Below are 219,386 nucleotides of genomic sequence, written 5' to 3'. Positions count from 1 at the left end.
GAGCGCATGCCCGCGGCACCCTCACGATTATTTTCCAGGACGGGGGTGCCGCAGATATGCGTCTTGTGCATGTCTGCGACGGTGAGGTCTGGAGGGCTCTTCGTCCGCCTCAGCTTCATCTGCAATCGTAGACCCTCGGGACCCGATAGGCTCGGGACCGATGCGCAGGCATGCAAAGAGCGCATGCCCGCTGCACCCTCACGATTATTTTCCAGGATGGGGGTGCCGCAGATATGCGTCTTGTGCATGTCTGCGACGGTGAGGACTGGGGGGCCCTTCGTCCGCCTCGGCTTCATCTGCAAGGGTAGACCCCCAGAACGTGATAGGCTCGGGATCAAGGCGCAGGCACCCTCACGATTATTTTCCAGGATGGGGGTGCTGCAGATATGCGTCTTGTGCATGTCTGCGACGGTGAGGACCGGGGGCCCTTCGTCCGCCTCGGCTTCATCTGCAAAGGTAGACCCCCAGAACGTGATAGGCTCGGGATCAAGGCGCAGGCATGCAAGGAGCACATGCCTGCGGCACCCGGATGATCCTTATTTGGCCACGTCCAGGGGCAGGCCGTCCTCTCCGAAGAAGGAGATCTTGAGGTTTACAGGCAGCCCGCTGGTGTTTAACAAGATGATCTCCGTCTGGTACCCGCCGCCGTCGGCAATCTGAGGGAAGACAATCGGGGTCGGCGATGGCTGGTTGAAGTCCGCCACTGGGAAAGTGGTCAGCAGGAAATCACCTCGCGTGTTCGACAGTCCCCGCAACGTCAGGGCTGCAAAGGGTGTAGGCGCCGTCAAATCCAATACCCCTACGAAATTTTCAGGCAATCCCGGGATGAGTTCATTGACAAATCGGGCGGTGTGCCCGTTGCCGGCCAGATCCACGCTCCCCGTTCCTACTACTTGTGTTCCGTCGCCTTGAAGAACCTTCAGCGTCACGCGCACCGCGGACCCATCCACGGCGGCCAGTGCCAGCCCCGTCAAATGATCCTTGGATTGATCCACGTAGACCAACGCATGGGTGGTCGGTTGGGCCGAAGGAATCCCCGACTCCGTGACCAGAATTCCGGAACCGAAGAGCGTCCCCGCAAGTGAGTAGCTGAACAAGCCCACTCCCACCGGGGCCGATGTCCCGCTATCCGGCAATACCTGCGCCGAGCCGGTGTGGACCGAGGTGGGTACTCCGTCTGTTCGGAACAGGAAACATCCGCCCGGCAGAATGCTGTAATTAAAGATCGCTGCGCCGACTCCCGCGTCGCCTGCCCGGTGAACCGTCAAGGGGGCCCCCTCATCCGTGTAGAATCGGATCTGGCCGGTTTGCGAAATGCCGGCGGGGTTCATCAAAACGAATTCGGTCTGATAACCGCCCCCGTCGGCCACCTGGGGATAGTAGATTGTCGTGCCGGGGAGCGTCCTGGTTTCATCCGCCACCGGCAGGCTGGTCATCAAGGTCTCCCCTCGTTGGTTCGTAGTCAGCCTCAACGCCACCACCGATACCGGCTGGTCGCTCTGGATTTGGAGCGTCCCGGCGCCCGTGGAGGCAAAGCCGACTGGTATCGTAAAGTCAGGCGCCAACTGGGAGAGCTGGTCGATAAAGACTGCCCGGTGATTGCCCACAGGCAGTGTTCCATGCCCCACCTCAACCACGGCTCCACGTTCGTCTCGCAGGATGAAGGTCAGGTGTGCGGCATTACTCCCCTTGTTCACGATTCCAATCCCGGTATTGACGCTTATCGTTCCAATTTCTAATGCCGCACTTTTTGTCGGGACACCGCTCCGGTAGTCGATGAAGATTCGAGCCGCGGTCGTTGCCGGAGAAGCAGGCACGCCCGCTTCACTGACCACCGTATTGTTTTGTTTCAAACTGAACACGGCTGTGCCCCATACCTGATTCAGCTGCGCCACCCGTTCGGCACTGCTCTTTCCAGCGCTCGGAGTCACCTCTGCCGCGCCGGCTTCGACGGTGTCGTTTGTTCCGGGGGTTGAGAATCCACTTGAGCCTCCGGAGTCCAATGAGGCTGCGGCCTGACTGTTCTCCGGGGTCGCGGCCGATTGGGTCACCGAGAAAGTCCGGCCGGCAATCGACAGCGTCCCGGTGCGCGGCGTGGTTCCAGCATTCGGCGAGACCTGGTAGTCCACGGTGCCGCCCGCCTGTCCTCCACGGGTGGCGGTGATGGTCAGGAAATCGGAGTTGCTGACCGCCGTCAAAGGACAAGTGGTGGCTGACGACGACGCGATACTCCCGGCCCCTCCGCGCGAACGGAAAGCTGCGACCGCCGGGGTGATATCCGCCGCCGGGTTCGAGACCACCAATACGGCACTGTTTGTGTTGTTTCCCAAGGCGGGATCTATTCCCGGGAAACTCACGGAGACATCAGTGCTGATTTGTGTCCCATCTGCGGCGCCGCAGTTCACTGTCACCAGCAGGGTTAATGAAACTGTTTCATCTACTGTAATGGGTACTCCCTTGAGGCAATTCACCGTACCCGTGGGGGTAGCGTTGCACGTCCATTCGGGCGATCCCACCTTCGAAAAGTATGTCAAGCTCGATGGTAAGACGTCGGTCACTACCACGCCGGTAGCCGAATTCTTACCGGTATTCGTGACCGTGATGGTGAACGTCGCATTGGTATTCACTTGCACTGTCTTAGATGGCCCCTGGAGAGTCACCCCAAGATCCGCCTCCTCCATGACGGTCAGTACCCCATTGACAAAGGTGAAGGTGTAATTCGCCGCCGAAAGGGTCCCCACAGTCACTGTGATCGGATAGGTTCCATATGGACTGCTCGCGGTTGCGGTCGTGCTCAGGCTGGCACTTCCACTGACCACGCTGGAGGATTCTCCATTCGCAAAGCCGCTCAGCACTGCCGTTAATGTCGGGAGTGGGCCACCCGGGGGCATGGACTTGTTGTCGGCTGTCACGGTCAGCGTGGCCCTCTGGACAGTTTGTGTTATTTCAATTGATGTCCCGGGATTGAAATTGCTGTCGCCATTGTAGGTTGCAGTAATCCCGTGAGAACCTGCCGGGAGTGACGAGGTGGTGTACCTCGCAACCCCACCTATAAGTGATGCGGTACCGAGCGAAGTTGAGCCTTCCATGAAGGTGACTGTCCCCGTAGGAATTGGGGCCCCGGATACCGTGGAGCTGACATCGGCAGTCAATGTCACCGCCTGTCCATACACACTGGAATCCGTCGATGAAGTTAAACCGGTCGCAGAGTTGACTGTGCCTTGCACAATCAGTTGGGTCGGAAAACCGGAGGCGGCAAGTTGTTGTGCAGATATAAATTGATGATTCCCGGCCGCGTCAACCAGCTCTAAATCTGACAGGGTCCAGGTTCCGGTGGGACTGAATTGCGGGAAGTTGACCGTGATGACCCCGGACCAGGTGGTTTGAGGAGGGTTAATTTGCTTCGGCACGGCAAATCCACCGGTCCCTGAGGGGTTCTGGAGATACAGCCAAATGATGCTGATACCGCTCTGATTGTCACTGCCTGACACGTTCGCATCCACCGTCGCCGGAGCCAGCGCCGTGTTGATGGTGGTGGGGGTAAGAGTAAGCGCGGTGAGTGTTGGGGCTGCCACATCCTGCTGGCCTGTTATATTGATCACAGTTGGAAATCCTAAGGAGGAGAGTTGACCGGCAAGGAAAGCAACCGTATTCCCGACCTTATCCACGAGCGTGATCCGATCTATGATCCAATTCCCGTTTTCACTGAACTGGGGAAAGGTTAGTACAACGGAACCGGCCCAAACAAGTTTTGGATCCCCTTCAACAAAATCCGAAATGATCTGTTGGCCTGAAGGGCTCTTGAATGCCGCTCCGACACTCGTGATGCCGCTCTTGTCGTCTTTCGTGGAGAAATTTACGCTAACCGTCGTCGGGCTTGAACCTGTGTTGATTAAGGCAGGATCAAAGCTCAAAGCTTCTAGCGTAGGCGGTGTTAAGTCCGGGTTTCCCGTCACTTCAAGGAACTCTGGAAAACCTGCTCCGTTGAGTGCTGGACCATTTATCCTTCCCCAATTTCCGGCTTGGTCTGCGGTCTGAACAAGATCTACCACCCACGTCCCGGTCTCCCCAAACTGTGGAAAAGTGACAATGGCAGTTCCCTCCCATGTAGCCTGGGGTGCTGGTAGATCGACTATTCGAGTGGCGAACTGACCATGAGGGCTTCTGAACACCACTTGGAACGTTTTCACTCCACTTTCAAAGTCTGTCGTGTCCGCTGTTATATCCGTTGCTGTGAAGTTGACTGTGACCGTCGCAGATCCACTGCCGGTGTTAATGGTCTTTTCCATGAAATCGAAGGCACTCAAGGTGGGTGCCTTTGTGTCCTGAATGGCGAATACCAGGCTCGGACAGTAGCACAGCAACACGCACAAAAGAATCAGACCAAGGAATGACAGCGACCGGTTCATAAATTCCTCCAAAGGTGATCAGAAGATCAGTGAAGTCGTGGATCAAGGACGGACAATCGGACATTCGTGCGACCTATGCTGATAGTAAGAAGGGGGTGAGGCACGAATCTGCAAAAAGATTTCTTTAATAGCTAACCTGCGAACTTACGGTGTCGCTGGAAAACAGGGAATACTGTATCTTTGATTTCTGCCTCCCACAACAAGTGCTTAGTGAATCAGTGCCGCTTGATGTTTAGTCTCTGGAGGACCCATTGTCTTCGCAAACCGGGCATGTAAAAGCTGAGAAGATTTCTTCAGACCCGGATGGGCCTGTGTCCCCTCTTGGGTCTCCTTTGTGTAAGCCAAGATCCTTGTGAGCGGTTTCACAATACAAATCACTTAAAAACTCCCTGTGAAAAACATTGGAATTGAGACGAGGGAACTCGGGGATAAAGCCTCTTGGCATCCCTGAAACCGCCGGGAGCCTCCTTACGACACCTTGATAGGATAGCCCCGACGAATTCTCAATGCGATATGAATCTTCGACAATGCGGGGCGCTTCCGTAAGCTGGTGATTTCGCCCCGTGCGGCCGAGAAGACAATGAGGTCATACATCCATTGATCCAATGTCGTTTTCCCGCGGGCGGGTCAGACCATGTCATCGTCTCCGGCACCGTCCCTCAATTCGAAGAAGAAATGGGGAAGGGCCAGTACTTACCGACATCTTTCGCAAGGCTAAATCCCAATTGTAGATTGCAAAGATACGGCCCCAATCATTAGATCATTCCCGATCATTAACCCAAAATTCCAAGCGGGTGCCGCAGGCATGCGTCTTTTGCATGCCTGCGTCTGCCAGAGTCCTGAAGACCATCTGTGGGTGTGGTTCTAAGTCGGATCTGCGGGTTGTCTCGCCGGGGGGTTAGCGGCATCATGGACCGCTCGCAGGCATGCAAGAGACGCATGCCTGCGGCACCCGCGCCGCCCGGGCCCTTCCGCCGATTGTACTCCTGGCCGACCCGTCCGGCCATCCGCCGGGGCGGATTGCATCGACGCCGGAATGACCTCCCCTTCTTCCCGGTCATCGACTAACAAATGGACGTGGTTGGAGGTACCAATTCGACCTTCCTCACGTCGCTATGAATTGCTGGCTCGGTGGTGACACCGAAAACAAAATATTGAGTGCGGTGAAGTGACTTTACGAAATCAGACATGGCCAATTTGCCTAAGAGTTGAGGGTCCTCGACGGACAATTGCAGATTTGGGAGCTCTGACCCCAACCGTTATGGTCGAACTTCCATGGGAAACAGTTGGCTACGAGTGTTGCTGAACCCTCTCGCATACATCGCTGAGTGAGGATGTCCGCGCTACTCGAGAGGAGCTACTCAGCACGATTGCGACGGAATCTTTTCCATAATATGCGGGATGGAATGAACAGGATAGCGCCCCAGAGGATGAAGCTGGGTCCATAGGAAACCACGCCTAAAACCACACTGAACAGGCCTCCGATCATGAACCGGTACCCGTCCACGGCAGCGTTGTGAAGTTGAGTGAGTGAGGACGCAGGCATGGTCTGAAGCTGAGCCTTGTAGTCTTCGTTCACGTTCACAATCAATGTCGCGAAGTCCACGCGCTTTGTCAGTCTCTCCTTCTCAGCCGCCATGCGTTCAATTTCGCCTCGAACGCGGGCGATCGCTTCTTCCGCTTCGAGGACATCCGACAGTTTCCCGGTACGCTGGCGAAGCAGATCGGTCAGACGCCTTTCGGTGTTTCGGGCGTTGGAAAGCCGCGCCTCCAGGTCCACGTATTCTTGCGTCACTTCCTCTCCACCTTGCGACTCCGATTCGACCCGGCCCAGATTTCCTAGCTCCGCCATCGTCGCCTCCATTTGATCTGCGGGCATTCGCAAGGTGGCGGCGAGTGTGCGGGCCGCGCCGGCGGGGCTGCTGACGCTCAGCTCCCCGATATGGCCCCGGTGCCGCTTCAGAATTTCCTCAAGGCCGGTGCGCACCTTGTCGAAATCCCGGGTCGTCAACGTAATCCTGGCGGTGCGCACAATCAGGGGACCGGGGATCGTCAACGAATCAACCGGCTTTTGCGCGAGCTGTTGAGGTGCTCCATTGATGGACGTCGCATCACCCTTGCTTCCGAAACTTGAATACCGATCAGCCATCGGGAGGTTTCCCGCGACGCCGGTTCCAGCCCTCCCTTGCTCTCCTGACGATTGAAGTGTTCCATCCGTTTGAATACTGTCCTGAAGTGCGCCCTTGACAGGCGTCTCCGGCAGAGCCTTCCGGTACAGGACCATTCTCGGCATCGAAAAGAGGATCACCATCAGCCCGGCGCCGGCAAGGCCCCACACCCATCGAGGCCACCGGAAGGGATCCAGCTTCTCGAGCCAGGCCACTCGGACAGGGGTGTTGCGAGTTCCCTTCTTTCGATCGAATACTTCCAGCGCTGCCACGAGATCCGGCATGTTGCTCGGGCCTGCCTTTCCCACCTGCCAATCCATGAGTCTTCGGGAAACCGCTTGGAGATCGGCCGCGACCCCCTGACACTCCCGGCACTGCTCCAGATGGACCGCGGCGGCAGCCATTCGATCGGGGGGGAGTTCCCCGTCCAGATAGGCCATCAATTCTTCTTGTTCGATGGGATGGTTGATTTTGCTCATTTCACGCCTCGTCATCAGCAGGCCGTTTGTTCACGCTGATCTCCTCACGCCGAGCCGCCACAGGGACCTGAGGTCTCTCTGCCTGCTCCAAGCACTCTTTCAACGCCATCCGCGCTCGAAACAGGCGAGACCGGACCGTGTTGACCGGGATGCGCAGTAAGGTGGAAATTTCCAAATAGCTAAGCTGCTCATATTCCCGCAGCATCAAAATTTCGCGTTCGTAAGCATCAAGCTTTTCCAGCGCCTGCCGGACCCAAAGAGCATTCTCAGGCGGATCGTTCGTTGCAGGTTCTGGAGGGTCCTGCGCCGGCATTGGACTGCGGGCCTGTTTGCGCCGCTCGGCGGCCAGCAGGTTGAATGCGATACTATAGAGGTAGGTCCGGACGAGAGCGCGCGCCTCGTAGCGCGACGTCGCACGAATGACTGCAAGAAAAGTATCCTGCGCCAGCTCCTCTGCGCGCCCATTGCTTTCCAGGCGTCGCCGGAAAAAGCCATAGAGCGGTTGACGATAGCGTGCAAAGAGTTCCTCGAACGCCTCGCGCGACCCGGATTGGAATTCCAGCATCAAAGTCTCATCGCTAATCATCGCCCGCCGCGCCTCTCCTCCCGCCGCTCCAGACCCCCTTAATATTCCCTTCTAACCTGTAATGTCACCAGGGGCCAAAAAGTTCCCAATGATTGTACTCTACCTGAAAACGGTCACGGATCGACAGTCAAAGAGGGGATCGGACGTGGCGAGGGTATTGGCAAGCAACGCGATGAAACCCGCCACTCACACCTCATCCTCGTTGCCTCTCCATTCGATCTCTTGTACACTCCGGCTGATCCAGTCATCAACCCCGGCGAATGAAGATGGATTTCTGAAAAAACCATCTGTACCCCGGAGACTACAGCACCCCGATTCATCGGGGTGTTCACTGCATCCGCAAGACTGTTTTGCAACCGTTTCAACGGTTTCGGGGGGAGGAAGATGGACCGCGATGGAAGGCGTAAGGATTGTGAAACGACGAAACCGATGAATCGGTTCAAGTCTGACGGGAGAGAGAACAGTGCCACCCCGATAAATCGGGGTGCTGTGGGGACGCAAAGGAAACGGGTAACTGGTGTAATCAATCTTTGAGGGAGTAGAAGCGCCTGACGTCAAACACGGAAGAATCGGTCCATGTCTGGGATCTTGGGCATTCGAATCGTGTCGCTATCTGATGACCTTTTCAATGATTCAGGACCTGCGCCCGGGAGAAATTTTTAAATTCCCTTCTGCCGAGTGAATCGCCTGGTTTCAAACGTAACAAATTAAAAATAAGAAGATCCGATCCATTCGTCCTTTTGCACATTTATGCCATTGGCACACATACCCACTCATTCCAGTATCCGGTCAGCACTGGCCCGATGGCTTCCTCTCCGTCGCTTCTCGGCGAGCGCCTTTGGACAGGACCTCCGATACGCGCTCCGTGCTTTTGCAAAGAATCCCGGCTTTGCCGCCGCAGCCATTCTCTCGCTTGCCATCGGGATTGGCGCCAACACTTCCCTATTCAGCGTGGCGAATGCGTTGCTGTTACGCCCGCTGCCCTACAAAGATGCGGACCGGCTGGTGATTCTCTGGAACCGCTCGCCGGGTCTCGGCATCACCGAAGATTGGTTCTCTACGGCCCAGTATTTCGACATCAAGGGCGGCGATGCCAGCTTCGAACAAGTTGCCATCGCCATCGGCGGGAATACCACGCTGACCTCGGAGGGCGAACCGGAACGCGTCGGAACCATCCGCATCTCTTCAAATCTTCTGCCGATGTTGGGCGTTACGGCGGCATCCGGCCGTATTTTCGTGCCTGAGGAAGACTCTCCGGGGCGCGCGGCGACGGCCGTGCTCAGTCACGGGATGTGGGCGCGCCGATTCGGCTCCGACCCGCACGTGATTGGAAAGTCGATCACCCTGAATGGCCAGGACTACCAGGTGATCGGCATCCTGCCACAGTCCTTTTCACTCCCGAGGGAGGTGCTTCCCACTCTGGGCGGCGCCGAACAAGCCGACATCCTGGTCCCTTTGCCGCTCAGTGCGGCTGCTCCTCGAGTACGTGATCACGAGGACTACAACATCATTGGCAAGCTCAAGCGGGGTGTACGACTCCTGCAAGCGCAGGCCGAGATGGACACCCTGACGGCGCGCCTGCGCCGCGATTATCCGGAGGTCTATCCGCCTAATGGGGGTTTGACCTTCGGCATCGTGCCGCTTTTGGAGCAGGTGGTAGGTGATGTTCGCCGCCCGCTGTACATTTTGTTGGGCTCGGTGGGGCTGGTGTTGCTGATCGCCTGTGCCAACGTGGCCAATCTTCTGCTGGCTCGCGCCGTCGCCCGACAAAGGGAAATTGCGGTGCGCGCGGCGCTCGGCGCCAGCCGTGGGCGCATCATCCGGCAGTTGCTTACCGAAAGCGTCCTGCTCGCATTCTGTGGCGGGGCGTTGGGAATTCTCCTGGCTGAATGGAGCCTGAAGTGGATTCATGTCCTGGGGCCGAGAAGCGTTCCACGGCTGACTGACATCGGAATCGATGGAAGAGTCCTCCTGTTTACCCTGTTCATTTCTTTCTTGACGGGTATTCTTTTTGGACTCGCGCCGGCCTTGCGGGTTTCTCACGTCGATCTGAATGCCACATTAAAGGATGCGAGCCGGGGTTCCGCCGGGGGGGATGCCCTGTGGGGGCGCGGCCGCAACCTGCGCCGCTGGCTGGTGGTTTCGGAGCTTTCGCTCTCGGTGGTGTTGCTCATTGGAGCCGGGCTCCTGTTGCGCAGCTTCGCGCGCCTGCAAAATGTGAACCCGGGTTTTAACCCGCGGGGGGTGCTGACCTTTGGACTCACCCTGATCGGCCACAAGTACAACGACCCTCAAGGGGTGGTGAGATCGTATCGCCAGCTCTGGGAACGCCTGCAGCAATTGCCCGGGGTCACTGCTGTGGGAGGGACGACGGCGCTCCCGTTGACACAAACCTTCGCCTGGACCCCCATTTTGATTGAAGGACGCACGCCTCCTCCCGGCGAAGAATTTATCAATGCTGACGCGCGCATTGTCAGCGGGAACTATTTTCAGGCCATGGAAATCCCGCTTCTCCAGGGCCGGTTCTTTAGTGAAGAAGACACCCCGTCCCGTCCTCCCGTCACCCTCATTGATGAAAGAATGGCCCGGGAGTTCTGGCCCGGTCAGGACCCGGTGGGCAAGCGCATTCGGTACGTCCAATCCAACATCCCGTGGCACCTGATCGTCGGCGTGGTCGGGCGAGTGAAACACGACTCACTCGACTCCGACCCTCGGATCGTTTTCTACCTTCCGCACACCCAGTCGCCTGCGCGCACATTGAGCGTCGTTGTGCGCAGCCGTTCTGATCCTGCGTCGCTCACCGCGGCGGTCAAAAAAGCGGTTCGCGAGCTGGACCCCGATCTTCCGATGTATTCCGCCCGCACGATGGAGCAAGTCGTGAACCTGTCGCTGGCCCGTCGACGGTTCTCGATGCTGTTGCTTGGAGTCTTCGCCGGCTTCGCCCTGGCGCTGTCAGCCATCGGCATTTACGGCGTCATGGCCTATCTCGTCAACCAGGGCACTCGGGACATCGGAATCCGCATCGCGCTCGGCTCCACGCCGGGAGGCATTTTGAGCCTCGTCGTCCGCCAGGGAATGACCCTGGCGCTTTCCGGGGTTGTCCTCGGCGTGGCCGCAGCCCTGGTGTTCAGCCGGTTGATGAGAAGCCTTTTGTTCGGCATCACGGCCACCGATGCGATGACGTTTGTCGTGATTCCCAGCCTGCTGATCCTGGTCGCCCTGCTCGCCACTTACATCCCCGCCCGTCGTGCTGCCCGTGTGGACCCCATGATCTCCCTGCGGTGTGAGTAGTTGAGTTCATCATCGCGAGATCCCGAACACCATGGTCCAATAATAGGCGTAGTCCCCGCTGTCCGCTTCGACCGCCAGGAAATCGTATCCCACCCCCGCGTCTTGAAAACTGCAATCCAGAATATTGGCGCGATGGCCCGGGCTTTTCATCCAGCCACTCACCACGCTATCCGGAGAGGCATATCCGGCAGCAACGTTTTCTGCGACCTTTAACCAACCATAGCCGGCCCGAGTCATGCGATCTCCGGGATGTGAACCGTCGGAACCGGTATGACTGACTGAATGATAACGTGCCATGTCCCGGCTGTGTTCCAGGGCGGCTGCATTCAGCGACGATTTCATCCGTAATGGCCGGCAGCCCTTCCCGGCCCGTTCCTTATTAACCAACTCGAGGACGCGCAGCGCCTTGGGACTGGGTGGCTGCACGGGTTTCCGCTTAAAAAGCTGCGATCCCCCATAAAGATCATGTTGTGCAGAGAAGACTCCCCCGCAGGAGAAGGTTAAGATCAGAACAACAAGAACTGCCACGCGAATATCTCCAGCCTGCCGTTTCCACCTCGCCATGCATTCCTCTCGATTTCTGCGGTGGAGCCACAAAAGGGTCGAATAGCCGGTCGCTCCCCTATCATCCCTTGATATCAGAATCCCGATCCCAGCACAAACCCACTCGGTGGGATTCCCCTTAATTCTTCGAATCGCCACGAGTGCGCAGCACGATGATCCCTCTCCGCTGTCACAATGAGTCATTTTAGCTTCAGTCGTCAAGTCCTTGGGTCCAGGTCAGGTCAAATGCGGACAGCATTGGGTCCAGGGGTCTGTCACCATCGATTCGCTTCCAGGGACGCCCACTTCTTATTCCTTCTTCTTTCTCCTTGTCCGTTCCGAAGGGACAATGCAATATTGACATTCTTGAGGCTCGCCGTGTCTCGGACACAATCCTTGATCCACAAATTTGATGCATTGATTCTTGGCGCCGGGGCCGCGGGACTGATGTGCGCGGTGGAGGCCGGCAAACGGGGACGCCGTGTCGCCGTGCTGGAACGCGCTGATCGCGCCGGCCGGAAGATTCTTATCTCGGGCGGCGGGCGCTGTAATTTCACCAACCTCTATGGTCAACCGGAACACTTTATCTCCGCAAACCCGCATTTCGCGAAATCGGCACTCGCCCGGTATACGCCAGCCGACTTCATTGCCCTGGTCGAAAAACATCACATCCCCTATCATGAAAAAACACTGGGACAGCTCTTCTGCGACCGCTCGGCCCACGACATCACGGACCTGCTTGAGACCGAATGCCGCCTCGCTGGAGTAAGGATCTTCCTGAATTGCAGAGTGCGTGAAGTTCAGCACACGACCGAATTCGTCGTGAAGACCGAAGGGGCCGAGTTCCACGCGCCGGTCCTGGTGGTTGCGACGGGGGGACTGTCAATCCCAAAAATTGGAGCCACCGCCCTGGGCTATGATGTGGCGCGTCAATTCGGACTGAAGATCCAGCAGACGAGACCCGCGCTTGTCCCGCTCTTGCTGGGGCCCCGGGACCGCACACGATATTGCGACCTGACCGGAGTTTCGGCGGACGTCATCGTTGCCACTGATCATCACCGGTTTCGCGAACAAATGCTGATCACGCACCGCGGATTGAGCGGACCCGCCATCCTCCAAATCTCCTTGTACTGGAAAAGGGGCAAGCCCATCCGTATTGATCTGGCTCCTGATCGTGATGTCACGGCGGCGATTCGTGCAGGAAAGGTGAGAGACAGGACGGCCGCGCTCTCCGCTATCCAAGGACTTTTGCCGAAGCGTCTTGCGACACGGTGGCTCGATCTGCATGCCCCTTCCGCCTGGACCAATCAGGCCCTAGTAGAACTGGAACAAAAGGTCCATGCATGGGATCTCATCCCCGCGCAGGCGGAAGGGTATGATAAAGCCGAGGTCACGGCAGGGGGTGTGGATACCGGCGAGTTGTCGGACAAAACGATGGAAAGCCGGAAGGTCCGCGGACTGTTTTTCATCGGCGAAGTGGTTGATGTCACGGGCCACCTGGGCGGCTTCAACTTTCAATGGGCCTGGGCGTCGGGCGCGGCAGCGGGACGGGCGTTATAATGTGAAAAGAGAATTGCCTCGGGCATTGCGATTCGCTCCACTCTTCGGTAGACTCTTTCAACAAGACGGCGTCTGAGCCTCCTGCTCGAAGCAGCGAAGGATCCCGAATGTCCCAGAACCAGCTCGCCACTTCAACGTTTGACTTGTTGGCACGCGTGCGCGCGGGCGACGAGTCGGCCTTTACGTTGCTGTTTCACAAATACAGTTCGCGCCTCGCCGTCCTGATCCGGTATAAACTGAGTGTGGAGATGCGCGCGCGGGTCGAGGTGGACGATATCCTTCAAGAAACGTTCCTGGAGGCGAGCCGAAGCCTTTCCGATTTCACTTATCGGAACCCGGGAAGTTTCATGAATTGGCTGGCACGCATCGCCGACCACGTCATCATCGACAACGCGCGATACCAGCAGCGGCAGAAGCGTCAGCCGGAAGCGCGGGTCGCTCGCGACTCGGACAGCCGCTCTCCGAATGCCGAGCCCAGGGACTCCGTCACGCCGAGCCAGATTTTCGCCCGAAAAGAACTTTTCCATCATGTCATCGCGCTGCTCGACGGGCTCCCCGAAGACTACCGCACGGTCATTCTCCTGGCCAAGGTTGAGGGGAAATCGACCCAGGAGATCGCGGAACGGATGAACCGGTCGCGAGAAGCGGTGGCCGTTCTTCTCCACCGGGCCACGCAGCGCCTCAAAGAATTGAAGGATTCAGCGGGAGAGCCATGAACACAAGGTCGGACGGCCCAACGAAGGACGACACCCTCGACCCGGCGCTGGAACACGAGCGAAGAGTTGCCGCCGCCCTGGCGGAATACGTGGATCTCGCCGCCCGATCGGAGGCCGCAGATATCGACCAATTCTGCCGGCGCTATCCCGAGATCGCATCCGACCTGCGTGCTGCTCTCGATACGCTCGCCCTGTTTGATTCGATCGACCCGGACACTGAACCGCCCGGAGTTGAGCAGGTTCCGGAGCGCCTTTCAGGGCATCGCATCCTGAAGGAGCTGGGGGCCGGAGGGATGGCCCGTGTGTTCCTGGCCGCCGACGAGACCCTCGGGCGCACTGTCGCCATCAAGGTGCTCAAGGATCACTTTGCGGGAAACGAGGAGATTCGGAAGCGGTTCATGCAGGAAGCGCGGGCGCTGGCACGGCTCAGCCACCCGAACGTCGTCCATATCTACTACCTCGGCCCGGCAGGCGAACCTCCCCACTTTGTCATGGAATATGTCGAGGGGGCCACGCTCACCGAGGCTGCCAGCGCGCTCTCCCTCAAACAGAAGGCAGAGTTGATGCGCAAGGTCGCTGTGGCCGCGCACTTCCTCCACCAGCATCAAATTGTCCACCGCGATTTGAAACCCGGAAACATCCTGGTGGGAGCGGATCTGGAACCGAAGCTGCTTGACTTCGGCCTTGCGCGGCAGGTGGAGGGGCTGGAAAAGGCACTCACCAGTCACGGCGAGGTCATGGGGACACCCGGGTACTTTTCGCCGGAACAGGCCCGCGGAGAAACCCCTCTCGATGCTCGAAGCGATATTTTTTCCCTCGGAACGATCCTCTATGAGCTGTTGACCGGGACCCTCCCCTTCCGTGCCGACGATTTACGCGGACAAGTGCATAGCATCTGTGACGAAGAGCCGGTGCTTCCGAGAAGGTTGAACGGCGACATCCCCGGCGAGCTTCAGAACATCTGCATGCTGGCGCTCGAGAAGCGTCCCGCCGACCGCTATGCCACCGCGCGGGAAATGGCGGACGACCTGGAACGGTTCCTGGTGGATGAACCGGTGCTGGCGGCCCCCAGCTCGTATGCAAGGCGAATGGCGGGGAAGATCGAACAACATGTGCGCGAACTGGAGGGATGGAGGCAGGACCACATCCTGTCGGACTATGAGTTTGATTCCTTGAAGAAGGGCTACGACCGCCTCACCGAGCGCGAGGATGCCTGGATCATGGAGGTGCGGCGGCTGTCGTTGCCACAGGTGGCGCTCTACCTGGGTGCCTGGACCCTGGTGGTGGGAGCCGGCCTGCTTTTCCTGTTCCGCTACTTGAACCTCACCGGCACGGCGGCCGTCCTGGTGGTCGCGGGGGCGACGCTGCCCACCGGATATTACGGAATCCGGTGCTGGATGGCCGGCCGCGTCCGCATCTCGGTGGCGTACCTTCTCTCCTTCTGCCTGCTGCTGCCCATCACGCTGCTGGTCGCCATGAGTGAATACCACCTTTGCTCATGGTACTCACGAGGAAGGCAAGACCTCGAGTTCTTTCTCCAGTTCGGGAATTTCAAGGGAACCACCAACGCCCAGATGTGGTGGGCTTTGTTTCTTTCGCTGCCTGCCTATGTGGCCCTCCGCCGGTTCACCCGCTCCTCCGTTTTCTCCCTCGTTATTTCTCTAGGCGTGGCGCTGCTGTACGTTATCACCTTGCTTCGCATGGGAATGTTGGACTGGTTAAACGACGATCCGGGACGGATCTACTTGCGCTTGATCCCGGCGGCATTACTGTTTTTCGTGGTCGCCCATGTGTTGGAGCGTTTGCGGTCTCCTGGCGACTCCCGTTATTTCTATCCCCTTGCTGTCCTATTTACCTATGTCGCCCTCAGCGGTGTGGCGGGCTTCCACAAACCCTACGCCCAATGGTTGGAGCGAACTGCGCCCTGGACGCGCGGGCAGGTGGAATATCTCTTCATCATCAATGCCGCCATTTACTTTTGGCTCACTCTGACCTGTGATCGATTCCGCACCCCCCAACTGCGCACCGTCGGGAAGGCTTTCCGTTTCGTCATCCCCGGCCACGTACTTTTTCCGTTGCTCCTGTTGGGTCTCGAGGCGACCCGTCTTTGGGGGCAATCCCCCGGAAGTCTGGCCCTGCATCGCGAAGCCCGTATCTTCGAAGTTCTCCTTCCAGCGACTGCGAGCCTGTTCGTGTTTCTGAGCGTTCCCAAGCAGATGAAGAACTATCTCGGATCCGGGATGCTCTTCCTGGCGATCGGAATCGTCCGGTTGCAACAGAACTGGCTCAAGAACAAGGTGGTTTGGCCGATCTTTCTGCTCGTCGTCGGAGTCCTCGTGATGCTCCTGGCAGCCCGCTACGCAGCCGTGCGCGTCACCCTCCGACGTTTGTGGCGACGAGCCCGCCGAGCCTCCAACCCCCAATCGGAATAGGGACAGCCCCTAGGGACAGTCCCTAGGGACAGTCCCTTTTTGGATTCGCAGGGCTTATTGCCCGATGGAGACGCCTGCTCAGGATCAGAGCCTCGGCGGGCTTGGCTGCGTAAAGCCCGCTGGTTTACCGGCAGGAAATCCAATGACCTACAGGTTTTTCACCCCGATTCATCGGGGTTGACCTCATACTTGGGCCGGCCGTTGACGACCGACCCATTCGCCACCAACCCCGATGAATCGGGGTACGACTTCCCTCTCGCCCACTCCCGCCGCTGAGGCGGCGTGCTGTACGAAGGCAAGTCCCCTCAAAGAGGACTATCCTTCTCAAGACCGACTCTCAAGCTCCTCACACTGAGGAGTCGAATTCAAACAAAGCAATCTGCAAAGGTTTAATCAGAAAAGGGACAGTCCCTAGGGACTGTCCCTTTTCTGATTCAGGATTCCAGGAAGCCGGGGGATTGGTGTCCATAGAATGCCCGCCCACGCAGGATCATCAGATTCTCTTCCGATTGAGGGTTTAACCTCCTGTCTTCATAGCCTCCTAATGATGTGTTTCTTGGCCTTGTCGCCCTAAATTGTGTTGCTGCGCTGCTCAAATCCTCTTCAATCAGTGTAATTCCAGGGTGCGGATAACGCTTTTACCAGTAGGAGCCAAAAAAACAGGGCTCCGACCGAAGGAGGGATCCCATGAAACGGGCCAAGATCATGTTAATCCTGCTCTTAGTGCTTTCGCTTTACGGATGTGTTCCCCAGCTGTCTCTTTATCCCCTCTGGGACAAAGAGCACCTCGCCAATGAGCTGGCGCTCCGGGGAACGTGGGTTAACGCAGACGGAACGGAGTCCATTCAGTTCATGGAAAAGGATCAGGAGAGATACCTCGTCGTTTACTCCATGAAGGACGAAAAGGAGTCCGCACAGAGCAGCTATACCATGCATGCGGTGCGGCTCGACGGCACCCTCTTCTTCGATTTTGAACCGGACCAGACCGCATTGGAGGAGCGTCTGAAGCCGGAACTTTATCTTCCCCTGGTCAATGCGCATTTCTTGGCGAGGGCGAACGTACAGGGGGACGAACTGCGCATGGCCGTGCTCGATGACGAGGCTTTCTTGAATAAGGTCAAGAACGAGAAGATCGACATCCGATACGAGCGGCCGAACCCCGCCAACGACGACCACGTCCTTTCGGCGAAGACCGCGGAGATTCAGAAATTCTTCTCGAAGCACGCTGCGGACCAGGATTTGTGGGAGGACAAAACGTTTCACCGCATGAACAATTGAATGGGGCGATGGAGGATACCTCGGTTGATTATTGAGGATGATTGAATATAGTGACGTCGGTGAATGAGTTCGAAGATGATATGCGGCTCTGCCGCTAAGGGGAGGGGGGCTTAAACGGCCAAGTCTTCGTCTTTACGATGACAGGCGATTCGACAAAAGGCAGTCCCATCCACGCGCTCGCCAGGGCAATGCGTTCGGTGGCCTTGATATCGGGGTCCGGGATTGCATCCACCAGAGCCACGGCGAAATCGGGCGAGAGCTGGGCGGCGAGACGGATCAGCCCGCGCCACGTGTGGCTGGAGAGCCAGTAGGCTTTGAGGGCCTGATTGGGATCAGGACCGTTCATCTCGATCTCGTAAACCTTCCTTGCGACTGCGGCTCCTTTTTTGACGGTCTCGAGCGCAGCCTCATGGTCTCCCAACCTCAGGTACAAGGTCGCTGCCGTCTGCTGTAAATAGGCCTCCTCGTTGGGCCGCAGATTCGGCGCCTCGAGCAGTTTCCGGATCGCGGTTCTCGTGGCGTCAGGGTTGACCGTTAGGGTAAAGCTCGCAATCCATTCCAGCGCGCTCCTGCGGGCCCTCGGGTCGGACAATTGCGCTGCCTTTGCGATGGCCTCCTCGGGGTGCGTGGAGACATCAGAAAATTCCAAGTTTTCAACCTGCCCCCTTCGATTGCTTGTAATGACAAAACTGTCGGTCCGTGAATCGCCTGTGACCATCAAGCCCCCCCGAGAAACCCGAGGGGCGGACATCCCTTTTGAATCCGGAACCGGGTTTCCCGCATTCTGGAACGAAGCCCATCCATCCGGATAGCGCTCCATCAAAGCTCTAAGATTCTTTCTTTCCTCAATCGCAGTATTGTAAGCTGATTCATCGATTTGTCGAAGAATGGGCATAACCTTGAAGAGCCGGTACTCATCCTTCGAAGTAAAATAGATCTCCTCTCCGTTGATGCTATATCTGGACCCTTTGTCCTGGCTCACCGACTTGTCCTCGGGCGGGTGTAAAATCAAATCCAGTGCGGCCCGAATCATGGAAAGAGGCAATTCACGCCAGTGATGTGTTACCAAATCCAAGAACTCCGATTCAGAATAGAATTTAGACACCGGCGGGCGATCGCGAAAACTGAGCAAAGCGATGGCAAAGAGACGCTGCCGTTCCATCGCCATTTCCTTTGGCAGGATGTAGAGGAGCCGGTCGGCAGCGTTGTATGGAAATTCCCCGCCCTCGGCGGCCCGGATTATCAACTCCAAGGCTCGATCATATTGCTTTTCTTCATCGAACCTTTCGAGAAGCATCCGAACGACGTTCGTGCGGTACCGCGGTTCCATCCGCGTCAGCAATTCCTCGGCGCGATCCGGCGCAAGATTGCAGAGGGCCTGCACGACCTCGTCTTCCAGCTCGCCCTTGCTGCTGCGCGGGTCCAATGTCGGTCGCTCAGGGTCCACCCCTTCCGCGGACTCAACCATGATCCCCGCAGCAGAGAAAGCCTCGTTCAACAGAGTCACGGCCTTTTTCTTATCCGAGCTTTGATAAACGTGCCCCAGCTGCAATAGGTTGAACGCCCGCATGCCCCCCTGGATTGCTTTGGACTCGACTTCAGCAGTGTCCAGCAGGATCTTGGCACGTTTACGCAGTTCCGCCGTGGGTTGCGGAGGTGTGGGTTCACTCATCGCCTCAAGAGGAGACAAGCCTTTCGGGGTTTGGCTCTCTTGCTCAAACAGAAATGGTGTCAGGAGGAGGAAAGCAATGAACACAAGAGGCACAAGATACCTCCCTGTCCGTACGTGCTCATTATATTCGATGGGATGAGTGGGTTCAACCTCTCTACAATTAGGGGGAGTTCTTCCCGATTCCAATTCGAGTACGGTTCAAACAAAGAGCCCGAATTCAACAGGCTCCCGACCCGTATGAGAAGGCCTGATCGGTCTCCTGCCTCGCTCGGTGGATTCTTCATGAAGATGAATTGGGATGGCTGAGGTAAGGCCGACTATACGCGCCCCTATTCTCGCTTGCCGCCCCGCAGCTTCTGATAGAAGAGACATTCCTCCGACACGGGGCACTGCTCGCATCGCGGTCGCGAGGATTTGCACAGCTCCTCGCCGTGGCGCTTCAACAGCAGGTAGGCGCGCCGGTACGCATCGCCCTCCTCCGGCAACTCGGAGCGGACCGCCTCCTGCGCCTCGCGATAGCTGGCCGCCCAATTCTTTCTCTCGACGCCATACCCCAGCCGCAGGGGAACGTGAATACAATTCGAAGGGAGCGCTGTCACTTCGGCCGTACTTGTGAACAACAGAATTTTCTCGGCGCCGGCATCCGAGATTGTGGGAAACTTCTTCAGCGCTTTCTTAATCTCCGGGACCGGCCGTTTCATCAAGGTCTGCAAATCCCCGCCGAACTCCCGGTTGACGATCTGGGCAATTTCCTTCAGCCGACTCGCGCGCATCTCGGGTATCATCCCTCCCGCCCGCATCACTTCAGCTAACCTTTTATGCGGTACCTCGAGAATCTCGTCGGGCCGCAATCCAATCGCCTTCTTGAGCGCCTCAAATCCCTTTGTGCAGCGCTCGTCCGACTGCGGATAACCGGCATTCCGATAGAGCACCATCTCATAGGCATCCGTGGGTCCAACCGGACTTTGCGACCCGTAAAGTTTCTCCAGCCGGTTTAGAATCTTCTCCAGACTTGTCGGCCTCTTCGCCATGTTTTTCATCCTGCACGGTGGGACTGCTTCCCCTTTACCGCGATGCCGCAGAGGTGCTCAGACTCGACGGGCGGATGCGAACCGCCCGACGATTCTTCCCATTGCCCCGGCGCTGTCGGGTTCAGTTGCTAATCTGCTCTAGCATTGATGAATGATTTTCGCACCGTCAAACCCATTGAACGTGGTTGAGGAAGCCGTGCTATAGGCCCCGATATTTTCCGTAAAGAGATAGTCCCCAATTTCCAGATTTCCCGGAAGTTGTACTGATAGGGAAATCTTGTCAAAGCTGTCGCAGGTGGGGCCGACGACGGCACACACTTCTTCCTTCCCGCGTCTGAACGAGCGGAAGTTGGGAATCCAATGATCGTAAACCACGCCGGAAAACGTTTGGTAAACCCCGTCATTGATGTGGTAAAAGACCTTCCCCTCACGCCGGGCCTTCCCGATGATTTCTGTGATCAACGTTGCGGCGGTCGCCACCATGAATCGTCCCGGTTCCGCAATAATCTCAATGTCCTTGGGAAAAAGGCGTTCGCATTCCGCATTAATTATGGCCGCCAGCTCTTCGAACCGGGGAACCTGGCTGTCGTACGGCACGGGGAAACCTCCACCGATGTCGACAATGTTCAGGTTGTAACCTTGTCTCCTGGCTTCATGGAAGATATCGGACGTAATGGCCAGGGCTGCGGTGTAATTGTCAAAATTCGTGCACTGGCTTCCGACATGGAAGCTCAATCCTTCCACCACCATTCCGGCCTCAAAAGCCTGCCGGATCAGGCGATGGGCATCGCCGGTTTCGGCCCCGAATTTTGAGCTCATCTCGACCTGGGAGCCGGTATCCGGGACTTTGAGTCTCAATACCAGCCCGGCCGAAGCGCAGTGCTTCCTGATTTTCTTCAGCTCATCGCTGTTGTCATACGTCACCAGGGGCCGGTAACGTTTGATCTTCCGCAAGGTCCTCCAGTCTTTGATCGTGTTTGAAAAAATGATCTTGTCCCAGATGAAGAATTCCTTGTCTTTTTTCTCAAAACCCCGGACGTACTTGTGAATCTGCATGAACTCATTATAAGAAGCGACATCGAAGCTGCAGCCTTCATTGAACAACGTCTTGATGATCTCCGGATGTGAATTGGCCTTGACCGCGTAATAGCATTGCACCCGAGGCTGGCATTTCTTGAACCTCCGGTAGTTTTCCCTCAATTTGTTGTGATCGAGAATAAACAGAGGCGTTCCATGCTTTTTAGCTAAATCGAGGAGTTCCTTTTTCATGGCATTTGCCCTCATGTTTTCTTAAGCCGACAGTTTCTTGATCAGGGCTTTAAGATCTTCCACCTCCCGGTTGTTCTCAAGATAGGACTCGATCAGCTTCTCATGGAGTTCCTGGCCGCGGTCATACAACCGTTTCAGTTTCTTGGGCCGGGTCGTCTGACAGACGTAGGCCGCTATCAACGGGAGCGCCACCGTAACATCCATGTAGGCGGTCACGCTTTCATCCAGTTTCGTCGGATCGAGCTTCCCCCAGCTGGCCGCCTCGCTGGGCGGGGCGCCCGACAAGCCGCCCGTGTCCGGCCGCGCATCGGTGATGTTGATGTCGTAATCCTGACCGACTTCCGGGATCATGAGGACCTCCTGAATTTGCGGCTCGGTCTGAAGCATGAAGTTCTTCGGGCTTCCGCCTCCCGCCAGGATGACAGCCGTTCTTCCCTTCTCATACCGTTTGGCGTTCAGGATGATGGCGGTTGAATCGTTGACGTCAATGCTGGGGTTGATTTTCAGTTTGAACAAATCCCGCAAACCCGCCGCTTCGGCCAGCAGCTCCAGGCCCGCGACATTCATGCCAATGGTGGAATCCCCGGGAGAGGAGGTGAAGACCGGGATCCCGTTCCGGTAGGCTGCGGCCACCACACTGACTTCTCCTAGTTTGTTCTTCTGCTCGTGTTCATTCATCACCTTGCCGAGGTGATGATAAAACTCTCTCGTCCCCATCTCCTTCTGAAATTCAGGTCTCACCATGATCTTCCGCAACCTCCGGTCCGTTTCCATCAAGACATCCTCATAGTCGAACAGGATGTCATAGATCCGGGTGATACCCTTATCCCTCAAGTCGACATCATCCACGGTATGGCTGCCGCGGTGCATCGGCATATTGAAAGCAAAATGCAGATCGTGGTACATGTTGGCGCCGGTGGAGGCGATCCAGTCGACGAACCCATGGTTCATCAAAGGAATGATGGCGGAACGGCCCAGTCCGGCAGGGATCAATGCGCCCGCCAGACTCAAACCCACGGTCACATCCTCCTTGGAATACTCATTTTTTATTAAGTGGCAGGCCGCCCTCAATCGACCGCCGTTGTAGGCATCCATGTTGTCAATCAATCGGGCGATGTCGGTCTCTTTCGAAATCGGCTCGGGCAGGATCCTCTTCCCCGCGAGGTACTTGTCTTTCCCTGGGCACTCCGGTCTCTTGTTTGGCATCTGTTTCCTCTCCATCGATTTGAAAATTTCCGTGCAAGAATAACTCGCGACCGCCCCGCAAAGGAAGCAGTTTCAAGGTCTTTTTTGGTTTTCCCAGGGCGCCAGGAGAATGGAAAATCGGGAAGGGAGAGAGACTTCCGAAGCCCGATCGAGGTCGGAAGTCCCTGGAGTGGTTCCTGTCCGTACTATTTATTTCACGTTCGGAGTGGGCTCATTTGCGGGGCTTCCGAGATTCTTCAGCCGGTTCTGCGCGAGGCGATAAGAAGAACCGGGGATTGCCCTCGCTTTCTTGGGCTTCTCGACGCGGGCATAGTTCGCCAGGGCGACCTCCCGCACTCCGTATTGTTCTGCGATGCGTCCGAAAGCGTACCAGTAGTCCGGATCGGGCTCGTCGAGGTTCAGAAGGTCCATGGCCTGGATCAGCAACTCGCGGGCTTCCTTGGTTTTACCCACCTCGGCGTATACGCAGCCGAGGGTATGCAACACGTGGGCATCATTCTTGCTCATTTGCGATGCCTTAATGGCGTCCTCGATGTCATCGTTGACCACCTTGCCGGTATAGAGGGCACTCCAAGCCAAAGAGTTGAGGTCCTGGAACTCGGCTTTCCCGGCATCCACAATCTTGCGGCCCAAATCGTGGGCGAGCACATAATCTTCGCGAGCGACCGCCGATCCCACCAGAACGCGCATGGCATCCAAGTCCCCCGGCATACGTTTGAGTCTTTCGTTGGCGCCCTTGTCGGCGTCCTGGAAACGCCGGAGCCCCAGCAAGGCGAGCGATTCATCAAGAAACGCCCGCCTCGATTCGGGATACAGCTTTGCCAATTCGGAGGACACCTTGAACAGCCCTTCGTAATCCTCCAGATTGTTGTAGCCCTGAAGCAATCCAATCGCGATATTCAGCTTCTCGGCATCGCTCCCGGCCGAATTCCGCGCCGCCTCGAGGATTGAGACGCCTTGCTGAGAGGTCGATTTGGTTTGAACCAGGATAGCCGCCGCCGCGCGCCTCATCTGGTTGGCGTCAGCCTCTTTGCCTCTTGTCCACAACCGGGGGAATGCGGTGCCGGCGAGGGGATCGTCGCCTCCCTCCAGATGCTGAGCCTCGCGCAGCCAGTCCAGCAAAACGCGTGCGCCGGCAAGGTTATTCACCGCCAGACGATCCAGCAGCTCCAGTCCGAGCGCGTTCGGGTCTTTGGAAGAATCAAGAACCTTGTATTTCCCCTCCTCTTTTACAACGAACATCGGCATATCCTTAGTGCCGGGGATACGCAGAGTCACTCGGTACCCGGAAGCGTCATCCCCTTCCGCCTTCGGCTCGATGTTTTGCATCATCAGGTCGATCATGACATCGATCGACAAACCGGAGCGTTTGAGAGTTCTTCTCAACTCCCGCGCTTCCTTCAAGGATTTGTCGGGCTCTTCCTTGTCATCCAGCAGCATGCCGGCCCGCCCGTTACGACTTGCAAAGCTGAGTATTTTTTCCATATTGAGATCTTCGTTGGTCAGCGCCAGGAAGAACTGCAGGACGGTCCCGCTGGGGTCATCGCTGAAATGGAGGGACTCATGAGGCCGCAATTTCCTCAGCGTCGAAGCCAAAGCGACCGTCTGAGAAGCGGTATCTCCCGCGGCTCCCGCCGACATGAGATCGGCTGCCGTGGAGTACTTGCGGAGATTGAACAGCATTTCTCCGGCGGTCTTGAGGGTTTGTTTCAATTCGGCCTCCCCGTTGCTCCGCTTGTTGGCTTCGGTCATGCCCGCCTGGGGTCCATTCAGGGCGGCCTCACAGGCCACGATCAGGGCCGTGGGGGGAGGGTTCAATGGCTCGGCATTTTTTCGAGCCTCCGCAAACTCACCGGCATACATGAGGGTGTAAGCCAGATTGTTCTGGAGTCCCAGCCGGGTCAATTCCTCCCGGCTCAGGCTCTGGTACTCGGCGATGGACTCTTTGAGCATGGCCCCGGGGCCGTACCGCATCCCATCGCGGTTGTATTCGAGCAGGATCGCGAGGTTTCCCGCGATGGCTTTATCATCGGGATCGAGCTTCTCGGCCGCACGAGAGGCTGCGACGGCTCCCGCGTAGTCGCTGCCGTGGCGGAGGTTTCGTCCCACGAGATCGTGCTCCAGGATTTCTGCTAGCGTCTTCTGGGCCAGGGCTGAACCCGGCTCCAGTCTTACCGCCAGCCGTGCCTCCTCGCGCGCTGCTTCCCCCATCCCTGCGGCGAGGAGTGCCCCCGCAATCTGGAGATGGTGGACAGCCTCCTTGGGATGTTGGGCGACGAGATCCCGGTACGCCTGGAAGGACTCTCGGACCTTTCCTTCATTGAACAGCGCCCGGGCGACCGGTTCGAAGTAAATGAGAATGGCTCTCTCTTCGTGCGATTGAGCAATTCGGTTTCGCATCTCGGTCGCTTCCGAAACGGAGAGACGGCGCTTCACGGTGTCAAACCGAATCAACGCGTGGACCACTCCACCCTTGTCCCCTGAGAACTCCTCGGTGAGGACGGCAGGACCCAGCGAGAGCTTGACGTTTGGGGGGAGCGGCTTGGGGCGGAAACCCGCCGGGGGGAAAATCGTGTATTGCCACTCGGTGGCAAAGGCGTGCCCCAACTGATAATCGGCGGTGCGTTTCTTCTTGGGCTTTCCGGTGGACGTCTCCGTGCTCTTGTTCGGTTCTTCCTCGCGCTGCTGAAGTTCTCGCGGAAGGCGATCATAAAGCGTGTCCAGGCGAATCGCAGCCACGGCGCCATCAAGTTCAGTGTAGGCACGCTTGGCTTTGACCACCTCCAACTCAAGCCTGAACTGTTTTGACAGATCCGACGGATCAGACCGGTCCAGCTTTTCCAGTTTGTCTGCCAGATATTGCGCTTTGACGTACTCCGTCAAGCCCTTCTTGCGGTCTTTATTTTCTTGATCTGCATAGTACCGGCGGTATTGGGACTCAAGGCTTCCATGCGGTTCGGAAATCTCCACTATCCGCGCCGGTCCGTTTTCCGCCAGATAGAATTCTCGCCTTTCCACCAGCCGGTTGTCGTCGGACGAGGATTCCGGCGTGCGCAGCAGCGAATTGGTTCCCGGGCGGACAATGAGCGCCAACCGTCCCTGGTCCTGCGAGGGGAGTTGACCGAGACGAGCATACTCATCGGTGGCGTCGATCCACAGGTCTGGACTCCCGGGAACAAAGACAATGGCATGATCAAACACGCTCATCCCCGGAAGGTCGGGCGAGACATCCTCTCCCGGTCCTACATTAAGCACTGCCACATACGCAGGGATTTCCGAAGCCCGCAACATCGCAACCAACAAGGTCGCCTTATCCTTGCAATCGCCATATTTGTGTTTCAGGGTGTCAGCAGGGGATTGGGGAACGATGGCGGCATCACCCAATTCCACTCCGGTATACCTGACTTCATGATTCAAGAACTCGAGAAGGGCCGCGGCCTTGTCCGGACGCGAGGTTTTTCCTGCAGTCAGTTTTTCCGTCAACGGCTTGATACTTGCGGCCGACATTCTGTTGTCGACAATCTTGTCGTATTCTTCAGCCACCTGCTGCCATGAGCTCCCCGTTGAAAAGGACACATGCGGATAGGCCGCCATATCGCTGGGCAGATTGTTATCCGCCGGATCGAGTGCCTCAAGAAATCCGGAATCGAAGGTAATTCGCACGCGACCATCCTGTTCGACGCGCTGCGGCTTCAGATCAGGCAGTAATTGCAGGCGATACCGAACCGCAAGAGAGGTGGGCGCATCCAGGACCAGGCGGGAGTGCTCCACCGGAACCCCGCGTCCAAAGCCGAAGCCCCCCACAATCCCTGCGCCGACAAAGACCGGCCTTTTGGTCGAGCTATCCTCTTCCTCAACCAGCGAGCCCGGTGCGATGGCAGGTAAGGGAGCGCGAATCACACGCCGGTCACTGTAAATGTCGCCCTGATTCTCTCCGGAGGGTGCATCAAGGATCGCTTTCTCGTCGAGGAGATGGACGGTCTGGTCCGGCGTAATGACCCGAGCCCGGATGAGGGGGCGATCTTCGTGCCAGGGTGCCCATCCCAGAGAAATTTCATCCCATTGTTCTGCCCCTTCTTTTGTAAGGACTTTGTAGACGAGATACCGTGTATGAACCGCCCTCCCGTCCGCCTCGAATACGTAACGCTCTTCATCCACGAGCACGTAAACATCTACACCCGGGGCAAGAGTGCTCGCCGAAGCGGCATGGTACAGAGCCGTCGGATCAGTCGAGAAATGCGGCTTGTCCCAGAATTGTGTGCCGTCAGCCGCGTAGGAGATCACACTCAGGGTACAAGCGAGAATAAGACAAAGCCGCCGCGTCAAATTGATGAATAAACTATTCACAATGTTGTCCTTTGAAAAAGAATGGGGCTGCCTTCCAATAAAAACGTGTTTATGGCCGGGAGAGGGCGCAATTGGAACTAAATCAACCCGTCTTGGCCGCGCCGACACCCAGGAATTCGCGGACACCTCCGAACTTGCACAACCGGGTTGAAGAGGATAGGAACAATGGCACCCCCCGCAGGCACCTGCCTTAAGGAATAAACAAACACTTGTTACTGTGGAGACTCTGTACCTGGCCGGTTGAGTCGGGAGATGATTAAGCAAGGCGAATTAAATGGGGGATCGCCCGGCCGACCAGAAGTGTAGAACTTGACCTCCTCGAATTCAAGGAAAATTCACTTGAATCCGTTGCGGCGTCACGTCGTGGGGAGATTTGTCATGAAATTCAAATCCCGAAATCCCGAGGGCTGAAGTCCCGAGAGCTTGAGACAAGATGCAATGTGAGTTAACATCATGGCCCGAAGCATTCAGAACTTTGTGACACTCCATGGCAGAGTGTGAATGCTCTCCACACCTGGTCCGGGAGGGTGGTTCGGCGCGAGCCAACGCCCGGGGTAACAGCCTGTCATCTGGGAAGCGAAAAAAGGGGGAATTCCTCCTGTCTTCAAATGCAATGCCGCGGTCTTGCCGAGGAAGCGGACTCTGTTGATGACGACATTCCAAGGCCACCAAGATGGGGGGTTGAGGAACTCGCGGGCGAGGATTCTTGTTTTCAGTCTGGCACTCGTGCTGACCATTGCCCTGTGGTTCTATCCTTCCTCGATCCAACCCGACGCCCGACACGCGCTCGCAGTCAGTCTTCTCGTGCTGATCATGTGGGTGGCCCGGATACTTCCCCACGCGATCACCGGACTCATCGGATGTTATCTCTTCTGGACCGTGGTCAGGGTACCTTCTTCCACCGCGTTCGGGGGATTCACCAATATTTCGGCCTGGTTTGTTTTCGCGACAGGGCTCTTCGGCCTGATGATGACGAAGACGCGCCTTGCCCATCGATTGGCGGGATGGCTGATGGGCCGCTCCGGGCTGTCTTATTCCCGGCTTGTTCTGAGTTTTCTTCTGACGAGTCTTCTGTTGAACTTCCTGGTTCCCTCCGGGATCGCCCGCGTGATCATCCTGGCGGGAATCGGTCTTGGAGTCGTCTCCTCGCGGGGCTGGGGACCGGAGGACCTGCCGGCACGAGGCCTCTTTGTCGCACTCACCTTCTCTTCCACCCTCTTCGACAAATTAATGATCACGGGGGGTTCGACGATTGTGGCCCAGGGGATCATTGAAAAGGTCGGGCGGGCGTCGGTCTATTGGAGTCAGTGGTTTTTTGCCATGTTTCCGGCCCTCGTCGTCAGCCTTCTTGCTTGCTGGCTGGTCATTGTGTGGCTCTTTCCCGCGGATCCCCTCAAATCAGGATCCAGCCAAGGGCCTTCGGGGGCAGGGCAGCGGCAGAGGGAAGCCTGGGGCTCCGTCGAAAAGCGATGCGCCATTCTTCTTGTAGCAGCCCTCCTTCTTTGGGTGACCGACTTCATCCATCATATCCATCCCGCGGTGGTGGCGCTGGGGATTGCTCTCGTGGCCACCTTGCCACGAATCGGGGTGTTGGAACCGGAGGATCTGAAACAGATCAACTTCCTCCCCTTCATTTTTACGGCTTCCGCATTGAGCCTGGGTGACGGATTAATGAAGACGGGCGCCCTGGCCGTGGTCACACAAGCACTCACCTTTTGCTGGGGGCCGTGGGCCTACAGCTTCCTGCCGTCTGCCATTGTGTTGTACTGGACCTCCTTTTCCTATCACCTCCTGGTCCCGAGCGATCCAACCACCCTTGCCACCTCGATGCCGACGGTAATGAACTTTGCATTGGCACACCACTGGAATCCCGTGGCCGCAGGATTGGTTTGGACGCTCGCCCTGACGGGAAAGATTTTCGTTTACCAGTCCGGTGCAACGATCGCCGGGTTCTCGTTCGGTTATTTTCAGGCCCGCGATTTCTTGAAGGTCGGACTCTGCCTGGCGGTGGTTGAATTTCTGGTTCTTCTGATTCTGCTGGTGTGGTACTGGCCGCTCATCGGCCTGATACGGTATTGAGGTTGTTAATCCTGATTGCCGATGAGACTTCGCCGGTGCAATGATCCCATGTTGGCCAGAATTGAAAATCTGGATATTCCATGGACGCTGGACTTCCATGATCGATGACTTAAAGATGTTTTTCAGGTACTTCTCCGGCCTTCGGAGGTTCCTGGGACAACCGCTCACTCCGGAGGATTGCCGCCGGAGAATACAGCGTCAATTGCAGGACCGGAACGAATCCTTTCTCCGGGTAGTGGAGCGGGGGATTTATGGTAATCCTCGCAGTCCGTATGCCAGGCTCCTGAAACACGCCGGCATTGACTTCCCGACGGTCGCGGCCCTGGTACGCCGCGAGGGCCTGGAAACCACGCTTGGCAAGCTCTATGATGCGGGGGTCTACGTGACGTTTGAGGAGTTCAAGGGGCGCCGGCCGGTTCATCGCCCCGGGCTAAGCTTCAAGGTGCGACCCGAGGATTTCCACAATCCCCTTCTGGCACGAGACTATGAGCTCCAGACCGCAGGTTCCCGGGGCGTGGGCACCCGGATCATCGTCGATTTTGACCTGTTGACACATGAGGCGGCATACCACTTCCTGTCGATCGAATGCTTGGGGCTACAGGGCAGGCCGGTTGCGATTTGGTATGGGGTTCCGCCGGTGGTGAGCGGTTTGAAGCACCTGCTCCGATCCGCCAAGATTGATCAGCGAATTGAAAAATGGTTTTCGCTCAGTCCTTTGGTCGTCCGCCCCAAGACACTGAAGTACTTCGTTTTCACGAAATATGCACTTTATGGCAGCCGGCTGTGCGGGAACCCGCTGCCAAATCCGGAATACACGCCACTGGAGGACGCCCATAAGGTCGCTCTTTGGCTGGCTGCAAAAAGAAAAGGAGGGAACCCCGCGGAACTCCACACCAATCCAAGCTCTGGAGTGCGTGTGTGTCTGGCTGCACAGGAGCGGGGGCTGGATATCTCGGGGACCTTATTCCGACTCAACTCCGAGCCTTACACGCCGGCCAAAGCGAAGATTGTGGCGGAGAGCGGATGCAGAGCGGCTGCACAATATTCCATGGGAGAGATCGGCAATATCGGGATGGCCTGCGGCGAGCCGGCCGCGCTGGATGATGTCCATCTCCTGACGGACAAACTGGCGGTCCTCCAACGGAAGAAACAGATTCTGAACTCGACCCTCTGCGTTGACGCCCTGCTCTATACGACTCTTCTCCCCAGTTGTCCCAAACTTCTGCTCAATGTCGAGAGCGATGATTATGGCAAAATCGAGAAACGAAAGTGCGCTTGTCTCTGGGGGGACCTGGGCTTTGAACAGCACATCACGAACATTCGCAGCTACGACAAGCTCACCAGCGAGGGCATGACATTCTTCGGAAGCGAGCTGATCTCGCTGGTCGAGGACGTTCTACCGTCCCGGTTCGGCGGGCACGCCACTGACTACCAGTTCCTTGAAGAGGAAGAGGATGGCCTGCCTCGAGTCAACATCGTGGTCAGCCCCCGGGTTGGAGCCTTCGATGAGGAGCGCCTGATCCTGACCGTCCTGGATCAGCTCGGGACTTCTCTGGCTTTGAAGAGCATGATGGCGGAGCGGTGGCGGGAGGGCCGGACGCTTCGCGTGATTCGTCGTGAGCCGTTCGCCTCGGGTGCGGCCAAGATCCTTCCCCTTCATATCCTCCGAAAGCCGTGAGGGCTGCTGGAGACCGGACACCCTGAACTGAAAACTGCTCGAGGCGATAAGAACTCGACGGACGGGATTTGAACAAAGACACACAGCATGGGGCAAGCCCGAAGCTTTCTGCTTAATTTCACCGTTCTGGCGACTGGCGATCTGGCCGCGAAGGCCCTGGCGTTTTTGGCCTTCGCGCATATGGCCCGGGTCGTGGGCACCGAACTCTTCGGTGACATCGCCTTTGCGGTCGCCTTCACGCTTTATTTCGGTCTGATCGTCAACCAGGGGCTTGATGTGTATGGGATCCAGGAGGTGGCTCGCGATCGTTCCCTGGCGTCCGCCCACACCGCAAACATTCTTGGCCTCCGGCTAGTTTCCAGCCTCTTGGCGGCCACCGCCCTCCTCCTCACCGTTTCCCTGCTCACCAAACCGATGTCGGTCAAAGCGCTCATGCTGCTTTATGGGTTGACTCTCATTTCCTCGGCGTTTTCCTTGCAGTGGGCCTTCCAAGCGGTCGAAAAGATGAAATACGTCGCGGCCGCCAATGTCCTGGGCCAGTTGATCTTTTCCACGTTGGTGCTGTCGTTGTTGAATCAGCCCACTCAGTATCTTTGGATCCCGGTCTTCCAGATCACCGGCGAGTTCGTGTCCACTCTGTATCTTATTTTCCTATTCCGCAGGGAGATCGGGCCCCTTCGTTTCACTTTCGAGATCCACGCCTGGTCCAAGATCCTGAAGAGCTCTTTGCCGATGGGACTCTCAAGTGTGTTCACGCTGATCATGATCAACTTCGACATGGTCCTGCTCGGCTTTCTCAAACCGGCCTCTGACGTTGGCCAGTACAGCGCAGCTTACAAGTTCATCGGTTTCTTTTCTTCCTTCGTTTTTCTCTACAACCGGAATCTATTGCCGGCGGTTTCACGCTGCAGGGGCAATCCTTCCATGCTGCAGCACATCTCGACCAGGACGCAGAAGTATACCCTGTTGCTCGCGGTGCCCCTGGCCGTCGGGGGTGCGATGGTCTCCCGTCCCCTCATCCGGCTGGTGTACGGGTCCCGTTTCTCGGGAGGTGCGGTCGCACTCGCCATCCTCATATGGATTATTCCGCTGTCGTCGAGTCGCGTTCTATACCGAGTCACCCTGCTGTCCCACGGACTGCAAAACTATAACCTTTGGGTTTCGCTGGCGGCGGTCCTTGTGAATGTGACGCTCAATTGCGTCCTGATTCCCCGTTACAGTTATGTCGGTTCGGCCGTGGCCACGGTGATCTCAGAGCTGTTGTTGCTTCTCCTGACTTATGAGGGTGTGGCCCGGAAGGTGACAGCCCTTCCGCTGCTGGGACACCTCTGGAAGCCCATTCTGGCCAGCCTAATTATGGCGGCCTATCTGTACTGGTCTAAAGGCACGGGCATTTCGGCGCGGATTCTTGGAGGGTTTGTGATCTACACGCTTGCAGCCATGACGCTGAGGGCTTTCGACATGAAGGAGATCAAAGAAACGCTGGGCTGGAAATGAGCGACTGGGTCTTGGAATGAAGGGTGGTACAAACCCAATGATCGTCCAACCCCGTGGCTCGTAATTCAAGCAAAGGGGAAAAGAACGAGCCACGCCGGGGCCCACGATCTCATCCGCGTCCAAAACTGGAGGCAGTCTCAGAAGATGAGTTTCAGGGCCAACTGCATTTGACGAGAGGTTGTCGCCGTGGAGGTGACCACGCCGGCGGAATTGGCGATGTTCGTGCCCGAAAACACGACCTGACTCGGGATCCCGAAGTTGGCATGATTCAAGAGATTGAAGGTCTCTGCCCGAAACTGCAGCGTCAACTTCTCGCCCATGCTGAACTCCTTGAACAGAGAAGTATCGATGGTGAACAGGCCCGGGCCGATGAGAGACCCCCGCGCCACGTTGCCAAAGGTCCCCGGAAGCGGACGCGTGAAAGCACGAGGATCGAACCAGTGGTCTGGGGTACCCGGAATCACCGGACCGCTGAAGGCAGGATTCCAGTTCGGCACATCGGGATTGAAGGTGTCCCCCGTGCCGGAGACATTCGCCCCCACCTGGGGCGTGAACGGAAACCCGCTTTGAGCCGTAATGATTCCATTCCACTGCCAGCCGCCAATCAGTTCCTCCACAAAACGGCTGGCGTTTCCCCCCAACGAACGGCCCCGTCCAATGGGCAATTCATACGTAAAATGCGTGTTGAACTGGTGTTTCAAGCTGTATGCCGACACTCCCCGGTTGAGCGCGAAATTGAAGGGGTTGAGAATCGATTGGGGCTCATTCTGGCCGCTGGAATTGGTGATTGCGGAATTCAGGTCCATGATCTTTGAAAAAGTATAATTGACTTTGAAGCTCAGCCCGGAGGAGGCACGCTTCACGACCGAGACATTCAGCGCATGGTAGTTGCTGGTACCCTGAAAGAGCCACGAGAAGGTATTTGCGACGAACGGGTTGGGTCGCATTCCGGGCGGCATGTACAGTGTTCCCTGCGGCACCGTCGCCACCGCCGAACCGACTCCCCCGCTCGCGCAACCCGCAGGGGCGGAGCAGATCTGCGGCGGCGCGACATTGCGATCGATGCTGAGCGACGTGTGGTACGCCTCGGAACCTACATACCCAACGAGAAATTTGAGATTGCGGGTGATCTCCCGCTCGAGGGTCAAGCTCCACTCCTGAACGGTGGGAGTCCGCATTTCAGGATCGACCCCGCCGGGGGAGAAGATCGAGCATGGGGTCTTGGCTGCCTGGAGCTGCGCATTGCAGCTGGGAGGCGGTTGCGTCCCCCCGGGGATCGGGATAATGGACAGCATCGGGGTGTTCGAGATGGACATGCGCGCATTGAATGGCGGATTGGCGCTGATCCGGTGTGCCAGACTGTCTTGAAGATCGTTATAAATGCCGAAGCCGGCCCGAACGGACCACCTTCCTGTGCCCGTCGGATCCCAGGCGACGCCAAGCCGCGGCTGCCACAGGGCGTGGGCATGGTTCTGAGTAAAAATAGAGTCACCCACGAGGGGATCCGTCAGGATCATCCCTTGAGTGTCGAAGAGGTAGTTGGCAGCTCGCCCTGAAACCTCATTCCACCCTGTCGTCATCTCATCCCGCAAACCGATACGAATTGTCAAATTCGGTTTGAGCTTGATGTCATCTTCGATGTACCCGGCCGCTTCCGTCGAGCGGTGACCCAATGGGGTTGGATTCGGCGTCGCGACAAACGAAGTGGGCTTATCCTGCAGAAATGCCGTCAAGGAAGGGTAGCTGACCGAACCGCTCAGGGCCAGGTGCGCGCCACTCAGGTTCTGCTGCACCCGTTGAATCCAGACGCCTGCACTGATGGAATGTCCCCCCCGGGTGAAGTGGACGTCGTCGGAACCGGTAAAGAGGTTTCGCGCATTTCGGGTGGTGCGGGTACCGGCGGGCGATGTCACGGCGGCCGCCACCGTGCTCACGACGCCGCCGCCGATGCTGATAGCGCCCGGGGCAGTCGCACTGATCAACCACAAGGACGGTGGGATGGGGACGTTGGTCGGCGTCTGAGAAAGGGCGAAAGCCCGGGAGAACCCAAAGGTCGTCGTGTTCAAAATCGTCGGGGAGAACACATGGGTCTCCTGAACGCTCAGCAATTGCGTGCGCTGGATCGTTGAGGTCAAAAAAACAGGATCGGCCTGTGGCGTGTCATTTTCACCATCGTCAAGGGTATAGCTGGCCGAAAGTGAATCGTTCGCCGACATCGAGTAATCAAGTCTCGTCAGGCCAAAGTCCTCCCGAATCCGCTGAGGGGGATTGCTGAAGTTCAGCGCCAATCCGCCGCCCAGCGTGGGACCATTCGGAGTCGGCCAATAGGCAAAGAACGGCAACATTTTCGGCTGCAACCCGGGCACCGGGACCTCGGCGCCGCCCGGCCCGATCGGCAAGAGTCCTTGCCGTGCATTCGCATCCGGCACCACCGCGACGTTGCTGAGCCCAAGCCGCTGACGAAAGCCTTCGTAGTTTCCGAACAGGAAGAGTTTATCTTTCTTGATCGGCCCTCCCAGGGCTCCTCCAAATTGATTTCGCTTAAACGGGGATGGCCCGACTGAGTGATCAAAGAAATTCCGGGCGTCCAGGGCGCTGTTGCGGAAAAACTCGAAGACATCTCCGTGCAGCTGGTTGGTCCCCGAAGAGGTGACGATGGTGACCTGACCGCCGGCCCGCTTCCCATATTGGGCTCCGTAAGAGTCCTGAAGCACATTGAACTCCAGCACGGCATCCACCCCCAGCAAGAGTCCGCTGGCGCCGCTTGGCAAAACGATCTGGCCGCTGTCGTCCGTCCCGATGTAGTCAACTCCGTTCATCAGGAAGCGATTCTCTTCGGGCCGCCTCCCCGCCACAGAAAAGGCATTCCCCTGCACCCCGGAATGATAATTATTCGTGTAATTGCTCGTCCCCGTGTTGAGGGTCAGCAGCTGATCGAAGCTACGGCCGTTGAGGGGCAGATCCTTTACCTGGCGTTCTCCTACAAGGCCACTCGTCGCCGCTACGGTCGTGTTGACAAGCGGCGCCTCTCCCGTCACCGTCATCGTCTGTTGCACATCGCCCACTTCGAGCCGCACATCGACGATGGTTTGGTTGGCCACCTCGAGCGTGACGCCCGTTCTCACGAAAGCCTTGAACCCGGCTTTTTCAACCCTGACTTCATACCTGCCGACCGGGATCGAGAGTGCCGAGTAGTTGCCCCTTTCATCGGTGACCAGCGCCCGCGTCTTTCCTGTCCCCACAGCCGTCAGGGTCACGGACGCCCTGGGAACGGCTGCGCCGGATGTATCCTGAACGGTTCCCGTTATCGCCGCCGTGGGTTCCTGGCCCCAAAGTGTTGCCATCGAAAACATCAGAATCACATTACCCAACAGGAGTAAGGACCGTCGGCTGCCGGATTCGATGCGGGATCTCTCTGAAACCATCTTGCTACCTCATTTCAGCGGGTCTGGAGCAAAGGTACAAACACTGACATAAAATCTCCCGGTCAAACTTCAGCTTGAACTCAACGACGATGTGGGGCGCTATGGGATTCCGGCCCCGCCAGAGGCATGGAAAGACAAAGTGGAATGTCCTCCGACTGTTGCTGACCCGCGAACGTCGCGGTTGAGGATGGGATTGTACCCACGAATCTGATTGTCCTAATCCTAAAGAATAATGAGTAGTGCTTGAATGGAATGGGCTGAGTTTCTCAATGCCTCCTCGTGCGCGAAGTCTCCCGCTCTCCCGCGCGAACGGGCTTGTGGAGGCTCGCAAACTGGAGGGAGACTACAACAACCGGATTGGCGGGGGCAAGGGATTTCTGACTTTAAATCCCGGCGCCGAGGCGTGTTCTGGGAAGGAGATTGTGGTGGGAAGAAGGTTGGATGGAACTGCTCCACCAAGGACGTGGAGAGTTTGACTTGGCCCGGGGAGGTGGAGAGTGCGATCCGGCCCAGGGAGGCGGAGACTACGATTCGGCCCAGAGGGCTGCCCGAGTGTAACCACACCTGCCGAAGATCCGCCTTGGCAGGAAGGTCCGTCCCGCGCTCTTTGCGGGACGGAGCGAGGGTGGGGGCAGAAGATCGACGGAATCCAAGTTAAGGCATCAGTTTTACCTTTCGTTCCCGCAGTAACTTTTCGATTTTGAGGAGGAGGCTGCTTTCCTCGAGTCCCGCATCGCGCACCGCTCGAGCCAGCGCGCCATCGAGACGCCGATCATTTAACGCCTCAAGCGAATCAAGGGCGGCGATGCGCGCCTCCTGGGGAGCGCCCGGATCAGCAAGCAGTGAGGCAAGCTGATCGCGAATGTCCTCGGCGCTGACGCCGGGTAATGCCGCGAGGTTGCCGGCCGCTCGGGCACTGGCTGTCAACACTTCCATATTCCGCGAGGACAAGCCTGCCCGGACGAGTTCGAGGACCCGGGGTTCGTGAAGGTCCCCGAGGGCAATGAGCGCTGAAGGGGCGAGCGGGCTCTTCTCGTTTCGCGCCAGTTCCAGCAGTCGCGGCGTCAAATCGACTGTACCGAGCCTTCCCAGGGCCCGCACGGCCGCGATGTTCCAAGCCACATCGTTGCTGGTTTCAAGGATTCTGCGGAGTTCTCCCACCGCTCGAGGCTCGCGTATCGCGCCCAGGGCGGAAACGGCTTGCTCACGCAGATCCGGCTCAGACATGTGTTCGAGGGCGTAAGGATAGCCGTCGCGAATTCCGTGCCGACCCAAGAATTCGGCCATTTCCAATTTCCGCAACAGGTTCGTTTCCTGACCCAGATGCGGCTCAAACGCCTTGGCGGCCTCGTCGGTATCGATCCTGATCAGCGCTTCGGACGCCTGCCACCAGATATCCCACTGGTTCGGGACGAGCAGACGCGCCAGGGGCGCGACTAATCGCCCGTCGGCTATCTTTCGGCAGGCAGAGGCAAACTCATTTTGCTCCGCATGGTCCAGCGGGAGTTTCGAGACCTCAAGTAGGGCCGGAGTGGCGTCGGCGGATGGCAGGTCACTCAGAACATCCAAGTCCGTGACGACGGGGAGCCCCGACTCGAACTTCCTCTCGATCCTGAGGACGATTTCTCGGATCCCTTCGCTCGGCTTCAACCGTGCCATTGTCCATTCCGCCCCGTATTGAACTGCCGGGGGAGCATCCAGGGGCATTTGCCTGAGCAGGGCCATCACCGCGGCTTCCTGGCCGCCCATCTTAAGCTGACCCATGGCACGGAGCCGTGCGCCTTGCTCTGCAAAGGTGAGAGGCCGGTTGAGATCGAACTGTGCCCGGGCCGACCGGTTCTCCAGCGCGCCGGGTCCTGCGGTGCCCATTGCCTCGAATGCCGCGACTCGGGCTGCAACATCCGCATCGGACTTCTCAAGCGATACGGCCAGGGCATTGACCGCGTCGCCCCGGAGCACGGGTTGATCGAGATAATCAGCTTCGAAAAGATCGTGGAGGGTGTTCGCCGCCGCCTCGCGCACGGCGGGGGAAGAGTCGTTCAAGTGAGGCGCCACAGCCGCGATCGTGCCCGGGGTCTGTGCAGCCAGCAGCGAGCGGCGCTTCAAGGCGACCAGCAGCGGAATAGCCGGTGCGCCTTTTTGAGTCCGCAATCCCTCGAGCAATAAGGCGTCTTTCGAGGCACGGTCGGTGGTGGCGTTGACGGCAAGCAATATCCTGACAGTCCCGAGCAACCCGTCGTTTTGATCTTGCAACAATGGGATCGCCTGCTCGAGGCTGGGGGAGTCGTGCACGATGGCAAAACCCTGCATCGAGCGCCCCAACATCAACAAACGCAACTGGCCGGCCTCGATGGGCGAGGCGTCCCCAAACCGCTGGACTCCGAGGTCGTCGCTCGTCAGGGAAAGGGACTTCCGCGAGAACACGCCTTTGAGCACCCGCACCGGTTCGAATTTGAATTGGAGGAGGGAGCGCTCGCCCTTCCCTCCCATGATAATTTTGGTTTCGCTTACATGCGCCACGCGCCCCACCATCACGAGGCTTGCTTGCCCCAAAGCGGACTCCAGGTCAAGGCCCCGAAACCACTCGTGATAAGCAAAAGACAGCGTCGGGCCCGCCAAGAGGAGGTACAGCAATATAACGCTGACAACGCGGGCCCCAAATTTTCTCGACCTTCGCTGGTTCTCTTCCATGATCCACCCATCCTTTTGGAAAAAAATAATGGCCCAATGTGCCGGCCGGTATCTCACCTGTTCAAAGACGCGACTGGCCTTCCGAGTGTTATCTAAAATCTTCTCACTGCAAAGTGGACCGGAAACAGACCTGCGCCCGGTGGAAAGGTTGGGTGATCTTTGACATCACGCCAATGGTTCCTTGAGGGAACCAGTGGATGCAAATCGGCTCCGGTGCGGCGGGCATCAAGGATTACAGCGACAAACTTCTGTAACACGCCGACATGACAATTGGGGGGATTTATTGAGAGTTCTGAGGCTGTGGGCCGACACCAACTGAACTTGAGCAGTAAGAATGGTTCCCATCCCTTGCATCTTGGAGGCGGTCTTAGTTGTCCCGCGGCTGCAAAATGAACCGAGTCCTTAACCCTCTCACTGGAGGCATTAAATGAAATTGCGCAAAACTCTAATCCTTCGCCTCGGGATCATGGCGATCCTGCTACTCCTGGCGGCCTTGCCGATGATGGGCCAAACCGAATACAACTGGCGTCTGCGGTATGCCCAGGTGGCCAATGGAGTCTCCGGGAATTCCACTTATGTCACGACATTGGTCGTCTCCAATCCTGAAGACAGGATTTCGGAAGTGCAGCTGGAAGATTTTGATCACAACATCCCGATGAATGCATTGAGAACCCAGTATTTCACCGATTGCTTTGTGACGGCGTCGACGACAACCACCCTCAATTTTCAGGTCCCTCCCCACTCCAGCTGCAAACTGGACACCGATGGAGTGGGAACTCTCGAGACCGGCTGGTTGCGCGTGACCGAAGTGACAAACAGCCACAATCTCGGCGGATACCTGAGCTGGACGTATTACGCCGGAAACCAATTCACTGGCATGCCGCTGTTCACCGTGGGGGTCTCCCCCACGCGGGTTTACAATCAGATTTCGATCCCCGTGCTTCGAGATTTCGCCACGGGCGAGGACACCGGTTATGCCCTGGTCAACCCCTACAATTCCGGCATCACCATGCAAGCCCAGCTGTATGACAAGTCCGGTGTGGTGCGATGCTCCGGTACGATCTCATTCGCGGCTTTCGCCCACGCGGCACAGATGGTGAGCGAACTCTGTCCGGTCACCCTGGCCACTGCGACGGGCTTTGTCGGAAATCTCATACTCACCGGATCGACCGGCAGTGATGCAGCCATTGGCACCGCCGTGATCGCACGCAGAGGCGCCTTCGGTGGGGCCACCGCGAGCATGAGCGTGGACTCTCACGTCGACTCCAAGCGAGCTCAAGAGAATGGCAGAGAAGAAGCGGCGACCGCCCGAAGCAGTTTTAACGTCGATGGGAAGTGGAATCCCCTGTTGCTGCCCAAGTTGTAATATGGTCGACTCCCGGCTGGCGAATAAGCAATCTCCGGATATTCGCGCCGAGTGAAGCCCCATGACGAAGCGCCCTGATCTCCTATCGGTGGAGCAGGGCACTTTTTTTCGCAAACCGCAATTTCACCTGCCCATAAGGCCAAACGGCCTCGATCCATTGGCCCGTCAGCATACCCGGGCCATGCCACAGGAACCTCTCGCACAAGTTGTTCTTATGCCGGCGAAGTCCCACGGGGGCCTTCATGTTAGCCACGCCGATCTTCGAGTCCTGGGGCTGTGATTCTGATTTCGGGCCGACCGCTCCCCCGGTCTGAAGGATTCCCCTCTGGACAGGCCAGCGCTGTGATAAAATGACGGCCACCGGAAAAAGACCGAGCCAAACCTACTGCGAGACGCGGGCGTTTATGACAGCACCGCCATTAGCCGGCGAGGAACAGCACTTCTCCTCCCTCCAGACCGAGAAGGAGCTGGAACACCTTTTCACGCTGTCCCTCGACTTGCTGTGCATTTCAGGTTTCGATGGTTACCTGAAGCGCCTGAACCCTGCCTGTGAAAAGCTGTTGGGGCACACCCTCTCAGAGCTCCTTTCAAAGCCCTATTTCGAATTCATCCATCCGGACGACCGCGGTGCCACGATTGAGGAAGCACGGAAGCTGGCGAGCGGCACGCAGACGGTCTCCTTTGAGAATCGCTTTCTCTGCAAGGACGGGTCCTATAAATGGCTTCTCTGGAGTGCCACCCCGGTTATGGAACAAGGCCTGATCTATGCCGTCGCCCGCGACATTACAGACCGCAAGCGGGCCGAACAAAGGCTCGCGGCGGGGTACGCCGTGACGCGCATTCTGGCGGAATCCGCCTCCTTGAGCTCTGCCACGCCCCAGATCCTGAAGGCCGTTTGCGAGAGCCTGGGGTGGGCCATGGGAGCGATCTGGCGGGTGGACGGGAAAGCGAATGTGCTGCGTTGTGTGGATATCTGGCATGTCGCGCGCTTGGATGCGGCACGATTCAAGCAGGTCACGGGCGAAACCACTTTCCCGCCGGGAGTCGGCCTTCCAGGGCGTGTCTGGGCCAGTGGTCAGTCCGCCTGGATTCAAGACGTCGTGCAGGATGATAATTTTCCGCGCGCCATCACCGCCGCTCAAGAAAACCTGCATGCCGCCTTCGGATTTCCTATCCGCGCCGGCGACAGAATCATCGGCGTCCTGGAGTTTTTCAGTAAAGAGATCCAACGGCCGGATGACGACCTGCTCAGGATGTTCGGCTCCATCGGCAGCCAGGTGGGCCAGTTCACGGAGCGGTGCCAGGCAGAAGAGGAGCTGAAACAATATGCCCATCACCTCGAGGCTGCCCAGGAACTCCAGGAGGAAAATGCAAAGCGACTGGCTCAACTTGTCCGGGAACTCGGAGCCGCCAAGCAACAGGCGGAGGAAGCGACGAGGGCCAAGAGTGAATTCCTGGCCAACATGAGCCACGAGATCCGCACCCCGATGAACGCGATCCTTGGAATGACCGAGTTGGCGATGGGCACGCTTCTCTCCGCCGAGCAGCGGGAGTACCTGACGCGGGTCAAGGAATCCGCACACTCCCTGCTCACGCTGATCAACGATATCCTCGATTTCTCGAAAATCGAAGCCAGGAAGTTTGAGTTGGACCGGGTGGAGTTTGGCCTTCGGGAGGTGGTCGGAGACACATTGAAAGTCCTGGCCCTCCGTGCCCAGCAAAAACAACTCGAGCTTGCCTGTCACATCTCTCCTCATGTTCCGGAAAGGCTGATCGGTGACCCGGATCGCCTCCGCCGGATCATCGTTAATCTGGCGGGCAATGCGCTCAAGTTCACCGAGAAGGGGGAGGTGGTCCTCGACGTGGGAGTCGTGTGGGAGACGCCGGGAGAAGTTTCGCTGCGTTTTGCGGTCTCTGACACCGGGATAGGGATCTCCCCGGAAAAGCAGAAGGAAATTTTCGAGCCGTTCGCGCAGGCTGACACGTCAACCACCCGAAAGTATGGGGGCACGGGGCTCGGGCTGGCCATCTCCACACAACTGGTGGAGCTGATGGGCGGCCGCATGGGGTTGGAAAGTGAGGTGGGACGCGGCAGCACCTTCCGTTTCACGGCGCAGTTTGGACGGCCCCAGGAAGCCGCCGACGAGTCCGTCCCGGTTCCGCCCATCGATGTCCGCGATATGCCCGTGCTCGTCGTGGATGACAACGCCACGAACCGGCAGATCCTCGAGGAAATGCTCCGGAACTGGCACATGCGACCTGTGGTGGCGCAGAATGGCCGGGACGCCCTGGCGGCGATGGAGCACGCCCGGAACTCAGACCAACCCATCCGGCTTGTGCTGCTTGATGCCCACATGCCCGGGATGGATGGATTTGAAGTCGCCGCGAAAATTAAGCAAAGTCCCCGCTTCCGTGATGCGCGGTTAATTCTGCTCACCTCCACGGGAGTGGGAGCCGACATGGAACGGTGTGAGCGATTGGGGGTCAGCGCCTATCTAAACAAGCCCGTCAAACAGTCCGAGCTGTGGAACACGATTGTTACCACGTTGGGCGCGCCCTCGCTTAAAAGGACTCGCGCGGGCACCGCGGACGGGCGAAAGCCAGCCTCGCTCGCCCATCCCCTGCGCCTCCTCGTGGCGGAAGATAATTCCGTGAACCGGGAACTCGCGCTCCGCTTGCTGGAAAAGCGGGGCCACCAAGTCGTCGTGGCCGCGAACGGGCGGGAGGCGCTGGCCGCCCTGGATAGGCAGACGTTTGACGTTGTTCTGATGGATGTGGAAATGCCGGAAATGGATGGAATCGAAGCGACCAAGGCGATCCGCGGGAAGCCGTCCGGGGCGCACGTCCCCATCGTCGCCATGACGGCCCATGCCATGAAAGGCGACCGCGACCGATGCCTTGAGGCGGGGATGAACGCCTACGTCTCCAAACCCATTGATCCCGCCGTTCTCTATGAGACCATCGAAAAATTAGGCCGTTCCGCCCACGCGGCGCCGGACCAGGAAGAGACCAAGCCTTCGGGCAGCTTCAGTGCGTCCCTCATGCTCGCCCGGCTGGGAGGGGACGCTAAACTCCTTCGCGTCCTGATTCAATCGTTCCTGGGGGATTGCCCGAAGATGCTCTCGGAAATGAAGAGAGCCTTCGATCGTGGAGATCAGCGGGCCCTGGCGAGCACGGCGCATGCCCTGAAAGGGTCTGCTGCAAACTTCGGAGTCGGGGAGATCGTCGATCGCGCCACGAAGCTGGAGCTGGCTGCGCGACGGGGCGACTGGGAGGAAGCCCGGGTGCTCTACCCGGACCTGGTGAAAGCCGTCGATCGCTTCGAAGAAGCGCTCGGGCGCGCGAGGTCAACCCTTCGGCGAGGCTCCAGGACCCCCAAGCAGGATCATCATCAAAACCCCCGCCGGAGAAGATCATGAAAACCGTTCTCATCGCCGAGGACGATCGGACCACGCGCCTTTTGTTGCGGGGCGTGCTGAAGAGTGCCGGGTTTTCAGTTGCCACCGCGGCGAACGGTGCGCTTGCCTTAAAGCAACTGCGCGAGAAAGACTTCGACCTGCTCCTGACCGACATCTGGATGCCCCGCTTGAATGGTCTGGAACTGCTCGCCTCGCTTCGCGAGCAGGCCAGAAGACCCAGAGTCCTGGTCATGACATCGGATAACACGCCGGAGACCTTGCTGCGAGCGGTCCGCGAGCAGGCTTACCACTACATCACCAAACCCATCGACCCGAAGGCCCTGGTCGATTTGGTCAAGGATTCTCTGGCCGCCAAGCCGACTTCCCCTCCCATCGAGGTTTTGTCGGCCCGACCGAACTGGGTCGAGCTGCTGGTGCCCTGTGACCTGGAAGTGGCAAACCGTATTACGGGTTTCATGGACCAACTGAGGGCCGACTTGCCGGATGACATCCGCGAGCGCATCGGCATGGCGTTTCGGGAACTGCTCACCAATGCCGTCGAATGGGGGGGGAAACTGGATCCCAACCAGAAGGTACGCATCTCCTACTTGCGCGCCCGCCGGATGGTCTTGTATCGGATCGCAGACCCCGGGACGGGTTTTCGCTTCGAAGGCCTGAAACGCGCCGCCTTGGAGAATGCCCCCGACCGCCCCTGGGAGCATATAGAGACCCGGGCGCAGATGGGTGTGCGTCCCGGGGGCTTTGGTCTGTTGACGGTCAAGGCCATCGCCGATGAGTTGCTCTACAACGAAACCCAGAATGAAGTGGTCTTCGTGAAGTACCTCGATCCGTGAGCTGCGGCCTTTGCGGGACTTTCCGAACCCGTTCGACATTCAATCCGTTGACCCCGGCCGGCCTTGTCCTCCGTGGGTGTGGGCGGCACCCTTTCTTCCTCCATTGTGCATCGCCACCCGGGAGCGGCAATTCCAGCTTTCGCCGCTTGCGCGACGGATCAATTTTTTTACTTGACAGAGACCGATAGTTGTATATACAATTAAACGGATTCATCTCAAACACCATGACTCACAAAACGGAATCTCCCTCCCTCCAGGTCAAGCAGATCGCCGAGGAATGCATCGCCGTCCGGTTGCGTCTGCTCACCCGGGCCGTGACGAGGCTTTACAACCAGGCCCTGCGGCCGCACGGCCTGACCGTCAGCCAGATGAACATCCTGGTGGCGGCGTCCTGCCTGGGTCAGGCCCGACCCCGGGACATCTGCCGGGTCCTGCACCTGGAAAAATCCACGCTCAGCCGCGATGTCGAGCGAATGCGCCTTCAGGGCTGGCTGAAAAGGAGCGCCGGCGAGGACGGACGGACCAGTTTGCTCCAGGTCACGACCGCGGGTGCAAGATTTCTGGAAAAGGCCATCCCCGCGTGGCGCGAAGCTCAGCAACGGGCCAGGGCGCTGTTGGGTGAGCAGGGTTGGTCCGTGCTCGACCGAACGGCCGCTGCCTTGAGGCGGGGAGGCCTGAGAGAGCAGGGCTGATTTTTTTTGGAGATCATAGTTGTATATACAACGAAAGGAGAATTCATGACTTCCCTCAATGAACATCCCACGGTCCAACACTTTTACGAGCAGGGGCAGGCCCACGCCGCCCGGACGCCCCCCTCCGTGGTGGATTCGGCATGGCTTCGCCAGCTCTGTCTTGAGGCGGGGGCCGGCGATGTCGGCTTTGTCGAGATCGAGCGGGCGGAACTGGCCGACCAACGCCGCGCGATCCAGGCCGTCTTTCCCCACGCGAAAACCCTGGTCAGCCTGGTGTGCCGAATGAACCGAGAGAACATCCGCAACACGGCCCGGTCCGTCTCCAACGAAGAATTTCACCAGACCACGGATCAGCTGAATCATGCAGCGCGCCAAATTGTCGCCGCCCTGGAGCAGCGCGGGATCCGGGCCATGAATCCCTCGGCTGGTTTTCCCATGGAGATGGAACGCTTCCCCGGCGGGAAAACCTGGGTCATCTCCCACAAGCCTGTGGCGGTGGCGGCGGGGCTCGGACGTATGGGAATCCACCGCAATGTCATTCATCCGAGGTTCGGGAGTTTTGTCCTGTTGGACACAATTCTCATCGACGCGGAAGTGACCGTTTATGACCATCCCCTTGACTACAATCCCTGCCTGGAATGCAAGTTGTGCGTCGCGGCCTGTCCGGTCGGCGCCATCGGCGCCGACGGCCACTTCGACTTCTCGGCCTGCTATACCCACAACTACCGGGAGTTCATGAGCGGCTTCACCGACTGGGTAGAGACGGTCGTGGAGAGCAAGGGAGTCCGGGACTATCGCCAGAGGGTGACCGAATCGGAATCGGCCTCGATGTGGCAGAGCCTCTCGTTTGGAGCCAACTATAAATCCGCCTACTGCATGGCCGTCTGCCCTGCGGGGGAAGACGTCATCGGTCCGTTTCTCCAACAACGGCAGGAATTCCTCAAAGAGGTCGTCAGGCCCCTGCAAGACAAAACGGAAACGGTTTATGTGGTGCCCCGCTCCGACGCGGAGACGTATGTGGCCCGTCACTTCCCGCATAAAAAGGTGAAGCGCGTCCACAACGGGCTGCGCGTCCTCTCGATTGAGGCCTTCCTGGCTAACCTGCCCAACACGTTTCAGCGACATCAGGCGGAGGGATTGAACGCCACTTTTCACTTCACCTTCTTTGGGGAGGAGCACCGCCGGGCGACCGTCGTCATTCGCAACAAGTCCCTCCACGTGCAAGACGGTCATCAGGGGAGGGCGGATCTTCATCTCTCGGCGGACAGCCGCACCTGGCTGGGCTTTCTGGCCAAAGAGCGGAATCTTGTCTGGGCGCTGGTGCGAAGAAAGATCCGGATCAAAGGATCCCCGCGGATGCTTCTTGCCTTCGGCCGCTGCTTCCCTACGTAGAAGATGGAAGGGGGGCTTTCGAGGAATTGGATTCGCATTGTGCTTTTTTTCCCGTGGCCCTCGGGGCCAGGATAGATACGGTCCTAAGAGAACTTTTTGGAAAGATTTTATTGCAGGATGAAGGGGATTGACCTGGGGGAGAGGTGCCGATGACCAGCAAAGTGGTTGATATTACAGGACATGCGATCTTAAATGACACTGCGCTCTTGCTCAGTTCAATCGTGGAATCCTCCGATGATGCCATCATCAGCAAGGATATGGAGGGGACCATTCAAAGCTGGAACAAGGGGGCAGAACGCATTTATGGCTACTCCTCCCCGGAGATTATTGGCCAACCCATTTCGAACCTGCTTCCGCCCGACCATACTAACGAGTTTCCGGAGATCATGGCGACCCTTCGACGCGGAGAAAGGATCGACCATTTCGAGACCGAGCGGGTGAGGAAGGACGGCCGCCGGATCTTCCTCTCGCTCTCGATTTCGCCGATCAAAGATCCAGCGGGCACCATCGTAGGGGCTTGCACGGTCGCCCGTGACATCACGGAGCGCAAGCGGGCCCAAGAGGAACTCATGAATTCGGAGGAACGCCTGGGAATCCTCTTTGAATTCGCGCCCGACGCCTATTATCTGCACGATCTGCAAGGGAATTTCGTGGGCGGGAACAGAGCGGCGGAATCCCTGATCGGCTACCCCAGAGAAGAGCTCATCGGAAAGAATTTCTTGACCTTGAATCTGCTCTCACCGGAGCAAATCGGAACGGCTCTCCTGGGCTTGAAGACGAGCGCCCAGGGAATGTCTTTCGGACCTGAGGAACTCACTCTGACCCGGAAGGACGGGACTCAAGTCATCGCGGAGATGAGGACGTTCCCCATTAAGATCCAAGGACAGGAACTGGTTCTGGGGATTGCCCGCGATGTCACGGAGCGCAAGCGGACCGAGAAAGCACTCCGCGAAAGCGAGCGCCGTCTTTCCACGTTGATCTCAAATCTTCCCGGCATCGCGTTCCGGAGCAAGAACGATCACGCCGGGTCCATGGAATTCATCAGCGACGGCTGTCTGGATTTGACCGGCTACACCCCCCTGGACCTCATTCAAAACCCTCAATTCGGCTTTAATAATGTCATCAACGATGAGGACCAGAATCGACGCCGGAGTGACATCCAGGTCGCTCTGCGAGAGAAAACTCCCTACAAGCTTCCGTATCGCATCCGGACGGCACAAGACCAGACCAAGTGGGTGTGGGAACATGGCCGAGGGGTCTACTCCGAACACGGCGAGTTGCTGGCGGTGGAAGGATTCATCACCGATGTCTCCGACCAGGTGCGGACGGAACAAGAGCGAGAAGTCATCTTTGAAATCAGTGAGGGGATCAATCAGACCGCGAACCTGGACGAGTTGCTCCGTCGCATTCATCATTCGCTGCGAAAAGTGGTTTACGCGGACAATTTTCATATCGCGCTCTACAACAAGGAAAAGGGGCACATTGAATTCCCCTACTTTGTGGACCAGTACGTTGCGCGCCGCGGGCCCGCCGAGGTGGGCCGGAGCAGAACGGCGTATGTGTTCCGGACCGGCCGACCGATACTGATGACGGAGCAGGTCTTCCAGAAACTGATTCAGGAAGGTCAGGTCGGAAGCGTCGAGACCCTTCCGTCCGTCTGGGTGGGGGTTCCCCTCAGGACCCTCAAGGAAACGATCGGCGTCCTGGTCGTCCAACATTACTCCGATCCCAAGGCCTACACCCAGAGGGACCTGGAATTCCTGACGTCGGTGGGAAACCAGATTGCCCTGGCAATCGAGCGGAAGCGGTCAGACGAGGAACTGCTCCTTCAAAAGACCCGGTTTCAGTCTCTGTTTGAAAACGCCCCGGTGGGAATTGTCATGTTGGACGAGCAGGACAGGATCCTGCGAATCAACCGGGCTTTCGAAAAGACGTTTGCTTTCTCCATCGATGAAATTCACGGAAAATTCATCAATGCGGTCATCGTGCCTCCCGATTTGCGCGCCGAGGCCGACAATATCTCCACGAAGAACCTGAACGGGATCGCCGTTGAAATGGAAACGGTCCGGCAACGAAAGGATGGTGGTCGAGTTCCGGTCCATCTCTTTGGAGTCACCCTCACGGCCACGGAGGGACAAATCGCAAATTTTGGCATTTATGCGGACCTGACAGAGTCCAAGCAACTCACCGATCGGCTTCGGCAAGCCCAGAAAATGGAGGCGGTCGGCCGGCTCGCGGGTGGCATCGCCCATGACTTCAATAATCTCCTGGGAGTGATCATCGGATATAGTGAACTGCTGTCTCAACAGGTGGACCCCACCATCCCGATGTACACTCATATTACCGAGATAAGGAAGGCGGGAGATCGGGCGGCGGCGCTGACCCGGCAGCTCCTCGCCTTCAGCCGCAAACAGATGTTGCAACCGGTCGTTTTGAGTTTGAACAAGGTGGTGGAGGACATGAACAAGATGCTTCGCCGCTTGATTGGCGAACACATACAGCTCGACACAAGGCTCGATTCAAAACTTGCGCAAACCAAGGCCGATCTAGGGCAGGTCGAACAGATTATTATGAATCTGGCCGTCAATGCCCGTGACGCCATGCCAAATGGCGGGACCCTCACCCTGGAGACCGCTAACGTCGAACTCGGTGAAGACTTCGTCAGCGCCAATCCGGGTGCAGTCAAAGGCCTCTATGTCATGATGGGATTGTCCGATACCGGAGTCGGGATGGACACAGAAGTTCAGTCTCACCTTTTCGAACCCTTTTTTACCACCAAGGCGGAAGGCAAGGGGACGGGGTTGGGACTGGCCACCGTCTACGGCATTGTCAAACAGAGTAATGGTTACATCTGGGTCCAGAGCCGGCTGGGCATCGGGACAACCTTCCGAATCTACCTCCCCCGCGAGTTAGAGGGAGGAGTGAATTCCGACTCAAGCCGGGACTCACAGCAGGAGAAGGTGCCCGGCGGATCCGAGACCATCCTGGTAGTGGAGGACGCTTCTCCGCTCCGCAAATTGTTACGCGAGATTCTGGAAGGCCACGGTTACGCAGTGCTCGAAGCGGGGGATCCGGAAGAGGCGCTCAAGCTCGTCGAACAGCATCGGGGCCCCATCCCTCTTCTACTTTCGGATGTGGTCATGCCCGGGATGGGCGGTCCATTGCTCGCCGAAAAGCTCCGTCCGAGACGACCGGAGATGAAAGTGCTTTATATCTCCGGATACACCGAAGATGCCATCTCGCATCACGGTGTGCTCCGGCCTGGAGTGTCCCTTCTCCAAAAGCCGTTCACCCAGAAGTCGCTCCTCAACAAGGTTCGTGAAGTCCTTGCGGCACCAACCAGCGACCCAGCTAGTCCCGATCGAGGTCCAACGCCATAACGACGGGTTCGGGCAATTCTTCGAAATCGATCTGGCCCCCTTCCCCGAATTCCCGTCGGACCCTTCGAGCGAGCATCCACACCGCGAACAGCCCTGCCAGCATCCCCAGGGTCAGCATGCTCCTCTCAAGACACCAGGCGACAATGCCACCGAGAACCGACACATAGAGGAACAAGGCCACGCAGTAAAGCACAACCGTCTGAATCACAGGTCGCTGACCGGGCAGATAGGAAGAGGTAAAAGGAATTCTCTTGATCTGCATGAGGAGCAGCTCCATCAGCGCCAGTGAGGGAAGCAGGCACAGGAGCGCCGCGCTGAACCCGGCGCGGGCGCCAAGGATGTACACTTCCAGAGGCAGCGTGAGACCTGCCACGGGGAGCACCGCGCCGCAAAGAAGAAACCATTCCACTCCCCCCAGGAAGGCGGGCCGAATCCCCTCCTCATTGACGCGGAACGCCCAGTTGGCGCGGAGTTCCACCGGCAACCGGAAGAGGTAACGGAAGCCTGCCAGCATGAACAACGATAGGGCGAGGGGCGCCGAGATAGCGGCCAGGCGCAGCCCCGGTGAAGGCGCCGAGAACCCTCGAAATCCGCGGCTGAGCGCGAGGCTGATGAAGCTCTCAAAGATCACCGCGACCGCCAGCCCGGCAAACGCCGTCAGGACGAGACGGTGCTGCCGGTTACGACTCAGGGTTTTTCGAATAAAAGAGAACACAGCCAGCTTGCGGGAATCCGGAATGACCCACCCGCCGAGAACCGTAAGCCAGCCCCGCCGCACGGTCGCTGCTCCTGTGCCCGCCGACTCCATCAATCGCATCTTGTGCCGGCGGTAGCTCCACGTGTAGGTCAGCATGACGGCCACCGCGGATGCACCGACACCGGCCAGGCTCAACGCGGCCAGCCGGTTCGCAAAGGGTTCAAATGCGCCGACCATCGTCTGGTGTAATCCCAGAAACCAGAGGGGCGGAACCCATACGGCCCAGCCCGGCCGCTGGTCCATGAATCGATCCATCCCTGGAATCGAAAACACGAACGGGAGCGAGCACATCAGCACTGTGAGCAGAAAAGCCTGCACCGCCAATGAAACGCCCGTGAACTGGCGGATCGGGATGACATTCAGCAGCACCCCCTGCACCGCGACGAGCGAGAAAAACATGAACAACGACGCCAGGGAGGTAGAGACCAGGATCGCCCCGACCTCCACGCCATAAGGGGTGGTTGCGTGACGGCCGGACATGGCGGTAGGCAGCATCACGCTCAGAGGGAGCGTGATGGCCAGAATGAACAATCCCGCGAAGGCCAGCAGGGCCGTGAACTTGGCCACGAACATCTCCCGCAGGCGGACCGGAAGGGATGCCAGGGCCAGATAATCGCGAAGCCCCGGAAACAACGACGCCCACTGGAACGACGTAAAGAGCCCGATGACGAACATCGCCAGGGTGATCAGGAACAGTGTGTCGGCGAGAACCGCGCGGCGAAACGGCTCAACGGCCGGCCGCCAGTTCAGGATCATGTACTTGCCGCTGAACACCTGCGCGAAAACAAGGCAGGAGGACAGGAGGATGGCAATCACTCCCGCCGTGACCGGTCGCCACTGCCCGGGTGCGGATACGAAATCCCCGTCCAGAGAGTGGAGAAGAAAGAAGCGGCTCAGCTCGAACCCGGTCGAATGGGTCTCCTTCAGCCAGTTCTGCAAACGTTCGAGTCTGTCTCGCATGTTATCCCGTTTTCAAGATCGCATCGCCGCCAGAATATCCTTCACGACACGCCCCGGGTCTTCCTGTTCGGTAAGCTGCGTGAAGATCCCTTCGAGCGAGGGCTGCTGCATCAGGGCGCGGAGATGTTGGATGGCGCCGTCGGCCACCACCTTCCCATCGCGCAAAATCACCACCGAGGAACACACCTTTTCGACCACTTCCAGCATGTGCGAGCTGTAGAGGATCATCTTGCCTTCATCCGCCAGCGCCCGGAGCAAGGCGCGCAGCACCAGGGCGGTGTTGACGTCCAGTCCCGAAAACGGCTCGTCCAGGATCAGCACATCGGGGTCATGCAGCAATGCCGCCGAAAGAAGGATCTTTTGACGCATCCCCTTGGAGTAAGAGGCCAGAGGCGAATAGCGGTCCTCCCAGAGCGAAAACAAGCGGAGCATCTTATCGATTCGAGGCTCCAGCGCTCTCCGCGCAATCCCCCGCAGGCGGCCGATCAATTGCAGGTATTCCCGGCCGGTGAGATGCGGATACAGGTTTGGTTCCTCGGGGACGTAACCCAACCGGCGCTGGAATTCAATCCTGTTGTGGCGGACGTCTTCACCGTGGAAGAGAATTCTCCCCTCGGTGGGCTCCATGAGTCCCACCAGCATTTTCACCGTCGTGCTTTTCCCGGCGCCGTTGGGCCCGAGATAGCCAAGGATTTCACCCCGGTGAATCGTGAAGCTCACGCCATCGACCGCCGGAATGCGATTGAATCGTTTGACTAGATTGGAGACTTCAAGCATGACATTCCCTCAGATGGAATTTGGGTGGATCTAAACGGGCAACCTGGACGCACCTTTGCAGGGAGCAGGCCGAACCGCGGGCTAAGGGTAAAAGAGGCAGGGTAGGTGGCGCAATTGAGGGGAACTCAGGCTCCCCGCTGAGCTTTCTAAAGGTTCATTCTCCAAATCGAACGATCTGGAGGGGCCAAAGCCTCCGAAAACCTCTCTTCTACCTCTGAAATCAGCTTATTCGAAACCTGAAGAATCCCCAGCCCCCATGTAGTTCGACACAGGTCCCCTCTGGTATGAGACGCTCACAGTTTGGGGAAGTGCCAAATTATTTATGGAGGTCCCGGCCCGGGTGATATCCGATCCGGATTTTCAATTATTCGATACGGTCAGCGAAACACACCGAGTTTCAGGATTCGGGAGAGTTGTGTCGACTGATCTGAAAGACAAATGCTGAGAATTGGTCCCCGACACCGTTATTGGCCGAAGCCCCAATTATTCCGGATCATGGTTTGGGAGAAGCAACAGGATAGCGGCGATCCCCTCTCTTTCATTCAGTTCGAGTCTCACGTGGCGCCAGTAGAACTCAGCAACTTTTGCTCTTGGCAAGCGGAAATGCTCCTCGATAAATTGCTCCACCAGTTCAATATTGAATCCCTGGCCGAGATACGGTTTCCAATCCGCCAGGATCTTGTGACCCACACCGGGGGCCGCCTCCACCCCAGAAAGCTTCAATGGGCCAAAGCGAAAGGCCTTGCCTTCCTGGATTTTGACTTTCAACAGGATCGTCCTGCCGGTTTCATCAAACTCCTCATCAGGGATGGGAACGAAGTTGATATACCCCTTGGTCTCATAGCGTCGCCTCATGGCTTCGAAGGCTTTGCGAATCTTTCCCCTGTTGTAGATATCCCCGCCCTGGAGTGGGAACAGTCCACGAAGTTCCGTTACCGCAATCGCTTTTGCCCCGGATATTTGAATCTCGTTCAAGCGGTATTGCGGCCCGGCCTTGATACGCAACGTCACATCGACAGTCCTTGAATCTATGGGTGCAGTGATGGGGTCGGACACTTCGACGTGCAGGTATCCGTCGTCCGAAAAGAGTTGGCGGACAAACTCTGAAACCTCAACCAGGAAATAGGTATGCGCCCTCAGTCCCTTAGTTACCAGGGCCTGCGCATCGGGCAACTCGCTCCCGCCTTCCAGGTACACCGACCTGACGGTGATCTCGGCTGGGTCGGAATTAGACTTGATGTGATGGCCGGAGGAACTCTGCGGCGGGACCATGTTCTGTTTGCTCGCAGCGGCAGTAGGGGACGAAACGGGAGGCCCAGTGTCCTGGAGTGGAAATGCCAGGTCTCCCGATAAAATTGTCCAGGCTAGGCCAAATGCAACGACTGACAGCATTAGCCTCCCTCTCATGCCGATGCGATTTCTTTCACCGAAGAGGTCCACGAGGTTTCCTCCCAGTATGCTGACATTGCACAGCCCGGATCCGAGATACCGGTGAGGCTCGAAGCATGTCCTCTTATCGACGACAAAAACAAAACCTTGAGATCGGCTTCGATCTTCAGGCTTGTCTATCTTGCCAGTCCCCCGATATACGCAATCGTGTCGCCTTTTTTCATCGAAGGCACGGCGCAGATATAAAGGAGGACCCCCGTTGACGGGGCATGGACTTCGAAGATCACCTTCCCGACATAGTCGGTGACGTAACCGATCCTCATGCCTTCCGCCACGTAGGTTCCGCGCTTGACGAGCGGATAAAAAATCCCGGTCTGCTCGCTGGTCACCGGATTGATCCTCATGATCCAGACCGGACGGTCGATCCTCGTGGCCGTCCCCGGGGCCATCTTCAGATACCGCATGACGTTCAAACAGCCGTGAACCAGGGCGTTCACATCCTCCGGTTCGACAGTGCCGGCATGCCCCGCCTCCACGGTGACCGAGGGCTTTCCGCGCAGGGCGGCCGTGCTGTCGAGATAGACCGAGGCATTAGGGTCCTTGGGGCGGTCCTGGGTAATGATGATGTGGTCCAATCCAAACGCCATCGTCAACTCACGGGAGATGGCATTCAGCTTTTCGTCGTCGGTCCGGACCCAGTAGCTGTAAGGCCGCAGGCTCTCGTCCAGATCGCCCCCATGCAGATCGATAAGATAATCGCATGGTTCCACGACCTGTTTTGTAATCTGGAAGGATGCCCGCTCGGTCTGCGTGCCGTCTGCCTTGCCCGGATAGAACCGGTTCATGCTCTTTCCGTCCACCGGATTGACGTGGGGCACCTTTTTCTCGAAGGATTGAATGTTGACGAGCGGGACAATGATGACCGTCCCGGAAATCTCCGCGGGATTCAATTTTTCGATCAGCTTTTCGAGCGCAATGATGGAGGCATATTCCGTTCCATGGGCCCCTGCGACCAGCGCGAGAACGGGCCCGGGCTTCGCGCCATGCACCACCACAACCGGGATACTCAAGGCCGCATCAACACCCGCAGGCACTTCGATCACCCCGCTGGTTTTCTGCCCCCGGGCCGCGGTCGCCGTACCCACTTTGAACGTCGCGTGATCCTGTGCGATCAATAGACTTCCAAAAACAATCAGAAGAACGATGGCTAAGATGGAAGAGCGTTTCATAGAATGTCTCCTTTGCGCCGATTCATGAAATGACTTTTGATAGGGACGACCCCAAAAAATCGAACCCTACAGCAGAGGTGTAGAGGGGCGCTCCAAGACTACTTGCAGCCTTCGTAATACACATCCGCCAGACCGGACGGTTTGCATTCACCCCGCAACAATTTCTTGATCCTCCGGACCCGTTCCGCGTTGCGGGCGGGGAACCGGACGACGCTGTAGCCGTCCGGCCCTACAATCATCGCCACCAGCGCAATATACTGGTCTTCGGTCAACGCGCCAAAATCCTTCCCAAAGTAAACACGCGCGGCATCCGAGAGGCCATTGACCGGTTTTCCAGCCAAAGTCCCCATGTACACGGTATTGATGAAGAGTTTGAGTTGATCCTGCTTGGTCACGAGCCGATCCAGGACCATAGCGTAGAGCGACTGCTTGACCTTCGCGATACCGGAGCGGAAATGGACGAAGTAAACCTGTTTTGCCAGCCCCTGGGTAATGGTGGTGTAGCCGGCGCCGGGAGTCGACAGATCGATACCATGGTGATTCATGAAGTTGGGATCCTCAACCGCCAGCAGGATTTCAACATCCCGCGGAGGAAGGGACTCCAGCCGGAGCGGCATCCTGTGGGAAGCCACATAGTCGGCGTAGAGTTGGGGGGTCACCTCGTACGCCACCACCGTCACCACCGCATAATAAACGATAACCACCCCAATGACGCCCAGCACCACGACACCGAGGGTTAGAAGTTTGTTCTCTCGGACCCTCTCTTTTGCTTTTGCTACCTGCCGGGTTGCTAAGGAAATTGAGACTTCGCGAAATAATCCCATGGGCGGGCCGTTTGATTTCAATACGCTTTCAGAACGTCAGCCGGATTCCAAGTTGGGCAGCAAAGGGGATGCCAACAGTGGTGCCGGGTCCGAAGAAATCACCCAGGGCCCCTGCGGGGACCCTCAGATCGTTGAGACTGGTAATGGGCCGGGTGGCCGTGCATGCGGCATTCGCGCAAAGAGCCGTGGCGTTGCCGAGTTGATTTGCCGGGATGGGCAGGGCGGAGAGATCCGACACAAAGTTGTTTCCGGGATTGGTGCGGTTGAGGAGGTTAAAAAACTCCACGAACGGGTGGACCGCAACACGCTCGCCCAGGGTAAATTCCCGGCTCACCCGAAGATCGATCTGCGCAAACGGGGCTCCTCGAAACTGGTCGAGCGTGGTCTGGACTCCGTTCACGACCGCCCGGTCATTGGAATCGAGTCCATCCCCGTTCAAATCCACCGGCGTGGCCAGGGTGAACGGACGCGCACTCTCAAATTGGGAGAGAGTGGTGACTTCGAGCTTAAGAGGCAATCTCAGCGCCCCGGCAATCACCAGGCGATGCCGCACATCTTCGCCTGAAGGACCATGGTCTCCCGGGCCGAAAGCATTTCGCACATCGCTGACCCCGTTGACGTAGTCAAACAGCTCACCGACGGTTGCTCCCCATGTGGATGCACTGGCAAGGGTGTAATGAGCGGTCAATTCGAACCGGCTGGACATGCGGTGCTGCACCATGAACGAGACCCCATCATAGCGGGACCGATTGTCGGTCCTGAACAGCGAGATGTTGGGCGCATCTTCGGGAAGCGTGAATCCCCCGACGTACTCGTACCGACGGTACTGGTGGACTCCCTGGTGATGTTCGTATTGGACATTTAAACGCCAATTCTTGTGGAAAGCATGCTCGATGCCGGCACTGGCTTCCAAGGCATAGGGGGTGTGATATTGCGGATCAATGACCGCGCCCTGGTCTCCCGGCTCCAGTCGGCCCGTCAAGGGAGCGTTCACCGCCTGAAAGGCATTCACCCAACCGTTTTGACTCAGGTCGTTGTAATACAAACCCACCCCGGCCCGAATCACCGTCCTGGATGAACTCCCGGGAGAGTATGCCAATCCCAGCCGCGGCGCCAGGGCCCGGCGATAGTCATGGGGAATGCCCGGCGAGAGCGGGACTCCGAGGGCGTTCAGGGTGGCGACCGCCGGATTTTGGTCCTGCAGACGTCCCTCAGCTCGAAAGAGCCCGAAGGTCGTGTCGTATCGGAGCCCAAAATTCAACGTCAGATGAGGCCGAACACGCCAGGAATCCTGCCCGTAGACTCCCAACCTGCGAATGCTCTGTGAAAAATTCCCATTGCCGCCGGGAATTTCTGTGCTCCCCGCCAGGAAATCGGAAGAGAATTGCGCCAGGTTGGAGAGATAGAAGCTCGGATCGTTGGGAAACTCCACCAGAAGTTCCGGATCATCGGCGAGCCTTCCCCTTAAGACGGGCTCGTGGATCAAGTTTGTTCCCAATGAAAGGGAGTGCTTGCCGGCCGAGTAATGGAGGTCATACCGCAGTTGGTACTTCTGCTGGTCGCGCTGAACGGGAAACGCGGTGATGGGAGTAACAAACTGATTGTCACCAAAGGTCTCGAACCCGGACGTGGTGTGAAAGCTCGCGCTGAATGGGAACGCCAGGGCAAGGCCCAGTGGCGAGTTTCTCTCCTTGGTGTGATGGAATTCGCTGGCTTCCACGGTAAGGACCGCGGTCCAGTTCGATGGGAACTGATACTGATTGCTGACCAGAAAACTGAAATAGTTGGAACGGGTGGTGGCCCCTGTGGAGGGTAGAGCGGCCTGCTGAACCAGATCGTTCTGCACAAGGCTCCGGTCCAGCGAGCCGCGGAAGAACCATTGTGAGCGGTCTGAGGAAGACCAATCTACCCGTGTCGAAAAGAGCGTGTCCCGAAATGGCACCAGGACCGAGGAAGGAACGCCGATGGAACTCACCCCCGGGACTAGCCCCCCGTTCGCCAGCGCGGCCAGAGCCCTGAATTCAATCAAGCTGTCCGCACTGTAGGCGACGCTTGCGTTTTCGTGGATGTATTCCAGGGATGAGAACATCCACAGCCGTCCTTTTCGAAGGGGACCTCCAAGGGTGGCGACACCATTCTGTCTCGAGAAAGGCTGCTTGGGATTCGGCTCAGGATTGTCGAGATCATTGCGCGCATTCAGAGAGCGGCTGCGCTCATAAAACCCGAGACTCCCATGCCACTGTTCGGTGCCTCGGCGAGTGGCGATGATGACGGAACCGCCGTTGGTCCTCGAGGTGTCGGCATCGAACTGGGCCGTTCGGATCGCAAAATCCTGGATGGCATCGGGGGAATAGTTTTGCAGGAACCCACCGATATAATCATCGTTGTTGTCCCCACCGTCAACGGACAAGTCGACGTTCAACCCTGAGCTCCCCGCAAACGAGACTGCGGTGATGCGTGCTTTGGTGGGATCGGAAGGTTCTACCGGCTGAGTCATGGGGCTCAAATAAGCGATGTTGGCAAAGCTGCGATGCGCGAGGGGAAGGGCCGTCAGGTCGCGGGCTGAAACCGTGGTCTTCTCGATGCTGCTGGTGGTCTCGATCGGTTGCGAAGTCAGGGAGTACTCCTCTCCCACGACGGAGACAGACTGTTTGAGAGCCTCCGGCCTAAGCGTGACCGAAAGGGTGGGGATGGAGCTCACGTGTATGTTGATTTCATACGTAGCTTCCGCGAATCCGCGCGCCGCGACCTTGAGTTGATACCTCCCCGGAGGGATGGGCTCGATTCGAAAGGCCCCCGCCGGATCGGTCTTTGTTTGACGATTGTATGTCGAGTCCACGCCCCGGATCGAAACGACTGCGGAGGGAATGCGTGCCCCGCTCTCGTCAGACACGGTCCCCGACAGGGCCGCCTCGGGACTCTGCGCAAAGATCACCCCCGAAGACAGAAGCGCACAGAGGAGCAGTGCGCATGCCAGCGGGGCTAAATGCCGAAATCGTCTTTTTTTCATTATAGATTCCAACCTCAGGCCGTCGATTGTTTAAAGAACGCCTTCCAGGAGTGTGCAAAGGATAAGACAGAAAGAGAACTGCGGGCAACATAAAAGCATACCAGGAAGAAGAGGGGCTCCGGGCGGTGTGGAAACCTGGTGCGATGCTCGAATCGACCGGTACTGCAGTGTCCTGCCGCGAGTCAAAAGCCTCCCCCTCGCCCAAGGGAATCAAGGCTGGCCTTCTGCGGAGCGATTCCCTATAATGCCGAGGTTTCCATAGCAGATTGACATTGAACCCGACAACGTCAGAAACCTTATTCAATGGAAGAAGGCCGATGAAAAACACTGTTCCGCCACCCAAACCCTACGGATCCCTCTTTTCTTTTGCTACCGTATTCGTTATTTGTTGGAGCTTCACCTCTTTTGCACAACCAGGCCCCAGGACCACAAGTTATACCTATCCCCCGCAGCTCATGAATGAATTGAAACAGGTCCAGCAGGCGGCCCTTAAGAGCGATTATGCTTATGCTCAACTCCGTCACCTGACCAACAACATTGGCCCGCGGCTGACCGGTTCGCCGCAGGCCCAGCAGGCTGTGGAGTACGTGGCTTCCGAGATGCGCCGGCTTGGACTGGATGTCCAACTCGAGAAATTGACGGTGCCCCACTGGGTGCGCGGCCAGGAAACCGGCGAGTTGGTTCAATTCCCGGGCCAGGCGCCGGATACAGTGCAGAAAATCGTCTTGACGGCCCTGGGAGGGAGCGTGGCAACCCCGGCAGAAGGAGTGACCGCGGAGGTTGTCGTGGTCAATGACTTCGACGAACTCAATGCCCTGGGCCGCGAGAAGGTGTCCGGAAAGATCGTTCTCTTCAACAAGCGATTCGACAAGCAGATGGCGGCAGAAGGCTACGGAGGGCCCGCCTACGGTCAATCGGTCGTTTACCGGGGTCTCGGCGCGAGCGCGGCAGCAAGGCTGGGCGCCGTGGCCGCATTGAACCGGTCTCCAGGAGGCGGTGATTATCGCCTGGCACACACCGGCGCCATGCGTTATGCCGCAGATGCACCCAAGATCCCGGCTGCGGCCGTCACCTCCGAGGACGCCGATCTGATTGCCGATCTCGTCGCCCAAGGACCCGTGCGCCTTCATATGACCCTGACGCCTCAGACCTTGCCGGATGCGGTCAGCTATAACGTCATCGGCGACCTCAAAGGAAGCGAACATCCCGAGCAGGTGATCATCGTGTCGGGTCACCTTGATTCGTGGGACCTCGCCACCGGGGCGATCGATGATGCCGCGGGAGTGGCCGTCGCCCTGCAAACCGCGCAGCTGCTCCGCCAGCTCCGTCTCCGCCCCAAGCGAACCATTCGGATCGTTGCGTGGATGAACGAGGAAAATGGATTAGTCGGGGGGAGGACCTATGCCAAAGATTACGCCGGAGACCTCGCCAATCATATCGCTGCCATCGAGAGTGATCTGGGCGCTGGCCACCCCCTCGGATTCAATGTCAATGCAAACCCCAAAGCATTGCCGATGTTGAGGCCGGTCTCCCAGGTTCTCGAGAGTTCTGGCGCAACCTTGATGAACCCCTCCGATGAGACCGGGTCGGACATTTCTCCGCTCGAATCGGCAGGGGTGCCCGCGTTCGGCCTGTTTCAAGACAGCCGCACCTACTTCAACTATCATCATACGGCCGCTGATACGCTGGATAAGGTGGTTCCCTCTGAGCTGGCCGAAAACGCGGCGGCGATGGCGGTGCTGGCCTATGCGATCGCAAGTCTTCCGGACCCGCTGCCACGCTGAATTCTGATGAAGAAATTCGATGACCTCAAGAAGGCGCATCCTATTCATTCGAGGAGACAACCATGACGACCTTCTCTACAACCTTCGGACTGTCCCAAATCAGTCAGATTTCAATCAACGTTCACGACGTCAAGAAGGCCATCGAATTCTATCGTGACATGCTCGGCATGAGGTTTCTGTTTGAAGTCCCGAACATGGCGTTCTTTGACTGCGGCGGCGTCCGGCTGATGCTGACCCTCCCCGGGAAACCCGAGTTCGATCACCCCGGCTCTATCCTCTATTACAAGGTCGAAGATATCCAGGCCGCGTTCGATACACTTTCCTCGCGCGGGGTACATTTTGAAGCCACACCACATCGCGCGGCACAGTTGGCAGATCATGACTTATGGTTGGCTTTCCTGCGGGATGTCGACAATAATCTCCTGGCACTGATGAGCGAAGTTCGGCGATAAAGATTTTGCCACGGACCGCGTGCCTGGCATGATTCGGGGACAAAGGGCGCTTAACGAGACAACGATAACAGTGCTACTCATGTCAAAGGAGCCTTCCATGTTCTTTTGCAACCGGGCTAAATTCACCCCAGGCAGATCGGGTGGGTCGCGCTTCTGGGTTCTGCTATTCGCCGCGGTTTTGGTCTGCTGGCCGGTCATGGCGCCTGCCAAGGGAGCCAAGGAAGGACCTCGCTTTGCAAAGCTCGACCGGATGCGCGTGCATTACGAAAGCTATGGCCAGGGGAGTGATGCACTCGTGTTTGTTCACGGCTGGACCTGTGATCTGAGTTTCTGGAAGGACCAGGTTCCGGCCTTCAAGGACAAGACCCGGGTCATCCTGATCGACCTGCCGGGTCATGGCTTGAGCGACAAACCCCGGATTGCATACACCATGGATTTGTTTGCCCGCGCGGTGGAGGCGGTGTTACGCGAGTCCAAAGTGAATCGTGCCGTACTCGTGGGACATAGCATGGGGACGCCGGTCATCCGCCAGTTCTACCGGAAGTATCCGGAAAAGACGATTGCCCTGGTCATTGTGGACGGCTCCCTTCGGCCCTTTCCCGACAAGGCCGCTGCCGAGAAATTTTTTGAACCTCTCCGCGGTCCAAATTATGCAATTGCTGCCGAACGCCTGATTGACGGCATGTTGCAGCCAATGGCCGATCCCGTCTTGAAGGGAGAAATCAAGGCGGCCATGCTGCGGACTCCCCAATATGTTGCCGTCAGCGCGATGGAGGGCATGTTGAATGAAGGGATTTGGCAGCAGGACAAGATTACTGTTCCGACGCTGGCGATCATGGCCCAAGCCTCCAATTGGGCTGCCGACAACGAGCAGTTCGATCGCAGCATCGCCCCCAACCTCGATTACCAGACGTGGCCGGAGGTAAGCCACTTTCTAATGATGGAAAAACCGAAGGAGTTCAGCAGTGCCCTTTCGAATTTCCTCGTCAAGATCGGATTTTTGAAAAGGTGAACCTTCAGATCTGTGCGAACATCTTAAAGCCGTGTCCTGCCGAACCGCGCTCAATCCAAACTCCTTGACATCGCTCAAATCCTCGCTGTAAGCTCCCGTCGTTCCTGAAACATTCTCTGAGCGCTCCCTGGATCGCGCCAGGCATACATTCGACGCTCTCATCTTTCCATCGTCCTTTTGAAATGGCGCATGAGTCGACCATTGCTCTGCCGCCTCGCCGGGCTCTGCTCTTCGCGCCGGCTGGCGAGCAGGCTGTCGTCCCCGTGGAGGGTTCATGAGCAAAGAAAGTTATCCTGCCTCTATTGCAGATCGAATCCTTTTTCCACAGGAGTTGAGTCAATTTCCGAAACAACTCTCTGAGCTCGAGATCAAGGCGATCGTGGAGCGCCGGAAGCAGGCAGGCGAGGACCCTGCGAAGGAACGGGTCGGGCTTGCCCTGTCAGGCGGGGGGATTCGCAGTGCGACATTCTCATTGGGCATCCTCCAGGCCCTCTCCAGGAATCATCTTCTTCGAAAGGTCGATTATCTTTCCACGGTTTCCGGCGGAGGCTACATCGGATCTTTTCTCGGGATGCTCTTCGTGCGCCCCTGGGTCAACCTGAAGAACCCCGCGGACGAAATCAGTGAACTGAAAGACGCCTACCGGTCGATCGAGAAGGGTCAGCCCGAAGCACAAAGCACGGTGGGACGAGTCGAAAATATCCTCGCTCCGAACAACCTGGATTCGAGACCCGTGGACTGGCTTCGCAACAATGGCCGCTACCTCTCGCCTAACGGCTCGGGCGATACGCTCCTTGCAACCAGCGTCTATGTTCGGAACTGGATTGCGGTTCAGATCGTTCTCTCGGTCCTTTTCCTGACCCTCTTTCTCCTGGCCAACGGCCTCCGGGCGATCGGGTCATCTTTGACCCTTTACTCACTCCCCATCCTCAAGGACATTGTCCCCGGGATGCCCACGGGGTTCGTGTGGTGGAGCCCTTATATTCTTCTTCCGCTGTTCACACTGGTCTTCCTGGTGGTTCCTTTCGCGTGGGCATACTGGTTGATCACCGGCGAGAAATCCGATGCATCCTCAGGGTTGACTCGGCACCCGTGGATCACGGTGTTCGTCTTCATGATCATCCTGGGGATCGTGCAGTTGATTCATCGATCCATGGGACCCACCTCTCCCAGTTTTTCGGTCTTCCTGTTTGTCATGATGGTTTGTTCTGCACTCACCTTGATCGTGTGGATCATCAGCTGGAACTTCTGGAGTTTGCGCGAGCCTGAGATGAGTCGCGCTTCGCGAGCCCTGCTGCTTCGGAATCGGCTCTCCTCCTGGCTGGCCCTGTGGGTCTGGATCTCGGTGGGGCTTCTGATCTTTGCCGTTGTGGACTCTCTGGGGCAGACGGTTTACGCTTACTTGAGGCACATGGGCTTGTTCCGGGGCCTTTCCTCTTTCAAGGCCCTGGCCGCAGCCGCCGGCGTCACCGGGTTCATGGCCGTTGCTCAGAGGGTTGCCATCCTGCTGGCCGGAATGGCGGGCAAGGGCCGGCCGAAGCTCCGCGTCCAGTTCTTCGCATCGCTTGGAGCGATCGCCCTCCTGATGGTGGTTCTCACTTCCCTCTCGGTCATCGCCCATGGGTTTTCCTGGGGATGGCAAATCCCTTACGGCAACGCCGGACATATGATCTGGGACAACTATGCGCCAAAGGACAAGGTGGGACTCAGCTCTGAGAGGCACATCGTGATTCAGGAGGCCGGATCCGAGGAGACTCTGGCGGTCAATGATGATGACATGGCCGAGATCGTGTCTTCCATGAATTGGAAGTGGCTTTCGATGACACTACTCGTATGCATCGGGCTTTCTTACGCCTTTGGCCAGACCTTCCAGTTTCTCAACCAATCCTCCCATGCGGCGATTTACGGGGCGCGCCTCACCAGGGCCTACCCAGGCGCTTCGAATCCGATCCGTTTGAGCGGGAAAGGGCGCAGTGTGACCGAGGTGATCAAGGGCGATGAAGTCAAGATGAAGGAATATACTCCGCATCTGACGGGCGGCCCGATTCATTTAATCAATGTCACTTTGAATGAGACGGTCTCCGGGAAGTCGCAGATCGAACAGCGCGACCGGAAGGGGCTGGCCATGGCGGTCAGTCCCTTTGGGATCAGTGTGGGGGTGAATCATCACGCCCTCTGGGACCGACCCGCCGACGCCGTTCTCGAAGGAGACAGAAACAAGTTTCACATCTTCCAATCGGAAACACCTCATGGGGGAATTTTTTGCGAGCCCCTGAGCCTGGGACAGTGGACGGGGATTTCAGGGGCCGCATTTTCCACCGGGCTCGGGTCGCGAACCAGCCTGGGACTGAGTCTGCTCTGTGGTATGGCCAACCTGCGACTGGGCTATTGGTGGGGCAGCGGCGTGGATCCGAATATTCGAACCGGTGCGACAAGAAATCTCAAGATCTCCAGGAGCATAGGTGCGGTCTTCACGGAGGCATTCCCGGTTCAGATGTACATGCTGAATGAGTTCACCGCGCGCTTTCACGGCCCCGCTCGGCCACACTGGTATCTTACAGACGGCGGGCATTTCGAAAACACAGCCTGCTACGAACTTGTCCGCCGTCGTGTTCCTCTGATCATCGTATGTGACAACGGTTGTGACCCGGATTACGATTTCTCGGACGTCGCCAACCTGGTTCGAAAGGCCCGCAAAGATTTCAACACTGAAATCACCTTTCTGACGGACATGGAGTTGAAGGAGGTCCTGGCGGACTCTGTCTATCCCTTCATCGGATCCCTCGAGAATCTTCGCCGCGGAAATTGGAGTGAACAGGATTTACCCCGGGAGGGGAAGAAGACGACGGTCACCCCCGAACAGGGGGGATTCTCTGCGGCCCATGCGGCCATCGCCAAGGTCTGTTACGATGGCAAGAAGGAGGCCGAATCGATCCTCTTTTTGATTAAGCCCACGCTCACCGGAGATGAGCCTATCGATTTGATCCAGTATCATGAGGAGCATGAGGATTTTCCCCAGGAATCGACCATGAATCAATACTTCGACGAGGCCCAGTGGGAGAGTTACCGGAAGCTGGGGGAAGTGATTGGGACCCGGTTGTTCGGAGCCCCTCAAGGAGAATCCGAGCGGCTGAAATGGAGCCCTTTTCAGATGAATATCCAGCCCCTTCTCGAAAAGGTGAATCAATTGAATTCTCAATCTTGATGGGCACGAATCGATGAGAAGGGAGTCTGACGGGTAAGAAGACCGAGGTGAAGCGCCCATGAAGAATTGAGAGTGATTGTGAGATCTGTCTTCCTCAAGTCGTGGATGGCGCTCTCAGTGGTCAAAGGATTGGAGGGCACAAATCCCAGTTTAACCTTGCCTCTGAGCTTGTCCCCCTCGATCTCGTTGTTCCACTTTCTCCTCCATTCAGCTCTCCGGGGGCGGTTGCCTCGATCGCGCCATGCATTTTGATTCCAGAGACGTGATTCGAGATTCGCTCCAGTGACGGGTCAACCTCCGCCAAGGATTCACATCGAGTAGGCTTTCGCTTGGTGCACGAAGGGTCATCCAAGGAGCCGATTTGTTGACCCTTTCATAAACGCCAAAGTGGGGCGGGGATCCGGAACACTGGCATGCGAGGCATTGCGCAGCGCATCCCCCGACCAGTCATAACGGCGAACACGGCGGCATGGTTGACAATGCCTTCCGCCGGCTGAGCATTTTCAGATACCATAACGATGGATTTCGGGCCGCTCGGCGTGGACCAGGCATTCCTAAGCGCGAGGATCCAGGGGGAGAGGCATGGGAACATTCTCGACAGACATTCGCTACGGAATGCGAATGTTGATGAAGGCCCCGGGTGTAACGCTCATTGCAGTTCTGACGCTTGCGCTCGGCATTGGCGTCAATACCGCGGTCTTCACCGTTGTCAATGCCTTTATTCTCCGGCCGCTGCCGGTTCGGGACAGTGAACGTCTGGCCGTTGTTACTACTCAGCGTTCTTTGGCCGGCGGCCTGCACCCCGTTTCACATCTCGATCTCCAGGACTACCGCAGCGCGACTAGAGACATTTTCGAGGACATTGCCGGCTACACCGTCGGATTTGTGGGGCTGTCCCCCAAGGGGGGACGCTCGGAACGGGTGTTGACCACGTGGGTGACAGGAAACTATTTCCCCCTGCTCGATCTTCGACCAACCCTCGGACGCCTGATCGGCCCCGACGAGGGTGATCCCGGCCGCATGGATCCAGTGGTCATCCTTGGGTACTCGACGTGGCGCCAAAGATTCGGCGGCGATCCCTCCGTCATCGGGGAAACCGCAAAGGTGAATGGTCGACCGGTCACGATCGTCGGCGTGGCTCCTCCCGAATTCGACGGCACCTTCGCGTTTTCCAGGTCGGAGCTCTTCCTCCCAGTGAATTGGGCTGGCACAGGCGATTTGAACCGGAGGGAAGCGCGGTCACTCCATACGATAGCGCGGCTGCGGCCGCACATCACATTGGCGCAGGCGCAAGCGGCGCTGGATGTCGTGGCCGCGCGGGTCGAACGGCAGTTCCCAGACACCAACAAAGGTGTCACTTTAAAGGTGGTGCCCGAGCGGCTGGCGCGACCCGAGGAGGACAATGCTCGAACCAACGCGCTCGGCGCCGCAATCATGACGGTTCTCGTCGGCCTCGTTCTGATCGTGGCCGCAGTAAACGTCACGAATCTTGTCCTCGCACGAAGCATCGGCCGCCAGCGAGAGATTGCGATTCGGGCAGCCTTGGGCGCCGGGCGCGGCCGGCTCCTTAGGCAGCTTTTGACGGAGAGCCTGATGCTCGCTGCACTCGGGGGAAGCGCAGGGATATTGCTTGGCGCTTGGTCGGGGATTCTCCTCGGCAGGACCAAATTGCCTGGGGACCTCCCGGTCCGGTTCGACTTTCATGTGGACGGGCGGGTCGTGTTGTACTCCACGGCAATGGTCATACTTGCCGGAATGATCGTCGGGGTGGTGCCGGCGCTGCGGGCGTCGTCCTCCGGTTTGGGCCAAATGTTGCGCGATGGCCAGGACCGTGCGCCCACGGGCGGCGGCCGGCCCCACTTGTATGGCGGACTGGTCGCCGCTCAGATCGCCCTGTGTTTCGTACTCCTGGTTGCAGGGGGACTGTTCATTCGCAGCCTGACGCGGGCAGAGCACATGGATCCCGGATTCCAATCTGACGGCGTGCTCAACCTTCACATGGACGTCTCTCAGCTTGGGTACACTGAAGCGCAAGGACGGGCCTTCTTCCATGACATCGAGGAGCGCTTGCATGCCGTTCCCGGCATCGAGGATTTTAGTTTCGCCTTTACGATTCCAATGGGTTATGTCAGCACGACCCATGCAGTCGACATTGAGGGTCAGTCATCCCGCACCGGCGAGCGGCCGTTAGCCGGCATGAATGCCGTTGGTTCTCATTATTTCTCAACGATGGGCATCCCGATCAGCCGCGGGCGAAGCTTTACAGAGGAAGATGCTGAGCGAACACCCCGCGTGGCAATTGTGAACGAACGGCTCGCGGAGGAGTTGTGGCCCGGTCGAGAGCCCCTGGGTAAACGCTTCCGCGATGCCGGTTCAAGTGGGCCGTGGTTCGCCGTCGTCGGAGTTGTAAGGACCGGTAAGTATCACTCTCTCTTCGAGGATCCCCAACCCTACTTTTATGTGCCCCTCGCGCAGGCTTACACCGGCCTCCGAGTGTTGCAGGTGCGCACATCCCTGTCACCACGGGTGCTCGCGCCATCGCTCGAACGGGTCATTCACGCGCATGAGCCCGCCCTTGTGCTCTATGACGTGCAAAGCATGAAGCAGGCGCTCGACGGCGGGTATGGCCTTTTTCTTGTGCGCAAGGCCGCCAAGTTCGCGGGCATCTTCGGTATGCTCGGCCTCGTGCTCGCCGTTGTCGGCCTCTACGGCCTGTCATCGTACGCCCTGGGCCAGCGCACGCATGAGATCGGCGTGCGTATGGCGCTTGGCGCCACCCCCAATCGTGTGCTTGGGCTCATGCTAAGGCAGGGGATGAGATCGGTCGCAGCAGGAATCGGCATGGGACTTCTCAGCGCCATTGCGACGACACGGCTGATGTCAAGGCTGCTTTACGGCGTCACGGCGACCGATCCGTGGACCTTTGTCGGCGTTGCGTTTTTCTTGTCGATTGTGGCACTCGGGGCATCTTACCTGCCCTCGCGTCAAGCCATGCGGATTGACCCGGCGACCGCATTGCGCCACGAGTGATGGCCCGGAGAATAGCACTCAGATTGCCGGGTGAGTGTTGCTGGGTCCAAACGACAGCCCTTTTCATCACTCCTTGCCGAGAATGATAGTGGATCACCCCCTTCAAAGGGGAATGTAGAGCCGGTTCTCCGGAAACTGACCAGCGCACTTCGATCCAGTGCTCCTTGACAGTTCTCTGATCGACAGGATAAGGTTGTCAGTTTGCGGTCCTCGCGGGATTCTGTGTGTGAAACCAAACCCCGAACTGGAGAAGTGACTTTTGAAAGAACAGGACGCCAGAGAAGATATACGCAACATCGCCATCATCGCCCATGTTGATCATGGCAAAACCACGCTCGTTGACGCCATGCTCAGGCAAAGCGGGACCTTCCGTGATAATGAGCGCCTCGTCGAACGCGTGATGGACAGTCTCGATCTGGAGCGTGAACGCGGCATCACCATCATGGCAAAGAACACGGCCATTTTTTACAAGGGCATCAAAATCAACATTGTCGACACACCGGGTCATTCGGATTTCGGCGGCGAGGTGGAGCGTGTGCTGAAAATGGTGGACGGGGTCATGCTCCTGGTGGATGCCTCGGAAGGGCCTCTCCCTCAGACTCGCTTTGTGCTTAGCAAGGCCCTGGAGGAAAAGCTGCCCGTGATCGGGGTCATCAATAAGATTGATCGCTCCGACGCCAGGCCCCAGGAGGTGGTCAATGAACTCTATGATCTTTTCATTGATCTCGATGCAAGCGAAGGGCAGATCGAATTCCCAATTCTCTATGCCATCAGCCGCGATGGGATCGCCAAGCGCCATTTGACGGACGATTCCGAGGATCTGCGCCCCCTGTTTGAACAAATCCTTGAGACGATCCCGGCGCCGCGGCCAAGGCTGCACAACAAGCTCCAGGTTCTGATCACCACGCTGGACTACAACGACTACGTCGGGCGCATTGGAATTGGCCGGATCTTTTCCGGAAAAGTAGCGGTCGGCGACAACGTTTCTATCTGCAAGCTGGATGGATCCATTGAAAAAACAAAAATCACCCAGCTTTATACATTTGAAGGACTCAAACACAAGATGACTCAGGAGGCAAGCGCCGGGGAGATTGTGGCGCTTGCGGGCATTGAGGGCATCTTTATCGGCGAGACCATCGCCGATGCCGAAGATCCCGTTCCCTTGCCGCCGATCACGGTTGACGAACCCACCCTCTCCATGATCTTTTCGGCCAACACGGCCCCCTTCGCCGGCCGTGACGGCACTTACGTGACCTCGCGACATTTGCGGGACCGGCTCGAAAAGGAGGTTCTGGGGAATGTGGCAATTCGGGTGGAAGATACCGAGGTAGTTGACAGCTTGAAAGTTTCAGGCCGGGGGGAACTCCAACTCGCCATCCTGATTGAAATGATGCGCCGTGAAGGTTATGAGATGCAGGTCTCAAAGCCCGAAGTGATTACCAGGTTCGCCGACGCAAAAAAATTGGAGCCGATCGAGCTCGTGGTGATTGACTGTCCGGATACTTTTATCGGGGTCGTGACCGAGGCCCTTGGACGACGAAAAGGACAGATGATGAAGATGATCAATCATGGCGGGGGACGGGTTCGTCTGGAGTTTGAAACGCCATCGCGCGGGCTGATCGGATTTCGTTCCGAGTTTCTCACCCAAACCAAGGGGACCGGTCTTCTCAACACCCTGTTTCTACGCTGGGGAGAGTGGCAGGGTGAAATTACCAACCGGATGACAGGGGCACTGATAGCCGACCGCGGGGGTGCTACCACCAGCTACGCCCTTTATAACCTGCAGGAGCGCGGAGAACTGTTCGTCAAGCCCGGGACCCCGGTCTATGAAGGAATGATCATCGGCGAAAACTCGCGGGATGCGGATCTCGATGTGAATGTCACGAAAGAAAAGAAGCTCACTAACATGCGCGCGTCGACCTCAGACGAAGCGATCCGCCTGGTCCCGTTCCGCGACCTGTCATTGGAGCAGGCGCTTGAGTTCATTAATGAAGACGAACTGGTTGAAATCACCCCCGCTTCAATCCGCCTCCGCAAGAAAATCCTCCAGTACCACCAGCGCCCCAAGCGCAAAACGGAGCAGTAAATCTGCGGCGAATCCCCCTTTGCCCCGCATTCATCCGCGCCCATCGGCGTCCAATGCCTTACCTCCGGGAATTCTCTGGCGCCAAAGTGCAGTTGAGTGGATAGTGGAGATGCGATCCCTGTCTTCATCATTGTTCTGACCAGACGTCCCAGGCATCGCGACCCTCGCCCCCCAGCCGAAGGACCATTTCTTTGAGATCGTCCAGTTCCGCCTGTTTCGTGACCACTATGAAATGCGCAAAGGCCCTTTCCGGATCCCGCCTGGGATGGCTCATAAAAGCGATAGGCTTGCCATCCGGCGACCAACGTGGAAGATCTTTGGGATTCTCGTCCGAGGTGAGTTGGCGAAGATCGCTGCCATCCGTCCTGACGGAATAGACCTCTGAATCCTTTAAGAAGACAACGTACCCCTGAGTAGCTGCCGCGACGGCAGTGGTGGCAGCAAACAACATCAGAACGAAAAGATAACGCTTCAAGGTAACCCCCTCTTTCTCGTGGGGTCCACGCAGAAGGAATGGACCGAGTGTCTGCAAACGGCAATTAGCATGGCCGCCGGACTTGCAGCGTGTTCTTTCACCCCTCCGGGGCTCAAATCATTTTCCAACTCTTACCCCGCCCTCGCCCCGCATAAGAAAAAAGCGCGGGGCTCAGACGGGGCTAAACTCTGCCCAACCCTCCGGGCCTGGGACTCTGCACAGATGGGATCATGGGATGGCACCCTCGGAGGCGGATATCTTGCTTCTAAATCTTCAACAAGCCGGCTCGGAGATCTCGCTAAGGGATCTTCAATTATGCGGAAGTCACAACACAAACCACGGCCGTTTGTGCCCTTCCACCGCGATTCGAGCTGGGCTATCGGGAGGTTCTTCCTGTGCCCCGCAATTTCGCCAGGGCCTCATCGCAGTGGGCGACCTCCGCGGCCATCTGGTCCGCTTTGAGGGGCTCAGCTCCGGTAAGGATCCCATGCTTCTGGATGTTCCGGAATGCATTCATGCTTTTCTGGTACCACTCACGCGCCTGCTGCCACAGCTCCACCCTCTTATTCGCCGGTATGGACGGCGCGCCCGCCTGCTTTGCATCAAGCAAACCCAAATAGGAATAATAAATCCCCAGCCGGCGTTCGGTGGCCGCATTCATCGGATCCGCGACGACGAGCGGTTCGAGGATCGACACGGCATTGCGGTAATTCCGCAGGGCGCCCTCTGCATCGCTGATCCCTTCCATGATTTCAGCCAGGCTGCCATAACAGATGGCAAGATCTTCGCGAGCCCCGCGGTTGGTCGGATCGCGCGCCGACATCGTTTTGAAGATCTCCAGGGATTTCAAACCGTGATCCACGGCACCTCTCTTGTCTCCCGTCGCTGAAAGCGCTTCCCCGATGGTGCCATAAATGATGGCCAGATCACGGCTCGCCTGGACATTGGTGGGGTCGGCCGAGGCCAGATCTTCACGAATTTTCATCGCCTTTCGATAATTCTCCAGGGCGCCATTCCAGTCCCCCGTTTCCGAGAGCAACTCTCCGACATTAATGTACCCCAGTGCCAATTCACGTCGCGCCCGGGAATTGCCCGGATCCCGGGCCGCCAATTCTTCACGGAGCGCAAGCGCCTTGCGATGATTATCCAGAGCCACGGTGGGATTGCCCGTAAGGGCGAGCATGTCTCCCACCTTCCCGTAGCTGATCGAAACCTCACGGCGCGCCTTCGCATTCTGGGGATCTTGATTTGAGAGTGCCTCCCGGATCGCCAGGGCGTCCCGGTGACTCTCCAGCGCGGCGTTGAAATCCCCCTTCTTGGCCAGTGTGTCGCCAATCCTCTCGTAACTCAAAGCCAAGTCGTGGCTCGCCTCGGCTTCAGTCGAATCCTTGAGCAACGCCTTGCGGACTTCCAGTGACTTGCGGTAGTGGTCCAGCGCCCCGGCCAGCTCGCCGGTTGCCCACAGCATGTCTCCCACCGAATCATAAGTGGTCGCCAGATCGCGGTGGAATTTTGCATTCTTGGGATCGGCCGTAGCGAGCCGTTCTCGAATCGCCAGCGCCTTGCGATAACTCGAGAGGGCACCCGCGGAGTCGCCCAGGTTGGCGTAAAAAGGATTTCCCTGGACATCAGCCATCTTCTGGTAGGCCGTGGCCAGTTCACTTTGTAATGCGGGATCCTCGCCCGCCTCTCGGGACAGGCTGTCGAGATACTCCATAGCTCTTTTGACGAGCAGGTTACGGGCCGGAGTGGATCCCGGAAGATCGGCGATGGCGTCATGGATCTCGAACATGAAGGAATTGGCAAGCTGGCGGACCTGCTCAAAGCGTTTCACGGCCCGAGCCCGTTCCCTCTCGGCAATGTGGGCCTCCCAGCTTGTTGCCACCATTCCCCCCACAAGCGCCACCGCAATCAGCGCCGCGCCCGTCACGCCCACTTTGTGCCTACGGATGAACTTGGCGGCGCGATAAGCCGCCGTATCGCTCTGCGCGATCACCGGGAGGCCTTCCAGGAACCGTCGGATGTCTTCGGAAAACTGGTCGACGGATTCGTATCGCCGCCGCGGATCCTTTTGCATCGCCTTGAGGACGATGGTATCCAGATCCCCTGAGAGGAGGCGGCGGAGCTTTTCCGGCTCGTCGTCGCGGTTCTTGCTCACCACCTCGGGGGTCAGGGTGACGGGAGCATCCGCGCTGACGCCGGGCACCTGCACGGTGCGGCTGATCGCCGTGCTGGGTTTCTCCGGATCCTGGGTACAGATGACATGAATGATTTCCTGGGGAAGCCCGCTGGCGAAGCGGTACGGCTGGTGGCCGGTGAGCAACTTGTACAGCAGGATGCCCAGGGAATAGATGTCGCTGGCCGTGGTGATCGGCTCGCCGCGCACCTGTTCCGGACTGGCGCACTCCGGCGTCATCGGTCTCTGCCCGGGCATGGTCTCCTGCGAATGCTCCGCGTCCAGCAATTTGGCGATGCCAAAATCGAGCAGGACTGGAACCCCCTCCGGGGTGACTATGATGTTGCCGGGTTTGATGTCGCGGTGCACGATCAGGTTCTGGTGCGCAAACTGGACGGCAGAGCAGATCATCCGGAAGAGGTTGAGTCGATTCCGAATGGAAAGCTTGTGTTGATCGCAGTATTGATCGATCGGGGCCCCCTCGACATAATCCATGGCGAAGTAGGGCAGGCCCTCTTCTGTGATTCCCCCGTCAAGGAGAGTGGCGATGTGGGGATGCCGGAGGTTGGCCAGGATCTGCCGCTCGTTTCGGAAGCGGCGGATGATGTCGTCGGTGTCCATCCCCCGCTTGATCAACTTGATGGCCACCCGCTGTTCAAATTGTTCATCCGCACGGGCGGCGAGATAAACGGCCCCCATCCCCCCGCGCCCGATCTCACGCACCACCCGGTAAGGGCCAATACGTCGACCTTCCACGGGCCGGGATTGATCATCCTCGTTCATCGTGTCACTCTCGCAGGTCTTTGAGATCGATCTCCCCGTCGTTTGCGAACGAGTTGATCCGATTTTGCCGGTAGAATCGCTGGGATGTGAACACCCCGAGCAGATCGACTCAGGAATCCGCACGGCTGCTGCCCCCTGACCCATCACTTCGCCCTCCAGCAGCGGCCGCGTCTGAGAAGGGTAATCTTTCAGTTTCGGCGGGTCAAACGAATTTGAGACGACAACTCTCGCCCGAGGAGCTTTTAGTAGAGTTTTTTGACGGCCAGTGATAACCTAATCCAAAGGATGACTGCAGCAAAACACTGTCACCCGAACACATGTTGACCCCGAAGAAAATTATCATCATTTCCGCAAGTCTCGCCCTAATCCTCATTGTCATTGGAGTGTGGGTGTGGAGGTCCAAGTCGCCCCATCCCGTGGCGCCCCAAAAACCTAAGGCCGAGGTCGCGGCGGTCGACGCCTTCCAGAAGGACCTGTCCGACATGGTGACAGCCTATCGCAAACTGATCGTCCTGGTGGAGGACGAGTCCGCGGTCGATGAGGCGCAGCAGGCTCGGGTCTCCGTCGTCGGTAAGATTGTTTTCCAGGAAAACCATGAGCGCCTCTCCAGGCTCTCTGATCAACTGACTGAAGAAATTCGGCAGGCGGATGCCTCTCAGTTCGCTGTCCAACCTCCCGCCTGCGGGAAGTTCCTCGATCAACTGGAATCCAATGCGGAGCTCCACGACGCCGACAAGCTGGTTTTTCGTGATGTCCTGGAGGATGTGGACCAGGCTCTGCGCGAGAGCAAGACCCAGCCAGCGGCCAGGGAAAAGCTTCAAGCCCGGGTCGAGGGGGACCTCCAGGGCCTCCGGGAAATCCAATCGCTGTATGACAAGGAGCTCGAGAAGATATTCGCGCGTTTTGAAACCCGCGGTCTCGCAGTGCGCCGCGAGGCCTGGGGAAGATACGTCGCTTTCTTGAAGACGCGTTTCAGCCGCGATGCGATCCTGGCCGAATACGACGAGGCCACACGCTCGATTACAGAATCTCGACAGCGCGGCCCCATGAAGCGCGACAGCAAACTGGAGGTCTTCGGCCGCAGTCTTCCTCCCAAGACCCTCGTCCTGACGTTTGATGACGGCCCGCACCCCCGGTATACCGACCAGGTCCTCGACATCCTGAAGAAGTACCGTGTCCATTCCGTTTTCTTTGAAGTGGGTCGCAACCTGGGCACCATTCGTCCCAATCACTCGATTCAGCAGACCCGGGCGGCCACAGCCAGCCGACACGTCCTGGAGTCCGGATCCTCCCTGGCCAACCACACGTACTCCCATGCCATGCTCTCCAAATTGAGCGACAAGGAAGTCGCCGAGGAGATCGAGTCCACGAGCCGCCTGCTCCAGGATGTTACACACACCTCCCCAACCCTCTTTCGGCCGCCCTATGGCGCCGAGACCGACAAGGTCCTGGCTGCAGTGGAATCCCGAAAAATGAAAGAAGTGTTGTGGAACATCGATTCGAAGGATTGGGCCGATCCCATCCCGAAATCGATTGCCAATCGGGTCATCCGCCAGGTGGATGCGGAAGGACGAGGCATCATTTTGTTTCATGACATTCACGGGCGTACCCTCGAAGCGCTTCCCGATGTCCTGGAAACGCTAAAGAAAGAAGGCTATCGATTCCTTTCCTGGAATGGAACCGGCTTCGTGGAAGATGCCGCCGCTTTGGCCGAGAGGAATGCCGAACAGGAAACGGTTCCTGCGCCCAACCTTTACCGGGAAAGCTGGGCCGTGATCATCGGGATCGATGAGTACCGGAACTGGCCCAAGCTCCGGTATGCCGTCAATGACGCCAACGGGATCCAGGAAATCCTGATCCGGAAGTACCGGTTCAAACCGGAAAACATCGTGACGCTGCTGAATGGAGACGCGACTCGGGAGCGAATCCTTTCCGTTCTCGGCGATACCCTGGCGAACCCGGACAAAGTGAAACACGACGACCGGGTCGTCGTGTTCTTTGCGGGACACGGAATCACGCGGAAATTACCGAATGGGCGCGACCTCGGTTATATCGTCCCTGTGGAGGCCGACGTCCGGAGCTACCAGGGCCAATCCATTTCGATGACCAATTTTCAGGATATCTCCGAAGCAATTCCGGCGAAGCACATTTTTTTCGTCATGGATTCCTGTTACAGCGGTCTCGCGCTCACGCGGGGAATGGGAGCGGCGCCGGTATCGACCGAGAACTTCCTCAAGGAAATGGGGCGTCGCCTCGCCCGCCAGATGTTGACTGCGGGGGGTGCCGACCAGCAGGTGGCCGACAATGGCCCCAACGGCCATTCGGTATTCACCTGGACGCTCATGCAGGGCCTCGAGGGACGCGCGGATTTGAATGGGGACGGGTTTATTACCGCTTCCGAACTGGCGGGCTATGTCGGACCGATCGTCTCGTCGCTATCCCATCAGACACCCGCCTTTGGAAATCTGCCGGGGAGCGAGGGCGGTGAGGTGGTATTTGAGATCAAGCATGAGAATGAATTCCTGAGCGAGCTCTCCACCCAGCTGGACGAGGAGTCCATTCGAATCAACTCGGAACTCGATCGCGTTCGCAAGGAGATTGCCGACAAGAGTTCGCGAAACCGGCAGTTGAAAAAAGACCTCGTCGCCGCCCAATTGACCCTGGCCAAGCTCAACGGAGGGCGCAATGTCTCGCGCGCTTCTTCTCCTTCGGAGAATTCAAAATCTCACAACGACCGCGGGATGGCCCTCTTCAAGGAAAAGAAATACCAGGACGCCCTCCAGGAGTTTATAGCGGCGTCCAAACTGGATCCTTCCAATGCGCTGGCCGCCAACAATGTGGGGTACATGTATTACAAACTGGAACAATTCAAGGAAGCCGCCAGTTGGTTCGAAAAGGCCATCGCTCTGGACCCTCGACGCGCCATCGCCTACGCCAATCTGGGCGACACCTACTTCAGGCTGGAACGCAAGGCTGAAGCAAAAAGTGCCTTTGAAAAATACCTGGCGATTCTGCCGAATTCCAAATATGCGGAGGCGGTTCGGAACAAGATGAATCAGCTGAATTGAACCCGCAGATTCCCGCCCCATTCCTGTCTACCGAGAACCCCTGCCCTCCTCTTGATCGAAATTCACTTGATGTTCCTTCCTTCAAACTGTCAAATAGATTGATACGATCCCCCAAGATGCGTTAAGCTCTGGCCTCAACACGGTTTTCACCCCGGAGGACTTGTTGGTCCCCCTGGGGAGGAGCCGCTCGGAGGGGGGATTCCCTCGGTCAAAAGCGATTTGAAGATTGTTCTTTCTGAGCTCTTGGTCCGATTTCCGCCGCCACTGGAACTTTCTCTCGAGTCCTCTGCCCCTCATACTCTTCACAATTAATCAATCCACTGACGCCACGCCGGCAAGGCCGCAGCGTCTCTCAAAGGAGTACACCATGTTTGTCAAACGTACCTCGAAAATCGGTATTGGGGTGTTTCTTGTGTTGGCAGTCTGGGGATCGTGTCTGTGGGCGCAAGGGTCCGTCTACTTCTTTCCCCAGGTCGCCGACGGCGTCAGCGGAGGCACAGCCTTCGCCAGCCAGTTCTTCCTGAACAACGCGCTCGGCACCCCCAACACGATCACCATGACCTTTACGAAGTCAAATGGAACCCCCTTTGTTGTTGACTTTCGAAGTTTTGACCGAGCCGATGCGGCGGGCACTCTCTCGTCCACGACCTTCACTCTTCAAGCGGGTGAGACGGCACATTTCTTTACGGGGGCGGTCGCGCCGCTTACCGTGGGATGGTGCAAAATTACCTCAACTGCTCCCCTCGAGGTCTCCGAGGTCTTTGACGTCCTGAACACCAGTCGCCTTCCAATCATCGTCACCGCGGAAGCCGGGGTTCTCCCCAGCACGGGAGCGACGCTTTTTTCCTTTGACGCCGACGTCGCCACCAACTTTCCAGAGACAGGGACCAACACCAACACGGGCATTGCCATCGCCAATTTCAGCGGCGCCGACACGGACATTACGGCGACCTTATTCAACCGCACGGGCGCCCAGATCAACCAGAAGCTCTTCAGTGTAAGCTCCAACCATCAGACGGCCTTGTTTCTGAATCAAATCTTTCCGGACACAACCTTCCCCGCGCTGTTTCACGGCACGGTCCGGTTCTCGAGCAATGTCAACGTCACCATCGTGGCGTTGCGCGATGTTTCCGGCCCTGCGGGAGACACTTTTTCGACCGTCGGCGTCAACCCCGATTCAACCCTTGGATACAATATCTTCTATGACCGCGAGGAGAACGACTCCGTCGGCTCTGCCCAGCCCATCACCCTGCCGGCGAGAATCATCGGCACCATGATTGCCCCGAATGGAAGTGCCGATGCAGATAACTTCTCAATGAGCCTGCAGGCAGGGCAAACTCTGTATGTCCTCGCGGTTGCGGATTTGATTGGCTCCCCGCTCGATGACGTCATAGAGATCAAGAACTCTTCGGGGGCGACCCTGGCCGAGAATGATGACTTTTCCACCGGACTGAGAGACCCCTTTGTCCGGTTTGTCGTCCCGACTACAGGGACTTACATTATCGAACACGGAAGTACGAATGGGACCAGCACCCGCGGCTCCTACTACGAGTTGTTGGTCAGGGTGCGATAGTTCGGTTCAAGGTCAATGGAGACTCCCGTGGATAACAAATCCATGGATCAGGATCAAGGCAGGCCCAAATCGGCTGGAGGTTCGCCCTCAAGTGAGGATGATCTCGCCATCCGAGTCAGTCTGATGCCCCGGGATACCAATCCCAATGGGACGATCTTCGGGGGCGTGATCCTGAGCTACCTGGACATCGCCGGGGGAATTGAGGCCCATAAGCACGCCCCCCAGCGCTTTGTCACGGTCGCCATGAAGGAGGTCGTTTTCCATGAGCCGGTCTTCGTGGGCGACGTGGTGAGTTTTTATGCGCGGACGCTGCGCGTCGGAAGAACTTCGGTGACTGTGAAGGTGGAAGTGTTTGCGGAACGATACCGGAAGAAGCACGAAAAGGTGAGAGTGACCGAGGCTGAAGTCACTTACGTGTGCGTGGATGACAACCGGCGGCCCATCCCGATTCGAGGGTAATTGGGTTTGTAGTGACGACTTCAGTCGTTTCCGGGAGTGGCGTGCCACGTAGTAACGACTTTAGTGGTCTCCGAGGATGGCGGGCTCTGTAGTGACGACTTCAGTCGTTTCCGGAACTCATTGAGTTGCGTGATAACGACTGAAGTCGTTACTACTCCCGATTCGAGGGTAATTGGCTTTGTAGTAACGACTTTAGTCGTTTCCGGGAGTGGCGTGCCACGTAGTAACGACCTTAGTCGTCTCCGAGGATGGCGGGCTTTGTAGTGACGACTTCAGTCGTTTCCGGAACTCATTGAGTTGCGTGATAACGACTGAAGTCGTTACTACTCCCGATTCGAGGGTAATTGGGTTTGTAGTAACGACTTCAGTCGTTTCCGGGAGTGGCGTGCCACGTAGTAACGACCTTAGTCGTCTCCGAGGATGGCGGGCTCTGTAGTGACGACTTCAGTCGTTTCCGGGACTCATTGAGTTGCGTGATAACGACTGAAGTCGTTACTACGAACTTACTCTTCCCGCGCCCTGAGAATGGCGAAGGCGAACATCAAGGTGACTTGAAAATCAAGCCACATGTTGGTGAGAACCCGGAACGGTGAGATCCGGAGAATTCGTCTCTGCCGAATATTCTGCACCACCGACTGCCAGCATTCATCAATATCCGCCCGTGTGTACACCTTGCGGCTGGCCATCCAGAGATGCCAGTTCTGCCAGTACAGCGTGACCTTTGAAGGGACCCGGATCGTGGGCACGTGAATCCGAGCCCGGGCGTGGGCCAGCTGGATTTCAGCCAGGCTCAGGCGACGGCGAGCCGAGGCCCGCAAACGGCTCAGCTCCTCGACGACGCGCTGTTCCGATTCGCTGCGGACACGGGTCTGGAGCCACAATTCCTCCATCTCCAGAATCAATTTGACCATGGCCGTCAGATAAGCGCGGATCTCACGCACCCGCATCTTGTAAAAAGCCCACCGGGAAGGGACCGGATAACCGGGACGAATTGTCTGGCGGCTTTTGCGCCGGAAAAATCCGCCCATCATGGGATGACGCCGTTCAATCAGGGCCGCATTTTTGTACCAGATGAAGTTGCGAAGAATATTCCAGTAGTTCCTTGGTGACGAGCGTGACAAGATGCGCTTCATGTTTTCAAAGCTGTAAAAAGTCTCCCAGGCTTCAAAATACATCGCCTTGAGCGAGCCCGGCGCGGGAAAATGGGGATACTGCATGGTCTCGTGGATGGAATCAAACTTGTTGTAGTCGCTGTCCATGTATTCGCCGCGCTGGGTCATCTCCAGGTGATCGCGCGATCCCGGCAGGGGGGTGAGGAGGAAAAATGACGCCTGCTCCACCTTGATTTCATGCATCAGCCGTTGCAGGTCCTGCCGCACGGACTCCGGCGAATCGTGCGGAAATCCCAGGATGTAGCCGACATGCGTGGCAATTTCAACGTCGTGCCATGCCTGGATCAAATTGCCATAATCAGCGGCCTGATTTTGCGCCTTGGCGGCATCTTTCAGGCTTTCGGGGTTGATCGATTCCATGCCGATAAACACCTGCGTACAACCCGCCCGGCGCGCTTTCTCAACGAAGTTCTTGATCTTGTAAGAGAGCACGTCTACCTGCATCATGAAGCGGAGGTCGATGTTTTCTTTCTCACGTAAGTCGATCAAGGCATCAAAGATTTTTTCCCATTGGAGATTGCGGGCAAAATTGTCGTCGGTAAAGAAATAAAAATCCACCTTGCTGCGGTGCCAGTTTTCACGGATGGCGGTGGCAATACACTCGGCCGAGCGAACGCGCATCTTGCGACCCTGGACGTTGATAATGGTGCAGAAGCTGCAATTGAACGGACAGCCACGCCCGCAATCAATAGTTCCAAAATTCGAGGCCATGAACCGCTTCAGCAGCCTTGTGTCGATCAGCGGGATGGGTTTGTCGTAGAGATCCGGTTTGTCGTCGACAAAATCGTAGAGCGGCTTCAGCTTCCCTTCGAGGGCATCCTTCAAGATCCCCGCCCAGGTCTCCTCCACTTCACCCTTGACAATGGAAACCCCGGCATCCATCAGTCCCTGAATTTCAGGTGGAATCTGGGGCAGCATGGCGAGGTATCCGCTGACGTGAAACCCGCCAATCAGGACCGTGCAATTCCCAGCCCGAAACTGGCGCGCCAGATCGGACGCACGCGGGAATTGATTGGATTGCACACCCACCAGGCACACGATCGTCTGTGATTTGGAACGCCTGGCCGTGCGGCAGATTTTCTTGACGGGGATTTTTTGGACGGTCTCATCAAGGAGATGCACCCGTATATCGAGCCCTTCTCCAAGCGTCTTTCTCTTGAGGACGTCCTCGGTAAGTGCCGCCAGACAGCTCAGCGTGTTGGAAGGCAGAACCCCACGAAAATGCGTGACAACGTATCCATCGTCATCATAATTCGAAGGCTTGATAAGAAACAGGTTAATGCGGCGCGCGGCGGCCGCAACCATAGTAGTATCGTTCACTGACGACCTCTGAGTTTTAAGATGGGGATTGCCTCCAGAAAAAAGAGGACATCATGCGCTTTAACGGAAAAGAGTTCAAACAAAAACTGAGCAAGTGATAAATTTCACCTCTCGAGTCATTCTGGACGACACCATAATAGCATCTGAATACACTGTCCTGTCTGTTCACAATTGAACACTCATGAATAGAACCCATCAAAAGGTGGCTTGGTTCGGATTCATCCGGTTCAGGGACGTCAGGGAGATCTTCGGGTCTCTTTGTGGAAACCCACTATTGGAAATGCAATCGAATATTGACAATCTCAGGGCGGTTGCCAATTCGAACGGGAGGCCCCCAGGTGCCGAGTCCACTGGAAACATAGACATGAGTGTTCCCGATCTTCCGGTAGCCCCATCCCAGTTCAAAAAGGGCTTGGATAATGTAATTCACAGGCCACAATTGCCCGTGGTGTGTGTGTCCGGAAATCTGCAAATCAACACCCTGATCCACGGCCTCGTTCAGGCGGAAGGGCTGATGATCCATCAGGATCACGGGGAACTGGCGGTCCACCCCGGCCATCAATTCCTTCAGGGTTTTCCGCTGTCTGCCCATGCGGTGGTTGTAGGAACGGTCCTCCCTGCCCACGAGGAAGAAAGTCCCATTCACTTTCACCGCCCGGTCCCGCAACATCACGACATTGTGTTCCTCGAGGTAAGTGCAGGCAGCCTCGACCCCTCCGAAGTATTCGTGATTCCCCGTGATCGCATACACCCCGTACCGGGGCTTGATGTTCCGGAGCGCCTCCCCGAGGTTTTGCTTGATGACAGGGGCCAGGTCCTCATCCACGATGTCGCCCGCCAGCAGGACGATATCAGGAGCGAGACTGTTGATCTTCTCCACAACCTGGTCGAAGCGTTGCCGGCCCACAATCGTTCCCAGATGGATATCGGAGGCCGCCACGATGTTGACACTCTTCATGCCCTCCACCTTCTTGGGAATGGTGAGCTCAAGTGTTTTGACCCTCGGGATCAAGGCGTTGATGTGTCCCGCCAAAAGCAGGAGGGCCACCAGGCCGATGGTCCCCGCCGCGGCGACATACTTTGATTGTGTGTAATAGGCCATCACCGGAGGCGGGAAAAAAGGGCGGAAGTGGTGGACGAGCCGCAGGAGGTCAAACACCACACAGGCGATGAAGAAATAAATCATCGCCGCAATCCAGAATGAACCCATCCAGACGAATAGATCGCTGAGTGGGGAAGGCCACATGTTTTCCAGTGTCCGTCCAAGGATGAAAGCGAGCGCGAGCACCCAGAATACAATCGCATAGGCACTTCGGAGGGTGGAACCCGGCGGGATGGATTGCCAGCCTCGAACAAAAATATAGAAATTCACCAATCCGTAAATAGAAAAAAAGATTCCCAGAAAAATAATGAAGTTCACAGTCCTCATGGCTACAGTTTAACGTAGGAAGTGAAATTGCGGGCGCCCAATTTTGAATTGAGGAGATAAGGGAGACATCTCCTGTAAACGTATTTGCCGTCGCCGAGACATAAAGTAGGCGGGAGGCGGACAAGGGCCTTGTCATTCACTCCTCTGAAATGTTCAGGACGGCGGCACCCTGGATCTGTCCTTCGCGCAAGCATGACAACGCTTCGTTGACCTGCTCCAATGGAAACAACCGAACCTCCGTTCTTACCGGGACTTTGGGGGCGATGTCCAGCAGCCCTTCCCCGTCCTGCCTCGTCAGGTTCGCGACCGAGCGAATCGTTCGTTCCTCCCACAGCAGCCGATAGGGAAACGAAGGGATGTCGCTCATGTGAATTCCGCCACTGACAATGGTCCCACCCTTGGCGGTGGCTCGCAGGGCCGTCACGACCAACGGCCCAACCGGTGCAAAGATAAGAGCGGCATCCAGCGCCTCGGGCGGTGTTTGGGTTGAATCCCCTGCCCATACGGCACCCAGGCTGCGCGCAAATTCCTGCGCCTTGACGTCGCCCGGTCTCGAGAAAGCATAAACGCGTTTCCCTTCGTGAACTGCGATTTGGGCAATAATATGAGCGGCTGCGCCAAATCCGTAAATCCCCAAGCGCTCGACGTGCTCCCCCGCCAACCGGTAGGTGCGATAGCCAATCAGTCCGGCACACAACAGCGGAGCGGCTTCAGCATTTCCATACAGCGCCGGGAGACGAAAACAATAGCGTTGATCGGCAACGGTGTATTCGGCGTATCCGCCGTCAATGGTGTATCCCGTGAATAGCGGGTGGTCGCACAGGTTTTCCTGCCCCCGGCTACAGTAACGGCACGTTCCATCGGTGTACCCCAGCCAGGGAATTCCAACCCGTTCTCCGAGTGCAAATTGTGCGACATGACTCCCCACATCAACCACTGTTCCTACAATCTGATGACCCGGGATCAGGGGCAGTTTGGGTGCGGTGAGATCTCCGTCCAAGATGTGAAGATCGGTGCGGCACAGGGCACACGCGCGGATTCGAACCAGAACCTGCCCGGAGGCCGGGTGCGGCACCGGGACTTCCATCAGCCGCAGGGGTTGCCCTTGGGCCTTCAACACCATCGCGCGCATTGTCCTGGGGAGTCTCATCTTCATTCCCTCGGCGCCCAGTCAGGAACCATGACTGACACCAAAATCTAGAACATCCGTTCTCTGGGTCTCACCCGGAAACGGCCCTATTTACACCAACCTATCCGCCGCCGTGAGCCACCCAAGTCATCGTCGCCCGCCTTAACTACGTACCGTGGGGTGTGACCGATCGTGATCTGTCTTTCTGGAAAGCGCTGCTGAATCGAGGCGCTGTCGGTAGTGCTCGAAATTAATCCGCGTGACCTGCGTCAACTGGGCCGGAATCTCATGGAGGTGAAACCAACCGATTTCGGCGCATTTGTCAGGCTCGAGGATTTCGGGAGTCCCGGAAGTGATCCTGCAAATATAGGTTGGAGACACCCAATGCTGACCTTCTTCGGGAAGGATATGGTCAACCACGTCGAGGAGGTCACCGACCGAGATCTCGATCCCGTATTCCTCGCGCATCTCCCGCTGGAGCGCCGCGGCGAGCTGTTCTCCGAACTCAACTGATCCTCCGGGAAATTCCCAGAGACCTCGCTCGTTTTTGGCCCGAGGACCGCGGCGCGCAAGGAAAAGCCGCCCGTCGCCATCCACAAGAATGGCCCCCACGCCAACACCGATGTAGTCGACGCCTCGCTTCATTCTTGACCCTTTTCTAAGCTTTGATTCGGTCGAAGAAAGTCCGGTCTGGATAACGAAGTCAGAAGCCGGACGCCTGAAGCCGGAGAAGAGATGGAAGCCGGGAGGAGGCGACCGGAGAGCCAGAACCATGCAGACCAGCAGAATCTTCTTGTTTCTGGCTTCCTGCGTCCGGCCTCCGGCTTCGCGGGTCTGAATTCTGGCGTCCGGCCTCCTGACCCTCCCCAAACGCCCCCTACTCCGCCTTGACTCCTGCCTCCTTCATTACGAATTCCGGGGTCAATGGTTCTCCCGCGAAAAAGGGCCCATTCTTTCCTTGAGAGATCGCCCAACGGTGCAGCCACGAGATTCCCCCTCGCCCCGTGAAGGTATCCACAGACCGGTAAGCCTTGTCCTGGAGAGCCTCGTCCAGGGTAATAAACCCATATCCGCGCTTTCTCATCATCCTGACCAAGTCCTCGAAGTGGTCGGCATTGAGCCGATTGGCATGCAGCAGGAGCACCTGCCTGATTTCAGCTCCGAACAAGGCGACGGATTGCCTCTCGAAATAATCGAATTTCCGCTCCATGTAAGGAATGTATGCTTGAACGATGCGCCGAGTCAGCCCCTTGTCATCCTCAAAGACCGCGCGGTCATAGGCGCGGGCAAATATCCAGTCGGAGTTATCAATGGTAACAGGGGCGACACGGTAGCCATGAGAAGTCAGGAAGGCATCCAGGTCCAGGCGGATTTCGAGGCTTCTTCCCGTGTGGAGAAACGGGTGACGAAAATAGCGAAGGTTCATTCCTTTCTTCTGCATCAACCCACTCGTCACAACGCTTCCACGGAGAATGTCCTGCTCATAGTCAACCAACGGGGTCTGATGCAAGTCCGCATGAGAATAAGTGTGGTTTCCCAATTCCAGCCCGGCGTCGAGCCATATTTGGAGCAGGGCCACGCGCCCCTCGTCCCGCTTTTCGTCCTGGAAGAGCTTCTTTTCGATGACGAAGCCAATCGCAGGGATCTTGTTTGCAACTACCGTTCGAACAAGATTTGAGGTGATTTTCGTCTGGGCCGCTGTATCGGTCCAGGTGGTGGTGGCTACAGGAAGATCGTCGAAGGTTACCGCCATCATGCGGCGAGTCGCTCTGCCTGTGGATCGATCCAGGCCCGGAGCGACGCCAAAGAGCGTGGCCGTGATAATGCAGGCCCAGAAGACAAACAGAAGGCCAATCTCCCGGGCGAGTCTCCGAAGAACTGGGGTCGAAACGCCGTAGGCCTTCGTCTCGTGAATCCCAAAGCGCGCCATTGCGGCAATCGCCTCGGGATTGAACATCGATTTGAGCTTCCTTAAGATCTCGGAGTGATTCATTGCAGTGAAACGACCGGGAGCAATTCCTCAAAAAAGCGCTGTACATTCCTCTGGGAGCGCGGGCGTGGCTCCCGCCTGCGAGCAGACAAAGGAGGCCACCCGATTTGCAGAGTCATTGATCCGGTCCAAATCATATCCTTTCAACATTCCCAGTGCCAGGGCGGCCGTAAAGGCGTCTCCGGCTCCCACGGAGTCGATGACTTCAACGCGATAACCAGGATGGTCCGAGCTCCGTCCCCCTGAATAAAGAACACTCCCCTCCCCGCCTCGGGTGAGAGCGATCAGCCGGAGATTATAGCGCTGCATGATCGTGTTCAATAAAATGGGTCCATGTTCAGACATCGAAAGGAGCCGGGCCACAACGGGCAGTTCATCGCGGCTCACCTTGAGCACCGTGGCGAGTTGAAGCGAGGTCTCGATGACCTCGCGGGTGAAGAACGGAGCCCGCAAATTCACATCGAAGATGCGCAAGGCGTTGGGCGAGGTCTTCTCAAGCAATGCCCGGATCGTCGTCCGGGAGACCTCAGAGCGTTGGGCCAGCGATCCGAAGCAGATGGCGTCCGCCCTGCCGGCCAACCCCAGCCATTGCCGGGTCAGCGGGAGAAAGTCCCAGGCAACATGCTCATGGATGACGTAAGCAGGATTCCCGTTCCGATCGATGTTAACCCACACGGCCCCCGTCGGGTGAACTGGATCGGTGATGATGTAGTCGTGATTCAAGCCCAGGGAGTCAAGGTGATCGAGGATTCCGCGTCCCGGTTCATCGGCGCCCACGCTTGACGCCACGACCGCATCAGCTCCGAGGGCCCGGGCATGGAAAGCGAAATTGGCGGGGGCCCCGCCCAATTGCATGCCTGATGGAAGGAGGTCCCAGAGAATCTCACCCAGACCGACAAGGAGGCGGCTCATTTCGGAATTGCGGCTTGCGGAATTCGGAATAAAGGCCAAGGCCTCAGCGGCGGGATCCAGGGTTGCGGCGAACCACTGAGGCCGGCCTCTATCGTGCCTGATTCATCAACACAGGAAACGGCAGCGCTTTCGCACGAACTCCTGTTCCGCCCATGCGCGCCCATGCAAACTGAAATCTGAATCCGGTTCATCCAGAAAACAATCCTATGCCAGCCCGGCGGCGGCCTCTTTGATCAAGTTACTGGCGATGACCAGACGCTGGATCTGGTTGGTGCCTTCGTAGATCTGAGTGATCTTCGCATCGCGCATCATCTTTTCCACGGGGTAGTCCTTCATGTAACCATAGCCGCCGAGGATCTGAACCGCATTCGTGGTGACCTCCATGGCGACATCGGAGGCCAGTGTCTTGCACATGGCGCTCTCCTTGGAGACCTTCGTCTCGCCCGCATCGATCATGCGCGCGGTGCAATACACCAGGGCGCGGGCGGCTTCAATCTTCATGGCCATATCGGCCAGCATGAACTGGATGGCCTGGAACGACGAGATGGGCTTGCCGAACTGATGCCGTTCGCGCGAATAGCAAAGCGCCTCGTCCAAAGCGCCCTGGGCAATTCCCACCGCCTGGGAAGCCACGCCGGGACGGGTAATATCGAAGGTCTTCATGGCCACGATGAAACCCATCCCCTCGCGCCCGAGCATCTGGCTTTTATGGACCTTGCAGTCCTCGAAAACCAGCTCCCGCGTTGCCGAGGCACGGATCCCCATCTTGTTTTCCTTCTTTCCGAAGGAGAAGCCGTCGGTCCCCTTTTCCACAACAAAGGCGGTGGCCCCGCGGGCGCCCTTCGACTTGTCGGTCAACGCAATCACCGTGTAAGTCTCCGCTTCTCCGCCGTTGGTGATCCACTGCTTCGTTCCATTCAATTTATAGTGATCGCCGTCCCTCGTTGCAGTGGCTCGAATGGCTCCCGCGTCACTTCCCGCGCTCGATTCGGTCAAGGCAAAGGCCGCCAGTTTCTTCCCGGAAGCAATGTCGGGCAGATACTTCTTCTTCTGCTCTTCGGTCCCGAAAAGCAGGATGGGAAATGTCCCCAGGCCGGTCGCCGCAAAGGCGAGTGCAATACCGCCGCAAAAGCGGGACAACTCTTCGGTGGCGATGACCATTTCCATGATGCCGCCACCCAAACCGCCAAAGGCCTCAGGGATGTACACACCGCAGATGTCGGTTTCTCCCAGCACCTTGACAATGTCCCAGGGGAATTTTCCACTCTCATCGTACTCCGCCCGCACCGGCTTGATTTTTTCAACGCCGATCTTGTGGCAGAGTTCCTTGATGGTCTGTTGTTGCTCGTTCAAGAAATAATTCATTTGATTTCTCCAAAATCGATAATTTGATGATTTCTAATACAAACGCCTTTGAGAACGCTTCAAAATCGCGCATGATCAACGTAGGGGCGCATAGCTATGCGCCCCTACCACGAGGATTCCCCAATTACCCGACGTAACGCCATTTCCAACGTCTGTATTAATTCCACGATGTTAGTGCGGCATCAGGAAGACGGGAGCGCAGTCGAATGGGTTCGAATTCCTAAAGTGGCGGCCGGGCCGGAAGCCGAGGCGGGTAAATATACCATGAAGGATTCCAGCCACCAAGAAGCGCAAGAACCGCTCTCCGGGTTTCCCTGGGCTGGACCTCATCAAGCTTCTTCATGCATTGGACGGGTTGGTCCGTGAGAGGACTGCATCCATCGCCAAAAAGCCCAATCCGCGGAAAACGGATTGGGCTCTTGAGCGTGCTGAGTGGAGAGTCGGCACATTACTTGCCAGTTGAGAGGAACTGCTCCTCCTTCGACGGTTCATGAGGGCGCGCCGCCCCACCGTGCATGGCGCCGCCGCCGAAGTCAAGGTCTTCCAGGCGGACATCCGGGGACGGGCCCGGTGATCCCGTCGATTCGCTGAACACCGGCAGGCTGAGGTGGTGTTCCGTCGTCGGCAACTCGACTGGCTTCCCCGCCGCATAAACCTTGTGGCGTCCGAAATTTTTATACCACTCTGCCGTGGTCGCCGTCATACGCATGCTTTCGATGAGCTGACGCCAGCCGACTCCGGTGTTGTACGCGCAGAAGGAGATCTCGCCTTCCTGGGTTCCATAGGGGATGACACACATTTCGGTCCGGCGGAAATCGTAGGTGAAGAGATCCTGGAACCACATCCCCTCCACGCACAACACGCGCCATTCGTCCTTCTCCGAACGCGTCTTCATGCGGTCGTTGCGGTCGCTGTTGGCGGTTTCAGAGGCGGGTTTAAAGAGTGAAACCAACTGGCCGATGGGAAAATTCCGGGGGGCCTGTTTGGCATCATAATTCCGCATGATGGCCATCGCCAACTGCGCCGTAGTGAGGGTTTTCCCCCGCGCGCTATCGGTGATGACCGCGACATCCTTGATGAACTGTTCGTAGTTGAAGAACTTGTAGATGGGGCACCATTCCCCGGTCGCGCGATTCACCATGATGAGCGTGAAGATGCCGCAATTGGGATGACAATTGCACGCACTCCAACCCCACGGCGCATCGGCACCGGCCAGCATGTCCATCACGGACGTGAACGCAGAATAAGAAGAGAGGGGGAACCAATCGCGCATCGGCTGAAGATCGGGTCCCAGCTGTACCTTCAAGTCATCGCACATCTCAGAAAGCGTGTAGCGCTGCGCCTTGCGTCGCCGGTCGTCGATGTCTTCATCGCGGCCGGTGAAAGAGACGGGTTGAAATGCAATGGTCTGGACCTTATCGATATTCTGCAAGGCAAACTCCACGATCTTCCCGATCCGATGATTATTGACCCCATTCAGGATCGTGGTCACCAGGGTGGTCTTCATGCCGACCTTGGCCATATTCTCGATGGCTTGGAGCTTGACATCGAACAGGTTGCCCACGCCGCGGTGGGCGTTCACATCTTCACCCACCCCGTCGAACTGCAGATAAGCCCCATGCAACCCCGCTTCGTGCGCCTGGCGCGTGAATTCCGGATCCTGAGCGAAACGAATCCCATTCGTGGCCGCCAGGATGCGATAAAATCCAACTTCCTTGGCATAAGCCACTGCCTTCAGGAACGTCGAGGCAACGGTGGGTTCGCCGCCGGAGAATAAGATGATGGACTGCCGTTTGGGTTTAAAAGACACCGCGCGATCCAGAATCCCTTTGACGTCCTCCCAATCGGGTTCGTGGACATAACCTACCTGGTTGGCATCCATGAAGCAGGGATTGCACATCATGTTGCATCGGTTGGTCAGATCGACCGTGAGGACGGCCCCTCGCCCGAATTTGATCGTGGAAGTTCCATGCTTATGAACATCAGTGTCATCGCTACAGCGGAAGTCGCGGCCGAAGAAGAGCGATTCAATGCGCTTGGTCCACTCCACATCGGTCGAAAGGATGTCTTCAATATCCCCATGCTTCGGGCAGGTCTTCCGCATCAGGACCTTGCCCTCCACTTCAACAATGTCCGCCTTGATTTCGCCGGAATGCTTGCCGTAGAACTCGGACAAATCCTTTTGCCCGGTCATCACCGCGTCGCGCACTTCCTTCACGCATTTCGGACAGAGTGAATCGGTCTGCCTCGGAACACCCAGCGTTGGGGCGGTGCGTTCATAACTTTTTAATAATTTTCCCGGCGCCCATTTCGGTGAAATCTGCTCTCCTTCAGGAAACATCCGGTTGAACGCCTGAAAGGTCTTCCAAGCGACGTTCGCTAAACCGGAAAGGAGAGCGGAACCACGCATGGAACCCAGTCGCCCCCGGGGACCTGTTTGTTCAGGAAGTACGCCATCACTGTACATTCATTCACCTCAAACATCGTCCACAGTATTGAATCCCGGCATTAATCCTCCGGTGAATCCAATCTGATTAGGTTTCTCCCTCAGGGGTTGTCCGACCGCCGACACACCTCAATTATGGAGCTAATCCTCGAAAGGGAGCCCAAGCCGGTCGAATTCTACTTTGATACCCCCGGATTGGCAAGGAAAAATGCCGCGAACTGCTTGATTTCAGGCTTCGCCAGCTCGCTGGGACCTCCGGAAGGCGCCATTGGTTCTCCGTGCCACTTCTGGTTTTTTGATGATCTGAAGGATTGTGTATTGCAAGTCTGCGATGCACTGTTTCATAAAAAAGAATTGTGTGGCAATCAAGTTTTGGAAACCGCGATCCCGGGATGAATCAAAAAGCAATTCATCCCGGCTACCACGGCTCCTCATTCTCGTTGTGCACAAGTGCTGCCGTCCTCTCTGCAAGAAAATCAAAAATCCGTGCGCCCCCGGTGTTACCATGGTGACCGGAATTAGGACCACTTTGACCCTAACCATGACCGCCACCAAAGAAAAAATCCTGGAGGCCTTCCACGAGTCCCGGGAGCCGCATATGAAGATCAAACATCTCTCCCGAGTGCTTCGTCTCAAGCCGGGCGATCGTCGCCACCTGAGAGAATGCCTGGATCGAATGGTGCGGGAAGGCGAGCTTGAGAAGCTTCGGGGTGGGCGCTTTCGGCTCCCACAGGCTGAAAGGGGATCCAAGAATGCTGCGGGCAGCAGTTCAAGAGCCCCCTCAAGGGACGGAAGAACTCACACCGAACCCGCCACTTCCAGAAACCGGCTGGCTGGCCGGCTCATCACGCACCGTGACGGGTACGGATTCGTCGAAGTCGAAGGATTGGCGCTGAAAAAAGGAACGAGCCCGAATTCTTCCCCAGCTCCTGATCAAGTCACATCGAAACCCAGGGCCCACGCCACTCGCCCCGCTCCCCCGCGCGCTCTTGCGGGAAGCACTATCCCCATTAAAGGAGATATCTTTATCCCCCCTTTGCAGATGCGTGGCGGCCTGAATGGAGACCAGGTGGAGGTCGAGATCGATGCCATCAAGAGGGACGGGCGGGCGGAAGGCCACATCGTCAAGGTCCTGCAAAGAAGGTTCTCCTCCATGGTCGGACAATTCAGACGTCGGGGATCAACCGCCGTCGTGCTCCCCTTGGACGAGAAGTTTCTCCACCAGGTGATAATCGAATCAGGTGAAGAAGGCCGGGCTACGGAGGGTGACATCGTCGATGTCGAAATCACCAGCTTTCCCACCCCTTTGGAATCGCCCCGGGGACGGGTCACGGAGGTCCTCGGCAAGCCCGGGGAATTCGGCATCGACGTGGAAATCATGATCCGGAAGCATCACCTTCCGCATCGTTTTCCTGAGGAAGTCATGGAGGCAGCACACGCGGTTCCCCAGGAGGTGAGCACTGAGGAAATCGGGGGACGTGAGGATTTTCGGTCCCAACCTATTGTCACGATTGACGGTGAAACCGCCAAGGATTTTGACGACGCGGTTTACGTCCGGCGCCTCGAGAACGGGAGTTTTGAGTTGCAGGTCCATATAGCCGACGTCGCGCACTACGTGACCCCGGGTTCGGAGTTCGATCTGGAAGCCTCACTGCGTGGAACCTCCGTCTACTTCCCCGACCGGGCCGTTCCCATGCTCCCCGAAGAGCTTTCCAACGGAATTTGCAGCTTGAATCCGAAGGTGGATCGACTGGTGCAATCCTGCATTATGGAAATTGATTCCCAGGGCCGGGTGCAGGATCATCGCTTCGCCCAGGGGGTTATCCGAAGCGTGGAACGGATGACTTACACCAACGTGGCGAAGATCCTGGTAGATGGCGACAAAGCGGTCATGGCGCGCTACGCCCCGCTGGTGGAGACCTTCCACCGGATGCAGGAATTGGCAGTGATCTTGAACCGCATGCGTGACGCGCGGGGTTCGATCGACTTCGATCTGCCCGAGCCCGTCATTACCTTCGACGAAAACGGGATTATGACCGGCGTGGTCCGCAGCGAGCGCAACATCGCCCACCGCCTCATCGAAGAGTTCATGCTGATCGCCAACGAAACCGTGGCGCGAGCACTCTTTGAACGTGAAATCCCGTCGCTTTATCGAGTTCATGAGGCGCCCGACCCCGCCAAAGTCGCCGAATTCGAGATGATCGCGCGGAGCTTCGGATACTCGCTGGGGATTGACCTGGTGGTCAAGAAGCTGCCAGTGGAGAAGGAGGCGAGGGGAAGGGAGAGACGGGGGCGGAGTCCAGGGTCAGAGGTTCGACGCTCCACGGCCGCTGGATTTGCCAGGTCCAACCTCTGGCTGCAGCCCACCGATCTCGTCGTGACCCCGGCTCATTATCAGAAACTCGCGGAACGGGTGGTCGGGAAGCCGGAGGAGCGGATCCTCTCCTATCTCATGTTGCGATCCCTCAAACAAGCGCGTTACAGCGAGCTCAACCTGGGGCATTTTGGGCTGGCTTCGGGGTGCTATACGCATTTCACCTCCCCCATCCGCCGGTATCCGGACTTGATTGTCCATCGCATCTTGAAATCACTCATCGGCCCCGACCAGAATGAATCCGGCGCGATTCGGGAGCGGGTGCGGAGTGCACGTCGGCCCGGTTCCGTGGAACAGCCCTCGACGGCCGGCAGCGTCAAAACGCGTCTCCCAAGAAGAGGTTCGCCCTACTCGAACGAGCAGCTTGCCACCATCGGATCCGAGTCCAGCGACGCGGAACGCAGGGCCGACGGAGCGGAGCGCGAGTTGATGGAGTGGAAGAAGGCGAAGTTCATGCAGGAACGGGTCGGGGAGGAGCTCCCGGGATTGATCATCAGCGTCAACAAGAATGGGTTCTACGTGGAACTCCTGGATCTGTTCATCGAAGGGTTTGTTCCAGTGGGATCATTGATTGATGATTTCTATGTGTACCGCGAAAGCATGCAGTCTCTGGTGGGCGATCGTTCCAAGAAATCCTTCCGCATCGGCGACCGCATCAGTGTGCTTGTCGATCGCGTGGACGCGGACTCCCACAAGATTCAATTCCTGGTCGCCGACCTGGTGAAAGGTGCCTCTTCGCAACGGCGCACGACACGCCGCCCCTACCACGCCCGACGGAAGGGCTGGGGTTAAAGTCAGCCCCAGAAGAGAATCAATTGGCGTCTCCGGACTTAGTGCAGGCCAAAGCAAACTACAAAGTCCGCCAAGTAGATCCAAAGCCCGGAGGGCGTCAGATTGTGGCCCCACCTGAGCCCCGCGCTCTTTGCGGGGCGAGGGTGGGGTAAGCAAGGAAAACGTGGCTTGAGCCCCGACGGGGCGACAGATTCAGTCCAGATCCCCAAAACTATTTCCTGCTATCCTCCTCTCCCCCATGTGCTCCCTCTGTGCTTCCACTCGCCTTCGCGCTTTCTGATTTGCACACTTGGATTCTGATCTATAGGCTTGAATCTATACCCTCCGACGGTCTCAAGTGACCTTCTCAGGGACATGGTTAACGTTTGACAAACACAGACGTCACGCCTTAATATTTTCTGCCCACTTCGCGGTGGATCTTGCAGTGTGGCGGCGTAGCTCAGGTGGTAGAGCGAGGGTCTCATAATCCCTAGGTCTGTGGTTCGAGTCCACACGCCGCTACCAATATTCTTTTTTCACTTCAGCGGCTTGTAGTTCTCTCCGACACCACTCGTTTTCCACCCGACAAAATTGTGGTTTCAACCTCAAATGAGCCCGCGCGCTCCTGTCATGGAGCTCATTCAGGTGGGTGAAATACGAAGACCCCTATCAAAATCGGGCGGGGTGGCGCACACATGCGCTATTGGCCCGCCACGGCGGGCGACCTTGTTTTGAGAGAGACTTTGTCAGGAGGCTAGGGCGGGGGTGCGAATGGCATAGGCGGCTAGCGGATGTTTTCGATCATGCTGATGTCGGCCTCTTGGAAACGGAAGGCCTCAATCACAATCCGGCGGTGGTCAGGATGGATATCGAACCGCGCGTAGGAAGTGGCTAGGAATGCGCCTATGTCCTGAGGGGAGTACCTGAGCCGGAGGGAGGTCCGCATACGCACCGGCAGTGACCCATCGAGGCGAACACGCCAAAGAATAGCAGTGAGGTCCGGCTTCCCTTCGAGGACAAAGAGTTCGTCAGGGCCGATCCATTTGTAGTAGCATGCCCAACCGCGAAATACTTGGCGCGCAGCTCCTCCACTCAAATCATAGACCCACACACCAGCCTCGGGATCGCCCAATTGGCGAGCTAAGATGACGGAGGCGATATGACGACCGTCAGTCGCCCAGGATAAGATGCTTCCCCGGACCGAGTCGAGGGCTTGCGTCTTGCTATTCCCCTGATTAAAGAGCTGGACCTGGCCATCTTTCGCGCTAAAGACCAAGCGACCATCTGGCCCGACATCACCCCAAGGGGTTTCAAGTGGCTCGGCAGGGAGATCCTCCGGCACCGTCCCCGACAGACTCAGCCGGCGAAGGTTCCGCTGGGCGGCATCCCCGCGAAGGCCGGATGCAAAAATCAAATACTGCCCGTCGGGGCCCCAGCGTGGAAAGTAATTTAAGCTACCGTCCTCTACCAACTTGACGGGGTTGGAGCCGTCGGCATCCATCATCCAAATAGACTCATTTTCAGCGCCTTTGCGGTTGGTAAAGTACGCAATCCGGCGACCATCGGGGGAATAGGCGGGCGAGAATGTGCTGCGGGCGGCGTCGGTGGTGAGCCATCTGCGGCCGGCTTCCGTGTTCGAGTCGATCGTCACTTCCAGCAAATTGATGATGGAGCGGTGACTGGCAAAAACAATCTTCTGACCGTCCGCAGAGAGATCCAGCTCGGAGTCATCTCCGCGGCCGGCAGTGATTTGCACCGGTGGGCCGCCGTGAGCGGCAATCTTCCAGAGGTTCATCGTGCCACCGCGGGTGGACGCGAAATAGACGAACCGATTGTCTACGGACCAGACAGGCGAACGAGCCGAAACTCCGTCGTCGGTTAGCCTCTTCACTTTCCCTGAGGATAGATCTACCGTTGCTAACTCTCCGCGAGGGCCGGCGTTTCGACGGACAAAAGCGATGATTCGTCCATCATGCGAAAACGCGGGCTCGATGTGGGAAGTCTGACTCTCAGGCTGAGTCAAAGCGCGCGCATTGCTTCCCATCGCGTCACAGATCCAAATCGTTCGAGTGGAGGAATTGGCGTAGGCCAGCGAGCGACCATCGGGTGCCCAGGCAGCTTCGTAAGCGTTTGTCAATAACTTGCGTGGTGTCCCGCCCAATGCAGGCACCGTCCAGACATCCCACAAGCCACTTTCATTCAAGCGGGAGTAGGAGATTTTGGAGCCGTCAGGAGACCAGTGGGGCCGCGCCTTGAGATTGGGATCGTTGGTGATGCGGACGGGGCTCCCGCCAGTGATCAGTCCCATCCAAATATCAAACTGGCCGCCCCGATTTGACAAAAAAGCCACGGAGCGCCCGTCGGGTGAGAAAGCAGGCATTGCATCAACACCGGTGAAGTTGGTGACGGCGCTGAAACGCATGGTCGGGGGCGGCGGGGCCGCAGGCATCAGCTTCCAGACTACGGTGCCTGCCACCAGTGCGCCCAAGGCAAGGCCGCCGAACAACCACAGCAGAACCCATGATCGAGCCGGAGACATCGCCGCCCCGGCGACCGGCTGCGTCGTGGAAGGATTGGCCAGATACTCCTCAAGTACAAGCCGCGCATCGCCGATATCGCGCAATCTCTGCCGCGGGTTCTTAACGAGACAGCGGCGAATTAACTCACGGATGGATGCAGGAGTGCTTGGAGGCAATCGGTGGAGGTCCGGCTCGCGCTCAATGACCTTCGCGAGGATTTCGGAAATTGTGTCGCCGAAGTACAGCGGTTGGCCCGTCAGCATCTCAAACATTAAAACGCCAAAGGCCCAGATGTCGGTCCGGGGATCGACGGGCTTGCCTCTGGCTTGCTCCGGCGACATGTACCCCGCCGTGCCGAGTATAAGACCTGCTTGTGTTGCCCGGACGCTGACAGTCGGGGATTCCAAACTTTCAGTAGCTGCGGAATCTCCTTCAATTGCTTTAGCCAACCCAAAGTCCAGGAGCTTCACCGTGCCATCGGGGGCAACTTTGACATTGGCGGGTTTCAAGTCGCGATGAAGGATCCCGCGCTCGTGCGCGCATTCAAGGGCGTCGCAGATTTGTTTGGCGATCGGAAGGGCTTCATCGACAGGAATGGCGCCGGACTTGAGGCGCTCAGCCAGCGTGGGTCCTGCGACCAGCTCCATCACGAGCGCGCGTCGGTTGTCGGAGTCCTCGAGACCGTAAATTGAGGCGATGTTCGGATGGTTGAGCGAGGCGAGCACTTTGGCTTCGCGCTCAAACCGCGCCATGCGCTCCGGGTCGTCGGCAAAAGCCTCGGGCAATACCTTTAGTGCAACGTCGCGCCCCAGCTTCTTGTCCCGCGCGCAATACACCTCCCCCATCCCCCCGGCGCCAAGCGCACCGGTGATTTCGTACGGACCAACCGTCATGCCTGTCGTTAACGCCATGGTAGCCGTGTCGTGGATGCGCGCGAATGGTAGCTTAATTTCAGGGTGTCGGAAAGCGAAAGTTTTTGGATCTCAAGGCGGATTCAGGCCGCTTTCTACGGTTTGAAAAAAGAGTGGCGAAACCGCACTCTCCAAGTTTTTACCCAAGCGGCTTGACGTCACCAAACTGCCGTGAACACCTTGACATCCTTAATGGAGTGAGTATATTGAGATCAGAAGGGTATTGAAAAGACTCTGAACGCTATTAACCTCTTCTGCTGGTGTTAGAGTTGTTATCTTGGCCGCAATTTGGCCATTGGTAATTGGGGGCTATTCTAGGAATTCCTTTTTCCCATTTTTGAAATTGAGATTCGGTTCAAGGAATTGATTCTTCTAGGAAATTCGGCGCGGAAGCACCAGCGGCGGCGGGTTTGCGGTTCTTCACTTATTCAATTTTATCTGTGATATCCAAAAGGAGGAAACATGGTTTGGAAAATCTCGATTACTGTCCTTTTTCTGACTTTTTGCAGTCCAACATGGGGACAGAATCTTTCGCCACAAAAGGACATAGCGTTCAGCCAAATCGCCGCAGGTGGCGGATATGAGACCGTGCTGGTAGCGACCAATCGGGGCATCACCGCATACACGGGTGTGTTAAATCTTTCTCACCTGCAGGGACTGGCCTGGAATCCGATTGTGAACGGCGCCCCGGTCGCTAATGGAAAAGTGGCCGTCGACATTCCAGCCGGGGGGACAAAAACGTTTCACATCACGGCAGCGGCGGGAATTGAGGCAGGGTTCGGTTATATCAAAGCCACGGATCCGACGATACAAACGGCGACTCTGGAAGGAAACCTGACCTACTATGTGAAGGCCGGGTCGACTGTAACCGACAGCGTGGGCGTTCCTCCCTCCTCCGAATTCTATATGACCACCATTCCATTTGAGGATTCCACCACGATTGCGCTGGCATTGGCCAACCTTGGAAACACCACCGCCAACGTGAAACTCTCGGTGTTCAACGAGACGAACGGCACGGCGTCCCCGCCCCAGACCCTGACTCTTTCCGCACAAAGTCATTTGCCACAGTTCCTAAATCAGTTTTTTCCTGGTTTGACCCTGGGGAAAGGACGCCTCGAGATCGAGTCAGATGCGCCGATCATCGGGACGGCACTCACGTTGGTGTCGAATCAGTTTTCTTCGCTTCCCTTGCTGCCTTCGCAGCGCACATTTTCTTTTTCCGCTACCCTCTCGGGACTGGGGTTCACAGGCGATGGAGGGATTTGGGTCAACGGCATGGCGGTGAACGGGTATCTACATATCACCGGAACCACGCCCAGCCTTGAAACCGTGACGCCGGAAACCTATTTCGTTTATGGCGCACTTCAGAACAAGACGGCGAGAATCATGGGCTATGGGAAATCCATTTTGTTGCAGGGTCAGGAATTCATCGTCTACACCCAGATTGACAATTTCTCGCTCTCAGCAAACACCCTTACCGGTTCCTTTACGATGACCAGCTTGTCGGGAACGAATGGAGCGACCGGGAGCATCCAGATAACTCGAATTAATTGATTCAACCGAACGCGGCAACGATCCCCGAGGCGGACCGATGCTCATTTCCCGTCTACGTCTCAGGGCAAAAGGACGCGTTGTTGCGATAACACGGCGCCAGGATTTCCAAAACAGATCTGAATGACGAGTGTCAAGTCTCTGCAGGCGCGAAATACTGTTTCTTCATTTTGAAAACAGGACGCCTTTCTCGGTCAATCGCCGTTTGCAGAGATCTGACACTCATTTATTCTTCTGCTCCGACTGGGTAGCCCCGCCTGGCGCTTTTTGCCCGGCGGGGGCTTGTGCCTGCGGCCGGTATGTATTCAGCTACCCTGCCCCACGCAAACGCCCCCGCTCGGATTGGCGGTCCTGTCTGTTGTGTGGTTGCTCTTGGCGGTCGGACTGCACCGGCAAGCCTAGGGGCCGGGCCGTGAATCACAGGGAGCTGCGATCCTTGCGCCGCGGGCGTCATCTTGCCCCGAGTCAAGTCCCGCGCGGGGTCGCACCATGAACCGATCTGGCCGATGCTACATCTGACCCCTGAGTGCCTTAAGACGCCCCTCGGCAGTTGGGTCCGTCTCAAAGTGAGATCGAAGTTTGTCGCAGGCGTATTCATCGCAGAAGGCACAACTCTCGAGCTTTCGCTTGATTGCACAGGATCGGATCTCACAGCGTGCACACCCCGAGAACAAACGGCCCGTTTCGGACCGGCATCCGTCACAGTCCGTAACCTCCTCGGGCAACAAGTTCAGACCGTACTGCTCGGAGCAGAGACGAGCAATAGAAGCTCGCATGGTCCGTCTTTTGGCGTCATCGGGATCGAGAGTAGCCAAATGGATTGGACAGCCCCGACAATCCAAACCACAATATCCAATCATGACATCCATCTTCGATTCCTCTGGCCTCATATAGGACACATGACGTCTACCACGGAAAATTAATACTCTCGGGACCATATCACTCTGATATCCAGTGAGCAAGAGCTTTAAACTTCATGGGCAGACGTGATTGGAATTAGAGTTTCGTGGGGTAATTGTGAAATCTTCGTGGTAGGCGCGTCCGCCACGGCGGACGCGCCTACGTTGAATCACGCATGACTTTGTGACATTTTCAATGACGTTCGTGTTTGTCACTATACTTTCTCTTCCTCAGTATGAATGGCGTGAGCTCCAATTTTGATTCGGCGATAGGTGGCTGTTCGGAATTGTGTTTTAATCTCCCAATACCACTCGGCTGTCGCTCGATAGGAACGGAGGATTTCTGGATGAAATTCGGCAGCACACTGATGATTTCTTTTCTTCTTGCAACACTGCCTCTTGCGGCTCAAGCCTTGCCGGGGGCAGGCGGCACGCCGCCTTCGGCTCAACAGGAACTGGCCCGCGACATTTTCAAAGAATTGATCGAGATCAACACCACGGACTCCTCAGGCAACACGACCCGGGCTGCCGAGGCGATGGCGGCGCGACTTCGGGCCGCCGGCTACCCTGCCGCAGATGTTCAAGTGCTCGGCCCGAATCCGCGGAAGGGAAATCTGGTCGCGCGCCTGCGCGGCACTGGCTCCGGGAAACCAATTCTTCTGCTGGCCCATCTCGATGTGGTGGAGGCGCGGCGCGAGGACTGGTCGTTTGATCCCTTCAAATTCCTTGAGCGCGATGGGTATTTTTATGGACGCGGCACCAACGACATCAAATCGGGCGATGCTTTGTTGATCGCCAATTTGATACGGCTCAAACGGGAAGGGTTCAAGCCGGACCGGGACCTGATTGTCGCCTTGACGGCCGACGAGGAAGGAGGCGACTCAAACGGCGTCTCCTGGCTGTTGCAGAATCACCGGGAACTGATCGACGCAGAGTATTGTCTCAACACGGATGGAGGGGGCGGCGAGATCAAGGACGGCAAGCACTGGGTCAACGAGCTGCAGACGAGTGAGAAGGTCTATCTCAGCTTCCGCCTGGAGACCAGGAACCGGGGCGGGCACAGCTCTCTTCCCGTCAAGGACAACGCCATCTATGAGCTCGCGGAGGGGCTGACGCGCCTCGCCAAGTTCGACTTCCCCGTGAAGCTGAACGAAACCACACGGGCCTACTTCGAGCAGATGTCCAAAGTGGAGACCGGGCAAGCAGCCCGGGATATGCGGGCGGCCGCGCAGATCCCGCCCGACCCCGCGGCGGTTTCACGCCTGACTTCCGCCTCACCCTACTTCAACTCCCTGATGCGAACCACCTGCGTCGCCACCCGCCTGGAGGGTGGACATGCGGACAACGCACTCCCTCAGACCGCGCGTGCCACTGTTAATTGCCGGTTGCTCCCCGGTGAATCACCTCAGGAAGTCCAGCGAACACTGACCCGGGTGCTGGCTGACGACAAAATCACGATTTCTCCAGTTAACAAGCCCAATCCAAGCCCACCCTCGCCACTCAGGCCGGAGATCGTGCGAGCAACCGATCGAATTACCGCAGAGCTCTGGCCGGGCGTACCCGTCGTCCCGGTCATGTCCACGGGGGGGGACCGACGGGCTCTATCTCCGCATCGCCGGCATGCCCACGTATGGTGTCTCAGGACTTTTTGATGACATCAATGACGTGCGAGCCCACGGGAAGGATGAACGCATGGGGGTGAGGGAGTTTTACGATGGGATGGAATTCATGTACCGCCTCGTGAAGGCGCTTTCGTCAGAATCAAGATGAATATCCGAATCACAGCTATTCCGTCACGAACCTCCCCTGCCATCCAATGAAACAGTTGCCGGATGTCGGAGCCTGCCCCTTTGTCTTGATATCCAATTGTGTCCTGCTTTGGTAGCCCCGCCGGGTGCTCTCTGCCCGGCGGGGGCTTGTGCCGGCGCCCGGTATGTATTCAGCTACTCTGCCCCTCGCGCGCCAACGCCCCCGCCACCAGAAACCGTGGCGGCGCTACCCAAACCACTTCGGATGGTGCCTTGCTTTGGTAGCCCCGCCGGGTGCTCTCTACCCGGCGGGGGCTTGTGCCGGCGACCGGTATGTATTCAGCTACCCTGCCCCCCGCGCGCCAACGCCCCCGCCACCAGAAACCGTGGCGGCGCTACCCAAACCACTTTGTCGGACTCGTTAGTGAGGCTTCACGGTGCCGGGCGAAGTACACGGAAATCGATCTTCCAGAGTTCACCGTGCTTGTGGTCCGCGACCCACAGCGCTCCTGCCCCTGATCGAATAGCGTCAGCTCCATCGCCGCCGACAAACTGGTGCGTCACGCGGTTGGTCTGGGGATCGATGCGGGTGACGGGCTTTCCGTTCACGCTGAGCCAAACGGCGCCATCACCGGTTGCGATGTCTCCCCACTTGGTAGGAGCGCCAGCCTCAATACGGGCAACCTCGCGGTTGGCACGCGGATCCACCCGCGAAACCGAGCCGTCCGCTTGATTCTGCACCCAGACGCCGCCCTCACCTGCGGCCATGAATTTGGGGGTATGGCCCACCGCGACGCGTGCTGTGACGGCGTTGCGAGATGGATTGATTCGATGAATTGTATCAGTGGCGCTGCTCGCGGCCCAGACGGCCCCAAATCCTGCGATCACCACATCGGTTCTCGCGCCGACGGGAATCAAGGACAGGACGCGGCCTGAGCGTACGTCGACCCGGGCAACCGCAGATGAAGACGCATCTGGAAGGTTTGCCGGAATCCAGAAGCTGCCGTTCGCAATGGCGAAGGCGCCTTCTCGTCCTGTTGTAATCGGAACCGATATCCGCCGCACGACGGCGTTCGTCCTAGCATCGATCTCGTTGATCACGCCGTCGCCACAGGTCGCCACCCATACCCGGTCAAGTGCAATCACCACCCCGAGGCACGCGTCGGGCCCCAGCGCAATGTCGGCGAGGAGATGGCCCGTGACCGGATCCACCCGCGACAAGCGGTCCGGCTTGTAGTTCACGACCCAGACCGAGCCAAACCCAAGGGCCATCCAATCAGGCTCCTTCGGCAAAGGGATCCGGGCGACGATCGGCAGCGCTGTAACCGGGCGCTGGTGCACCGTGAGCGTGTTATCCGGTTTCGTCTGCGCCAAGAAGGCCATAGGGAACGCCACCATCATTAGCGCTATGAGAACTCCCGATACTCGCATGCTCCGATGCTTCCTTCCCAAACGGGTCGCTGTCTCTACTTATTGACCCTTGCATTTGCCCCCTGCCCATTGCAGAATCCAGATGCACGAACTTCGAGCTTTGCTGGGCCCAAAAAGGCTCCCAAACGACGCAAGATAATAGGTGACTGTTCGGAGATTTCTCTGTAGGCTATCATATCGAAGTATTATATGACGAGTCTTGTTTTGGTCCTCCGTCGCTCTGGTTTGAAATAGCCAACCCACCCCCGTAAGCAAAGGTCAAGATGATCGGACGGCATTTCGATATTCCTTAATACGAGGCGCTCGCCAGTATCGGGTGTCGCGGATTTGGTGTGCGTCGAGAGGGCGCTATTATAATTATTATTTAACCCTAAGGGTTAATAAAACTATTGACATAATCAAGCCATGAGAATAAGCTTTCATTCGGGCAAGTTCGCGAAGGCGGCAAACTCAGAATCCCTGTCCAATCGTCAATTGAGGACTACCATGATCGCTAAGAGAAGAATTGAGTTTAAGCCGGACTACGCCGTGCCTCCAGGGGCGACCCTGCTTGAAACGATTCAATCGCTCGGTCTTTCGCAGGCCGAATTGGCCAAACGCACCGGACGGCCCCTTAAAACCATAAACGAAATCATCAAGGGGAAGGCCGCCATTACCGCAGAAACTGCCTTGCAGTTGGAACACGTGCTCGCGCTGCCGGCTTCGTTTTGGAACAACCTGGAGCGAAACTACCGACAAACGATAGCCTCCCTGAAAGAACAAAAATCGTTGGAAGCTGCTACAGAGTGGGTGAAGAGGTTCCCCGTCAAGGAGCTCACCCAGCGCGGGGTCCTCTCCGAATCGCGAGAAGGCGGCGACTTGGTTCGCGCAATGTTTCAATTTTTCGGCGTGAGCAGCATTTCCGCCTGGAGCCAGGTGTGGACGGCTCCCGCGGCATCTTACCGCCGGTCCACTGCTTTCCGTGCCTGCCCGGAATCCACGGCGGCCTGGTTGCGTTTGGGAGAAGTCTCGGCCAGAAAGCTCCGCTTGCCGGCATTTGAACGGACCGTCTTCAAGCAACAGCTTGGTCGTATGCGCGGTCTCATGAAGATGCGTCCCGCCGCGTTGAAACGGTCCCTGACGGCAGCGTGTCGTAAGGCTGGTGTAGCCGTGGTTTTCGTGGAGGAGCTTCCCCATACTTCAATCCATGGTGCGGTAAGATGGGTGGGCGATCATCCGATCATCCAATTGAGTTGTAGGTACAAGGTGGAAGACATCTTTTGGTTCACCTTCTTCCACGAGGCGGGTCATGTGGCGTTGCATGGCAAACGCGACGTATTCCTGGAGGATGGCGCCGGTGGAAACGACAAAGAGCGAGAAGCGGACGCCTTCGCCACAACCCACCTCATCCCCGAGTCCCAATGGCGGCGATTCATTGTCGCATCGAAGTTTACAGAACCCGGAATCCGGGCCCTTGCGGATTCCCTTGGCATTTCGGCGGGTATTGTCGTGGGTCGCTTGCAGCACGAAGGGAGGATCCCATTCTCGCGATTCAACTACCTCAAGAAAAGATTTGATCTCACACAACCCTGAACGGCTGTAATAGGAATTCGGGTCAGGCACCGACATTCCTTCACTTGTTAGTCTTGGCGGGGGCAGGAGCTGACTGATTCGAGTTCTGCGGGGTGACAGCCGCGCTTCCGAGGTTTGAAGGGGGCTTGAGGTTGGCCAGATCTACCTGCTGACTAACCGGATAACCTTTAGTGATCTCATTTTTGAGAGGCTGATGGCTTTCCCGAAGTGCACGAACTGTCTTCTCTTCACTCATACTTTGACTCCTCCGATCTCGAAGAACTCGATGCGGTCCAAATCATCCATCCTTACGAGCGCTCCCGCAGAGTTTTCGATTAACGATTTGACTTTACCATGCTCATCGAGTGAAAGCAATTTCTCGATGTAAAGGTCTTGCCTGTTCGGAAAGGAGCCCGCGAACGAATTTGGGCCGAAGAGCCCAGCCATCACTTGACCATTCTTGAATGTCAACCAAATCCAGTAGGCCCTTCCCTTTCTAAAATGGTAGTCCCATGCCGTGGGGTCGGGATGCGGAAAATAGAGAAATTCACGAAGCCATCGGGCCTTGTCTGTCCTGACAGAAAAATTGAACAGAATGCCGAACAGAACAGGAACAAGGAGCAGGATCACGAACACCTGCAGCACGAAGAGAGTTGGCGCTGTGGCGTAAGACCGAGAAGCATAAATCCAATACCAAATCGGAAAACAGATGGCGTGAACCAAGCTGCTGAGTGCGAGACTGTCAAGGACGATGCTGAGCGTCGCCTCCTCAGCTCTTGGATAGGCGATGCGCTTCACTCGAATCACAATGAAGCCAGGCACTATGAAAACCAACAAGACTAATATCTGATTCATCGTCTCGGGCATGGGGCTAGCCTCCTCTCCTGCTCTCTGACAAGGCCGGAGGAATTCACTCTCTCTTCAAAAATCCATCTCTCTTACACTCTGATGTCATAAACCGCCCAGATTTCACAATTTGATACTTGCCCAGATGAGTTTGGACACATCCTGCCCCAGCCCTTTTAGTTCGTCCGCATTCATAGTCGACCCCAGTTCTTCTAAATACACAGCTTCTTGGCGATGAATCTTCTGTCCTTGTAAGAACATACTGCAATTTTTCCGTACCGTATCTTTGGAATCCAGCGACCTTCTCTCCAGTCCAGCAATCTGTCATACGTCATGGTTGACAAGCCTCTGGCAAGAGTTAGATCTTCCGCTGACCATCGTTCCTGCTTCTTAGGGTTATCTATCTCGGCCCTTCTGCCAAAAACGAGATAGCCCCCGAAATATATCGTGTGTAGTCTCCGGACTCGTCCCCCCATGAGAGGGCCCCAACAATCTAATGCCTGTTTAACGTTGTGGTGTGCCCAAAACATCCAGTCCAGAATCTGTTGTTTTGCCATTAAGTAGTCACGGCTGAATTCCCCATCCTTTCTGAAAATGCTCTTCCGGGGTGATTCAATCTCCACGCAGGTAATTCGTAGTTCTTGAGAATTTGCGCTGACAAAGGAGAAATCAGTCTGGAATGAATTCCCTAAACAGAATTTCGTAGCGACGATTCCAGCCAAAGGACCGTTGTGTAGGGCGTCAATGCCGGGAAGCAGGTACGGATGGCTCTCGAAGAACTGCTGTAACCTTTGCTCTGGCGGGCGACGACTAAGCAGAGACTTAAGATCTTCCACAGTATCGAAGAACGACTGCCCCCATGTTGCTTTACTGTCTGATTCAAAGCCCTTTCGATCCAAGTGACTCGAAAAGTCAATCATTCTATTTATCATGGAAATCTCTCTTTATCGCATGCGGAAGAAATCATGGCGCGGCCGTTCGTATTCGCGCGGTCCAAGAGGAGAAGAGCCTCGATCCTTGGCCGCGACGTTGGATTTGTCACATGCAATTTCATTCTTGGGCGGTCGGTCACAGCGATTTTGCCGTCGATGCCGTCATGTTCCGAGTGCACAATTTGGCAAGGCGAAACCGAATGTTCCTTCCAGTGCAGTTCCAGCATCCTCTTGAACAGTGCTACAAGTTGTCATACCGGGTCATGTCGTTAAAGTCAAAAGCCTTTAGCCCTTGCCTTTGAGGAGTAAAGCCCCGACGATGATCGCTCCAATCACCAAGAGAGCACCTTGCCCCTTCTCCTTGCTCTGTTTTGCTCTCTGTAAATAATCCAAAAGCGCGGACATTGCATGCTCAGGGCTGGCGAAGTCAAACGGTATGTACTCCTCTCCTTGCAACATCGCGAGGCTCGACTGGCCAATGCCTGGTTGGACGAGTGGAATCACGGGCTTATTCAGCGCTTTGGCCGATCCAATTTCCTGCTGGACATAAGGCGAGAATTGACTGTTTCCGGTAATCAACACGACCAATGAATCACAAACATGGATTGCAGCTTGGAGCTTGTCAGCGACCAGTCTGCCTGGCTGCGGGTCATGTTCGTAAAGGTACACCTCTATACCCACCTGCTGTGCATTGGCAGCAATCCATTTGACCCATTCCTTATCTGAAGAGCTGTGGCTCAGGAAAATTGTATACGCCATATCGTTCACCTAGCCTTCCTCGATCAGCCTTCTTTCTTCATATGTGATTTTGTAGAGCTCGTAGACTAATTCGTCAACTTCGCGATCAGTTACACCGATTTCCCGGTCAATACGAGCTAGTTCCGATGGTGCCAGCTTAGCGGAACACTTTTGGTTGTGCAGTTCTAGCATCTGGTCCACGAGCGCCACGAGCTTATCGTGGCGCGCCTTATCTGCAGGATCGTGAACATTTGGCAAGTGGATAGGCAAACCCCGGCTCTCCTTTAAAACAATCTTAGGAAAATCGTCGCGTTGCGCGATGTTAGATCGATGCAGAAAGTACCACGACATCAGTCGGCTGTTCACACACCCGAGAATAAAGTTCAGGGCTGGCCCGGCCTGGCCTTGCAAAATACTCTGCATCGATTTGTTGGTGACAAAATCCTCGGTGGTCTTCACTGCCTGAAGCCTAAACTGGCGACTTATAAGTTCCCGCAAGAGCAGTCGTGGTCCTTTGAAATACCGATCGGGTTTAGGTTCTGCCAGAGTGTCATCAAATCGAATGAATCTTCGAGGACCCATTACAATGGAATATCGGCGTACCGTCCCAGCAAAAGCGCGCACGCTACATTTTTGCTCGCGCGTGGGTGTGAGATTGAACGGGGTCACACCACGCTGGACATCCGAGATCTCTCCGAGAGGCTTACCTGTCCTCTGCATTTTTGTGATAATCCTGCTTGTGGCCTCGTCTGCGTAAGTTAGGAATTCGTCCCCTCCCAGTGCAAACCAGCTTGTCAGTTCAGCAAATTTCGTGTCCTCCTCAAACTCAGATAGCGACTTGATTTTATGTCGTTTTGAAAAGGTCTTCAGGAGGACCCCGCAGCGGCTTCGGCGTGGCCAAGTCGTTGGTTCAGCACGTTTGGAAAAGACAAAAATCGTTGTGTCAACCCACGCTGGGAAGACATCATAGGGAAGGTTGATCAACGTTTGTGGATCCGTTTGTACCGCAATGAATTGCCGGAGCTTCGAGAATTTTGAACCACTGTACCAACCAGTTGGCACAATCATCGATACGCGGCCTCTGGGCGCGCAAACTCCGACTGCCCGTTCTATGAACATGCTGTAAGTATCAAGTTCGCTTGTGGCTGTCTTGAATTTCTGGGACAGATACGGCTTTTCAGAATCGCCGAGCGAGGCGCCGTATGGTGGATTTCCAATCACGCAATTGAATCCCCCTGATTTCATTTCGTCGCCAAAACCTGCGACGACAGAATTCCAGTCGAATGCATTGATACGATCACGATCCGCCTCGCCGAACAGTGTGCCCTGGCTATAGATATCTGGACCGATGAGGGAATTCCCGCAAATGATGTTGTACTTGAGTTCGGGCAACAAGTGGTGCTTCGGCGGGAGCTGCGATTTCTCACCATCGAGAGCCTTGAGGTAAAGGCTCATCATAGTGATCTCAACAGCCTGAGGGTCGATGTCCACCCCGAAGAGGTTGTTCTTCAATATGCGCGCCTTGCGAATGACCGACAGCCGGGGCTCACCACTTTCATCCTTGATCAAGTCTGGGAACAGCGGATGAACGCGAGCTTCCTTCGGGTGTTCAATGAGGTAGCGCACATGGTAATCAATGAGATATTGAAATGCGCCGATGAGGAAGGAACCAGAGCCGCATGCCGGATCGAGGATGCGGATTTTCTCGATTTGTCTGGGCGTCTTTCCTTCAGCGACTTTGCCTACTGTGTTCTTGACGATGTAATCGACAATGTATTTGGGTGTGTAATAGACGCCGCCGGCCTTGCGAACCTCTGGCTTTTCCTCGACTCGGACGGTTTTGGCGGTGGGCCGGATAGTTTTCCCCAGGTAACGTTCATAGATGGAGCCGAGCAGTTCGACGCCGATGACATCGAAACGATAAGGGCTTTTTGGTGGGTAGAGGCGCTCAATGATTTTTGCAAGCCCCTCAGACTCGATCTTGATGGTTTCCGAAAGGTGTGGCTTGAAGATTTCGCCGTTGAAGTCGTCGTTGATCTTGTGGAAGAGATCGTTCAACCAGTCAAAGATATGAAACTTGCCACCGCGCGCCCGCCATTCTTCCACTGCGTCGCGGAGCTGGTTCTTCTCGATGATGCGCCGGTCTTCAGCAATGCGGACGAAGACGATACGGTCAAGCAAGCGCTGAACGATTTCGTTCAGTTGCTTGGCGGTAAGGTCGGGATTGTTTTTGAAAACATTCCGGGCTAGGTCTTCGCGCCAGCCGGTCATCTCATCGAGGAACGCCGCATCAACCGGGATCCGTAGACGCTGAGTACGCCGATCGCGAGGCAACATCGCGTCCAGTGAGCCCGCCGCAACACGCTCCCGAGAAAACTCCCAGAGCTTCTCTGCATTTCTGAGGTACTCGGTGTACTTGAGTGAAAGTAGGAGACCTTCATCCGGCATGCGCTCGTCGGGCCGAATGGAAGCGTCGTAGAAGCGGAATTCCTCAAAGTCCGTCAGGATCACAAAGGAAACCTGCTTGGTGTTCCAAGCGTAGCCCTTGGCCTGAAGAATGTGCTTTGGTGTGCTTAGAGTTTCGCAAGGGGCCTTGGCCTCGACGAAGAATCTGGTTTGGCCGGCGATTCGAAAGCTGTAATCAGGTCGGCCTTCAGTTTCTGCCTCGCCTCGCTCGACGATGACTTCCCGCTGGTGGTGAAGTGCGCCGGCTTCATTTTCAACATCCCAACCAAGCGCTTTGAAAAAAGGCGTGACGAAGTCCACGCGGGCCTGGGCTTCGAGGTATTTGCTGGAAAGATAGTACTCTCGGTCAGCTTGGAATTTGGTAATGAGTTTCTGCAATCGCCCTTTTAGGGCCTCGATTGAATTGGGCAATGACGGGCTCCAAGAAAAGCTTGAATGCTGGCGCAGTATAATTCGAAGCTTGCTCTTGATTCAAGCGGACTAATCAGGAAGGCAAAAGAAACCCGTTAGGGTCAGGCACGAACATTCGATAACCCCTATCTTGGGTTGCCCCGCCAACTCGCCCAGGTAGACGTCGATCAGCTTGACCACCCAGTCGGAGCCGGTCCCGCTGGTGGAGGCGACACGGTGGACCAGGAGGATGGCGGTCCCGGACCCGCATGTATTTTCTTTCAACCGTTCTCAACAGCGTAGGATTATCTTTAGGAGGAGGGCTTCAGCCAGGCGATTCGGATGCGCCCCCCCACCGACTTGAAATCAGGGTCGCCGGTCACCAGATCCGCTTTCCTTACTTTGGCCAGCGCCGCGGCGAAACAATCGCCCAACGACATTTTGTGGGCGAGCTTGAACTCAGCGGCCTCTTCCGCCTGGACGGCGTCGGCGGGAACAATCTCCAAGGCCAGTGTTTGGGCGAACTGCCGCGCGGCCGCTAACCCGATTTCTCCCTGCATGCGGGACACCCGATAAAGAACCTCCGCCCAGTTGACGGCCCCGATCAGGACTCGATCTCCTTGCTGCTCCGCCTTGTTCAGCAGCGCTTCCACCTGTTCGGCTGCCGGTTCATCAAAAAGGAAGGCCAGCACGGCAAAGCTATCGAGGACGATGTTTCGCAAGCCGCGCCTCCTCCCGGCGACGATCTTCGGTTCGATCCCCCAACAACTGCCCCGTGGCCGACTTCTCACCCGTCTTCGGTTTCAGAATCCCTCGCAGGGAACGGATGGCCTCCGGGGTGATCGGCTGCATGACAATCTTTCCATCCGGCTCCTCTATAAAGTTAATCCGGGTGCCTGGCTTGATGTTGTACTTGCGGCGCATCTTCGCCGGCACCACCAATTGGCCCTTGGATGTAATGTAAGCGGTGTGCACGATTTCCTCCACTTCCACAAATTCTACCATATCAAGAGAAGTAATGCACTCCACAAACCGGGGACAGGCGCCCGTTTCGGGAGATCAGCCCGTCAATAGAAATGCTGTGCGTGCCGATCTCGTTCAGAAATGCGGATCCGCCCTTCCTGATTCTCTCTACTATTCGGGCCTGCCGGACCTTTTTTCCACTATCGTCCCCTCTCAATGCGTCACGACCAACGGCAGTTCGATAAAACTCGCCTGGTCGGGGGCGTGGTAGATGCGCTCGACGGCCTTACGGTAATCCCCAGGCTTTGCCCAGAAAATGTTGGGAACGAAGGTCTGCGGATTGCGGTCGTAGAGGGGGAACCAGCTCGATTGGACCTGCACCATGATGCGGTGCCCGGGTAGGAAGACGTGGTTCGCCGTGGGCAGGGCAAAGCGGTACGGCAGCGGCTGGTCTGCTGCGATGGGCTTGGCCGTCTCCAGGCTTTCGCGATAGCGGCCGCGGAAGATGTCGGCGGAAACCATCAGTTGATATCCGCCCATTTCCGGCTGGGCCGCCACTTCGTCGGGGTAGACGTCGATCAACTTGACCACCCAGTCAGAGTCGGTCCCGCTGGTGGAGGCGACCAAGTGCACTTGCGGCTGTCCGCTGATCTTGACAGGCGATTTGAGGACATCGGAGACGAACGCTAGAACATCCGGGCGCCCCGCAGCCTCGCGCTGATCGGTCACCAGCCACTCGCGCCAGCTCTTGCCGCCATCGAAGTTGCCGGCAGGAATGGGGCGCGCGTGAAACGGAACGGGTTTGCTGGGGTCAGAGACATATTCGTCGAACGCCGCGTCCCCGATCTTAGGGGCGGCGAAGTGGAGTTTCAAGCCTGCGGAAAGATAGATCGGCGTCGCCTGGATCGTGCAGCCGGAAGTGCAGCCGGCGGGCCAAGCGGGCAGGCGACGCCATGTGTTCGTCCCGGTCTCAAACGCCATGACCGGTGAAACGTCGGCTTTGGGCGCGCCATCCTTCAAGTATTGGTCCAGGAAAGGGCGCAGGATCTCCCGGCGGAAGGTGAGCGCGGTATCGCTGTTAAATTTCAATGGACCGAGCGTGCTGCCATCACGAATTTCCTGGCCGTGGTGCCACGGGCCCAGCACCAGGAAAACCTTATCGTTGTCTGTGTCCTTGGGCTTGATGGCCTTGTAGACAGCGATGGCGCCGTAGATGTCCTCCTGATCCCACAGGCTGTCCACGAGCATCACCGGTACCTTCAGCGGCTCTGCCGCCAATAATTTGTCCACCGCTTGATCGCGCCAGAAGGCGTCATAGCTAGGGTGCGCGAGAATGTTCCTCCAGAAGCCGACCTGTTCGAGACCGCGGCGGCGGCCGAGCTCGCCTGCCGATCCCGCTTCCATGAACATATCATAATCATCAAAGTGGCTTGTCCACCACTGGGGCTCCGACTTGCGCGTCGCCTCCTGGTCCAGGATGTAGGCCATGCCCAGCTCACGGAAAGCGCCGTTGTGGAACCAGTCGTCGCCCATCCAGCCGTCCACCATGGGGTTCATCGGCACCGACACTTTCAGTGCGGGATGCGGATGGACCAGCGCCATCAGCGGCGTGAAACCGTCGTAAGAGATGCCCAGGATGCCCACTCGGCCGTTCGACTCCGGAACGTTTTTGACCAGCCAGTCGATGGTGTCGTAGGTATCGGTGGCATGATCCACCGGAGTCGGGTTGAGCGGCCCGTGCTGTGGGCGGTTCATCATGTAGTCCCCCTCCGAGCCATGCTTGCCGCGGACGTCCTGGACCACGCGGATGTAACCGCCCTCGACAATCACGTCGACGGTGTTGTCGTACCCCTCAAGGATCGGGCCGAGATGGGAACTCTCAGCGTGGTTCGTCAGCTTGGTGGCGTCGTAGGGCGTGCGCGTCAGCAGCATCGGCGCACCGCTCGCGCCCTTCGGGATGAGGATGACGGTGTGCAGCTTCACTCCGTCACGCATGGGGATCATGACGTCCCGCCGGATGTAGTCGAAGCTGTCGATTGCCCGCTTGAATTCGGGTGGCGTTTCGCTCGGCAAGGCTGGATACTTTCGCTTCTGATCCTCCGCTTGAGTTTGCGGCTTCTCTTGCTTCGTTTGATCAGAGCTCGGGGCTTGAGAGAAGGCTTTCCCCATTCCTAAAATAAAAGAGAGGGCCAGCAGAACGCCCATAATTCGTTCACGCTTCATGTGTTTTCCTCCACGAAATTCCTACGCGTTGATTTTCATGCTACCTGGAACCTTGCTCTGATGTGACACATTGAGACTGCCAGTTCCGTGCTCCGCCGACGCCACGCGGGCAATCTGATACGAACGTCACTGACAATGTTACAGAATCGCGCAAGATTCAACGTAGGGGCGCATGGCTATGCGCCCCTACCGCGGATTCATCGCGGGGACAGTCGCTCCAAATCCAATGCCTATCATGATAGTATCCAATGACAGAATTGTCCTAAGTCGAAAGCTGCCGGTTGGTGCCGAATGTTCCCACCTGAACCGATCAGGATGAACCGGATCATCTTCAGGCGCGCCCGATCGCCAGTGCCCTGGCAAGATGAGGAGATCAATGTCCTCCAAGAGGACTTCATGATTTAATCGTTTGTTATCCGACTAACAGCGCGAGGACTGTATCAAAAATTCGTCGTGCAATCAAAATTACCATTTTGGCCTTCCCAGATTCCGTCTACGAGAAAAAAATGACATGCAGGAAAGTTGTCCGTTGAATTAAGTTCAAAATCGGGGACTGTCCCTAGGGACAGTCCATTCCAAAATCGGAATCTCAATCCGGACAAATCGGGTATAATTTCCCCCACTCACCCTCATTGAAATCCATTTATCATTTCTGAGAAATTCTAATTGTCCCATTTTAAACAAATTAGATTAGGTCACGGTTTGGAACCTCAGATGCTGTTTCATTTCGCGACAAGGCGTCGAGGGTTGCCGCAGCCTCGCAAACGTTGCGACAGGAAACCATGGCTCGCAATTTCTTCCATGGCCTGATGAAGTTTCTTGGCGCGGCCCCAGCATTTTGAAGACTGGGCATAGAATTCTACTGGTGTGCCTTGTTGTTTTACTGACCCACTTGGGACGAGCGGGTTCGAGGCTCCGGATTCTTTGAAACCGGCATCGAAAGCAGAACAAACGCAACTCCTAGACTCCTCAGGTTATCACGCCTCGTCGCCGCTTTGAAATCATCCACGAACAGGACGTAGCTGGAAGTGTGTGTGGGCGGACCCGCGGCAGTGGATCGTGCAGTCGGGATTTTTTCATGTGGTTTCAGAGAATCCCGTTAACGCTGTTTTCGCACGAAGTATAGTGCCCATCGGGCTCGAGGAAAATACACCTTTAATCAAGACGCAGGAGGCGCCGAAGATTCTAAGGTCTTCCTTCTCACACCCAAGAAGAGGGGTGAAAATCTCTGTTCTTCAGAAGTAACCCACCCCTCTGTGATTCTTCCGTTTCATATACCAATGAAAAAGGGGGACCTTTATGAAAAGGCCTTGGCTCCACTTTTGTCTGATTCTTTTGGGTAGTCTATTGGTCTTGACGCCGTCATTTGCTCAAAGCCATTACACTCTTGTCGGGTGGAACAATTTGGGGATGCATTGCATGGACAGTGACTACTCCGTGCTCTCGCTCCTTCCACCTTTCAATACCATTCAGGCGCAACTCATCGATCCCAATGGGCATCTCGTGAAGAGCCCGACTGGGATCACAGTCACTTACCAAGCCGTCGCCGATCCTACCAACTCCATCAACAAGAGTTCCATCACCAAAACCAATTTCTGGCAATTCGTGCAGGCGCTCTTTGGCGGTTCCCCAGCTCCTGACGTGGGCTTGTCCGGAAATGCCATGCCCGGAACGGCCAACACGCCTCAGCCCATGAAGTTTGATACGGCCATGAACTGGTTCATAGCGGATGGTATTCCCTTAACACCCATTGACGACGCCGGGAAGAAAAACACCTATCCCATGATGCGCCTGACGGCAAGGAATTCGTCGGGAACGGTCCTGGCGACTACGGACATTGTGCTCCCGGTGTCGGATGAAATGGACTGCAAAACCTGCCATCTTTCGGGTTCCAACCCGGCCGCCATGCCCAAGGATGGCTGGGTCTTCAATCCGGATCCCGTTAAGGATGTGAAGCTGAATATCCTGCGGCGAAAGGATGGACGACATTTGGATCCTGCCGATCCTTTCAACGCCAAGTACAAGGCCCTCCTTCAAACCGCCGGCTACAGCCCGGACGGTCTTTATGCCACGGCCGCTCCACCTCCTGCCGGAATGGGTAGACCCATCCTCTGTGTTAATTGCCATACCTCGAACGCGCTCCCCGGATTTGGAGACCCTTCCATTCATCCTTTGACTCAAGACATGCACACACTCCATTCGAAGGTTGTGGATCCCACCAATGGCATGGTCCTTGGCGACATCGTCAATCGCTCTGCCTGCTACCGGTGCCATCCCGGAGCGGTCACCAAGTGTCTGCGGGGCGTCATGGGGAATGCCGTGGCGGCTGACGGCAGCATGGAAATCCAATGCCAGAACTGCCATGGGGCCATGGCTGTCGTCGGGACGGTAGGACGAAAGGGCTGGCTCGAGGAACCGGGTTGTCAGAGTTGTCACACCGGCACTGCAATCAGCAACAACGGTCAAATCCGCTTCACCACGGTATTTGAACCGACCGGCCAACCCCGCCAGGCGATCAACCCCCTCTTTGCAACCAATCAGAATACGCCGGATGCGGGTCTTTCAATGTACCGCTTCTCGTCAGGTCACGGGGGGGTTCAGTGTTCCGCATGTCATGGATCCACCCATGCGGAATTCCCGAGTTCGCACCCCAATGACAACATCGCGAACATTAGACTTCAAGGTCACAAGGGGGTGTTGGCGGAATGCTCTGCCTGCCACGTCTCCGGAACCCGTTCCTCAGGTGGAAACCGAACTGAAGGTGGACGAACGTCCAGTTCCGGTTCATCATCGGCCACGATAAACAGCGCCACGGGCGGGCCTCATGGGATGCACACCGTGGGACAACAATGGGTCTCCGCTCACCCTGACGCGGCGGAGAACAGTGGCAGAGCCCGGTGCCAGGCCTGTCATGGCATCGATTACCGGGGAACCGTACTCTCTCGCTCTCAAGCCGATCGGACTATCAGCACGAAATTCGGCACTAAGGTGTTCTGGAAAGGGTTCCAAATCGGCTGCTACGCATGTCACAATGGCCCCTCCAGCGAGGATGCGAGCCGCAATCGGCCTGCGGTCGTCAGTAATACCTCTGCCACGACGACGTCTGGAAATTCAGTGGCGATCACGCTGACGGCCACCGATCCGAATGGAAACCCGCTGACCTTACGGATCGTGTCACAGCCGAGCAATGGCACCGTTGCTTTGAACGGGAAAATTGCCACCTTCTTCCCGGATCCGGGATTTGTAGGGGCCGATTCCTTCACCTTCTCTGCATGGGATGGATTCGTCGACTCGAATCTTGGAGTCGTTTCCCTCACCGTGCACTGAAGTGACACGCGGGAGGTCTGAGCGTTGTCCCCCCAGCGCCTACCTCCCGCCATTTTTTGGGCTGCCTCCCTTCTGACTCCGGACCATCGATTTCACATCCTCTTCCAAAATCATCACTGTTCGAGAAACCTTGAAGACTCCCCGGGACGAATTCAAGGATTGTATTAAAGCGGAAGAGACCACCCCTTTGGAACCCGGGAATAGAGAATACAAGTTCTATGCGGCCGGTATTGGCCTAGTCAGGGATGGATCTCTCTGGCTCACTCGATATGGTTTTCAAAATCCAAAGAACGAACTGGGATTCCCTCACTCAGAGGGATGCCGGCCTTAACCTGGCCATTCGCTGATTTTTTGTTTCCATGAATCGATCTTCACCGTTAGAATCGGCATTGCTTCAGCTATGAATCAACGATTTTCGGAGGCGAGAGATGACTCGAAATCATTTCCGTTCCAAGGTGTGCTCATTCCTTTTGCTCGTTTCGCCGATGGCCAGGACTATTTTATTTACGCTCCTGGCTTTCCATTTTCTTGCACCGATGGTGGCAGCGGAGGGGAGAGTGAAGGACGAGCCCAAAAAGGTTGCAAGCGGCCCGGCGCCCGATCAAACGGCGGCTCCTCTGACGATTACCTTGCAGGATGCCCTCGACCATGCCCGGGCGAACAGCCCTCAATTTCAAGCGGCGATTAATGAATATCAATCGGCACGCGAGGATCATGTCCAGGCCCGGGCGGGACTTCTGCCCACAGCCCTCTATACCAACCAGTACCTATACACTCAAGGGAACGGGACTCCCACCGGCCGGTTCATCGCCAACAATGCGGTTCATGAATACGTCAGCCAGGTCGATGTGCATCAGGCATTTGGACTCTCTCAGTTCGCCGAATACCGGCGTTCCCAGGCCGCGGAGGCCGTGGCACAAGCCAAATCCGAGATTGCAGCGCGGGGGCTGACGGTGACGGTGGTGCAGAATTATTACGCCGTGCTTGTGGCGCAACGCCGGTATGCGACGGTCCAGCAGGCGGCCGAAGAAGCCCGACGTTTCTTGAAGATCACCCAGGACCTCGAGAAGGGCGGAGAGGTGGCTCATTCCGATGTGATCAAGGCTCAACTCCAGTTTAACGATCGCCAGCGAGACCTTTCCGAAGCTCGATTGTCGATGGAAAAGAGTCGCTTGTCGCTCGGCATTCTGCTGTTTCCTGATTTCAACCAGAATTTCATGGTAGTGGACGATCTTGAGCACAGCCCGGCTTTGCCGTCCTTCACCGAAGTCCAGCAGCTGGCTCAGCAAGATAATCCAGACCTTCGCGCCGCACTCGCAGCGCTCCAGGTGGCAAGCCAGGAGATGCGAGTCGCCCGGGCCGGCTACCTTCCTTCGCTCAGTTTGGATTATTTTTACGGGATTGACGCCACACGGTTCGCCACCAAGACGGAGGGCGTCCCCAATGTAGGATCCTCAGCCATCGGAACGGTGAATATTCCTCTTTGGAACTGGGGCGCCACCAGGAGCAAGGTGCACCAAGCGGACTTGCGGCGCCAACAAGCTCGCGTAGAATTGACATTTGCCCAGCGCCAGCTCCTGAGTAATCTGCGGTCTTTTTTCAACGAGGCGGCAGCGTCGCATGAGCAGCTGGAAACGTTGCGCAGTTCCGCGGAGCTTGCCGCCGACAGCCTGCGCCTGACAACCCTGCGCTACCAGGCCGGGGAAGCCTCGGTCCTCGAGGTGGTCGATGCGCAGAACACCTTGACGCAGAACCGTAACGCCTATGATGACGGGGAGATGCGTTTTCGTGTCGCCCTGGCCACTTTGCAGACACTGACCGGGAGTTTTTGAAGAATGCCCCTTGAGATGGGAAGACCCTTGAACCGAAGACTCCATGCGGGGAATACCGAGACCTATCGACCCGGCTTTAAACGGAACCTTGTCCTGGGGGGGCTTCTCATCTGGCTCGGGCTCGCGTGGGGTTGCTCCAAAGAGCCCGCCGAAAAGGAACCTGTTGTTTCTGTCCAGACGGCGGTGGCGCGTGAGGCCACGATTAAGAGGATTGTCACGGCAGACGCCATTCTCTTTCCCTTACATCAGGCCGCGTTGACTCCGAAGATCAGCGCCCCCGTCCGAGAGTTCCACGTTCAACGGGGCAGCCCCGTGCATCGCGGTCAACTGCTCGCGGTCCTCGAAAACAGCGACCTCGCGGCAGCCGAGATTGAGACCAAGGGCATCTACGAGCAAGCCCAGGCGAGTTACGAGAGCACGACGGCCGCAAGCCTTCCCGAAGAAATGCAAAAAGCGGAGCTCGATGTCCAGCAGGCCAAGGAGGCGCTTGATGCGACCCAAAAGGTCTATGAGAGCCGGCAAAATCTTTATCGTCAGGGCGCGCTTCCCCGTAAAGAACTGGATCAGGCCTCCGTGTCCTTCACGCAGGCACGGGCTCAATATGAAATCTCCTTGAAACACTTCAATGCGCTGAAGGCGGTCGGCAGGCAGCAGGAGATCAAAGCAGCCAAGGGGCAATTGACCTCTGCTGAGGGAAAGCACCAGGGGTCGAAGGCCCAACTGGGATACTCCGAGATCCGCAGTCCCATTGATGGAGTCGTCACCGATCGGCCGTTTTACCCGGGAGAAATGGCGAACGCCGGAACTCCGCTGATCACGGTCATGGACATCTCTCAAATTATTGCCCGTGCCCACATTCCACAGCAGGAGGCTGCCGTATTAAAGGTGGGAAACCCGGCCACAATATCGAGACCTGGAATTTCTGAAGATCTTGCGGGGACGGTAACGGTGGTCAGTCCGGCGGTCGATCCCAACAGCACGACCGTGGAGATCTGGATCCAAGTGCCGAACACGGGACACCGGCTTAAACCGGGTGAGACGGTGCAAGTTTCAATGGTTGCTCAGGAGATTCCGAAGGCGGTCGTTGTTCCGGCGAGTTCCATTCTGACCACTGAGGACGGCACCACCTCCGTCATGGTGGCCCGCAACGATGACCGCGCCCATGTGCAAAAGGTGACGGTGGGCATCCGTCAAGGCGGCGAGGTGCAGATTACGCAAGGACTCAAACCCGGCGAACGGGTCATCACCACCGGCGGCTTTGGACTACCCGATAACACCAGGATCAAGCTGACGGATTCCTCCGCCAGTCAACCCTAAGGAGAGGCTGGAAACGGAAGTCCGGTCACCGCGAAATCACCACAAACTGAACCTTCTTTCATGAGCTCCCGATTCCCCGATCGCGCAAACAAAAACGACTCGAGCCAACCGCCGCCCTTTTGGTTCGTGCAACACTCCAAGCCAATCCTCTTCCTGATTGTCACCCTGGCCCTGGTGGGTGGTTATCTCATGTTTACCATCCCTATTTCCGTCTTTCCTGAAACCAATTTTCCCCGCATTGTCATTGGTGTCGACACCGGGGTCACGCCGATTGACCAGATGCTGGTGTCAGTGACGCGCCCGCTGGAAGAGGCGGTGAACAGTGTTCCGGGACTGCAAAAAGTGTGGTCCATCACCAGCCGGGGAACGGCAGAGATCGATTTGTTCTTCAGTTGGCAGGTCGACATGCTCCAGACGCTCCAGTTGGTGGACGCCGCCCTGTCGCGCGCCCAGCCCCTGCTCCCCGCGGGAGCGAAGATTGAAACACATCGATTAACATTCGCCAGCTTCCCGATCATGGGGTACAGCCTGACTTCCGAACGCGTGCCGCAGACCGCGCTCTGGGAGCTGGCGACATACGAGCTGAAGCCGCGTCTCAACCGCCTGGAGGGGGTCGCCACCGTCATCGTCCAGGGCGGCCGGGAACCGGAATTTGAAATTACACCCGATCCTGCCAAGTTGCTTGCAGCCAATGTGACCGTCTCCGACCTTCTGGATGCTGTGCGTCGCACCAACATGATCGAATCGCCGGGTCTGCTTGAACAGAATCACCAGCTCTACCTTAGCCTCGTCAATGGGCAGGTGCGCAGCCCGGACCAGATTGCTGCGATTGTTGTCAAGACGACGCCTGCCGGACTTCCGGTCCACATTGGCGATGTGGCCGGCGTTTCGCCATCCGTCAAACCGGTTTACACCGTGGTCACTGCAAATGGAAAGCCGGCGGTGCTGCTGAACATTAACCGTCAGCCCGACAGCAATACAGTCCGTGTCGCGGAGAGTGTCCACGCGGAGATCGCCCAGATTCTCCGCACACTGCCCCCCGGAGTTGAATTGCAGCCTTTCTATGATCAATCCATTATTGTGACTGAATCGATCAAGAGCGTCCGCGATGCCATTCTCATCGGGCTGATCCTCGTTTCCGGGATCATGGTCCTCTTTCTGCGGGACTGGGGGACCTCGGTGGTCGCCGGACTGGTGATCCCTGTGACCGTTCTGGTGACTTTCATTGTGCTCAAGATGCTTGGCGAAAACTTCGACCTGATGACTTTGGGAGGACTGGCGGCAGCCGTGGGACTGGTGATTGACGATGCCATCGTGGTGGTGGAAAACATCGTGATGCATCGCGATTCGGGCCAATCGCGTCTTGAGGCGATTCAAAGCGCTCTCAAGGAAATCACGCCTCCGTTGGTGGGATCCACGATCACGCCGGTCGTTGTCTTCCTGCCCCTGATCTCGATTGCCGGGGTGACCGGAATCTTTTTTCGGGCGCTCGCGGTGACCGTGGCGGCCTCCTTGTTCACTTCGCTGGCCCTGGCCCTGACCTGGACCCCCAACCTGAGTCAATATTTCATTCGCGAATCCCGGGGATTGACACCGCCCGTGCCGGGGTCGCCGGGAACGATTCCCGAAAACGGGGGAAACCCCGTTTTGGACGGGCAAACACTGGCCGCCCACCCGGAGGCCCCGGTCGGCCGGTACTTCGGTCGGGTCGTCCGCTTTTACGAACGTTACCTGCATTTTGCTCTCAACCATCCCTGGGGAATGGCTGTCGGCAGCGTCGTTCTGATCGGCGCCACTTTTCTGTGTTACCGGTCGTTGGGAACAGACTTGCTGCCCGCGATGGACGAGGGAGATTTTGTGCTGGACTACATCATGCCTGCCGGAAGCTCCCTGGCGGAGACCAATCGCGTGGTGGGCCACCTCGAGCGCATGGCCCGCTCCCTTCCAGAAGTCGAGAACACGTCCCGCCGAACCGGGCTGCAACTGGGACTGGCGGCGGTGACGGAGGCCAACACCGGAGATATTTCGGTGAAACTGAAGCAGCGCCGCGGCCGGAGTATCGATGAGGTCATCGCGGAGATTCGATCAAAAATCGCGGAGCAGGAACCCGGGATCGATGTGGAGTTCATCCAGTTGTTACAGGACATGATTGGCGATTTAACCGGCGCCCCGGAACCCATTCAAATCAAGTTATTCTCCCCGGATCCGGAATTGCTGCGGCAATGGGCGCCGAAAGTCGCCGAGGCCATCGGGAAGATTCCCGGCGTGGTCGATATCCTGAATGGAATTGACAACACGGTCAGCGGTCCTGCGGTGGCATTTCAGGTAGATCCCATGCGGGCCGCCCGATCCGGCTTCACCCCGGAAGAGGTGGCCACGGATGCGGCTGCCATTCTCGAAGGTGCGCCGGCCTCGACCCCTGTCGTCGCCAATGACCGCTCCTATACGATTCGCATTCGTTTTCCGGCCCGCAACCGCAGCTCGCTTGAGGCGATGAGCGCAACCCTGCTGAACAGTTCCAACGGACGAACCGCGACCCTCGGTTCCCTGGCCTCGGTCACGGATCTTCCCGGCCAGACGGAGATTCGCCGGGAGAATCTCCAACGGGATGTGGCGGTGACCGCGCGTTTGGAAGGGAGAGATCTAGGAAGTTCGATCGCCAAGGTTCAGGAGGCCGTGGCCGGTCTTCACCTGCCGGCCGGGATTCGGGTGGAGTATGGCGGGACCTATCAGGAGCAGCAGCGCTCGTTCCGCGATCTTGTGCTGGTTCTGGTGCTCGCGATCGTTCTAGTCTTCACCGTTTTGCTCTTTGAATTTCGCAGCTTTGCCGCCCCGTTGTCCATCCTGCCCTCCGCCCTGCTTTCCACCTCCGGAGTTCTCCTGGCATTGCTCATCACCCGGACGACCTTCAACATCTCCTCTTTCATGGGGCTCATCATGGTCGTCGGAATCGTGGCGAAGAATGGAATCCTGCTCCTGGACGCCGACCAGCGATACCGGAAACTGGGATTTTCCCCCGAAGAGGCCATGTTTCAATCCGCCCGGCGGCGTCTGCGCCCTATCGTGATGACCGCCATGGCGACGGTGGCGGGGATGCTCCCGCTCGCCCTGGCGTGGGGGTCCGGGTCCCAGATGCTTCAACCGCTGGCCATTGCAGTAATTGGGGGGGTCTTGATCTCGATGCTGTTGTCATTGCTGATCACTCCCGCCGTGCATTTCTATTTAACTCGAGGGGGTGATATCCAAAACCGATCCTAGGGGCTTCAATCAGGGACATGATCTAGACTGACAAGTCGTTCAAATCCGAGGGAGGATATTATGAAAATTCGATGCATCAGAATGGTTCTCGTTTGTTTCATCTTGGGGTTGTTGATCAGCATTCCTGCGATCGCTTCTCCAAAAGAGGAATACCAGGTTCTTAAGAAAATTACGCTGGGTGGAGAGGGAGGCTGGGATTATCTGACGGTGGACAGCGCCGCCCACCGGGTCTATATCTCACGTTCCACCCGGGTCATGGTTGTTGACCTGGATACCAATACCGCGGTGGGAGAGATTCCTAACACGCCCGGCGTGCACGGCATAGCCCTCATTCCAGAACTGGGTCGGGGGTTCACCAGCAACGGGCGGGACGGGACGGCAACTTTCTTCGATTTGAAGAGCCTCAAACCTTTGGGTTCCGTCAAGACCGGAGACAATCCGGATGCGATCATCTACGACCCGGCGTCCAAGCGGGTGTTCACTTTTAATGGGAGGAGCAAAGACACGACGGCGATCGATGCTGCTGCAGGGACCGTGGCGGGCAGCATCCCCCTGGGGGGAAAACCGGAGTTTGCGGCGGCTGATGGGAAGGGCCAGATTTTCGTAAATTTGGAAGACAAGAGTGAAGTTGCCGTGCTTGACTCCCAGAAACTCACCTTGAAGACCCGCTGGGCTTTGGCGCCTTGCGAAGAGCCCTCCGGCATGGCCCTCGATAAACAACATCGGAGGCTCTTCATTGGATGCCGGAACAAGATGATGGCGGTCATGGATGCCGACAACGGAAAAGTGATTTCCACCCTGCCCATCGGATCCGGAGTTGATGCTAACGCCTTTGACCCGGATACCCAACTCGCCTTCAGCTCAAATGGCGACGGCACCCTGACTGTCGTGCATGAAGACACGCCGGATAAGTTCACCGTGGTCCAAAATGTCGAGACGGCGCGCGGTGCCCGCACCATGGCCCTCGATCCCAAGACGCATAACATTTATCTTGTCACGGCCCAGTTCGGACCCCCTCCTGCGGCTACACCGGAACAGCCACGACCGCGACCGAGTATCGTTTCTGGATCGTTTGAACTCCTGGTGGTAGGGGGCCGGAAGCCGTAAGGCAGGTTTCGGGTCTGTGGCGTTAGACAAGGAGAGCCGGAGGACAGAAGGGCAGGTGTGAGGGATCAGGTGTTAGGTGAAAGAAGCCTGATGGCAGAAGTCGGAAGTCAGAGATCGGGGGTCAGAAGTCGGAACGCCGAAGGCAGAGGCCTGAAGCCAGAGGCCGGAAGGAACATTAGGGTTTCAACTTTGAACTTGGAACCTTGAACTTTGAACTGGGTTTTTTGAACCTGAAACTTTGATCTCGGTTCTACGACTTTGAACTTGGAACTTTGAACTGTGTTTCCAAACTCTGGACTTTGGACTTTGGACTTGGAACTATTTAATCGATCACCCGACGGTAAAAGCCCACGAGTCCCAGCCAGGTGAAGACGATCATGCTCACGGTCAGACCCGTGAGAATCCAGAATAGCGGCATATGGGGGATGCCGGGGGTGATGGCGGCGCGCAGTCCTTCCGCCATATAGACAAGCGGGTTGATAAGGACCAGTTTTTGCATCCAGGGGATGCGGTAGAGCGCGATCCAGGGGTAGTACGTGCAGCCGAAGAAAATAATGGGGGCAACGATCAGGGAAAACATCAGGCCGATTTTCTCGGGCTTGATGTAGCTGCCGATCGTCAATCCCAGGGCGGAAGAGACCAATCCGATCAGGACGGCGAGAGCCACCGTCAACTCCCATTGGTGCAGGTTCAGGCTGACGCCGCCATGCAACATGACCTTGGCCAGCGGCAGCACCAGCAATCCCGAAAAGATGGAATGAATCGTCCCCATGACCATCTTTTCAAGGGCGATGAAATGGACGCCAATGGGGGACAGAACCCGGTCCTCAATCTCCTTGGTATAGCCCAGGTCCAGGACCAGCGGCAGGGTGACCGCTTGCATGCCGGCGAACAACATGGTCAATGCCGTCACGCCGGGAACCAGGATCTCTTTGAAGCCCCCGGTGACCAGGCTCATCCGCGACATCACATTCCCGAAGATGAACAGCAGAAACATCGGCTGCACCAGGGTCCGCACCATAAAGGACACGATATCGCGCCCCGCCACCAGCGTGTCCCGGCGCATGAGCGCCAGAAAGGTCTTCACATTCATTCGCGCAGTCCTTTCCCCGTCAGAAAAATGAACACGTTTTCCAGGGTCGGATGAGACACCCGGACATCGAGCAATTCACACTGGTGGTCCTCAACAATGGACACCAGGCGGGTGAGCAGTTTCGACCCTGGCGTCACGTAAAGCCGGACCATCCCATCGAGCGGCTCCACCCGCTGCACCTCCGGGATGGCATCGAGGGTTGCCAGCAAGGGGTCGGTGTTTGAAGCCAGATGCATCTCTATGACTTCGCCGCCGGGAATCATTTTCTTCAGATTCCCGGGGGTGTCGAGCGCTATGATCTTGCCATGATCAATCACGGCAACCCGCTGACAGAGTTCGTCGGCTTCTTCCATGTGGTGCGTGGTGAGAATCACGGTCAGGCCCCTGCGGTTCAGATCCTTGATTTTCTCCCAGATCAAAAGCCGGGACTGGGGGTCCAACCCCACTGTTGCTTCGTCCAAAAAAAGGATCTTGGGGTCATGCATGAGCGCGCGTGCGATCATGACACGTTGCGTCATGCCTCCGGACAATCGATCGACGCGATCATAGGCGCGGTCCTTCAGCTGCAGCCATTCCAGCAACTCGTCGGCGCGCTCTTCGCGTCTCTTTTTGGCCATGCCAAAATAGGCGGCGTGAAAGGTGAGATTCTCGCGGACCTTCAGACTCCGATCCAGATTCATTTTTTGGGGAACCACGGCGATAATCTGTTTCGCCCGAATGGGCTCGCGGGCCACGTCAATCCCTGCAATGTAGCCCGTCCCTTCGGTGGGAGTAATGCGGGTGGTCAGAATGCCGATAGTGGTGGTCTTGCCCGCCCCGTTCGGTCCAAGCAGTCCGAATACTTCCCCCTCGTTGACGGTGAAATTAATGCCATCCACCGCGGTGACCGTTTTCGACCCCCCCGATTTTCTTGCCGAGCGTCCGGGGTTGATCGAAAAGACCTTTTTCAGATTTCTGACTTCAAGAATTGCCGGCATCGTTAACGCCCCAACTCACTCAATGCTTTCTTGGCGGCCTGTTGGAATGGACCCGGCATCTTGGCAGCCCGGGACAGATAGTTTTCTGCTTCGCTATTCCTTCGCAGCTTGGCGAGCGCAAAGCCGAGTCTGTAAAGGAGGGTGGGATCATCACCCAGCAGCTTATAGGCGAGCTCCAAATCCGGCAGGGCCTTCGCGTATTGCCCCGATTTCAAATCAAGGTACCCCCGCAAGCCATGAGCGGACCCTCGGAGGTAGTTCTTGCGCTTGGTCCAGTCCGCTTCGTTCTGACCCTCGGGGACCGGCTTCGATTCCAGGGCATCCGCCAGCTCAATGGCTCTTCGGATCAATTCCGCCGTCTCTTTGGTCTTAGTCTTGTCCTCGATCTGCAAATCCGCGAGGAGGACCCGCATATCCAGATCATCCGGATTGGCCTGGAGGCATTTTTGCGCATTCTCCACGCTCTTTGCGATGTCTCGCTTTTGGAGGAACGTCACGGCGAGGATCGAGTAAGCGCCGCAAATCTGGGGCGAGTCCGGAAATTCCTGAACGAACTTCTCCAGGTCGGCGATTTTTTTGTCATTGTTCGCTTCCTGGTATGCGGCCTGTAAGATCGCATATTCCTTTTGTTGTCGCGCGGCACCGTACAGCGCCTTGGCGTCCGCCTGGATGCGAACTCGGTCCTGATCACTGAGGGCCCGCCCCACACTTGCCGTATCCGGATTTTGCGCCAGGGTCTGATAACGCTTGGCGTATTCCCATGCTTTGTCAAGCAGGCTGGGCTGCTCCAGCATGGCATTGATGGCACGAGGCAGCACCTCAATGTCGTTGGGCTTAACCGCCAGGACTTTTTCGGAGTACTCGATCAGCTTGTCGCTGTTTTTCAATTGTTGATAGGCAAAAACGTAGATCTCGTTGACATCGGGCGCCTGCACCATCGCGGGAAAATCCTTGACGAACTGATCCAGCAACTGAACCCGCTTGGCGGCATCCGGCTCGTTTTCCACCGCGCGCAAGGCCTTGTCTTCAGGAGATCCGGCCACGATCATGACGACCGGCGGCTGAGATTGTGAAAATGCTGCCGTCGTGAAAAGCAGGATCAAACCCACGTGAACAATGCCAAACCGATATCGTCTCATTGCGCCCCCTTCATGCTTTCGGGATTGAAGCTGATCAGAAGTCCTCGATCCTGACCCGTGGCAGTGAAAATCATGACGCCGGGAGAGGCAGAAATCAAGCCCGGCCTTCATTCGGTTTCCGGGACCTGGCCCCTCGATTCCCCAGGCCGGCGACGCTTCCTTTTCAACACTAGGGTGCCAGGTCGTACGAGGACGAGGAGAGCGTCGCCTCGACGACCTCGCGGTACTCCCGGCCCTGAAAATAGTCGTTCAAACGTTCCTGGATGGGACAGACCATCTCCTCAGCGTCCCAATCCATCCGCATCTGTTGTCGGACGTCCACCAGCCTCCCATCCGCAATTGCCTGCGACACCACCCCGATCGGGTATCGGGCCAGATCACGAAACATGGCCAGCAGTTCTCCCTGACGTTTGGGATCAATGAAATAGTAATCATCGCGGTAAAAGACGGCGTTGTGAAAGTATTGGGGATGATTGACCAATCCGTCCCGCCGAAGCCCGGCGCCCAGATGGACCAGGAACTCGTGGCATTTTCGACCCAGCCCCAGACCGGGATGTTCCTGCCCGGGGAGCTGGGGACGCTCCTTCGTAAAAGCAGCCCTCGGATTCTGCATCATGACCCAGTTAATCGCGAGCATCTCAAATAAACCGGTCAGAGAAGGAGATCCTGCCAGGACGGGAACCTCCAGCCGCATCAACGCGAGCCGAAGTTCGATCATTTTCATCGGCTCGGATTCAGAATCGTCAAGGACGATGAGACGGTGCTCATCCGGCTCAACGCGCGCGAGTTCAATCCGTGGGGCCAGCACGCCCTTTTTCTTCATGGCCGAAAGAAAGCTCGTGGACTCAATTTGGGTAAACACTTCGTCGGAGGTGAAATGGTCCAGGAAGAGGCTGGGACCGATGGCCTGCGGCAACTGGCTTAACATCTCCGACTCCGAGAGGGTAAATGGATCCGGGCGAGCGGACCGATGTGATTTCTTGGGTTTTCTGCCGGACGCCCCTGAGTCGGAAGGAGAGGAGGCGAGTGGATCTTTCATGCTGTCCCTGATCACACGGAAATGGACACCGTTGGATTTGCCAGGCTCGGTCGAGATTGCGGAACCGCGACTTATGGTTTCACAGCCTATCGATGATTGCAAGCCCTAGAATCAGACCCTTCCCTCCCCATCTTCCACGCAGGGTTCCTGCGCTCTCGACACTGCGCTCTCGAACAATTTGAAAAATTATTTTGGAGGTGATATGCTGGCGCCGGGTTCTGAGTTAATCAACAGTGAATGCAGTGCGCCGCTCGACTCGAGACTCCGACCACACTGTAGAAAGGTAGATGACCACGCACCATGACATTTTTCCTAGTCGTTGCCGGCTTGGTCTCAACAGGGGCCGTGGTGGCCGCTGTGCGATCCAGGATCTCCGGCAGAGGGAAGCGTGAACAGGTTCAATCCTTGCGATTGAGATAAGGTTCAAGCGAAACCCCGTGCCCACTCAGATTTTCTCGTCTGAGTGGGCATTTCTTTTGGGGGGGGGTTGGAAGAGCAGTTTTCAGTTTTCAGTTGCCAGTTGCCAGAGAGCGGAAGTCGGACGTCAGAAGCCGGGGGCAGGAAGCCAGAAGAGCAAGTGTTAGGGACCAGGTTTCAGGTCTTAGGTGAGGGAAGGCTAATGGCAGAAGTCGGAGGTCGGAAGGCAGAAGTCTGAGGCCGGAAGCAAGAAGCCGGAAATCAGAGGTCAGAAGTCGGAAAACAAGTGCTGAAAACGTGGAATCCCAGGGTTTTAACTTTGAACTTTGAACCTGGAACTTTGAACTAGGTTTTTTGAACCTGGAACTTTGAACGGGTTTTAAGACTTTGGACCTTGGGCTTGGGACTTTGAACCTTGATCTCTAAAGAGCACGCCAGAGGCCGGCACTCATGTTAAACTGGTTGTGTTGACGGCGGTCGCCTATCCGGGTTCCATAATTGAAGTTCTCCATTAATTTACCGACACTCCTCAGACCACGATGATAGCTCAGTCTTTCGACAGCGTCTCGACACAGGAGGCAGCCCGGCGGACTAAACGCCGGGGACTCATGCTGGCAGCCTTTGGTTACCTGCTGGGCATCGCGGTGTTGTGGTTGTGCCGGTGGCTCGGCCTCAGCAGCACGAGCCTGCGGGAGTTGATGTGGTGCATTGTTTTCTTTCTGGCCAACAGCCTTTTGTTGCTCCTCGTGCTTCAAAGCCGCCTGGACGGAAAGCTTTTATTCGATCCTCATTTCATTTACATCCCGGTTTTCCTCTCCATCTTGTGGCTCACTTATTATCTTTATGTTGCCCATGAGGCGCGCAGTCTGCTCTTCTCAGTCATTTTTCTTCCCTTTGTTTTCATGGTAAGTCTGGTCGGCCTTCGCGACGGCCTCATTATCAGCTCTCTGTTTGTCATCGCCTACCTCACGCTGTTATTGCACCTCTCCGGATATGAGACTCTGAACACGCAGGCAGAGGGCGTACGCGTCACCGTGTTCTTCCTCGTCATGGTATTCAGTTGCCTGATTATGGAACGAACCAAGCGGCACCGGGAGAAATACATAGCGACCGTGAAGGAGGTCGCCACGCTCCAGGAAATCGGTAAAACGCTTGTTTCCACGCTCGTGGTGGATCAACTCGTGGAGCAAATTCTGGCCATCATCAAGGAGAGGTTCGGCTACGTGAATTGCTCGCTCTGGACCCTTGAAAAAGCCAGCCATGAGCTGGTCCTTCGTGCCCAAAAGGGGTTTGTCTCCCTCGACAATTCAAGCGACACACGTTTGCCTCTGTCGGGACCCGGAATTACCGTGTGGGTGGCACTGCGGGGGTCAATGGCCAATGTAGGAAACGTCCAACAAGACAGCCGCTACACCACCGCGAACCTCACTTCGGACTGCCCGACCGTTTCGGAATTGACATTGCCCTTGAAGCGTCACGGAGAGGTCTTTGCCATACTTGATGTGCAGAGTGGACGCTTGAATGGCTTCACCCGCAATGATGAACGGGTTCTGTCAGCCGTGGCGGACTACGCCTCCATTGCGCTAGCCAATGCCCGATGGGTCGATGTCCGCGCGAATCGCGACGGCTTGACGGGCCTTTACAACCATCGCTTCCTGATGGAACAGCTTGAGCTGGAACTGCATCGCATGAATCGTCTCGGCAAACCATGTTCCTTTGTCATGTGCGACATCGATCGCTTCAAGTCGATCAACGACGTCCATGGCCACCTGACGGGGGATGCGATTCTCAAGCAGGTGTCGGTGCTCCTGATGAATTCCTTGCGCGACAGCGACATCATTGCCCGCTACGGAGGGGACGAGTTCAGTGCGATCCTTCCGAATACGACCCGCCCGGATGCGCTGGGCGTGGCCGAGAAGCTTCGCCACAAGACGCAGGAGGCCGTCTTTTGGGGAGATCATCATGACGGACCCTACCGTGCCACGGCCAGTTTTGGGGTCGCTACCTATCCCGAGGATGCTCATACTCCCGCCGACCTCATCCGTTTGGCCGACGAACGCCTGTACCAGGCCAAACAGAGAGGCCGGAATTGTGTCCTCCCTTCTCCCGTCCAGTCCTTATGAGAAGCCGGCTCGTGAACTTGTTGAGGATTGCCCTGTTCTGGTTTCTAGTATTCGCCTCCTCTCAGGTGGGCGCATTTCCTCCGGAGAATCTTCCCCGGGGACAGATCGTTGACAAGGTCGCGTGTCAGGCCGATCCCCGACAAACGTACGCACTCTATCTCCCCTCGCACTACACCCCCGAAAGAAAGTGGCCCATTCTTTATGCGTTTGATGCGGGGGCGCGGGGGCGACTCCCGGTCGAGCGTTTCAAAGAGGCCGCGGAGAGGTATGGATATATTCTGGCGGGCTCGAACAATTCCCGCAATGGACCGCCCGAGCCAGTCATTGCGGCCATTCGCGCATTATTTGAAGATACCCAGACCCGATTCTCGATCAATGAGAACCGCGTTTATCTCGCCGGCTTTTCGGGGGGCGCCCGGGTGGCCGTTTCTGTGGCTTACTCATTGAAAGGACTTGCCGCCGGGGTGATCGGTTGCGGCGCCGGTTTCCCCTCCGAAATAAACCCCTCGCCCTCCCTCCCGTTTGCATACTTTGGCACGGTCGGGTTCGAAGATTTCAATTTTTCCGAAATGCGGAAGCTGGATCAGACTTTGGATCGCCTCGCAGTTCCTCACCGAATAGTCATGTTCAAGGGAAGCCACGATTGGCCTCCTCCGGAAGTTTGCGGGGATGCGGTGGAATGGATGGAATTGCAGGCGATGAAATCAGGAAAACGGACGAGAGACGAGACGCTGATCGACGAGGTGCTCAAAAAGGCAGTTCAAAAGGCTCAGAGCGACAATTCGTCGAAGAATGCCTATGAAGCGTTTCTCGGTTACAAGGCCCTGGAGGCGGATTTCAAGGGCCTCCGGGATGTCACCGCATTTAACAGCGAGCGCGCGCGCCTGGAAAACTCGAAGGAGGTCAGACGGTCCCTCCGGAGCGAGCAGGAGCAGGAAGATCGTCAGAATGAGCTGGGCAGCAAACTTTATGCGCTCAAAGAGAGGTATCAGAGTGGCGGGAACTCCTCCTCGGTACGCCAGGAACTGAAGAATGAAATCGCTGACCTGAAGCGGACCGCCGCTAGAAAAGAAGATACCCCAGATCGACTCGTCGCGCGGCGCGTTCTGAGTCTGATGACTGTCCAGCTCAACCAGGAGGGGATGCAATTCTTCCAAGCCCGGAACTACAGCCTTGCTGCCTTCAATTTTTCGCTTGCCGCCCAAATCAGCCCGGAGAATCCAAGGGTGTTATACCATCTCGCCTGCGCTTATTCGCAGGACGGAAAGAAAAAAGATGCCATTGAGGCTCTACAAAACGCCGTGGAGAAGGGCTTCAAGGATGTTCTGGCGCTTGAAACCGATCCTGACCTTGAGCCCATCCGAAAGGAGCCTGCATTTCAGGGTCTCGTCGAGAAGTTAAAGAAGGAGGGGTAGCGGTTCGCGGCGCGATATCGGGCTCCTCAATCCTGTTGAGCCTTACCCACCCGGAGCATACCCATGAAAAGATTCCTGCGTCCAGACTTCTCTGCGTACGGACTCGGCGGGGGGCTGGCTGACTACCGGAGCAGGAGAATTGTATCGCACACCGGAAGTCTTGCCGGTGTGGTCTCAAGGGTCACCCTGGTGCCAGACCCGAAGCTCGGCATCGTGGTGCTGACGAACCAGGAACGGGGGGATGTATTTCAGGCCGTTACGTATCACCCCCTGGACGAGTACCTGGGGGCACCGCCCACCGACTGGGTGACCGCGTATTACCCTGTATTACAGACCGACGAAGCGAAGGCAAAGGAGGAGGAGAACAAGCAAAAGGCAAATCGAGCCACGGGCTCCAAAGCCTCGCTCCCGCTCGAAAAGTATGCGGGCGAGTATCGCGACGCCTGGTACGGGACGATCTCCTTAGCCCTGCAGAATGGAACGCTGGCCATCCGTTTCGACCACACGCCCGCCCTGGTCGGGAGCCTGGAGCACTGGCAATATGACACCTTCATCGCCCGCTGGCGCGACCGCTCGCTGGTGGCCGACGCCTTTGTGACCTTCTCTCTCAAGCCTGACGGAACGATTGACCAGATGAAAATGGCCCCTGTCTCGCCGCTCACCAATTTCAGTTTTGATTTTCAGGATCTTCTGTTCAATCCGGTGGTTCGGGAAAAAAAGGGATCCCAATGAACACCCTCTGAAGTGCGAAAGAACAAACCTCGGAGAGTGCAAAGTGGGGGCCAAGAACGCCAGTTGAAGCATCGCACGCTAAGAATGGAAGGTCCTGGCGGCCTTCGCGCCTGCCTGGCGTTCTTTGCGGTTGAGCGGCGGCCCTCAGGTCGTGTAAACACCTTGTATCTCCATAACGAAAAGGGAAAGCCGAAGCTCCCCTTTGGAAATAACCCCAGAGGATAGCTTTGAAGACCCGTTTCAATGCCAGTTGAATGGTCCGATTCTCTCCATTGAATTGTCCGTCATTCGAAAAATTCGGACTGGACACATTCGAACAGGTGAAGAAGGGAGGGCCCTCTTGGGAAGTGACTCGCGCCTCCTCTTCCACCCCGTGAAATACGGGTGGCAATTTTCCTTCTCCGATGATAGTTTCAGGGGTCCTAACTATGGATTTTGCGCTCCTCCGGACAGAGCGGCCTTTTCGCGGGCCGGTCTTCAGGATGTTCATGCGGGCATGAGCGCTTCGAATTGCGATTGACACACCGCTGGTACCTCGCGGTCGTGGTCCGCGTGAACCCACATGAACAGGATCTATTTTTCGCTCATCATCCACGCCCATCAGCCGGCCGGCAACTTCCACGAAGTGATCGAAGATGCCTACCGGCATTCCTACCTTCCTTTTCTTCAAAAGCTGGAAAGCCATCCCCATATCCGGCTCACCCTGCATGTTTCCGGACCCTTGCTGGAATGGATCGAGAGACATCATCGGGAGTATTTCGAATTGCTTCGTGGAATGATCGAACGGCGCCAGGTGGAGCTGATGGGGGGTGGGTTCCATGAACCCATCCTCCCGCTGATCCCCGAGCGCGACGCCCTGGCACAGCTCGAACGCCTGACGGATTATCTGAAGTCAAGATTTGGGCTCAGACCTCGCGGGGTGTGGTTGCCGGAGCGGGTGTGGGAACCCCAGCTCCCTTCAGTGCTCGCCCGGGCCCAGGTCGATTACCTTTGTCTCGACGATGTTCATTTCCTGATGACGGGATTGTCGCCTGACGATCTGTTCGGCTACTACATCACCGAGGATCTTGGAAACACGGTTCGCGTCCTGGCGGGCAGCAAACGCCTGCGGTATTTCATCCCCTTCCGTGACCCCTCCGAAACGATTGATTACCTTCGTTCCGTCTCCGAAAAACACGGTGATGGGCTGGTCACGATGGCAGACGATCTTGAAAAATTCGGGGCGTGGCCGCACACCTACGAACATGTCTATCAAAACGCCTGGCTCGATCGATTCTTCAGGGCCCTGGAGGAGAATCACGAGTGGATCGAGGTGGTCCCGGCCGGCGAGTACCTGGAAGCATTCCATCCGCTGGGCCGGGTTGACTTGCCCGCGGCCTCGTACCCGGAGATGATGATGTGGGCGCTTCCCCCGGAGAAACAGCTTCAACTTGAAGCTGCAGAAAGTTTCCTGAAGAACTCTGACGGAGCACACCTTGTGGAACCTTTTGTCCGGGGCGGCTTTTTCCGGAATTTCTTCGCGCGGTATTCGGAGTCGAACCTGCTGCACAAACGGATGGTCCACTGCAGTCATCGTCTCGAGGAGCTGCGTAACCGCGGACTTTATGCCAGTGATGCGGCCCTCTCCCTCTGGAACCGGGCCTATGACCATCTCCTCCGCTCGCAAGGCAACGATCCTTATTGGCATGGGGTCTTCGGAGGGCTCTATGCACCGCATCTCCGGCTCTCAGCGCAGCGCAATTTGAGCATGGCCGAGTCATGCGCAGACGAGGTGGAGCGCAGCTTGACCGGCCTTACCCGGACCATTGTTGAAGTAGTTGATTTTGATTGTGATCAAGAGGACGAAATCTATATTTCGGCTCAAAACTTTTCAGCTCTTTTCGATCCCAATGACGGAGCCACACTGCAGTACCTGGACTTCAAGCCCTGCTCGATGGACATCATCAATACGTTGAGACGTCGCAAGGAAGCCTATCACCAGAAGATCGCCTCCGCGGGAGAAAACATTCCGCTGCGGGAAGGGATCCAAACCATCCACGAGAGGCCATTCGCCACACAACCGCATCTTCAGCGGGAATTGATCTATGACCCGTACCTGAGAAACTGCTTCCGGGTCGTGTGTTTCCCTTCCTCGAGAGAGTTTGATGACTTTGCGACGGCATCACTGGGGATGGATCTCGAACTGGCCGCCGGCAGATACTCCCTGGCGCCTGCCCCTCCCCTTTTTCCAGCGAAGCCGAACATCCATCCTCTGCTGGCCCACCCCATTTCCGTCGACGATCTCATCTTTAAGAGCATTGACGGCAAGTCTTCGCCCCAAGTGCGAAAGCGGTTCAAGTTTTCAGGGCCCGAAGCTGAAGGACTGGAAATCGCGTGCAGAGTCGACCTGGAATGGGGAAAGGCGGAGGCTGAGGAGAAGAAAGTCGGAATCGAAATGGCCTTCAATCTTCTGGCCCCGGATGAGACGGATCGTTACTTTGTGTTGGGGAAGAGAAAGGAGCCCTTGAAATGGCAAGGGTGCTGTGAGGACCTCGATGAGGTGGCCCTGGTCGACGAGTATCAGAAGATCAGAATTGAAATTAAGGTTCCTGAACCCACCACGTGGTGGATTACCCCGCTCAACGCCATTGCCCAGTCGGAGGATGGCTTTGAACTGATCTATGAGGGTTCGGCGATTCTACCTCACCGGAGATTTAATCCGGGCAAACAGAAAGCCTTTCACACCTGGGTCACGGTCCGGGTGACGCGGCTGAAGTAGGTGTCAGGGATCAGGTGTCGGGTGTCAGGTGGGTGAAGCCAGAGGCCAGAGGACGGAAGCAAGAAGTCAGAAGTCGGAGGTCAGAGGTCGGAAGCAAGAAGAGGCCGAAAGCGAGAAGCCGGAAATCAGAGGTCAGAAGTCGGAAAACAAGTGCTGAAAACGTGGAATCGCAGGGTTTTAACTTTGAACTTTGAACCTGGAACTTTGAACTAGGTTTTTTGAACTTGGAACTTTGGACTGGGTTTTTGGGATTTGGTGTTTGGAATTTATTTGGATTTTGGACTTTGGAATTTGGATTTTGCTCCTAGCTATTCCTTCCTTCTCGATCCATCCACCCAGAAGGAATCTCCCTCCCCGCGGATCCTATCCAGCAGTCGCTGCATCTCCTGATGCTTCTGGCGAACGGTCGCTTCGTCGGCAGCCGACTCGACGTAGATGGGCGGGGCCTTGATGATCAAGGCACGGCTGAAGGGTTTGGGGATTTCAAAGTGATCCCAACTGTTTCGCAGAATCCACTTCTTCTCGTACGAGACATGAAAGCAGAAGATCGCATCGCCCGTCTTGCGGGCCAGCAGCAGCGGCCCCATCTTGGCCTGGTAACGCGGCCCTCGGGGTCCGTCAATGGTGAATCCCACATCGCTTCCCTGTCTCAAACACCTCGCCATTTCCGCGAGCGCTCTCATCCCGCCCCGTGAACTGGAGCCGCGCGCCGTCCCGTAGCCATGCATGGTGATGAAGCGCGCGATATATTCTCCATCAAAATTCTGTGAGGTCATCACGACAATGCCCCGCCTGCGGTAATACCAGGTAGCTCCAAAGATACGGTTGTGCCAAAAAACGAATATGGCACGGTGTCCGGCCCTGTATATCGCCTCCAGGTTCTCGTCCCCGCGTGATTCGAACCTCAGTGTTCTCCCAATGAGTTCAATGAACCAGTAGCCAACATGTGCCGCCACCCAGATTTGAAATCTTTGCCATCGAGTCCACACCCGCGCGCACCCGCGGAAAGGGGGGGGCTGTTTGGCGGCTCCATGCGCTCCGCCCTCGGCCATCAATTCTCCCGTTTCTGTGATCTGTTCGGACATGGATTCGCGTTCATCGGGTCGACCCGCTTCATCGGTCCAACTCGGCCCGGTAATCTCTACTGGAGACGCCTTTAGGGCCGGAGGCGCCCGCCGACCGTCGGTCAGCCATCAATATACTGTTTTGAGGCTCATTTGTCAGCCCGGACGATTCCCGATCCCTTTCCCTCCTGAAGCCGCCACTTGGATACCATCCCCTCCATAGTGACGGCATGTCATCGACAAAACCATCGGGGCTTGATCTTCTGATGGGGCTGGCGCAGACGAATGAGGTTAAGCAGACTGGGGTGAGGATAGGGAGACGATCCGAATCGCAGCGGATCTTTCAAGCGCTGTCACGGATCCGAGCAGTCCCGACGGAACCCGCAGTTGGTACAAATCAACTTGCAGTTGCGCTGGGCCAGGGGATGGCCACAGATGTCGCAGAGGGGTTGAGTCACTCCGCGAGGACCGGTTCCTCGCGCAGAGAGTTCCTGTTCGCCCAATGGGGGGACGCCTTCGTCGCGTCTCCGGGGGAACACTTGTCCTGTGGTATTCGATGAAAATGGAATTCTTTTCTTGGTCTCCAACGAACCCTCGCGCCCAAAGGCAGAATTCCTTTTCCGCATTCTTCCAGCGAAGGCGGAAAAACCTCGCCGGACAACTGTGTCTGCCTTCCGGATCTCTAGCTGCGGGCCGCCTTAACGGCCTCGGTCAACACCGGGATTATCTCAAACAGGTCGGCCACAATGCCGAAGTCGGCCACCTCAAAGATGGGGGCATCGGGGTCCTTGTTGATCGCGACAATCGTCCGGGACGATTTCATGCCAACCAGGTGTTGAGTGGCCCCAGAGATGCCAATCGCCAAATAGAGCTTGGGAGAGACGGTCTGCCCGGAGCTTCCCACCTGCCGATCCATCGGCAACCAGCCACTATCACAAATGGGACGAGACGCCGCCAACTCGGCGCCCAGCGCCTCGGCCAGGGCCCGGGCCATCTCAATATTCTCCACCTTCTTGATGCCGCGGCCAATCGCCACTATTTTTTCGGCTTGGCTGAGATCGACAGCCTGCTTCGCCTCGCGAAACACTTCCAGGGACTTGGTCCGGATCTGTGTCGGGTCCAGGGCGACAGTCAGCGGTTTCACGGCAGCCCTGGATTCGCCCGCTTCCACCGAGTCTCCACGGAATGCACCCGCCTGGAAGGAAACAAAGTAAGGCGGGTCGTGTTCAATTTTCACATCGGCGTTCATCTTTCCTTGAAACACCTGCCGAATAAAGATGACTTGCCCATCCTCAGGGCGGTAAGCGGTAACGTCCCCTACCAGTGCCCTGCCCATGGACGCCGCAAGCTTGGGGGCGAAATCGCGCACCTCATACGTATGACTCATGAGGACGAACTTGGGGGCGACCTGCTGAATGACCTGCTGGAAGGCAAGGGCATACCCATCCGGGGTGTAACTCTCCAACAATGGATGTTCGACCGTGTAGACTTGGTCCAGTTTCTTCTCGGCGACCGCTTCGGCAATCTGAGAGACTCCGTTGCCAAAGACCCCCGCATAGACCTTCAGGCCTAACCCCCGTCCCAGTTCCTGTCCTGCAACGAGGGCCTCCCAGGAACTCCGGTTCATCTTTCCATCGCGCTGTTCTATAAAAACTAATATTCCATCCGGCATAAGGATTCACCACATTCAAGATATGAGTTCAAAGTCCAAGGTCCAAAGTCCAAGGTCCAAAGTCCAAGGTCCAAGGTCCAAAGTCCAAATAAATTCCAAACGCCAAATCCCAAAAACCCAGTTCAAAGTTCCAAGTTCAAAAAACCTAATTCAAAGTTCCAAGTTCAAAGTTCAAAGTTAAAACCCTGTGATTCCACGTTTTCAGCACTTGTTTTCCGACTTCTGACCTCTGATTTCCGGCTTCCTGCTTCCGGCCTCTTCTCGCTCCCGACCTCTGGCCTCCGACTTCTGGCTTCCGGCCTCTGGCCTCTGGCTTCCTGCCTCTGGCTTCCAGCTTCTGACGTCTGACTTCCGACTTCCGCTCTCTGGCAACTGACAACTGGGAACTGACAACTGCTCTTCAAATTACCCGCGCTTCGTTTTTCAGTTTATCCACAAGCTTCGCCGCTGCTTCCTTGGGAGAACCTTCCAGAAACTGGGTCTGTTTGGCCTTTTGCGGTACGTAAACCTTCCGAATGGACTGCTGGGGAGCCAAATCCGACTGGGTCAATCCCGTCGCTGCCAAGTCGATCAACTTGATCTCCTTTTTCTTGACCCCCATGATTCCTTTCAGGCTGGCATAGCGAGGTTGATTGATCCCCGACTGGATGGTGAGGACAGCCGGCAAGGGGAGTTCAAGCCACTGGAACCATCCGCTTTCCAACTCCCGTTTGATCTTGACCCGCGAACCTCCCTCAAGGACCTCCACTCCCATGACCAGTGTGGTGTGAGGAAGATTCAGGAACTCGGCCAAGATGACACCTGTTTGACCAAATCCGTGATCATCCGATTGCAGCCCGGTAACAATCAGATCAAACTTCTCCCTTTTGAAAACTTCCGCCATGACACGAGCCGTGGCACAGGCATCCAGTCCTAAGAAGGCGGCGTCGCTCAAGTGCAAGGCACGTTCCGCCCCCTTCGCCAGAGCCTCACGAATCACCGCGTGGGCCGATGCCGGTCCAAGGGTGCAGACCACAACCTCCCCTCCCATCTTTTCTTTGAGTTGCAACGCCGCTTCCAGGGCGTAGATGTCACTCTCGTTCGTTTCAAAGGAAAGGTCCTCCTCACGAATCCACGTCTGGTCGGCATTGATCCGAAGCGGGGCTTCGCGGCTGGGAACCTGCTTGATACAAACAATGATGTTCATAAGGGATCTCTCTCAAACTTCGCAACTCGAGGGCGTCTGATTTCTTCTCAGCGTCGTGGGCGGGTCGGGGAATGAAGCCTGTGGGGGCGGTGGGTTCGAGAAGCGTCCTGCCTTTTCCACTGCCACCGCGCTAATCTCCAGAGTATCGTTTCATTAGCAAAGCAGCATTCGTCCCGCCGAATCCGAAGGAGTTCGAGAGTGCGTAATCGATCTTCATATTTCTCGACTTGAGCGGGACGTAATCAAGATCGCACTCCGGGTCCGGGGTCTGATAATTAATTGTCGGTGGAACACATTGGCAGTGGATGGAGAGGGCGAGGACCGCCGCTTCGAGTCCCCCCGCACCGCCCAGAAGGTGTCCGGTCATCGACTTGGTCGAGCTCACCGAGATTTTACTGGCATGCTCGCCGAATACCTTCCTGATCGCCAGCGTTTCTGTCTTGTCATTAAACGGAGTTGACGTTCCGTGGGCGTTGATGTAGTCGATCTCGTCCGGCCGGACTCCCGCATCGTTCAGGGTATTTTTCATCACGCGCACTGCTCCGTCTCCGTCTTCCGAAGGCTGAGTGATATGAAAAGCGTCTCCTGACATTCCGTACCCCACCAGTTCGGACAGGATCCTCGCCCCGCGGCGTCGGGCGAACTCCAACTCTTCCAGAATCAGGATGCCCGATCCCTCCCCGATGACAAATCCATCGCGGTCCTTGTCAAAGGGCCGGCTGGCGGATTCCGGAGAATCATTCCGGATGGAAAGCGCGCGCATGGAAGCGAATCCTCCGACCCCCATGGGCGTGATAGCGGCTTCGGAGCCCCCGCAGATCATGGCATCGGCCTCCCCACGCTGAATCAGCCGAAATGAATCCCCGACTGCATGAGCGCTCGAAGAACAGGCCGTGCATGTCGCTGAATTTGGCCCCTTGGCGCGAAAGCGAATTGAGACCTGGCCCGAGGCGAGATTGACGATAGCGGCCGGAATGAAAAAGGGCGAGATCCTTCGAGGGCCTCCCCGAAGCAGTTCGGTATGTTCCCGCTCGATCACATCGAACCCCCCGATGCCGGATCCAATGTAAACTCCCACGCGCTCTGCATTGCCCCCGTCCACTTGAAGGCCGGACTGTTTCATCGCAAAATCCGAGGCCGCAATGGCAAAATGGATGAAGCGCCCCATTTTCTTCACTTCTTTTTTTTCAATGTACAAGAGGGGATCGAATCCCTTCACCTCGCATGCAAACTGGGTAGAGAACTGCGTTGGATCGAATAGTGTGATCCGCGCGGCGCCGCTCTTACCCGCGAGCAGTGCGTCCCAGCACTCCTGTGTCCCAATGCCGACAGCAGAGACCAATCCGACTCCCGTGACGACCACTCGCCTTTTATTCATGGCGTTCATAAGATAATGCAGTCTGACGACTCCATTCCTTTCGTTTATTTTGCGTGGGCCTGAATGTAGTCGACGGCGTCCTTGACCGTGGCGATCTTCTCCGCGTCCTCGTCAGGAATCTCGATATTGAATCCCTCTTCAAAGGCCATCACCAATTCCACCGTGTCCAGTGAATCCGCGCCGAGATCATCCACAAAGGACGCCGTGGGGGTCACTTCCGCCTCATCCACGCCGAGCTGTTCCACAATAATCTGCTTCACCTTTTCCTCGACATTTGCTGCCATGACCATCGTTCCTCCTTATGTGCACTCAGATTATTCCGAATGACTCATCTTGAGCCTGGCTCGGTCCCGCGTAAGGCCCGGGGACGGTCAGAAACTCAAAATCAACCCTTCGGTATTCCTTCACATGTACATCCCCCCATTGACACTCAGGACCTGGCCGGTAATATATGCAGCTTCGTCCGATGCCAGGAACCTCACGGCCCAGGCCACCTCGCGATCCGACCCCATTCGTTTCAATGGAATCATGTCCAGCAATTTCTGCCGGGTCGTTTCCGGCAGGCCGGCCGTCATCGCGGTGTCGATGAAACCCGGCGCCACCGCGTTGACGGTAATGTTGCGGGAAGCGACTTCCAAGGCAATTGATTTTGTCAGGCCGATCAGGCCCGATTTGGCGGCAACGTAATTGGCCTGCCCGGCGTTGCCGGACTGCGCCACCACCGAGGTGATATTAATGATCCGGCCATACCGCTGTCGCACCATGCATTTGAGGGCTTCCTGGATGGTATGAAAGACACTGGTGAGATTGGTCGCCATCACCACGTCCCAATCCTCGCGTTTCATGCGCATGACAAGGCCGTCGCGTGTAATTCCGGCATTGTTGACCAGGACGTCCACCCGCCCCAATTGCTTAATGACTCCCTCAAATGTCCGCTTGATTTCCTCCGCCGAGGAAACGTCGCATTGTATCACAACCGCCGGTCGCCCCAAGGCTTCAATTTCGGCACGCAGGGTGTTCAATTTCTCCACCTGACGTGCCAAGGCCACTACCGTGGCCCCCGCCTCCGCCAGGACGAGTGCGATAGCGCGCCCAATCCCCTGCGACGCACCCGTCACCACGGCTACTTTATTTTCAAGCAACATGTTTTCTTCCCAGCTAAAGAAGCAAATCCCGGGGGCGGGTTAAAGCAACGTCCCGGCCCCCTAACGTTTTTCGCCTCCCCACAGGGGAGAGACTTTAGGTTGTGTTCGGATTCAACGGCCAGTTCGCACGGCGTCGTGCAACGCCTCGAGCGTGGCCGTTAAACTCTTTTCATCTTCGACGTTAAGCATCCTTCGGCTTCGGTCGATCTGCTTCACCACTCCGGACAGAACGCGGCCTGGCCCGACCTCCACAAAAGTGTCAATGTCCCGAGCGATCATGGCGCGAATCGAGTCCTCCCACATGACCGGGGAGGACACTTGTCGCACCAGAGACGTGCGGGCCGCCAGACCCGTGGTAATGAATTCCCCGTCCACGTTGGTCACCAGCGGAAAACTTAAATCATCGAAATCCAGCCGCATTAAATCGTGTTCCAGCCGCTCCTGGGCGGGCATCATCAATCGGCAATGAAAGGGAGCACTGACATTCAGAAGGATTGCTCGCTTCGCCCCCGCTTCGGTCGCCAGCTTCACCGCCCGTTCCACGGCGCCCTTTGAACCTGCGATCACAATCTGGGCGGGCGAATTGATATTGGCGGCAGAGCATTCTTCGTCCTGCCGCGCATCCGCACAGATTTGATAAACGCAGTCCAGGGGTAAACCGAGGATCGCCGCCATGGCGCCCTCCCCCACAGGAACCGCCTCCTGCATGTAAATCCCGCGGTTGTGGACGATCTGAACGGCCTGGGAGAGAGGAATTGCCCCGGCGGCCACTAATGCGGAGTATTCCCCCAGGCTGTGGCCTGCCACCACTTCAGGCTGCAAACCTTTCTCTTCAAGGACCCGGTAGGCGGCGACCGAAACCGCGAGGATGGCCGGCTGCGTGTTCATGGTCAACTGGAGCTCTTCCTCCGGCCCGTCAAAGCAGAGTTTGCTGATTTGAAATCCGAGGCTCCGATCGGCCTCTTCGAAGACCCGATGGGCAGCAGGAAACTTTTCTGCGAGCTCCTTGCCCATGCCCGCATATTGCGATGCCTGTCCGGGGAAAATGAAGGCGATTTTGCTCAATGAATTCTCCGTGGCGAGGGGGAGTTCTGCGAGACCGAAACCCGGGGGTCTGCAACCTCGCCGGTGGCGTTGATTCGAGCGATTTCGCTTTCAATTCTTTCACTCAATTTGTTATTGCAGAATTCATAAGCCACCCGGATGGCATTCTTAATGGCATGCCCGTTTGAGCGTCCGTGACAAATGATACAAACCTCCTTGAGTCCCAGCAGAGGAGCCCCGCCATACTCGGAATAATCCAGCCGCCGCCTGAAATTGGCAAATGCCTTCTGAGAAAGAACGTAGCCCACCTTGGAGGTCAACGTGGCAGAAAGCTCCTCCCGAAGAAGCGTCGAAATCGCCTCCACCAGGCCCTCGCTCACCTTGAGCGCCACATTGCCGGTGAACCCATCGCATACGATCACATCGCAGGACCCGTTGTAGAGGTCCCGGCCTTCAACATTCCCTATGAAATTCAACGTCGATTTCTTCAGGAGGCCATAGACCTCCCTGGTCAAATCGTTTCCCTTGGAGGGTTCCTCACCGATCGAAAGCAGCCCCACGCGAGGGCGCGCCACGTTAAAAATGACACGGGAATAAACCTCGCCCATGATGGCGAATTGTTCGAGGTGGAAGGGTTTGCAATCGACGTTGGCGCCGACATCGAGGAGAATGGCCGGTTTCCCTTTCGAGGTCGGAAAAACCGCGGCCAGTCCGGGACGATCGACCGAAGGGAGCACCCCCATGACAATCTTGGAGGTGGTCATGACGGCGCCGGTATTGCCGGCACTGACCAAGCCCGCGGCCTTCCCTTCCCGCACCAACCGGGCAGAGACGTGGATCGAGGAATCGCGTTTCTTGCGGAAACTGGCCGCCGCCATATCCTCCATCGTTACCACCTGGGAGGCGTTCTGGACTTCAATGGGGAGGTGGCGCGGGCAACGGCGGCGCTTGAGCTCGGCATGGATCCCCTGCTCCGGCCCGACCAGGACCACCGCCACGGGATACTCTTCGACGGCGGCCATGGCACCTTCCACTTCACTGTGCGGGGCATGATCGCTGCCCATGGCGTCAACGGCGATCTTAATCATAGGCTGTAGGAGCAGCAACAAACGTCAAGATGATACTCAAGTTCGATCGGTCGGGTCCTCAATCCGGGACTTCGCCCAACAGGCTTGAGGCCACGACCGGGTGGGCCCGCCCGGTCCAGAATATCACCGCAGCCTCGCGCGGGCGCAACGAGACAGCAACCTACTCGGCCTCGACTTCAATGACTTCCTTCCCGTTGTAATATCCGCATTTCGGGCATGCCTGGTGAGGCAGCTTCATCTCGTGACAATTCGGACATTCGGAAAAGGACGGTGACGTCAGGGCGTCGTGCGCACGACGTCGAGCCGTCCGCGCCTTCGAATGCCTGCGCTTGGGATTTGGCATGACAATTTTCCTTTCTTAAACCTGAGATCCCTCGCCCTGAAAACCGGGGCTGTTGGGACGGGCCACGGCGGAATCCCGGAAGTGGATTTACAGACTCTTCAGGCCGCTTAAGCCCGCCCATCGGGGATCAAATTCCTCATCCCCACAACTGCAGGATGCCAGGTTCCGGTTGGCGCCACAATGGGGACACAATCCCTGGCAACCAACCTGACAAACGGGTTTCATGGGAAGCTCAATAAGAATCTGCTCCCGAAGCGTGTCGACCAGTTCCAATCCCGTTCCGACATAGAACCCGACATCCAGGTCCGGACGTCTTAATTCAATCTCCTCATCCCGCTCGACGGGACCCATGCTCTTGTGGGAACGATAAAAGAGATCGAATGACTTCTTAACCGGAATCCGCATGCTCTCAAGGCATCGGGAACACGCGGTCTCGATCTCAACCTCCAGGGTCCCCTCGATGCGAACCTCCTCGCTTACCAGCGAGGCTACGGCTTCGACACTCAAATGCCCGCTCTGCCTGAAATCAGCCGAACGGAGGTCGACCACCCCGGGTTCCAGTACTTCGGAGATGACAATCGGCTGAATCGCCAGATCTTTGAGGGCGATAAACATTTGAAATTACCAGCCCATCGCGTATTCAGCAGCACCCTCGCTGAGCACGAAGCGCTGCGCCCTTGCGAGGCCCGAACGGACATGCAAATCAACGCATTATAGCAACGAACCCCTCTTTGTCAAGCACCCCACCCTGGCTTCAAAAGACTTGGTTTCCGGGTCGGAGCAGCATCTCCGGACACATCCAAGAACCGGAGACCTTTGAGGACGCCGGGCCTCATCCAGATCCTCGCCCATCAGGGGCCCTAGGGGAAAAACAGTCCAGAACAAACAAAAAAATCCAGGCTCAAGGCCTGGATTTTGAACCATGGTCGGACTCTCATTCCCGGAAAAACGCCTAGGAGCCAGGACTCAGTTCCTGCAGACGGGAACGCACATCACTTTGAATCTGGAAGCTGGGGAACTCGGTCTGAATCTTCTTATAAAGCTGAATGGCAGCGTCCTTGTTATTGATGGTCTTGTAGTACTCAGCCAATGCCATCATAGAAGTGATTTTGGGGACCGCAACCGTTGGATGGTCAATCAACTGCTGCAGCAGTCCGGCCACCTGGGCGGTGTTCTTTTGCGCCGCATAGATTTGTGCTAAGGCGAACTTCGCCAGGGCGCCAATCTCCACGTTCTCCGAGGTCTTTGTAAGGGCCTCTAACTGTTGAACAGCCGTCGTGCTATCCCCCAGCTGATACTTGCACATGGCATCGTAATAGGCCGCAGTCTCTCCGATCACCTGGCCGTTGTATTTTCGGCTGAGACGGGCAAATTCCTGCTCGGCTTTGGTGTATTTTTCCTGGGCGGTGGCGAAGATACGCTGGTTCGGACCCAGCGGGGCACGTTGCTTGTCCGTGATGAGAGGCGAGTTGTACAGTTGTATGGCGTTGCTGATATCCTCATTGCTTACCTGTTGCCTGTTCCTCATGAACCAGGTAATCCCGAAAACCGCGACGACTACCACTGCTACCGTGCCGATGCCCAGCAAAATTTCCCGCGCATGAACCTGAAGATACTCCCAAGTCCCCGTTACGGTAACGAGGAATTCATCCTGCTTGACCAACTCGTGCCGGGTCAGATGTGTTTTCCCCACAGTACCTTCCTCCAGCTTCAAAAAATCAGCATATCATAACGGCTAGCCGTGTTGCGGTCAATTGGTTTGATCGTTAGCCACGGAACATCAGAGCAGGATCCCTTTCATTTTAATCCGTTACTTATCCGGCTTGAGTGAACCAGGGGGCGCTTCATCGACTTGACTCCATTCGCCGCAACGGGTTACGATTCCACCCGCTGTCAGCACCATTCCCGGTCACAGGAGATCGCATGGAACAAGAGTCACAAATAGCCAGCCGCTGGGTAACGCCGCTGGCATGGGTGATCGGGCTGGTATTCATCGCCGCCGCTTTCTTGAAAGCCTGGGACATCCGGCAATTCGCCATTCAAATCAGCTATTACAATATTCTGCCGGGATCCCTCGACCTCCCCGCTGCCTTCTTCATGGTCGTTCTCGAGGCCTTCATCGGGATCTGTTTGATTACTGGTTTTCAAAGAACACTGTCACTCGGGGCGGCGGCTTGTTTGTTGCTCTTCTTTCTCGCCGCAACCGGCATTCGATGGAATGAGCTGAAAGGACATGATTGCGGCTGTTTCGGCTCGTTTGACCGGGGAGGACCTGCCTCGGTGCTGTGGCAGGACACGGTCCTTTTGCTGATCACCCTGGTAACGTTCAAGTACCGCCGCCGGACGCTCGAGCTGGCAGGACGGAAGATCATTTCTGTCGTCATCACCTTACTGTGCCTCGGTACAGCCACCTATTCCGAAATCGATGCCCGTTCCAAGGTTTCTTCCGTTGACCAGACGACCCAGGGCCAATTGAATATCGTCATCTATCTGAGCTCGACCTGCCCGCACTGCATTGCCAACTCCGAGAGACTTAACCGGGTTGGGGAAACGCCTAACCTCCCACCCATTCAAACCTATCTTGCTGCAGATACGGATTTGCAGATCGCGGATTTCCTTCGTCAGGGGAACCTCAGAATCCCTTACACAAAGATCCCGTTTGGCTACCTCTGGCTGATGACGAAGTCGGTTCCTGTGCTGGAATTGCGTCGCGGGGATTCGATCGTGGCCCGATGGGATGGAGACATGCCTACACCGGAGGAAGTGGTCAATGCCATGACGGCAGCTCGAGCACAGGATCAAAATCAGAAGTAAGCCAGCTGCGAGGGCCTGGCGGGCAGCCGGGCTTATTTTCGAAAGACCTTGGCGAAGGGGTTGGCGCCAGGATTCGATCGTCTGCTTTTCTGTCTGCTTTTCTTGACTAAGACGCAGACGTCGCCTAAGATGCTGGGCGAAGCAAAGGACATCCTGAACCAAGAGGAGACTGCAAGCATGGAGTCGGCCGAGGTCATCAAAAGTGAGCCCAAGTCCAAAGGACTGACGACACCCCGGAAGAAAATTCCCAAAGAACTCGCGATCATTACCGAGAATTGTACCGGCTGCGCAGGGTCCCCCGCGTGTGTTGAATATTGCCCGGTGGAAGACTGCATGTATTGGGTTGCAGACGAGGACCACCCTCCCTTCGGCCGCATTGAAGTGGACGCGCAACTTTGCATTGGCTGCAAGAAATGCACCAGCAAGGGTCCTGATGGCGCTTTCCTGGATGGATGCCCCTGGGACGCCATCGACATGGTCCCGACTGAAGAGGTCGAACAGAACCTCGGAATCAAGTTCAGTCGCTGATCCCGCCTCCGCACAGCGAATAAACAAGATAGTCAGGGGGCTGACACCGCTTTTTGGGACTGCGAAACTTCCAGCTCCTCCTTCTCCGATCTGGGTGGTCGGCGTGATCAGCCTTTCTCGTCAAAAATACGAGACCGCCGCTTAAGAAGCGGAGTAGCTGATCGGCTCTTCATCGCTCATCCCGGTAGATCGGGGTATGCGCCACCCTGTCAGTCGTCCATCATGTCCCCATTGACTAACAAGCCGACACCGGAGGATGAACATGAATCTAACCGATCACTTCACTCTGGAGGAGCTGACCGCTTCCTCGACAGCCATTCGCAAGGGTATCGACAACACGCCGTCAGCCGAAATAATCGACAATCTGAAAATACTGGCCGACGGCCTTGAAAAAGTCCGCTCACAGGTGTTGAATAATTTGGGGATGAATATCGACTCCGGGTTCCGCTGTGTCGCGCTGAACACCCTGATCGGAGGGGCCGCGAACAGTGCCCACACGAGCGGCTTTGCCGCCGACTTCGCCTGCGCCGGATTTGGCAACCCTCTGAGCATATGCCAGGCAATCCAGGCGTCGGGCATTACCTTCGACCAGCTCATTCAGGAAGGGACTTGGGTGCACCTGTCATTTGCCCCCACCTTGCGCCGCCAAGTGCTCACCGCGCATTTTGCCGACGGAAAAGCCAATTACACCAATGGGCTTGGTTAGGACAATCCTACCGAACTTCCCCGTCCGGAAGCCATTTCTATATTTTGCTCCGCTTGCCAGGGAGGCAAATTGCTGCGGAGTATCCGGGGTCCGCAGAAAATCAAGAAATACGACTTCACTCCCCCACCTTTCATTCCTCTTGTCCAAGTGTGACCCCTTTCATCCCGTCTTTGGGGGTCATGTGCAACATAATTCTAACGAAAGGCCGCCATCGCGGTTCCCCCGTCTCTTCGGTAAACGAATACAGATTCGGACTATTATACGGACTTCAACGATGCACAATAATTTGTTATTTACATATTATCATTTTGATATATAATAATTTAATATGAATACTGATTCGGACATTAAAGCGGACATTGATCCGCTGGTTGATCGTGGAGAGCCGACGGTGCTGATGGAGCCTTTGGCGATTGGTGAAAGTTTCCATCACCGGAGCGCGTTGATCGACCTCATGGTCGAACTGGTGCAGAGGTCAGCGGGGCTTCGCCGGAGCCTGCCGGAGAGCCTGATGAGGTCGCTCGCCGATCTGGTGCGCGCGATGAACTGCTATTACAGCAACCTGATCGAAGGGCACGACACGCATCCCATCGATATTGAGCGCGCCCTCAAGGACGACTACAGCACCGATGCACGCAAGCGCGCCCTGCAGTTCGAAGCGAAGGCACATATCAACGTCCAGGAATGGATTGACGGCAATGGTCTGAGAGGGCGGGCGCACACCGGCGATGGCATCCGAGAGATTCACCGCCGCTTCGGGGAATTGTTGCCCGACGATCTGCTCTGGGTGGAAGATCCGGTGACGAAAGAGCGCATCCGGGTTGTGCCGGGTGAACTTCGCAGGAGCGATGTCAAAGTCGGGGCTCATGTCCCTGTCAGTCCCGGCGCTCTCCCACGTTTCTTGGGACGATTTGAGGAAGTTTACGGCCGTCTTAGCAGGACGGAATCGATTCTGGGTGCTGCGGCGGCGCATCACCGGCTCGTGTGGATTCATCCTTTTCTTGACGGCAACGGACGGGTTGCGCGCCTGATGACGCATGCCATGTTGCTGGAGGCGCTCGATACGGGTGCGGTCTGGTCGGCCGCGCGCGGCTTGGCACGCAATGTCGAAGCTTACAAGGCACATCTTGCCGCCTGTGATGTCATCCGGCGCAATGATCTTGATGGCCGCGGCCCCCTCAGCGAAGAGGCATTGGCGGAGTTCACGGATTTCTTCTTGAGAGTCTGCATCGATCAGGTCAAGTTCATGGAGAGCTTGCTCCAACCGGATCGCCTGCGTACACGCATCCTTGTGTGGGTGGAAGAAGAAATCAGGCTCGGCAACCTACCGCCCAAATCAGGAAGCATCCTCCAGGCGGTGCTCTATCGTGGCGAACTGCCGCGCGGAGATGTTGCGGGGGTGGTGGGCACGGGCGATCGCCAGGCGCGCCGCATCGTCTCGGCGCTGATCGAGAAGGGCGTACTGGTCTCTGAGAGCGCCCGCATGCCGCTGCGACTTGTCTTTCCGGCAGCGCTGGCGTCGCGCTGGATGCCAGGGCTGTTCCCCGAGAAGTAAAAGGGGGCACATCTCAAAGTTGTAACTTCCAGGGTCAGGCTTACACATTCACAATGTGGAGGCGGCCTGAGCGAAGCGGACAGCCAACTCCCTATTTTTTTTCATCTGCTGTTGAAACCGGCGCACCGCCCCCCCGACCAGCCACCGATGTCTATGTGACTGATTGGCTGTAATTGTGTAATTGTGGAAGCCTGACCCCAGAGTCTTCTGTAACGCTTGGCTGTCCGTCATTATTCATGAAGATCACTACTTAAGAAACTGAAGACCCGATCGTCTCTTCATCGCACATCCCGATAGATCGGGATATGCGCCACCCCGTCCAAATTTCTAATTCGCCGCCCCACGCTTTTGAATGGCCTGGACGGTGAGTTGGGCTTGTTGTCGGATCCGGTCCGACATATGGACCATGGGGTGGGTGAACGGTTGGACGTCGGGAAGGTCGGAAGGCACGCCGATCAGGTACAGGGCGCGAAGCGCCTCCCAAACCTGCTTTTCATCAGGTGCGAGGATGAACACCGGGGTGCCCCCGGGAAGACTCCTGCCATTGGAGACGAGTTGCGAGGTAATCCGCCCGGGGATGGGGGAACGAATTTCCACGGGGGCGTCGGCCGAAGCAGTTGTAAGGCGCGCCATCAGAGTGCCCCGGTTCACCGAGTCCCCGGGTTTTAGACGTTCTTTGAAAGTTCCCGCAACGGGCGCATAAAGGGTGAACGGCCGGAGTATTTCGTGGAGCGCAGTCCGTCCAGTGGCATCGCTGAAACGCACCAGCGCCAGCGCCGCATTCCACCTCACCAATGGATCTTGATCACTTACCAGTTTGAGCAGCGCTCTATGAAATGGATCGTAGTTGTTGTCCTGCCCCATCACCCAGGCCGCCGTCATGCGTAACTCCACCACGGGACTGTCTGCCAGGGCGACCATTTGCGGGTAGAACTGAACCACACTCCGGTCGCCCCGAGACATCCGATCCGAGACCTGGACCAGGGCATGCTGTGCGTGCCTCGGATTTTTGCTGTCACTCAAGTAACCGGCTAGCTGGGCATCGCTGAGACGAGTGCCAAACCAGGTGGCTTTCCAGAAGAGGAAAGGCATCAGAGTGACGAGCCAGGCCGCCAGCAGAATCAGGATCATCGACCATCGAGGTCTCTTTCTCTGAACCTGCGGATTCGACAAGTGATCGGCTTGTAGTGTTTCGTCCATTCAATTCATCCTAACTTACAACGTCTCGACACACCCACTCAACGCGGAGTCGCCGAGCGCGAGGAGAATCTCGAGAACAGCATTCAGTCCTTTACAGATTCAGCGCCCCCTGCGCCTTTGCGTTAATGCGTCTTGCTTACTTTTCCAAATAATCCACAAACCTCACATCCGGTAAAGCATCCAGTAAATCACGACGCCCGTCACCGAGACATAGAACCACAAGGGGAGTGTCCATCGCGCTATCTTTTTATGTTTCTCATATTTCCCCCGCAGGGCACGGGACAGCGTCACCAGCACCAGGGGAACGATGAGGGCGGCCAGGACCGTGTGAGTGAGAAGGATACTGAAGTATACCGGCCGTATCCAACCAAAATACCTGAAATGCACCGAACCGACGTGAACATGATAAGTCAGATAGGAAACCAAAAACGCAGTCGACGTGAAAAAGGCCGATACCATGAAAATCTTATGGAGGAGGATCTTTCGATTCAGGATCGAGAGGAACCCGCCCGCCAGAAGGGCCGCACTGATTCCGTTTAAGGTGGCATTAAGGGCCGGCAGTTCAGTGATGGAAATCAATTGGACTTTTCTCCCAGCAGCCGGTCAATCCCCCGGACCAGATCCCGGAGCGACTGCTCGTCGGTGCTGTCGAAATATCCACGGATGTGTGCCCGGCCATCGACCAGCACAAAGCGGGTGCTGTGAATGATCGCTCCCTGGCCAGGATTCGTTGCCGCATCCGGATTCTCAGCGACGGCGAGATGGAGGCCCTGGTTCGCCAGATCGCGAATCTCGTTCTTAGGGCCTGTTAGAAAGTACCACCGCTCGGGATCCCCCCCAACCGCGGCGGCGTATCTCGACAGGACCGCCGGGGTGTCGGTCTCCGGATCCACGGTAATCGAAACGAGCTGCACCTGACGCCTCCCCTTCAACTCGTCCTGCAACCGTTTCATCTGGCTTGTCATGACCGGACACGGACCGGGGCAGGTGGTGAAGATGAAATCGACTACCCACACTTTCCCCTGCAAATCAGAAAGTCGCACCGGCCGCTCAGTTCGGTCGGTCAAAGAGAAGGGGGGAACAGCGCCGTAATCAGGAAGGTCCGGATTCGCTCTGATCCCCGCAGCTCTCCACGAAAAAACAGCAAGTCCTAGAATCCCAATGCCCAGCGCGAGCGCCAGCACCATCAAGGTCTTTCGAACGCCCGACAACTCGATACTCATTTCAGGTCTCCCACGGTTTCTGCGGACGCAATCCGGATTGCAGCGACAAAAAGGACGAGGGCGAACAGGCTTACCACCATGACGGAAAGGGCCATGGAGGGTTCATCCAGTGGAGTCCCCGTATTCCAATAGAGGCCTCGACGCAATGAGGACACCGCATAGGAAATCGGATTCAATCTCAGGGTCCATTTCAAGATGCGGGGGGCTCCGGCAGCGGGGAAAAAAGCCCCCGACAATAACCACAACGGGATCAGCACCAGATTCATGAGGGCGTGAAACCCCTGAGTGGATTGCATCCGCCAGGCCATGGTCAACCCTAAGGCCGTCAAACCGAATGAAATCACGAAGACCAGCGCCACCAGGACGAGCCCCGAAATTATCGTGACCTTGATCCCAACCCAGGGGGCAAGGGACAGGAACAAAATCCCCTGCAAGAGCGCGACGACGGTGCCCCCCAGAATCTTTCCAAGTACAATGGCGGCCGTTGAGGCCGGCGCCACCAGCACCGACTGAAGAAACCCTTCACGACGATCTTCAATGACCGAAATCGTGGAGAATATCGAAGTAAACAGCAGAATCAAGACCAGCGTTCCGGGATAGAGATATTCGATGGCCGTCGCCCCCCGGGACATGACCGAATCCGGCGGATGAAAGGATGCCCCCAGTCCCGTTCCGATCAACAACCAAAACACCAGGGGAGTCCCCAAAGCGCCCAAGATTCGATGTTTCTGCCGGTAGAATCGGATCAGTTCGCGCCACGAGAGCGAAACCAGCGGGAGGATGAATCGGTCGCCCTGGGGAAATTCCTGCGACTCTTCCTTGTCAGAGTCACCGGCAATGTGGGGCGGGGCGGTCGTCGAGGTCATAATCGTTTTCGCATCTTCTATAGAATTCCTTGGCTCCGCACTTCTCCATGGTTGGATTTTGAGCCCTATCTCAATCGAAGTGGGTGACGGCGTGGACCACGTTCAAAGAACCTACATCTTCAACAACCGCAAAAAAGGTTTGACAATTATCCTGTCCCGTCAGTAGCCTTGTCCCGATTCCGTTTCAAGATTTGCTTGAGGTCTCCATCACGAACGCTGGAGAAGAAACCGCCCAAGAAGATCATCGCCAGGAGCAGGCAAACCACGGCCAGGAAGTTGCCATCCATGGAACCGATTTGGCCGGTCGAAATGTCCCAAATAATGCCAGCAACTGCCGCCAGTCCAAGCAACAAATTGATCAGCATCGGCACAAGAGTCTCCCGCCTTTTGGATTTGCGCCCGGCGTTGCAGCGCAACAGTTCTGTTACATTCGGAACGTTACGGTCCTTCGGTGGTCGAATTCTATGACGCTCGATTATAGCGCATGTTCTTAGGTTGGAGGACCTGAAATTTGAAAGATATGAACCTGGGGCGAATTATCGACTCTCCTCTAATGCCTTGAAAATAATGGCAAAGTTAAAGAAGCATCCATTTCTCTCTGTTTTCAGGTTAAACTGGGTCGCATGCCTCGCTGATCGGTCGAGTTTCATTCCATCATGGAAAAGGGATTGCTTGTTCCGTCAAGGTTAAGATATCCTGCGTAAACTTGGTGGATGATGGAATTCGTTGGTTTGGCGGAGGGACGAGATGAATCAATCCAACCCAGTCAGAGCCTTTCCCAGTTTGGGATGTGAGGATCGTGCCCGGGCTTGCACACGCGACCGATGCTCTTTGTGGCCAATCATCCCGGACCAGCACAAGGCTAAGAAAGTTCCCTGTCACCATATCCCTCTGGATAGTTCATGCGAAACCATCGCCTCAATCAGGGAGAAGGGGGACAGAGATCGCCTTCAAGAGAAAGTCCTGGAGTGGATCAAGGAACTTCCCACAAACAAGAAAACCCTGGTTTGGGAATCCGCGTTGTGGACCGCTTTATTGTATGAGATCCAACCGATGAAGGAACACATGGAGCGGTGGCTGGGTGAATTTATTTGAGACATCTCTTCGGTTTCTCGGTACAATCAGGTCAGATGCCTTGGCAAAACTCTCTGCAAATTAAGTTTGGACCAGCGCTCCATGCATGGAGCGAGTGGGGGACCGGGTTTCCGGGGAAACGGCCATGAATGAGTTCCGACGCCTTGAAATTGTTGATAAACTCAAACTTGAACTGAACGTTTTGCAGGACGGCGGTTATGGACGGTCCGTCCGTACGCCACGAGTGGAACCTCTTTATCTGCGTGATTCAGTCACCTGCTTGAATTTCGGCCGCGAGGAAGAAGAGCGCGAGCCGTGTTACCACTGTTTTCTCATGGATTTCGTCCCGGCCGATCGCGCGGGAAGGGAGTTGCCCTGCCACCATATTCCATTGAACGACGCGGGAGATACGATTGCGTCACTTCAGGAGAGTCGTGATAAAGACCGCCTCGAGCAAGTCCTGCGGGAATGGCTCACCACAACCATCAAACGATTGGAAACAGAAGAGACTTGATCGGATGGAAGAACTCATTGCCTGACTTTAGACGCGCGACTATGCATTTCGAGGCGGGATTGAAAGGGAGCCGGCCAGCCAGAGACAGGGTGACCTCCAGCCCCTCTCGCAGAAGGCGTGGGAGTGTCATTCTCGCCCTGGCTACAATCGCTCTTCTGTTGTTTCCCGTCCTCTCAGCCTCGGACGATTTTCACGTGTGTCGACTCTCGATGGAGTCCCTGGCAAATCCTGCCCAACCCCTTCCTCGCGTGGCTGAGATTGGCCATCGGCTTCAGGGTCCTGATGGGATCTATTGCGCGGCCTGCGTGTGGTCAAGTTTTGAGAACGCCTCCCCTTCCGGCTCTGTTTCCCCGGATCCGGCCTCAGACTCTCTTGTCACCGGCATTCCTTCTTTGCCTTGCCCGCCAGCGTTTCAGATTTTCGCTTCAAGGGCGGATCGAGCCCCCCCGATCGCCTGAGTTTTCATTCCTTCTTTCATACTACGGTTCCTCAGAAATCCTGTTACATCGCAGTAATGTAGCCAGCCGTCGCCTTTGGTAAAGCGATGTCTCTCGAGCAAGGTTCGATCAGACCCTTAATCCTCGATCGATACAAAGGAGGAGTTTTTATGTCTCGTTATCGAAAGCTAGGTACCGGTCTTTTGACGGGGGCCTTCGTCGTGGTGGGAACTTCTTTATTTTATCTGTTCTTGAGGCCGGTTCCCAACGCGTACGCCATCCCGGCGTTTGCACGCAAGTATCAAACATCCTGTGCCACCTGCCACAACAATTATCCAGAGTTGAACGACTTCGGCGAGGCCTTCAAGAAGAACGGTTTTAAGTTTCCCAAAGATGATGACACCTTTGTGAAGGAGCCTCCCGTCCTGTTGGGGGCAGCGGCGCAACGCCAGGCATTTCCCAAGGCGATTTATCCGGGTGAACTGCCGGGAAGCATTCCCATCGGATTCCGTTATTCCGGTTTTGCCAGCTACAACAGCAAGCAGCCGTTATCGCTGGGTTTCCTCCCCCGGACGGACTTATTTACACCGAATACCTTTACGATTATTGCCGCGGGCAGCCTCGGACCCAGTCTTTCCTTCTGGATCGACGACGACATTTCGGCGGGGGGTTCCGGAGCCGACGGCGGCCTGGGGGACGGTTACTTGAAGGCCAACGATATCGGACGACTTTTTCACCTGCCCAAGGATTCGCTTAACATCCGTTTTGGTCAATTCGAACTGGACCTGCCCTTCACCCAGGCCCGGACGATCAATCCGACGGATTACGACATTTATGACCAGGCGAGTGTTGCCGGCGTCCAAGGCTCCACCGATAACCCTTTCGTGTTCGCGGCCACGCAGCGCGGAATCGAATTGGGCGGCTATCCTCACGACGGGAATTTTTCGTGGTCGGTTTCGTTTCTCAATGGATCGAACGATTCAACCGCCGCCCGCAATACCAAGGATGTTTACGTCCGAGTTTCGCAGAAGTTCAACTTTGACCGGGATCACAGCACCCGCAAGGAGGTTCAAGCCTCCGGTCCCACCGGACCCCATGATCACACCTCCCTTCGCATCGGGGCCTTCTACTACTATGGACGGAATGCCTTGAATGTCGATCGTTCGCTCTTTCCGGATTTTGGAACGATCCATGAGCCTTTCTATCGCGTCGGAGGAGACTTCCGTTTCAAGCATCAGAACTTCGAGTTATATGGTTTGGGAATGTATGGCCACGATTCCAACCTGATCCCCAACACCGACACCTTTACTCTCGACCGCGGTGCCCCCGTGACATTCAGCGGCGGGTTTGTCCAGGCGCAGTACTGGTTCTATCCGTGGCTCATCGGGATCATGCGGTACGATGCAGTGAATTCGCCGACCGATGCTTTGAACGGGTTGTCCGTGCACGACACCCGTAATCGTTTTTCACCCGGCGTTCAGTTCTTGATCCGCGCGAATCTCAAAATGGTATTCGAGTACCAGCACCGCTGGAAAACACCTTTGGGTGACGCCGGCCAGTTTTTCCGCGCAAATGGAGCGGTCGCGGGAATCGACTATTCCTTCTGATCCGCTTCCAGCAGTTATTGTTTCCGTACAGGATGCTCAACCCATGAAGTCAACCATTGGAGCCCATCATGAAATGCCTTAGAGACCGGATAGCCCCGGGGATTTGGTCCGTCGTGTACCTGTTTGTGTTTTTGCTTAGCGTGACCGCGCCGAATTTCGCTGGAAACATCCAGGGCAAAGTGACCGCCCAGGGGATGCGCTCGGCGGCTTCCATCGCGGTGTACGTCGATGAGATTCCCGGAAAAACCTTCCCTGCACCCACCGCCCATGTGGTGATCGATCAGAAGAAGATGACGTTCGTCCCGCACGTGGTCGTGGTGCTCAAAGGAACGCCTGTTGATTTTCTCAATAGCGATTCCGTGGGCCACAACGTGTACTGGCCTTCGGTCGGAGGGAACAAGAAACTGGCGTTCAACCTGGGGACCTGGCCGCAGGGAGTAAAAAAAACATTCACGTTTAATGATCTGGGAGCGGCCCCGCTGCTTTGCAACGTCCATCCGGAGATGTCGGGATATGTAGTGGTGGTTCCCACCCCGTACTTTGCCGTGACGGGCAAGGAGGGCGAATTTGAAATCAAGGATGTTCCCGCCGGCAATTACACTTTGAAGACCTGGAGTGAAGAGGGCAAGCCAACGACGCAGGCGGTCACGGTCACCAGCGGCGCCGTCACCGTCAACCTGACGGTACATCGTTGATGCAGTTCGCGGCCTCGAGGGCAGGAGCCCGAAAGGCAAAGTTTGATAACGTGCTCCGAAGATCTTGATCCAGGAGAATTGTTCGCGTGGGAGAATCCCGTTCCAAACTGGTCGATCTGGACTGGCTGGAATCGAACTTCCCTTGTATGCAGGCCTGTCCGGTTCATACGCAGGCAGGCCGCTACGTGGCTTTGATAGCGCAGGGGAAGTACGAGGAGGCCTACCGCTACGCCCGCAGCCCCAACCCCCTGGCGTCGATCTGCGGCCGGGTATGCGGCCATCCTTGTGAAACCGCCTGCCGTCGGGGGGCGCTCGATTCTCCCATATCGATCCGCGCATTGAAGAGGTTCGTTACCGAACGTTATGGCCCGGAATCGCGCAATCCCATCGATGTGTTTCCCGACAAACCCAAGGTCACTCATTCGGAGCGCGTCGCGGTGATCGGGTCGGGTCCCGCCGGCCTCTCCGCAGCTCACGACCTGGCGTTACTCGGATATGCGGTCACGATTTTTGAGGCGTCATCTGTTCCCGGGGGGATGCTTCACCTGGGGATCCCCGAATACCGCTTGCCGAGAGACGTAGTGCAGGCGCAGATCCGGGAAATCCTTGACCTCGGGCCCGAGCTCCGGTTGAACTCGCGGCTCGGCGATTTTTCGCTGCAGGATCTTCGCGCGGAGGGATTCAAAGCCGTTCTGCTTGCCATCGGCCTGCATCGCAGCCGGGACTTGCCGATCCCCGGTCACGAGCTGGACGGTGTTATCAAAGGCGTCGATTTCCTCCTGAATGTCAACCTCGGGTACCGGTTTTCGATCGGCAAACGGGTGGCGGTGATCGGGGGCGGCAACGTTGCCATCGATGTCGCCCGGTCTGCCCTGCGCCAGCAACAGCAGCAAACCCTGGAGACCCTCACGTCATCACTCCTGCCCGACAGCTTGAGCGACAGCGAGATGCAGGTCGCCATGAAAGAGTTGACCGACGTTACCCGGACGGCTTTGCGTCTGGGCGCCCTCGAGGTCCACATGGTGTGCCTTGAATCCCGCAAGGAGATGCCGGCCTTCGAAGAGGAGATCGAGGAGGCCGAGCGCGAGGGGCTGACCATTCATCCTTCGCGTGGGCCCAAGCGATTTACGGGCCAGAACGGCAAGGTGACCGGCCTTGAGACGGTCCACTGCACTTCGGTCTTCGACTCCCAGCATCGTTTTAGCCCGACTTTCGAGGAAGGAACCGAAAGCATCATTTCCTGTGACACCGTCATCCTTGCCATCGGACAGGCCTCGGACCTTTCCTTTCTCCGCCCCGAGGACAGGATCGAGACGACACGCCAGGGGACGATCAAGTTTGATCCCGAGACGCTGATGACCACCGCCCCGGGGATCTTTACCGCCGGAGACATCGCTTTCGGCCCACGCTTGATTATCAGCGCCGTCGCCGACGGCAAGAAAGCCGCGGAACAGATCGACCGATACCTGCAGGGTGAGAAGTGGAAGCCCAAACCCAAGTATGTGCAAATCACCGTGCTCGACCATCACCAGATGGCCGGCAACTACGATGAGTATTCCCGTCTACCCGTCCCCACGATCCCCCTGGAGCGGAGAACGGGCATCACGGAAGTCGAGAGCGGTTATACCGAAGAGCAAGCGAAGCAGGAGGCGTCGCGATGCCTCCAGTGCTGGATCAACACCATCTTTGAAGGGAATGAAGTAAAGGGAACCGAGTGCATTCTGTGCGGCGGCTGCGTGGATGTGTGCCCTGAGAACTGCCTGACGCTTGTTCCGCTCAGCCAGTTGGCAGTTTCAGGCGAGACCCAGGCACGACTCATCGCCGAAGCCCCGTCACTTGAAGGAACCTTGCAGCATTTGAACGCTACGGATCTCCCGGCTTCCGAAGGCTCCATGATGATGAAAGATGAAACCATTTGTATCCGGTGCGGTCTGTGTGCGGAACGGTGCCCTGTTCAGACCATCACCATGGAAGCCTTTGAGGTGTTCGAGCACGATCCCGATATCATCGAACTTGAGGTGTCCCAGCCGTGACCCAATCCAAGGATTCAACCGGAGCGCAGGTCCCGAACCCGCCGGAAGAAGTATCCGGGCCCACCCGGCGTAATTTTCTCAGTGAAATTACGGCAATGGCGCTGGGGGTCGCAGGGATCGGATCGATCGTGGTGACCACACGGTACCTGTCCCCCAACGTTTTGTTTGAACCTCCCACGAGCTTTCGAATCGGTCCGCCGGATGACTATCTGGTGAATTCAGTCACCTATCTGCCCGACCAACAAGTGTATATCGTCAGAACGCCGGAGGGCTTTTACGCGGAGTCAGCTGTTTGCACTCACCTCGGCTGCATCACGCAGTGGAAACCGGAACTCAATATGATCGCCTGCCCCTGTCACGGGAGTAAATTCAAACGCGACGGGTCGGTCGAGGCAGGACCCGCGCCTCGCCCCCTGAACCATTTCGCCATCCGATTGACTCCCGATGGCGATCTGCTCGTGGACACGCTGGAGACGGTCCAGCAGACGCAGGTTTTGAAAGCCTGAGGAAACCGATGATCACGATTTCGGCGCAGCGCGCACTCGATCAGTTGAGGAGCACTCGTGTCTGGAAATCTATTTTCCGACGCGGCCCGGCCCGCACGAATCGCACCCGCAGCCTGGCCGTCTTCGGCAGCCTCTTCCTGCATATCCTGCCGGTTAAAGTCCGCGACAAGTCCATGCGTGTCCGAGCGACCTACTACCTTGGATCCTTTTCGTTCTTTCTGTTCCTGCTCCTCTCCGTCACCGGAATCCTGTTGATGCTCTATTACCATCCGGCCGTGCCCCTGGCGTATCGCGACATGAAAGATCTCCGTTTTGTCGTCTCCAACGGCGTGTTCCTGCGCAATCTCCACCGGTTCGGTGCCGAGGCGATGGTAATTGCTGTTTTCTGGCACATGTTCCATGTTTTCTACCGCGGCGGTTATAAGCCACCCCACCAATTCAACTGGGTGGTGGGTGTGGGGCTCCTCTTGATCACTCTCTTTCTAAGCTACACCGGGTACCTGTTGCCGTGGGATCAGTTGGCTTTCTGGGCCATTACCGTGGGGACTAACATCATTTCTTATGTGCCCTTCTTGGGACAGCCGATACGTTTCCTGTTGCTCGGAGGTCATCAAATTGGCGAGAACGCCCTTTTGCGTTTCTATGTGCTTCACGTGGTGATCCTGCCCCTCGCCGCCGTGATGTTGATTGCCATCCATCTCTGGCGGGTTCAAAAGGATGGCGGCCTGACCGTAAAAGAGGACCATGAGCGAGAAGAATAAATACGAAGCCGGCTTTGGTTCCGACGCCCAGAAGGAACCGCGCCGTATTGTCTTCATCACGAAGAAAACTTCGGCCAAGGTGAAGGGTGAGGTCGGACGGCAGCTGATGTCGTATCCCCAGCTCATCCTGCGAGAAGCGATTGCCTTCGAAATCCTGACGATCGTCCTGGTGGTGATCGCGCTTCTCTGGGATGCCCCCCTCGAGCAACTGGCAAACCCCCTGTTGACTCCGAACCCCGCCAAGGCCCCCTGGTACTTCCTGGGATTGCAGGAGTTGCTGCATTACTTTCCCCCCATCGTCGCCGGCGTCCTCATCCCGGGACTGGTGGTTGTTGCTCTCGTGGTGATCCCTTATTTCAATGTCAATATCCAGGGTGAGCCGCTTTGGGCGAATCACCCTCGAAAGCGCCTTAACCTGCTCCTGGCCAGCGTCGTCGTCCTGCTTGTTTTTTTTGGGATTTACCATGCGTGGACTGTCATCATCCCGACGGTGGTCATCTCCGCTCTTGTTCTAACCGCCTACGTTCCTGCGACAGGACGTGGACGCTTCCTGGAGTTCTTAAGTTCTCGGCCGCTTTCCTGGTGGGTGATGACCTGGTTCATCACGGTCGCCATCATCCTGACTATGGTCGGCACCTTCTTCCGTGGGCCCGGTTGGTCGTGGGTCTGGCCATGGAGATAGCATGAATTACGAAGAAATGGGAAGACCGTCAAAGGGCCTTCGTTTGGCGTTTGCGATTACAAGCGTGGTCTTTTTGCTGGTCCTGGCCATCTCTCCCCTGAAGGATCTGCTCCAGCAATGGAAGCGATACAAGAAGGAGTTTGTGCGCTTCGCCCAGACTCGTCCGGATACGAAGAGGCTTCTGGCTGATTTTCATTCCGGGATCGACCAGATCTGGATTCCAAACCTGAATGTAGTGGACCGTTGCTCCACTTGCCACCTCGGCATCACGCAACCCAGCCTGGTCGATAGCTCAGTGCCCGAACCTTTCCGGGGTCATCCGACGATCCCGCACCGGGCGAAGGAGTGGGGATGCGTCGTGTGTCATCGCGGGCAGGGCCTCGCCACTGAAATGAAGGAAGCTCATCAAACCACCCTGGCGTGGGAACAACCCCTTCTGCCCGTGGCTTATATCCAGGCCTCATGCGGGGTTTGCCATCGGGGCGAGCTTGCAGACACGCCAAAGCTTAATCGAGGTCGCGAACTCCTGGAGGACCTCAACTGCGTGGGGTGTCATCGTCTGCAAGGAATTGAGCGCCCGCCGATGATCGGCCCCGACTTGACCGACGTGGGCAACAAGGTCAGCCGGGAGTGGATTTACAAGTGGCTCAAGGAACCGCGCACCATTACGGACAGCAACGGCAACGTGGTCGTGAATGGCTACGAAAATGAGGAAGAACCCCGAATGCCCCAATTCCGGCTGAACGAGCAGGAACTCAGGGCCCTCTCGGGTTATCTCAGTTCGCTCAAGAGCCGGGCCCTCGAGCCCTACAAATTTGATGCCCGTGTCATCGCGGCCTGGGAAAAGAAGCCCGACCTCGTGCAACAGGGAGAAGTGCGCTTCCGTCAGATGTTCTGTGTTACCTGCCACTCCCTGGCGGTCACGCGCGCCGGAGAGACCAAACTCATCGGCGGAGACATTGGACCCGAGCTCTCCAAGGTCGGGAGCAAGGTCAACGGCGACTGGCTGGCCGCCTGGCTGCGGAATCCGGGCGGATACTTGCCTCATGCGCTGATGCCGCGATACCAGTGGACCGACGAAGATCTCTTCAAAGTCACCCGGTACATTCAATCGAACCTGACCGATCCGGACCTGTTGAGCAACCTTCCGTCACTGGGTCCCCCCCGCCCCGATGAGATTCAATTGGGACAACGGATTTTCGTGGAAAAGGGTTGTGCCAGTTGCCACGTCATCAAGGGGGTGAAGCCGCAATCCGATTTCGGTCCGGACCTCTCCCAACTGGGCAGCAAGACGGTTTCGCAATTGCTGTTTGGCGAGGCAAAGATTCCCCACACGCTTGTTGCCTATATCCGGACAAAGATTGCCGATCCCGTTTCTGTAAATCCAGCGGCGCGCATGCCCCAATATCATCTCAAGCCCGAGGATCTGGAGGCCCTGACCTCAGCGTTGCTGAGCATGACGGGCCAGCCGGCCACGGCCGCATATGCCCAGTTGGTGGTGCCGACTCCCCAAGCAAAGTTCCGCCCGGCCGGAAAATTCGGCGAGGTCTACGAACGCTACAAATGCTATGTGTGCCATCGCTTCAACGGATTCGGCGGCACCCTGGCGCCGGATCTTACGTTTGAAGGCAGCCGCGCGCAGCGACCCTGGCTCATCGCTTTCCTGAAAAATCCGCAAACCTTACGCCCCGCGCTCACCTTCCGGATGCCCCAGTTCGGCATGACTGAGGAAGAGGCTGCGATCCTGGCAGATTATCTCGGAATGGTTACCCAGAGCCCCTCAGTGAATCCGGACGGCGTGAATTCCAAGGAATTTACCCCCGAGAAGGTAAATCTGGGCAAACAGCTGTATGAAGTGAAATATCAATGTCAATCTTGCCATACCATCGGAGCGTCCGGGGGATATGTAGGACCGAATCTCAACAATGTGGGGAACTGGATGAATGCCGCCTGGATCAGCGCGTGGTTGAAAAATCCCCAGGCCCTTGTTCCCGATGCTATCGAACCCCGGCGTGATTTCACGGATGAGGAAATAACGGCGCTGACGGCCTACTTGACAACCCTCAGGCAGAATCCCCAAACTAAAGGCCCTCGCGGAACAGGCGGCGCGCCCGGAGGCAGCCGATGAAGTGGAAAGGGATGCTGGTTCTACTTGCCATTGCGGCTCTTGCGATCCAGTGTTCCTGCCGGGGAAAGAATTCCGCTTCCCCGACTGACCCCACGATCAATGCTTACGATGTGGAGCGAGACTGGACAAACCCGGATCACCTCATCCCGCTGAGTTTCGAACAGTCCCAGGGCAAACGTGTATTCTATGAAAGATGCGTCTGGTGCCATGCCGAGACGACACCGGCAGGCCCCTCAAACCGCTCGAATGTGAGCCCGACCCCTTCACTTATCAATGATGGCTCCATCCTGAACCCCTTGAGTGATGAATTCCTCCGGAACATCATCACGCTGGGGGGCAGTGCCATGGGAAGATCCGCCATGATGCCCCCCTGGGGGCGAACGCTCTCACAAGAGGAAATTCACGGCGTCATCGCCTACATCCGCGCAGTGGCGCAGCCTCCTTATCATCCTCCGGCCCGGCCGGCCTCCCAGTACTCAGTCAAACAAACCTCCAAGGAGGAAGGTTCAACCAAGTGAGGAGAAGATGAGGGGATTTTGGGGGCAATCAAAAAGAACTGCGGGGTCAATCGGGCAGAAGTACCTTTGTCCAATGTGGGTGCTGGTGTGCCTCTTGTTTATCCCTCAGTTCATTTATGGCCAGGTGAGTCCCGAAGAGATCAAGGACCCTCAGCTCAAGGCTCTCGAGAAGACTTACATGAAGTCACTTCTCGAAATGAAACGAGCCGTCGGAAGGATTCAATTCCCCTTTGAATTCTCCCTGAACCGCTATGCCGGACTTGATCCCAAAGAGCAGGTCGGGGCAGACCAGCGTGGGTTGGAATTTGTAAATTTTCACGGCCGGGCCGTATTGAAGGTCACTGGAAACTACAACGCGTCCTACAGCGCCGACCTCCTCACCTCAAACCAGCGTGCGAATCGGGTGTTCGATGAAATCATCTCCCCCATTCTTCAAGTCCTCCCAACCTATTTTTCCAATCAGGACGGGTTCAACCATTTTGGTTTTGAGATCTCCTACCATGTCCGCCGACGGGCCCAAGGATATGAGTATGAGGGCAGGGAGAATTTTGTTCTGGTCATGGAGAGGTCCGACGCGCTTGGCTACTCCGTCCTCAAGGAGAGCACCTTGAAGCAAGAGGCGCTGGCCCGGTCTGAGACTTACCTCAATGGGAAGGAATTTGTGCTCGCCCTGGGGCAGAGAGATTCGATTGACCTGGAAACTCGTGATCACACCACCGTCAATCCCTCCCTTCTCGCTTCCGCCCAAGGGCTCATTGCTCCTTCCAAGGATTCTCGCGGGAGCGACAAGACCGGGGACGAGGCAGGGGTTTACCGGACACTGACCCTGGGAAGCCCGGCCGGGGGAGGGCGAACTGATCCAGTTCCCGCCTCCACTGCAACGCCAACCCAGGCCGATGTGGATGCACTTCAGACCAAATTCCAATCTCAGATCGACGCGATGGCGAAGGATGGGCTGGCGAAATTTCATTTTGTCGAATACGCGCCGCCTTCTTTTGTGGTGTTCCAAAAGAAGATCTTCCTTCAGCTGACCCTTCGCAATCCCGCCAGTTTCGACATGGAGGGCACCTCTATCTATAAGCGCGCGGCGCGGAGTTTTGATTTGTTCCTGGCCCCCCAACTCAAACCCATCCTCGACAAGATCCCGGAGGACGCTGACTTTGCAGGCCTCGATGTGACGGTTCTCAATGACCTCACCTCCAAGACGGTGCATTCGTCCGAGGCTGCGGAGTTTGTGGCTCCGCTCAGGGCCCTTCGACGATTTGTGAACGCGGAAATTACCAATCAGGAATTGATCGACCAGAGTATCGTGCTGGTCAACGGGGTGAGAATTGCGCTGAATCTGCAGCAAGTGGAATGAAACGGTTCGAGGTTTGCCAATGTACAAACTCCAAGGGATGAGCAGTCGTGCGTTTGGCCTGTTCGGCCGTCATATACTGTGCGGTCTCCTGCTCCTGATGATCTCGGCCGGGGGAGTGGTCCGGGCCGACCAGAACATGGGCGTCCAGAATGAAGCACCCAAGGCGAAAGAGAACTCAAAGGATTCAATAACCGATGAAGCCTCGCATTTCGCAACTTTCGCGGGCATCGCCGTGCATTACGAGAGTTATGGTACGGGGCGCGAAGCACTGGTCTTCATCCATCCCTGGGGTGGCAATGTAAGTTTCTGGCGCTTCCAGGTGCCGGCCTTTGAAGGGAAGACGCGGGTCATTCTGATCGACCTTCCCGGTCACGGCCGGAGCGACAAACCGCTCATCGCCTACACCCAGAATTTATTCGCGAGTTCGGTTCGAGCGGTGCTTCGTGACGCGGGCGTGCGGCGAGCCATCCTCGTGGGAAACAGCATGGGAGGACTGGTGGCGCGGGAGTTTTATCGAATGTACCCGAAGATGACGAAGGCGCTGGTCATTGTGGATATGCCGCTTCGGCCATTCGATCCCAAGGAATTTCTGGAAAAGATGGTGGCTCCCATGCGCGGCCCCAACTACAAGGAACACGTGCGGCAGACGTTCGAGATTCTGTTCACGCCCCAGACCCCCGCCTCGCTTCGCGAGGAAATCATGACGAAGATACTGACCACACCGCAAAACGTGCTGGTCAGCTCTCAAGAGCAGATGGCCGATCCCAAAATCTGGCGGCAGGATTCGATCTCCGTTCCGGTTTTGGGGATCTATTCCAAATCGTCTTACATCCCTCCAGACAACGAACACTTCATGCGATCGCTTATTCCCAACTTGGATTATCAGGCGTGGGATGGGGTCGGACACTTCATCATGCTCGAAGCGCCGGAGCGTTTCAATGCGGCCCTGATGGAATTCCTGGTGAAAAACAGATTTCTCAGAAACTAGAGGACCGGCGAAGGGGTAAGGAGGTTTCCTGCTTCTCTTCTTGATTTCTCCCTGCAACTCGAATAAGGTCGTTTCGAATATCACTCCTACCTCGGATTCAAAAGGACCTTCCGATCGTGGACAAAGAAAAACCCGCTTTCAGCGATGCGACCCGGGCCCAACTCAGTTTTGTCGCCGCCCTGGAAAAGAAATGCCTCGTCTGGATGGCCCACCGCATGCCGCGATGGGTCAACTCCGACCACCTGACGGTCCTGGGCTCCCTTGGAATGTTATTGACGGGAATTTCCTACTGGCTGGCGCGATGGAACCGTTACGCGTTGCTGCTGGCGATCTTCTGGCTCGCCGTCAACTGGTTCGGGGACAGTCTGGATGGCACCCTGGCGCGTGTCCGAAACCAGCAACGTCCCCGTTACGGGTTTTACGTCGACCATGTCGTTGACACCTTCGGGGCGTTTTTCCTGCTGACCGGACTCGCCCTTTCAGGTTACATGCATTGGAAGGTCGCCATGGGGCTGTTGATTGCATTCTACGGGATTTCAATCGAGGTGTACCTCGCCGCCTATACGGTCGGGGTATTTCATCTCTCCCACTGGAAATTTGGTCCCACCGAGCTCAGAATTCTTCTGGCCATTGGCAATGTCGTTTTGTTGTATCACCCCATGGCCACCGTCCTGGGCCGGCGCTATCCCTTGTTCGATGTGGGAGGGGTCGTGGGTATCTTCGGAATCGTGGTCATGATGATTGCGGGGGTCATTCGGAACACCCGAACACTCTACCGTGCGGAGCCGCTCCGGTGACGCCGGAAAACGGGGTGGGGGGATGGCGTGGGACGGTACGCCATTGGTTGAAATTCAATGCCGTCGGCGCCATGGGCATCGTCGTGCAACTGGTGGCGCTCGTCATTTTTGATAGCGGTCTGAAACTGAATTACCTCGTGGCGACGGCGCTCGCGGTGGAGACCGCTGTCCTGCATAACTTCATCTGGCATGAGCGCTGGACGTGGGTGGAGCGGACCCGATTGAGCCGCGGCGCCGTTTTTTCGAGGCTTCTCCGTTTCAACTTCACGACCGGCGCCATATCGATTCTCGGAAACCTGCTCTTCATGCGGGTGTTCGTGGGATGGGTTCACCTTCCCTACCTCATCGGCAACATGATCTCCATTGCCTCCTGTTCGATCCTCAATTTCATCGTCAGCGATCAGCTCGTTTTTCAACCCGCCCTGTGGACGCCGCGCCGTCAACAGCCTCCCGAAGATGGAACGCACCGGCAAGGTGATGCCTGAAACGGATCTTGGCGATTGCTGCTCCGTGCCGTCCGTGTTTGCCGGCGTCCAAATTCCCTTTGAAAATGCCAATCGCTAACTTTGAGGGGTTGTGATGGGGAGGGAGAGTTTCCTGGCCAATTCCCTGAGGTGGTGCAGATCGAGCTTCCCGCTACCGAGCACGGGGAGGGCTTCGACGCGGAAAAAATTCTCACGCCGGGGGGCCCACAATCGTGGCAGATTCTGATCACGCAGTCGTTTCAGCAGCTCCTCAACCGGCATTTCGATGTCGGTGTGAAGAACCACCAGTTTTTCGCCCTTGTACTCATCGGGGACAGAGGTGACAGCGACCTTGGGCTCATGAGTCCCCAAGGCTTTCTGAAGGGCATCTTCGACTTGAATGTGCGGGACCATTTCGCCCCCGATTTTTGAAAACCGGGAGAGACGATCCGTGATGGTCACAAATCCGTCGTAATCCATACGGGCAATGTCACCGGTAATGTACCACCCATCCTCGCGAATCACCTCACGCGTCAGTTCCGGGTCGTCAAGATATCCCAGCATCACGCTGGGGCTCTTCACCATCAGCATACCTTCGACGCCCGGGCCCAGATCTTCCAGCGTCTCCGGATTCACGATGCGCACAGCAACCCCGGGGATGGGATGTCCGATCGTCCCCGGCTTGTAGCCGATCTGCCGTTCCTCGCGACTCGTGTAACCGGCAGTCCCCACGGCCACGACGGGCGAAAGCTCGGTGCATCCGTATCCTTCGTACAGCTCCACGCCGAATTTCTCCTTGAACGCCCGGGCGAGTTCGGGCTTCATTTTTTCGGCGCCCACAATGGCCAGTCGCATGGTCTTGAACACATCAGAAGGGCATCGTCGCACGTATTCCCAACAAAAGGTCGGTGTCGCGATCATGATCGTAACGCCGTACTTCTTGCACAATTCACCAATGGTCTTCGCCTCCAACGGATTGGCATGGTAGATCACCCCAAAGCCCGAGAGTGCCGGCAGCCACAAAGAGACGGTATAGCCGAACACATGGAAGAACGGAAGAATGCCCAGCAGTCGGTCCCGCCCATCCACGCTGATGGCCTGTTGGATGCCCTCGAGGTTGGCCACAATGTTGCGATGGCTGAGCATGACCCCTTTAGGCCTGCCGGTGCTGCCGCTCGAGAAGATCACGGTGGCCAGGGAATCCAGTTTCACATCCTTCGGTACCAGCCACCGGTGCAACACGAAGCGGGGCAGGAGGCGCGCTGCTATCAGGTGAAGCAGCTTGGTTCCCTTAGTGATCGTTTCGGCAACCTCTTCCAGCATCACCATGCCGGGGCGCTTTTCCATGTTGAAGCGCTCCAGCAGTTTCTCGGAGGTGAAAATGGTTTTGATGTGGCAGCGCTCAATGGCGACGGAAATCGAGTCTTGGGAGCTCGTATAATTCAAGTTCACCGGGATCCGGCCTTCCAGACTGATGCCCAGGTTCAATAATGCGGTCGGCACCGAGGGCGGAAGCAGGACCCCAATCATTTTTTCATCCGGACACCGTTCGCGGATCACCCGGCGAAAAACCATCGCCCCCACCAGGACCTTCCCGAAATTGATTTCCCGTCCGAAGGAATCCGCCATGGCAAAACGGCGCCAGTGACGGCGGGCGGAGTCGATCAATAGCTCCTGCAACGGACGCTGCGTGGCCGCTCGTTGAGCGAAGGCCTCGGCGCTCAACCCCATGACCGCCTGGCGCACCTCAAACACCTTGGACTCGGGAGGAAGGGGGGCCCCAAAACTGACCGTCACCGGATAAGGAAAACGCTTCGGCATCCTGAAGAAGATGCGACCCCGGTCGTAGCTGAACGGGCTGCCCCACACGCGGTCGATGTGGATTGGGATGATGGGCACGGACATCCCGTGCATGATGTGCTCAAACCCGCGGCGGAAGCGCAGCAAATTCCCGGTGCGCGTCGTCGCCCCCTCGGCAAACAGACAAACGAGACGGCCCTGCCGCAGTCGCTGCTGCGCCTCTTGGAGGGACTTCACCATCAGCCGGGGCGGATCCTTCTCCGAAATGGGAATGGCGCCCATCAGTTTCGTGAACCAGTGGATGCCCGGAATATTGTAAAAGCGCCGGTAAATCATGAATCGAATGAAACGCTGAGTACAGGCCGCAATTAAGTAAGGATCGACGAAAGAGATATGGTTGCAGACGAGGACGGCGGGCCCGCGCTTCGGCAGGTTCTCAGCGCCGCGAACCTGGATTCGATACAGGGTGTTGGTGAGCAGCCACAGGACCAGCCGGATCATGAAATCCGGGAGCAGCGTCAATACATAGACCGTGACCCCGACGGAGGCCGCAGCCATCACGAGCATGACCTGGTTGGGCCCAAGCTTCAAAGGACCTGAAAGCAGCCCCAACATGGCCCACCCGAGGAAGACCCCGGCGTAAGCCAGAACATACGAAGCGGCAATGGCACGACCCTTGGACTGCGCGCCGGCACGCTGTTGGAGAAACGCCTTGAGCGGGACCAGGTAGACCCCTCCGAACACTCCTAACAGACATACGCCCACCAGGGTGTGCCAATAAGAGTGCCGGGCTACAAACAAATCGAGCCCGAAAATGGCCATGCCGATGGAACCGATCGGGACGAGTCCCTGCTCTACTTTATCCTTGGAAAGAATTCCGGCCAGGATGGCGCCGGCGCCAATGCTCAGGCAAATGCATCCATTCAGGACACTGAGCGAGTGGTTTCCCAGGTGCAGCTGACCCCGGCCGTAGATCATCACGCCGAGCGTGTAGGCGGCGCCTAACAACCAGAAATAAGCGATTCCCAGGACCGTCAGAAGCAAAGCCCGTGTCGATCGGATTTCAGTCAAGGCGCGCCAGAACTCGCCCGCGATGTTCCACCGAAATCTCTCCCGGTAGCCGCTCGGGGGAACACGGTCTATTCGCAAACTGAAGGCAAATCCGGCCAGCGCTACGCCCACCAGGAAAGCCGCCGTGATGTAGGGCCGCTCCGGGAAGAATGGCAGCAGGACCCCGGCGGTCAGTGGCCCCACAAATAACATCGAGTAAATGGTGAGCTGGAGGAGGCCGTTGGCACGGGACAGACTTTCATCCGGCAGCATTTCCGGCAGGATGCCCTCGCGCGCCGGGGAAACAAAGGCACTGACCGTCCCCATGAGAAACAGCATCATGAACATGGCCAGGATGTTTCCGGAAAACATCGCCAGCGTTCCAAAGATCATCACCGCCGTTTCGCTCAGCTTCATGGTGATGATCATGCGGCGCTTGCTCCACAGATCTGATAACTGCCCCGCATAAGAAGAAAAAAGGAGATACGGCAGGACGAAGAGAATTCCGCACGTGGTGAGAATCAAACTCACCCGCGTCGTCGAGATGGTTTTCGAGATGATGTAGAGGGTCAGCGTGGTCTTGAAGGCGCTGTCATTGAAAACGCCCAGGGCCTGCGCCGCCAGCAGCGAAGTGAATCCGCGATTCCTCAGAAGGTCGCCATAACCTCGCATCGGTATCGACACGCTACTTCTCCTCGATATCCATACTACAACCGGAAATTAGTGTTCAATGGAATGCCGGGTCCTCGCCCGCCCGCACGCAAGGGGGCCTTGAGGACCGTTCGGGATGTGTGAGGCCCAGAGAATTAATGAGCTCGTGGATCTGCAGGCTATGGAGTCCAGCCACCCCAGGGAATGCATTAGATAAAACCACATTCCCGGACAAGCCCGTATTCTACAACAAAATACCCATCGAAATAAAATGCCTTGTTCCAACCGGTTCCGGAAAAGCAGTCTGGAATACCGCGTAAAGGCAGATTAATGTGGCGAGTCCAGCAATGACGAGGGATCGTAGAATTCGTACGAAATGGTTTCAAAATGTGCGGGATGGGCGCTCCCACCCGGGGGTGATGAGCGGGGGGATCGGCTTTATCAGCCGATCTCAACCTTTGTCGATCACGTATCGCATGATGGGACGGGTTGGTGACCGCCGCAGGGCCTCGACAAACCCGGCTTTCTTAAATGCCGAGGGCAGCCCTGTATAAACGAAGGGATCCGGAAGGCGCCCTTTTCGGGTCTCCACTGGATATCCTTCGACAATTCTGGCCCCGCGCTTCCGGGCATAGTCCACGGCAGCCTTCAGCAATTCGGTCGTAATCCCCTGTCGTCGGAAAGGTTTGGATACAAAAAAGCAGACCACCGACCACGCGGGTTGATCATCCACAGGCTGGAGGATGCGCGAGCGCTCCAGAACCGGAAGTTTCTCGCGAGGCGAAAGGGCGCACCAGCCGATGGGTTCATTGTCGAGATAAGCCAGAAGACCGGGGATTTCACCCAATTCCACGATTCGCCTGAAGGCCCGCCGATTCCCTTCCCCCTTTTGGGCGACGAATTGTGATCGTTTCAGCCGCCACCACATGCACCAGCACCCGCCGCACGCCCCACGCTGCCCGAAGAGCAACTCAAGATCCTTCCAGCGACTTGGAGTCAGGGGGCGAACCACCAAGGCTTTGAGCGGTGCCTTCCGAGGTTCTATTGATTTTTTCCCCATGATCGCCTCTCATAATTTCGAATCACTTTGTCCACCGCCAAGGCGCGGAGACCGCCGTCCCCGCCTAGAACCCTCTGCGTCTCAGCGGTGTATGCACCAACAAATTATTCATATCTCATCCCGGAAATGATGACCTGTTCGGGAAATGAAAACGTCTTCTAACGTGGGATGTCCCAGGGATATCGAATCAATGAGGTCAGGAAAGGCCTTCACGAGTTGTGGGATGAACTCGTGTCCATTAGGGCGTTCAAGGCGCAAGGTTGTCCCGAAGACGCGGGGTTCGCCCCCAAACTGTTCGACGATCAAGGCTCGCAATCGTTCCGCATTCCCGCTGGACACGGTGACCACGTCACCCTGGATCGATGCTTTCAGGGCCCCGGGGGAACCGATAGTCACCAACGCGCCTTCATCCAAGATTCCCAAGCGATTGCAATACTCGGCCTCTTCGAGAATATGCGTGGTCACAATGATCGTTGTCTGATTCTGGTCCCGCAACTGGAGCAAATACCGCCACAACTCAGCCCGGGCCGACGGATCAAGCCCGGCGCTCGGCTCGTCGAGCAGCAGCAAGCCCGGACGGTGCAGAAGGGCCTTGGCAATCTCCACGCGGCGACGAAGCCCTCCTGAAAGCTTTCCCGCCAGTTCCCCGCTCCGGTCATTCACTCCGAACTGTTGCAGCAGCTCCGCAATTCGCCCGTTCAAAAGTCCTCCATGCAGCCCGTACAAGAACCCTTGATGACGAAGATTTTCGGCGACGGTCAATTCCAAATCGAGACTGTTGGATTGGAAGACCACCCCCAGGAGGGGACGCACAGCCTTTGCACATCCAGCCAAATCCCGATCGAAAAGCCGGACTACCCCGGGTTCAGCGACCGGGATGAGCGTCGAAAGAAATCTGAACAAGGTCGTCTTTCCGCTTCCATTCGGTCCAAGCAGTCCAAAGATTTCACCGCGTTCAACCGTGAAGGTGACCCCGCTCAGCGCCATACGCTTCCCATAACGGCAGGTCAGCTTCTTCACTTCGACAACGGGCTTTTCAGTCATGGGAATTGTACGACGCTGGAAGGAATCCGGAAACGGGGCCCGGAATCAGGGCTTGCGCAACTAAAACAAACACCATTAAAAATGTTACAAAATCGCGCATGATTCAGCGTAGGGGCGTCCGCCGCGGCGGACTATGCGCCCCTACCGCAAAAATTCCACAATTACCCCATGGAACTCCAATCGCGACGTTCGTATTAAGCGACCCGCTTGCACACCGTGGTGTCATCATTGAGGGAGGTCTCTCGGTCAGACTGCAAGAGGTCAATCGGGGGAGCCAATAACGGATAGCTCTCAAGGGAAAGAGCCGGTGTCTCCGATCCGGCATCAGAGTTGAAGGCATTGCGATACTTGTAGGCCACAAGAAAAATCCCGACAAATAGTGTTGCCGCCGGGAGCAGCAGGATCAGGATGGCGGCATTCAGCGTTTTTTCCGCCCGCTTCGCCTCGGTCGAATTGGCCATCGAAGTGTAGCACATCGCGCAGCCCTGGCCATACAGCGCCGCCGCCGAAAGCAAAAGCCACAATCCGATGATCACAACGAGAAATCTTCTTGCCGATCTAAAATGCTTCACTGCGAACCTCCAGGGAGAACTTGTGCCCGATCCCTTGTTCTGGCACCGCACCGGGTGAGGCGCAAGATCTATCTCCCCCAGCCGAGATTCATCAGCCGGAGGCTGTCGGGGAAGAAGAAGATTGAAAACAGGCAAAGGATGACGACGAGAGCCGGCACCAGGGTCAAGGCCAGCTTCATTTTTTCGAACCGCAAGTGCATGAAGTAAGCCATGATCAGGGCCGCTTTGATCACCGAAAGCGACATCAGCATCGTCAACATCAGCTTGACCGGGTACTGCTCGTATCCCAGGACGACTTCCACTGCCGTCAGCAGCAGTAACCAAATCCAAACCCAGATGAACAGCTTTGAAGCGGGTTCGGCATGTTCCGCAGTTGCGGGGTGGCTCATAGACTCGATTCTCCTTGAATGGGATCCAACGGCCCCAATTCAGCCGCGCTAAATCGTTCCCTGCTCATCCATGATGGATCGACATCACATAAACCAGCGGAAAGATAAACATCCAGACCAAATCGACGAAGTGCCAGTACAATCCGCTCATCTCAACGTCCTCGGAGGTGAACTTCCCCCGTCCGGTGGCCACGGCAACCACGCCGAGAAAACCGACACCCGTGAGCACATGGAACATGTGAAGTCCGGTGAGGGTAAAGAAAGAGGCGCCGAACAGCGGCGACCCCCAGGGATTGGAGAACGGGCGCATTCCTTCTCCGATGAGCTTCAGCCACTCGTTGGCGTGCAAAACTAGAAAAGCCAGCCCGCCGGCGATCGTCGCCCAAATCCATTTCACACTCGCCGCGCGGTCCTCCCGCTTCCGGGCGGCCACGGCCATGACCATCGTCAGACTGCTCGAAAGCAGACACAGGGTCATGACGGTGGCAGTTACCAGGCTGGGGTAAAATTCAAAGGGCTCCGGCCAATTCTTGTCCGCCAAACGCACGTACCCGTAAGCAATCAATAGCGCTGAGAAGGTCAACGCGTCGGAAATGATGAACAGCCACATTCCGAATTTTTTCGACCCGACCGCGTAGGGAAACGAACCGCCTCCCCACGCGTCTGCGCCCAGCGCTTCCACCCTCGCTTCAGCATCACTCATTCGCTACCTCCACAGGAAAAGTAACAGGAAGAGATAAATCCAAAGGCCATCCATGAAATGCCAGTACACCGCCGTGACGTCAACCGCGGCGCACTCCCTGGACGTATATTTCTGACGCCATGCACCCATCATGACGTAGCCCAGACCCAGGACACCACCCAGCAGGTGCAAGGCATGCGTGCCCGTCAGCACATAGAAAAAAGAGCTGTGCGGATTAGTCCCCAGGAAAATTCCCCTCGCCGCCAGCTGTCTCCATGCCAGGTACTGGCCCGTCAGAAACGTGATCCCGAAGATCGTTGTCACCGTCAGCCAGCGCAGGAAGGAGCCGGTGAGGTCCTGCTTAAGCGCACGGCGCCCCAATTCAAAAGTGGCGCTGCTGAGTACCAGGACTCCGGTATTGAACCATAAGATCGGCAGCGGGCTGAGCGGCTGCCAATCAAAGGACAGACCCTGCCGGTAGATGTACGCGCTGGTAAATGCGACAAACAGCATGAGAATGGCCCCAAGGCCAAACCACAGCCCGAGCCGGTAGCTGTTCGCCGGCACGTGGGGCCTTCCACGCCGCTGAAAATCATCCCCTCCACCGCCTATGATCTCGGAGCCGCCGCCCCCGGTTCGTCGAGGACGAAACTCTACTTCAGGCAAGGTTGCTGTCGGCACGTTTGTAACTCCTAAAGGTTCCTTAAGGAACCCCTTCAGGGTTCCTTCTTCTCTTTGGGCGATCCCTACCCAGGGTAGTCCGCCGGGGCGGACAACCCTGGGCTATTGAAGATTTCCCCCGCCGCGGCGGGGAAGCGGGTCAATCTCCATCTCAATCTCTTAGATAAGCGGCATTGGGGTCCGTCCGCCCTTTAAAAGAATCATCTCCCGCGTTCCCGCAGTTCAAACCGGCAAAGACCGCGCCCTGAGGTGGCCATCGGCTAAGGCGCTCCGACAACTTTTTCCGGAGAATCCTGCATGATGAAATCCTGTTTCGCCCCCGGGACGCTATATTCATATGCCCCGTGATAGACCACCGGGATTTTTCCTCCGAAATTATCATGCGGCGGTGGGGACGGGACCGTCCACTCCAGTGTGGTGGCATTCCACGGGTTCATCTCCGCCTTCTTTCCTTTCCACAGGCTCCAAAAGAAATTCAGAAGGAAAAACATCTGGGCCGCCGCGGTGACGATAGCAGCCACGGTGATAAATTGATGCAACGGGTGCATCGAAGAGAGGTAATTGAAATTGCTGGCGTCGGAATAGCGTCGCGGGTGCCCGGCGATTCCCATGATATGCATCGGAAAGAAGATCGCATTGACCCCGATAAATGTGAACCAGAAGTGGATCTTTCCGAGCGGTTCGTTCAACATGCGTCCAAACATTTTTGGGAACCAATAGTAAGTGGCGCCAAAGATCCCAAAGAGCGCCGCCACCCCCATGATCATGTGGAAGTGACCGACCACGAAATAGGTATCGTGCAGGTAGAGGTCGAGGCTGGTTTGACCCAGGAAGATCCCGCTCACGCCGCCTGTCACAAACAGGGAGACAAAGCCGATGGCAAACAACATCGCCGAGGTGAATTGAATCTTGCCCTGCCAGAGGGTGCCGAGCCAGTTAAAGGTCTTGATGGCGGAGGGGACTCCGATCGCCAGGGTCAGCAGCGAGAATGCCACCGCCGAGTAGGGGCTCATGCCGCTGATAAACATGTGGTGGCCCCAGACGAAGAACCCCAGGAATCCGATGGCAAGCATGGCGGAAAACATGGCCTTGTACCCGAACACCGGTTTGCGGGAAAACGTGGACAGCAACTGCGAAGCCACCCCCATCCCGGGCAAAATGGCGATGTAGACCTCGGGGTGTCCAAAAAACCAGAACAGATGCTGCCAGAGGAGAGGTGAGCCGCCACTGTGATTGACGAGCTGCTCGTTGACGACCAAGCCTGCCGGAATGAAGAAGCTTGTTCCCCCCACCCGATCCAAAACAAGGAGGATGCCGCCGGCCAGCAGCACCGGAAACGCCAAAAGCGCCAGAATCGACGTGGTGAACCAGGCCCACACGGTCAGGGGCATCCGCAATAACGTCATTCCTTTGGCCCGCAGATTCAGCGTAGTGGTAATGAAGTTCAAAGCCCCGAGCAGTGAGCCGACGCAGAAGATGGCGAGACTGATGACCCACAGCGTTTGCCCCAGCCCTTCGCCCGGACCCGAGATCTTACCGAGCGCACTGAGTGGCGGGTACGCGGTCCATCCCGACAGCGGAGCCCCGCCGGTTGCAAACAACGCCATCATCATCACCACGAGCGCGACGAAGGTGATCCAGAACGAGAGCATGTTGAGGACCGGGAAGGCCATGTCGTCGGCCCCAATCTGAATGGGGAGAAAATAATTTCCAAACCCACCCTGCGGCGCGGTGGTCAGGACGAAGAAGACCATCAAGGTCCCGTGCATCGTCACGAGCGAAAGGTAAAACTCGGGGGTCATCAACCCCCCCGCCATGCCGGTCGGAAACAGCTTACCGAGAAGGTCCCAATTGGCGTTGGGCCAGGCGAGATGCAGCCGAAAGAGCACCGACAGCAACATCCCCACGATCACGGAAAACAGAGCGAGAAAGAAGTACTGGATTCCGATCACCTTGTGATCGGTGCTGAAGATGTACTTCCGGATAAATCCTTTCGGCGCGTGATGCACATGAACCGCGTGTGTCGGTTCTCCCATGAGTCTTCTCCCTGTTGTTTGGCTCCCACAGGGCGATCAGTCTGCTCGCCCTGCCCATCTGAATCCTACGGCCCGGTCGATCCGCCGCAGCGGACCGCCTTGCCCGATCGAGGTTCATTCCTGGCTTGCTTGTTTCTTCAACCACTGCTGGAATTCGTCGGGTGTCTTTACATCGAGAATTCCGCGCATTTTGTAATGTCCCAGGCCACACAGTTCGGCGCAGGGGATTTCATACTCACCGGTTTTGGTGGCGGTGAAATGAATGGCGATGGTCATCCCGGGGACGGCATCCTGTTTGATCCGCAGCCAGGGGACGAAGAAACTATGCGTCACGTCCTTCGAATGGAGCAGGACCTTGACCGGCTGATTGACCGGGATCACCAGGCGATTGATGCTGGTAATGTCGTCCTTCCCGGCCGGGTCATGGGGATCGACCCCCACGAAGTTCAACCCGGATTCATCCACGTATTTCGCCTCCGTACGGCCGAATTGTCCGTCAGGTCCGGGGTAACGGATGTTCCATTGGAACTGTTGCCCGGTCACTTCGACTTCCATGGCGTTGGCCGGCGCCTCGGCAAAATGGAATTGCGCCCACACCCTCTGCCCCAGAATTCCCAGCCCGATGAAAATCACGAAGGTGATACTGGTCCACAGGACTTCCATCGTGTTGTTGCCTTCCACGTAGCGAGCCTTCCGGCCCGCGCGGTCGCGGTATTTCCACACAAAGTACCCCAGCGCGAGCTGCGCCAGGATGAAGACCACGGCCACAATAATCAGCGTCAGCATGAATTGCTTGTCATAGCCCGTGTAGGTGGAGATGAGCGGAGGAAACCACCAGTAATGCCCCGAAAACATGATCACGCTCACCACGCATAACAGCACAAGCACCAGTGCAATCGCCAAACCCATGTTCACATCCTCCCCTTGATCAAGAAAGCCCGCCGGTCAATCGGACCCGCGACCACCGATTCCCCAGCGGCACGAGACCGCTACCCCATCTGATTCAGCACCATCAGACCAAATAAGAGGGGCAGGTAGAATACTGAAGCCTGCAAAAGAAAACGTGCCCGCACCTTGGTCTTATCCTGAGCGCAGCGGATTGCATAGTAGAGAAACCCCAAACCGAGAAGGATCGCGCCCGCCAGATAAACCGTCCCGGAGATCTTTAGAAAAGCCGGCATCACGCTGAGCGGAACCAGCGCCAGCGTGTAACCAACAATTTGCCTTCCCGTGGCCTTGCCGTCGGGTTCGACCACGGGAAGCATGCGGATCCCGGCCCGGGCGTAATCCTCCCGGTACATCATGGCAATGGAATGGAAGTGCGGAAACTGCCACAGGAAAACTATCCCGAAGAGAACCCATGCCTCCAGGGAAATCGACCCCCGGATGGCGACCCACCCGACCAGAGGAGGCATCGCCCCGGGAAACGCACCCAGAAAGGTGCACCAGGGGGTTCGCGTCTTCAGGGGTGTGTAAACCAGAAGGTAAGTGGTAAGCGTGAGAAACCCGAGCAGTGCCGACAGTGGATTCAAGACGAAAGCCAGGTACGCCTCGGCCGCCACGGTGATTCCCATCCCAAACAACAAAGCGGGCAACGGCGAGATCTTCCCGGTGGGGAGGGGACGCTGTTCGGTCCGGCGCATCCGTCCGTCCAGGTCCCGCTCCATATATTGATTCAGCGCGCCGATGCCGCTCGAAAGGAGCGCGACGGCCGCCATCAGATGAAAGAGCCGCAGATAGTTCAGCGGCCCGGCGGTCCCCAGACAGAAACCTGCCGCGCTGCTCAGGACCACCAGGAAGGTAATGTTCGGCTTGGTGAGTTCAGAATAGTCCGTCAGCGTTTGAAGGATGCTGCGGGACCGGCCCATTTTGAGCAGCGGGCTCCGCAAGGGTTGCTTCTTGTCGAGAACAATCGATGGTGTACTCAATGAGCTCTCCTGAAATCTATTGATCCAAATCTAAAAAATCGAAACACCGGCGCCAAGGGGATGCCGTCCTTGATCCCGAACCCCACAGCGATAGGATTCGAGTAAACCGAATTCTTCAAGTTGTTCCCGGTTCCCATCCCTGCATCCTGTGCAGGCCAACGCGATACCTATCGAGGAGAAGGGGTTCAAACGAACTGGAACGACTCCATGGTTATGTACTGCGCACTAAAGCCGCCGCATCAACCGGTCGCCGCTGCGGCAAGACCACCCGGAACACGCGCAACGTCAAGACCAGAAGGGCAGCCAAGGTTAAAGCTCCCACGGCGACATGCGCCACCGTGACTTCGACCATCGGCCCGGTGGGCTGCGGCGCCTCCGCACTCGAGGACAGCAGAAAATAGGCGCTTGGCCCCAAGACGAGTTGCGCCACAAGCAGCACGCCAGCCACCCAGGCAGGACGCGTCAGAAAACGCTCTTCGCCATGCCGGCGAAACACAGTGACGATCGTCCACGCCGCCATCACGGAAACCAGGCCGGCCCCGATCATATGCGGAACGAGGCTAAACCAGTGATGCCGAAAAGCCGCCCCCAGAAACAACTGGAGCAGGATCATGCCGACGGTTGCCACCGAGAGGGCCCGCAAAGAGAACCCCTCGGGTTCCTCGAGCCCCGCCCGGGCCTCGATCCAGCCTGGCGATGTGAAAACAGCCAAACTGACAATCAAAGCGAAAAACAGTTGAGCCAAACAAGCATGAAGCGTCGAGACGGGTGGGGGCAGGAAATAACGCACCGTGATCCCCCCGAAGACGCCCTGGACAATCACCGCCAGCAGCGCAATCACTCCCAGCCTTCGGATCCAGCGGCGTTGCTCCTTCCACAGCACCCAGACCGTCAGAATGATGGTCAGCAGGCCCACACTTGCGGCAATCATGCGGTGACCATGTTCGTACAATACCCCGCCCACCATGGGGGGCATGCGAAAGCTCCCGAAGGACGTCGGCCAGTCTGGGACGGAGAGCCCGGCATCGTTGCTGGTCACCAGGGCTCCTGCCACAATCAGGAGTAAGGTTGCCAACGACAGAAAGACAAGAAATCGATGCAGCCCCACCCCGAGACGGCTGGCCGCTTCCGGCTTCGACGCACTCTTCAATGCCACCCCTTTGTTTACGGCTACGGTCTCATCCTCGAGCGATCCCGCCGAAGCGGGTTCGCCTGTTTACCGCTATTGATCTCCGGCCTACTCGCCCTTGAATGAAAAATCCACGGTCTTGGTTTCTTTCGGCCCGACCGTGACCTTCATCGTCTGAGTTCCAAGCTTCTCCTGCCACGCCGAGACGGTATAGTCCCCCGGGGGTAAGCCCTTAATCTCAAAACTTCCGTCGTCTCCCGTCACGCTGAAGAAAGGATTCTTCACGACCCCAATGTAGGCCTTCATCCACGGATGCACATTACACTTCACTGGAATCATCGTCTCGGGCCGATTGAACTTCTTGTCCAGCGGCTGTGCCTTAGGCGGCATGGAGGTATTCCACTCCGGATTCTCCTTCGGCATGGGATGGATGTTATGCGTGGTGTTGTCACTGTTCAGGACCTGGAGGGCCTGCCCAGCCATCACCCCCAAAACGTGGGGATGATAAGTGCAGCCCCTCTGATCGAGCGTGGCGGGCGTGGTGGGGACCGCGAAGGCGTAATTGTCCAGCCCCCCGGTCACCGACACAAACACGTCCTTCAAGGTGTTGTTGGAATTCACTTCCAGTTCCTGGGTGTACACGGGACCGGTATTCGCCGACACGCAGGCCGCTTCCGTGTCCATGTGAATCACTTTTGGACTGGGTTTCGCACCGCTGTAGGCGATCTTGCCGATGATGCTTCCGACCGTGGCTTGGTCGATCGCCGTTGGCGCTTTCTGCGCGGGGGCGGCGGCTTGTTCAGTGGGTTCAGACTTCTTGCCGCAACCCGAAACAAACATCGTCAGGATCAGGACAACGACGGTTAGGAATGAGACAATTTTGATTTTGGTCATGGCTTTCCCTTGGTGGTTGAAGGTTTAGTTAAAAGTTAAATTCTTATCATCACTAGTTCGACTGGGCCAAATGAATCTATTCCAAACTTCTAGTTCACAGCTACGGAAGGACTTATCGGCGCTGATTTCCATTCAATGGAAAGCCCTTCAGCGCCGCGACAAGAGCTGTCGTTGCTCCTCCGGAGTTAATTCGAACATATAGCGGACCAGCAACGCAATCTGGTCCTTGTCGTACCCCTTGAAAATGTCCGGCAGGGGTCCTGAAAAGACGTACCGCCCCTCCTGCACCTTAAAGAGGTTCGAGGGCATGGATGTGCCCGGACTGATCACCGCTGGATCTGCAATCCATCGCCCGGTCCAGTTCGGCTTCAATCGGTCCTTTGCCAGGAGGAAATTAGGAGCGGTGGCGGCCTTGTCATGTGTCGGTTCGCCCGTGGCATGGCACTTCAGGCAGGGGGCTGCTTTTGAAGTGAAGAGTTCTCTCGCCATCTGTGTTTCCTGAGGGGACAAGGCCTCGAGCTTCTGCGGAATATAAGGCTCCGCCTGAGTTGACAATGCCATGAAGAAGCGCACCAGTTTCCGGATTTCGTCGGGTGAAAAGAAAAAGGTCGGCATGCGGGCCTTGAGATAAGGCCGGACGCCGTTGCGGTCTGTGTCCGTCATATTGAGCGCCGGATTCGCCAGGAATTGTTCCAGCCACTGGGGGGTGACCCGTGCCCCTTCGCCCACCAGCCGCGGAGGCAATTGTTCCCGCCAATCCGGGTTCTGGTACCGCGGCAGATCCATGAGCACGGACCGCTGTCCCAGACGGACTTGATGACAGCCCATGCAGTTGTACTTTCTGACAATCCACCAACCGTCCTGGATGTCTTTGGCCTGCCCGGCAGGATTGTAGAAGATATCGTTGGGCCACGGGGAATCCACGCTGCCGATCAGAAATGTCGTGATGGCCGATCGCTGTTGATCATCCAGGTGCGGATTAGGCATCCGCAGTTTTTCCAGCGGCGCTTTGACCATCCCGGTATCGAAAACTTCCGGTTGTTGCAGCTTGTGCTCGATGAAGCCCTTCCCGGTGTACCAGTCTTCGTTCCTCGCCTTGCGGGTTTGAAGCGCGAAGTCAAAGTTGTCGATCGGCTTGCTGCCCTCTTTCGTCAACTCCGTCCCGATGCGTCCCTCCTCCTCGAGGCCCGCGATCTCGTGGCAGCTGGCGCACCCATAGAACTTGACGTATTGCATCCCCTTGACCTTCAGCCCGGGATCATCCATGAAAGGCGCCGCAGGGTACGAAGCATTGGGATGCCGCTGGGTCACGAGGTAAGAAGCAATGTCCTGCGCCTCCTTCCACGACAGCCGCAAACTCGGCATGACGGTGGTTTGTTGCACCTGGAGCTCATGCCCGTCGTTGGGGCACTTGGAGTGGTCCGGATCAAAGACGTACGGCAGACCATGCTTGGCGTAATCGGCGGCCGTGATGTCCTTTTTCTCGTAAGGGCAGTAAGGCAAGGTGCGTTCCCGCGGGTTGTGAACCCAGCGCACCAGGTAATCGTAGTTTGCCTTTTCACCGACGCGGCTCAGATTGGCCGCAAAGGTCCCGCCGGTCTTCTCACTGCCCTCCCCCATCGAATGACAGGCCAGGCAGCCTCGGGTCTCGAAAAGCTCTTTGCCATTTTGCACATCTCCCGGCGGCTGGGCGGGCGGAGCCGTGCCCGTTCCCGACTGCCAGATAAAAGCGGCGATGGCTTCGCGCTGCTCCTGTGTCAGACGGAAATTGGGCATCTTAGTGGTGGGACGAAACGCCGTCGGCTGCTCCAGCCAAACGGGAATCCATTCTTTTTTCAACTTGAGCCGGACATCCTTGAGGTTCGGGCCGATCTTCTTCTGCTCACGCAGCAGACTCTTGGATTGCATGTCAAGCTGTTCCATCTGGGCGTCGAGCAGGCTGATCTTCATGGGGATCTCCTGGGACTTCGCCAGGAGCTGCCGCGCCTCTTCGTTGGTGGCCGCGTCTTCAGATTCCTTTTCCAGGGCGGCGATCTGCTTCTGATCCTCCTTCTTTTGGCCCTCCAGCGAGCGGAGATTTTGGTTTACGGCCAGCAGCTGTTCCGGCTCCTTGTCGTAACCCTCATAGCGGTGGCAACCCATGCACCCGCGCTCCCAATACATCTCCCGGCCGTAATTCAGCGTGTCGGCGTGGTCGAGGACAATATCATTGAGATGGCATTGGACGCATCCGGAGTCCGCGTTCTTGGTGGCATACATCGGCCACAACCAGTGCTCATACTGACCATGGCCCCGCTCTGCGCTGACGGTGGCGCGCCCGTTTCCGTTGTGGCAGGGGGTGCAACCGAAGCGGTCGGGATCGTGAATCTTGAGAAGTTCCTTATCGGGATGCGACGTGAAGGCCTTCTCCCCACCCATGTCCTTGGCTTCCAGCACCAGCGGCTCGCGGATCCCCACGTGACACGATTCGCACCGATCCACAATGCCGTATTCGGGCACATTAATCTGCTTGATTTCGACCTTGAAATCCTCCATCTTCGAGATCAAGGAATTTACCTGCTGTTCCGTCAATCCGATCATGCGGTCTTCAAGGTACTGGTCCCGTTTCTTGTGGAGATCACTCGCTTGTTTCAGGGTCTCCAGGCGCTGCGCCAGCAGGTCGGCCTTCATTCCCTTCAGGCGGTCGAACTCCTTCTCCAGGTCTTCAAATTTATAGCTGGCCTTTTCCCTGTTTTCCGAACCATCGAGCAACGGCAACTCTATTTTGAAGGGGCCTCTCTTAATCTCCTCGAGGTCCTTCTCCAACGAAGGCTTGGAGCCAGCGGCCGTGTGTTCAATTTCGTAAATCTTCGCACTTACCTCACTCCGCGCCGTCTGAAAGGTGTCGGTCAAGGCCGTCGCCCGGGCATCGATCATCCCCACTTGACGGTCGATCTCTTTGACGCGGGGCGCCGCCTCCAATTCAGCGGCTTTATAGGCGCGGTCCAGTTCCTGGTAACCTTCCGTCTTCTTGATCTCTTCTTCGGCCACCTTCTCCCCGGGCTTCAACTTCTTCAGATGGGCCAGGTAGAGCGACACAAATCTCTTTTGATAACCCTTCCAGGGACGCAATCCATACACTTCGTCGTAGAGCGCCCAGAACAGGGTCAGGATCAGAAGAACCGAGGCAACAAGATAGATGACGCTGTAGGAGTTGCTCGTAACCGGATCTTGCTCTTCGAGCGGAGCCGTCGGTGTCTCAGGCACCCGGACCCTCCTTCACGCTGCTGCTGCAGAGCAGATTCAGATATTGAACCATGGTGTGATCCATATGTATTTGATACGAAATGCGTGACGGATGAAGATCTTCAACGGGAGCAGCAACATGGTGATCAGAAAGAACTGCAACGTCAGGTACTGCAAGACACTCATCCGTTTGAAAATCTTCCGATTGAAATCGTTCAGCGTAATGACCTTGTGGACCAGCCAGCCTGCGAGCCCATAGTAGACGGCCACTACAATGGCGCCGAATATTCCCTTTCCCCAGGCGCTTGTAATCAAGAAAAGATCCGGCAAGTCCCGGTTCACCTCAAAGACGACCCGGCTGTGGTCCCAGGTTTGTCCCGGCCAGAACCACATCCATCCCGGCCCGCGGATAAACGTCCCAATGAAAATCATGGTCAGCCACAGAACCAAAAAACCGAAACAGAAGGCGCCGATGGACCACTTGCGTTGTTTGAGGGTGTAGTAGCCGGCGCCGAGGGGATTTTCGTCCATAAAGGGAATTGCCGCCAACCCCACCAGGATCAGGCTGGGGAGGACAACCCCCGCCATCCACGGATCAAAGTAAACCAGCATCTCCTGCAAACCGAGAAAATACCACGGGGCCTTGGCCGGGTTCATCGTGAGGTTGGGATTCGCCGGCTCCTCCAACGGGGCATTCAGGGTGATGGACCAAATCATCAAGATGACCGTCACAATGATGGCTGCCAAGAACTCGATGCGCAACAAAAAGGGCCAGACGTGCACCTCTCGCGGCCATTCCTGTTTGAAAGGGAATGTCTTTCGATGATGGGTCTTGGCCATCTGGGGGTCCGTTTCCAATGCCCCGATCAGGCGATCGTTGGCGCGCGCCTGGCGGAAGGCATACCAGGTGTAAAAAGGAACGAGAAACAGGAGCGCCACAATCGGAACATTGTCCGGTGTCGACGCGATCTCCCAGATCTGATGCCAATCCATTAATGTCCTCCCGCCTTGAGCGGCGCAGACACGGCGCCCCTTTTCAGTTCCTTGATCTCGGACTCCAGCATGACCGGTGCCGGTCCGGAGATGCCGCCGTCCTTTCGAACGCGCCAGAAATGCACGGCCATGAAAATCGAGATGAGGATGGGAATCCCGATGCAATGCCAGATGTAGGACCGCAGCAACGCGTTGGCATCCACGATCGATCCCCCCAACAGGGCAAATCGAACGTCATTGAAGGGGTTCATGCCCAATTGCGGGCCGAACGGTCCTTCATTTCCGAGAAGGGGAGTGGCGCGGGCCATGTTCGTCCCCACGGTGACGGCCCAAAACCCCAATTGGTCGTCCGGCAAGAGGTATCCCGTAAACGAAAGCAGCAGGGTGAGCAACATGAGCACTACCCCCACCACCCAGTTAAACTCACGCGGTTTCTTGTACGACCCGGTGAGGAAGACGCGGAACATGTGGAGCCAAACCGTAATCACCATCAAATGCGCCGCCCAGCGGTGCATATTGCGCAAGAGGTTTCCGAAGGGAACATCAGCTTCCAAATAAAGAATGTCTCGGAAGGCCTGACCCTTGGTGGGGTGATAATAAAACATCAGCAGCACCCCGGTGAAGGTCAGCACAATGAAAAGGTAGAAGGAGATGCCTCCCATTCCCCAGGTATAACTGTAACGTACGGCATCACGGTTGATCTTGGCGGGATGGAGGTGGAGAAAAACGTTGGTCAGAATCCCCAGGGCGCGGCCGCGGGGCGTGTCGTCATGCTTGACCCGGAAGACGGACTTGTAGACTTGAGTCCGGTCATATTCCTTGTAACTTTTGATCTCTTCGGCGGCCTTTTCCTGGAGGGCCTTGGTATCTCCCTTGACCTTCTCCAGGACTGCAGTCAGTCTCTTTTGACCTTTGCCGTTTCCGTTTTCCTCTGCCATCAATCACTCCACCGAAATTGGATTTCAAGACCCAGACATAATGGGGATTTCCGCGCGCTGAAATCAAACTGCGAGAAAAGCCCCCGGGTCATTGAATTGAGAGGGTTGGCCCTTGAACCAGGAATACAGTTTTCCGGTATCCACCACGATCTGCCCCTCCGCATCCAGCTCCACCCGGGCGCGGTCCATCGGGCGAGGCGCAGGGCCTTCGAAGTTGACTCCTTCGCTGGTGTAGCCGCTCCCGTGACACGGGCACTTGAATTTATCTTCCGCAGGCTTCCAATCAGGCGTACAGCCGAGATGCGTGCATTTCAAAAAGATGACAAACAACCGCTCCGGCTCCTTCACCACGGCAATCCGGTAGGCTTTCTGGAACTTGGTATCGACCCCGATGGCGAAGTCCGAGGGGTAACCGACCTTGAAGATGGTGCTGGGCTCAAACAGGGCGCGAGGGAAGAAAAAACGCAGGAACATCAAAAAGCTGACACCCAGATAGCCGACGATGCACGCCCAGATGATGCGGCGCCGCTTTCCGAGGATCTCGTCTTCCCCCCCGCCAGCCTCGGCCTTGGTCGGCTTAGCGACGGGTTTTCCAGGGGCCGGCTTCACTTCCGGCTTCGAATTCTGACCGAGGACAGTCGCGTCCGTTGATTCTGCCATAGCACTCTTCACTCCGTCTGGCATGCGGCCAGACAATTCAGGGACAAACTCATCACTGCGGGGTGGTCGGATCGAGGCACTCAGCGACGCCTCCGTGGGCCGTCGCACCCGCACCGGCACCCCCCGACCCATCCCTTCCGACAACTCTCTTCACACATTGACTCTCGGTTGTCGGCAGCATTCCTCAGCACCGGATTAAAAGCGGGAAGATTGGTGATCGGGCTGATATAAGAGATTCAAGAATGGTGAATAGTTTTGTGTAACCTGAAGCCCTGAGCTTGTATGGGTCCGAGCGATGCTACTCAAGAATGGCTCTTACTCAGCTTATAAATTCGTAGTGAATGAAACGGAAAATATAGTTCACGCCAAAACCTATGTCAAGAGGGTAAAAATTTCTTTCACAAACCCGCATTCCGAAATCCAAAATCCGCATTCGGAAGGAGCGCCGCATGCCCCCCTGAGAGTCATCCGGCGCCACTTCAAAAGGCAACGATCTACCTGGGAGGGGGGACTCCCGCAGCCATCTCCTGGAGCCTCAGCTTCTGGGCCAGAATGAACGAAACAAAGACCCTGGCCGCAGAAGACAGACACTGGCGGAGTGAAACCACTGCAACAAAGCGGCGCAGCTGATAATCCTTGATCTTCATTTGGATGAGCCTTCGCGCCAGGACCTCGTCGCGAACGGCCCACGCCGGCAAAGACGCTAAACCGACATCAACCGAACCGGTCAAGATCATGGGGAGGAATTCATTCCTGAGTTAGTGGTTTGGATCAGGGAATTCAGTTTTCGGGGGATTTCGAAAAAGTGTGTGCGCGACAATCAACCGCAAAGACCGCCAAGGGTATGAGGATTGGACCCTCGGTCGCCGGAAATTTACCCAAGTGCGGATACTTTGAAAGGATAAACTTCTAAGGCCCAAGGAAAATGTACTCACGGAATCACTTCACCAGGACCACGGTCCTGGCTGATGGGTCATCAGGAAACTTGACCCAGACGGTTTTCATCACGCTGTCATAGGTCCAGCCGCTCTCCCGCTGGCGAAGCTCCCCGAGGTTTCTGACCCGGGGAAGATCACGTCCGGCCAATTGAATCTTTTTCGGGGCGCCGTCCATGGCGTTGAACTTCAGCTGATAGGACCTCCGGGCCGGCACATAGCCCCCTTGCCGGTTCCCAATCTCGAGAACGATTTGCTCCGTCGTGGACCGGCAATGGTAATGGGTGCGCGCTGTCTTCCCCTGTTGATACTCATAACTCGATCCATCATCTTCATAGAGCGATCCGTTGGAATCGGCGTCCGGAAAAATTTCCAGCGTCAGCGGATCGATCGGGGCCTCATCGGTATACTGCAATTCCTGCTGGACCGGGATGATAGCGCCCCCGCGGGCAAAGACGGGCAACAGGTCGAGGGGGGCTTCCAGCTTGATATCCGCCGGCCCGGTCAGTTTTTCTCCAGTCCAGAAGTTGAACCAGTCCCCGGCCGGAAGATAAATCGAACGGCGTCTCTCACCCTCATTGAGGACCGGCGCCACAATCAAGTCCGGGCCAAAAAAGTACTCTGTGTCCATGCGGTAGGTTTTGGGGTCGTATGGAAATTCCAGAAAGAGCGGCCGCATCACCGGCAGGCCGGTCCGCGCGGCCTCTTCGAACGCCGAATAAATGTAGGGCATGAGCCGGTAACGGGTCTGGATGTAGCGGCGATTGATCGCCTCATATTCGGGGCCGTAGGACCATGGCTCCCGGTCGCGGGTCCCCTTGTCTGAGTGTTCCCGCATAAACGGACTGAATGCGCCCGCCTCCATAAAGCGGGTGTACAACTCGGCGGAGGGATTTCCCGCAAAGCCTCCAATATCGGGACCGGCGAAGGGTTGGCCCGACAATCCCAGGTTCAAGGTCATGGGAAGCCACAAATGAAGATGCCCCCAATCGCTGCTGTTATCTCCGGTCCACGTCGCGGCATAGCGCTGGCCACCCGCAAAGGACGCGCGCGTCAACACGAACGGCCTTTCGTCGGGCCGCAGGGCTTGGACTCCCTCAAACGTCGCGCGAGCCATCAACATTCCATAAACATTGTGTGACTTGCGATGGCTGGAGTTCTGGCCGTTGTCATCGTGGACCGCGTCCAAGGGCATCGTTCGAGCCGTCTGATCGTCGGTCTTGGCAAAAACCGCCGGCTCATTCATGTCATTCCAGAACCCCTTGACCCCCGCATCCACAAGCCCTTTGTAAAGCCCTCCCCACCACGTCCGCGTGGCGCCACGGGTGAAATCGGGAAACACGCACTGGCCGGGCCACACATTGCCGGCAAAAAACTTTCCATCGGGCATGGTGACGAAGTGGCTTCCTTTCACCCCTTCGTCGTACACCCAATAGCCCGGCTCCTGTTTGACTCCGGGATCAATGATGGTGACGACTTTGATGCCAAGGTCTGCAAATTCGGAAATCATTTCACGGAAATGCGGAAACTTCTTCGGATCGACCGTAAAGATGCGATAGCCGTCCATGTAATCAATGTCCAGGTAAATGACATCGCAAGGAATGCCCCGTTGGCGAAAGTTATTGACGATCTCCCGGACACGGCTTTCCGGCTCATAGCTATAGCGGCTTTGCTGATACCCCAGCGCCCATCGCGGCGGCAGCGGCATCCGGCCAATGAGATCGGTGTATCTTTCGATGACCTTCTTCGGATGGGGACCATAAAAAAAGTAATAATTGAGTTCGCCCCCCTCGGCTCCAAACGCGTACTGGTCACGCCGCGATTTTCCGAGGTCAAAGGTGGAACGGTAGGTGTTGTCAAAAAAAATTCCGTAGCTTCGCCCCTCGCGAAGGGCGAGCAGGAATGGGATCGTTTGATAGATGGGATCCGTTCCCCAACGGTACCCGTATGCGTCGGTGTTCCAATTGACAAAGGCCTGATGGTTGTGTTCCAACGACCCGGCCTTTTCGCCCAGACCATAATAATACTCATCCGCCGGCATTACCTTCCAGGCGCGGACCTCCTTCCCCTCCCAGCCCATGCCTTTCCCGGGATCATCCTGATTGATGAGGGTCCCGCTCTTGTCGCGAAAGGTGATGCGGCAGGCTGCCTTGGTCACTTCGACTGATATCTCCGCCGTGGCGAGGCGAATCCTGTCGCGGCCTTCTGTAATCTCGATCGGAACCCGGGGCCAGTCACTTTTCACAACCGCCCAGCTCTCGTCCCGGCCAAACACATGGCCCGGCGTCATGCGCACCCGGATCAAATCCGCGGCCAGAGAGGTGATCTGCACTTCAGCATTCTGGCAGTCGAGGGTGATGCGGTCGGCTTCGCGCTTGACGGATTTGAAATTTCCAACGGACTGCCACTGGGCCAGCGCCGGGACGGTCAAGAGCAGGAGGAGGGACAGGGTCTGACCGACCTGCCGGAAGCTTCGCGATCTTCGGTGCTCCCTTTCTCGCTGCTGGGGATTTAAGCGTGTCACAGGCCAGTCACGTACGGCGATGAAAATCCTCGCCCGACAGAAACGCCGAATTCGATTCATCATGCTTGCCTGCCTCCCTGTCACCATGTCTCTGTGGCCACAACCGATTTCCCAGACATCATTGGGGCTTGACTGTGTAGATACCCGCTGATCTCGGAGGGAGATTCAATTTCATCATCCCGCCCTCCACCTTTACATCGGGATTCCTGCCCAGCCGGTCTTCAAGGGCAGTTCCGTTCGCAAGGCCGGTGGGATAAATAGGAAACTCAACCGTCGCCGGCTTGGCATCATTGTTGAAGATCACAATGGCAGCGGCCTTCTCGGTCATTCGTGCGTAAGCCCACGTTTGTTCGCTCCCTGCCAGATTGACCATCCTTCCGCGCCGCAGAGGCTCGATTTCCGAGCGCAAGTGCGTCAATCGCCGGAGGTGGTCAAAGACCGCCTGCTCGTCGGGCGTACGGCCCGCGGTCTCGAATGCATTATGCGGGTCGCCCGGCCATCCGCCCGGAAAGTCGCGACGGTTGTCGGGATCGTTTCCCCCGTGCATTCCGATTTCGTCGCCGTAGTAGATCATGGGAATCCCGCGCGCGGTCATGAGAAATGTGAAGGCCAGATTCATCCCCTCAACATTGGCCCCGGGTTCGTTCATGAATCGGGCCACATCGTGCAGTCCGAGGAAGGTGACCAGCATATCGGGATTGGTGTAAAGGTAATCGCGGGCCAGGACAGCCGCGAGATCCCGAAGAGGTTTGCCTTCGGCGAAGGCCCGGCGGAGGGGGTAGTACAAAGGGAAGTCAAAGAGTCCATCTACCCCGGAGTCCACTCCGTCGAAGCGCGCTTTCCCCCCCTGGAAAAAGGAAACCAGGGAGGCGTCCCCATCCCACATTTCACCGACGACCTTCACTCGGGGGTATTCCCGTTTAATCGCCGCCATCCAATCACGCCAGAAGCGGCGCGGGACATACGGAAGCGTATCCTGGCGAATCCCATCGAATCCTGTCATCCCCAGCCACCACAGGGTATTTTGGATGAGGTAACGTGAGGTCTCGGGATCGTCTTGGTTCAAGTCCGGCAGGATATCAACGAACCAGCCTCTCAGGATTGAATCCTGGACCGGGGGCGTGGCGTGAAGATCTGCCAGGGTCCAAGTCTGCCAGGTTTCGTTGAGGTGATGGGCTTCCGTCCCATTGTACCAGGTGGGTGTCGGAGAATCTTTGACCCAGGGATGATAAGGCCCCGTGTGGTTCGCCACTTGGTCCTGAATGACCTTAATCCCGAGCCGGTGCGCGGCCTCGACCAGTTCGCGCAGTTTGGTCATGTCGCCGAAATGCTCTTCTACCCCGTAAAAATCGACCGCACCATAGCCGTGATAATCGGTGATCGGCTCGTTATCATATTTTTCGCGTTCATTAAGATGGTTGACGTTATCGTAAATTGGATTCATCCATAGAGCGGTCACGCCGAGGTCCTTGAGATAGGGGAGGTGGTTGATGATCCCCTGAAGATCGCCGCCATGATAGTAACGAGGCTTCTGGCGATTGAGCAGACCGCGGGAAACAGCCGGATCATCATTGGACGGATCGCCATCGGAAAAGCGGTCCGGCATAATCAAATAGATCACGTCATCGGGTGAAAAGCCCTGGAAGCGCCCGTTACGCGACAGCCGGGCTAGAACTTCAAAGGGAGCCAGAGCAGATCCCTGTCCCGTGACAACCTTCAATGGATACGAACCCGGGGCTGCCTTCGCATCAATCAGGACATCGACGAAAACGTAGGTGCCTGCGTCATTGACCCTCGTTGCACTGATCTGAATCCCCGCCGTTGAGCCTTCGACCTTGGCCCCGGCCAAATTTTGTCCACGGATCAGCACCCGCACCGGATTGATCGAATGGCCGGTCCACCAGTTGGGAGGTTCCACCTTGAGGACTTCCGGCCCCCCCACCGGTTGAGGGCTGGCGGCAATGCTTTGGCCCACCGCAATCAAAAGGGCAAGAAACAGTAAGAGGAGAGCCCACCTCTGAGAGGGGATCTGGCGTTTCATGTTAGGGCCTCTTCGCAGTTGATAATTGATGCAGGAGAGAATTCCTGAAGATGAGAGCTCATAGTGACGGATGACAGCATCTCATGAGGTGGCTTGCTTTGGTAGCCGTGATCCGCTCGCCTTTCCGCGGATCACGGGCTTTTGTGATCGGCACGGAAAAATCCCGCGATCCCCAAAAACGGGATCACGGCTACCAGAGCTTGGGCAACTCAACATTAATTAATTGGGACGACGAGTGTCACTACATCTGATCATCATCGATCTTACGAGTTTGATTCAGCCGACGGCCTTAACAGCCAGCGTGGCTGTCCTCTCCTGCTCTGCGGTAACATCTCTCACCCGCTGCATCAGCACAGCCGCCACCACCAGAAACACGCCCCCCGCCACCACTGCCAGCAGTCGATTATTGTTGAGGAGGTGGCTCATGATCCAGCCCAGGCCGAGCGAGGCAATGATCTCCGGGATCACAATGAAGAAGTTGAAGATGCCCATATAGACACCCATCTTTTCGGCAGGCAGCGACCCCGCCAGGATCGCATAGGGCATGGCCAGAATGCTCGCCCAGGCGATGCCCACTCCCAGCATGGAGAAAAGCAAGAGATATTGATTGTGGATGAAGGAAACCGAAAGCAGCCCGGCCCCGCCACAACAAAGGCAAAGGGTGTGTGTCATTTTGCGCCCAATCTTCCCGGCAAGGGTGGGCAAAAGAAACGAAAAGCCGAAGCAGACCGCGGAGTACACCGCGAAACAAATGCCGGCCCATTCGACCCCCCGGGTGTAAATGGGCGCGGTTTCGCTCGCGGCGCCAAAAACGTTGCGAGCCACCGCGACAGGAAAATAGAGCCACATGCAAAACAGGCCCAGCCAGGTGCAGATCTGCACCCATGCCAGTTGACGCATTGTCGTCGGCATGCCCGAGATCGAGCTCAGAATTTCACTCGCATTTGCCGCAAGTCCGCGTTTTTCTGCCTTCCTGGCTTGGAACACAGCCAGATCCTCGGGGGGATACTCCTTGGTCGTTGTGATGGTCCAAAGGACAGCCCCAAAAAATGCGGCGGCTCCAATGTAAAATGAAAGTCTCACCGTGAGCGGGATGGCGTTCCCAGCGGAGACGTTGCTTTGAACCGCGAACACCCTGCTCATCACCCACGGCAGCGCCGAGGCCACCACCGCTCCCAGCCCGATGAAGAGGCTCTGCATGGCGAATCCGCTGGTCCGCTGCTCTTCCGGAAGGAGGTCGGCGACAAAGGCACGAAAGGGTTCCATGCTGATGTTAATGGAGGCATCCAGGATCCAGAGCAGCCCTGCGGCCATCCAAAGTGCCGAGGAGTTTGGCATCAGAATCAGGGCCAGGGAACTGAGAATCGCTCCCGTCAGGAAGTAGGGCCGCCGCCGACCCAACCGTCCCCAGGTGCGGTCGCTCATGTTGCCGATGATCGGCTGGACAATCAGGCCCGTCAGCGGCGCCGCCAGCCAGAGGATGGGAATCTGATCCGCCTTGGCACCCAGATATTCATAGATGGCGCTCATGTTGGCCATCTGCAGCCCCCATCCAAACTGGATGCCCAGAAAGCCGAAACTCATGTTCCAGACTTGCCAAAATTGTAAATGAGGCTTCTGCAAAATAAGTTCCCTTCTCAAGAAGGTTTCAGGTGCCGGGTGTCGGGTGTCAGGTGTCGGGTGTCAGGGGAAATGAGACTACCGAATGAAGTCAGAGGTCAGAGGCCGGAAGTCAGAAGAAAAACGCCTTCCAATCTCCGCGCTTCCCGAACAAATGACCATTGACCCGCCCTCCTGTTTATGGCCTCCGGCTTCTGCCCTCTGGCCTCTGACTTCCGACCTCCGACTTCCGACCTCTGACTTCCCTCCCCTACCACCTACTACCTATCACCTATTCCCTGACACCTAACACCTGCCCCCTAATTCCCCCGGTCGTAGATCACCGTCAATTCCTTCAATCGCTCGCGAATCTGATCGGTCAACATGTCTGAAGTAAAGCGCCAGCGCCAGTTTCCATGGGGTCTCGAAGGGAGGTTCATCCGGGCTTCACTTCCCAGCCCCAGGACATCTTGAAGAGGGATCATGGCGAGGTCCGCGACGGAAGCCAACACCCGGCGAATGAAAACCCAATTCATTTCCGCTCCGTCGGTTCCGAGAAATTTGAGGGTGAAGTCTCGTTCCCTCCTGATGTCTTCCGAACTGCGTGTGCTGTCGGTGGTCCCTGCGCTGGTCCACCACCCCATCGTCGTGTCGTTGTCGTGGGTCCCTGTGTACACCACGCAGTTGCGAGGATAGTTGTGAGGCCGAAAGCCCGGCGCCTGCGGATCTGTGCCAAAGGCAAATTGAAGGACAGCCATCCCGGGAAACCCAAACTGGTTCCGGAGCTGTTCCACCTCAGGGGTAATGACTCCCAAATTCTCGGCCACAATCGGCAATTCTCCGAGCGCTTTCTGAAGCGCTTTAAAAAGCTTCGCGCCGGGTCCTTTGACCCATCGCCCATGAATGGCGGTCGTTTCAGCTGCGGGAATTTCCCAGTAGGCTTCGAAGCCCCGGAAATGATCGAGTCGGATGATATCGACAAGCGAAAGAATAGCACGGAAGCGGTCGACCCACCATTTGTATCCGGTGCGGGCGATAACATTCCATCGATACAAGGGATTTCCCCACAACTGACCGGTCGCGCTGAAATAATCCGGCGGGACACCGGCCACGATGTGAGGGTTGCCGTGGTCATCGAGAGAGAAGAGCTTCCGGTGACCCCAAACGTCGGCACTGTCGTGGGCCACGAAGATGGGAATGTCGCCCATGATTCGAATTCCGCGATCGTGGCAATATCGCTTCAGAGCATCCCATTGAGTGAAAAACAAATACTGCCAGAATTTTCGGGCCTCAACCTTGTCTGCAAGTTCTCTGTTCCATCGCTCGACCGCTTCGGGATGACGCATGGCGATGGGTGCATCCCATCGCGTCCATACGGCCGCGGCGTGAGCCTCCTTGACTGCCATGAACAGGCTGTAGTCATCAAGCCACCAGGCATTGATTCGAGAAAAAGCTTCGAGATCACCTCGCCCACTCTCGGATGCCTCGCTCTTGAAATTGTGATAGGCCTTCTTGAGCAGCCCGACCTTAAAATCGATCACCCTCCCATAATCCACCTCGTGGGCCGGAAACTGCGGTGCGCCCTCCAAATCCTTCGACGACAGAATTCCCATCTCCACAAGCTTCTCCAGGCTGATCAGGAGGGGGTTCCCCGCAAAGGCAGAAAAACATTGATAAGGGGAATCCCCATAACCAGTGGGTCCCAGGGGCAACATCTGCCAAACATGTTGACTGGATCCTGCCAGAAAATCCGCGAAACGGTATGCAGCCGGACCAAAATCGCCGATACCAAACCGTCCGGGGAGAGAGGTGGGATGCAGCAGAATGCCGCTTGATCGGGCTAATTTCACGGGCCGATTCTAAGAGGTTTTCCATTTCCTCGCAAGGTCATACCCGCCACCTTCGATCGGCATTTCAAACAGATTCGGATGGGAATAAGAAAAGAAAAAAACCTCTACATGCGATGGAACGATCCCCTGGCGGGCCGCCTCGTCCGATCGAACCGATTAATCCAAGGATCCAGAGGAAGTACTTGCCTCTTTGCCGGGGGTCCATCGTTATTCCTAAAAGAAGGAACAGAAATTCCGGGATTCGATGGGGGACCAGACGGTCCTGTTAAGGGCGCGAGAACGGCTAATCCCTCCCCTTGAATTCTCCCGGCGCGAGAAGAATTCCAAAAATGGAATATGTTTCATGGATTCTTGTATTTTGTGGGAAATCCACCCCCCATTTCCAATGCTTGCCTGAGCGCAAAAAACAATTTTCCTCATTTGTTTCCTTGGAATTACATGCATCTTTCGATTGTGCCCGAACATTGGCAGGAAAAGTGAAGGCACTTTAGCATAACCAGCAGCGGTGTGTTCCGTGACAGATTTTTGTCATGCATTGCATGATCTGTCTCGTAAGTTGAGTCTCGAATCCTAAGAAGGAGGGAGATTCCCTCCCAGTATGGATTCGTGCTGTGTTCAACTTTGGCGGCCAATGCGATGAAGGATGGTCTCTTGCGAAGTCTTCGCCTGCACGATCGCGCTTCCTTCTGAGCACACAAGAGTCGGCGATCCGACGGGCATTAAAGTTGCTGAATCGAATTCATAAAATTATGGTTCTCCACCCTGCAACTGGAATCCCTATTCACTTGACCCTGATCTTTAGTCTGGTCGGCATTGATTCCACCTCGCTGACTATTTACAAGAACCAAACGCGGCCATGACGATCGGGGTCTTTTCATTCGGAATTATCGGCAAGTAACTCGATTGGCTCTTGCGTCACTGTTCGCTGATGTTCATCCCGAAGATTCAAGAATCATTGAGGGGTAGACACAAACTTCAGGAGGTGTCCCATGAACCGACGCACGTTAATAGGATTACTGGCGTTTATGTTTTTGTTGAGTTACACAACCATCAGCCTGGCTCAGACTGACACCGCCCGCCTTCAAGGAACTATCACGGATGCCCAGGGCGCGGTTGTGAACGGGGCGACTATAACCGTCACCAGCTTGGGTACAGGACGCTCCGTGACGGTGGAAAGCGGTGGGGCGGGAGATTACTCAGTCCCTGCTCTGCCTCCCGGACATTACAAAGTCGAAGTCAAAATGCAGGGCTTCAAGGCGGTGACTCAGGAAATCACGCTCCAGGTTTCCCAGATTGCCCCTGTGAACTTTCAACTTCAACCCGGCGACATCACCACCAGCGTCGAGGTGACGGCGGACGTGCCCCTGGTAGAGAGTGCCAGTTCCACTATCAGCGATGTGGTGGTGGGGCGACAAGTCACTGAGCTCCCACTCAACGGCCGCAACTTTACGCAGTTGGCCACCTTGGTTCCTGGAGTCACCCGTGGCGTAATAGACGGCGATGCCTCAGGGGGTCGTGGCAACTCAGAGACTTTCCGCTTCAGCAATGTCGGCGGTGCATCGCTTTCGGTGAACGGCTTACGGCCGCAGGCCAACAACTTCATCCTGGACGGCATTGACAACAACGAATCGCTTGTCAACACGATCATCTTCTTCCCTCCTGCGGAGGCCATCGAGGAGTTTCGAGTCGACACCAGCATTGCGCCCGCAGAGTTCGGTCGTGCGGGTGGGGGTGTGGTGAGCACCTCCATCAAATCGGGAACCAACTCCCTGCATGGGACCGTCTTTGAATTTCTGCGTAATGATAATTTGGATGCGACTCGAACCTTCATCCGGGCGACTTGCCCTCCCGGCAAGGACTGCAAAAGCGAGTTCCGCCGAAATCAATTCGGGGGCACGATTGGCGGCCCCATCATCAAAGACAAGGTGTTCTTCTTCTTCGATTATCAGGGACTCCGCCAGTTGTTCCCCCTGGGACTGGATCGGGCCACGGTACCCACTCCCAAGATGAGAAATGGGGATTTCTCGGAATTGCTATCGGGGCCCAACCCGATTCTTATCAAGGACCCACTGCTGTCGGGGCCGTGCGTCTCTAATGATCCGAGGCAGCAGAGTGGCTGTTTCTCCGGGAATATCATTCCCCCGAACCGGATTAACCCTGTCGCGCAGAAGTATTTGAATGCTTACCCCCTGCCGAATGCTCCCGGCGTCCTCCAGAATTTTCTGGTCACGCGCAATCAGACTCAACATTTCAACGATTTTGACGCCCGTGTCGATTGGATTTTGGGAACACGGGACAGCATGTTTGGCCGCTTTAGTTTCGGACAGGACAGTTCGGTGACGAGTTCTCGATTGCCGGCGCTGCCCGCGGGTTTCGGCTCTGGAACGAACCCTAGTAACCCCCGTGGTCTCGCCCTCAACGAAACGCATACCTTCTCTAACTCGCTGGTCAACGAATTCCGGTTCGGGTATATTCGCACGCGGTATGGTTTCACTCCTCCATTCCAGGACCAGCAGATCTCCGCGAACCTGGGCATCCCCAATGCCAACACCAGCCCCCTGCTGGGGGGAGGAGCCCTGATCGGAGGGTTCAACAATCAGATCGAATTCACGGGGGATTTCGGACCTTTTCTGGTTCCACAGAATAGCTTTCAATATTCCGACACCCTGTCCTGGGTCAAGGGCGCCCATAACTTGAAGTTTGGCGCCAGTATTATCCGTCGTCAAGTAAACCTCTTTCGCCCGAACCGCGGCAAGGGGTTCTTTGTCCTCTTCGGAGATGGCGGGGGTTCGAGCCCAACTCATTACGAAGTGTCAGACCTTCTGGCGGGCTTCGTGCAGCAATATGACATCGGCCCGCCCTTCGGCATGGTGGGAACCCGAAACTGGGAGACCGGCTATTTCGTCCAGGACGATTGGAAGGTCAGCCACCGACTCACCTTGAACCTTGGACTGCGCTATGACCTGTATACCTGGCCGGTGGAGGTCGCCGACCGCCAAGCGAATTTTGACATCACGACGGGGAAGCTTTTGCTGGCAGGCCAGGGAGGCGCCTCCCGGAGCTTCGTTCCCACCGATAAAAACAACTTTGCTCCCCGCTTCGGCTTTGCCTACGACCTCACAGGGCATGGCAAGACGGTACTGCGGGGCGGCTACGGCATCTTCTATTTCGTGGACCGAGGGGGTATCGACAACCAGTTGGCGCAGAATCCACCCTTCAGCGGATTCTCTTCCTTCTCATACAACAACGGATTCCGCATGACACTCTCCGGCCAGGCGCCCTTGAACAGCAATGATTCGCGTCTTGCCACCGGACCCTTGCCTCAAGGCAATGTGAACAACGTCAATCTGAACAATCCCCAGAACGTGACCGTGTTCGAAGCGCTGCCGAGCAATCGGAATTCCTATGTTCAGGAGTGGAACCTGCAAATCCAGCGAGAATTGGGCGCTAATACGGCGCTGTCCGTGGGCTATGTCGGGACCAAGGGGACTCGGCTAACCACCTATTACAACTTTAATCGGCAGTTTTACAATGCTCCTCCCGGAACGAGCAATTTCCCGAGCCTGGGGGGAAACGTGAACGTTCAGGACACGATTGGCAATTCCATCTACCATGCCTTACAAACCCGGCTTGAGCATCGCTTCACCGCAGGCTGGCAGTTCACCATGGCGTACACGTGGGCTCATGCCATTGACGACTCCCCCGGTGCTTTTGACCAGGGGAACGGCAACGCGGTTGATTTCAATAACCTTCGCCTGGAGCGCGGCAACTCGAGCCTGGATGTGCGGCAACGCTTTACCTTCAGCACGCTGTACGAACTCCCCTTTGGCCGCGGAAAAACGTATGGTCACGACTGGTCGGGCGCTGTCGAAGCCCTCCTCGGCGGCTGGCAACTCAACGGCATTCTCACCTTCCAGAGTGGTCTGCCGTTTGACCTGACTGCACAGGGAACTCCGAATACTCATCCCGATCAGATTCGCGAGCCGAACAATCAGTTCACCACGGGTCAGTACTTTGATGTCAGTGCATTTCAGATACCGCCCACCAACCAAGTTACGAACATTAGACTTCGGGCGGGGAACGTCGCACGAAACCTCTTGACGGGACCGGGAACCAGCAACCTGGACCTTTCCATCTTCAAGAACTTCAAGTTCAAGGAGCGCTATGTGACCCAGTTCCGCGCGCAGTTCTATAACTTCACCAACACTCCCCAATTTGCGCAGCCCAATGGCGATATCACCAATGTTGGTCAAAGAGGCCAGATTCTCGACACTCGGCTGAGCTCCGAACGCCAGATTGAATTTGCCATTCGCTTCTCGTTCTAAGGATCTCTAGGGCAGGGGGATATCTCCATTCCCCTGCCCTTTTCTTTTGCCGTGATGATCTGCTCAAGTCCAATTGACTCGCGATAACCCGACCTTTTTAAGCGTCTCCCTCATATACCCTCCATGCCGGAAACCTGATATAGTCCCACGCGTTCAGCAAAAGATCACAAGACTGGATCGGTCTTCCAAACCCGCATCCGGAGAATGACATGAACCCATCTGCTGGAGAAGTGACGCACCGGGCGTTGGCCCCCGTCGATATTGCGATCATCGCGGTCTATTTCGCGATCATCTTTGCCATTGCCTATTACTTCTCGCGGCGGAAGAAAACCTCGACCGACTACTTCCTGGCCAGCCGCAATGTGGGATGGTTCGCGATCGGCGCCTCCCTGTTCGTCTCCAATATTTCCACCGAGCACTTCATTGGACTGGCCGGCTCGGGGGCAACTTCAGGTTTGGCCGTCGGCCATTTCGAATGGCTGGCCTGCATGATCCTGCTGATTCTCGGCTGGGTCTTCGTCCCGTTCTATCTTCGATCGAACGTTTTCACGATGCCGGAATTCCTGGAGCGGAGGTTCAGCCGGCAATGTGCGGTTTACCTCGCCAGCATCTCCATCATCGCTTATGTCTTCACAAAGATTTCCGTGCATCTTTACGCGGCGGCGGTGGTGCTGGAACGCGTCGTGGGATGGAGTCCGCTGACCGCCGCGGTGATTCTGGTCATTGCCACCGGCGTGTACACGGTCGCGGGAGGACTCGCGGCTGTAATTTACACGGACCTGGTACAGACCCTCATCCTGATTGCCGGTGCTGTGGTCCTCACTTTCATTGGCCTGGATCGAGTCGGGGGGTTCGCCGGCCTCCGCGCCGCTGTTCCCGCGGATTATTTTCACATGATCAAACCCATCACTCACTCCGCCTTCCCCTGGACGGGGATCTTTCTGGGCGCGCCCATCCTCGGGATCTGGTACTGGTGCACCGACCAGTCGATCGTTCAGCGCGTGTTGTCGGCCCGAGACGAAGGGCATGCCAAGGCCGGCACTATTTTTGCCGGCTTCCTGAAGATCCTGCCGGTCTTTATTCTCGTGCTTCCCGGAATCATGGCATTCGCCCTGTTCAAAAATCTTTTCCGGATCGGTCCGGGCGGCGAAGTGCTCAATGGAGACATCGCTTACCCCACCCTGATTATCAATCTCCTGCCGGAAGGACTGATCGGCCTGATGATTGCGGCCCTGCTGGCGGCGCTGATGGGCGCCATGAGTTCCGTCTTCAACTCCGCGTCAACCCTGGTGACCTTGGACTTTTACAAGAAGCTCCGTCCCGACGCCAGTGAAGCGCGGCTGGTGAACTTCGGCCGCGTGGCCACCGGCATCATGGTCGTCCTCGGGCTTCTCTGGGTCCCCTTCATCCATCTCATCAGCAGCCAGCTCTACATTTATCTACAGAGTGTACAGGCTTACATCAGTCCGCCGATCGCCGCGTGTTTCATCCTCGGCGTTCTGTGGCCCCGCTTGAACGGGACGGGGGCCATCTTCTCCCTGCTTACCGGGTTCGTGCTCGGCGCCGTCCGATTCATCCTTGAAATCATCGAGAGCGCCCACGCCGGCCACTACTTTGCATCTCCTGTTATCCGATGGATTGTCGAGATCAATTTCCTGCATTACGCCATCCTGATGTTTGTCGTTTGCTCAGTCGTGCTGGTGGGGGTGAGCCTCGCCACACGCCCACCGGAGCGCAGCAAACTGGGGGGATTGACGTTCGCGACGGTCCGAGAAAAAATCGATACCTCCATCGTCGACAACATTCAGCGCGAGCCGCAATACAAGCCGGCGGCGGAAACCGCGCGCGAGCACGCCATCAACATCGCCTTCAGCATCCTGCTCGCAGGAACCGTGATCGGCTTGTGGATTTATTTCCGGTAAGTAGTAACGACTTCAGTCGTTGCTTGTTATCGTAACGACTTCAGACGTTGCTTGTTGTCGTAACGACTTCAGTCGTTGCTTGTTGTCGTAACGACTTCAGTCGTTACTTGTTGTCTCCTTGGTAAGCCGATGCAGGGTCGTCTGTCGAATAGATGTGGTGATCTTGAGGTTGGGTTGAATCAGAATCTAACCGCAAGAGGCGCAAAGTTTCTAAAAGGCCCTCTGCGACATTCCATGACCACAATCCACACTCTCAAACCCAACGTCTCGCGTGAAGACGCCATTACACACTTCTCCGGCCCATTGACGAGCCTGCGCTTCGGAAGGGTCCACACCGTCGCGGACATCTACATTCCCTTCCGCCTGTTCCGGGTGCACATCACGAACCGCTCGCGGACGGAGGCGAGGTTTCTCGGGCTGGATGCGGTCGAAGGGAGCTTTGATCTTTACTCCTTTGACTCAGTGCCGGATCGGGGCAGCCTGATCACCCTCGACACCCGGAATTGCCCGCCCCGTGGGCTCGATCCGGATCAGGCCGGCGTGACCGTAGTGGAGCGGGTTCGCCGTCTGGTTTTCAGCCGGGGATTTTTCAAGATTAGAAACCTGGACATCGCGGCCGAATTGGTTCCGCTGGATTTTCATGTGCCCTACTGGGTGGGTTTCTCGGGGTCACCGTCGCATCTTCGACTGACCGTAATGGATGCGATCCGTCGCCGCTTTGAAGGGGCCAAGGTCCGAAACTTCGTCCGTGATTGGCTGTCGGACACAGCCCTGTCTGAACAGGTCTGACGGACGGCTGTCTGCACCTGGAATCCGTCATGGTCCTATTGCCTTTTGGATATTAGTTTTCATTTGAAATTTGGAGGTCGGAGTTTGATCCCTCGCCTCCCCAGAGGCGTCGGCGCGGGGATCTTTCTCAGTCATGGAATGATCGCGGGGGTTGATGACCTGCCACAGCGCTCAAGGTAGCCCTACTTGAGTGCTTCATTCAGCTTGATGGTGTTGAAGGTCAACGTCCATTGAAACCGGACTGGCTTGGGCGTCCCCCTTTTTAGGAGAGCAATTTCTCCGGTTTGAACGAAACGGACGACCAGGGAACGGTCCTTGTCAATCCAGACCACCTGAGGTTCCTCCTTGCCATCCTTGGCAGGCGAACTGGGTTCAAACCTGATCTCAATCACATAACAGGCAACATCCTGAACTCCCACCATGAGCGTCTCCTCGCGCAGGAGTTTGGCGGTCTTCACATGTTCATCCAGGCGTTCGAGAGAAAAATCCATTGAGGGAAAGGTGGCCAGGGAGGGTCCCTTGACTTCGATGCCTGCTCCGTTCTCCCATGCGCCTGGGCCGGATCGAAGCGCCGCCCGCGCTGCCGGGGTCAAACCGCCGGTCGGCTTCTTTGTCGTCCCCGCACGAGTCACCATGATTGGCCGGAGGTAGGTGTCCGGGATTCCTTCGATCTGCATTCGGATCATGCCGTACAATTCATAGCTCTTCAGAGTTCGATAGGTTTCCGATACACGATGAAGAATGCGGATGGCCTGCTGGGGTTCCTCCGGACTACCCTGAGCAAAGATTTCAGAGGCACAAGCAACCATAAGGGCAAACAGGGCACCACCCTGAATGCAGGTCTTTCTCGTCATGATTCCCTCCACAGATTATCGTGTCAGGTGGTACGGCCTCCGACTCATCGAAGTGTGCATTTGAGCGTCGATCTCCAAGGCCCGCCCCTCAGTGCATAACTATCTGTTCCAACTCGCGGCCGCGAAAGACTCTGCCATCCCGTCGCCTCCCCAATTTTAACTGGGCAAGTCTGTGCAGGAATAGTTCAATTTGTGATATTCATGCCGCCGGACCCGGAGGGCAGAAATCAATTTCAAATTTCTTTGACTCGATTCAATGTGGGAGTCAAGATTCCCTCTATGGTCGACGATGCCGCCCCTCAACCCCATTTCACCGAAGCATTCGAGTCACTTCCCCGCCTCGCCACTGGCCTTGTGATCGCCCTGTGCGCGGCCAAGCTCCTGCTCCATCTTTTCACCAGCGTCAGGCATTACGGCTACTTCCGCGATGAGCTTTACTACCTGGACCTGGCGCGACACATTGACTGGGGCTACGTGGATTGCGCGCCGCTGATTGCGCTGTATGCAAAGATGGCGCTGTGGTTGGGCGGTTCGCTGGCAGCCTTGCGCATTCTACCGGCCCTGGCGGGCACCGTGCTTGTGGCTCTCTCCACTTTGATCGCACGCGAGTTGGGGGCCCGACGTTACGCCCAGTTGCTGACGGGGCTGGCCGTTTTGCTCTGCCCCGGTGTGCTGGTGATGGACAACCTCTTGACCATGAACGCTTTCGAACCGCTCTTCTGGATGGGTTGCGCTCTCATCGTCGCTCGCATCCTCCGCACCGGCGACTCGCGGCTATGGGTGGGGTTCGGCGTCCTCGCCGGTCTCGGCCTTGAGAACAAGCATTCGACCCTCTTTTTTGGATTCGCCGTCATTGTCGCTCTTTTCCTGACGCGGCATCGCCGCGAATTCCTCAAGCCCTGGATCTGGATCGCAGGCGCCATCGCCGTGGCGTTGTTCCTGCCCAATGTGATCTGGCAGGTTCGGCATCATTTTCCCACGCTGGAAGATCTCGAAAACGTACGCCGCGAGGGAAAAAACGTTGTCCTGGGCCCGCTGGCATTCACCGGGCAACAGATCATCGCCATGCACCCCATCCTCTTTCCGTTATGGCTCCTTGGTCTGATCTCGTTCCTCAAGGAGGCACGCTGGCGGGTGCTCGGCCTGACCTTCCTCGTGTTCTTCGTGAGCATGGAGATCGCGCACGCCAAAGACTACTACCTCTTCCCCATCTATCCCATGCTCTTCGCCGGGGGCGCGATTGCCTTAGAGCGGTGGCGGGTGGCCCGAGCGGCATGGGTCAGGGTCGTGGTGGTTGTCGTCATTCTTCTCGGGACCGTCCCCACGATCCCGCTGGCGACCTGGATGCTCTCGCCAGAGCGGTACCTGGCGTATCAGGAGGCGATTGGGTTCAAGCCGCGCAAGGCGGAGGTGCACCACGAGGGTCTTCTGCCGCAGCCCATGGGCGACCAGTTCGGCTGGCCGGAGATGACCCGTGAGGTCGCCGGGATTTACAACTCGCTGCCGCCGGATGAACGCGCCCAGACCGGCATCTTTACCGGCAATTATGGCGAGGCCGGAGCAATTAACCTGTTCGGTCCCCAGTATGGACTGCCCCGGGCTTACTCCCGCCACCAGAATCACTGGTACTGGGGGCCCCCCACAGAGCATTACAAGAATCTCATTGTTGTGCAATGGAGCCGTGATGATGTCCAGGACAATTGCGCGTCGTGGCAGGCCTTCGATCACTATCAACGCTTCGGGATGGGTGAGGAAAACACCCCGATCTATCTCTGCCGCGGCGCCCAATTCGATCTGCAGAAGATCTGGTGGCACTCGAAGCACTGGAATTAAAGGAGGCTCCCCAATCACCCCCGCCAATTCAATCTTTGTTTGAGCTGTTCGTAGACATTAAAAACGATGGGGCAAAGGGAGTAATTCATGATGATGCCCCACAGGCGGGAGGTGACACGGTTCTTGTGAAGATGCGGAAACGACCGGCACGCTTCGGGCCGATGATCGTAAACGCTGCACCGGTTGTCCTTCAAAAGGGGACAAGGCAGTTGATTGAATTGAACCTCTCCGGGTTCATCCCCCTGGACCAGCAACTCTGCATAGACTTGCTCAACCGACTTGCAGAGCCCCTTGGCGAGAACACGAACATCTTTGGCGCTCAGGGTCGGTCGCATTACCTTGCAGCAGTGGGCACACTGTGTACAGTCGATGAGAGACGACACCTCTTGATTGATTTCATGCGTCACGGAGTCGACCGCCCGGGATGGGATCCGGCCGCTTTTCAAAAAAGACCTGAAGCGCCAGTTCTCATCATCCCGTCGGACAGCCAATTCCTCAATCGTTGTTAAATCGGTCTCCAGCTTCACGGTGCTCCTCGTTGAGCCTAGAGGGCTCCTCCTCCGTCGTTGAGATCCTAACGGCCTTGAGTAAGATTTGAGATTTGGATCTTGGTTCTCATCGTCTCTTAGGACGAACGGATGTCTTCTGGGATTTCCTGTCCACGGCGGCAACGTCCTCTTCGGCGGGGAAAAGGGGGAGTCTCAAGTTGCGGGACGACGGTTTGGCAGCAGGTGGGGCCTCGTCCATCACCTTCTTCAACTCCTCGACGGTTTCCGGCTGCGGCCATGGGAGCGCCCCATGTTTTTGAAGTTCTTTGTTCCCTTCCGGCGCATTGGGATGAACTCGAACGTAGACCGCGCAGCTGTGGAAGCGCTCCATTTGCTCTTTAGCGCCGCTCCAGGTCCCGCCCTTCCCGGAATCGGCGCTGATCACAAGCGCGGCATCGGCCAGCGCATAAATCATCTTATTGCGCTGCATGGCGTTGCCGACGTTAAACCCGGCGGAAGGATCGACCAGGGACATCAAGATCAGGCGGCCTTCGCGAATCGGGTCGCGGCAGTCCGGCGCCACGGCCATCCGCAGGAGCTGGTCTGACAGCACACCGACAACCGTTCCGCCGGCTTCCAGTGCGCCTTTCATGGCCGCGCGATCGACGCCCCGCGCTCCGCCCGACACGACCGCTACTCCCGACTTCGCCGCCAGCCGGCCGACCGCCTCAGCGAACGCCAATCCTTCTTCATCAGCACTCCGGGATCCCACGATCGCCAGTCCGCGGGTCCCCAACCGCTCCTCCCGTCCACAACCATAAATCACCGCGGGCGCAAGATCCTCAAGTTTCGACCGAAGCCGCTGCGGATAGTTGGGATCGACGCGGCTCTTCACCCAGATTCCCCGCGCGCCCCACTGGTCGATGGCCTGGCTCATTTGAAAACCGCGCGCCAGCAGGCCTTCGAGCCGTTGCGGTGCGAAGAGCGGCGCCAACTTCGCCAGCCATTCTCCTTGATTCGAGCCGATCAAATCCGCAGGCTCGGCGTCCATCTCTTCCAGCCGGTTTGCCAGCCTGTTGAATTCCGACAACGTCAGGGTTGACGGCGGGCCTTCGCTGGAGGTGCGCACGATCAAGGGTGCCGTCAGGAGCAGAATGGCGCGTGTATTTTCCGAAACATTGGAGGTCATGATTTTGAAGTGAGTGCCAGCGCCACGGGATACACCGGCCCGCTCCCCTGCACCCTCAGAAGATATCCGACCACGGTAAGCGTCCATCGGGAATCTACCATGTCATCCAGCAGGAAAACCGGGCCGCCCTGAACCGCTTCCGTAACCACTTCGAATACCCCGTCCAGATTCAAAGCCTGCTGGGTCATATTCAGCATGCTTTTCTGAGGCGGATGTGCTTTCGCACTGACGATTACCGGAACAAACGGAATCTTCAACGCCGTCGCGAGTCGAACCCCCAGGTCGGCGACCAACGCTGGATGTCGCTTCGATGGCACGCTGGTTATCCACGTCGGAAGGGGATCCGGCTGCCAGCGCTCAATCATTTCGACCAGACCGCGGACCAACTCGTCGGAGTAGCGTCCGTCCTCATACTTGCCGCGCCGCACCCATATCCCCCAGCCAGGATCGCCCCACAGGCACAAACACCGCCCGACCTCCAGCCGCAGCTCCGGAGGGATTTTCCCTCTCACATCCATGCGGGGCATTCCGCCCGAAGGCCACATGACGCGCGGCTCGATCATGATATCACGCCCGCGGAGGAACGCGATTGCCCGATCGACAACGGCAATGGATGGTGTGGTCGGGAGCGGTTCCACGGCGGGGAACGTAATCGGGCCGGGTTGGCCATCCAACGACCGAATCAGAAACTCCATGTGACCCCCTTTCAGGTCAACATATTCCTGCATCTGCCGCTGCTCCTTGTGACGAAGGTGGGTGAGCCGCCGGGCGCGTTCCCAGAATTCCGTGCAGAGGTCAGCTGTTGTGAGAATCCATTTCGTTCCCTCCTTGACAATCGGTGCCGGGGATTCCAGCGAGAGGAGTTGCAGCGTCTTTTCAATTCGCGTCTTGCCGATATTGACCCCACCCATCATCTCCGGAACCGATAGCCCCCGGGGACACCTCTGCAACAGTTCCAGGAGCGCCCGTACTTCTTCCGGAGTAGGAAACGCAGTCTCGATAAAGTAATTCGTGATCTCTGTTTCTTCTTCGCCGCTCAAAAGAATTCCGTAGGCGCACGAGATCGCCCGCCCCGCCCGTCCCACCTGCTGATAGTAGGCCACGACCGATGCGGGCGCCTGGTAGTGAACCACAAATCCCAAATCCGGTTTGTCGAACCCCATGCCCAGCGCGGTCGTCGCGATCAAGACCTTGACGCGATTATGGAGCAACGCCTGCTCGATTTCCTGTCGGCGCTCTCCCGCCCGTGAGGTGTAACACTCTGCCTCGAAGCCCTCCTGTTGCAGCCACTCGGTAAGGCGCTCGGCGTCGCGGATCGTCAGGGTGTAGACAATGCCGCTGCCGGGGAGACGCCCCAAATTTTCGCTGATCCAAGCCATCCGTTCAGCGGAGGAAGGAATTCGGATCGTTTGCAGGAACAGGGAGGGTCGGTTCAGAGGGCCGCGCATGACGACGAGGTCGGGACCCAGGGTCGCCCGCAGATCCTCAATCACCCGGTTGTTCGCGGTCGCTGTCGTCGCCAGCAGGCGCAGGTTTCGCGGCAGATTCATCACGATGCGCTGGATGAGGCGGTAATGCGGTCGAAAGTCATGCCCCCAATCCGAAATGCAGTGCGCTTCGTCAATCACCAGAAGCGACAATCGCCCGGCCAAAATCGAAAGCACATCGGCGACGAACTCTGAATTGGCCAGCCGTTCTGGGGAGATCAACAGGGTATCCACTTCATCACGCCGGAGACGGGTCACTACCCCCTCCCACTCCTCCTGGTTGTCGGAATGGATGGTTTCTGCGCGCACCCCCATCCGGCGCGCCCCTTCAATCTGGTTTCGCATCAATGCAAGCAGGGGTGAAATCAAAAGGGCCGGGCCGCCCCCAGAGGTACGGAGAAGTTTCCCCGCAATGAAGTAAACCGAGCTCTTTCCCCATCCGGTCTTTTGAACCACCAGGAGACGTCCTCGATTTTCCACCACATGTCGGATCGCCTCGGCTTGCCCATCGTGAAATTGTGCGCCCGGATTCTGAGTCCCCAGGCGCAGGAGTTCAAGGGCTCGTGTAGTGTCAAAGGTCATTGTCGTTTGCTCGGGGGGGAAGTTGATTCGGGGGAAAGAGGAAGTTCCTAGGTCGACCAATAAGATGGAACGCAGCCTTCGGGGGAGCTAAAGTCTACCGCAGATGACTCAACTTGCAAACAGGATACCGACCCACGGCAGCACCCCCGGCCGGACCGAAGAAAGTGCTCGGGCCTAGAAGAGCAGGACTGAGTGTATTGTGGTCTGCTCCGCCGTCGATGAATTCCCAACGGGTCTGAGTCAGATTTGAGATTTGGAGTTTGGCCCCTACTTGGAACTTGGCGTTTGGCCTTTGGATTTTTGTCTCGCTTCGAGGCTTTGGTGCGCGTGGACGGACTTGAACCGCCGACCAACGGTTTAGGAAACCGCTGCTCTATCCAGCTGAGCTACACGCGCACAAGCGACGTTCAGGCGCTCCCGTAGAATATCGCTAGAACGTCAATATTGTAAAGGCAGGAGCCGGAGGCGCGGTCGTCGCGGCGGGATTTATACCAGACCGCTCGGAAAAGCCCCCGGCGCAATCCGCCACCAATAATGGGTGACACGGCGGCGGTATTTTTACCAGGCCACTTGCAAAGGCCCCCGCCACTAAAACGTGGCGGGGCTACCAGAGCAGCTTATGGGCTGTGCTCCTGCTATGCAGGGGGGCGTCAGTGTCTCACACCTCGATTTCGACAACCTTATCTTCAAGGAAGATGTTGTTCTGCAACCTTCCGCCTTGCGCGTCCTCTGAACCCTCCGGGCCGATCAGCTCCCGGAAGTAGGCTTCGACCGCCTGGCGGAAAGCGGTACGATTGATGGGCCCGGCGTATCCCTTGGGATCCCCCACGTCCATCGGGCCACCCCCGACCATCTGTCGGATTTCCACGCTCAGGTCGGGGTGAACCTGTCCATTGGTTTCAAGATCGAAAAAAACGGCCGACACCATATGTTCGTCGTCACTTCCATAATCCACGGAATCCTGGATGCACTTGTGAAACATCACCTTTGCTGTTCCCATGGGTTTTCTCCCGGTGTGAAGTTCGGCGGGTCATGGGAAGTGTAGAACTTGATGAAGTTCAGTTCAAGATGATAGTGGGGGATGAAAACGGGGGTCAGCAATCATGGGGGAAAAGGAAATGTTGAAACTCGAAGTGATTGCAGGGTTCGGACAATATCTTGCGCCCCGCAAGCGGGGCTTAGATCATCATTAGGGGTCCGGTCCCCCACCCTCGCTCCGTCCCGCAAAGAGCGCGGGACGGAGCATCAGGTGGGGCTACAATCTTTCGGCCCTGCGGGCCTGGGATCTGATGCCCCTTCTCAGCTCAACCGCATCCTCGCCACACGAAAGAGGCGCGGGGCTACAGTCTTTCGGCCCTGCGGGCCTGGGACCTGATGCCCCTTCTCAGCTCAACCGCATCCTCGCTGCGTAAAGAGCGTGCGGGGCCCGCCCCGGCGGATCTTCGACAGGTGGGGCCACTATCTGGCTGCCTTACGGGCCTAGGTTATGCCATCGCGCGCACCATGAATGCCAGCAGACAACGGGGGCATGCCTGCAGAAGCTGAAAAATAACCCGGGGATCCACCCGAACTAATGGCGGATCCCCGGGGCTACCCCAACCTGGTCCGGGTGACAGGCGCGCCGCGGCGTCATCACCCTTTCAATTCAATTCCTATTGAACGTACTGTCGAATGATCCATTGGGTTGAAGGATTGAGGAATTCCAACCCATGCCAGTAGAGGCCGTCACTCTCCTCTTCGTCGCTCCACACGACCCGCGCCGAAGTCGTGAGCCAGGCATCGTCGTCCGGCGTCATATCCGGCCGGCGGATCTCGATCCGCTCCCGCGCATCGATCCGTATGGGCAAGGACACCAGCGCCCCGAGGCGGCTGACATCTTCCAGCTCCGTCGCAATTTCCGCCTCGTGCTCCTCAGCGTCCCCAACGCGGATGACCACCGGGATTTTTGCCTTTACCCGCGGGCTGCGCCGCCGCTCCACCGAGGGCGTTCGCAGGGCCCGATCGATGACGCTGGCCACCTGCTCCAGCGAGAGAGGCTTTTCAATACAGGCCACCACCCCCATCTCTTGAAACATCTTCCGGAATTCAGGATCCGGATTTTCGCAGACCATGACAATGGGGATCGACCGCGTTTGTTCGATCATCTTGAAGACCTTGGAGAGCAGGTGTTCGCCCATTCTCGGCATCTTGGCATCCACCAGGATACACGTGGGCCGCTGCAGAACAGCCTTGTTGATGGCTTCCACTCCCGTTTGTGCCGTCAGGATTTCGAATTCCGTGGCAAAGGCCCTGGCGAGCCAGTCGTTCACCTGCGGTTCCCCCCCCACAACCAATAACCGTTTCCTTGTCATACCCGTTCCTTTAAGGTGATTTTCCCGGGTGGTCAGGCTTGAGCTCCGTCATTCGAACAACGACCCGATGATCGAACCTCGCCTGACAGCGTACCTTCGGGGGCCCATTGAGTGTTTCAAGAGAGGAAAACGGAGCTGAGCCCGTTTCTCGTCAAAAGCCGGATGAAGCCTTGTCCCCGGCCGCCACCCAACTGGCCGGATGGAGATCCATCATTGCTTTCGAGCCCAGCTTGCTGCCGACGGCCCCACGAATTCAAAGCCATGACAGTTGGGGCCGATGACTTCGTCGTCATCATTCCACACGACCCGTGCCCGCGCACAGGGAATCATCCGGCCCGGCCGGGCGGCGTCGAGCTGGAAGAACTCCACCTGCTCGCCCACCGGGATTCGAACGGGCAGCCGCATCAACGCCCCGGTCCGGCTGACGTCGACGGTCTCTGCTCGCACTTCATACTGGTGGTCGAGGGAGTCCTTACTGCGGATCACGATGGGAACCTTCATGCTGACGCGCGGGGCCCTTCGACGCTCCGACGAGGCCGCTTCCAGCGCAAGCTCGATAGACTTGGAAATTTTCTCCGCTGAAAACGGCGGCTCGATGTAATCCAGGGCACCCATTTCCTTGGCCATTCCCCACACCGCTGCCCGAGGCTTGGCCCCCATCAACACAATGGGGATTCGCTTGGTCTGGGTGATGGATTTCAGAATCTCGCAGAGCATAAAACTGCTCATCTGCGGCATGGACACATCCAACAGAAGACAACTGGGATGGTCAAGGACGGCTCGACGGATCGCCTCATTCCCCGACCGAGCCATCAACACATCGAAGTGAGGGGAGAAAGTCTTGTCAATCAAGTCCCCCATCCGGGATTCTCCATCAACAACCAACAGTCTTTTTTTGTCCATGCCCGCCTCCCGGGAAATACCGCAACCGTCGAAAAAAACGTGATGTTTGCCTTCTCTACTCAGGACCTCAAATTCGAACTTTACTATTCAGAACCGCTCTGCGGAGGGACCACAGACGCACCCTTCCGCGACAATTGGCGAGTTAAGACTATGTCTAAATTGTTTCAATAGTTTCTCAATCCGGAGAGTAACTTTGGGCCCCGGCGCGATGAGGGGGGGACTGCCTAAGGGGCCGTATCGGCCGGTTCTGAATGCCCGCAAGCCGGGGTTTTGTCGTCCGGAAGGACGGCTGCCCCGTTCGAGGAAGGGTCGAGAGGGGAAAGGCTCAGACCTTGACTCTGCCCGAGGGGAGGGAAATGAGGCCGGTTCCGGAGGCGTACCGAGGATATTGCGAACCGTTTACCTCGTGAGGTGACTCTCCACCGGGAAGGATTTGCCCCCTGGCACAACAGGCCACAATTATACCTTCCCGTCACAATTGCAGGGGATTATGTACTTATAGTTAAATGCAGCTGTCTTCAAGTTTTTGTGACGAATCGGCGACATCATCGCGATGGAGAATCAATGGTTCGAGGCGAGAACAAAACAGATTACAGCGAAGGGGAACAACGCATATGCAGCAGAAACCTTTCATTCGAGTAAACCGACCCTCCGATTCGGTTCTCATCAATCTGGCGAACGTGGTCCGGGTGGAGTATCGCCCGAAGATCGAAGCGAGGGACGCCAACCTCGTCCTGCGGCTGGCCGATGGTCAAACCCAGGCGTTGAATGGGGCCGCGGCGGAAACGGCGTTCCATTATCTGGAGCAATTCATTGGGGTGGCGCTGGACTGAGAACGGCGGAGTGCGATGAGACGCAGGCAGGTCAGGTTGGCCGGGCAAGGAGCGGGAACAACTTGTCATAAGTGGTTTCGAGCTCTTCCGGGAGCAAGCGCGTCTCTCCAATGACAGACACGAAATTGGCATCCCCCACCCAGCGGGGGACCACATGCAGGTGCAGATGTCCTTCCACCCCCGCCCCCGCGCTTTTCCCAAGATTGAGGCCGATATTGAACCCATCCGGGTGGTAAGTGTCGCGGAGCGCGATCTCCGCTCGCTGGGCCAATTCCATGAGTTCGGCGAGCAAAGGCACGGGGCAGGACGCCAGGTCCGCGAGATGAGCGAATGGGGCGATCATCAAGTGACCGTTGGTGTAGGGATAGCGATTGAGGATGATGAAAGACTGGCTGCCTCGATAAAGCACCAGCCGTTGCCGGTCCCTGGCTTGTTGCTCCCCACGGGTCCCCTCGCCGGTCGATGCCGCGAGGCAAAATATGCATTCGGCGCCGGCTTTAATTGCACGAATGAATTGGTAGCGCCAGGGAGTGTAGAGATGATCCATTCGGGTGGGGTCACCTTGGGGCCGGATTAAAGCGCCACATCTCCCGCAGGCGTGGCGGCCCGGGTTGCCTCGGACGTCTCCTGATTTACCAGATCCTTCAAGTCCTTGCTGGGCTTGAAAAACGGAATGGTCTTGGGCGGCACTTCCACTTTTTCACCGGTCTTCGGATTGCGTCCCGTGCGGCCGCGCCGCTGGCGGGTCCGAAAACTTCCAAAGCCTCGAATCTCGACTTTGTCTTTGCTGCGCAACGCTCCCATGATGGAGTCAAAAATGGTCTCGACAATGACCTCTGATTCTTTCCTTTTCACCTCGGTGATACGGGAAACTTCTTCCACCAAATCCGCTTTCGTCATTGTTCCTCCCTGGCGGTTTCCTGTTGGAGATGATTCCGGATTCATTTTGAATAAACCTCCCCCGCGCTGTCATGCCAGCACGTTAACGAGCACGGCCCCGGCCCCGCGACCGGGGGCTAAATGGTTATCCCCGCGGTGCGGACCCGCAGGTCCGACGGCCCCGGGCATGCGACCTTTAGGATCCGGGGCGCCACAGGTACTGCAGAGGTGCTTCTTTAGACAGATGCTGAAGCGGCCCGGGGACCAGCGAAGAGGCGTCCCCGAACAAAACATCGTACAGCGACTGTTTCGGTTTGGTCGCCCGGATAATCTTCGGCTCCCCTTTGATCTTGGCCAACTGAGCGGCGGCGTCGATGGCATCCTGCAAATCGCCTACCTCGTCGATCAGCTTGTTTTCTTTGGCCTCACGCCCCGTGAAGACGCGCCCGTCGGCCAGCCCCTTGACAGCCTCCTCGCTCATCTTCCTGCCCTTTGCCACGGCTTCCACAAACTGGCCATAGGTATCGTCGATGAGATGCTGCAGGTAGGCTCGTTCAGCGGGCGTCAGGTCGCGGGCGGGATCGCCGGTATCTTTAAACTCCCCGCTCTTGACGACCACATCTTTCATTTTGGCCCATTTCAAAAGGTCTTCGTAGCTATACCACTGAGCGATGACGCCGATGGAGCCGGTGAGGGCGCCCGCGTTGGCCACCACCTTGTCGGTGGCACAGGCTGCGTAGTAAGCGCCCGAGGCGCCGATCGAGGCGATCGAAGCCACCACAATCTTCTTTTTCTTCATCCGGACACGATTGATGGCCTGATAGATCTCCTGCGACGCCGCGGCGCCACCCCCGGGACTGTTGATGCGCAGCACGATGGCCCGGACGCCGGAGTCCTTTCCGTACCGCTCCAGCTGATCGACCACGGGCTGGGAATCGAAGATCGCGCCGTTGAGCTCGACAATCGCCACCTTGTTTTCAGCAAAGGAAAAATCGGAGCTCTCGTCGGTCGCAGCCAACGAGAATCCACAGAACAACATTGGAATGTTGGTCGCTCATGATCTAGTCACCGCTTGATCCCTTATCGGATTTCTTGTCCGTCTGAAGCTGCCCCACCAATTCCTCCATGCGGGTCCTGGAAGCCTCCTCGGTCTGCGCCTGGTATGTTTCCAAGGCCTTGCGGTCCATGTCGTCGATGGCCCCGCGCTGGCTCAATCCGATCTTGCGCTCTTCCAGGCTCAACTTGATGATCTTGAATTCATATTCCTTCCCGGCCGCCACGGTGGTTCCCGCTTTCTCCTGGGTCTTTTCCTTCTCTTCAAACTCAGAAAAGTGGCACAGCCCCTCCAGGCCCCCACCCAGATCCACAAAGGCCCCGAAAGAGGAAACCCGGGTGATCTTTCCTTTGACCACGTCGCCAACTTGATGTTTCTCGACGAACTCCTGGAAGGGTTCGTTCTGCAGCTGCTTCAGACCCAGCGATAACCGGCGGTTCTCGGCATCGATATTGAGAATCACGGCCCGCACCAGATCGCCCTTTTTCAGCACCTCGGAGGGATGCTTGATGCGGCGTGTCCAGGAGAGATCGGACACATGCACCAGCCCATCGATCCCTTCTTCGATTTCAATGAAAGCGCCGAAGTCGGTCAAATTGCGCACCCGCCCCTCGACCTGCGTGCCGACGGCATAGCGGGAGGCCAGCGTCATCCAGGGATCGGGTTCCGTTTGCTTCAAGCCCAACGAGAGTTTGCGTTCCGGGATGTTGAGGTCGAGCACCGCCACTTCCACTTCATCCGCCACGTTCAAGATCTTGGAGGGATGCTTGACCCGCTTGGACCAACTCATTTCGGAGACATGAATCAATCCTTCCACTCCCTCGGCCACCTCGACGAAGGCCCCGTAATCAGTGAGGTTCACCACCTTCCCCTTGACGCGTGCCCCCACCGGGTGGTTCTGGGAAAACTCCACCCAGGGATCCGGGAAAAGCTGCTTCAGACCGAGTGAAACCCGGGCCTTCTCGCGATCGAACTTCAGCACTTTGACCGTTATTTCCTGTCCGACATGGAAGGTCTCCTGGGGAGACGGGGGACGTCCCCAGGAAATATCCGAGATGTGGAGCAATCCGTCCACTCCCCCCAGATCCACAAACACCCCGTAGTCGGTGATGTTCTTGATAATGCCGTTGACCACCGCCCCGTCCTGTAAATTTTCGAGCACGGAGGCGCGCCGCTTCTGGTTCTCTTCCTCCAGCACCACCTTGCGCGACAACACAATATTGCCACGCTTTTTATTCATCTTGATGACCCGGCACGCAATTTCCTGCCCTCGAAAGGAGTCCAGATTCTTGACCGGCTTGATGTCGATCTGGGAGCCCGGCAAAAAGGCCTTGACGCCAATATCGACCGACAATCCACCCTTCACCCGTTCAAGAACGATGCCTTTGATAATGGACTGCTCGGTATAGGCCTTTTCGATGTCGTCCCACACCCGCATGCGTTTGGCTCGCTCGTGCGACAGCCGAATGGCCCCTTCCATATCCTCCGCATGTTCCAGGAGAACGTCAATCAAATCACCCGGCTTGACGGTCACCTGACCGAAGGCATCAATGAATTCTCCCAGCGGGATCACGCCTTCCGATTTGAACCCGACATCCACAATGACATCGGTCCGCGTCACCTTGAGCACGGTGCCCTTGAGGACATCGCCTTCTTCGGCCACTTTCCACCCGCTGTAGGATTCCAGTAACTGTTCGTAACTTGCAACCGATCCGTTATTCTCTGAGCCCATGTTTTTCTCGCCTATAGAGTTCTGCTTTGGCTGCGCTCCTCCTTTCGGCTTGTCGTCCTGCCGGCTGTCCATTTCCCCTGTTCCTCCCACCGAACCCTCTCGACGGGTTCCTATTCTCCAACTCCCCTCGCGAAGGGTCTCGTCAAAAACCCGCCGCGATGAGGGTTGAATCTCTTCGAGAGTCCCTGCTTCGGCAGGAAAACTTGCTAAAAGTGCGGACGCCATCGAGGTTCATATCCCCATTAAAGGGAGTGAACATCCTCCCGCAGCTTGACTGGACGCCTCCCCTCCAACTTCGCCGCCCAATCATCGAGCGCCCCTCGTCGGCGATGGCAATGCGGGTACCCAGAACCTAAGTGACTGCGGAGTGTGTGGGGAGATTTTTCAAACGTTCCACCACGTCGGCGATAATCCAGTCCGGTGTCGAGGCGCCCGTGGTGATGCCAACACTCTGAACATCCTGAAAATCGATTTCCTCGATTTCCTTTACCTCTTCAATATGATACGTTCGCGGTTGAATCGACTTGCAGATTTCAACAAGCTTGTTGGTGTTCGCGCTGTTCCGACCTCCCACAATTATCATCACATCCGCCTGGCGCGCCAGATCGGCGGCAGAGCGCTGCCGGACGAACGTGTCATCGCAAATCGTGTTGAAAATCCGAACCTCATTGGCCTTGTCTGAGAGCTTGGAGAGAATGGCATTAAACTTCCCCACATTGAACGTGGTCTGCGCGATCACCCCCAATTTCGGATGAAACTTCAGCTCGTCGGCCTCCTCCACCGTCTTGATGACGGTGTAATTGTCGTTCACAAAACCGATCACCCCTTTGATCTCGGGGTGGTTCTGATCGCCCACAATCAGAACATGGTATCCGTCTTTGCTCAGTTGCGAGGCGTAACTTTGGGACTTGGTCACGTAAGGGCAAGTCGCATCAATGAGCTTATCCACGCGTTGCCTCAACTCCTCCATGCGCTGGGGGGCAAGCCCATGGGTTCGCACAATGACCGTCCCGCTCTCAATCTCATTCACCTCATTGGCGACGGCAACCCCTTTGATCTTCAGACGGTCAATGACCTGGGGATTGTGAATCAGGGGGCCAAAAGTGTACACTTTCGACCCTTCGCCGCAACCTTGCGCCACCACGCGCTCCGTCATCTTCATGGCGCGCTTGACGCCAAAACAAAAACCGGCTTCCGCAGCAATCAGGATCTTCACAGGGATGGCGAGTTCTCCTTCACACGATACAGCAGCAAACTATACTTAAGGGACTGAGGGGAAGTCAACATCTATTTGATTTAATGAGAGTTTAACAAGAATCCCGCATCCGGTTTCCCGCCATTTCTATCTGACGGAAAGGCTTGCCCGTAAGGCGGAATCGGGGTCTTGTGCGAAGGAAGAACCTGACCCAAAGGGTCTGTGGGAGCGGGAGAGCAAACCTAGACCCCTGCTCAAAACCTCAACAAAATGAATAAGGACTCTGGTTCTTGAAATCAACCCCCTCCCCATGGAGACATTGTCAGTTGGTGCATTGGGGGGCTATGGAGACCGGTCGGGAGGGTCCAAACCGGGAGGCCGAATAGAACGTAGAGCCTGCCGACTGACCCCGATCGAACCACCCGCTGGAGGTTCTCGACCCCCGGTCAAGGGTGGTGTCTTCTGTGAAGCTTCAAGTTCGGGACCCGATCTGGAGCGCTGGAGAGACCCGTAGACTTCCTAAGGAAACCGCGTCTGAGGTGGGTCATCCCGCTGGGACCCGGAGCGGGATGGGAGTAGGAATTGAGTTCGAGGAGACGCTAAAGAATCGAAGATCTGAAGATCTATTGAGTCTGGCGCATTTCCGGAACTGAGTTCTTGAGCCGTCTGCGAAGCAGGAACATCGCTTTTTGCCGCAATTGCGAAACGCGTGATTCGTTGACGTGCAGGACGGTTCCAATCTCCTTCATGGAAAGCTCTTCGTAATAATAGAGGGCGACGACTAAGCGCTCTTTGCGGGGCAAGCTGTTAATGAG

The 219,386-nt window shown here is 56.9% G+C and carries 153 protein-coding genes, 2 tRNA genes and 1 pseudogene (1 of these 156 only partly in view); 60 read left to right on the top strand and 96 right to left on the bottom strand.

The genetic code is table 11. From position 1 onward, the window contains the following. From LAO21_08670 to LAO21_08655, 4 genes are all read right to left on the bottom strand, one after another. The coding region (locus LAO21_08670; protein MBZ5552777.1) for a hypothetical protein at positions 1 to 248 on the bottom strand (248 nt) is incomplete at its 3' end. A gap of 288 nt (positions 249 to 536) precedes the next feature. Continuing rightward, entirely contained in the window at positions 537 to 4,409 is a 3,873-nt protein-coding gene (locus LAO21_08665; GenBank protein MBZ5552776.1) for an Ig-like domain repeat protein, read from the bottom strand. 1,357 nt (positions 4,410 to 5,766) lie between these two features. After that, positions 5,767 to 7,056 carry a DUF4349 domain-containing protein gene (locus LAO21_08660; protein ID MBZ5552775.1) on the bottom strand — a complete coding sequence of 430 codons (1,290 nt, stop codon included), beginning with the start codon at positions 7,054 to 7,056 and terminating at the stop codon, positions 5,767 to 5,769. A gap of 1 nt (position 7,057) precedes the next feature. Further along, positions 7,058 to 7,642 (bottom strand): RNA polymerase sigma factor, encoded by a 585-nt coding sequence (locus LAO21_08655; GenBank protein MBZ5552774.1) that lies wholly within the window; start codon positions 7,640 to 7,642, stop codon positions 7,058 to 7,060. A 750-nt stretch (positions 7,643 to 8,392) separates the two neighbouring features. Between LAO21_08655 and LAO21_08650 the strand changes: the two genes are divergently transcribed. Further along, complete coding sequence (locus LAO21_08650; protein MBZ5552773.1) at positions 8,393 to 10,933, top strand: ABC transporter permease; 2,541 nt, start codon at positions 8,393 to 8,395, stop codon at positions 10,931 to 10,933. 9 nt (positions 10,934 to 10,942) lie between these two features. On the opposite strand, the gene LAO21_08645 is transcribed toward LAO21_08650, so the two are convergent. Next, entirely contained in the window at positions 10,943 to 11,680 is a 738-nt protein-coding gene (locus LAO21_08645) for a CAP domain-containing protein (protein ID MBZ5552772.1), read from the bottom strand. 42 nt (positions 11,681 to 11,722) lie between these two features. On the opposite strand from LAO21_08645, the gene LAO21_08640 reads away from it, so the two are divergent. From LAO21_08640 to LAO21_08625, 4 genes are all read left to right on the top strand, one after another. Continuing rightward, positions 11,723 to 13,036, top strand: a complete 1,314-nt coding sequence (locus LAO21_08640; GenBank protein MBZ5552771.1) for an NAD(P)/FAD-dependent oxidoreductase — start codon at positions 11,723 to 11,725, stop codon at positions 13,034 to 13,036. Positions 13,037 to 13,143: 107 nt separating this feature from the next. After that, positions 13,144 to 13,752, top strand: coding sequence for a sigma-70 family RNA polymerase sigma factor (locus LAO21_08635; protein MBZ5552770.1), 609 nt, complete (start codon positions 13,144 to 13,146; stop codon positions 13,750 to 13,752). Further along, the gene (locus LAO21_08630) at positions 13,749 to 16,184 is read left to right on the top strand and encodes a serine/threonine protein kinase (GenBank protein MBZ5552769.1); all 2,436 of its coding nucleotides are present in this window, start codon (positions 13,749 to 13,751) and stop codon (positions 16,182 to 16,184) included. Before LAO21_08635 ends, LAO21_08630 begins: the two co-directional genes overlap by 4 nt. Positions 16,185 to 16,871: 687 nt before the next feature. Beyond that, entirely contained in the window at positions 16,872 to 17,462 is a 591-nt protein-coding gene (locus LAO21_08625; GenBank protein ID MBZ5552768.1) for a hypothetical protein, read from the top strand. Between the two features lie 94 nt (positions 17,463 to 17,556). On the opposite strand, the gene LAO21_08620 is transcribed toward LAO21_08625, so the two are convergent. The 5 genes from LAO21_08620 to LAO21_08600 form a co-directional block, all read right to left on the bottom strand. Next, the gene (locus LAO21_08620; GenBank protein MBZ5552767.1) at positions 17,557 to 19,134 is read right to left on the bottom strand and encodes a hypothetical protein; all 1,578 of its coding nucleotides are present in this window, start codon (positions 19,132 to 19,134) and stop codon (positions 17,557 to 17,559) included. A 329-nt stretch (positions 19,135 to 19,463) separates the two neighbouring features. Then, positions 19,464 to 20,165 carry a hypothetical protein gene (locus LAO21_08615; GenBank protein ID MBZ5552766.1) on the bottom strand — a complete coding sequence of 234 codons (702 nt, stop codon included), beginning with the start codon at positions 20,163 to 20,165 and terminating at the stop codon, positions 19,464 to 19,466. A gap of 138 nt (positions 20,166 to 20,303) precedes the next feature. After that, positions 20,304 to 21,434, bottom strand: coding sequence for a type III PLP-dependent enzyme (locus LAO21_08610; protein ID MBZ5552765.1), 1,131 nt, complete (start codon positions 21,432 to 21,434; stop codon positions 20,304 to 20,306). A gap of 21 nt (positions 21,435 to 21,455) precedes the next feature. Beyond that, complete coding sequence (speY, locus tag LAO21_08605) at positions 21,456 to 22,640, bottom strand: deoxyhypusine synthase (GenBank protein MBZ5552764.1); 1,185 nt, start codon at positions 22,638 to 22,640, stop codon at positions 21,456 to 21,458. Positions 22,641 to 22,829: 189 nt separating this feature from the next. Continuing rightward, on the bottom strand, positions 22,830 to 26,987 hold the full coding sequence (locus LAO21_08600) for a DUF3857 domain-containing protein (protein MBZ5552763.1): 4,158 nt from the start codon (positions 26,985 to 26,987) through the stop codon (positions 22,830 to 22,832). A gap of 648 nt (positions 26,988 to 27,635) precedes the next feature. Here LAO21_08600 and LAO21_08595 point away from each other — a divergent pair. The 3 genes from LAO21_08595 (at position 27,636) to LAO21_08585 (ending at position 32,241) form a co-directional block, all read left to right on the top strand. Next, positions 27,636 to 29,066, top strand: coding sequence for an anion permease (locus LAO21_08595; GenBank protein MBZ5552762.1), 1,431 nt, complete (start codon positions 27,636 to 27,638; stop codon positions 29,064 to 29,066). A gap of 97 nt (positions 29,067 to 29,163) precedes the next feature. Then, on the top strand, positions 29,164 to 30,744 hold the full coding sequence (locus tag LAO21_08590; protein MBZ5552761.1) for a hypothetical protein: 1,581 nt from the start codon (positions 29,164 to 29,166) through the stop codon (positions 30,742 to 30,744). A gap of 87 nt (positions 30,745 to 30,831) precedes the next feature. Further along, positions 30,832 to 32,241 (top strand): flippase, encoded by a 1,410-nt coding sequence (locus LAO21_08585; protein MBZ5552760.1) that lies wholly within the window; start codon positions 30,832 to 30,834, stop codon positions 32,239 to 32,241. Between the two features lie 137 nt (positions 32,242 to 32,378). Here LAO21_08585 and LAO21_08580 read toward each other — a convergent pair whose 3' ends face one another. Beyond that, on the bottom strand, positions 32,379 to 35,666 hold the full coding sequence (locus LAO21_08580) for a carboxypeptidase regulatory-like domain-containing protein (protein MBZ5552759.1): 3,288 nt from the start codon (positions 35,664 to 35,666) through the stop codon (positions 32,379 to 32,381). Positions 35,667 to 36,320: 654 nt separating this feature from the next. Next, entirely contained in the window at positions 36,321 to 38,357 is a 2,037-nt protein-coding gene (locus LAO21_08575; protein MBZ5552758.1) for a HEAT repeat domain-containing protein, read from the bottom strand. Between the two features lie 427 nt (positions 38,358 to 38,784). On the opposite strand from LAO21_08575, the gene LAO21_08570 reads away from it, so the two are divergent. Continuing rightward, complete coding sequence (locus tag LAO21_08570) at positions 38,785 to 39,723, top strand: hypothetical protein (protein MBZ5552757.1); 939 nt, start codon at positions 38,785 to 38,787, stop codon at positions 39,721 to 39,723. Between the two features lie 82 nt (positions 39,724 to 39,805). Here LAO21_08570 and LAO21_08565 read toward each other — a convergent pair whose 3' ends face one another. Continuing rightward, on the bottom strand, positions 39,806 to 39,976 hold the full coding sequence (locus LAO21_08565; protein ID MBZ5552756.1) for a hypothetical protein: 171 nt from the start codon (positions 39,974 to 39,976) through the stop codon (positions 39,806 to 39,808). 151 nt (positions 39,977 to 40,127) lie between these two features. On the opposite strand from LAO21_08565, the gene LAO21_08560 reads away from it, so the two are divergent. From LAO21_08560 to LAO21_08540, 5 genes are all read left to right on the top strand, one after another. Beyond that, positions 40,128 to 43,142, top strand: coding sequence for a response regulator (locus tag LAO21_08560; GenBank protein ID MBZ5552755.1), 3,015 nt, complete (start codon positions 40,128 to 40,130; stop codon positions 43,140 to 43,142). Then, a complete protein-coding gene (locus tag LAO21_08555; GenBank protein ID MBZ5552754.1) occupies positions 43,139 to 43,975 on the top strand; it encodes a response regulator in 837 nt (278 codons plus the stop codon). The genes LAO21_08560 and LAO21_08555 overlap by 4 nt, the downstream gene beginning before the upstream one ends. A 224-nt stretch (positions 43,976 to 44,199) precedes the next feature. Further along, entirely contained in the window at positions 44,200 to 44,667 is a 468-nt protein-coding gene (locus LAO21_08550; protein MBZ5552753.1) for a MarR family winged helix-turn-helix transcriptional regulator, read from the top strand. Between the two features lie 45 nt (positions 44,668 to 44,712). Further along, entirely contained in the window at positions 44,713 to 46,059 is a 1,347-nt protein-coding gene (locus LAO21_08545) for an SCP2 sterol-binding domain-containing protein (protein MBZ5552752.1), read from the top strand. Positions 46,060 to 46,208: 149 nt separating this feature from the next. Beyond that, positions 46,209 to 49,439: a PAS domain S-box protein gene (locus LAO21_08540; protein ID MBZ5552751.1), complete on the top strand. Its 3,231-nt coding sequence runs from the start codon at positions 46,209 to 46,211 to the stop codon at positions 49,437 to 49,439. On the opposite strand, the gene LAO21_08535 is transcribed toward LAO21_08540, so the two are convergent. From LAO21_08535 to LAO21_08510, 6 genes are all read right to left on the bottom strand, one after another. Continuing rightward, positions 49,411 to 51,156 carry a hypothetical protein gene (locus LAO21_08535; GenBank protein MBZ5552750.1) on the bottom strand — a complete coding sequence of 582 codons (1,746 nt, stop codon included), beginning with the start codon at positions 51,154 to 51,156 and terminating at the stop codon, positions 49,411 to 49,413. The genes LAO21_08540 and LAO21_08535 overlap by 29 nt on opposite strands. A 12-nt stretch (positions 51,157 to 51,168) precedes the next feature. Beyond that, positions 51,169 to 51,933 carry an ABC transporter ATP-binding protein gene (locus LAO21_08530; GenBank protein MBZ5552749.1) on the bottom strand — a complete coding sequence of 255 codons (765 nt, stop codon included), beginning with the start codon at positions 51,931 to 51,933 and terminating at the stop codon, positions 51,169 to 51,171. Positions 51,934 to 52,416: 483 nt separating this feature from the next. Next, positions 52,417 to 53,325: a hypothetical protein gene (locus tag LAO21_08525; GenBank protein ID MBZ5552748.1), complete on the bottom strand. Its 909-nt coding sequence runs from the start codon at positions 53,323 to 53,325 to the stop codon at positions 52,417 to 52,419. Between the two features lie 173 nt (positions 53,326 to 53,498). Then, on the bottom strand, positions 53,499 to 54,551 hold the full coding sequence (locus LAO21_08520) for a succinylglutamate desuccinylase/aspartoacylase family protein (protein ID MBZ5552747.1): 1,053 nt from the start codon (positions 54,549 to 54,551) through the stop codon (positions 53,499 to 53,501). 98 nt (positions 54,552 to 54,649) lie between these two features. After that, a complete protein-coding gene (locus tag LAO21_08515; GenBank protein ID MBZ5552746.1) occupies positions 54,650 to 55,375 on the bottom strand; it encodes a transglycosylase domain-containing protein in 726 nt (241 codons plus the stop codon). Between the two features lie 28 nt (positions 55,376 to 55,403). Next, positions 55,404 to 58,385 carry a TonB-dependent receptor gene (locus LAO21_08510; protein MBZ5552745.1) on the bottom strand — a complete coding sequence of 994 codons (2,982 nt, stop codon included), beginning with the start codon at positions 58,383 to 58,385 and terminating at the stop codon, positions 55,404 to 55,406. Positions 58,386 to 58,702: 317 nt separating this feature from the next. On the opposite strand from LAO21_08510, the gene LAO21_08505 reads away from it, so the two are divergent. The 6 genes from LAO21_08505 (at position 58,703) to typA (ending at position 69,954) form a co-directional block, all read left to right on the top strand. After that, positions 58,703 to 60,169: a M20/M25/M40 family metallo-hydrolase gene (locus tag LAO21_08505; GenBank protein MBZ5552744.1), complete on the top strand. Its 1,467-nt coding sequence runs from the start codon at positions 58,703 to 58,705 to the stop codon at positions 60,167 to 60,169. Positions 60,170 to 60,231: 62 nt separating this feature from the next. Then, on the top strand, positions 60,232 to 60,621 hold the full coding sequence (locus LAO21_08500; protein MBZ5552743.1) for a VOC family protein: 390 nt from the start codon (positions 60,232 to 60,234) through the stop codon (positions 60,619 to 60,621). Between the two features lie 97 nt (positions 60,622 to 60,718). Continuing rightward, on the top strand, positions 60,719 to 61,633 hold the full coding sequence (locus LAO21_08495) for an alpha/beta hydrolase (protein ID MBZ5552742.1): 915 nt from the start codon (positions 60,719 to 60,721) through the stop codon (positions 61,631 to 61,633). A gap of 274 nt (positions 61,634 to 61,907) precedes the next feature. Then, positions 61,908 to 64,838 carry a patatin-like phospholipase family protein gene (locus LAO21_08490; protein MBZ5552741.1) on the top strand — a complete coding sequence of 977 codons (2,931 nt, stop codon included), beginning with the start codon at positions 61,908 to 61,910 and terminating at the stop codon, positions 64,836 to 64,838. A gap of 582 nt (positions 64,839 to 65,420) precedes the next feature. Then, the gene (locus tag LAO21_08485; protein MBZ5552740.1) at positions 65,421 to 67,868 is read left to right on the top strand and encodes an ABC transporter permease; all 2,448 of its coding nucleotides are present in this window, start codon (positions 65,421 to 65,423) and stop codon (positions 67,866 to 67,868) included. A gap of 259 nt (positions 67,869 to 68,127) precedes the next feature. Continuing rightward, positions 68,128 to 69,954 (top strand): translational GTPase TypA, encoded by a 1,827-nt coding sequence (gene typA / locus LAO21_08480; GenBank protein MBZ5552739.1) that lies wholly within the window; start codon positions 68,128 to 68,130, stop codon positions 69,952 to 69,954. A gap of 127 nt (positions 69,955 to 70,081) precedes the next feature. On the opposite strand, the gene LAO21_08475 is transcribed toward typA, so the two are convergent. Both LAO21_08475 and LAO21_08470 read right to left on the bottom strand, forming a co-directional pair. After that, the gene (locus tag LAO21_08475) at positions 70,082 to 70,429 is read right to left on the bottom strand and encodes a hypothetical protein (GenBank protein MBZ5552738.1); all 348 of its coding nucleotides are present in this window, start codon (positions 70,427 to 70,429) and stop codon (positions 70,082 to 70,084) included. Positions 70,430 to 70,805: 376 nt separating this feature from the next. Beyond that, positions 70,806 to 73,388, bottom strand: a complete 2,583-nt coding sequence (locus tag LAO21_08470) for a protein kinase (GenBank protein MBZ5552737.1) — start codon at positions 73,386 to 73,388, stop codon at positions 70,806 to 70,808. A gap of 317 nt (positions 73,389 to 73,705) precedes the next feature. Between LAO21_08470 and LAO21_08465 the strand changes: the two genes are divergently transcribed. The 3 genes from LAO21_08465 to LAO21_08455 all read left to right on the top strand — a co-directional run bounded on the left by LAO21_08465 (position 73,706) and on the right by LAO21_08455 (position 78,488). Then, on the top strand, positions 73,706 to 76,456 hold the full coding sequence (locus tag LAO21_08465) for a polysaccharide deacetylase family protein (protein MBZ5552736.1): 2,751 nt from the start codon (positions 73,706 to 73,708) through the stop codon (positions 76,454 to 76,456). 367 nt (positions 76,457 to 76,823) lie between these two features. Beyond that, complete coding sequence (locus tag LAO21_08460; GenBank protein MBZ5552735.1) at positions 76,824 to 78,029, top strand: hypothetical protein; 1,206 nt, start codon at positions 76,824 to 76,826, stop codon at positions 78,027 to 78,029. Positions 78,030 to 78,044: 15 nt separating this feature from the next. Beyond that, positions 78,045 to 78,488 (top strand): acyl-CoA thioesterase, encoded by a 444-nt coding sequence (locus tag LAO21_08455; GenBank protein MBZ5552734.1) that lies wholly within the window; start codon positions 78,045 to 78,047, stop codon positions 78,486 to 78,488. A 503-nt stretch (positions 78,489 to 78,991) separates the two neighbouring features. On the opposite strand, the gene LAO21_08450 is transcribed toward LAO21_08455, so the two are convergent. From LAO21_08450 to LAO21_08415, 8 genes are all read right to left on the bottom strand, one after another. After that, complete coding sequence (locus LAO21_08450; protein ID MBZ5552733.1) at positions 78,992 to 80,980, bottom strand: radical SAM protein; 1,989 nt, start codon at positions 80,978 to 80,980, stop codon at positions 78,992 to 78,994. Between the two features lie 271 nt (positions 80,981 to 81,251). Further along, positions 81,252 to 82,409, bottom strand: a complete 1,158-nt coding sequence (locus LAO21_08445; protein MBZ5552732.1) for a metallophosphoesterase — start codon at positions 82,407 to 82,409, stop codon at positions 81,252 to 81,254. A gap of 136 nt (positions 82,410 to 82,545) precedes the next feature. Continuing rightward, on the bottom strand, positions 82,546 to 83,541 hold the full coding sequence (locus LAO21_08440; protein ID MBZ5552731.1) for a zinc-dependent alcohol dehydrogenase family protein: 996 nt from the start codon (positions 83,539 to 83,541) through the stop codon (positions 82,546 to 82,548). Between the two features lie 159 nt (positions 83,542 to 83,700). Further along, positions 83,701 to 84,183, bottom strand: coding sequence for an NUDIX domain-containing protein (locus LAO21_08435; protein ID MBZ5552730.1), 483 nt, complete (start codon positions 84,181 to 84,183; stop codon positions 83,701 to 83,703). A gap of 232 nt (positions 84,184 to 84,415) precedes the next feature. Then, complete coding sequence (locus LAO21_08430) at positions 84,416 to 85,531, bottom strand: polysaccharide deacetylase family protein (GenBank protein MBZ5552729.1); 1,116 nt, start codon at positions 85,529 to 85,531, stop codon at positions 84,416 to 84,418. A 27-nt stretch (positions 85,532 to 85,558) separates the two neighbouring features. Further along, positions 85,559 to 86,440: a carbohydrate kinase gene (locus tag LAO21_08425; GenBank protein MBZ5552728.1), complete on the bottom strand. Its 882-nt coding sequence runs from the start codon at positions 86,438 to 86,440 to the stop codon at positions 85,559 to 85,561. A 204-nt stretch (positions 86,441 to 86,644) separates the two neighbouring features. Then, positions 86,645 to 87,805, bottom strand: coding sequence for an acyl-CoA dehydrogenase family protein (locus LAO21_08420; GenBank protein MBZ5552727.1), 1,161 nt, complete (start codon positions 87,803 to 87,805; stop codon positions 86,645 to 86,647). Positions 87,806 to 88,253: 448 nt separating this feature from the next. After that, the gene (locus LAO21_08415; protein ID MBZ5552726.1) at positions 88,254 to 90,215 is read right to left on the bottom strand and encodes a radical SAM protein; all 1,962 of its coding nucleotides are present in this window, start codon (positions 90,213 to 90,215) and stop codon (positions 88,254 to 88,256) included. Positions 90,216 to 90,386: 171 nt separating this feature from the next. On the opposite strand from LAO21_08415, the gene LAO21_08410 reads away from it, so the two are divergent. The 3 genes from LAO21_08410 (at position 90,387) to LAO21_08400 (ending at position 93,921) form a co-directional block, all read left to right on the top strand. After that, positions 90,387 to 90,647 (top strand): hypothetical protein, encoded by a 261-nt coding sequence (locus LAO21_08410; GenBank protein MBZ5552725.1) that lies wholly within the window; start codon positions 90,387 to 90,389, stop codon positions 90,645 to 90,647. Between the two features lie 145 nt (positions 90,648 to 90,792). Further along, positions 90,793 to 93,417, top strand: a complete 2,625-nt coding sequence (locus LAO21_08405) for a VacB/RNase II family 3'-5' exoribonuclease (GenBank protein ID MBZ5552724.1) — start codon at positions 90,793 to 90,795, stop codon at positions 93,415 to 93,417. Between the two features lie 428 nt (positions 93,418 to 93,845). Next, positions 93,846 to 93,921 (top strand) — tRNA-Met (locus tag LAO21_08400). 259 nt (positions 93,922 to 94,180) lie between these two features. Here the strand turns inward: LAO21_08400 and LAO21_08395 are convergent. Continuing rightward, the gene (locus tag LAO21_08395) at positions 94,181 to 96,826 is read right to left on the bottom strand and encodes a serine/threonine-protein kinase (protein ID MBZ5552723.1); all 2,646 of its coding nucleotides are present in this window, start codon (positions 96,824 to 96,826) and stop codon (positions 94,181 to 94,183) included. 462 nt (positions 96,827 to 97,288) lie between these two features. On the opposite strand from LAO21_08395, the gene LAO21_08390 reads away from it, so the two are divergent. Then, positions 97,289 to 98,380, top strand: coding sequence for a hypothetical protein (locus LAO21_08390; protein ID MBZ5552722.1), 1,092 nt, complete (start codon positions 97,289 to 97,291; stop codon positions 98,378 to 98,380). A gap of 506 nt (positions 98,381 to 98,886) precedes the next feature. On the opposite strand, the gene LAO21_08385 is transcribed toward LAO21_08390, so the two are convergent. Further along, the gene (locus LAO21_08385; protein MBZ5552721.1) at positions 98,887 to 99,246 is read right to left on the bottom strand and encodes a DUF3795 domain-containing protein; all 360 of its coding nucleotides are present in this window, start codon (positions 99,244 to 99,246) and stop codon (positions 98,887 to 98,889) included. A 377-nt stretch (positions 99,247 to 99,623) separates the two neighbouring features. Here LAO21_08385 and LAO21_08380 point away from each other — a divergent pair. Continuing rightward, positions 99,624 to 101,046 (top strand): annotated as a pseudogene (locus tag LAO21_08380) (M20/M25/M40 family metallo-hydrolase). A 410-nt stretch (positions 101,047 to 101,456) separates the two neighbouring features. On the opposite strand, the gene LAO21_08375 reads toward LAO21_08380, so the two are convergent. After that, positions 101,457 to 102,455: a hypothetical protein gene (locus LAO21_08375; protein ID MBZ5552720.1), complete on the bottom strand. Its 999-nt coding sequence runs from the start codon at positions 102,453 to 102,455 to the stop codon at positions 101,457 to 101,459. A gap of 474 nt (positions 102,456 to 102,929) precedes the next feature. On the opposite strand from LAO21_08375, the gene LAO21_08370 reads away from it, so the two are divergent. Beyond that, positions 102,930 to 104,027, top strand: a complete 1,098-nt coding sequence (locus LAO21_08370) for a HigA family addiction module antidote protein (GenBank protein ID MBZ5552719.1) — start codon at positions 102,930 to 102,932, stop codon at positions 104,025 to 104,027. Positions 104,028 to 104,067: 40 nt separating this feature from the next. On the opposite strand, the gene LAO21_08365 is transcribed toward LAO21_08370, so the two are convergent. The 9 genes from LAO21_08365 to LAO21_08325 all read right to left on the bottom strand — a co-directional run bounded on the left by LAO21_08365 (position 104,068) and on the right by LAO21_08325 (position 112,345). Further along, entirely contained in the window at positions 104,068 to 104,262 is a 195-nt protein-coding gene (locus tag LAO21_08365) for a hypothetical protein (protein ID MBZ5552718.1), read from the bottom strand. Then, positions 104,259 to 104,873 (bottom strand): DUF6338 family protein, encoded by a 615-nt coding sequence (locus tag LAO21_08360; GenBank protein ID MBZ5552717.1) that lies wholly within the window; start codon positions 104,871 to 104,873, stop codon positions 104,259 to 104,261. Before LAO21_08360 ends, LAO21_08365 begins: the two co-directional genes overlap by 4 nt. A gap of 191 nt (positions 104,874 to 105,064) precedes the next feature. Then, the gene (locus LAO21_08355; GenBank protein ID MBZ5552716.1) at positions 105,065 to 105,784 is read right to left on the bottom strand and encodes a DUF4263 domain-containing protein; all 720 of its coding nucleotides are present in this window, start codon (positions 105,782 to 105,784) and stop codon (positions 105,065 to 105,067) included. A 285-nt stretch (positions 105,785 to 106,069) separates the two neighbouring features. Further along, positions 106,070 to 106,543, bottom strand: a complete 474-nt coding sequence (locus LAO21_08350) for a toll/interleukin-1 receptor domain-containing protein (protein MBZ5552715.1) — start codon at positions 106,541 to 106,543, stop codon at positions 106,070 to 106,072. A gap of 9 nt (positions 106,544 to 106,552) precedes the next feature. Next, on the bottom strand, positions 106,553 to 109,366 hold the full coding sequence (locus LAO21_08345; protein MBZ5552714.1) for an N-6 DNA methylase: 2,814 nt from the start codon (positions 109,364 to 109,366) through the stop codon (positions 106,553 to 106,555). 102 nt (positions 109,367 to 109,468) lie between these two features. Then, a complete protein-coding gene (locus LAO21_08340; protein MBZ5552713.1) occupies positions 109,469 to 109,663 on the bottom strand; it encodes a hypothetical protein in 195 nt (64 codons plus the stop codon). Positions 109,664 to 109,689: 26 nt separating this feature from the next. Next, positions 109,690 to 110,100 (bottom strand): type II toxin-antitoxin system VapC family toxin, encoded by a 411-nt coding sequence (locus LAO21_08335; GenBank protein ID MBZ5552712.1) that lies wholly within the window; start codon positions 110,098 to 110,100, stop codon positions 109,690 to 109,692. Beyond that, positions 110,078 to 110,383, bottom strand: a complete 306-nt coding sequence (locus tag LAO21_08330; GenBank protein MBZ5552711.1) for an AbrB/MazE/SpoVT family DNA-binding domain-containing protein — start codon at positions 110,381 to 110,383, stop codon at positions 110,078 to 110,080. Before LAO21_08330 ends, LAO21_08335 begins: the two co-directional genes overlap by 23 nt. A 171-nt stretch (positions 110,384 to 110,554) precedes the next feature. Then, positions 110,555 to 112,345 (bottom strand): CocE/NonD family hydrolase, encoded by a 1,791-nt coding sequence (locus LAO21_08325; GenBank protein MBZ5552710.1) that lies wholly within the window; start codon positions 112,343 to 112,345, stop codon positions 110,555 to 110,557. 1,638 nt (positions 112,346 to 113,983) lie between these two features. Here LAO21_08325 and LAO21_08320 point away from each other — a divergent pair. The 5 genes from LAO21_08320 to LAO21_08300 all read left to right on the top strand — a co-directional run bounded on the left by LAO21_08320 (position 113,984) and on the right by LAO21_08300 (position 123,405). Continuing rightward, positions 113,984 to 115,891 (top strand): hypothetical protein, encoded by a 1,908-nt coding sequence (locus LAO21_08320; protein MBZ5552709.1) that lies wholly within the window; start codon positions 113,984 to 113,986, stop codon positions 115,889 to 115,891. A 428-nt stretch (positions 115,892 to 116,319) separates the two neighbouring features. Continuing rightward, the gene (locus tag LAO21_08315; protein MBZ5552708.1) at positions 116,320 to 117,723 is read left to right on the top strand and encodes a TolC family protein; all 1,404 of its coding nucleotides are present in this window, start codon (positions 116,320 to 116,322) and stop codon (positions 117,721 to 117,723) included. 15 nt (positions 117,724 to 117,738) lie between these two features. After that, entirely contained in the window at positions 117,739 to 119,040 is a 1,302-nt protein-coding gene (locus LAO21_08310) for an efflux RND transporter periplasmic adaptor subunit (GenBank protein MBZ5552707.1), read from the top strand. A 60-nt stretch (positions 119,041 to 119,100) separates the two neighbouring features. Continuing rightward, the gene (locus tag LAO21_08305) at positions 119,101 to 122,298 is read left to right on the top strand and encodes an efflux RND transporter permease subunit (protein ID MBZ5552706.1); all 3,198 of its coding nucleotides are present in this window, start codon (positions 119,101 to 119,103) and stop codon (positions 122,296 to 122,298) included. An 81-nt stretch (positions 122,299 to 122,379) separates the two neighbouring features. Beyond that, on the top strand, positions 122,380 to 123,405 hold the full coding sequence (locus LAO21_08300; protein ID MBZ5552705.1) for a YncE family protein: 1,026 nt from the start codon (positions 122,380 to 122,382) through the stop codon (positions 123,403 to 123,405). 322 nt (positions 123,406 to 123,727) lie between these two features. Here LAO21_08300 and LAO21_08295 read toward each other — a convergent pair whose 3' ends face one another. From LAO21_08295 to LAO21_08280, 4 genes are all read right to left on the bottom strand, one after another. After that, positions 123,728 to 124,498 (bottom strand): ABC transporter permease, encoded by a 771-nt coding sequence (locus LAO21_08295; protein ID MBZ5552704.1) that lies wholly within the window; start codon positions 124,496 to 124,498, stop codon positions 123,728 to 123,730. Beyond that, positions 124,495 to 125,475 (bottom strand): ATP-binding cassette domain-containing protein, encoded by a 981-nt coding sequence (locus LAO21_08290; protein MBZ5552703.1) that lies wholly within the window; start codon positions 125,473 to 125,475, stop codon positions 124,495 to 124,497. Before LAO21_08290 ends, LAO21_08295 begins: the two co-directional genes overlap by 4 nt. 2 nt (positions 125,476 to 125,477) lie before the next feature. Then, positions 125,478 to 126,614 carry a hypothetical protein gene (locus tag LAO21_08285; protein MBZ5552702.1) on the bottom strand — a complete coding sequence of 379 codons (1,137 nt, stop codon included), beginning with the start codon at positions 126,612 to 126,614 and terminating at the stop codon, positions 125,478 to 125,480. A gap of 169 nt (positions 126,615 to 126,783) precedes the next feature. After that, positions 126,784 to 127,653: a hypothetical protein gene (locus tag LAO21_08280; protein ID MBZ5552701.1), complete on the bottom strand. Its 870-nt coding sequence runs from the start codon at positions 127,651 to 127,653 to the stop codon at positions 126,784 to 126,786. 956 nt (positions 127,654 to 128,609) lie between these two features. On the opposite strand from LAO21_08280, the gene LAO21_08275 reads away from it, so the two are divergent. The 4 genes from LAO21_08275 (at position 128,610) to LAO21_08260 (ending at position 135,098) form a co-directional block, all read left to right on the top strand. After that, entirely contained in the window at positions 128,610 to 130,193 is a 1,584-nt protein-coding gene (locus LAO21_08275) for a sensor domain-containing diguanylate cyclase (protein ID MBZ5552700.1), read from the top strand. Then, positions 130,190 to 131,608 carry a hypothetical protein gene (locus tag LAO21_08270; GenBank protein MBZ5552699.1) on the top strand — a complete coding sequence of 473 codons (1,419 nt, stop codon included), beginning with the start codon at positions 130,190 to 130,192 and terminating at the stop codon, positions 131,606 to 131,608. Before LAO21_08275 ends, LAO21_08270 begins: the two co-directional genes overlap by 4 nt. Positions 131,609 to 131,671: 63 nt before the next feature. Further along, positions 131,672 to 132,340, top strand: coding sequence for a DUF3471 domain-containing protein (locus tag LAO21_08265; protein MBZ5552698.1), 669 nt, complete (start codon positions 131,672 to 131,674; stop codon positions 132,338 to 132,340). 562 nt (positions 132,341 to 132,902) lie between these two features. Then, positions 132,903 to 135,098 (top strand): DUF1926 domain-containing protein, encoded by a 2,196-nt coding sequence (locus LAO21_08260; GenBank protein MBZ5552697.1) that lies wholly within the window; start codon positions 132,903 to 132,905, stop codon positions 135,096 to 135,098. Positions 135,099 to 135,406: 308 nt separating this feature from the next. On the opposite strand, the gene LAO21_08255 is transcribed toward LAO21_08260, so the two are convergent. The 11 genes from LAO21_08255 to LAO21_08205 all read right to left on the bottom strand — a co-directional run bounded on the left by LAO21_08255 (position 135,407) and on the right by LAO21_08205 (position 145,711). Then, positions 135,407 to 136,183, bottom strand: coding sequence for a lysophospholipid acyltransferase family protein (locus tag LAO21_08255; GenBank protein MBZ5552696.1), 777 nt, complete (start codon positions 136,181 to 136,183; stop codon positions 135,407 to 135,409). Between the two features lie 661 nt (positions 136,184 to 136,844). Continuing rightward, positions 136,845 to 137,834: an electron transfer flavoprotein subunit alpha/FixB family protein gene (locus tag LAO21_08250; protein ID MBZ5552695.1), complete on the bottom strand. Its 990-nt coding sequence runs from the start codon at positions 137,832 to 137,834 to the stop codon at positions 136,845 to 136,847. A gap of 400 nt (positions 137,835 to 138,234) precedes the next feature. After that, positions 138,235 to 139,020: an electron transfer flavoprotein subunit beta/FixA family protein gene (locus tag LAO21_08245; GenBank protein ID MBZ5552694.1), complete on the bottom strand. Its 786-nt coding sequence runs from the start codon at positions 139,018 to 139,020 to the stop codon at positions 138,235 to 138,237. A 130-nt stretch (positions 139,021 to 139,150) separates the two neighbouring features. Beyond that, positions 139,151 to 140,398 (bottom strand): beta-ketoacyl-ACP synthase II, encoded by a 1,248-nt coding sequence (gene fabF / locus LAO21_08240; GenBank protein MBZ5552693.1) that lies wholly within the window; start codon positions 140,396 to 140,398, stop codon positions 139,151 to 139,153. A 44-nt stretch (positions 140,399 to 140,442) separates the two neighbouring features. Beyond that, on the bottom strand, positions 140,443 to 140,682 hold the full coding sequence (gene acpP / locus LAO21_08235) for an acyl carrier protein (protein MBZ5552692.1): 240 nt from the start codon (positions 140,680 to 140,682) through the stop codon (positions 140,443 to 140,445). A gap of 120 nt (positions 140,683 to 140,802) precedes the next feature. Continuing rightward, positions 140,803 to 141,543: a 3-oxoacyl-[acyl-carrier-protein] reductase gene (gene fabG, locus LAO21_08230; protein ID MBZ5552691.1), complete on the bottom strand. Its 741-nt coding sequence runs from the start codon at positions 141,541 to 141,543 to the stop codon at positions 140,803 to 140,805. 111 nt (positions 141,544 to 141,654) lie between these two features. Continuing rightward, the gene (gene fabD, locus LAO21_08225; protein MBZ5552690.1) at positions 141,655 to 142,608 is read right to left on the bottom strand and encodes an ACP S-malonyltransferase; all 954 of its coding nucleotides are present in this window, start codon (positions 142,606 to 142,608) and stop codon (positions 141,655 to 141,657) included. Further along, positions 142,605 to 143,675 carry a phosphate acyltransferase PlsX gene (plsX, locus tag LAO21_08220; protein MBZ5552689.1) on the bottom strand — a complete coding sequence of 357 codons (1,071 nt, stop codon included), beginning with the start codon at positions 143,673 to 143,675 and terminating at the stop codon, positions 142,605 to 142,607. The genes fabD and plsX overlap by 4 nt, the downstream gene beginning before the upstream one ends. Before the next feature lie 160 nt (positions 143,676 to 143,835). Continuing rightward, a complete protein-coding gene (gene rpmF, locus LAO21_08215; protein MBZ5552688.1) occupies positions 143,836 to 144,018 on the bottom strand; it encodes a 50S ribosomal protein L32 in 183 nt (60 codons plus the stop codon). Positions 144,019 to 144,105: 87 nt separating this feature from the next. Next, a complete protein-coding gene (locus LAO21_08210) occupies positions 144,106 to 144,633 on the bottom strand; it encodes a DUF177 domain-containing protein (protein MBZ5552687.1) in 528 nt (175 codons plus the stop codon). A 337-nt stretch (positions 144,634 to 144,970) separates the two neighbouring features. Beyond that, positions 144,971 to 145,711 (bottom strand): tetratricopeptide repeat protein, encoded by a 741-nt coding sequence (locus LAO21_08205; GenBank protein MBZ5552686.1) that lies wholly within the window; start codon positions 145,709 to 145,711, stop codon positions 144,971 to 144,973. Positions 145,712 to 145,941: 230 nt separating this feature from the next. Here LAO21_08205 and LAO21_08200 point away from each other — a divergent pair, with 230 nt between their 5' ends. The 4 genes from LAO21_08200 to LAO21_08185 all read left to right on the top strand — a co-directional run bounded on the left by LAO21_08200 (position 145,942) and on the right by LAO21_08185 (position 149,621). Beyond that, positions 145,942 to 146,832 carry a hypothetical protein gene (locus LAO21_08200; GenBank protein ID MBZ5552685.1) on the top strand — a complete coding sequence of 297 codons (891 nt, stop codon included), beginning with the start codon at positions 145,942 to 145,944 and terminating at the stop codon, positions 146,830 to 146,832. A 177-nt stretch (positions 146,833 to 147,009) separates the two neighbouring features. Next, a complete protein-coding gene (locus LAO21_08195; GenBank protein MBZ5552684.1) occupies positions 147,010 to 147,360 on the top strand; it encodes a 4Fe-4S dicluster domain-containing protein in 351 nt (116 codons plus the stop codon). A 262-nt stretch (positions 147,361 to 147,622) separates the two neighbouring features. Beyond that, positions 147,623 to 148,066 (top strand): peptidase M15, encoded by a 444-nt coding sequence (locus LAO21_08190; protein MBZ5552683.1) that lies wholly within the window; start codon positions 147,623 to 147,625, stop codon positions 148,064 to 148,066. A 397-nt stretch (positions 148,067 to 148,463) separates the two neighbouring features. Beyond that, positions 148,464 to 149,621 carry a Fic family protein gene (locus LAO21_08185; GenBank protein ID MBZ5552682.1) on the top strand — a complete coding sequence of 386 codons (1,158 nt, stop codon included), beginning with the start codon at positions 148,464 to 148,466 and terminating at the stop codon, positions 149,619 to 149,621. A 327-nt stretch (positions 149,622 to 149,948) separates the two neighbouring features. On the opposite strand, the gene LAO21_08180 is transcribed toward LAO21_08185, so the two are convergent. The 5 genes from LAO21_08180 to LAO21_08160 form a co-directional block, all read right to left on the bottom strand. Next, a complete protein-coding gene (locus LAO21_08180) occupies positions 149,949 to 150,821 on the bottom strand; it encodes a HEAT repeat domain-containing protein (protein MBZ5552681.1) in 873 nt (290 codons plus the stop codon). A 162-nt stretch (positions 150,822 to 150,983) separates the two neighbouring features. Beyond that, positions 150,984 to 151,397 (bottom strand): DUF420 domain-containing protein, encoded by a 414-nt coding sequence (locus LAO21_08175; protein ID MBZ5552680.1) that lies wholly within the window; start codon positions 151,395 to 151,397, stop codon positions 150,984 to 150,986. After that, a complete protein-coding gene (locus tag LAO21_08170; protein ID MBZ5552679.1) occupies positions 151,397 to 152,044 on the bottom strand; it encodes an SCO family protein in 648 nt (215 codons plus the stop codon). Before LAO21_08170 ends, LAO21_08175 begins: the two co-directional genes overlap by 1 nt. Continuing rightward, positions 152,041 to 152,910 (bottom strand): ABC transporter permease, encoded by an 870-nt coding sequence (locus LAO21_08165; GenBank protein MBZ5552678.1) that lies wholly within the window; start codon positions 152,908 to 152,910, stop codon positions 152,041 to 152,043. The genes LAO21_08170 and LAO21_08165 overlap by 4 nt, the downstream gene beginning before the upstream one ends. 146 nt (positions 152,911 to 153,056) lie before the next feature. Then, positions 153,057 to 153,281, bottom strand: coding sequence for a hypothetical protein (locus LAO21_08160; protein MBZ5552677.1), 225 nt, complete (start codon positions 153,279 to 153,281; stop codon positions 153,057 to 153,059). Positions 153,282 to 154,129: 848 nt separating this feature from the next. On the opposite strand from LAO21_08160, the gene LAO21_08155 reads away from it, so the two are divergent. The 13 genes from LAO21_08155 to LAO21_08095 all read left to right on the top strand — a co-directional run bounded on the left by LAO21_08155 (position 154,130) and on the right by LAO21_08095 (position 167,495). Next, the gene (locus tag LAO21_08155) at positions 154,130 to 154,498 is read left to right on the top strand and encodes a hypothetical protein (GenBank protein ID MBZ5552676.1); all 369 of its coding nucleotides are present in this window, start codon (positions 154,130 to 154,132) and stop codon (positions 154,496 to 154,498) included. Positions 154,499 to 155,105: 607 nt separating this feature from the next. Beyond that, positions 155,106 to 156,542 (top strand): hypothetical protein, encoded by a 1,437-nt coding sequence (locus LAO21_08150; GenBank protein ID MBZ5552675.1) that lies wholly within the window; start codon positions 155,106 to 155,108, stop codon positions 156,540 to 156,542. Positions 156,543 to 156,610: 68 nt separating this feature from the next. Further along, positions 156,611 to 157,237: a hypothetical protein gene (locus tag LAO21_08145; GenBank protein MBZ5552674.1), complete on the top strand. Its 627-nt coding sequence runs from the start codon at positions 156,611 to 156,613 to the stop codon at positions 157,235 to 157,237. A gap of 146 nt (positions 157,238 to 157,383) precedes the next feature. Then, entirely contained in the window at positions 157,384 to 159,270 is a 1,887-nt protein-coding gene (locus tag LAO21_08140; protein MBZ5552673.1) for an FAD-dependent oxidoreductase, read from the top strand. Further along, positions 159,267 to 159,776 (top strand): ubiquinol-cytochrome c reductase iron-sulfur subunit, encoded by a 510-nt coding sequence (locus LAO21_08135; GenBank protein ID MBZ5552672.1) that lies wholly within the window; start codon positions 159,267 to 159,269, stop codon positions 159,774 to 159,776. The genes LAO21_08140 and LAO21_08135 overlap by 4 nt, the downstream gene beginning before the upstream one ends. Positions 159,777 to 159,784: 8 nt before the next feature. Then, the gene (locus LAO21_08130; protein MBZ5552671.1) at positions 159,785 to 160,537 is read left to right on the top strand and encodes a cytochrome b N-terminal domain-containing protein; all 753 of its coding nucleotides are present in this window, start codon (positions 159,785 to 159,787) and stop codon (positions 160,535 to 160,537) included. Then, positions 160,521 to 161,219: a hypothetical protein gene (locus LAO21_08125; GenBank protein ID MBZ5552670.1), complete on the top strand. Its 699-nt coding sequence runs from the start codon at positions 160,521 to 160,523 to the stop codon at positions 161,217 to 161,219. The genes LAO21_08130 and LAO21_08125 overlap by 17 nt, the downstream gene beginning before the upstream one ends. Before the next feature lies 1 nt (position 161,220). Next, complete coding sequence (locus LAO21_08120; protein ID MBZ5552669.1) at positions 161,221 to 163,347, top strand: c-type cytochrome; 2,127 nt, start codon at positions 161,221 to 161,223, stop codon at positions 163,345 to 163,347. Then, entirely contained in the window at positions 163,344 to 163,865 is a 522-nt protein-coding gene (locus LAO21_08115; GenBank protein MBZ5552668.1) for a cytochrome c, read from the top strand. The genes LAO21_08120 and LAO21_08115 overlap by 4 nt, the downstream gene beginning before the upstream one ends. A gap of 73 nt (positions 163,866 to 163,938) precedes the next feature. After that, positions 163,939 to 165,225, top strand: a complete 1,287-nt coding sequence (locus tag LAO21_08110; GenBank protein ID MBZ5552667.1) for a hypothetical protein — start codon at positions 163,939 to 163,941, stop codon at positions 165,223 to 165,225. Positions 165,226 to 165,244: 19 nt separating this feature from the next. Next, positions 165,245 to 166,213: an alpha/beta hydrolase gene (locus LAO21_08105; GenBank protein MBZ5552666.1), complete on the top strand. Its 969-nt coding sequence runs from the start codon at positions 165,245 to 165,247 to the stop codon at positions 166,211 to 166,213. A 203-nt stretch (positions 166,214 to 166,416) separates the two neighbouring features. After that, entirely contained in the window at positions 166,417 to 167,010 is a 594-nt protein-coding gene (locus tag LAO21_08100) for a CDP-alcohol phosphatidyltransferase family protein (protein ID MBZ5552665.1), read from the top strand. Next, positions 167,007 to 167,495, top strand: a complete 489-nt coding sequence (locus LAO21_08095; GenBank protein MBZ5552664.1) for a GtrA family protein — start codon at positions 167,007 to 167,009, stop codon at positions 167,493 to 167,495. Before LAO21_08100 ends, LAO21_08095 begins: the two co-directional genes overlap by 4 nt. A gap of 75 nt (positions 167,496 to 167,570) precedes the next feature. Here the strand turns inward: LAO21_08095 and LAO21_08090 are convergent, their stop codons facing one another. The 21 genes from LAO21_08090 to malQ all read right to left on the bottom strand — a co-directional run bounded on the left by LAO21_08090 (position 167,571) and on the right by malQ (position 196,155). Continuing rightward, positions 167,571 to 171,008 carry an MFS transporter gene (locus LAO21_08090; protein ID MBZ5552663.1) on the bottom strand — a complete coding sequence of 1,146 codons (3,438 nt, stop codon included), beginning with the start codon at positions 171,006 to 171,008 and terminating at the stop codon, positions 167,571 to 167,573. Positions 171,009 to 171,426: 418 nt separating this feature from the next. After that, complete coding sequence (locus LAO21_08085) at positions 171,427 to 172,035, bottom strand: GNAT family N-acetyltransferase (GenBank protein ID MBZ5552662.1); 609 nt, start codon at positions 172,033 to 172,035, stop codon at positions 171,427 to 171,429. Between the two features lie 108 nt (positions 172,036 to 172,143). Further along, a complete protein-coding gene (locus LAO21_08080) occupies positions 172,144 to 173,079 on the bottom strand; it encodes an ABC transporter ATP-binding protein (GenBank protein MBZ5552661.1) in 936 nt (311 codons plus the stop codon). Positions 173,080 to 173,273: 194 nt separating this feature from the next. After that, positions 173,274 to 173,651, bottom strand: coding sequence for a hypothetical protein (locus LAO21_08075; protein ID MBZ5552660.1), 378 nt, complete (start codon positions 173,649 to 173,651; stop codon positions 173,274 to 173,276). Positions 173,652 to 173,719: 68 nt separating this feature from the next. Further along, positions 173,720 to 174,040 carry a cytochrome C oxidase subunit IV family protein gene (locus LAO21_08070; protein MBZ5552659.1) on the bottom strand — a complete coding sequence of 107 codons (321 nt, stop codon included), beginning with the start codon at positions 174,038 to 174,040 and terminating at the stop codon, positions 173,720 to 173,722. A gap of 64 nt (positions 174,041 to 174,104) precedes the next feature. Beyond that, positions 174,105 to 174,743, bottom strand: a complete 639-nt coding sequence (locus LAO21_08065; GenBank protein MBZ5552658.1) for a cytochrome c oxidase subunit 3 — start codon at positions 174,741 to 174,743, stop codon at positions 174,105 to 174,107. Positions 174,744 to 174,746: 3 nt separating this feature from the next. Then, positions 174,747 to 175,403, bottom strand: coding sequence for a cytochrome c oxidase subunit 3 (locus tag LAO21_08060; protein MBZ5552657.1), 657 nt, complete (start codon positions 175,401 to 175,403; stop codon positions 174,747 to 174,749). A gap of 260 nt (positions 175,404 to 175,663) precedes the next feature. After that, on the bottom strand, positions 175,664 to 177,439 hold the full coding sequence (locus LAO21_08055) for a cbb3-type cytochrome c oxidase subunit I (protein ID MBZ5552656.1): 1,776 nt from the start codon (positions 177,437 to 177,439) through the stop codon (positions 175,664 to 175,666). Between the two features lie 114 nt (positions 177,440 to 177,553). Further along, the gene (gene coxB / locus LAO21_08050; protein ID MBZ5552655.1) at positions 177,554 to 178,348 is read right to left on the bottom strand and encodes a cytochrome c oxidase subunit II; all 795 of its coding nucleotides are present in this window, start codon (positions 178,346 to 178,348) and stop codon (positions 177,554 to 177,556) included. 80 nt (positions 178,349 to 178,428) lie between these two features. After that, positions 178,429 to 179,307: a heme o synthase gene (gene cyoE / locus LAO21_08045; GenBank protein ID MBZ5552654.1), complete on the bottom strand. Its 879-nt coding sequence runs from the start codon at positions 179,305 to 179,307 to the stop codon at positions 178,429 to 178,431. Positions 179,308 to 179,578: 271 nt separating this feature from the next. Continuing rightward, a complete protein-coding gene (locus LAO21_08040; protein ID MBZ5552653.1) occupies positions 179,579 to 180,517 on the bottom strand; it encodes a COX15/CtaA family protein in 939 nt (312 codons plus the stop codon). A gap of 87 nt (positions 180,518 to 180,604) precedes the next feature. Beyond that, entirely contained in the window at positions 180,605 to 181,390 is a 786-nt protein-coding gene (locus tag LAO21_08035) for a carboxypeptidase regulatory-like domain-containing protein (protein MBZ5552652.1), read from the bottom strand. A 147-nt stretch (positions 181,391 to 181,537) separates the two neighbouring features. After that, positions 181,538 to 184,636 (bottom strand): c-type cytochrome, encoded by a 3,099-nt coding sequence (locus tag LAO21_08030; protein ID MBZ5552651.1) that lies wholly within the window; start codon positions 184,634 to 184,636, stop codon positions 181,538 to 181,540. 36 nt (positions 184,637 to 184,672) lie between these two features. Continuing rightward, positions 184,673 to 185,608, bottom strand: coding sequence for a cytochrome C (locus LAO21_08025; protein MBZ5552650.1), 936 nt, complete (start codon positions 185,606 to 185,608; stop codon positions 184,673 to 184,675). Beyond that, entirely contained in the window at positions 185,608 to 186,546 is a 939-nt protein-coding gene (locus LAO21_08020) for a cytochrome b N-terminal domain-containing protein (GenBank protein ID MBZ5552649.1), read from the bottom strand. The genes LAO21_08025 and LAO21_08020 overlap by 1 nt, the downstream gene beginning before the upstream one ends. A gap of 63 nt (positions 186,547 to 186,609) precedes the next feature. Beyond that, a complete protein-coding gene (locus LAO21_08015) occupies positions 186,610 to 187,206 on the bottom strand; it encodes a Rieske 2Fe-2S domain-containing protein (protein MBZ5552648.1) in 597 nt (198 codons plus the stop codon). 494 nt (positions 187,207 to 187,700) lie between these two features. Beyond that, entirely contained in the window at positions 187,701 to 187,943 is a 243-nt protein-coding gene (locus LAO21_08010; protein ID MBZ5552647.1) for a hypothetical protein, read from the bottom strand. Positions 187,944 to 188,145: 202 nt separating this feature from the next. Then, a complete protein-coding gene (locus LAO21_08005; protein ID MBZ5552646.1) occupies positions 188,146 to 190,728 on the bottom strand; it encodes a glycoside hydrolase family 31 protein in 2,583 nt (860 codons plus the stop codon). A gap of 55 nt (positions 190,729 to 190,783) precedes the next feature. Beyond that, entirely contained in the window at positions 190,784 to 192,706 is a 1,923-nt protein-coding gene (locus LAO21_08000) for a cyclomaltodextrinase N-terminal domain-containing protein (protein ID MBZ5552645.1), read from the bottom strand. 276 nt (positions 192,707 to 192,982) lie between these two features. Beyond that, a complete protein-coding gene (locus LAO21_07995; GenBank protein MBZ5552644.1) occupies positions 192,983 to 194,290 on the bottom strand; it encodes an MFS transporter in 1,308 nt (435 codons plus the stop codon). Between the two features lie 335 nt (positions 194,291 to 194,625). Continuing rightward, on the bottom strand, positions 194,626 to 196,155 hold the full coding sequence (gene malQ, locus LAO21_07990; protein ID MBZ5552643.1) for a 4-alpha-glucanotransferase: 1,530 nt from the start codon (positions 196,153 to 196,155) through the stop codon (positions 194,626 to 194,628). Positions 196,156 to 197,144: 989 nt separating this feature from the next. Here malQ and LAO21_07985 point away from each other — a divergent pair. From LAO21_07985 to LAO21_07975, 3 genes are all read left to right on the top strand, one after another. Continuing rightward, complete coding sequence (locus tag LAO21_07985; GenBank protein ID MBZ5552642.1) at positions 197,145 to 200,480, top strand: TonB-dependent receptor; 3,336 nt, start codon at positions 197,145 to 197,147, stop codon at positions 200,478 to 200,480. Positions 200,481 to 200,725: 245 nt separating this feature from the next. Beyond that, positions 200,726 to 202,402: a sodium:solute symporter gene (locus LAO21_07980; GenBank protein ID MBZ5552641.1), complete on the top strand. Its 1,677-nt coding sequence runs from the start codon at positions 200,726 to 200,728 to the stop codon at positions 202,400 to 202,402. 234 nt (positions 202,403 to 202,636) lie between these two features. After that, positions 202,637 to 203,191 carry a hypothetical protein gene (locus LAO21_07975; protein MBZ5552640.1) on the top strand — a complete coding sequence of 185 codons (555 nt, stop codon included), beginning with the start codon at positions 202,637 to 202,639 and terminating at the stop codon, positions 203,189 to 203,191. Between the two features lie 182 nt (positions 203,192 to 203,373). Here the strand turns inward: LAO21_07975 and LAO21_07970 are convergent, their stop codons facing one another. Further along, on the bottom strand, positions 203,374 to 204,045 hold the full coding sequence (locus tag LAO21_07970) for a hypothetical protein (protein ID MBZ5552639.1): 672 nt from the start codon (positions 204,043 to 204,045) through the stop codon (positions 203,374 to 203,376). Positions 204,046 to 204,288: 243 nt separating this feature from the next. On the opposite strand from LAO21_07970, the gene LAO21_07965 reads away from it, so the two are divergent. Beyond that, positions 204,289 to 205,878, top strand: coding sequence for a glycosyltransferase family 39 protein (locus tag LAO21_07965; protein ID MBZ5552638.1), 1,590 nt, complete (start codon positions 204,289 to 204,291; stop codon positions 205,876 to 205,878). Positions 205,879 to 205,892: 14 nt separating this feature from the next. On the opposite strand, the gene LAO21_07960 is transcribed toward LAO21_07965, so the two are convergent. The 7 genes from LAO21_07960 to LAO21_07930 all read right to left on the bottom strand — a co-directional run bounded on the left by LAO21_07960 (position 205,893) and on the right by LAO21_07930 (position 212,878). Continuing rightward, positions 205,893 to 206,405, bottom strand: a complete 513-nt coding sequence (locus tag LAO21_07960; GenBank protein MBZ5552637.1) for a YkgJ family cysteine cluster protein — start codon at positions 206,403 to 206,405, stop codon at positions 205,893 to 205,895. A gap of 88 nt (positions 206,406 to 206,493) precedes the next feature. Then, positions 206,494 to 207,555, bottom strand: coding sequence for a DNA-processing protein DprA (locus tag LAO21_07955; protein MBZ5552636.1), 1,062 nt, complete (start codon positions 207,553 to 207,555; stop codon positions 206,494 to 206,496). Further along, positions 207,552 to 209,624 (bottom strand): DEAD/DEAH box helicase, encoded by a 2,073-nt coding sequence (locus tag LAO21_07950; GenBank protein MBZ5552635.1) that lies wholly within the window; start codon positions 209,622 to 209,624, stop codon positions 207,552 to 207,554. The genes LAO21_07955 and LAO21_07950 overlap by 4 nt, the downstream gene beginning before the upstream one ends. Before the next feature lie 319 nt (positions 209,625 to 209,943). Then, a tRNA-Arg gene (locus LAO21_07945) sits at positions 209,944 to 210,020 on the bottom strand. Positions 210,021 to 210,282: 262 nt separating this feature from the next. Beyond that, entirely contained in the window at positions 210,283 to 210,624 is a 342-nt protein-coding gene (locus LAO21_07940; GenBank protein MBZ5552634.1) for a hypothetical protein, read from the bottom strand. A 652-nt stretch (positions 210,625 to 211,276) separates the two neighbouring features. After that, positions 211,277 to 211,975, bottom strand: coding sequence for a response regulator (locus tag LAO21_07935; protein ID MBZ5552633.1), 699 nt, complete (start codon positions 211,973 to 211,975; stop codon positions 211,277 to 211,279). Positions 211,976 to 212,185: 210 nt separating this feature from the next. Continuing rightward, entirely contained in the window at positions 212,186 to 212,878 is a 693-nt protein-coding gene (locus LAO21_07930; protein MBZ5552632.1) for a response regulator, read from the bottom strand. A gap of 614 nt (positions 212,879 to 213,492) precedes the next feature. Between LAO21_07930 and LAO21_07925 the strand changes: the two genes are divergently transcribed. Beyond that, positions 213,493 to 213,711 carry a hypothetical protein gene (locus LAO21_07925; GenBank protein MBZ5552631.1) on the top strand — a complete coding sequence of 73 codons (219 nt, stop codon included), beginning with the start codon at positions 213,493 to 213,495 and terminating at the stop codon, positions 213,709 to 213,711. Positions 213,712 to 213,742: 31 nt separating this feature from the next. On the opposite strand, the gene LAO21_07920 is transcribed toward LAO21_07925, so the two are convergent. The 6 genes from LAO21_07920 to LAO21_07895 all read right to left on the bottom strand — a co-directional run. Next, on the bottom strand, positions 213,743 to 214,258 hold the full coding sequence (locus LAO21_07920) for an HIT domain-containing protein (protein MBZ5552630.1): 516 nt from the start codon (positions 214,256 to 214,258) through the stop codon (positions 213,743 to 213,745). 26 nt (positions 214,259 to 214,284) lie between these two features. Beyond that, positions 214,285 to 214,611 carry an integration host factor subunit beta gene (locus LAO21_07915; protein ID MBZ5552629.1) on the bottom strand — a complete coding sequence of 109 codons (327 nt, stop codon included), beginning with the start codon at positions 214,609 to 214,611 and terminating at the stop codon, positions 214,285 to 214,287. A gap of 175 nt (positions 214,612 to 214,786) precedes the next feature. Continuing rightward, positions 214,787 to 215,629 (bottom strand): signal peptide peptidase SppA, encoded by an 843-nt coding sequence (sppA, locus tag LAO21_07910; GenBank protein MBZ5552628.1) that lies wholly within the window; start codon positions 215,627 to 215,629, stop codon positions 214,787 to 214,789. Positions 215,630 to 215,651: 22 nt separating this feature from the next. Further along, on the bottom strand, positions 215,652 to 217,376 hold the full coding sequence (locus LAO21_07905) for a 30S ribosomal protein S1 (protein MBZ5552627.1): 1,725 nt from the start codon (positions 217,374 to 217,376) through the stop codon (positions 215,652 to 215,654). 352 nt (positions 217,377 to 217,728) lie between these two features. Then, positions 217,729 to 218,592, bottom strand: coding sequence for a 4-hydroxy-3-methylbut-2-enyl diphosphate reductase (gene ispH, locus LAO21_07900; GenBank protein MBZ5552626.1), 864 nt, complete (start codon positions 218,590 to 218,592; stop codon positions 217,729 to 217,731). Between the two features lie 602 nt (positions 218,593 to 219,194). Further along, positions 219,195 to 219,386 carry the 3' portion of a FliA/WhiG family RNA polymerase sigma factor gene (locus LAO21_07895; GenBank protein MBZ5552625.1) on the bottom strand. The gene runs 561 nt beyond the window's last position, so 192 of the gene's 753 nt are visible here — the last part of the coding sequence; its start codon lies off the right edge, out of view; the stop codon is at positions 219,195 to 219,197.

This window comes from Terriglobia bacterium, from assembly GCA_020073085.1.
Classification (GTDB): Bacteria; Acidobacteriota; Terriglobia; order JAIQFV01; family JAIQFV01; genus JAIQFV01.
Note: the sequence above shows the minus strand (reverse complement) of the source record. Positions and strands in the feature narration are given on the sequence as shown.

Bases quoted from the DNA above. Each gene is read 5' to 3' on its own strand.
- LAO21_08665 (MBZ5552776.1), bottom strand. From the start codon at position 4,409: ATGAACCGGTCGCTGTCATTCCTTGGTCTGATTCTTTTGTGCGTGTTG.
- LAO21_08660 (MBZ5552775.1), bottom strand. From the start codon at position 7,056: ATGAGCAAAATCAACCATCCCATCGAACAAGAAGAATTGATGGCCTAT.
- LAO21_08655 (MBZ5552774.1), bottom strand. From the start codon at position 7,642: ATGATTAGCGATGAGACTTTGATGCTGGAATTCCAATCCGGGTCGCGC.
- LAO21_08650 (MBZ5552773.1), top strand. From the start codon at position 8,393: ATGCCATTGGCACACATACCCACTCATTCCAGTATCCGGTCAGCACTG.
- LAO21_08645 (MBZ5552772.1), bottom strand. From the start codon at position 11,680: ATGACTCATTGTGACAGCGGAGAGGGATCATCGTGCTGCGCACTCGTG.
- LAO21_08640 (MBZ5552771.1), top strand. From the start codon at position 11,723: ATGCGGACAGCATTGGGTCCAGGGGTCTGTCACCATCGATTCGCTTCC.
- LAO21_08635 (MBZ5552770.1), top strand. From the start codon at position 13,144: ATGTCCCAGAACCAGCTCGCCACTTCAACGTTTGACTTGTTGGCACGC.
- LAO21_08630 (MBZ5552769.1), top strand. From the start codon at position 13,749: ATGAACACAAGGTCGGACGGCCCAACGAAGGACGACACCCTCGACCCG.
- LAO21_08625 (MBZ5552768.1), top strand. From the start codon at position 16,872: ATGAAACGGGCCAAGATCATGTTAATCCTGCTCTTAGTGCTTTCGCTT.
- LAO21_08620 (MBZ5552767.1), bottom strand. From the start codon at position 19,134: ATGAGTGAACCCACACCTCCGCAACCCACGGCGGAACTGCGTAAACGT.
- LAO21_08615 (MBZ5552766.1), bottom strand. From the start codon at position 20,165: ATGGCGAAGAGGCCGACAAGTCTGGAGAAGATTCTAAACCGGCTGGAG.
- LAO21_08610 (MBZ5552765.1), bottom strand. From the start codon at position 21,434: ATGAAAAAGGAACTCCTCGATTTAGCTAAAAAGCATGGAACGCCTCTG.
- speY (MBZ5552764.1), bottom strand. From the start codon at position 22,640: ATGCCAAACAAGAGACCGGAGTGCCCAGGGAAAGACAAGTACCTCGCG.
- LAO21_08595 (MBZ5552762.1), top strand. From the start codon at position 27,636: ATGACGACATTCCAAGGCCACCAAGATGGGGGGTTGAGGAACTCGCGG.
- LAO21_08590 (MBZ5552761.1), top strand. From the start codon at position 29,164: ATGATCGATGACTTAAAGATGTTTTTCAGGTACTTCTCCGGCCTTCGG.
- LAO21_08585 (MBZ5552760.1), top strand. From the start codon at position 30,832: ATGGGGCAAGCCCGAAGCTTTCTGCTTAATTTCACCGTTCTGGCGACT.
- LAO21_08580 (MBZ5552759.1), bottom strand. From the start codon at position 35,666: ATGGTTTCAGAGAGATCCCGCATCGAATCCGGCAGCCGACGGTCCTTA.
- LAO21_08575 (MBZ5552758.1), bottom strand. From the start codon at position 38,357: ATGGAAGAGAACCAGCGAAGGTCGAGAAAATTTGGGGCCCGCGTTGTC.
- LAO21_08570 (MBZ5552757.1), top strand. From the start codon at position 38,785: ATGAAATTGCGCAAAACTCTAATCCTTCGCCTCGGGATCATGGCGATC.
- LAO21_08560 (MBZ5552755.1), top strand. From the start codon at position 40,128: ATGACAGCACCGCCATTAGCCGGCGAGGAACAGCACTTCTCCTCCCTC.
- LAO21_08555 (MBZ5552754.1), top strand. From the start codon at position 43,139: ATGAAAACCGTTCTCATCGCCGAGGACGATCGGACCACGCGCCTTTTG.
- LAO21_08550 (MBZ5552753.1), top strand. From the start codon at position 44,200: ATGACTCACAAAACGGAATCTCCCTCCCTCCAGGTCAAGCAGATCGCC.
- LAO21_08545 (MBZ5552752.1), top strand. From the start codon at position 44,713: ATGACTTCCCTCAATGAACATCCCACGGTCCAACACTTTTACGAGCAG.
- LAO21_08540 (MBZ5552751.1), top strand. From the start codon at position 46,209: ATGACCAGCAAAGTGGTTGATATTACAGGACATGCGATCTTAAATGAC.
- LAO21_08535 (MBZ5552750.1), bottom strand. From the start codon at position 51,156: ATGCGAGACAGACTCGAACGTTTGCAGAACTGGCTGAAGGAGACCCAT.
- LAO21_08530 (MBZ5552749.1), bottom strand. From the start codon at position 51,933: ATGCTTGAAGTCTCCAATCTAGTCAAACGATTCAATCGCATTCCGGCG.
- LAO21_08525 (MBZ5552748.1), bottom strand. From the start codon at position 53,325: ATGCTGTCAGTCGTTGCATTTGGCCTAGCCTGGACAATTTTATCGGGA.
- LAO21_08520 (MBZ5552747.1), bottom strand. From the start codon at position 54,551: ATGAAACGCTCTTCCATCTTAGCCATCGTTCTTCTGATTGTTTTTGGA.
- LAO21_08515 (MBZ5552746.1), bottom strand. From the start codon at position 55,375: ATGGGATTATTTCGCGAAGTCTCAATTTCCTTAGCAACCCGGCAGGTA.
- LAO21_08510 (MBZ5552745.1), bottom strand. From the start codon at position 58,385: ATGAAAAAAAGACGATTTCGGCATTTAGCCCCGCTGGCATGCGCACTG.
- LAO21_08505 (MBZ5552744.1), top strand. From the start codon at position 58,703: ATGAAAAACACTGTTCCGCCACCCAAACCCTACGGATCCCTCTTTTCT.
- LAO21_08500 (MBZ5552743.1), top strand. From the start codon at position 60,232: ATGACGACCTTCTCTACAACCTTCGGACTGTCCCAAATCAGTCAGATT.
- LAO21_08495 (MBZ5552742.1), top strand. From the start codon at position 60,719: ATGTTCTTTTGCAACCGGGCTAAATTCACCCCAGGCAGATCGGGTGGG.
- LAO21_08490 (MBZ5552741.1), top strand. From the start codon at position 61,908: ATGAGCAAAGAAAGTTATCCTGCCTCTATTGCAGATCGAATCCTTTTT.
- LAO21_08485 (MBZ5552740.1), top strand. From the start codon at position 65,421: ATGGGAACATTCTCGACAGACATTCGCTACGGAATGCGAATGTTGATG.
- LAO21_08470 (MBZ5552737.1), bottom strand. From the start codon at position 73,388: ATGAACGAGGATGATCAATCCCGGCCCGTGGAAGGTCGACGTATTGGC.
- LAO21_08465 (MBZ5552736.1), top strand. From the start codon at position 73,706: ATGTTGACCCCGAAGAAAATTATCATCATTTCCGCAAGTCTCGCCCTA.
- LAO21_08460 (MBZ5552735.1), top strand. From the start codon at position 76,824: ATGTTTGTCAAACGTACCTCGAAAATCGGTATTGGGGTGTTTCTTGTG.
- LAO21_08455 (MBZ5552734.1), top strand. From the start codon at position 78,045: ATGGAGACTCCCGTGGATAACAAATCCATGGATCAGGATCAAGGCAGG.
- LAO21_08445 (MBZ5552732.1), bottom strand. From the start codon at position 82,409: ATGAGGACTGTGAACTTCATTATTTTTCTGGGAATCTTTTTTTCTATT.
- LAO21_08440 (MBZ5552731.1), bottom strand. From the start codon at position 83,541: ATGCGCGCGATGGTGTTGAAGGCCCAAGGGCAACCCCTGCGGCTGATG.
- LAO21_08435 (MBZ5552730.1), bottom strand. From the start codon at position 84,183: ATGAAGCGAGGCGTCGACTACATCGGTGTTGGCGTGGGGGCCATTCTT.
- LAO21_08430 (MBZ5552729.1), bottom strand. From the start codon at position 85,531: ATGAATCACTCCGAGATCTTAAGGAAGCTCAAATCGATGTTCAATCCC.
- LAO21_08425 (MBZ5552728.1), bottom strand. From the start codon at position 86,440: ATGAGCCGCCTCCTTGTCGGTCTGGGTGAGATTCTCTGGGACCTCCTT.
- LAO21_08420 (MBZ5552727.1), bottom strand. From the start codon at position 87,805: ATGAATTATTTCTTGAACGAGCAACAACAGACCATCAAGGAACTCTGC.
- LAO21_08415 (MBZ5552726.1), bottom strand. From the start codon at position 90,215: ATGCGTGGTTCCGCTCTCCTTTCCGGTTTAGCGAACGTCGCTTGGAAG.
- LAO21_08410 (MBZ5552725.1), top strand. From the start codon at position 90,387: ATGGAGCTAATCCTCGAAAGGGAGCCCAAGCCGGTCGAATTCTACTTT.
- LAO21_08405 (MBZ5552724.1), top strand. From the start codon at position 90,793: ATGACCGCCACCAAAGAAAAAATCCTGGAGGCCTTCCACGAGTCCCGG.
- LAO21_08395 (MBZ5552723.1), bottom strand. From the start codon at position 96,826: ATGGCGTTAACGACAGGCATGACGGTTGGTCCGTACGAAATCACCGGT.
- LAO21_08390 (MBZ5552722.1), top strand. From the start codon at position 97,289: ATGGTTTGGAAAATCTCGATTACTGTCCTTTTTCTGACTTTTTGCAGT.
- LAO21_08385 (MBZ5552721.1), bottom strand. From the start codon at position 99,246: ATGGATGTCATGATTGGATATTGTGGTTTGGATTGTCGGGGCTGTCCA.
- LAO21_08375 (MBZ5552720.1), bottom strand. From the start codon at position 102,455: ATGCGAGTATCGGGAGTTCTCATAGCGCTAATGATGGTGGCGTTCCCT.
- LAO21_08365 (MBZ5552718.1), bottom strand. From the start codon at position 104,262: ATGAGTGAAGAGAAGACAGTTCGTGCACTTCGGGAAAGCCATCAGCCT.
- LAO21_08360 (MBZ5552717.1), bottom strand. From the start codon at position 104,873: ATGCCCGAGACGATGAATCAGATATTAGTCTTGTTGGTTTTCATAGTG.
- LAO21_08355 (MBZ5552716.1), bottom strand. From the start codon at position 105,784: ATGATAAATAGAATGATTGACTTTTCGAGTCACTTGGATCGAAAGGGC.
- LAO21_08350 (MBZ5552715.1), bottom strand. From the start codon at position 106,543: ATGGCGTATACAATTTTCCTGAGCCACAGCTCTTCAGATAAGGAATGG.
- LAO21_08330 (MBZ5552711.1), bottom strand. From the start codon at position 110,383: ATGGTAGAATTTGTGGAAGTGGAGGAAATCGTGCACACCGCTTACATT.
- LAO21_08325 (MBZ5552710.1), bottom strand. From the start codon at position 112,345: ATGATCCCCATGCGTGACGGAGTGAAGCTGCACACCGTCATCCTCATC.
- LAO21_08320 (MBZ5552709.1), top strand. From the start codon at position 113,984: ATGGACAGTGACTACTCCGTGCTCTCGCTCCTTCCACCTTTCAATACC.
- LAO21_08315 (MBZ5552708.1), top strand. From the start codon at position 116,320: ATGACTCGAAATCATTTCCGTTCCAAGGTGTGCTCATTCCTTTTGCTC.
- LAO21_08310 (MBZ5552707.1), top strand. From the start codon at position 117,739: ATGGGAAGACCCTTGAACCGAAGACTCCATGCGGGGAATACCGAGACC.
- LAO21_08305 (MBZ5552706.1), top strand. From the start codon at position 119,101: ATGAGCTCCCGATTCCCCGATCGCGCAAACAAAAACGACTCGAGCCAA.
- LAO21_08300 (MBZ5552705.1), top strand. From the start codon at position 122,380: ATGGTTCTCGTTTGTTTCATCTTGGGGTTGTTGATCAGCATTCCTGCG.
- LAO21_08295 (MBZ5552704.1), bottom strand. From the start codon at position 124,498: ATGAATGTGAAGACCTTTCTGGCGCTCATGCGCCGGGACACGCTGGTG.
- LAO21_08290 (MBZ5552703.1), bottom strand. From the start codon at position 125,475: ATGCCGGCAATTCTTGAAGTCAGAAATCTGAAAAAGGTCTTTTCGATC.
- LAO21_08285 (MBZ5552702.1), bottom strand. From the start codon at position 126,614: ATGAGACGATATCGGTTTGGCATTGTTCACGTGGGTTTGATCCTGCTT.
- LAO21_08280 (MBZ5552701.1), bottom strand. From the start codon at position 127,653: ATGAAAGATCCACTCGCCTCCTCTCCTTCCGACTCAGGGGCGTCCGGC.
- LAO21_08275 (MBZ5552700.1), top strand. From the start codon at position 128,610: ATGATAGCTCAGTCTTTCGACAGCGTCTCGACACAGGAGGCAGCCCGG.
- LAO21_08270 (MBZ5552699.1), top strand. From the start codon at position 130,190: ATGAGAAGCCGGCTCGTGAACTTGTTGAGGATTGCCCTGTTCTGGTTT.
- LAO21_08265 (MBZ5552698.1), top strand. From the start codon at position 131,672: ATGAAAAGATTCCTGCGTCCAGACTTCTCTGCGTACGGACTCGGCGGG.
- LAO21_08260 (MBZ5552697.1), top strand. From the start codon at position 132,903: ATGAACAGGATCTATTTTTCGCTCATCATCCACGCCCATCAGCCGGCC.
- LAO21_08255 (MBZ5552696.1), bottom strand. From the start codon at position 136,183: ATGTCCGAACAGATCACAGAAACGGGAGAATTGATGGCCGAGGGCGGA.
- LAO21_08250 (MBZ5552695.1), bottom strand. From the start codon at position 137,834: ATGCCGGATGGAATATTAGTTTTTATAGAACAGCGCGATGGAAAGATG.
- LAO21_08245 (MBZ5552694.1), bottom strand. From the start codon at position 139,020: ATGAACATCATTGTTTGTATCAAGCAGGTTCCCAGCCGCGAAGCCCCG.
- fabF (MBZ5552693.1), bottom strand. From the start codon at position 140,398: ATGAATAAAAGGCGAGTGGTCGTCACGGGAGTCGGATTGGTCTCTGCT.
- acpP (MBZ5552692.1), bottom strand. From the start codon at position 140,682: ATGGCAGCAAATGTCGAGGAAAAGGTGAAGCAGATTATTGTGGAACAG.
- fabG (MBZ5552691.1), bottom strand. From the start codon at position 141,543: ATGTTGCTTGAAAATAAAGTAGCCGTGGTGACGGGTGCGTCGCAGGGG.
- plsX (MBZ5552689.1), bottom strand. From the start codon at position 143,675: ATGATTAAGATCGCCGTTGACGCCATGGGCAGCGATCATGCCCCGCAC.
- rpmF (MBZ5552688.1), bottom strand. From the start codon at position 144,018: ATGCCAAATCCCAAGCGCAGGCATTCGAAGGCGCGGACGGCTCGACGT.
- LAO21_08210 (MBZ5552687.1), bottom strand. From the start codon at position 144,633: ATGTTTATCGCCCTCAAAGATCTGGCGATTCAGCCGATTGTCATCTCC.
- LAO21_08200 (MBZ5552685.1), top strand. From the start codon at position 145,942: ATGGAACAAGAGTCACAAATAGCCAGCCGCTGGGTAACGCCGCTGGCA.
- LAO21_08195 (MBZ5552684.1), top strand. From the start codon at position 147,010: ATGGAGTCGGCCGAGGTCATCAAAAGTGAGCCCAAGTCCAAAGGACTG.
- LAO21_08190 (MBZ5552683.1), top strand. From the start codon at position 147,623: ATGAATCTAACCGATCACTTCACTCTGGAGGAGCTGACCGCTTCCTCG.
- LAO21_08185 (MBZ5552682.1), top strand. From the start codon at position 148,464: ATGGAGCCTTTGGCGATTGGTGAAAGTTTCCATCACCGGAGCGCGTTG.
- LAO21_08180 (MBZ5552681.1), bottom strand. From the start codon at position 150,821: ATGGACGAAACACTACAAGCCGATCACTTGTCGAATCCGCAGGTTCAG.
- LAO21_08170 (MBZ5552679.1), bottom strand. From the start codon at position 152,044: ATGAGTATCGAGTTGTCGGGCGTTCGAAAGACCTTGATGGTGCTGGCG.
- LAO21_08165 (MBZ5552678.1), bottom strand. From the start codon at position 152,910: ATGACCTCGACGACCGCCCCGCCCCACATTGCCGGTGACTCTGACAAG.
- LAO21_08155 (MBZ5552676.1), top strand. From the start codon at position 154,130: ATGAATGAGTTCCGACGCCTTGAAATTGTTGATAAACTCAAACTTGAA.
- LAO21_08150 (MBZ5552675.1), top strand. From the start codon at position 155,106: ATGTCTCGTTATCGAAAGCTAGGTACCGGTCTTTTGACGGGGGCCTTC.
- LAO21_08145 (MBZ5552674.1), top strand. From the start codon at position 156,611: ATGAAATGCCTTAGAGACCGGATAGCCCCGGGGATTTGGTCCGTCGTG.
- LAO21_08140 (MBZ5552673.1), top strand. From the start codon at position 157,384: ATGCAGGCCTGTCCGGTTCATACGCAGGCAGGCCGCTACGTGGCTTTG.
- LAO21_08130 (MBZ5552671.1), top strand. From the start codon at position 159,785: ATGATCACGATTTCGGCGCAGCGCGCACTCGATCAGTTGAGGAGCACT.
- LAO21_08125 (MBZ5552670.1), top strand. From the start codon at position 160,521: ATGAGCGAGAAGAATAAATACGAAGCCGGCTTTGGTTCCGACGCCCAG.
- LAO21_08120 (MBZ5552669.1), top strand. From the start codon at position 161,221: ATGAATTACGAAGAAATGGGAAGACCGTCAAAGGGCCTTCGTTTGGCG.
- LAO21_08115 (MBZ5552668.1), top strand. From the start codon at position 163,344: ATGAAGTGGAAAGGGATGCTGGTTCTACTTGCCATTGCGGCTCTTGCG.
- LAO21_08110 (MBZ5552667.1), top strand. From the start codon at position 163,939: ATGTGGGTGCTGGTGTGCCTCTTGTTTATCCCTCAGTTCATTTATGGC.
- LAO21_08105 (MBZ5552666.1), top strand. From the start codon at position 165,245: ATGTACAAACTCCAAGGGATGAGCAGTCGTGCGTTTGGCCTGTTCGGC.
- LAO21_08100 (MBZ5552665.1), top strand. From the start codon at position 166,417: ATGGCCCACCGCATGCCGCGATGGGTCAACTCCGACCACCTGACGGTC.
- LAO21_08085 (MBZ5552662.1), bottom strand. From the start codon at position 172,035: ATGGGGAAAAAATCAATAGAACCTCGGAAGGCACCGCTCAAAGCCTTG.
- LAO21_08080 (MBZ5552661.1), bottom strand. From the start codon at position 173,079: ATGACTGAAAAGCCCGTTGTCGAAGTGAAGAAGCTGACCTGCCGTTAT.
- LAO21_08070 (MBZ5552659.1), bottom strand. From the start codon at position 174,040: ATGAGCCACCCCGCAACTGCGGAACATGCCGAACCCGCTTCAAAGCTG.
- LAO21_08065 (MBZ5552658.1), bottom strand. From the start codon at position 174,743: ATGAGTGATGCTGAAGCGAGGGTGGAAGCGCTGGGCGCAGACGCGTGG.
- LAO21_08055 (MBZ5552656.1), bottom strand. From the start codon at position 177,439: ATGGGAGAACCGACACACGCGGTTCATGTGCATCACGCGCCGAAAGGA.
- coxB (MBZ5552655.1), bottom strand. From the start codon at position 178,348: ATGGGTTTGGCGATTGCACTGGTGCTTGTGCTGTTATGCGTGGTGAGC.
- cyoE (MBZ5552654.1), bottom strand. From the start codon at position 179,307: ATGGGCCGGTCCCGCAGCATCCTTCAAACGCTGACGGACTATTCTGAA.
- LAO21_08035 (MBZ5552652.1), bottom strand. From the start codon at position 181,390: ATGACCAAAATCAAAATTGTCTCATTCCTAACCGTCGTTGTCCTGATC.
- LAO21_08025 (MBZ5552650.1), bottom strand. From the start codon at position 185,608: ATGGATTGGCATCAGATCTGGGAGATCGCGTCGACACCGGACAATGTT.
- LAO21_08020 (MBZ5552649.1), bottom strand. From the start codon at position 186,546: ATGGCAGAGGAAAACGGAAACGGCAAAGGTCAAAAGAGACTGACTGCA.
- LAO21_08015 (MBZ5552648.1), bottom strand. From the start codon at position 187,206: ATGGCAGAATCAACGGACGCGACTGTCCTCGGTCAGAATTCGAAGCCG.
- LAO21_08010 (MBZ5552647.1), bottom strand. From the start codon at position 187,943: ATGATCTTGACCGGTTCGGTTGATGTCGGTTTAGCGTCTTTGCCGGCG.
- LAO21_08005 (MBZ5552646.1), bottom strand. From the start codon at position 190,728: ATGATGAATCGAATTCGGCGTTTCTGTCGGGCGAGGATTTTCATCGCC.
- LAO21_08000 (MBZ5552645.1), bottom strand. From the start codon at position 192,706: ATGAAACGCCAGATCCCCTCTCAGAGGTGGGCTCTCCTCTTACTGTTT.
- LAO21_07995 (MBZ5552644.1), bottom strand. From the start codon at position 194,290: ATGAGTTTCGGCTTTCTGGGCATCCAGTTTGGATGGGGGCTGCAGATG.
- LAO21_07985 (MBZ5552642.1), top strand. From the start codon at position 197,145: ATGAACCGACGCACGTTAATAGGATTACTGGCGTTTATGTTTTTGTTG.
- LAO21_07975 (MBZ5552640.1), top strand. From the start codon at position 202,637: ATGACCACAATCCACACTCTCAAACCCAACGTCTCGCGTGAAGACGCC.
- LAO21_07970 (MBZ5552639.1), bottom strand. From the start codon at position 204,045: ATGACGAGAAAGACCTGCATTCAGGGTGGTGCCCTGTTTGCCCTTATG.
- LAO21_07955 (MBZ5552636.1), bottom strand. From the start codon at position 207,555: ATGACCTCCAATGTTTCGGAAAATACACGCGCCATTCTGCTCCTGACG.
- LAO21_07950 (MBZ5552635.1), bottom strand. From the start codon at position 209,624: ATGACCTTTGACACTACACGAGCCCTTGAACTCCTGCGCCTGGGGACT.
- LAO21_07940 (MBZ5552634.1), bottom strand. From the start codon at position 210,624: ATGGGAACAGCAAAGGTGATGTTTCACAAGTGCATCCAGGATTCCGTG.
- LAO21_07935 (MBZ5552633.1), bottom strand. From the start codon at position 211,975: ATGACAAGGAAACGGTTATTGGTTGTGGGGGGGGAACCGCAGGTGAAC.
- LAO21_07930 (MBZ5552632.1), bottom strand. From the start codon at position 212,878: ATGGACAAAAAAAGACTGTTGGTTGTTGATGGAGAATCCCGGATGGGG.
- LAO21_07925 (MBZ5552631.1), top strand. From the start codon at position 213,493: ATGCAGCAGAAACCTTTCATTCGAGTAAACCGACCCTCCGATTCGGTT.
- LAO21_07920 (MBZ5552630.1), bottom strand. From the start codon at position 214,258: ATGGATCATCTCTACACTCCCTGGCGCTACCAATTCATTCGTGCAATT.
- LAO21_07915 (MBZ5552629.1), bottom strand. From the start codon at position 214,611: ATGACGAAAGCGGATTTGGTGGAAGAAGTTTCCCGTATCACCGAGGTG.
- sppA (MBZ5552628.1), bottom strand. From the start codon at position 215,629: ATGTTGTTCTGTGGATTCTCGTTGGCTGCGACCGACGAGAGCTCCGAT.
- LAO21_07905 (MBZ5552627.1), bottom strand. From the start codon at position 217,376: ATGGGCTCAGAGAATAACGGATCGGTTGCAAGTTACGAACAGTTACTG.